The 229000-nt window shown below is 62.6% G+C and carries 214 protein-coding genes, 12 tRNA genes and 3 pseudogenes (2 of these 229 running past the window's edge); 84 read left to right on the forward strand and 145 right to left on the reverse strand.

Annotated elements, in window-relative coordinates:
• The 9 genes from KH389_RS19120 to leuC all read right to left on the reverse strand — a co-directional run.
• Positions 1-369, reverse strand: the 5' portion of a protein-coding gene (locus tag KH389_RS19120; protein ID WP_054916652.1) for a phosphoribosylanthranilate isomerase. Its footprint begins 252 nt before the window's first position; the window shows 369 of its 621 coding nt (coding positions 1-369); its start codon is at positions 367-369; its stop codon lies off the left edge, out of view.
• A gap of 38 nt (positions 370-407) precedes the next feature.
• A complete protein-coding gene (gene truA, locus KH389_RS19125) occupies positions 408-1253 on the reverse strand; it encodes a tRNA pseudouridine(38-40) synthase TruA (protein WP_054916657.1) in 846 nt (281 codons plus the stop codon).
• A 119-nt stretch (positions 1254-1372) separates the two neighbouring features.
• On the reverse strand, positions 1373-4249 hold the full coding sequence (locus KH389_RS19130; protein ID WP_213606043.1) for a FimV/HubP family polar landmark protein: 2877 nt from the start codon (positions 4247-4249) through the stop codon (positions 1373-1375).
• A gap of 175 nt (positions 4250-4424) precedes the next feature.
• Entirely contained in the window at positions 4425-5435 is a 1011-nt protein-coding gene (locus KH389_RS19135) for an aspartate-semialdehyde dehydrogenase (RefSeq protein WP_213606045.1), read from the reverse strand.
• A gap of 148 nt (positions 5436-5583) precedes the next feature.
• Positions 5584-6696, reverse strand: a complete 1113-nt coding sequence (asd, locus tag KH389_RS19140; protein ID WP_043862850.1) for an aspartate-semialdehyde dehydrogenase — start codon at positions 6694-6696, stop codon at positions 5584-5586.
• Between the two features lie 64 nt (positions 6697-6760).
• On the reverse strand, positions 6761-7843 hold the full coding sequence (leuB, locus tag KH389_RS19145; RefSeq protein WP_043862851.1) for a 3-isopropylmalate dehydrogenase: 1083 nt from the start codon (positions 7841-7843) through the stop codon (positions 6761-6763).
• A gap of 55 nt (positions 7844-7898) precedes the next feature.
• Positions 7899-8666 (reverse strand): class I SAM-dependent methyltransferase, encoded by a 768-nt coding sequence (locus KH389_RS19150; RefSeq protein ID WP_213606047.1) that lies wholly within the window; start codon positions 8664-8666, stop codon positions 7899-7901.
• A 44-nt stretch (positions 8667-8710) separates the two neighbouring features.
• Positions 8711-9355: a 3-isopropylmalate dehydratase small subunit gene (gene leuD / locus KH389_RS19155; protein ID WP_043862853.1), complete on the reverse strand. Its 645-nt coding sequence runs from the start codon at positions 9353-9355 to the stop codon at positions 8711-8713.
• A complete protein-coding gene (gene leuC / locus KH389_RS19160) occupies positions 9352-10785 on the reverse strand; it encodes a 3-isopropylmalate dehydratase large subunit (protein WP_043862854.1) in 1434 nt (477 codons plus the stop codon). The genes leuD and leuC overlap by 4 nt, the downstream gene beginning before the upstream one ends.
• A gap of 142 nt (positions 10786-10927) precedes the next feature.
• Here leuC and KH389_RS19165 point away from each other — a divergent pair, with 142 nt between their 5' ends.
• Together KH389_RS19165 and KH389_RS19170 are read left to right on the forward strand one after the other, a co-directional pair.
• Positions 10928-11806, forward strand: a complete 879-nt coding sequence (locus tag KH389_RS19165; RefSeq protein ID WP_043862855.1) for a LysR family transcriptional regulator — start codon at positions 10928-10930, stop codon at positions 11804-11806.
• A gap of 62 nt (positions 11807-11868) precedes the next feature.
• Complete coding sequence (locus KH389_RS19170) at positions 11869-15165, forward strand: PAS domain S-box protein (RefSeq protein ID WP_043862856.1); 3297 nt, start codon at positions 11869-11871, stop codon at positions 15163-15165.
• Positions 15166-15275: 110 nt separating this feature from the next.
• Here KH389_RS19170 and KH389_RS19175 read toward each other — a convergent pair whose 3' ends face one another.
• The 10 genes from KH389_RS19175 to gltX all read right to left on the reverse strand — a co-directional run bounded on the left by KH389_RS19175 (position 15276) and on the right by gltX (position 21132).
• Positions 15276-15719 (reverse strand): Hsp20 family protein, encoded by a 444-nt coding sequence (locus KH389_RS19175; RefSeq protein WP_043862857.1) that lies wholly within the window; start codon positions 15717-15719, stop codon positions 15276-15278.
• A 115-nt stretch (positions 15720-15834) separates the two neighbouring features.
• Positions 15835-16794, reverse strand: a complete 960-nt coding sequence (locus tag KH389_RS19180) for a tRNA dihydrouridine synthase (RefSeq protein ID WP_213606049.1) — start codon at positions 16792-16794, stop codon at positions 15835-15837.
• A gap of 49 nt (positions 16795-16843) precedes the next feature.
• Positions 16844-17281, reverse strand: a complete 438-nt coding sequence (locus KH389_RS19185; RefSeq protein ID WP_043862859.1) for an acyl-CoA thioesterase — start codon at positions 17279-17281, stop codon at positions 16844-16846.
• Between the two features lie 44 nt (positions 17282-17325).
• Positions 17326-18159 carry an alpha/beta fold hydrolase gene (locus KH389_RS19190; RefSeq protein WP_043862860.1) on the reverse strand — a complete coding sequence of 278 codons (834 nt, stop codon included), beginning with the start codon at positions 18157-18159 and terminating at the stop codon, positions 17326-17328.
• A 14-nt stretch (positions 18160-18173) separates the two neighbouring features.
• The gene (locus tag KH389_RS19195) at positions 18174-18713 is read right to left on the reverse strand and encodes a TetR/AcrR family transcriptional regulator (RefSeq protein ID WP_078479730.1); all 540 of its coding nucleotides are present in this window, start codon (positions 18711-18713) and stop codon (positions 18174-18176) included.
• A 161-nt stretch (positions 18714-18874) separates the two neighbouring features.
• Positions 18875-18950, reverse strand: a tRNA-Glu gene (locus KH389_RS19200).
• Positions 18951-18994: 44 nt separating this feature from the next.
• Positions 18995-19070 (reverse strand) — tRNA-Ala (locus tag KH389_RS19205).
• A 53-nt stretch (positions 19071-19123) separates the two neighbouring features.
• Positions 19124-19199: transfer RNA gene (locus KH389_RS19210), tRNA-Glu, on the reverse strand.
• A gap of 78 nt (positions 19200-19277) precedes the next feature.
• A tRNA-Ala gene (locus KH389_RS19215) sits at positions 19278-19353 on the reverse strand.
• A 297-nt stretch (positions 19354-19650) separates the two neighbouring features.
• Positions 19651-21132, reverse strand: coding sequence for a glutamate--tRNA ligase (gene gltX, locus KH389_RS19220; protein WP_043862862.1), 1482 nt, complete (start codon positions 21130-21132; stop codon positions 19651-19653).
• A 143-nt stretch (positions 21133-21275) separates the two neighbouring features.
• Between gltX and KH389_RS19225 the strand changes: the two genes are divergently transcribed.
• Both KH389_RS19225 and KH389_RS19230 read left to right on the forward strand, forming a co-directional pair.
• Positions 21276-22316 carry an HlyD family secretion protein gene (locus KH389_RS19225; protein ID WP_043862863.1) on the forward strand — a complete coding sequence of 347 codons (1041 nt, stop codon included), beginning with the start codon at positions 21276-21278 and terminating at the stop codon, positions 22314-22316.
• Positions 22306-23856: an MDR family MFS transporter gene (locus KH389_RS19230; RefSeq protein WP_054915803.1), complete on the forward strand. Its 1551-nt coding sequence runs from the start codon at positions 22306-22308 to the stop codon at positions 23854-23856. The genes KH389_RS19225 and KH389_RS19230 overlap by 11 nt, the downstream gene beginning before the upstream one ends.
• 103 nt (positions 23857-23959) lie before the next feature.
• Here the strand turns inward: KH389_RS19230 and uvrB are convergent, their stop codons facing one another.
• Positions 23960-25975, reverse strand: a complete 2016-nt coding sequence (uvrB, locus tag KH389_RS19235; protein WP_043862865.1) for an excinuclease ABC subunit UvrB — start codon at positions 25973-25975, stop codon at positions 23960-23962.
• Between the two features lie 294 nt (positions 25976-26269).
• Here uvrB and KH389_RS19240 point away from each other — a divergent pair, with 294 nt between their 5' ends.
• Both KH389_RS19240 and KH389_RS19245 read left to right on the forward strand, forming a co-directional pair.
• Positions 26270-27466, forward strand: coding sequence for an amino acid aminotransferase (locus KH389_RS19240; RefSeq protein ID WP_078479732.1), 1197 nt, complete (start codon positions 26270-26272; stop codon positions 27464-27466).
• A 61-nt stretch (positions 27467-27527) separates the two neighbouring features.
• Positions 27528-27603, forward strand: a tRNA-Asn gene (locus KH389_RS19245).
• Positions 27604-27727: 124 nt separating this feature from the next.
• On the opposite strand, the gene KH389_RS19250 is transcribed toward KH389_RS19245, so the two are convergent.
• The 16 genes from KH389_RS19250 to KH389_RS19325 all read right to left on the reverse strand — a co-directional run bounded on the left by KH389_RS19250 (position 27728) and on the right by KH389_RS19325 (position 40895).
• Complete coding sequence (locus KH389_RS19250) at positions 27728-28288, reverse strand: DUF1285 domain-containing protein (RefSeq protein WP_043862867.1); 561 nt, start codon at positions 28286-28288, stop codon at positions 27728-27730.
• Positions 28289-28298: 10 nt separating this feature from the next.
• Positions 28299-28901, reverse strand: a complete 603-nt coding sequence (locus tag KH389_RS19255; protein ID WP_043862868.1) for a DUF4823 domain-containing protein — start codon at positions 28899-28901, stop codon at positions 28299-28301.
• Between the two features lie 78 nt (positions 28902-28979).
• Positions 28980-29948, reverse strand: coding sequence for a GTP 3',8-cyclase MoaA (locus tag KH389_RS19260; RefSeq protein ID WP_213606050.1), 969 nt, complete (start codon positions 29946-29948; stop codon positions 28980-28982).
• A 105-nt stretch (positions 29949-30053) separates the two neighbouring features.
• Entirely contained in the window at positions 30054-30692 is a 639-nt protein-coding gene (locus tag KH389_RS19265) for a TetR/AcrR family transcriptional regulator (protein WP_054915804.1), read from the reverse strand.
• 432 nt (positions 30693-31124) lie between these two features.
• Entirely contained in the window at positions 31125-31913 is a 789-nt protein-coding gene (locus KH389_RS19270) for a TatD family hydrolase (protein ID WP_054915805.1), read from the reverse strand.
• A gap of 43 nt (positions 31914-31956) precedes the next feature.
• Positions 31957-32943, reverse strand: coding sequence for a DNA polymerase III subunit delta' (locus KH389_RS19275; protein WP_213606051.1), 987 nt, complete (start codon positions 32941-32943; stop codon positions 31957-31959).
• On the reverse strand, positions 32936-33568 hold the full coding sequence (gene tmk / locus KH389_RS19280) for a dTMP kinase (protein ID WP_054915807.1): 633 nt from the start codon (positions 33566-33568) through the stop codon (positions 32936-32938). The genes KH389_RS19275 and tmk overlap by 8 nt, the downstream gene beginning before the upstream one ends.
• 19 nt (positions 33569-33587) lie before the next feature.
• Positions 33588-34739: an endolytic transglycosylase MltG gene (gene mltG, locus KH389_RS19285; protein ID WP_078479734.1), complete on the reverse strand. Its 1152-nt coding sequence runs from the start codon at positions 34737-34739 to the stop codon at positions 33588-33590.
• Between the two features lie 3 nt (positions 34740-34742).
• On the reverse strand, positions 34743-35558 hold the full coding sequence (gene pabC / locus KH389_RS19290; protein WP_213606052.1) for an aminodeoxychorismate lyase: 816 nt from the start codon (positions 35556-35558) through the stop codon (positions 34743-34745).
• A complete protein-coding gene (gene fabF / locus KH389_RS19295) occupies positions 35558-36802 on the reverse strand; it encodes a beta-ketoacyl-ACP synthase II (protein ID WP_043862876.1) in 1245 nt (414 codons plus the stop codon). Before fabF ends, pabC begins: the two co-directional genes overlap by 1 nt.
• 104 nt (positions 36803-36906) lie before the next feature.
• On the reverse strand, positions 36907-37143 hold the full coding sequence (acpP, locus tag KH389_RS19300) for an acyl carrier protein (RefSeq protein WP_003175607.1): 237 nt from the start codon (positions 37141-37143) through the stop codon (positions 36907-36909).
• Positions 37144-37338: 195 nt separating this feature from the next.
• Positions 37339-38079 (reverse strand): 3-oxoacyl-ACP reductase FabG, encoded by a 741-nt coding sequence (gene fabG / locus KH389_RS19305; protein ID WP_043862877.1) that lies wholly within the window; start codon positions 38077-38079, stop codon positions 37339-37341.
• Between the two features lie 16 nt (positions 38080-38095).
• Positions 38096-39034 carry an ACP S-malonyltransferase gene (gene fabD, locus KH389_RS19310; RefSeq protein WP_078479735.1) on the reverse strand — a complete coding sequence of 313 codons (939 nt, stop codon included), beginning with the start codon at positions 39032-39034 and terminating at the stop codon, positions 38096-38098.
• Positions 39035-39160: 126 nt separating this feature from the next.
• Entirely contained in the window at positions 39161-40168 is a 1008-nt protein-coding gene (gene plsX / locus KH389_RS19315) for a phosphate acyltransferase PlsX (protein WP_078479736.1), read from the reverse strand.
• A 3-nt stretch (positions 40169-40171) separates the two neighbouring features.
• Positions 40172-40354 (reverse strand): 50S ribosomal protein L32, encoded by a 183-nt coding sequence (gene rpmF / locus KH389_RS19320; RefSeq protein WP_010223221.1) that lies wholly within the window; start codon positions 40352-40354, stop codon positions 40172-40174.
• A gap of 13 nt (positions 40355-40367) precedes the next feature.
• Positions 40368-40895, reverse strand: coding sequence for a YceD family protein (locus tag KH389_RS19325; RefSeq protein WP_054915811.1), 528 nt, complete (start codon positions 40893-40895; stop codon positions 40368-40370).
• Positions 40896-40990: 95 nt separating this feature from the next.
• Here KH389_RS19325 and KH389_RS19330 point away from each other — a divergent pair, with 95 nt between their 5' ends.
• Positions 40991-41569, forward strand: coding sequence for a Maf family protein (locus tag KH389_RS19330; protein ID WP_043862881.1), 579 nt, complete (start codon positions 40991-40993; stop codon positions 41567-41569).
• Positions 41570-41632: 63 nt separating this feature from the next.
• Here the strand turns inward: KH389_RS19330 and sppA are convergent, their stop codons facing one another.
• From sppA to rluC, 3 genes are read right to left on the reverse strand one after another with little or no spacing between them, the layout of a single operon-like run.
• Positions 41633-42616, reverse strand: coding sequence for a signal peptide peptidase SppA (sppA, locus tag KH389_RS19335; RefSeq protein ID WP_058541100.1), 984 nt, complete (start codon positions 42614-42616; stop codon positions 41633-41635).
• A gap of 6 nt (positions 42617-42622) precedes the next feature.
• Positions 42623-43300, reverse strand: coding sequence for an HAD-IA family hydrolase (locus tag KH389_RS19340; RefSeq protein WP_054915813.1), 678 nt, complete (start codon positions 43298-43300; stop codon positions 42623-42625).
• Positions 43290-44246 carry a 23S rRNA pseudouridine(955/2504/2580) synthase RluC gene (rluC, locus tag KH389_RS19345; RefSeq protein WP_043862884.1) on the reverse strand — a complete coding sequence of 319 codons (957 nt, stop codon included), beginning with the start codon at positions 44244-44246 and terminating at the stop codon, positions 43290-43292. The genes KH389_RS19340 and rluC overlap by 11 nt, the downstream gene beginning before the upstream one ends.
• Positions 44247-44989: 743 nt before the next feature.
• Between rluC and rne the strand changes: the two genes are divergently transcribed.
• On the forward strand, positions 44990-48202 hold the full coding sequence (rne, locus tag KH389_RS19350; RefSeq protein WP_043862885.1) for a ribonuclease E: 3213 nt from the start codon (positions 44990-44992) through the stop codon (positions 48200-48202).
• A gap of 127 nt (positions 48203-48329) precedes the next feature.
• Here the strand turns inward: rne and murB are convergent, their stop codons facing one another.
• The 8 genes from murB to KH389_RS19390 all read right to left on the reverse strand — a co-directional run bounded on the left by murB (position 48330) and on the right by KH389_RS19390 (position 55152).
• A complete protein-coding gene (gene murB / locus KH389_RS19355) occupies positions 48330-49349 on the reverse strand; it encodes a UDP-N-acetylmuramate dehydrogenase (protein ID WP_043862886.1) in 1020 nt (339 codons plus the stop codon).
• Complete coding sequence (locus KH389_RS19360; RefSeq protein WP_054915815.1) at positions 49346-49810, reverse strand: low molecular weight protein-tyrosine-phosphatase; 465 nt, start codon at positions 49808-49810, stop codon at positions 49346-49348. The genes murB and KH389_RS19360 overlap by 4 nt, the downstream gene beginning before the upstream one ends.
• The gene (gene kdsB / locus KH389_RS19365; RefSeq protein ID WP_043862888.1) at positions 49810-50574 is read right to left on the reverse strand and encodes a 3-deoxy-manno-octulosonate cytidylyltransferase; all 765 of its coding nucleotides are present in this window, start codon (positions 50572-50574) and stop codon (positions 49810-49812) included. The genes KH389_RS19360 and kdsB overlap by 1 nt, the downstream gene beginning before the upstream one ends.
• On the reverse strand, positions 50571-50756 hold the full coding sequence (locus KH389_RS19370) for a Trm112 family protein (RefSeq protein WP_003247142.1): 186 nt from the start codon (positions 50754-50756) through the stop codon (positions 50571-50573). Before KH389_RS19370 ends, kdsB begins: the two co-directional genes overlap by 4 nt.
• A gap of 37 nt (positions 50757-50793) precedes the next feature.
• Complete coding sequence (lpxK, locus tag KH389_RS19375) at positions 50794-51804, reverse strand: tetraacyldisaccharide 4'-kinase (RefSeq protein WP_043862889.1); 1011 nt, start codon at positions 51802-51804, stop codon at positions 50794-50796.
• Positions 51804-52235 carry an ExbD/TolR family protein gene (locus KH389_RS19380; protein WP_054915817.1) on the reverse strand — a complete coding sequence of 144 codons (432 nt, stop codon included), beginning with the start codon at positions 52233-52235 and terminating at the stop codon, positions 51804-51806. The genes lpxK and KH389_RS19380 overlap by 1 nt, the downstream gene beginning before the upstream one ends.
• Positions 52232-52867 (reverse strand): MotA/TolQ/ExbB proton channel family protein, encoded by a 636-nt coding sequence (locus KH389_RS19385; RefSeq protein ID WP_162484877.1) that lies wholly within the window; start codon positions 52865-52867, stop codon positions 52232-52234. Before KH389_RS19385 ends, KH389_RS19380 begins: the two co-directional genes overlap by 4 nt.
• A gap of 62 nt (positions 52868-52929) precedes the next feature.
• On the reverse strand, positions 52930-55152 hold the full coding sequence (locus tag KH389_RS19390; RefSeq protein WP_213606053.1) for a DNA internalization-related competence protein ComEC/Rec2: 2223 nt from the start codon (positions 55150-55152) through the stop codon (positions 52930-52932).
• A 140-nt stretch (positions 55153-55292) separates the two neighbouring features.
• Here KH389_RS19390 and KH389_RS19395 point away from each other — a divergent pair, with 140 nt between their 5' ends.
• Positions 55293-55832, forward strand: coding sequence for a DUF2062 domain-containing protein (locus KH389_RS19395; protein WP_043862892.1), 540 nt, complete (start codon positions 55293-55295; stop codon positions 55830-55832).
• Here the strand turns inward: KH389_RS19395 and KH389_RS19400 are convergent.
• From KH389_RS19400 to KH389_RS19410, 3 genes are all read right to left on the reverse strand, one after another.
• Positions 55800-56579: an ABC transporter permease gene (locus KH389_RS19400; protein WP_058541067.1), complete on the reverse strand. Its 780-nt coding sequence runs from the start codon at positions 56577-56579 to the stop codon at positions 55800-55802. The genes KH389_RS19395 and KH389_RS19400 overlap by 33 nt on opposite strands.
• Complete coding sequence (locus tag KH389_RS19405; RefSeq protein WP_043862894.1) at positions 56576-57508, reverse strand: ABC transporter ATP-binding protein; 933 nt, start codon at positions 57506-57508, stop codon at positions 56576-56578. The genes KH389_RS19400 and KH389_RS19405 overlap by 4 nt, the downstream gene beginning before the upstream one ends.
• Before the next feature lie 144 nt (positions 57509-57652).
• Positions 57653-58276, reverse strand: coding sequence for a glutathione S-transferase (locus KH389_RS19410; RefSeq protein WP_100634415.1), 624 nt, complete (start codon positions 58274-58276; stop codon positions 57653-57655).
• Between the two features lie 187 nt (positions 58277-58463).
• On the opposite strand from KH389_RS19410, the gene KH389_RS19415 reads away from it, so the two are divergent.
• Together KH389_RS19415 and KH389_RS19420 are read left to right on the forward strand one after the other, a co-directional pair.
• Entirely contained in the window at positions 58464-60911 is a 2448-nt protein-coding gene (locus tag KH389_RS19415; RefSeq protein ID WP_213606054.1) for an acyl-CoA dehydrogenase, read from the forward strand.
• A gap of 76 nt (positions 60912-60987) precedes the next feature.
• Positions 60988-61401 (forward strand): PA2817 family protein, encoded by a 414-nt coding sequence (locus KH389_RS19420; protein WP_043862897.1) that lies wholly within the window; start codon positions 60988-60990, stop codon positions 61399-61401.
• Positions 61402-61513: 112 nt separating this feature from the next.
• Here the strand turns inward: KH389_RS19420 and KH389_RS19425 are convergent, their stop codons facing one another.
• The 5 genes from KH389_RS19425 to KH389_RS19445 form a co-directional block, all read right to left on the reverse strand.
• Entirely contained in the window at positions 61514-61849 is a 336-nt protein-coding gene (locus tag KH389_RS19425; RefSeq protein WP_213606056.1) for a hypothetical protein, read from the reverse strand.
• Between the two features lie 76 nt (positions 61850-61925).
• A tRNA-Gly gene (locus KH389_RS19430) sits at positions 61926-62001 on the reverse strand.
• 3 nt (positions 62002-62004) lie between these two features.
• Positions 62005-62080, reverse strand: a tRNA-Glu gene (locus tag KH389_RS19435).
• Positions 62081-62182: 102 nt separating this feature from the next.
• Positions 62183-62258, reverse strand: a tRNA-Gly gene (locus tag KH389_RS19440).
• 2 nt (positions 62259-62260) lie between these two features.
• Positions 62261-62336: transfer RNA gene (locus tag KH389_RS19445), tRNA-Glu, on the reverse strand.
• A 333-nt stretch (positions 62337-62669) separates the two neighbouring features.
• Between KH389_RS19445 and KH389_RS19450 the strand changes: the two genes are divergently transcribed.
• On the forward strand, positions 62670-63437 hold the full coding sequence (locus tag KH389_RS19450) for a hypothetical protein (protein WP_043862749.1): 768 nt from the start codon (positions 62670-62672) through the stop codon (positions 63435-63437).
• Between the two features lie 75 nt (positions 63438-63512).
• Here the strand turns inward: KH389_RS19450 and KH389_RS19455 are convergent, their stop codons facing one another.
• Both KH389_RS19455 and KH389_RS19460 read right to left on the reverse strand, forming a co-directional pair.
• A complete protein-coding gene (locus KH389_RS19455; protein ID WP_054915824.1) occupies positions 63513-63995 on the reverse strand; it encodes a GAF domain-containing protein in 483 nt (160 codons plus the stop codon).
• Complete coding sequence (locus KH389_RS19460) at positions 63995-64882, reverse strand: ATP-binding protein (RefSeq protein WP_058541064.1); 888 nt, start codon at positions 64880-64882, stop codon at positions 63995-63997. The genes KH389_RS19455 and KH389_RS19460 overlap by 1 nt, the downstream gene beginning before the upstream one ends.
• A gap of 76 nt (positions 64883-64958) precedes the next feature.
• On the opposite strand from KH389_RS19460, the gene KH389_RS19465 reads away from it, so the two are divergent.
• The gene (locus KH389_RS19465) at positions 64959-67325 is read left to right on the forward strand and encodes a response regulator (protein WP_196932772.1); all 2367 of its coding nucleotides are present in this window, start codon (positions 64959-64961) and stop codon (positions 67323-67325) included.
• On the opposite strand, the gene KH389_RS19470 is transcribed toward KH389_RS19465, so the two are convergent.
• Both KH389_RS19470 and msrB read right to left on the reverse strand, forming a co-directional pair.
• On the reverse strand, positions 67322-67810 hold the full coding sequence (locus KH389_RS19470; RefSeq protein WP_213606058.1) for a glutathione peroxidase: 489 nt from the start codon (positions 67808-67810) through the stop codon (positions 67322-67324). The two genes, KH389_RS19465 and KH389_RS19470, sit on opposite strands and share 4 nt — an antisense overlap.
• A gap of 26 nt (positions 67811-67836) precedes the next feature.
• Positions 67837-68232 (reverse strand): peptide-methionine (R)-S-oxide reductase MsrB, encoded by a 396-nt coding sequence (msrB, locus tag KH389_RS19475; protein ID WP_196932771.1) that lies wholly within the window; start codon positions 68230-68232, stop codon positions 67837-67839.
• 165 nt (positions 68233-68397) lie between these two features.
• Between msrB and KH389_RS19480 the strand changes: the two genes are divergently transcribed.
• Both KH389_RS19480 and htpX read left to right on the forward strand, forming a co-directional pair.
• A complete protein-coding gene (locus tag KH389_RS19480) occupies positions 68398-69609 on the forward strand; it encodes a pyridoxal phosphate-dependent aminotransferase (RefSeq protein WP_043862743.1) in 1212 nt (403 codons plus the stop codon).
• Between the two features lie 203 nt (positions 69610-69812).
• On the forward strand, positions 69813-70700 hold the full coding sequence (htpX, locus tag KH389_RS19485; RefSeq protein ID WP_043862742.1) for a protease HtpX: 888 nt from the start codon (positions 69813-69815) through the stop codon (positions 70698-70700).
• 51 nt (positions 70701-70751) lie between these two features.
• Here the strand turns inward: htpX and KH389_RS19490 are convergent, their stop codons facing one another.
• On the reverse strand, positions 70752-71405 hold the full coding sequence (locus KH389_RS19490; protein WP_078479742.1) for a thiopurine S-methyltransferase: 654 nt from the start codon (positions 71403-71405) through the stop codon (positions 70752-70754).
• Between the two features lie 105 nt (positions 71406-71510).
• Between KH389_RS19490 and KH389_RS19495 the strand changes: the two genes are divergently transcribed.
• On the forward strand, positions 71511-72278 hold the full coding sequence (locus KH389_RS19495) for a DODA-type extradiol aromatic ring-opening family dioxygenase (RefSeq protein ID WP_213606060.1): 768 nt from the start codon (positions 71511-71513) through the stop codon (positions 72276-72278).
• A 105-nt stretch (positions 72279-72383) separates the two neighbouring features.
• On the opposite strand, the gene KH389_RS19500 is transcribed toward KH389_RS19495, so the two are convergent.
• Together KH389_RS19500 and KH389_RS19505 are read right to left on the reverse strand one after the other, a co-directional pair.
• Complete coding sequence (locus KH389_RS19500; RefSeq protein WP_043862739.1) at positions 72384-74051, reverse strand: DEAD/DEAH box helicase; 1668 nt, start codon at positions 74049-74051, stop codon at positions 72384-72386.
• Between the two features lie 356 nt (positions 74052-74407).
• Complete coding sequence (locus KH389_RS19505; RefSeq protein WP_043862738.1) at positions 74408-75163, reverse strand: spermidine synthase; 756 nt, start codon at positions 75161-75163, stop codon at positions 74408-74410.
• A 128-nt stretch (positions 75164-75291) separates the two neighbouring features.
• Between KH389_RS19505 and KH389_RS19510 the strand changes: the two genes are divergently transcribed.
• A complete protein-coding gene (locus tag KH389_RS19510; protein WP_054915827.1) occupies positions 75292-76638 on the forward strand; it encodes a class II 3-deoxy-7-phosphoheptulonate synthase in 1347 nt (448 codons plus the stop codon).
• Between the two features lie 48 nt (positions 76639-76686).
• Here the strand turns inward: KH389_RS19510 and KH389_RS19515 are convergent, their stop codons facing one another.
• Positions 76687-77436, reverse strand: a complete 750-nt coding sequence (locus tag KH389_RS19515; RefSeq protein WP_054915828.1) for a sulfite exporter TauE/SafE family protein — start codon at positions 77434-77436, stop codon at positions 76687-76689.
• Positions 77437-77541: 105 nt separating this feature from the next.
• On the opposite strand from KH389_RS19515, the gene KH389_RS19520 reads away from it, so the two are divergent.
• Positions 77542-78498, forward strand: coding sequence for a LysR family transcriptional regulator (locus KH389_RS19520; protein WP_213606062.1), 957 nt, complete (start codon positions 77542-77544; stop codon positions 78496-78498).
• A 51-nt stretch (positions 78499-78549) separates the two neighbouring features.
• Positions 78550-79008, forward strand: a complete 459-nt coding sequence (locus KH389_RS19525) for a MarR family winged helix-turn-helix transcriptional regulator (protein ID WP_213606064.1) — start codon at positions 78550-78552, stop codon at positions 79006-79008.
• Between the two features lie 77 nt (positions 79009-79085).
• Here KH389_RS19525 and KH389_RS19530 read toward each other — a convergent pair whose 3' ends face one another.
• On the reverse strand, positions 79086-79658 hold the full coding sequence (locus KH389_RS19530; RefSeq protein ID WP_043862733.1) for an elongation factor P: 573 nt from the start codon (positions 79656-79658) through the stop codon (positions 79086-79088).
• Positions 79659-79706: 48 nt separating this feature from the next.
• Positions 79707-80840 carry an elongation factor P maturation arginine rhamnosyltransferase EarP gene (earP, locus tag KH389_RS19535; protein ID WP_213606066.1) on the reverse strand — a complete coding sequence of 378 codons (1134 nt, stop codon included), beginning with the start codon at positions 80838-80840 and terminating at the stop codon, positions 79707-79709.
• 137 nt (positions 80841-80977) lie between these two features.
• On the opposite strand from earP, the gene KH389_RS19540 reads away from it, so the two are divergent.
• Together KH389_RS19540 and KH389_RS19545 are read left to right on the forward strand one after the other, a co-directional pair.
• Positions 80978-81370 (forward strand): hypothetical protein, encoded by a 393-nt coding sequence (locus tag KH389_RS19540; RefSeq protein WP_213606068.1) that lies wholly within the window; start codon positions 80978-80980, stop codon positions 81368-81370.
• A 1-nt stretch (position 81371) separates the two neighbouring features.
• Complete coding sequence (locus KH389_RS19545) at positions 81372-81854, forward strand: GreA/GreB family elongation factor (RefSeq protein WP_043862730.1); 483 nt, start codon at positions 81372-81374, stop codon at positions 81852-81854.
• A gap of 38 nt (positions 81855-81892) precedes the next feature.
• Here KH389_RS19545 and KH389_RS19550 read toward each other — a convergent pair whose 3' ends face one another.
• Entirely contained in the window at positions 81893-82780 is an 888-nt protein-coding gene (locus tag KH389_RS19550; RefSeq protein ID WP_043862729.1) for a LysR family transcriptional regulator, read from the reverse strand.
• A gap of 106 nt (positions 82781-82886) precedes the next feature.
• Between KH389_RS19550 and KH389_RS19555 the strand changes: the two genes are divergently transcribed.
• Together KH389_RS19555 and KH389_RS19560 are read left to right on the forward strand one after the other, a co-directional pair.
• Positions 82887-84077, forward strand: a complete 1191-nt coding sequence (locus KH389_RS19555) for an MFS transporter (RefSeq protein WP_043862728.1) — start codon at positions 82887-82889, stop codon at positions 84075-84077.
• Positions 84078-84180: 103 nt separating this feature from the next.
• Entirely contained in the window at positions 84181-86340 is a 2160-nt protein-coding gene (locus tag KH389_RS19560) for a TonB-dependent siderophore receptor (RefSeq protein WP_213606070.1), read from the forward strand.
• A gap of 88 nt (positions 86341-86428) precedes the next feature.
• Here the strand turns inward: KH389_RS19560 and KH389_RS19565 are convergent, their stop codons facing one another.
• From KH389_RS19565 to KH389_RS19575, 3 genes are all read right to left on the reverse strand, one after another.
• On the reverse strand, positions 86429-86944 hold the full coding sequence (locus tag KH389_RS19565; RefSeq protein ID WP_043862726.1) for a DUF6630 family protein: 516 nt from the start codon (positions 86942-86944) through the stop codon (positions 86429-86431).
• Positions 86945-87022: 78 nt separating this feature from the next.
• A tRNA-Ser gene (locus tag KH389_RS19570) sits at positions 87023-87112 on the reverse strand.
• Positions 87108-87305: a hypothetical protein gene (locus tag KH389_RS19575; protein ID WP_143516616.1), complete on the reverse strand. Its 198-nt coding sequence runs from the start codon at positions 87303-87305 to the stop codon at positions 87108-87110. Before KH389_RS19575 ends, KH389_RS19570 begins: the two co-directional genes overlap by 5 nt.
• 75 nt (positions 87306-87380) lie before the next feature.
• Between KH389_RS19575 and KH389_RS19580 the strand changes: the two genes are divergently transcribed.
• The 3 genes from KH389_RS19580 (at position 87381) to KH389_RS19590 (ending at position 89975) form a co-directional block, all read left to right on the forward strand.
• Positions 87381-88070 (forward strand): crotonase/enoyl-CoA hydratase family protein, encoded by a 690-nt coding sequence (locus KH389_RS19580; RefSeq protein ID WP_213606072.1) that lies wholly within the window; start codon positions 87381-87383, stop codon positions 88068-88070.
• 146 nt (positions 88071-88216) lie between these two features.
• The gene (locus KH389_RS19585) at positions 88217-88960 is read left to right on the forward strand and encodes a lysophospholipid acyltransferase family protein (protein ID WP_058541057.1); all 744 of its coding nucleotides are present in this window, start codon (positions 88217-88219) and stop codon (positions 88958-88960) included.
• A 43-nt stretch (positions 88961-89003) separates the two neighbouring features.
• Entirely contained in the window at positions 89004-89975 is a 972-nt protein-coding gene (locus KH389_RS19590; RefSeq protein WP_043862723.1) for a magnesium and cobalt transport protein CorA, read from the forward strand.
• 3 nt (positions 89976-89978) lie between these two features.
• On the opposite strand, the gene KH389_RS19595 is transcribed toward KH389_RS19590, so the two are convergent.
• Positions 89979-90707, reverse strand: a complete 729-nt coding sequence (locus tag KH389_RS19595) for an amidotransferase (protein ID WP_043862722.1) — start codon at positions 90705-90707, stop codon at positions 89979-89981.
• A 548-nt stretch (positions 90708-91255) separates the two neighbouring features.
• On the opposite strand from KH389_RS19595, the gene KH389_RS19600 reads away from it, so the two are divergent.
• On the forward strand, positions 91256-92071 hold the full coding sequence (locus tag KH389_RS19600; protein ID WP_210014280.1) for a c-type cytochrome: 816 nt from the start codon (positions 91256-91258) through the stop codon (positions 92069-92071).
• A gap of 42 nt (positions 92072-92113) precedes the next feature.
• On the opposite strand, the gene KH389_RS19605 is transcribed toward KH389_RS19600, so the two are convergent.
• The 5 genes from KH389_RS19605 to KH389_RS19625 all read right to left on the reverse strand — a co-directional run bounded on the left by KH389_RS19605 (position 92114) and on the right by KH389_RS19625 (position 97809).
• Entirely contained in the window at positions 92114-92443 is a 330-nt protein-coding gene (locus tag KH389_RS19605; protein WP_043862720.1) for a ribonuclease E inhibitor RraB, read from the reverse strand.
• A gap of 198 nt (positions 92444-92641) precedes the next feature.
• Positions 92642-92878 carry a hypothetical protein gene (locus KH389_RS19610; protein WP_213606074.1) on the reverse strand — a complete coding sequence of 79 codons (237 nt, stop codon included), beginning with the start codon at positions 92876-92878 and terminating at the stop codon, positions 92642-92644.
• Between the two features lie 73 nt (positions 92879-92951).
• Positions 92952-94271 (reverse strand): T6SS immunity protein Tli4 family protein, encoded by a 1320-nt coding sequence (locus tag KH389_RS19615; RefSeq protein WP_213606076.1) that lies wholly within the window; start codon positions 94269-94271, stop codon positions 92952-92954.
• An 11-nt stretch (positions 94272-94282) separates the two neighbouring features.
• Positions 94283-95596 (reverse strand): hypothetical protein, encoded by a 1314-nt coding sequence (locus KH389_RS19620; protein ID WP_213606077.1) that lies wholly within the window; start codon positions 95594-95596, stop codon positions 94283-94285.
• A gap of 125 nt (positions 95597-95721) precedes the next feature.
• The gene (locus KH389_RS19625; RefSeq protein WP_043862717.1) at positions 95722-97809 is read right to left on the reverse strand and encodes an LTA synthase family protein; all 2088 of its coding nucleotides are present in this window, start codon (positions 97807-97809) and stop codon (positions 95722-95724) included.
• A gap of 186 nt (positions 97810-97995) precedes the next feature.
• On the opposite strand from KH389_RS19625, the gene KH389_RS19630 reads away from it, so the two are divergent.
• Positions 97996-98469, forward strand: a complete 474-nt coding sequence (locus tag KH389_RS19630) for a methylated-DNA--[protein]-cysteine S-methyltransferase (RefSeq protein WP_213606078.1) — start codon at positions 97996-97998, stop codon at positions 98467-98469.
• A 49-nt stretch (positions 98470-98518) separates the two neighbouring features.
• On the opposite strand, the gene KH389_RS19635 is transcribed toward KH389_RS19630, so the two are convergent.
• Positions 98519-98710 carry a PLDc N-terminal domain-containing protein gene (locus KH389_RS19635; RefSeq protein ID WP_043862715.1) on the reverse strand — a complete coding sequence of 64 codons (192 nt, stop codon included), beginning with the start codon at positions 98708-98710 and terminating at the stop codon, positions 98519-98521.
• Positions 98711-98839: 129 nt separating this feature from the next.
• Between KH389_RS19635 and KH389_RS19640 the strand changes: the two genes are divergently transcribed.
• Positions 98840-99781 carry a ZIP family metal transporter gene (locus tag KH389_RS19640; protein ID WP_043862714.1) on the forward strand — a complete coding sequence of 314 codons (942 nt, stop codon included), beginning with the start codon at positions 98840-98842 and terminating at the stop codon, positions 99779-99781.
• Here KH389_RS19640 and KH389_RS19645 read toward each other — a convergent pair.
• Positions 99778-100308, reverse strand: coding sequence for a hypothetical protein (locus KH389_RS19645; protein WP_043862713.1), 531 nt, complete (start codon positions 100306-100308; stop codon positions 99778-99780). The two genes, KH389_RS19640 and KH389_RS19645, sit on opposite strands and share 4 nt — an antisense overlap.
• A 59-nt stretch (positions 100309-100367) precedes the next feature.
• Entirely contained in the window at positions 100368-100892 is a 525-nt protein-coding gene (locus tag KH389_RS19650) for an ankyrin repeat domain-containing protein (protein WP_054915837.1), read from the reverse strand.
• Between the two features lie 273 nt (positions 100893-101165).
• Between KH389_RS19650 and KH389_RS19655 the strand changes: the two genes are divergently transcribed.
• A complete protein-coding gene (locus tag KH389_RS19655; RefSeq protein WP_043862711.1) occupies positions 101166-101438 on the forward strand; it encodes a DUF3509 domain-containing protein in 273 nt (90 codons plus the stop codon).
• A 92-nt stretch (positions 101439-101530) separates the two neighbouring features.
• Here KH389_RS19655 and KH389_RS19660 read toward each other — a convergent pair whose 3' ends face one another.
• Genes KH389_RS19660 through aroC form a run of 3 tightly spaced genes read right to left on the reverse strand, consistent with a single transcriptional unit; the run spans position 101531 to position 104336 of the window.
• Positions 101531-102058: an acireductone dioxygenase gene (locus KH389_RS19660; RefSeq protein ID WP_213606079.1), complete on the reverse strand. Its 528-nt coding sequence runs from the start codon at positions 102056-102058 to the stop codon at positions 101531-101533.
• Positions 102055-103206: an MFS transporter gene (locus tag KH389_RS19665; RefSeq protein ID WP_213606080.1), complete on the reverse strand. Its 1152-nt coding sequence runs from the start codon at positions 103204-103206 to the stop codon at positions 102055-102057. The genes KH389_RS19660 and KH389_RS19665 overlap by 4 nt, the downstream gene beginning before the upstream one ends.
• 38 nt (positions 103207-103244) lie before the next feature.
• Positions 103245-104336, reverse strand: a complete 1092-nt coding sequence (aroC, locus tag KH389_RS19670; protein ID WP_043862708.1) for a chorismate synthase — start codon at positions 104334-104336, stop codon at positions 103245-103247.
• A gap of 145 nt (positions 104337-104481) precedes the next feature.
• Here aroC and KH389_RS19675 point away from each other — a divergent pair, with 145 nt between their 5' ends.
• On the forward strand, positions 104482-105444 hold the full coding sequence (locus tag KH389_RS19675) for an alpha/beta hydrolase (protein WP_213606081.1): 963 nt from the start codon (positions 104482-104484) through the stop codon (positions 105442-105444).
• Between the two features lie 106 nt (positions 105445-105550).
• A complete protein-coding gene (locus KH389_RS19680; RefSeq protein WP_054915840.1) occupies positions 105551-106348 on the forward strand; it encodes a hypothetical protein in 798 nt (265 codons plus the stop codon).
• 88 nt (positions 106349-106436) lie between these two features.
• On the opposite strand, the gene prmB is transcribed toward KH389_RS19680, so the two are convergent.
• Positions 106437-107345, reverse strand: a complete 909-nt coding sequence (prmB, locus tag KH389_RS19685; protein WP_054915841.1) for a 50S ribosomal protein L3 N(5)-glutamine methyltransferase — start codon at positions 107343-107345, stop codon at positions 106437-106439.
• A gap of 190 nt (positions 107346-107535) precedes the next feature.
• Between prmB and KH389_RS19690 the strand changes: the two genes are divergently transcribed.
• From KH389_RS19690 to KH389_RS19710, 5 genes are all read left to right on the forward strand, one after another.
• A complete protein-coding gene (locus KH389_RS19690; protein WP_054915842.1) occupies positions 107536-108126 on the forward strand; it encodes a cysteine hydrolase family protein in 591 nt (196 codons plus the stop codon).
• Positions 108127-108199: 73 nt separating this feature from the next.
• On the forward strand, positions 108200-108517 hold the full coding sequence (locus KH389_RS19695) for a hypothetical protein (protein WP_043862703.1): 318 nt from the start codon (positions 108200-108202) through the stop codon (positions 108515-108517).
• 52 nt (positions 108518-108569) lie between these two features.
• Positions 108570-109127 carry a Smr/MutS family protein gene (locus KH389_RS19700; protein ID WP_213606082.1) on the forward strand — a complete coding sequence of 186 codons (558 nt, stop codon included), beginning with the start codon at positions 108570-108572 and terminating at the stop codon, positions 109125-109127.
• A gap of 69 nt (positions 109128-109196) precedes the next feature.
• Entirely contained in the window at positions 109197-109742 is a 546-nt protein-coding gene (folE, locus tag KH389_RS19705) for a GTP cyclohydrolase I FolE (protein WP_054915843.1), read from the forward strand.
• 61 nt (positions 109743-109803) lie between these two features.
• Positions 109804-110175, forward strand: a complete 372-nt coding sequence (locus KH389_RS19710; protein ID WP_043862700.1) for a glutathione S-transferase N-terminal domain-containing protein — start codon at positions 109804-109806, stop codon at positions 110173-110175.
• Between the two features lie 43 nt (positions 110176-110218).
• On the opposite strand, the gene KH389_RS19715 is transcribed toward KH389_RS19710, so the two are convergent.
• Positions 110219-110821 carry a glutathione S-transferase family protein gene (locus KH389_RS19715; protein WP_100634492.1) on the reverse strand — a complete coding sequence of 201 codons (603 nt, stop codon included), beginning with the start codon at positions 110819-110821 and terminating at the stop codon, positions 110219-110221.
• 145 nt (positions 110822-110966) lie between these two features.
• Between KH389_RS19715 and KH389_RS19720 the strand changes: the two genes are divergently transcribed.
• Positions 110967-112160, forward strand: coding sequence for a benzoate/H(+) symporter BenE family transporter (locus tag KH389_RS19720; protein WP_078479755.1), 1194 nt, complete (start codon positions 110967-110969; stop codon positions 112158-112160).
• A gap of 38 nt (positions 112161-112198) precedes the next feature.
• Here the strand turns inward: KH389_RS19720 and KH389_RS19725 are convergent, their stop codons facing one another.
• Positions 112199-112960 carry an SDR family oxidoreductase gene (locus KH389_RS19725; protein WP_054915845.1) on the reverse strand — a complete coding sequence of 254 codons (762 nt, stop codon included), beginning with the start codon at positions 112958-112960 and terminating at the stop codon, positions 112199-112201.
• Between the two features lie 228 nt (positions 112961-113188).
• On the opposite strand from KH389_RS19725, the gene KH389_RS19730 reads away from it, so the two are divergent.
• Positions 113189-114193, forward strand: coding sequence for an NADP-dependent oxidoreductase (locus KH389_RS19730; RefSeq protein ID WP_054915846.1), 1005 nt, complete (start codon positions 113189-113191; stop codon positions 114191-114193).
• Positions 114194-114265: 72 nt separating this feature from the next.
• On the opposite strand, the gene pyrF is transcribed toward KH389_RS19730, so the two are convergent.
• Positions 114266-114967 (reverse strand): orotidine-5'-phosphate decarboxylase, encoded by a 702-nt coding sequence (pyrF, locus tag KH389_RS19735; protein ID WP_054915847.1) that lies wholly within the window; start codon positions 114965-114967, stop codon positions 114266-114268.
• Positions 114968-115148: 181 nt separating this feature from the next.
• On the opposite strand from pyrF, the gene KH389_RS19740 reads away from it, so the two are divergent.
• Positions 115149-115316, forward strand: coding sequence for a DUF2897 family protein (locus KH389_RS19740; RefSeq protein WP_078479756.1), 168 nt, complete (start codon positions 115149-115151; stop codon positions 115314-115316).
• Between the two features lie 107 nt (positions 115317-115423).
• Here the strand turns inward: KH389_RS19740 and KH389_RS19745 are convergent, their stop codons facing one another.
• Complete coding sequence (locus tag KH389_RS19745) at positions 115424-115750, reverse strand: ComEA family DNA-binding protein (RefSeq protein ID WP_043862694.1); 327 nt, start codon at positions 115748-115750, stop codon at positions 115424-115426.
• Positions 115751-115945: 195 nt separating this feature from the next.
• Between KH389_RS19745 and KH389_RS19750 the strand changes: the two genes are divergently transcribed.
• A complete protein-coding gene (locus KH389_RS19750) occupies positions 115946-116785 on the forward strand; it encodes a BUD32 family EKC/KEOPS complex subunit (RefSeq protein WP_244988652.1) in 840 nt (279 codons plus the stop codon).
• 84 nt (positions 116786-116869) lie between these two features.
• On the opposite strand, the pseudogene KH389_RS27405 reads toward KH389_RS19750, so the two are convergent.
• The 17 genes and pseudogenes from KH389_RS27405 to KH389_RS19830 form a co-directional block, all read right to left on the reverse strand.
• Positions 116870-117004: pseudogene (locus KH389_RS27405) on the reverse strand (IS256 family transposase); the annotation flags it as partial.
• A pseudogene (tnpC, locus tag KH389_RS19755) lies at positions 116973-118322 on the reverse strand (IS66 family transposase). The pseudogenes tnpC and KH389_RS27405, both read right to left, overlap by 32 nt.
• A gap of 412 nt (positions 118323-118734) precedes the next feature.
• Positions 118735-119991 (reverse strand): O-antigen ligase family protein, encoded by a 1257-nt coding sequence (locus tag KH389_RS19760; RefSeq protein ID WP_213606086.1) that lies wholly within the window; start codon positions 119989-119991, stop codon positions 118735-118737.
• Positions 119992-120012: 21 nt separating this feature from the next.
• Positions 120013-121392 carry an undecaprenyl-phosphate glucose phosphotransferase gene (locus tag KH389_RS19765; protein ID WP_058541099.1) on the reverse strand — a complete coding sequence of 460 codons (1380 nt, stop codon included), beginning with the start codon at positions 121390-121392 and terminating at the stop codon, positions 120013-120015.
• 126 nt (positions 121393-121518) lie between these two features.
• On the reverse strand, positions 121519-122952 hold the full coding sequence (locus tag KH389_RS19770) for a mannose-1-phosphate guanylyltransferase/mannose-6-phosphate isomerase (protein ID WP_213606088.1): 1434 nt from the start codon (positions 122950-122952) through the stop codon (positions 121519-121521).
• An 87-nt stretch (positions 122953-123039) separates the two neighbouring features.
• Positions 123040-124248: a glycosyltransferase WbuB gene (locus KH389_RS19775; protein ID WP_213606090.1), complete on the reverse strand. Its 1209-nt coding sequence runs from the start codon at positions 124246-124248 to the stop codon at positions 123040-123042.
• Entirely contained in the window at positions 124248-125225 is a 978-nt protein-coding gene (gene fcl, locus KH389_RS19780; protein WP_213606092.1) for a GDP-L-fucose synthase, read from the reverse strand. The genes KH389_RS19775 and fcl overlap by 1 nt, the downstream gene beginning before the upstream one ends.
• Before the next feature lie 2 nt (positions 125226-125227).
• Positions 125228-126346: a GDP-mannose 4,6-dehydratase gene (gene gmd, locus KH389_RS19785; protein WP_213606094.1), complete on the reverse strand. Its 1119-nt coding sequence runs from the start codon at positions 126344-126346 to the stop codon at positions 125228-125230.
• The gene (locus KH389_RS19790; RefSeq protein ID WP_153002480.1) at positions 126343-127212 is read right to left on the reverse strand and encodes a hypothetical protein; all 870 of its coding nucleotides are present in this window, start codon (positions 127210-127212) and stop codon (positions 126343-126345) included. Before KH389_RS19790 ends, gmd begins: the two co-directional genes overlap by 4 nt.
• A 90-nt stretch (positions 127213-127302) precedes the next feature.
• A pseudogene (locus tag KH389_RS27600) lies at positions 127303-127767 on the reverse strand (acyltransferase); the annotation flags it as partial.
• Positions 127768-127796: 29 nt separating this feature from the next.
• A complete protein-coding gene (locus KH389_RS19800) occupies positions 127797-129041 on the reverse strand; it encodes a hypothetical protein (RefSeq protein WP_213606096.1) in 1245 nt (414 codons plus the stop codon).
• Positions 129028-130299 (reverse strand): oligosaccharide flippase family protein, encoded by a 1272-nt coding sequence (locus KH389_RS19805; protein ID WP_213606098.1) that lies wholly within the window; start codon positions 130297-130299, stop codon positions 129028-129030. The genes KH389_RS19800 and KH389_RS19805 overlap by 14 nt, the downstream gene beginning before the upstream one ends.
• Positions 130300-130301: 2 nt before the next feature.
• On the reverse strand, positions 130302-132557 hold the full coding sequence (locus tag KH389_RS19810) for an N-acetylneuraminate synthase family protein (RefSeq protein ID WP_213606100.1): 2256 nt from the start codon (positions 132555-132557) through the stop codon (positions 130302-130304).
• Positions 132558-132559: 2 nt separating this feature from the next.
• On the reverse strand, positions 132560-133246 hold the full coding sequence (locus KH389_RS19815; protein ID WP_058541040.1) for an acylneuraminate cytidylyltransferase family protein: 687 nt from the start codon (positions 133244-133246) through the stop codon (positions 132560-132562).
• A gap of 177 nt (positions 133247-133423) precedes the next feature.
• Entirely contained in the window at positions 133424-133912 is a 489-nt protein-coding gene (gene rfaH, locus KH389_RS19820) for a transcription/translation regulatory transformer protein RfaH (RefSeq protein WP_081315143.1), read from the reverse strand.
• Positions 133913-134317: 405 nt separating this feature from the next.
• Entirely contained in the window at positions 134318-135661 is a 1344-nt protein-coding gene (locus KH389_RS19825; protein WP_229590027.1) for a Wzz/FepE/Etk N-terminal domain-containing protein, read from the reverse strand.
• 182 nt (positions 135662-135843) lie between these two features.
• Positions 135844-136914, reverse strand: a complete 1071-nt coding sequence (locus KH389_RS19830; RefSeq protein ID WP_100634474.1) for an LPS O-antigen chain length determinant protein WzzB — start codon at positions 136912-136914, stop codon at positions 135844-135846.
• Positions 136915-137459: 545 nt separating this feature from the next.
• Here KH389_RS19830 and KH389_RS19835 point away from each other — a divergent pair.
• The gene (locus tag KH389_RS19835; protein ID WP_213605882.1) at positions 137460-138440 is read left to right on the forward strand and encodes an IS5 family transposase; all 981 of its coding nucleotides are present in this window, start codon (positions 137460-137462) and stop codon (positions 138438-138440) included.
• Here KH389_RS19835 and KH389_RS27605 read toward each other — a convergent pair.
• The 12 genes from KH389_RS27605 to mtnA form a co-directional block, all read right to left on the reverse strand.
• A complete protein-coding gene (locus KH389_RS27605; RefSeq protein ID WP_338053213.1) occupies positions 138359-139009 on the reverse strand; it encodes a hypothetical protein in 651 nt (216 codons plus the stop codon). The genes KH389_RS19835 and KH389_RS27605 overlap by 82 nt on opposite strands.
• An 11-nt stretch (positions 139010-139020) precedes the next feature.
• Positions 139021-139488, reverse strand: coding sequence for an MBL fold metallo-hydrolase (locus tag KH389_RS27610; RefSeq protein ID WP_338053196.1), 468 nt, complete (start codon positions 139486-139488; stop codon positions 139021-139023).
• Positions 139489-139554: 66 nt separating this feature from the next.
• Positions 139555-139779, reverse strand: a complete 225-nt coding sequence (locus tag KH389_RS27615; RefSeq protein WP_338053197.1) for an MBL fold metallo-hydrolase — start codon at positions 139777-139779, stop codon at positions 139555-139557.
• 144 nt (positions 139780-139923) lie between these two features.
• On the reverse strand, positions 139924-140166 hold the full coding sequence (locus tag KH389_RS19845; RefSeq protein ID WP_058541036.1) for a lipopolysaccharide assembly protein LapA domain-containing protein: 243 nt from the start codon (positions 140164-140166) through the stop codon (positions 139924-139926).
• Between the two features lie 24 nt (positions 140167-140190).
• On the reverse strand, positions 140191-140484 hold the full coding sequence (ihfB, locus tag KH389_RS19850; RefSeq protein ID WP_043862681.1) for an integration host factor subunit beta: 294 nt from the start codon (positions 140482-140484) through the stop codon (positions 140191-140193).
• Positions 140485-140800: 316 nt separating this feature from the next.
• Positions 140801-142477: a 30S ribosomal protein S1 gene (gene rpsA, locus KH389_RS19855; protein WP_043862680.1), complete on the reverse strand. Its 1677-nt coding sequence runs from the start codon at positions 142475-142477 to the stop codon at positions 140801-140803.
• A gap of 124 nt (positions 142478-142601) precedes the next feature.
• Positions 142602-143219, reverse strand: coding sequence for a (d)CMP kinase (cmk, locus tag KH389_RS19860; protein ID WP_420831975.1), 618 nt, complete (start codon positions 143217-143219; stop codon positions 142602-142604).
• A gap of 65 nt (positions 143220-143284) precedes the next feature.
• Positions 143285-145522 (reverse strand): bifunctional prephenate dehydrogenase/3-phosphoshikimate 1-carboxyvinyltransferase, encoded by a 2238-nt coding sequence (locus KH389_RS19865; RefSeq protein ID WP_043862678.1) that lies wholly within the window; start codon positions 145520-145522, stop codon positions 143285-143287.
• A 40-nt stretch (positions 145523-145562) separates the two neighbouring features.
• Positions 145563-146657, reverse strand: coding sequence for a prephenate dehydratase (gene pheA / locus KH389_RS19870; RefSeq protein WP_043862677.1), 1095 nt, complete (start codon positions 146655-146657; stop codon positions 145563-145565).
• On the reverse strand, positions 146657-147742 hold the full coding sequence (serC, locus tag KH389_RS19875) for a 3-phosphoserine/phosphohydroxythreonine transaminase (RefSeq protein ID WP_043862751.1): 1086 nt from the start codon (positions 147740-147742) through the stop codon (positions 146657-146659). Before serC ends, pheA begins: the two co-directional genes overlap by 1 nt.
• A gap of 99 nt (positions 147743-147841) precedes the next feature.
• Entirely contained in the window at positions 147842-150481 is a 2640-nt protein-coding gene (gyrA, locus tag KH389_RS19880; RefSeq protein WP_054915857.1) for a DNA gyrase subunit A, read from the reverse strand.
• Positions 150482-150738: 257 nt separating this feature from the next.
• Positions 150739-151815 (reverse strand): S-methyl-5-thioribose-1-phosphate isomerase, encoded by a 1077-nt coding sequence (mtnA, locus tag KH389_RS19885; protein WP_078479774.1) that lies wholly within the window; start codon positions 151813-151815, stop codon positions 150739-150741.
• Positions 151816-151924: 109 nt separating this feature from the next.
• Here mtnA and KH389_RS19890 point away from each other — a divergent pair, with 109 nt between their 5' ends.
• The 4 genes from KH389_RS19890 (at position 151925) to KH389_RS19905 (ending at position 155544) form a co-directional block, all read left to right on the forward strand.
• Positions 151925-153256: a TRZ/ATZ family hydrolase gene (locus KH389_RS19890; RefSeq protein ID WP_078479775.1), complete on the forward strand. Its 1332-nt coding sequence runs from the start codon at positions 151925-151927 to the stop codon at positions 153254-153256.
• 61 nt (positions 153257-153317) lie between these two features.
• Positions 153318-154016 (forward strand): bifunctional 2-polyprenyl-6-hydroxyphenol methylase/3-demethylubiquinol 3-O-methyltransferase UbiG, encoded by a 699-nt coding sequence (gene ubiG, locus KH389_RS19895; RefSeq protein WP_043862673.1) that lies wholly within the window; start codon positions 153318-153320, stop codon positions 154014-154016.
• 2 nt (positions 154017-154018) lie between these two features.
• Positions 154019-154690 (forward strand): N-acetylmuramic acid 6-phosphate phosphatase MupP, encoded by a 672-nt coding sequence (gene mupP, locus KH389_RS19900; RefSeq protein WP_043862672.1) that lies wholly within the window; start codon positions 154019-154021, stop codon positions 154688-154690.
• 113 nt (positions 154691-154803) lie between these two features.
• Entirely contained in the window at positions 154804-155544 is a 741-nt protein-coding gene (locus tag KH389_RS19905) for a YciK family oxidoreductase (protein ID WP_054915860.1), read from the forward strand.
• 3 nt (positions 155545-155547) lie between these two features.
• Here the strand turns inward: KH389_RS19905 and KH389_RS19910 are convergent, their stop codons facing one another.
• From KH389_RS19910 to KH389_RS19940, 7 genes are all read right to left on the reverse strand, one after another.
• A complete protein-coding gene (locus KH389_RS19910; RefSeq protein WP_054915876.1) occupies positions 155548-156351 on the reverse strand; it encodes an iron-containing redox enzyme family protein in 804 nt (267 codons plus the stop codon).
• A 38-nt stretch (positions 156352-156389) separates the two neighbouring features.
• Entirely contained in the window at positions 156390-158849 is a 2460-nt protein-coding gene (locus tag KH389_RS19915; protein ID WP_043862670.1) for an EAL domain-containing protein, read from the reverse strand.
• Positions 158850-158971: 122 nt separating this feature from the next.
• Positions 158972-160804 (reverse strand): ABC transporter ATP-binding protein, encoded by a 1833-nt coding sequence (locus KH389_RS19920; protein ID WP_043862669.1) that lies wholly within the window; start codon positions 160802-160804, stop codon positions 158972-158974.
• Positions 160797-161429: a DsbA family protein gene (locus KH389_RS19925; RefSeq protein WP_043862668.1), complete on the reverse strand. Its 633-nt coding sequence runs from the start codon at positions 161427-161429 to the stop codon at positions 160797-160799. The genes KH389_RS19920 and KH389_RS19925 overlap by 8 nt, the downstream gene beginning before the upstream one ends.
• Before the next feature lie 3 nt (positions 161430-161432).
• Positions 161433-162368: an oxygen-dependent tRNA uridine(34) hydroxylase TrhO gene (gene trhO, locus KH389_RS19930; RefSeq protein ID WP_043862667.1), complete on the reverse strand. Its 936-nt coding sequence runs from the start codon at positions 162366-162368 to the stop codon at positions 161433-161435.
• Between the two features lie 109 nt (positions 162369-162477).
• Complete coding sequence (locus KH389_RS19935) at positions 162478-162777, reverse strand: BolA family protein (RefSeq protein WP_213606102.1); 300 nt, start codon at positions 162775-162777, stop codon at positions 162478-162480.
• Positions 162778-162789: 12 nt separating this feature from the next.
• Complete coding sequence (locus tag KH389_RS19940; protein WP_043862665.1) at positions 162790-163317, reverse strand: DUF2059 domain-containing protein; 528 nt, start codon at positions 163315-163317, stop codon at positions 162790-162792.
• A 154-nt stretch (positions 163318-163471) separates the two neighbouring features.
• Between KH389_RS19940 and KH389_RS19945 the strand changes: the two genes are divergently transcribed.
• Entirely contained in the window at positions 163472-164866 is a 1395-nt protein-coding gene (locus KH389_RS19945) for a class II fumarate hydratase (protein ID WP_043862664.1), read from the forward strand.
• Between the two features lie 98 nt (positions 164867-164964).
• On the opposite strand, the gene pap is transcribed toward KH389_RS19945, so the two are convergent.
• Positions 164965-166455, reverse strand: a complete 1491-nt coding sequence (gene pap, locus KH389_RS19950; protein ID WP_088514041.1) for a polyphosphate:AMP phosphotransferase — start codon at positions 166453-166455, stop codon at positions 164965-164967.
• A gap of 100 nt (positions 166456-166555) precedes the next feature.
• On the opposite strand from pap, the gene mnmC reads away from it, so the two are divergent.
• The 5 genes from mnmC to KH389_RS19975 all read left to right on the forward strand — a co-directional run bounded on the left by mnmC (position 166556) and on the right by KH389_RS19975 (position 173714).
• Positions 166556-168559, forward strand: a complete 2004-nt coding sequence (gene mnmC, locus KH389_RS19955) for a bifunctional tRNA (5-methylaminomethyl-2-thiouridine)(34)-methyltransferase MnmC2/FAD-dependent 5-carboxymethylaminomethyl-2-thiouridine(34) oxidoreductase MnmC1 (RefSeq protein ID WP_213606104.1) — start codon at positions 166556-166558, stop codon at positions 168557-168559.
• A 104-nt stretch (positions 168560-168663) separates the two neighbouring features.
• Positions 168664-170451 carry an N-acetylglutaminylglutamine amidotransferase gene (locus KH389_RS19960; protein ID WP_043862661.1) on the forward strand — a complete coding sequence of 596 codons (1788 nt, stop codon included), beginning with the start codon at positions 168664-168666 and terminating at the stop codon, positions 170449-170451.
• A 3-nt stretch (positions 170452-170454) separates the two neighbouring features.
• Positions 170455-172200 carry an N-acetylglutaminylglutamine synthetase gene (gene ngg / locus KH389_RS19965; RefSeq protein ID WP_058541030.1) on the forward strand — a complete coding sequence of 582 codons (1746 nt, stop codon included), beginning with the start codon at positions 170455-170457 and terminating at the stop codon, positions 172198-172200.
• A 22-nt stretch (positions 172201-172222) separates the two neighbouring features.
• Positions 172223-173407 carry an osmoprotectant NAGGN system M42 family peptidase gene (locus KH389_RS19970; protein WP_043862659.1) on the forward strand — a complete coding sequence of 395 codons (1185 nt, stop codon included), beginning with the start codon at positions 172223-172225 and terminating at the stop codon, positions 173405-173407.
• A 73-nt stretch (positions 173408-173480) separates the two neighbouring features.
• Positions 173481-173714 carry a YheU family protein gene (locus tag KH389_RS19975; RefSeq protein WP_043862658.1) on the forward strand — a complete coding sequence of 78 codons (234 nt, stop codon included), beginning with the start codon at positions 173481-173483 and terminating at the stop codon, positions 173712-173714.
• On the opposite strand, the gene csrA is transcribed toward KH389_RS19975, so the two are convergent.
• From csrA to KH389_RS19990, 3 genes are all read right to left on the reverse strand, one after another.
• Positions 173715-173903, reverse strand: coding sequence for a carbon storage regulator CsrA (csrA, locus tag KH389_RS19980; protein ID WP_043862657.1), 189 nt, complete (start codon positions 173901-173903; stop codon positions 173715-173717).
• A 125-nt stretch (positions 173904-174028) separates the two neighbouring features.
• On the reverse strand, positions 174029-174361 hold the full coding sequence (locus KH389_RS19985; protein ID WP_054915866.1) for a YnfA family protein: 333 nt from the start codon (positions 174359-174361) through the stop codon (positions 174029-174031).
• A 48-nt stretch (positions 174362-174409) separates the two neighbouring features.
• A complete protein-coding gene (locus KH389_RS19990) occupies positions 174410-175225 on the reverse strand; it encodes an SDR family oxidoreductase (protein ID WP_213606106.1) in 816 nt (271 codons plus the stop codon).
• Between the two features lie 221 nt (positions 175226-175446).
• On the opposite strand from KH389_RS19990, the gene KH389_RS19995 reads away from it, so the two are divergent.
• On the forward strand, positions 175447-175599 hold the full coding sequence (locus KH389_RS19995; RefSeq protein WP_010224169.1) for a DUF3309 family protein: 153 nt from the start codon (positions 175447-175449) through the stop codon (positions 175597-175599).
• Between the two features lie 68 nt (positions 175600-175667).
• On the opposite strand, the gene KH389_RS20000 is transcribed toward KH389_RS19995, so the two are convergent.
• The 3 genes from KH389_RS20000 to KH389_RS20010 all read right to left on the reverse strand — a co-directional run bounded on the left by KH389_RS20000 (position 175668) and on the right by KH389_RS20010 (position 178674).
• Positions 175668-177326, reverse strand: a complete 1659-nt coding sequence (locus KH389_RS20000; protein WP_043862654.1) for a cation acetate symporter — start codon at positions 177324-177326, stop codon at positions 175668-175670.
• Positions 177323-177634, reverse strand: coding sequence for a DUF485 domain-containing protein (locus KH389_RS20005; protein WP_043862653.1), 312 nt, complete (start codon positions 177632-177634; stop codon positions 177323-177325). The genes KH389_RS20000 and KH389_RS20005 overlap by 4 nt, the downstream gene beginning before the upstream one ends.
• Positions 177635-177825: 191 nt before the next feature.
• The gene (locus KH389_RS20010; protein WP_213606108.1) at positions 177826-178674 is read right to left on the reverse strand and encodes a glycine betaine ABC transporter substrate-binding protein; all 849 of its coding nucleotides are present in this window, start codon (positions 178672-178674) and stop codon (positions 177826-177828) included.
• 176 nt (positions 178675-178850) lie between these two features.
• Between KH389_RS20010 and KH389_RS20015 the strand changes: the two genes are divergently transcribed.
• On the forward strand, positions 178851-180404 hold the full coding sequence (locus KH389_RS20015) for a glycoside hydrolase family 17 protein (RefSeq protein WP_213606110.1): 1554 nt from the start codon (positions 178851-178853) through the stop codon (positions 180402-180404).
• A gap of 91 nt (positions 180405-180495) precedes the next feature.
• Here KH389_RS20015 and KH389_RS20020 read toward each other — a convergent pair whose 3' ends face one another.
• Positions 180496-180858 (reverse strand): hypothetical protein, encoded by a 363-nt coding sequence (locus tag KH389_RS20020; protein ID WP_123752762.1) that lies wholly within the window; start codon positions 180856-180858, stop codon positions 180496-180498.
• Positions 180859-181098: 240 nt separating this feature from the next.
• Between KH389_RS20020 and KH389_RS20025 the strand changes: the two genes are divergently transcribed.
• A complete protein-coding gene (locus KH389_RS20025; protein WP_043862649.1) occupies positions 181099-182397 on the forward strand; it encodes a serine/threonine protein kinase in 1299 nt (432 codons plus the stop codon).
• The gene (locus tag KH389_RS20030; RefSeq protein ID WP_054915870.1) at positions 182390-183175 is read left to right on the forward strand and encodes an MlaA family lipoprotein; all 786 of its coding nucleotides are present in this window, start codon (positions 182390-182392) and stop codon (positions 183173-183175) included. The genes KH389_RS20025 and KH389_RS20030 overlap by 8 nt, the downstream gene beginning before the upstream one ends.
• A 3-nt stretch (positions 183176-183178) precedes the next feature.
• Here the strand turns inward: KH389_RS20030 and KH389_RS20035 are convergent, their stop codons facing one another.
• On the reverse strand, positions 183179-184345 hold the full coding sequence (locus KH389_RS20035) for a patatin-like phospholipase family protein (RefSeq protein ID WP_213606112.1): 1167 nt from the start codon (positions 184343-184345) through the stop codon (positions 183179-183181).
• Positions 184346-184459: 114 nt separating this feature from the next.
• Positions 184460-185380, reverse strand: a complete 921-nt coding sequence (locus KH389_RS20040) for a lipid A biosynthesis lauroyl acyltransferase (RefSeq protein WP_043862646.1) — start codon at positions 185378-185380, stop codon at positions 184460-184462.
• Between the two features lie 111 nt (positions 185381-185491).
• Here KH389_RS20040 and minC point away from each other — a divergent pair, with 111 nt between their 5' ends.
• From minC to KH389_RS20075, 7 genes are all read left to right on the forward strand, one after another.
• On the forward strand, positions 185492-186259 hold the full coding sequence (minC, locus tag KH389_RS20045) for a septum site-determining protein MinC (RefSeq protein ID WP_054915872.1): 768 nt from the start codon (positions 185492-185494) through the stop codon (positions 186257-186259).
• 98 nt (positions 186260-186357) lie between these two features.
• On the forward strand, positions 186358-187170 hold the full coding sequence (gene minD / locus KH389_RS20050; protein ID WP_043862644.1) for a septum site-determining protein MinD: 813 nt from the start codon (positions 186358-186360) through the stop codon (positions 187168-187170).
• Positions 187171-187173: 3 nt separating this feature from the next.
• Positions 187174-187428: a cell division topological specificity factor MinE gene (minE, locus tag KH389_RS20055; protein WP_019693048.1), complete on the forward strand. Its 255-nt coding sequence runs from the start codon at positions 187174-187176 to the stop codon at positions 187426-187428.
• Between the two features lie 96 nt (positions 187429-187524).
• Positions 187525-188160 carry an RluA family pseudouridine synthase gene (locus KH389_RS20060; protein WP_054914663.1) on the forward strand — a complete coding sequence of 212 codons (636 nt, stop codon included), beginning with the start codon at positions 187525-187527 and terminating at the stop codon, positions 188158-188160.
• A gap of 145 nt (positions 188161-188305) precedes the next feature.
• A complete protein-coding gene (locus KH389_RS20065; RefSeq protein ID WP_054914664.1) occupies positions 188306-189595 on the forward strand; it encodes a M18 family aminopeptidase in 1290 nt (429 codons plus the stop codon).
• A gap of 170 nt (positions 189596-189765) precedes the next feature.
• A complete protein-coding gene (locus KH389_RS20070; protein ID WP_167400231.1) occupies positions 189766-189930 on the forward strand; it encodes a hypothetical protein in 165 nt (54 codons plus the stop codon).
• A gap of 47 nt (positions 189931-189977) precedes the next feature.
• Entirely contained in the window at positions 189978-192146 is a 2169-nt protein-coding gene (locus KH389_RS20075; RefSeq protein ID WP_054914665.1) for a mechanosensitive ion channel family protein, read from the forward strand.
• Here KH389_RS20075 and KH389_RS20080 read toward each other — a convergent pair.
• Entirely contained in the window at positions 192143-192856 is a 714-nt protein-coding gene (locus tag KH389_RS20080; RefSeq protein WP_043859984.1) for a UTRA domain-containing protein, read from the reverse strand. The genes KH389_RS20075 and KH389_RS20080 overlap by 4 nt on opposite strands.
• 346 nt (positions 192857-193202) lie before the next feature.
• Between KH389_RS20080 and KH389_RS20085 the strand changes: the two genes are divergently transcribed.
• The 6 genes from KH389_RS20085 (at position 193203) to KH389_RS20110 (ending at position 198445) form a co-directional block, all read left to right on the forward strand.
• On the forward strand, positions 193203-194267 hold the full coding sequence (locus KH389_RS20085) for an ABC transporter substrate-binding protein (protein ID WP_043859983.1): 1065 nt from the start codon (positions 193203-193205) through the stop codon (positions 194265-194267).
• A gap of 79 nt (positions 194268-194346) precedes the next feature.
• Complete coding sequence (locus KH389_RS20090; protein WP_213606114.1) at positions 194347-195153, forward strand: alkaline phosphatase family protein; 807 nt, start codon at positions 194347-194349, stop codon at positions 195151-195153.
• Positions 195132-195992 carry an ABC transporter permease gene (locus KH389_RS20095; protein ID WP_213606116.1) on the forward strand — a complete coding sequence of 287 codons (861 nt, stop codon included), beginning with the start codon at positions 195132-195134 and terminating at the stop codon, positions 195990-195992. Before KH389_RS20090 ends, KH389_RS20095 begins: the two co-directional genes overlap by 22 nt.
• Positions 195979-196776 carry an ABC transporter permease gene (locus KH389_RS20100; protein ID WP_054914667.1) on the forward strand — a complete coding sequence of 266 codons (798 nt, stop codon included), beginning with the start codon at positions 195979-195981 and terminating at the stop codon, positions 196774-196776. The genes KH389_RS20095 and KH389_RS20100 overlap by 14 nt, the downstream gene beginning before the upstream one ends.
• Position 196777: 1 nt before the next feature.
• Positions 196778-197767 (forward strand): ABC transporter ATP-binding protein, encoded by a 990-nt coding sequence (locus tag KH389_RS20105; protein WP_043859980.1) that lies wholly within the window; start codon positions 196778-196780, stop codon positions 197765-197767.
• Between the two features lie 24 nt (positions 197768-197791).
• Positions 197792-198445, forward strand: coding sequence for an HAD family hydrolase (locus KH389_RS20110; RefSeq protein WP_043859979.1), 654 nt, complete (start codon positions 197792-197794; stop codon positions 198443-198445).
• A 59-nt stretch (positions 198446-198504) separates the two neighbouring features.
• Here KH389_RS20110 and KH389_RS20115 read toward each other — a convergent pair whose 3' ends face one another.
• Positions 198505-199467 (reverse strand): NAD(P)H-quinone oxidoreductase, encoded by a 963-nt coding sequence (locus KH389_RS20115; RefSeq protein ID WP_043859978.1) that lies wholly within the window; start codon positions 199465-199467, stop codon positions 198505-198507.
• A 139-nt stretch (positions 199468-199606) separates the two neighbouring features.
• Between KH389_RS20115 and KH389_RS20120 the strand changes: the two genes are divergently transcribed.
• A complete protein-coding gene (locus tag KH389_RS20120) occupies positions 199607-201688 on the forward strand; it encodes a carboxy terminal-processing peptidase (RefSeq protein WP_213606118.1) in 2082 nt (693 codons plus the stop codon).
• Positions 201689-201811: 123 nt separating this feature from the next.
• Positions 201812-203587 carry a GGDEF domain-containing protein gene (locus KH389_RS20125; RefSeq protein ID WP_213606120.1) on the forward strand — a complete coding sequence of 592 codons (1776 nt, stop codon included), beginning with the start codon at positions 201812-201814 and terminating at the stop codon, positions 203585-203587.
• On the opposite strand, the gene KH389_RS20130 is transcribed toward KH389_RS20125, so the two are convergent.
• From KH389_RS20130 to pcaQ, 5 genes are all read right to left on the reverse strand, one after another.
• A complete protein-coding gene (locus KH389_RS20130) occupies positions 203569-203937 on the reverse strand; it encodes a hypothetical protein (RefSeq protein ID WP_043859975.1) in 369 nt (122 codons plus the stop codon). The two genes, KH389_RS20125 and KH389_RS20130, sit on opposite strands and share 19 nt — an antisense overlap.
• Positions 203934-204281 carry a helix-turn-helix domain-containing protein gene (locus KH389_RS20135; protein ID WP_054914670.1) on the reverse strand — a complete coding sequence of 116 codons (348 nt, stop codon included), beginning with the start codon at positions 204279-204281 and terminating at the stop codon, positions 203934-203936. The genes KH389_RS20130 and KH389_RS20135 overlap by 4 nt, the downstream gene beginning before the upstream one ends.
• A 99-nt stretch (positions 204282-204380) precedes the next feature.
• Positions 204381-204821, reverse strand: a complete 441-nt coding sequence (locus KH389_RS20140) for a YkvA family protein (protein ID WP_213606122.1) — start codon at positions 204819-204821, stop codon at positions 204381-204383.
• Positions 204822-205097: 276 nt separating this feature from the next.
• Complete coding sequence (locus tag KH389_RS20145) at positions 205098-205820, reverse strand: BamJ family beta-barrel-assembly machinery protein (protein ID WP_054914671.1); 723 nt, start codon at positions 205818-205820, stop codon at positions 205098-205100.
• Between the two features lie 188 nt (positions 205821-206008).
• Positions 206009-206941: a pca operon transcription factor PcaQ gene (gene pcaQ / locus KH389_RS20150; protein WP_213606124.1), complete on the reverse strand. Its 933-nt coding sequence runs from the start codon at positions 206939-206941 to the stop codon at positions 206009-206011.
• A 102-nt stretch (positions 206942-207043) separates the two neighbouring features.
• On the opposite strand from pcaQ, the gene KH389_RS20155 reads away from it, so the two are divergent.
• The 4 genes from KH389_RS20155 to KH389_RS20170 all read left to right on the forward strand — a co-directional run bounded on the left by KH389_RS20155 (position 207044) and on the right by KH389_RS20170 (position 211995).
• Positions 207044-207247 (forward strand): ParD-like family protein, encoded by a 204-nt coding sequence (locus tag KH389_RS20155; protein ID WP_043859970.1) that lies wholly within the window; start codon positions 207044-207046, stop codon positions 207245-207247.
• The gene (gene map / locus KH389_RS20160) at positions 207244-208026 is read left to right on the forward strand and encodes a type I methionyl aminopeptidase (RefSeq protein WP_043859969.1); all 783 of its coding nucleotides are present in this window, start codon (positions 207244-207246) and stop codon (positions 208024-208026) included. Before KH389_RS20155 ends, map begins: the two co-directional genes overlap by 4 nt.
• A gap of 565 nt (positions 208027-208591) precedes the next feature.
• Positions 208592-209284 carry a DUF1266 domain-containing protein gene (locus KH389_RS20165; RefSeq protein WP_043860023.1) on the forward strand — a complete coding sequence of 231 codons (693 nt, stop codon included), beginning with the start codon at positions 208592-208594 and terminating at the stop codon, positions 209282-209284.
• A complete protein-coding gene (locus tag KH389_RS20170; protein ID WP_213606126.1) occupies positions 209281-211995 on the forward strand; it encodes a J domain-containing protein in 2715 nt (904 codons plus the stop codon). Before KH389_RS20165 ends, KH389_RS20170 begins: the two co-directional genes overlap by 4 nt.
• Here KH389_RS20170 and KH389_RS20175 read toward each other — a convergent pair.
• Positions 211992-213683 (reverse strand): molecular chaperone HscC, encoded by a 1692-nt coding sequence (locus tag KH389_RS20175; RefSeq protein WP_054914674.1) that lies wholly within the window; start codon positions 213681-213683, stop codon positions 211992-211994. The genes KH389_RS20170 and KH389_RS20175 overlap by 4 nt on opposite strands.
• Before the next feature lie 206 nt (positions 213684-213889).
• Here KH389_RS20175 and KH389_RS20180 point away from each other — a divergent pair, with 206 nt between their 5' ends.
• The 3 genes from KH389_RS20180 (at position 213890) to KH389_RS20190 (ending at position 217995) form a co-directional block, all read left to right on the forward strand.
• The gene (locus tag KH389_RS20180) at positions 213890-214414 is read left to right on the forward strand and encodes a sigma-70 family RNA polymerase sigma factor (RefSeq protein ID WP_043860021.1); all 525 of its coding nucleotides are present in this window, start codon (positions 213890-213892) and stop codon (positions 214412-214414) included.
• A gap of 44 nt (positions 214415-214458) precedes the next feature.
• Positions 214459-215421 (forward strand): FecR family protein, encoded by a 963-nt coding sequence (locus KH389_RS20185; protein ID WP_043860020.1) that lies wholly within the window; start codon positions 214459-214461, stop codon positions 215419-215421.
• A 108-nt stretch (positions 215422-215529) separates the two neighbouring features.
• Positions 215530-217995, forward strand: a complete 2466-nt coding sequence (locus KH389_RS20190) for a TonB-dependent siderophore receptor (protein ID WP_043860019.1) — start codon at positions 215530-215532, stop codon at positions 217993-217995.
• 162 nt (positions 217996-218157) lie between these two features.
• Here the strand turns inward: KH389_RS20190 and KH389_RS20195 are convergent.
• Positions 218158-218234, reverse strand: a tRNA-Asp gene (locus KH389_RS20195).
• Between the two features lie 16 nt (positions 218235-218250).
• Positions 218251-218326, reverse strand: a tRNA-Val gene (locus KH389_RS20200).
• Between the two features lie 159 nt (positions 218327-218485).
• On the opposite strand from KH389_RS20200, the gene rdgC reads away from it, so the two are divergent.
• From rdgC to sugE, 3 genes are all read left to right on the forward strand, one after another.
• Positions 218486-219406, forward strand: coding sequence for a recombination-associated protein RdgC (gene rdgC, locus KH389_RS20205; protein ID WP_043860018.1), 921 nt, complete (start codon positions 218486-218488; stop codon positions 219404-219406).
• 141 nt (positions 219407-219547) lie between these two features.
• Entirely contained in the window at positions 219548-220510 is a 963-nt protein-coding gene (locus KH389_RS20210) for a bile acid:sodium symporter family protein (RefSeq protein ID WP_043860017.1), read from the forward strand.
• Positions 220511-220627: 117 nt separating this feature from the next.
• On the forward strand, positions 220628-220945 hold the full coding sequence (gene sugE / locus KH389_RS20215; RefSeq protein WP_043860016.1) for a quaternary ammonium compound efflux SMR transporter SugE: 318 nt from the start codon (positions 220628-220630) through the stop codon (positions 220943-220945).
• Between the two features lie 14 nt (positions 220946-220959).
• Here sugE and KH389_RS20220 read toward each other — a convergent pair whose 3' ends face one another.
• Together KH389_RS20220 and KH389_RS20225 are read right to left on the reverse strand one after the other, a co-directional pair.
• Positions 220960-222834 (reverse strand): MFS transporter, encoded by a 1875-nt coding sequence (locus KH389_RS20220; RefSeq protein WP_043860015.1) that lies wholly within the window; start codon positions 222832-222834, stop codon positions 220960-220962.
• 168 nt (positions 222835-223002) lie between these two features.
• Positions 223003-224145 carry a TDT family transporter gene (locus KH389_RS20225; protein WP_058541019.1) on the reverse strand — a complete coding sequence of 381 codons (1143 nt, stop codon included), beginning with the start codon at positions 224143-224145 and terminating at the stop codon, positions 223003-223005.
• A gap of 174 nt (positions 224146-224319) precedes the next feature.
• Here KH389_RS20225 and KH389_RS20230 point away from each other — a divergent pair, with 174 nt between their 5' ends.
• Entirely contained in the window at positions 224320-225498 is a 1179-nt protein-coding gene (locus tag KH389_RS20230) for an MFS transporter (protein WP_213606128.1), read from the forward strand.
• Positions 225499-225556: 58 nt separating this feature from the next.
• On the opposite strand, the gene KH389_RS20235 is transcribed toward KH389_RS20230, so the two are convergent.
• Positions 225557-226750 (reverse strand): MFS transporter, encoded by a 1194-nt coding sequence (locus KH389_RS20235; RefSeq protein WP_213606130.1) that lies wholly within the window; start codon positions 226748-226750, stop codon positions 225557-225559.
• Between the two features lie 90 nt (positions 226751-226840).
• On the opposite strand from KH389_RS20235, the gene KH389_RS20240 reads away from it, so the two are divergent.
• Positions 226841-227386: a TetR/AcrR family transcriptional regulator gene (locus KH389_RS20240; RefSeq protein ID WP_043860011.1), complete on the forward strand. Its 546-nt coding sequence runs from the start codon at positions 226841-226843 to the stop codon at positions 227384-227386.
• Between the two features lie 111 nt (positions 227387-227497).
• Positions 227498-229000 carry the 5' portion of a PAS domain-containing hybrid sensor histidine kinase/response regulator gene (locus tag KH389_RS20245; protein WP_213606131.1) on the forward strand. 1974 nt of this gene lie beyond the right edge of the window, so only the first 1503 of its 3477 coding nucleotides appear in the window; it begins with the start codon at positions 227498-227500; its stop codon lies beyond the right edge, outside the window.

Raw genomic sequence — 229000 nt, forward strand, 5'->3', positions numbered from 1 at the left:
GCTGGCCTTGGCGTACTGCTGGCAGCCGGCCTCCAGGTCATCCCCGGGGCGAACCCGCAGGGCCTTGATCCAGGGACGGTGGTAGCCGTCGCAGTCGGCCGGGGTTTCGTCGCCATGAAACTGCAGCAGGTCCAGCGGCACGGCGTCGAGGATCTCGTTGAGCTCACAGCGGCTGGCGTTGACGAACAGGCCCACGGTGGTGACGAAGGGCGGCAGTGCAGCGATGATCGCCCGCGCCTGCTGCACGTTCACCGCCCGCGGACTTCTGGCGTAGAACACCAGCCCGATGGCGTCGGCGCCCGCCTCGGCCGCGGCCAGCGCATCCTCGATGCGGGTAATCCCGCAGATCTTGCTGCGAACGGCGGACATGGCCTGTGAACCTCAGCTGAACCGGAAAGCTCCGGATGTTAGCAAATGCCTTGCGGGCCGTCAGCCGTCAACGACTCGTAACCCGTAAGGAAATGTGGCCCGATGAAACGCTCGGGCAGTTCGAACTCGTCATGGTATTCCACCTGCACCAGGTACAGCCCGAACGGGTGCGCGGTCACCCCGCCGGTACGACGCACGCGGCTTTCGAGCACTTCCCTGGCCCACTCGGGCGGACGCTCGCCAGCGCCGATGGTCATCAGCACGCCGGCAATGTTGCGCACCATGTGGTGCAGGAAGGCGCTGGCACGGATATCCAGCACGATCATGCGCCCATGCCGGCTCACCCGCAGGTGATGGATCTGCTTGATCGGCGACTTGGCCTGGCACTGGCCGGCGCGGTAGGCGCTGAAGTCATGGGTGCCCACCAGGTAGGCTGCGGCTTCGGCCATGCGCCCGGCATCGAGCGGGCGGTGATTCCAGGTGACCTGGTCGCCCAGGTGCGCCGGGCGGATCTGGTCGTTGTAGATCACATAGCGGTAGCGCCGGGCAATGGCCTTGAAGCGCGCGTGAAAGTGCGCCGGCATCTGCCTGGCCCACGACACGCTGACGTCATGCGGCAGGTTGATGTTGGCGCCCATGGTCCAGGCCTTCATGCTGCGCACCGCCCGCGTGTCGAAATGCACCACCTGGCCGCTGGCATGCACGCCGGCATCGGTACGCCCGGCGCACTGCAGCGACACTGGCGAGTCGGCGACCTTCGACAGTGCCTCCTCGAGGGTCTGCTGCACGCTCGGCACGCCACTGGCCTGGCGTTGCCAGCCACGGTAGCGGGTGCCTTTGTATTCCACGCCCAGCGCGATTCTGAAAAAGCCTTCGGCGGCCATTTCGGCTGCGGCGTTATCGATGATTTCCAAGGGGATACAGCCTGTCGGTTTACGCAATGGCGCGGATTATAACGACAACGGCAGCCACGAGGGCTGCCGTTGGCCTTTCAGGTGGGCGTTCAGCTCATCTGCGAACGCAGTTCGATGGCTTCCTTGCGCTGGGTCTCGGTACCTTCCTTCATCACTTCGTCGAGTATCTCGCGGGCGCCGTCGTTGTCGCCCATGTCGATGTAGGCACGTGCCAGATCAAGCTTGGTGGCGGCTTCGTCGGTACCGGAGAGGTAGTCGAACTCCGGCTCGTCGAGCATCAGGTCGGAGGCGTCCTCGGCGGTGAAGTGCGGCGCGATGGAAGGCTGCTCGAGGTTCTGCGAGAGCTTGTCGAGCTCGGCGTTGACGTCGTCCAGCTCGGCGGCAAAGCTGGCGTCCAGCGGGTCCGGCTCGTCGGCCAGGGACAGGTCGAAATCATCGGCCAGGTCCGGGAAGCTGTCGTCCAGCCCCAGTGAGTCATCGAACGCGGCCAACTGGGCCTCGATATCCAGTGGCGCTTCAGGCGTAGCGGCGGGTGCAGCTTCAGGCGCCGGTGGCGCAAGGTCGGCGCCCATGTCGAGGTCGAAGTCGGACAGGTCATCCAGGATTGGCTCAGGCTCGACCGGTGCAGGTTCGGGCATCGGCTCGGCAGGCACCTCGGCGGGTGTCTCGGCCGGCACTTCAGTCACTGCCTGCTCCTGCACGTCGGGCACGTGCGGCGCTGGCGTCTCGGCCTGGGCCTGGGCCTGGGTCTGCTCTTGCAGCAGGGTATCGAAATCGAGGTCGTCGAGCGCCGCGATATCGGCAGGCGGCATGGCCTGCGGGGCCTGAGGATCATCGATCTGCAGGTCGGCCAGGCCCTCGAGACCTTCGAGGTCTTCAAGGCCTTCCAACCCCTCCAGGTCATCCAGGCTCAGGTCGAAGGCGCTGTCCAGGTCGTCTTCGCCCGGCAACTCGATTTCCGGCGCGGGCTGCGGGTCGTCCTGCAGCAGGTCCTGCACATACTGGGCATCCAGCTCGGCGGCCAGGGCCGCAGCGCTGACGCCCGCTGCGGCCACGCCGAGCATGGCCGGGTAACGCTGCTTGAGCGACTCGACATCGGCGTGGTTCTGACCATTGGCAACCAGTTGGCGCTCGTGGCCGACAAAGGCGTCACGGTCGCCCTGGCGGGCATAGACTTCCATCAGCTTCAGGCGCAGGTCGGCACGCTCGGGGGCCTGCTCCACCGCAGGCTCCAGCAGCTCGGCGGCATGGTTCAGACGACCGCGGGCAATGCTCAGGTCGACTTCCGCCAGCAGGGCATCGTCATTTGGCGCGGGGGCGTCCTCGGCCGGTGCCTGCACGGCAGCCGCGATGACGGCCGGTGCCACCACCGCAGCCGGGGCCGGAGACGGAACCTCTACCGGCTCGGGCGCGGGCTCGACCACGGGGGCCGGCTTGGGCTCGAATTCCGGCTCCAGCTCCAGCTCGGACTCCGGGTCCAGCCTGTCGTAGGCGGGTGCTACCTCGGCAGCCGCAGCCGCTGCAGCGGAGGCCGCCACCACACCCGGCGCCAGGGTCACGCTCGGCGCGGAGACCTCCAGGCCCTCGAAACTGCTTTGCGGCAGGTCCATGTCCGGCCCCAGGCCCAGGTCGCTTTCCTCGGCCAGGGCTCGCGCCATGCGCATGTGCTTTTCAGCCTCCTGCTGGGCACGACGCTTGCGCGCCAACAGCAGCAGAAGCAACAACAGCACCAGCAAGGCTGAACCTGCGATCAGCGCCAGCAGCCAGCTGTTGCCCAGCAGGTCGTCGAGCATCTTGTCCGAATCGCTCGGGGTAACGGCAGCCGGCGGCGTTTCGGCCACCGGCGCGGTATCCACGGCAGCCGGCGCCGGGGACACCACCGCTTCGCTCGGTACCGCCTGCTGCAACTGGGCATCGATCGCCGGCTGCTCGGGCGCAGGCAGGCTCGCCGGCGCGGCGCTCTGGGCTTCCAGGCGCGCCAGCTGGTCGTTCTTCAGTTCGATCAGGCGCTGCAGCTTGTCCAGCTGGCTCTGCAGATCCGCCACACGGCTTTTCAGCTCGGCGTTGTCACGCCGGGTGGTGTCGAGGCTCTCTTCGGCCATCGCCAGCTTGTCGGCCAGGGCCTTGCTGTCGCCAGCCGCACCTTTGCCGCCGGGTGCCACCAGCTTGAGGTTGTCCTGCTGGGCGATACGCGCCGGGGCGGCGCCGGCCGCGTCACGCCGGGTGGCGTCGAGCTGGCGCGCACGCGGGCCCAGACGGCGCCCCTCACGCCAGGCCGCATACTGCTCGGCCACTTCCTTGACGGCCTGGCCCTGGGGGATGGCGGCGATCTGCTGCTGGTCGGGCAGACGCAGTACCTGGCCAACCTTGAGCTGGTTGATGTTGCCGTTGTAGAAGGCATCGGGGTTGAGCGCCTGGATCGCCAGCATGGTCTGCTGCACCGATCCACCCTGGCGCGCCTTGGCGGCAATCTGCCACAAGGTGTCGCGACGCACGGTGGTGTGGCGGGCGGGCGCGGTCACCGCAGGGGTGACGCCCGAAGCCGCCTGGGCCGCTTCGGGAGAGAATTTGGAGGCGTCGATCAGTACGCTGTAGTCGCGCAGCAGGCGGCCCTGGGGCCACATCACCTGCACCAGGAACTTGACCATAGGGGCCGGCAGCGGCTGACTGGAGGTCACCCGCAGCACGCTCTTGCCACTGGGGTTGATCACCGGGGTGAAGGTCAGGTCGTTGAGGTACGCCTGGCGTTCGACCCCGGCCTTGCTGAACTCTTCGGCCGGCGCCAGGCTGGGCACCACTTCGGCGGGAGTGAGGTCACGCACATCGAGCAATTCGATCTCGGCATCCAGCGGCTGGTTCTGCCCCGACTTGAGGGTCAGCTCGCCCAGCCCCAGCGCATGCGCCATACCCGAGGACAGCGCCGATGCCGCGGCTATTGCTAACACCAGTTTGCGAATTCGAAGCATGACCTCATCCTTTGTATGAACCTTCCCCGGCTACCGAGAAGAAAGTGAAAAACCGCCGTGAGGCATTTGACTGGCATGACCACCGGATCATGTTGGCAAGGTGCCCCGCAAGCGCGTGACGGCCGCTCACTTCCAGTATTTCAGAAACAATGTGCAAATCGTCGCCAAGTATCTTTTACGCAAGGTGTTTTATCAACAACTCCGCCAGCTGTACGGCGTTCAACGCCGCGCCTTTGCGCACGTTGTCGGTGGTCAGCCAGAGATTGAGCTGTTCGGCTTCGTCGACACCGCCACGCACCCGCCCGACATACACCACATCCTGGGCCACCGCATCGCCGACCGGGGTCGGGTAGTCACCCGCCTCCACCAGTTCGACACTGTCGGCGTGCTCCAGCACGGCGTTCACCGCCGCCAGATCGACCGCCTTGCGACTGTGCACGGCCACAGTGTAGCTATCGCCGAAAAACACCGGGACTTGAACACAGGTCACGGAAATCTTCAGCGAAGGCAGGCCAAGCAACTCGCGCAGCTCACTCACCAGGCGACGTTCCAGCGCGCCATGGCCCTCGCTGTCGCTGGTACCCACCTGGGCCAGCAGGTTGAACGCCACCTGGCGATCGAAGAAGCGCGGCTCCAGCGGACGCGCATTGAGCAACTCGGCAGTTTGCCGGGCCAGTTCGCCCACCGCCTCGCGGCCCTGTGCCGACACCGCCATGCACGCCGTCACGTTGACCCGTTCCAGTTCCAGCAGGTGCTTGAGCGGGGCCAGCACCACCGCCAGGGCCACCGCGGCAGCGCTCGGGCTGACCAGTTGCACGGGCAGGTTCTGACTGTCGATGGCCTGTGGATTGGCCTCGGGCACCACTGCTGCCACCTGTTCGGCCGACAGCGCGCCGGACAGATCGATCACCGCACACCCGGCGGCACGCGCCTTGGCGGCGAAACTGCGGGTAACCGCAGGGCCTGCGGCGAAGAACGCCAGCTTGACCTGGCTGAAGTCGAAGGCATCGACTTCGCGCACGCGCAGGTTCTTGCCACGGTAGTTCACCGAGCTGCCCGCCGACTCGTTGCTGGCCAGCAGGTGCAGGGTGCCCAGGGGAAAATCGCGCTCCTCGAGGATTTGCACCAGGGTCTCGCCGACGGTGCCGGTGGCGCCGATCACGGCGATATCGTAGGTCTGGGTCATGGACAGTGCCTCTGGCAGAACGGGGGGAGCGGCACTTTACTCGGATTGCCGCAGCGAGACCACCCGGTGCCGGCAAAGGCATCAGGCCACCACAAAAAAGCCCCCTGCGTCGCAAGACGAGGGGGCCTGTTCTACCGCGCAGCAGCGATCAACGCTCCAGCAGGATCCGCAGCATGCGACGCAGCGGCTCGGCCGCGCCCCACAGCAGTTGGTCGCCCACGGTGAAGGCGCCCAGGTACTGCGACCCCATGTTCAGCTTGCGCAGACGCCCTACCGGGATGTTCAGCGTGCCGGTGACGTTGGTCGGGCTCAGCTCCTGCATGCTGATCTCGCGCTGGTTCGGCACCAGCTTCACCCAGGGGTTGTGCTGGCTGATCATGCCTTCGATGTCGGCGATCGGCACGTCCTTGTTCAGCTTGATGGTCAGCGCCTGGCTGTGGCAACGCATGGCGCCGATGCGCACGCAGATGCCGTCGACCGGGATCGGGTTCTTGAAACGACCCAGGATCTTGTTGGTCTCGGCCTGGGCCTTCCACTCTTCACGGCTCTGTCCGTTGGGCAGTTCCTTGTCGATCCACGGGATCAGGCTGCCGGCCAGCGGCACGCCGAAGTTCTCGGTCGGGTAGGCGTCGCTGCGCATGGCCTCGGCAACCTTGCGGTCGATGTCGAGGATGGCCGCCGCCGGGTTGGCCAGGTCATCGGCAACCGCCGCATGGGTAGCGCCCATCTGCTTGATCAGCTCGCGCATGTTCTGCGCGCCAGCGCCGGAGGCCGCCTGGTAGGTCATGGCGCTCATCCATTCGACCAGACCGGCTTCGAACAGGCCGCCCAGGCCCATCAGCATCAGGCTGACGGTGCAGTTGCCACCGATGTAGTTCTTGGTGCCGGCGTCCAGCTGCTGGTCGATGACCTTGCGGTTGACCGGGTCCAGCACGATGACCGCGTCATCCTGCATGCGCAGGCTGGAAGCGGCATCGATCCAGTAACCCTGCCAGCCGGCTTCGCGCAGCTTGGGGAACACCTCGTTGGTGTAGTCGCCACCCTGGCAGGTCAGGATCACATCGAGGGTCTTGAGCTCTTCAATGCTGTACGCATCCTTGAGCGGAGCAATGTCCTTGCCCACGGATGGCCCCTGGCCCCCGACATTGGAGGTAGTGAAGAACACCGGCTCGATCAGATCGAAATCCTGCTCTTCGAGCATCCGCTGCATGAGCACGGAACCGACCATACCGCGCCAACCGATCAGACCTACACGTTTCATCGCAACTACACCTTCGCTAAAAGTGGGCCGCCGCCTGGAAGAAACCAGCGGCGGGCCCGAGAGATTACAGATTCCGCAGCGCTGCGACTACTGCGTCGCCCATTTCCTGCGTACCTACCTTGCTGCAGCCCGCCGACCAGATGTCGCCGGTGCGCAGGCCCTGATCCAGCACCAGGCTCACGGCCTGTTCGATGGCCTCGGCCGCCGCCTGCTGGTTGAAGCTGTAACGCAGCATCATCGATACCGACAGGATGGTCGCCAGCGGGTTGGCGATGCCTTGCCCGGCGATGTCCGGGGCCGAACCGTGGCACGGCTCGTACATGCCCTTGTTGTTGGCATCCAGTGACGCCGACGGCAGCATGCCGATGGAACCGGTGAGCATGGAAGCCTCATCCGACAGGATGTCGCCGAACATGTTGTCGGTGACCATCACGTCGAACTGCTTGGGCGCGCGCACCAGTTGCATGGCGGCGTTGTCGACGTACATGTGGCTGAGCTCGACATCCGCGTAGTCCTTGGCCACGTCCTCGACGATTTCACGCCACAGCTGGCTGGAGGCGAGCACGTTGGCCTTGTCCACCGAGCACAGCTTCTTGCCGCGCACGCGGGCCATGTCGAAACCGACACGGGCGATGCGGCGGATTTCGCTCTCGCTGTACGGCAGGGTGTCGTAGGCCTGGCGCTCGCCGCCTTCCAGTTCGCGGGTGCCGCGCGGCGCGCCGAAGTAGATGCCGCCGGTCAGCTCGCGCACGATCAGGATATCCAGGCCGGCGACGATTTCTGGCTTGAGCGAGGACGCATCGGCCAGCTGCGGGTAGAGAATGGCCGGACGCAGGTTGGCGAACAGGCCCAGTTGCGAACGGATTTTCAGCAGGCCGCGCTCAGGGCGGATATCACGCTCGATCTTGTCCCACTTCGGCCCGCCCACCGCGCCCAGCAGCACGGCGTCGGCCTGGCGCGCACGTTCCAGGGTCTCGTCGGCCAGCGGCACGCCGTGCTTGTCGATGGCCGCGCCACCGATCACATCGTGCGCCAGGCTGAAGCCGAGCTGGAACTTGTCGTTGGCCAGTTCCAGCACCTTGACCGCCTCGGCCATGATTTCCGGGCCGATGCCATCACCTGGGAGAATCAGAATCTGCTTGCTCATGGGTTCCTCATCATTCAATTCAAGCGGTGCGCCGCACTGGCGTACCGGGGAAAACTCAGCGTTGGGCCCAGAGCACGATCACGTCGGTGCTGAAGGAGCCATCGGCTTCTATCTGGTAATGCTGGCGAACTTCGTCGCCCATCGCCTGCTGCAACTGGCGAATCGCCGCACTCATCGGCTCGGGGGTGCGCATGCGCTCCACCCACGAGGTGTATTCCAGGCGCAGGCGCTGGCGCGTGTGGCTGCGGGTGCACAGGCCGGCTTCGCTGACCTGTTGCAGCCACTCGCCGGCAGAATAATCGCGCACGTGGCTGGTGTCGCGCAGTACTTCGACGCTTTGCAGGTAGGTGTCGAGCAGCGGGCTGCCCGGCGACATGACGTCGACGAACGCGGCCACGCCGCCGGGCTTGAGCACCCGGCGCACCTCGCGCAGGGCCAGGCCCAGGTCGCTCCAGTGGTGCGCCGAGTAGCGGCTGAAGACGAAATCGAACGAGGCGTCGGCGAACGGCAGGCGCTCGGCGGCGCCACGCTCGGTGACGATGTTGTTCAAGCCGCGCTCGATGGCGGCGGCGCCGACCACGTCGAGCATCTGCTGCGACAGGTCATAGGCGACCACCTCGGCCACCAGCGGGGCGACATGGAAGCTCACGTGACCGGCACCGCAGCCCAGGTCCAGCAGGCGGGCGTCGGCGTGCCCGGCAAGCTCGGCCTGCAGCAGGGCGAATTCGCTACCCTGGGCATGCACGGCGCTGCTCAGGTAGGCAGAGGCTTGTTCGCCGAACTGGCGCTGGACGACTTCGGTGTGGGCGGTGCTGCGGGTCATCATGGATCTCCTGGGGCGGCTTGGCCGGCACATCACTGCATCATTCAGGCGTCACGAAACAACCAGGGCTGGCTAGCACGGTGCCTGGCTTCAAACGCTGCAATCGCATCGCCATCCTGCAAGGTCAGGCCGATGTCATCCAGGCCGTTGAGCAGGCAATGCTTGCGGAACGCGTCGATCTCGAAGTGAAGCACCTTGCCGTCCGGCCGCGTCACGGTCTGCGCCTGCAGGTCGATGGTCAGCTGGTAGCCCGGGTCCGCCTCAACCTGCTTGAACAGCTCGTCGACTTCCTCGTCGCCGAGGATGATCGGCAGCAAGCCGTTCTTGAAGCTGTTGTTGAAGAAGATGTCGGCGTAGCTGGGCGCAATGATGCTGCGAAAGCCGTACTCTTCCAGCGCCCAAGGCGCATGCTCGCGGCTCGAACCGCAACCGAAGTTCTCCCGCGCCAGCAACACGCTGGCCCCCTGATAACGCGCATGGTTGAGCACGAAATCCTGGTTCAGCGGGCGCTTGCTGTTGTCCTGGTAGGGCTGACCCACGTCCAGGTAACGCCATTCATCGAACAGGTTCGGGCCGAACCCGGTGCGCTTGATCGACTTCAAGAACTGCTTGGGGATGATCTGGTCGGTGTCGACGTTGGCACGGTCCAACGGGGCGACCAGGCCGGTGTGCTGGGTAAAGGCTTTCATGCTGCGCTCCCTTGGATCAACTCGCGTACATCGACAAAACGACCGGTTACTGCGGCAGCCGCCGCCATTGCCGGGCTCACCAGATGGGTACGCCCACCGGCGCCCTGGCGCCCCTCGAAGTTGCGGTTGGAGGTGGAGGCGCAATGCTCGCCACTTTCGAGGCGGTCCGGGTTCATCGCCAGGCACATCGAGCAGCCCGGCTCACGCCATTCGAAACCGGCCTCGAGGAAGATCTTGTCCAGGCCTTCCTGCTCGGCCTGCGCCTTGACCAGGCCCGAGCCCGGCACCACGATGGCCTGCTTGATGGTCGAGGCCACCTTGCGGCCCTTGGCGATCACGGCCGCGGCGCGCAGGTCTTCAATGCGCGAGTTGGTGCACGAACCGATGAACACGCGGTCGAGCTGAATGTCGGTGATCGCCTGGTTGGCGTTCAGGCCCATGTACTTGAGGGCGCGTTCGATGGAACCGCGCTTGACCAGGTCGGCCTCGGCCGCCGGGTCCGGCACGCGCTGGTCGACCGCCAGCACCATCTCGGGCGAGGTGCCCCAGCTGACCTGCGGTTTGATCTGCGCCGCGTCCAGCTCGACCACGGTGTCGAACACCGCGTCGCTGTCGGACACCAGGTCTTTCCAGGCTTCGACGGCCAGGTCCCACTGCTCGCCCTTGGGCGCATACGGACGACCCTTGACGTAGGCAACGGTCTTCTCGTCGGTGGCCACCAGGCCCACCCGCGCACCGGCCTCGATGGACATGTTGCAGATGGTCATGCGGCCTTCGACCGACAACTCGCGAATGGCGCTGCCGGCAAACTCGATGGCATGCCCGTTGCCGCCGGCGGTCCCGATCTTGCCGATCACGGCCAGCACGATGTCCTTGGCAGTGACGCCGAACGGCAATTGCCCTTCGACGCGCACCAGCATGTTCTTCATCTTCTTGGCCACCAGGCACTGGGTAGCGAGCACGTGCTCGACCTCGGAGGTGCCGATGCCGTGGGCCAGGGCGCCGAACGCGCCGTGGGTGGAGGTGTGCGAGTCGCCGCAGACCACGGTCATGCCGGGCAAGGTGGCACCCTGCTCCGGGCCGATGACGTGGACGATGCCCTGGCGCACATCGTTCATCTTGAATTCGGTGATGCCGTATTCGTCACAGTTTTCGTCGAGGGTCTGCACCTGCAGGCGCGACACCTGGTCGGCGATGGCCTCGATGCCGCCCTTGCGCTCTGGCGTGGTGGGCACGTTGTGGTCGGGGGTGGCGATGTTGGCATCGATGCGCCAGGGTTTGCGGTTGGCCAGGCGCAGCCCCTCGAAGGCCTGCGGCGACGTCACTTCATGAATGATGTGACGGTCGATATAGATCAGCGCCGAACCGTCGTCGCGCTGCTTGACCAAGTGCGAATCCCAGAGCTTGTCGTAGAGCGTTTTGCCAGCCATCAGACTTTCCTCATCAGTCTTTCTATGCCAATAACCCCTTGGCTTGTACGGACGATGCTATGGGGTTAGATTGAATAACTCAAATTCATATTTTTTATGCTTTGGATAACTTTCAGGAATTCAAACCCGAGGAACTCATTCCGTGGACCTGGCCAACCTTAGTGCTTTCATCGCCATCGCTGAAACCGGGAGCTTTTCCGGTGCCGGCGAGCGCCTGCACCTGACCCAGCCGGCCATCAGCAAGCGCATTGCCGGGCTGGAGCAGCAGCTGGATGTGCGCCTGTTCGACCGCCTTGGCCGCGAGGTGAGCCTGACCGAAGCTGGCCGTGCCCTGCTGCCACGTGCCTACCAGATTCTCAACGTGCTGGACGACACCCGGCGGGCCCTGACCAACCTCACCGGCGAGGTCAGCGGTCGACTGACCCTGGCCACCAGCCATCACATCGGTCTGCACCGCCTGCCGCCGCTGTTGCGGGCGTTTACCCGTCAGTACCCGGCTGTGGCTCTGGACATCCAGTTTCTGGACTCGGAAGTGGCCTACGAGGAAATTCTGCACGGGCGCGCCGAAATCGCCGTGATCACCCTCGCCCCCGAGCCCCACAGCCTGGTGCGCGCGGTGCCGGTATGGGACGACCCGCTGGATTTCGTGGTCGCCCCCGAGCACCCGCTGGCCTGCAAGGGCGCGGTGGGCCTGGCGGACATTGCCCACCACCCGGCCGTGTTCCCCGGCGGCAACACTTTCACACACCATATTGTGCAGCGTCTGTTCGAGGCCCAGGGCCTGGTCCCCAACATCGCCATGAGCACCAACTACCTGGAAACCATCAAGATGATGGTGTCGATCGGGCTGGCCTGGAGTGTGCTGCCGCGCACAATGCTCGATGAGCAGGTTGCATCCATCGACTTGCCGGGCATACAGCTGTCGCGCCAGCTAGGCTACATTCTGCACACGGAACGAACGTTATCGAATGCGGCCAGAGCCTTCATGGCCCTGCTCGACAGTCACGCAAGCCCGGCGTAGCCCGCCCCTGCCCCGGGCGGCCCGCCACCAAGGACGTATCACCCGCCAAAGGTCTGGTACCGATGCCCAAGTCAGCCAATCGTTTTGCGCGCCTTCCCCGTATCCACGCAGCAGACCCCCAGGAGCTGGAACAGGCCTGGGAGAGTGCGCCGCAGTTGCTCGCGGCGCTCAATGGTGCGCACCTTGGCGCCTGGGTGTGGGATGTGGGCAGCGGGCGCATCAACTGGTCACGAGGCACCCAGGCACTGTTTGGCTTCGATCCGCATCAACCGCTGACCCACGACATCGACTACCTCGACCTGCTGCCGGAAGAGGACCGCGCGCGCATGCGCCAGGCCTTTCATGCAGTGCTCAACGGCGAGCCGGTGGACCAGGCCCTGCGCCATCGCATCCGCTGGCCGGACGGCAGCCTGCACTGGCTGGAAGTGAACGGCAGCCTGGCCACCAACCGCGACGGGCGCCTGCAGATGATCGGGGTGGTGCGCGAGATCACCCGCCAGCGCGAACGCGAAACCGCACTGATCAACTCCGAAAAGCGCTTTGCCACGCTTTTTCACCTGAGCCCGAACGTGGTGCTGCTGACCCGGCGCGCCGACGGGCTGATCCATGAGGTCAACCAGCACTTCGAGAACATTCTTGGCTGGCCCGGCGCCCAGGTGATCGGGCGTACCACGCTGGAACTGGGCCTGTGGGCCAACCCCAGGCAGCGTGACCAGGTGCTGGAGGCCACCAGCGGCAACAACGGCCCGGTGACCCTGGAAGTGCAGTTTCGCGCCAGCAGCGGGCAGGTCCACGATGGCATCCTCAGCACCCAGGCCATCGAACTCGAAGGTGTCACCTACCTGCTCAGTACCTTCGTCGACACCAGCGAGCGCAAGCGTGCCGAACAAGCCCTCAAGGACAGCCAGGAGCGCCTGGATCTGGCACTGGACTCTGCCCAGCTGGGTACCTGGGACTGGCACATCCCCAGCGGCATGCTGTACGGCTCGGCCCGCGCGGCACAACTGCACGGCCTGGCGCCGGTGCCGTTCCACGAGTCGTTCGAGGCGTTTTTCGAAGGCGTGCCCGAGCTTGAGCGCAGCGGCATGCGCCAGGCCTATCGCAGCCTGCGCGAAGGCCCGGCGGGCAACTACCAGATCACCTACCGCATCCAGCTGGAAAACGGCGCCTCACGCTACCTGGAGAGCCGCGCACGGCTGTACCGTGACGACCAGGGCAACCCGCTGCGCATGGCCGGCACCCTGCTGGACATCACCGAACAGGTTGAACGCGAACAGCGCCTGACCAGCTCGGAGGAAAAGTTCGCCAGCCTGTTCCAGGTCAGCCCCGACCCCATCTGCGTCACCCGCCAGGACACCGGCCAGTTCATCGAGATCAACCAGGCGTTCACCCAGACCTTCGGCTGGTGCGCCGACCAGGTACTGGGTCGTACCGCCGAACAACTGGGGCTGTGGGCCGAATCGGCCGCCCGCGCACGACGTATCGAGCAGGTGATTCGCGACCAGGCGTTGAACAATGTCGCGGTGGTGGTCAATCACAAGGATGGCCAGCCCCTGACCTGTGTGATTTCCAGCCGCCTGATCAAGGTCGACAACCAGCCCTGCAGCGTCACCACCCTGCGCGACATCACCCAGCAGCAACGCGGCGAAGCCGCACTCAAGGCCAGTGAGGAGAAGTTCGCCAAGGCCTTCCACTCCAGCCCCGACGCCATCACCATCACCGAGCGCGACAGTGGCTGCTACCTGGAGGTGAACGACGGCTTCTGCCGGCTCACCGGCTACAGCGCCGACGAGGTGATCGGCCAGAGCATGGCTCAGATCGGGTTGTGGGCCGACGACAAGCAGCAGACCCTGCTGTTCGGTGAAATGCGTGAGCGCGGGCGGGTGCACCACCGCGAAATGCTGGGGCGCAACAAACGCGGCGAAATCCTCACCGTGGAGGTGTCGATGGAGCCGATCACCCTCAACGAGACAGACTGCCTGCTACTGACTGCCCGCGACGTCAGCCAGCTCAAGAATGCCCAGGCGCAGATCCGTCACCTGGCCTACCACGACCCGCTGACCAACCTGCCCAACCGCGCCCTGCTGATGGATCGCCTGAGCCAGCAGATCGCCCTGCTCAAACGCCAGAACCTGCGCGGCGCCCTGCTGTTCCTCGACCTCGACCACTTCAAGCACATCAACGACTCGCTGGGCCACCCGGTGGGCGATACGGTGCTCAAGATCATCACAGCCCGGCTTGAAGCCAGCGTCCGCCTGGAGGACACCGTGGCGCGCCTGGGGGGTGACGAGTTCGTGGTGCTGCTGAGCGGCCTGGAAGGCAGCCGCGAAGAGGTCACCGACAAGGTTCGCCAACTGGCCGACACCTTGCGCGAGCTGCTGGCCGAGCCGATGTCGCTGGACGGCCAGCGCCTGCAGGTAACCCCCAGCATCGGCGTGGCGCTGATCCCCGACCACGGCACCACGCCGGCCGACCTGCTCAAGCGCGCCGACATTGCGCTGTACCGCGCCAAGGATTCGGGTCGCAACACCACGCAACTGTTCCACACCACCATGCAGAAGGCCGCCAGTGAACGCCTGCGCATGGAGAGCGACCTGCGCATGGCTCTGGCCAGGGGCGAACTGGCTCTGCACTTCCAGCCCCAGGTGGATGCCCGTGACAACCGCATCGTCGGGGCCGAGGTGCTGCTGCGCTGGCACCATCCGCTGTTGGGCCAGCAGCCGCCCAGCCAGTTCATCCAGGTGCTGGAGGAAAGCGGGCTGATCCTGGAGGTGGGCAGCTGGATACTCGACGAAGCCTGCGATGCCTGCTCGCGCATGCTGCAGGACGGGCTGATCGATCCGATGGATTTCAGCCTGTGCGTGAACATCAGCCCGCGCCAGTTCCGCCAGAACGATTTCGTCGAGCGGGTGCGGCGCAGCCTGGACGACTACCGCCTGCCCTACCAGATGCTCAAGCTGGAGATCACCGAGGGCATCGTGATCCAGAACCTGGAGGACACCATCAGCAAGATGCGCGAGCTGAAGGCGTTCGGGGTGAGCTTTGCGATGGATGACTTCGGCACCGGCTACTCGTCGCTCACCTACCTCAAGCGCTTGCCGGTGGATGCGCTGAAGATCGACCAATCGTTCGTGCGCGATGCACCGCTGGACCCCAATGATGCAGAGATCGTCAAGGCCATCGTGGCCATGGCCAGAAGCCTGGACCTGGCAGTGATTGCCGAAGGGGTGGAGCTGTCGGAGCAACTGGAGTTTCTGGAGCGGCTGGGGTGCCATCTGTACCAGGGGTACCTGCACAGCCGGCCATTGCCGCTGAACGAGTTCAGGGCGATGCTGCTGCAGGCACCGGCGGACTACTGACACACCGCAGCACGGCAGTTGCCAGCAAGGCTGGCCCCTGCAGTGAAGAGCCGCGCGAACCGGGCACAAAAAAGGGCACCCGAAGGTGCCCTCTTTCACTCAGCCCACACTCAGTTCAGCGCAGGTTTCTCGCCGTTGATCGGGATGCGCTTGGCCTTGGCTTCTTCAGGCACAACACGCAGCAGATCGACACTGAGCAGACCGTTGGCCAGGCCCGCCGACTTCACTTCGATGTGGTCAGCCAGGCGGAAGGACAACTTGAAGGCCCGCTGGGCGATGCCCTGGTGCAGGTAGGTGACGCTTTCACCACTGCTGTCACGCTTGCCGCCACTGACGGTCAGAACGCCTTTTTCCACTTGCAGGTCGAGGTCCTCTTCCTGGAAGCCAGCTGCAGCAACGACGATTCGGTAGTGGTCTTCGCCATGTTTTTCAACATTGTAGGGTGGGTAGGTGCTACCCGACTCGCTACGTGCCGCGGATTCGAACAGGTCGTTGAAACGATCGAAGCCAACGGATTGACGGAACAGTGGAGCCAGAGAAAATGCGGTAGTCATGGTACATCTCCTGAAATATCAGCGAGTTGGTGATTGCGCGACCCGACTTCGGCATCGCGTACTCCCTAGATAAGGACCCGCCCTAACATTTCAAGCATCGACCACAAAAATTTTTTCAGGCCGCCTCGCTGACCGGAATACCCAGCAGCCGCGCCACGCGATCACAGTCGGTCTCGCGACGCAGTTCGGTAAACAGTGCCGTGGCTTCGGGGTAGGTACGGGTCAGCATCGCCACCCACTGCTTCAGTCGCCCCGGTGCCTGACGCTCGGTCATCTGTTCCCGGGCCTGCACCCAGAAGTCCTGCAGCAGCGGTTGCAGTGCCTGCCAGTCCAGCGGCACGAACTCGATGCCCTGGCGCTCGGCGGCAATCTGCCGGGCCAGGTCCGGGCGCGACACCAGGCCGCGACCGAGCATGATGTCCTCCACGCCGCTGACCTCGCGACAGCGGCGCCAGTCTTCCAGCGTCCACACCTCGCCGTTGGCGAACACCGGCACCCTCACCACCTCCTGCACCCGCGCCACGTACTCCCAGTGCGCCGGCGGCTTGTAGCCGTCGACCTTGGTGCGTGCGTGCACCACCAACTGGTCGGCGCCGCCTTCGGCCAGGGCGCGGGCGCAGTCCAGCGCACCGTCCGGGCTGTCGAAGCCCAGGCGCATCTTGGCGGTGACCGGGATATGCGCAGGCACCGCCCGGCGCACTTCGCGCAGGATGGCATGCAGCAGCTCGGGTTCCTTGAGCAGCACCGCGCCGCCGCGGGACTTGTTCACGGTCTTGGCCGGGCAACCGAAATTGAGGTCGATGACGGGGGCGCCCAGCTCGCAGGCCAGCACCGCGTTATCGGCCAGGCATGCCGGGTCGGAGCCCAGCAACTGCACACGCAAAGGCACGCCGGCGGCGGTTTGCGCACCGCGGCCAAGCTCCGGGGCCAGCTTCTCGTACACATGCGCCGGCAGCAACCGGTCGCACACGCGAATGAACTCGGTGACACACCAGTCGATGCCGCCCACCTGGGTCAGTACGTCGCGAAGGATGTTGTCGACCAGCCCCTCCATGGGGGCCAGGGCAATTTGCATGGCGTGGGTCTCGCGCGAAAAAGGCCGGCAGTCTAGCAAAAACCGTGGCTTATCGGGCTCCGGCCATCGCGGCGCCGTAGCCCTCGATGAATTCTGCCGGCATGCGCCTGGGCTTGCCGGTGGACAGCTCGATGCACACGAAGGTGGTCTGCGCCCGCAGCAAGGTGGTGCCATCGCTTGGTCGCACCAGCTGGAAGTGACGGGTCATCTTCAGGCGCTGGTCCCAGTCGACGATCCAGGTGGCCAACTGCAGGATGTCGTCCTCATAGGCGCTGGCCAGGTAATCGATCTCGTGACGCACCACGGCCATGGCGCGGTCCAGGCGCCGGTACTCGGCCAGGTCCAGCCCCAGGCGCTGGGAATGACGCCAGGCGCAGCGCTCGAGCCAGGTGACGTACACCGCGTTGTTGGCGTGCCCCAGGCCGTCGATATCCTCGGCACCGACCTGCAGGTCGATGGTAAATGGCGTTGCCCGATCCCAGCTCATGCCCGCTCCCGATCTGTAGTGAACGGGCAGAGTGTAACGGATGCTCAGGCCGATTGGCGCACTGGCCGGGCACTGCGTTGCAGCAGCGCAAGTACGCCGTCGACCAGTTGCGGGTCGGACAGCACACGCATATGCCCGCCCTGGGGCAACAGCAGCAGCTGGCTGTCGAACCACGCCTGATGAATCAGCCGCGCCTCGCTGACGGCGACCAGCGGGTCGTCCTCGGCATGCACGATGAAACCGGGCAGTTCCAGCTGGTAGACGGCCACGTCCAGGCGCGAGATCGGCACCCCGACCTCTCGCTCCACCTGGCGAATGAAGGCTGCCCGCGCCCGCGCCGGCAACCCCAGGTGCCGCGCCATGCCGCGCAGCACCTCGAGCAGGCGCGCCGGCGCGGCGATGCTCACCGCCACCTCGGTACGCAGCCCCCACTGCAGGGCCAGCAGCGTACTGGCACCGCCCATGGAATGGCCGATCACCCCGTGCAATGGGCCCAGCTCACCGGCCGCCTCGAGCAAGGCGTGGGCGAACGACACCACGTTGGCCTTGTTTCCACGCGAGCGGCCGTGGGCCGGCCCTTCGAGCGCCACCGCACAATAGCCGGCGGCCACCAGGGCCTCGATCAGATGGGCGAACTGGGTGGGGCGCCCCTCCCAGCCGTGCATCAGCAGCACCGTGGGGCCTTGCCCCCAGCGCAGCGCACTCAGGCCAAAGCGCAGGGTAATGCGCTCGGCACGCGCCAGCAGCGGCAGTTCCCAGTCGCGTGGCGGCAAGGTGCGCGGGCTCATGAAGGCCTGGCGCATCTGCCCGGCCACCCGATTGGGTGCCAGGCGTCCAACAGTGGCGTTGATACCACGAATCCAGCTCAGGCTGTTCATCACGTCGCTCCAGATCAGATCACCGCGGACTTGGCGGCACGCAACACACGGTCGGACAATTCGCTGGTACCCAGCGCACGCGCCAGGGCCAGGCCGCCGACCATCAGGGCCAGGTCGGCCAGCACCTTGTCGGCGTCTTCGGGGGTGTCGGCCAGGTTGGCCATCATCAACTCGATATGCTCGGTCAGCACCGCGCGAAAGGTCGCCGGCAACTGATTGATCTCGCCCAGAGAGCTGGGCAGCGGGCAGCCGCTGTCGACGGCATCGCGGTGTTTGCGCGACAGGTAGAAGGCCGCCACCAGGGCACGACGCGCCTCCCCGTCCAGCGACGCGTCGACCTGTGCCAGCAAGGCCCGGCGCTCGCCAAGCAACTGGCAAAAGGCTTCGAGCATCAGCGCATCCTTGTTCTCGAAATGCGCATAGAACCCACCCACGGTGAGCCCCGCAGCGCCCATCACCTGCTGCACACTGGGGTCGGCCGGGCCGTTAAGGATCAGCGCACTGCGCGCCGCATCCAAAATGCGCTGGCGGGTCTGGGCTTTTTTGTCGTGCATGGCAGGCCTCCAAATATTATGGAGATAATATTATGCTCATAATATTTATTGGCAAGCACTTTCTCCTGCGGCCCAAGGGCGAAAGAGATTTTTTCGAGGGAAAAAACAAAAGGCTCATTCAATAATCGAATGAGCCTTGAAATCCCGCAGAGCGGGTAAAATGGCGTCCCCTAGGGGACTCGAACCCCTGTTACCGCCGTGAAAGGGCGGTGTCCTAGGCCACTAGACGAAGGGGACTTGTAACCTTCGTGCAGGCTCGTTTTCACGAACCCTGGCAAAATTGGTGGAGCTAAGCGGGATCGAACCGCTGACCTCCTGCATGCCATGCAGGCGCTCTCCCAGCTGAGCTATAGCCCCAGATTTCTAGCCTCGCGGCCCAGCGATGTCTTGCAACATCACTTGTGTAAAACTGGCGTCCCCTAGGGGACTCGAACCCCTGTTACCGCCGTGAAAGGGCGGTGTCCTAGGCCACTAGACGAAGGGGACGAACCTTCTTACCACACAACCCGGCTGCTGGAACCCGGTTGAACCCTGAGTTGTATGACCAACTCCGGATAGGGAATTTGGTGGAGCTAAGCGGGATCGAACCGCTGACCTCCTGCATGCCATGCAGGCGCTCTCCCAGCTGAGCTATAGCCCCACAATGTCGCTCTGAACTGAATCGCTTGGCTGGGTGCTTCGCGCTTCGTTTCGTTCATCGCTGTGGACGGGGCGCATATTAAGATCGGATTGAAGACCTGTCAAATAAATTTTCAACAAAATCCAAAAGAAATTTCCGAGATAACAAACACTTACCGGCCTGGGTCAGGAGAGCCCCCGCAAACTCGGGGGTCTCGCCCTTGCAGGAGCCGGCCTTGCCGGCGAAACAGGCGCTGCGCAATACCGGGTACCGCAGCGCTTTGTTCGCCGGCAAGGCCGGCTCCTACGGGAAAAATGCTCAGGCAATGGTGCCCAACAGCTTTTCCCATTCCTTGTTTTCTTTCTTCGACACACCACCCAGCAGGTCCAGCGCCTGGCGCAGGCGGTAGCGGGTCAGATCCGGCCCGAGGATCTCCATGGCATCGAGCACCGACACCGAGCTGGCCTGGCCGGAAATCGCGGCGAACATCAGCGGCATCGCGTCACGCAGCTTGAGCTCCAGCGCCTCGACCACCGCCTGGATGCAGCCGGTGATGCGATCCTTCTCCCACTGGCGCAGCCCCTCGAGCTTCCACAGGATCAGCTGGATCACCTGGCGTACCTGGTCGGCCGACAGTTTCTTGTGCTCGAACAGCTTGGCGTCGAGCTTGAGCGCACCTTCGAAGAAGAACCCACCCAGCGGCGCAATCTGGCTGAAGGTCTCTACCCTGCCCTGTACGTGCGGCGCGATCTTCATCATGTAGTCGCTGTTGAACGCCCATTTCTGCACGCGCGCGGCAAACTCTGCGACAGGCAGCTCACGCAGCCACTGGCCGTTGAGCCACGACAGCTTCTCGATGTCGAAGATCGGGCCGCCCAGCGACACACGCGACAGGTCGAAGTGCTCGACCATTTCGGCCAGCGAGAACTTCTCGCGCTCGTCCGGCATCGACCAACCCATGCGGCCCAGGTAGTTGAGCATGGCTTCGGGCATGAAGCCCATGCGCTCGTAGAAGGTCACCGAGGTCGGGTTCTTGCGCTTGGACAGCTTGCTCTTGTCGGGGTTGCGCAGCAGCGGCATGTAGCACAGGGTTGGCTGCTCCCAACCGAAGTACTCGTACAGCTTGATCAGCTTGGGCGCCGAAGGCAGCCACTCTTCGCCACGCAATACGTGGGTGATGCCCATCAGGTGGTCATCGACCACGTTGGCCAGGAAGTAGGTCGGCAGGCCATCGGTCTTCATCAGTACCTGCATGTCCATGCGGTCCCACGGAATCTCGACGTCGCCGCGCAGCATGTCCGGTACCACGCACACGCCTTCGGTCGGCACTTTCATGCGGATCACATGGGGCTCGCCGGCGGCCAGGCGACGCTGCACTTCTTCAGGCGAGAGCAGCAAGGCGCGCCCGTCATAGCGCGGGGTTTCGCCGCGGGCCATCTGCTCGGCACGCATCTGGTCCAGTTCTTCGGCAGTGCAGAAGCACGGGAAGGCATGGCCCAGATCGACCAGTTGCTGGGCGTACTGCTTGTAGATCTCGCCACGTTCGCTCTGGCGGTACGGGCCGTGCGGGCCGCCGACATCCGGGCCTTCGCTCCATTCGATACCCAGCCAGCGCAGGGCATCGAAGATCTGCTGCTCGGACTCGCGGGTGGAGCGCAGCTGATCGGTATCTTCGATACGCAGGATGAATTCGCCACCGTGCTGCTTGGCGAAGCAGTAGTTGAACAGGGCGATGTAGGCAGTGCCGACATGGGGATCGCCAGTCGGCGAAGGCGCGATACGCGTGCGAACGGTGGTCATGAGAGTCTCGAACAAGAGGTGAAACAAAGGCTGGATGTTAACAGCACGGGGCCACCCGGCTCCAGCAATGGGCACGATCGGCGCTTGTGTTTGCCAAGGCAAACCTTGTTAAATTTGCTTACATTTTTGGAACGATCGTACCCATGCCTGCCCAACTCAAGCGTCGCCTGCTGATTTTCCTGACCCTGGTTCTGCTCATCGGCCTGGGCTTTCTGGCCCACTGGTACTTCAAGGGGCGCTTCTACGAGAGTACCGACAATGCCTATGTGCAGGGCGAGATCACCCGGGTTTCCAGCCAGTTGGGCGCGCGCATCGAGCAGGTGCTGGTCGAGGACAACCAGCATGTGGCCAAGGGCGACCTGCTGGTGCGCCTGGAAGGCAACGACTTCCAGTTTGCCGTGGAGCGCGCCCGCGCCACCCTGGCCACCCGCGAGGCCGAGCGCCTGCAAGCCGACAGCCGCCTGACGCAGCAGGCGAGCCTGATCGCCGCCGGCCAGGCACAGGTGTCGGCCAACCAGGCCACGCTTGGGCGTACCCAGCTGGACCTCAACCGCGCCCAGGCGCTGCGCAAGCCAGGCTTTGTCTCGGAAGAACGGGTGACCACCCTGTCGGCCGAAAGCAACGTGGCACGTTCCCAGGTGAGCAAGGCCCAGGCCGACCTGCAGGGTCAACGCCAGCAGGTCAACGCACTGGCTGCCGAACTCAAGCGCCTGGATGCGCAGATCGCCACCGCCCGCACCGACCTGGCCCAGGCCGAGCTGAACCTGAGCCGCAGTGAAATTCGCGCGCCGATCAGCGGCATGATCGGCCAGCGCGCGGCACGCAACGGCCAGTACGTGCAGGCCGGCGCCTACCTGCTGTCGATCGTGCCCGATCAGGACATCTGGGTGCAGGCCAACTTCAAGGAAACCCAGATCGGCAAGATGCAGCCCGGCCAGCGTGCCGAGCTGGTGTTCGACAGCTACCCCGACACGCCGATCGAAGGCCGCGTCGACAGCCTGTTCGCCGCTTCCGGCGCGCAGTTCAGCCTGCTGCCACCCGACAACGCCACCGGCAACTTCACCAAGGTCGTGCAGCGCATTCCGGTCAAGCTGACCTTTGCCGCCGACAACCCGCTGCACGGCAAGATCCGCCCGGGCATGTCGGTGACCGCCACCGTCGATATCCGTACCGATGGCCGGTGATCAACTGATCCGTCCCGCCGGCGAACCCAGCCGGCGCGACTGGATCGCGGTGATGAGCGTGATGCTCGGCGCGTTCATGGCAGTGCTCGACATCCAGATCACCAACTCGTCCCTCAAGGACATCCAGGGCGCCCTGTCGGCGACCCTGGAAGAAGGCTCGTGGATCTCCACCTCCTACCTGGTGGCCGAGATCATCATGATCCCGCTGACCGCCTGGCTGGTGCAGCTGCTGTCGGCGCGGCGCCTGGCAGTGTGGGTGTCGGCGGGTTTTCTGGTGTCGTCGCTGCTGTGCTCGATGGCCTGGAACCTGGAAAGCATGATCGTGTTCCGCGCCCTGCAGGGTTTTACCGGCGGCGCGCTGATCCCGCTGGCCTTCACCCTGACCCTGATCAAGCTGCCCGAGCATCACCGCGCCAAGGGCATGGCGATGTTCGCCATGACCGCCACCTTCGCCCCGTCCATCGGCCCTACCCTGGGCGGCTGGCTGACCGAGAACTGGGGCTGGGAATACATCTTCTACATCAATATCCCGCCCGGCCTGATCATGATCGGCGGCTTGCTGTACGGCCTGGAGAAGAAGGAAGCACACTGGGAGCTGCTCAAAAGCACCGATTACACCGGCATCCTGACGCTGGGCGTCGGGCTTGGCTGCCTGCAGGTGTTTCTTGAGGAGGGGCATCGCAAGGACTGGCTCGAGTCGGGGCTGATCGTCACCCTGGGCAGCATTGCCCTGGTCAGCCTCATTACCTTCGTGATCGTGCAGTTCTCGAAACCCAACCCGCTGATCAACCTGCGCATCCTGCAGAACCGCAATTTCGGGTTGTCGAGCATTGCCAGCCTGGGCATGGGCGTGGGGTTGTACGGTTCGATCTACCTGCTGCCGCTGTACCTGGCGCAGATCCAGAACTACAACGCCCTGCAGATCGGCGAAGTGATCATGTGGATGGGGGTGCCGCAGCTGTTCCTGATCCCGCTGGTCCCGCAACTGATGAAGGTGATTTCGCCGAAGATCCTCTGCACCATCGGCTTCGGGCTGTTCGGGCTGGCGAGTTTCAGCTCGGGGGTATTGAACCCGGACTTTGCCGGCACCCAGTTCAACCATATCCAGATCATCCGTGCGCTGGGGCAGCCGATGATCATGGTGACCATCTCGCTGATTGCCACGGCCTATATCCAGCCGCAGGACGCAGGCTCGGCGTCGAGCCTGTTCAACATCCTGCGCAACCTGGGCGGGGCCATCGGCATTGCGCTGCTGGCCACGCTGCTGGATGCGCGCACCAAGGTGTATTTCGACTACCTGCGCGAGGCGGTGGTACCGACCAACGCCGCAGTGGCCGAGCGATTGACCTTGCTGACCGAGAAGCTGGGCAGCGAAGGGGCAGCGCTGGCCAGGCTGAGCGAGATCACCCATCAGCAGGCGATGATCATGGCGTACAACGATGCCTTCCATTTTGTCGGCATCGGACTGGCAATCAGCATGGTGGCGGTGCTGTTGACGAAGAAGCTGCCGCAGGGGTTGAAGGCGGGCGAGGCGCACTAGACCGCGTTGAAGTCTTCGCTGGCAAGCCCGCTCCCGCAGGTACTCCATTGCCCTTGGCGTCAATGTGATCCTGTGGGAGCGGGCTTGACCCGCGAAAGGCCCGTCAGACCGTGAGCAGTCGCTCACGCAACTGCGCGATCTCGTCGCGCATCTGCGCTGCAGCCTCGAACTCCAGGTCCCGCGCCAGCTGGTACATCTTCTCTTCCAGCGCCTTGATACGCTTGGCGATCTCGCCAGGCGAACGCAACTCGGCCTCGTAACGCTCGCGCTCCTCGGCGGCCTTGGCCATGCCCTTGCGCTTCTTGCTGCGCGAGCCGGGCACGTTGGCGCCTTCCATGATGTCGGTGATGTCCTTGACCACGCCCTTGGGCACGATGCCGTTGGCCTCGTTGAAGGCCATCTGCTTGTCGCGGCGACGCTCGGTTTCGCCGATCGCTCGCTCCATCGAGCCAGTCATGTTGTCGGCGTACAGGATCGCGCGGCCGTTGAGGTTGCGCGCCGCGCGCCCGATGGTCTGGATCAGCGAGCGCTCCGAACGCAGGAAGCCCTCCTTGTCCGCATCCAGAATCGCCACCAGCGAGACCTCGGGCATGTCCAGGCCCTCGCGCAGCAGGTTGATACCCACCAGCACATCGAAGGTGCCCAGGCGCAGGTCGCGGATGATCTCGACTCGCTCAACGGTATCGATGTCCGAGTGCAGGTAGCGCACCCGCACATCGTGATCGGCCAGGTAATCGCTGAGGTCTTCGGCCATGCGCTTGGTCAGGGTAGTGACCAGCACCCGCTCCTCCACCGCCACACGCTTGCGAATCTCCGACAGCAGGTCATCCACCTGGGTCGTGGCCGGACGCACCTCCACCTGGGGGTCGACCAGACCGGTCGGGCGCACCACCTGCTCCACCACACGGCCGGCATGCTCGGCCTCGTAGTTGCCCGGCGTGGCCGAGACGAAGATGGTCTGCGGGCTGACCGACTCCCATTCGTCAAAGCGCATGGGCCGGTTGTCCAACGCCGAAGGCAGGCGAAAGCCGTACTCCACCAGGGTTTCCTTGCGCGAGCGGTCCCCCTTGTACATGGCCCCCACCTGCGGAACGCTGACGTGGGATTCGTCGATCACCAGCAACGCATCCGGCGGCAGGTAGTCGTACAGGGTCGGCGGCGGCGCGCCGGCCGGACGCCCGGACAGGTAGCGCGAGTAGTTTTCGATGCCGTTGCAGTAGCCCAGCTCCAGGATCATCTCCAGGTCGAACCGGGTGCGCTGCTCCAGGCGCTGGGCCTCGACCAGCTTGTTGTGCTTGTGCAGGTACTCCAGGCGTTCCTTGAGCTCCGCCTTGATCCCGTCCATGGCCTCCAGCAGGGTTTCGCGCGGGGTCACGTAGTGGCTCTTGGGGTAGAAGGTGAAGCGCGGCAGCTTGCGGATCACCTCGCCGGTCAGCGGGTCGAAGGCCGCGATGTTCTCCACCTCGTCATCGAACAGCTCGATGCGGATGGCCTCCAGGTCCGATTCGGCCGGGAAGATGTCGATCACGTCGCCGCGCACACGGAAGGTGGCGCGGGCAAAGTCCATGTCGTTGCGGGTGTACTGCAGGTCGGCCAGACGGCGCAGCAAGGCCCGCTGGTCGAGCTTGTCGCCACGGTCCACGTGCAGCACCATCTTCAGGTAGGTTTCCGGGCTGCCCAGACCATAGATGCACGACACCGTGGTGACGATAATCGCGTCACGCCGCTCCAGCAGCGCCTTGGTCGCCGACAGGCGCATCTGCTCGATATGGTCGTTGATCGAGGCGTCCTTCTCGATGAAGGTGTCGGAGGACGGCACGTAGGCTTCGGGCTGGTAGTAGTCGTAGTAGGAAACGAAATACTCCACCGCGTTGTTCGGGAAGAATGACTTGAACTCGCCATACAACTGGGCGGCCAGGGTCTTGTTCGGCGCCAGTACCAGGGTCGGGCGCTGCACCTGGGCAATCACGTTGGCGATGCTGAAGGTCTTGCCCGAACCCGTCACCCCGAGCAGGGTCTGGTGCGCCAGCCCGGCCTCGATCCCCTCGACCATCAGGCGAATGGCTTCGGGCTGATCACCCGCCGGCTGGAAACGGGTGACGAGTTGAAACTCGGACATGGTGAACCCCTGGAAATGAACGGATACAGGCAACTGTATTTATAGACAGTACTTATACCCAATTGGTGGTGCCCGGCGCCAGTTTCAAGGCAAACCACGGCCTGTTTCACAGTATTGACCGGCGCAAGCGACTGACGGTCGAAAAATATTCGCGAAAACAGCAGTAAAAGCTGCGACAGACTGTCGCCGTGACCGATGGGTATCACTATACTGACTCCCCGTTTGTGCACCGCTTCAGTGCATTCGGCTGGAGCGTGCGACCTCTATCACTCTCCATTCAGAGCCAAGGTAAAAATGAGCCTGTTTTCCGCTGTCGAGCTGGCACCCCGCGACCCTATCCTGGGCCTCAACGAAGCGTTCAATGCCGATACCCGCACCCACAAGGTGAACCTGGGCGTTGGTGTTTACTGCAACGAAGAAGGGCGTATCCCACTGCTGCGTGCAGTCATCGAAGCCGAAACCCAACGCGCCGCCCAGCACGCCTCCCGCGGCTACCTGCCGATCGACGGCATCGTGGCCTACGACCAGGCCGTGCAGAAGCTGCTGTTCGGTGCCGATTCGCCCCTGCTGGCCGCCGGCCGTGTGGTCACCACCCAGTCCGTAGGTGGTACCGGCGCCTTGAAGATCGGCGCTGACTTCCTCAAGCAGCTGTCGCCCAATGCCACTGTCGCAATCAGCGACCCGAGCTGGGAAAACCACCGCGCCCTGTTCGAAACCGCCGGTTTCCCGGTCAAGAACTACCGCTACTACGACGCCGCCACCCATGACGTCAACCGTGCCGGCATGCTCGAGGACCTCAACGCGCTGCCGGCCGGCTCGATCGTGGTACTGCACGCCTGCTGCCACAACCCGACCGGCGTCGACCTGACCCCGGCCGACTGGAACAACGTGCTCGAGGTGGTCAAGGCCAAGGGTCACATCCCGTTCCTGGACATGGCCTACCAGGGCTTTGGCCAGGGCATCGCCGAAGACGCCGCTGCCGTGCGCCTGTTCGCCGAATCGGGCCTGGACTTCTTCGTCTCCAGCTCGTTCTCCAAGTCGTTCTCGCTGTACGGCGAGCGCGTCGGCGCCCTGTCGATCGTCACCGAGTCCAAGGAAGAGGCCACTCGCGTGCTGTCGCAGGTCAAGCGCGTGATCCGCACCAACTACTCCAACCCGCCGACCCACGGCGCCACCATTGTCGCCACCGTGCTCAACAGCCCCGAGCTGCGCGCAATGTGGGAAGCGGAACTGGCCGAGATGCGCCAGCGCATCCACGGCATGCGCAAGCAGATGGTCGAGCTGCTGGCCCAGTACGGCGCACAGCAGGACTTCAGCTTCGTCGGGCGCCAGTGCGGCATGTTCTCCTACTCGGGCCTGACCGTCGAGCAGGTGGCACGCCTGAAGGACGAGCATGCGATCTATGCTCTGGATACCGGTCGTATCTGCGTCGCCTCGTTGAACCAGAACAACATTCACGTGGTGACCAAGGCGATCGTCGAGGTCCTGTAACACCTGATTGCTCAGGGGGAGCTTGACTTCCCCTTAGCAATCAGTAAGATACGCCCCAGATTCCGCGATAGCTCAGTCGGTAGAGCAAATGACTGTTAATCATTGGGTCCCAGGTTCGAGTCCTGGTCGCGGAGCCAAACATCGTTTCAGAGCGTGCTTGCACAGCCTCTGAAATACTCGAAAAACCCGCCTTTTGGCGGGTTTTTTCGTTTTGGTCTTCAGCCCGGGCCAGGACTGCCGGGCGATACAGGCTGCGACAGGCTATTGCTGCCCGATTGGAAAGAACTGCCCCGCACTCCATACGCCCAGCCATGGCTGCCCATCGATGTCGCGCGTTACAGCCAGCTCTACCAGCTGGTAAAACACGCTGCGATGGATCAGCGCCTCGAGGTTGTTGCGCATGTGCACGTAAGGCGAAGGCTCCTGTGTCAGCGGGTCGATCACGAAGCGCAGCGGGTGCTCGGGCCCGGCCTCGACCACATCCTCCACATTGCTGGTGAAGCGCAGCACCTGCTGCTCACCACTGCCCTGCACGTCCATGAGCACCGCCACGAACGGCGCATCATCGACCTGGATTCCGACCTTTTCCACAGGCGTGACCAGGAAGTAGTCATCACCGTCGCGACGGATGATGGTGGAGAACAGACGCACCATCGGCTTGCGACCAATCGGGGTGCCCAGGTAGTACCAGGTACCGTCGCGGGCGATTCGCATGTCGATGTCGCCGCAGAAGTCCGGATTCCACAGGTGGACCGGCGCCGGACCTTTGCCGACCTTCGGGAGTTGCGCCAACAGGTCATTGGCCTTGCCGGTATCCACCATCATCTGCTCCTCAGCGGCTCATGCCCAACAAACTGCGAGCGTAATCCTCAAGCGGTGCCGCAATCAAATCCTGCGGCTGATTGTCGTGGAACGTCAGCAAACCGCCACGGCTGCGGATGCTCACGGTATCGATCAGATAGCGGGTACTGGTTTCGATCAGCATCAGCTGAATTCTTCCGGTGTCGACACCCAGGCGGTCCACCGCCTGCTCGTCGTACCACTCGTCACCATTGCCGATACGGTTGTCGGCCTTGGCAAAACGCGCATACAGCAGGTAATGCGCGCCCACGTCGCGCGCCTGGGACAAGGCATCCTCCAGCCCCAGCGGACCCTCGGCACGTCGCACCAGCGGGAAGTACTCGACAAAGGCCTTGAAGGCTTCCTCGGCCACCACGTTGGGCCGCGGATAGGCATTGCCCGGCGGCACGAACACGCCCTGACCGATGAAGACGAACGAGTCGGGCTGCAGGCGCACCGACAACGAACGGCGGGTTTCGCTATGGTCGAGCAGGCCGGCGTCGCTCATGTGGTAGCGCACACCTTCGCCCATATCGCTCACATTCATGCAGCCACCCAGCGCCATCAGCGCCAGCAGCAGAACCAGGCTACGCATCTTTCCTCCAGAAGCCGGTGACGGAAAACCGGCGAACAGCCGCCAGATGCAGGTTTTGCGCCAGCTGGAGGGTATGGCTCAACCGCCGATGATCTTCATCACCGTGGCACCGCCTGAAAAAGCCACGGCCTGCTTGTCGCCCAGGGCCTTCATCAACATGCCCTGCAAGGCCGGCAACGCCTGGTGGCGCGGCTTGTCGAGCAGGTCACCGATGAAATGCCGGTTGCTCGACGACAGGCAGCCATGCAGCCACCCGGTAGAAGACAGACGCAGGCGCGAGCAGGTTCGGCAGAACGGCACGCTTTCGTTGGCGATCACGCCGAAGTGGCCTTGCCCCGGCACCCGGTAGCGCAATGCAGTGGCGTCCACTGGCGCATCGGCCTGGGCGTACTCGTGATGCTCGCCGATCAGTTGCAGCAACTGCTCCAGGCTCACGAACTGCTGCAGGAAAGCGTTGTGGTCGCTGGCCAGGTGCCCCATGCGCATCAATTCGATAAAGCGCAGTTCATAGCCACGGGCCAGGCAGTAGTCGAGCAGCGGCAGCACCTGATCGAGGTTGCGCCCGCGCAGTGGCACCATGTTCACCTTGATCTTCATGCCGGCGTCGCTGGCCTTGTGCATGCCATCGAGCACGCTGGCCAGATCCCCGCCACGGGAGATCCCGCGGAAGGCATCGGCGTCGAGGGTATCAAGGGAGACGTTCAGGCGCCGGATGCCGGCATCCAGCAGCAATGGCAGCTTGCGCGCGAGCAACTGGCCATTGGTGGTCAGGGCGATGTCATCGAGGCCGAGCACCGACACGCCAGCCAGGAAGGCGTCGAGCTTGGGACTGACCAGGGGTTCGCCACCGGTGATACGCAGGCGCTCGATACCGGCAGCTTCGATCAGCCAGGCCACCCCACGCACCATGGCCTGGGCCGAGAGCTCATCCTGCGCTGCGACCAGACGCTTGCCGTCCGGCACGCAATAGGTGCAGGCATAGTTGCACGCCGCGGTGAGGCTGACGCGCAGGTTGCGAAAACGTCTGCCTTGACGGTCGACGATCATGGAGCACTCCGGCAAGTGTGAATCGGGCTTGCAAAACCTGACTCAGAAATCAGTTTTTTGCAAGCCTCTTACCTGAGTATATGCCTGCACGGCGCCAGCGAGCATTCAGCTGCCAGATGGCTCCGGGTCGCGCTTGCGCTTGTTGCCCATGCGCACGCCAATGTCCATGAGGAACTGGAAGAAGCCTTCCTGGTCCTCCAGCACATTGCTCCAGAACGGCGAGTGATACAGTGCCACCGCGCCATGCACCAGGGCCCAGGCTGCGCAGTAGTGGAAATACGGCGGCACGTCCTCGAGCTTGCCCTCGGTGATGCGACCCTTGATCAGCAGGGTCAGGCGCTCGAAGTTGGAGGCACGGATCTTGTGCAGCTCCTCGACCATTTCCGGCACCTGGTTGCCTTTGACCACCTTCTCTTCGAGGCGGTCGAACAGGCGGTAGCGCTGCGGGTCGCGCATGCGGAATTCGAAGTAGGCACGCGACAGGGCCTCCTTGTCGCGATCCACATCGGCAGAGTGCAGCAGTTCGTTCAAATCGCGCTCGTAGTCGAGCATCAGGCGCAGGTAGATCTCCGCCTTGGACTTGAAGTGCTTGTAGATCGTGCCTTTGCCGATACCCACGGCGTCAGCGATCATCTCGACGGTGACACTGTCTTCACCCTGTTCGAGAAACAGCTTGAGCGCGGTATCGAGAATCTCTTGCTCTCGGCGACGAAACTCACGGACCTTACGAGGTTCTTTCTGCATAAGAAGGACTGGATCAAAATCGAAGCCCGTTATTATGCCTAACTTGCGCAAAAATGCACGGATCATCCGCGCATGCCTATGTTTCTTGATGAGTTTGAACAGGCCGGCGACCCGGTTGCCCGAAGCGGACCTCCCCTTCCCCTGCCCCAGACGTGCAATCCAGGCGGTCAGGCGCACGGCAGAGCAATGCGTGCTCAGCAGGGCCGCACGTATTCCAAATCTGTTTAAAAAACGATCAACCCTTGGTGGAATCGCGGCGAACCTGACCAATACTTGAGGTGTTGGCGCGACGCATCCCCCCAAGTGACGCGCCGATAAGGGTGAACACGGACCGCTCGCCTTTGTTTTACTCCTAATGGTCTTAACCCGGATTCCCCCCAGAACCCGGGTTTTTTTTGCCCGCGCGACCGCCACGGCGACCGCGCAGCGGGGTCAGGCCACCCGCACCCGCGCCAGGGGGAACAGACGCCTGAAGTTCTCGGTGGTCTGTTGCGCCAGCTGCTCGTAACGCTCCCCCCGCACCAACGCGATGAACTCCGCCACGTCACGCACATACTCCGGCAAGTTCGGCTTGCCGCGGTGCGGAATCGGCGCCAGGTACGGTGAGTCGGTCTCTACCAGCAAACGATCTGCCGGCACCTGCCGCGCCACATCACGCAACGCGTCGGCATTGCGGAACGTGACAATCCCCGACAACGAAATGTAATACCCCAGGTCCAGCGCTGCCTTGGCCATCTCCCAGTCTTCGGTGAAGCAGTGCAGCACGCCCGCCTGCGGCAATGCCGCCTCGCGCAGCAGGGTCAGGGTATCGGCGCGCGCCGCACGGGTGTGGATGACCACCGGCTTGCCGGTGAGCCTGGCCGCCTCCAGGTGCAGGCGAAATGACGCCTGTTGCAACTGTGCAGCCTCGGGCTCGTAGTGATAGTCCAGCCCGGTCTCACCAATAGCCACCACCTCGGGGTGGTTCAGTTCGCCGAGCAGCCAGTCCAGCGCCGGCGCTTCGCCTGGCGCCAGGTCCAGCGGGTGGATGCCGACCGAGCAGTCCACATCAGGGTAGCGCGCTGCCAGCGCCCTGACCTGGGCCGCATTGTCGGCACTTACGCCGATGCACAGGAAATGCCCGACACCCCGTGCCCGCGCGGCATCCAGCGCGGCATCCAGGGAGCCACCATGGGCGGCGAGGTCGAGACGGTCGAGGTGGCAATGGGAATCTACAAGCATGGGCGTAATGACAACACTGAAAATGGAGGATCGAAAGGCCAGCTCAACGCTGACCCGGCAACAGGGCCCAGGAGGCCAGCAACGCTTCGAGCAACAGCACGCGGTTGAGGTTGGCCTTGTTCAGCACCTTCTGGCGCTGCACAAGAATCCAGTCCTGGATATCCAGCACCTTGCCCTGCGGGCTCTTCTGGGCAAGGTACTGCACGACCTTGCGCATGTCGGCCAGCCCCAGGCCCTCTTCGTCCTGGGTCAGCTGATAGCGCAGGATCAGGTTGGACCAGTCGCAGAACCAGTCGAACAGCAACAACAGCGGGATGCTGTTCCAGCCTTCGGCCAACTGGGTCGCGGACTGCTGCTGCTTGAGCAGCTTCTTGACCCCCTCGACCACCTGCGCGCGCTGCTCGCGCACACCCTGGGCCTGCAGGCTGACAGCCAGCAGTGGCGAACCTGCTGCAAGGCTCAGCAGTTCGTGGCGCTCGGCCTCGTCACTGTCGGGTAACGCGGCTGCCAGCCACGCCTCGCTCTGCGCCTGACTTGGCAACGGGCAGGCCTGTTGCTGGCAACGGCTCTTGATGGTCGGCAGCAACCGGCTGGGCTGGTGACTGACCAGCAACAGCACGGTATCGCCCGAAGGCTCTTCGAGGCTCTTGAGCAAGGCGTTGGCAGCGTTGATGTTCATTGCCTCGACCGGCTCGATGAGAATCACCTTGCGTCCGCCCATCTGCGCGGTCTGCACCACGAAGCTGACCAGGTCGCGCACCTGGTCGACCTTGATCGGCTTGTCGGCCTCTTCAGGCTCCAGGATGTAGTTGTCCGGGTGACTGCCCGCCTTCAGCAACTGGCACGACTTGCAGTGCCCGCACGCCTCAAGCCCCTCGGGCTGGCGGCACAGCAGAAACGCCATCAGGCGCTCGGCCAGCGCCCGCTTGCCGATGCCTTGCGGGCCGTGCAACAGGTACGCATGAGCATGCTGTGTGCGCCCGGCCAGTTGCTGCCAGAGCGTCGCCTGCCACGGGTAGGCCTCAGCCACGGCAACGCTCCAGGATCTGCGGCAGCAACGCATCCAGGGCGAGTTGAACCCGGGCCAGCGGTTGCGCGGCATCGACCAGGTGATAGCGCGCCGGGTCGGCGGCTGCGCGGGCCAGGTAGGCCTGGCGAACAGCCTGGAAAAACGCCTGGCCTTCCTGCTCGAAGCGATCCAGCCGCCCGCGCGCCGCTGCGCGCGAAAGGCCGACCTCCACCGGCAGGTCGAACACCAGGGTCAGGTCGGGGCGCAGGTCGCCCTGGACGAAGGTTTCAAGGGTGGCAATGCGCTCGACCGACAGCCCGCGGCCACCGCCCTGGTAGGCATAGGTGGCATCGGTGAAACGGTCGCACAGGACGATGGCGCCCCGCGCAAGCGCCGGGCGGATCACCTGGGCCAGGTGCTGGGCGCGCGCGGCGAACACCAGCAACAGCTCGGTGTCGGCATCCATCGTCTCATCGCTGGGGGCCAGCAACAGTTCGCGTATGCGCTCGGCCAGCGGGGTGCCGCCCGGCTCGCGGGTCAGCACCACATCCAGCCCGTGGGCGCGCAGGTGCTCGGCCAGGTACTCGCGATTGGTGCTCTTGCCCGCGCCTTCGGGACCTTCCAGGGTGATAAACAAGCCGCTCACAGGCAGTCCTTAATCAGGGTCATTGCGGGGTAGGTTCGCTGGCCGGGGGAACATCCGGCTGCACCGAGGGCTCGGCAGGCTGCGGTGCAGCCTGGGGCGCCTCGGGCGCAGGAACCTCGTTCGGGGTGTCGCCGGCGCTTGGCGCCGGGCTTGAACGGTAGTCGGCACGCCGCTTGATCTGGTACTCGCGCACGGCAGAATTGTGCGCCCCCAGGTCGTCGGAGAACACATGGCTGCCATCGCCCCGGGCGACGAAGTACAGGCTGCTGCCCGGCTCCGGGTTCAAGGCCGCGTGAATGGCTTCACGCCCGACCATGGCAATCGGCGTCGGCGGCAGGCCGGCGATCACGTAGGTGTTGTAGGGCGTGGGCTCACGCAGGTCGGCGCGGGTGATCTTGCCGTTGTAGCGTTCGCCCATGCCATAGATCACGGTAGGGTCGGTCTGCAGCAGCATGCCGATCTGCAGGCGACGCACGAAGACGCCGGCGATCTGACCACGCTCCTGTGGCACGCCGGTTTCCTTCTCGACCAGCGAGGCCATGATCAGCGCCTGGTAAGGGTCGCGATAGGGCGCAGCCGGGGAGCGCTCGTTCCACTCCTTGGCCAGCACCTCCTCCAGGCGCGCGTACGCCTGCTGCAGGAACTCGACATCGCTCATGCCGCGCACGAACCGATAGGTGTCAGGGAAGAAGCGCCCCTCGGGGAACACGCCCGGGTGCCCGAGCTTGTCCATGACCTCGCTGTCGCTCAGGCCATCCAGGGTCTGGCGGATCTTTTCATGTCTGGCCAGTGCCGAGCGCACCTGGCGGAAATTCCAGCCCTCGACCAGGGTCAGGCTGTACTGCACCACGTCACCACGCCGCCACGCCTCGAACAGGTCGCGCACGTTCATGCCGGGGGTCATGCGGTACTCGCCGGTATGCAAAGCCACGCTCGGCATGTTGAAGCGCCAGTAAAGGCGCAGCCAGAAGGCGTCGCGGATCACGCCGTCCTGCTGCATGCGGTAGAACATGCGGTTGGGCGTGGTGCCGGTAGGAACATCGAGCAACCGCTCGCCGGTCAGGTGCAGCGGCTGCTCCAGCGCCGAGTGCACCTTCCAGGCCGAGAAGCCCAATAGCAGGCCGGCCAGGATCAACCCGGTCTCCAGCAGCACCAACAATTTACGTCTCACGAATCAGGCATCCAGTAGCGTACGGGCAATGGCCTGCAGTTTACGGGTGAGCGGCCCCGGCGACCAGTTCAGCGATGCAAATGCACGCACCGGCCATACGCCATACACGCTGTTGCACAGCAACACTTCGTCGGCCTGCTCGAGATCGGCCAGCGCCAGGTCGACCACACGGGCCGTGATACCGTGGCGCGGCGCCTCGTCCAGCAAGGCAGCGCGCATTACCCCGGCCACGCCGCAACGCGCCAGGTCGGCGGTGTACAGCACGCCATCGCGCACCACGAACAGGTTGCTGTAGACACCTTCGATCACGCGCCCGGATACATCACGCATCAAACCTTCAGCGTACTCGGCGCCCTGCCACTCGGCCCGTGCCAGTACCTGCTCCAGGCGATTGAGGTGCTTGAGCCCGGCAAGCAAGGGTTGCTCGGCCAGGCGGGTCTGGCAGGCAAACAGCCTTACCCCCTGCTCGGCGTTCTGCGGCGGGTAGCTGGCGGCGGGGCTGGCCTGAAGAATGCGACGCGGCGGTGCACCGGCAGCCGGGGCATAGCCGCGCTGACTGTCGCCACGGGTGAGAATGAGCTTGAGCACGCCATCACCCAGCAAGCCGGCATAACGGCATACCTCGTCGCGGATGAGCGGATGATCGGCGTCGATCGCCAGGCGCTGGCAACCCAGCGCCAGGCGGTCGAGGTGATACGTCAGCAGCGAGGGCTGCCCGGCCCGCACGGCGATGGTCTCGAACAGACCATCGCCATAGGCCAGCCCGCGGCTGCTCAACGTCAGGGCGTCAGCCGGCAGGCCATCGACCCAGCTGTGCATCACTCGGCGAACCGGCGGAACACCAGCGAGCCATTGGTACCGCCAAAACCGAAGGAGTTCGACAGCACGACCTCGATCGGCATGTTGCGCGGCTGGTGCGGCACGAAGTCCAGGTCGCAGCCTTCATCCGGCTCATCGAGGTTGATGGTCGGCGGCGCCACTTGCCCATTGATGGACAGCACGCTGAAAATCGCCTCTACCGCGCCGGCAGCCCCCAGCAGGTGACCGGTCATCGACTTGGTCGAGCTCACGGCCAGCTTGTAGGCGTGCTCGCCGAACACCGACTTGATCGCTGCCACTTCGGCCAGGTCGCCGGCAGGCGTCGAGGTACCGTGGGCGTTGATGTAGCCGACTTCGCTGGGGTTCACGCCCGCATCGCGCAAGGCGTTGGCCATGCAACGGGCCGCACCGGCGCCGTTGTCGGGCGGCGAGGTCATGTGGTAGGCGTCGCCACTCATGCCAAAACCAACCAGTTCGGCATAGATGGTCGCGCCCCGCGCCTTGGCGTGCTCGAGCTCTTCGAGCACCAGCGCACCGGCACCGTCGGACAGCACGAAACCGTCACGGCCCTTGTCCCACGGCCGGCTGGCACGGGTTGGCTCGTCGTTGCGCGTCGACAGCGCACGCGAAGCGCCAAAACCGCCCATACCCAGGCCACAGGCCGCCATCTCTGCGCCACCGGCGATCATCACGTCGGCTTCGCCGTAGGCGATATTGCGCGCCGCCATGCCGATGCAGTGCGTGCCCGTGGTGCAGGCAGTGGCAATGGCGTAGTTGGGCCCCTGTACACCCAGGTGGATCGACAGGAAACCGGAAATCATGTTGATGATCGAGCCTGGCACGAAGAACGGCGAAATGCGCCGCGGGCCTTGCTCGTGCAAGGTCCGGCTGGTTTCTTCGATATTGGTCAGGCCGCCGATGCCCGAACCCATGGCCACGCCGATACGCTCACGGTTGGCATCGGTGACTTCCAGCCCGGCATTGCGCACCGCCTGGAACCCGGCCGCCAGGCCGTATTGAATGAACAGATCGAGCTTGCGGGCTTCCTTGACCGACAGGTACTGCTCGACTTCAAAGCCCTTTACCGAGCCGCCAAAACGGGTGGAGTAGGCAGACAGGTCAGTATGCTCGATCAGACCTATGCCACTGCGGCCAGCCAGAATGCCTTGCCAACTGCTTGGCACATCCGTGCCCAGTGGCGACAGCATACCCATACCGGTGACCACGACGCGTCTACGCGACACAGCACTCTCCTTATTCTATGGTCTACATCTCATGCAAAGAAAAAACCGCACGCCAGTAACGGCAGTGCGGTTTTTCCATGACAAGAAGCGACGACTACAAAGTCTTAAGCCTGGTGGCTGGTGACGTAGTCGATGGCTGCTTGAACAGTAGTGATCTTCTCGGCTTCTTCGTCAGGGATTTCGGTCTCGAATTCCTCTTCCAGAGCCATCACCAGCTCAACGGTGTCAAGGGAATCGGCACCCAGATCTTCTACGAAGGAAGCGGTGTTGACCACTTCTTCTTCTTTAACGCCCAGTTGCTCGGCGACGATTTTCTTGACGCGTTCTTCGATGGTGCTCATACCTAGTTTTCACTCCTAATGGATATATGTCAGGCAGCTGGCCGGTGTGTAAGTTTATAGAAAGACGCCCGCTTTTCAAGCGTAATGCATCCCTCGAACTTCACACCCACCTGCCGCCTAGAATTTGGTTGCAGCTTTATAACGGATTTTAGACAGCTCGTATGACATTTTTTTGAAGCAATCCGTCACATTTAACTACATGTACATCCCGCCGTTGACCGGGACAGTCGCACCGGTCACGTAAGCTGCGCCGTCAGAGGCCAGGAACGCAACCACTTTCGCGATTTCGTCGACCTGGCCCAGACGACCCAGCGGAATCTGGTTTTGCAGCGCTTCACGCTGTGCCTCTGGAAGTTCGCGGGTCATGTCGGTATCGATGAAACCCGGCGCTACCGAGTTCACGGTGATCGCACGGGAGCCGACTTCACGCGCCAGGGCGCGGCTGAAGCCTTCCAGGCCGGCCTTGGCGGCGGCGTAGTTGACCTGGCCGACGTTACCCATGGCCCCAACGACCGAACCGATGCTGATGATACGACCCCAGCGCGCCTTGGTCATGCCGCGCAGCACGCCCTTGGACAGACGGTAGAGGCTGTTGAGGTTGGTATCGATGACGTCGAACCACTCGTCGTCTTTCATGCGCAGCATCAGGTTGTCGCGGGTGATGCCGGCGTTGTTGACCAGGATGGTCGGCGCACCGAACTGCACCTGGATAGAAGCGAGGGTGGCGGTGACCGACTCGTCGCTGGTCACGTTCAGCTCCAGCCCGGTACCGGCGATGCCGTGCTCCTTGAGGGTCGCGGCAATACGCTCGGCGCCGGAGGCGGACGTGGCGGTACCGATGACGGTGGCGCCCAGACGCCCCAGTTCCAGGGCGATCGCCTGGCCAATGCCACGGCTGGCGCCGGTGACCAGTGCAACTTTACCTTGCAGGCTCATGCAAGTTTCTCCTAAATCAGGCCAGCGCCGCACGGGTGGCGGCGAAAGCATCCGGGGTATTGAGGTTGAAGGTGTTCACGCCGTCGGCGCAGCGCTTGTTCAAGCCGGCCAGCACCTTGCCGGGGCCGCACTCGACCAGTTGCACCGCGCCATTGGCGGCCAGGGTCTGCACGCATTCGACCCAGCGTACCGGCTTGTACAGCTGCTCCAGCAGGTCGCGTTTGAGGGTATCGAGATCGCCAGCCACGCCCGCACTGACGTTCTGCACCAGCGGGATCTGCGGGGCCTGCCAGTCGATGGCGTTCACCGATTCGGCAAACCGCTCGGCGGCCGGGCGCATCAGCTCGCAGTGCGACGGCACGCTGACCGGCAGCGGCAGCGCACGTTTGGCGCCGGCGGCCTTGCAGGCTTCCATGGCGCGCTCTACAGCAGCCTTGGCACCGGCAATGACAACCTGGCCCGGGGAGTTGAAGTTGACCGCACTGACCACCTCACCCTGCGCAGCCTGAGCACACAGGTCCACGACCACGGCGTCATCCAGGCCCAGAATCGCAGCCATGGCGCCCTGCCCGGCCGGCACGGCCTCCTGCATGAGCTCGCCGCGACGCTTGACCAGCTTGACCGCCTCACCCAGGCTCAGGCTGCCGGCAGCCACCAGCGCACTGTATTCACCCAGGCTGTGCCCGGAAACGAATGCAGGGCGCGCGCCACCTTCGGCCAGCCACAGGCGCCACAGGGCGATCGAGGCGGTCAGGATGGCCGGCTGGGTTTTGTCCGTCTGGTTGAGTTGTTCTTCCGGGCCCTGCTGGGTCAGTGCCCACAGGTCGTAACCGAGAGCCTCGGAGGCCTCACGGAAGGTATCGATGACCAGCGGGTACTGGGCGCCCAGCTCGGCAAGCATGCCGAGCGACTGCGAACCTTGGCCAGGAAAGACGAATGCGAGGGATGCAGACATTGAACAAGCCCCTAATGATCTTGTCGTCGAAAATAGCGCCCAGCCGGGGCTGAGCGCGAGAAAACTGACAATTGGATGGTAACGAGAACCAAGCGGTCACATTTATGCACGTCGTTGTGCCGATGCCTAAGGCAGCAGATCCTCCAGACGGCCGTGCAAGCGCTGCGGCAGGTTCTCCTGGATCTCGATCAGCGCCCGCTGTATCGCGCTCTGGAAACCCTGCACACCGGCCGAGCCATGACTCTTGATAACGATGCCCTGCAGGCCGAGAAAACTCGCGCCATTGTGGCGCGCCGGCGCAAGGTCGGCCTTCAGGCGACTGAGCAGCGGCATCGCCAGGGCCCCCACCGCCCGCGCCATCAGGCCACGCTTGAACAGCGCCTCGATGCGCCCACCGATCATGGTGGCCAAGCCTTCGCTGGACTTGAGCAGGATATTGCCGACAAAGCCGTCGCACACCACCACATCCGCTTCGCCACGGTACAGGCCATCGCCTTCGACAAAGCCGATGTAGTTGAGGCCGCGGGCATTTTGCAGCAGCGTCGCAGCCAGCTTGACCTGCTGGTTGCCCTTGATGTCTTCGGTACCGATGTTGAGCAGCGCCACGCGCGGCCGGGAAATGCCCAGCGCTTGCGCCGCCACCGAGCCCATCACGGCGAACTGGAACAGGTGCTCGGCGCTGCAGTCGACGTTGGCCCCCAGATCAAGCAGCTGGCAATAGCCGGTCTGGGTCGGTATGGCCGCCACCATCGCCGGCCGATCGATGCCGGGCAGGGTCTTGAGCACATAGCGCGACAACGCCATCAGCGCGCCGGTGTTGCCGGCGCTCACGCAGGCCTGCACCTTGCCATCACGCAATAATTCGAGGGCCACGCGCATCGACGAGTCGGGCTTGCCACGCAGCGCCTGGGACGGCCGCTCATCCATGCCGATCACTTCGCTGGCCGGCACAATATGCAGGCGCGCGCGATCCGCTGCCGACTGGCCAGCGATCAGATCTTCAAGGAGGGAGGGTTGACCGACGAGGGTCAGGTGCAGCGAGGGAGTAGCCGACAGGCAAGCAATGCTGGCCTGAACAATGCTGCGGGGACCGAAGTCCCCGCCCATTGCGTCAATCGCGATCTGAGCGGACAAGGATTACTCGTCAGCGCCCTTGTCGATCACTTTGCGACCACGGTATACGCCTTCTGGCGATACGTGGTGACGCAGGTGCACTTCACCAGTGGTTTTCTCTACGGACAGAGCGTTTTCCGAGAGAGCGTCGTGCGAACGGCGCATGTCACGGGCAGAGCGGGATTTTTTGTTCTGCTGAACAGCCATAATTGATTAACTCCTAAACGTTTGGGTCACGCTTTAACTGCGCCAATACACTGAACGGGTTGGACCGCGTTACCTCGTCCTTGCTCGGTTCGGGCTCATCGGCGCCCGCCGGCTGCTGGCATTCTTCCGGATGATGAGCAGGCACGATGGGCAAGGCGAGCAGAAGCTCTTCCTCGACCAATGCTTGCAGATCCAAAGGATCTTCGCCCAGTTCCAGCACGTCATAACCTTTCGGTAACGACTGGGTATTCGCACCCTCTTTCACCACAGCATATGTAGATTCGCTGTGGATCGGCAGGGTGACCAGCTCAAGACAACGCTGGCAAACCATCTTGACCTCGACGGTCAGAGCACTGTGGATAACCACGGTTTTCTGTTCGTCTCGCTCAAAATCGAATTTAGCCTGCACCGTACCGACATCGTCGGAAAGCGGGTCGCAGAGTCTCTCCAAATCGGCGAGTAGCAGCGTTCCTTCGAGAGAAACACCACGATCGGCCAATTTGCGCGGGTCAACGTGAGGTGGAATCGGGTCATTCAACATAGGCGCAGCATTCTAGGGATGCCCCCCGCCCCTGTCAAAGGAAATTCGGCCCCGTTCAACATGTTAGAATCGGCGCACCTGCTCAGGAGTTCATCATGCTGCCCTTGTTACTGGCTTCCAGCTCACCCTACCGGCGCGAATTGCTGGCGCGACTGCAACTGCCCTTTGCCTGGGCAGCGCCCGATATCGACGAACAGCGCATCGGCGAAGAGCCCGCCCCAGAGCTGGTCAAGCGCCTGGCCAGGCACAAGGCCGAGGCATTGGCTGCCAGCCATCCGGGGCATCTTATCATCGGCTCCGACCAGGTTGCCGTGCTGGGCGAACAGATTCTGGGCAAGCCACACACCTTCGAAAAGGCCTGCGAGCAATTGCTGGCTGCGAGCGGCAATCACGTCACCTTCCTGACCGGCGTGGCGCTGCTCAATACCCAGAGCGGCCATTGCGAGGTCGATTGCGTTCCATTTACCGTGCACATGCGCGAACTGGACCTGCCACGCATCGAACGCTACCTGCACGCTGAGCAACCCTATGACTGCGCCGGCAGCTTCAAGTGCGAAGGGCTGGGGGTGAGCCTGTTCCAAAGCACCCACGGCTGCGATGCCACCAGCCTGGTGGGACTGCCGCTGATCCGACTGGTCGACATGCTGCTCAAGGAAGGGGTGAGCATACCGTGAGGGCAAGCCAATACCAGCAATAAAAAACCGGCCATCTGGCCGGTTTTTCATTAATCAGCACTCTCAGCGCAGTGCCGGCCCCTGAAAGCCCATCCACATAGCCAGGTGCTCGGCGACGCTGGCACCCAGGCGCTTGGAGAAGCGATCAAACGGCGACTCTTCGACGGTGAAATCAACCAGGGTCTTCTCCCCCACCACCTCACGCGCCACATAATCGGCATTACCCAGGGCGTCCACCAGCCCCAGCTGCACGGCCTGCTCACCCGACCAGATCAGCCCGCTGAACAGCTCGGGATGCTCCTTGTCCTTGAGCCGCTCGCCGCGCCCCTGCTTCACACTGGCAATGAACTGCTTGTGGGTGGTGTCCAGCACACCCTGCCAGAAGGCCGTTTCGTCCGGTTTCTGCGGCTGGAATGGATCAAGGAAGGCCTTGTGCTCACCCGCCGTATAGGTACGACGCTCGACACCCAGCTTCTCCATGGTGCCGACAAAGCCGTAGCCAGCTGCCGTCACACCAATCGAGCCCACCAGGCTGGCCTTGTCGGCATAGATTTGGTCAGCCGCACTGGCGATATAGTAGGCACCCGACGCACCCAGGTCGCTGATGACCGCGTACACCTTGACCGACGGCTTGGCGGCCTGCAGACGACGAATCTCGTCATAGATGTAGCCAGACTGCACCGGGCTGCCGCCCGGGCTGTTGATACGCAGCACTACCGCCTTGGTCTTGGCGTCGTCGAAGGCCGCACGCAGGCTGGCTATCACGTTGTCGGCGCTGGCCGGCTCCTTGTCCGCAATGATCCCGCGCACCTCGATCAGCGCCGTATGGCTCGCGCCACGGGCGGCGGTCTTGTCGATATCCATCAACGGCGAAAACAGGGCCAGGATGCCGAACAGGTACACGAACGTCAGCAGCTTGAAAAAAATACCCCAGCGCCGGGCCCGACGCTGCTCCTGCACGCCCGCCAGCAAGGTCTTCTCGAGCAGCTTCCAGCTGGTGCGCTCTTCGTTCTTTTCGGCGTCAGGCGCCTTCCACTCGTCAGTCATGCTCACCTACCCTGGAAATTCGATTGCAGCGGTTCGGCCTAGCCACGCCTGCAATTGTGAAAAGTGCTGTATGGACAACTGCGGCTCGTAAACGCTCAATGCCTCGAGCGACAGCGCCCCATGCCCCACCGCCACCGAATGCATGCCGGCATTGCGCGCCATCAGCAGGTCGAACGACGAATCGCCCACCATCAACGCACGGCTCGCCGGCACCTGGCAATGGGCCAGGATCTCCTCGAGCATGCGCGGGTGCGGCTTGCCCATGGTTTCGTCGGCAGCCCGGGTAATGTCGAAGAACGTTTCCCAGCCATTGGCCACCAGCACCCGGTCCAGGCCGCGACGCGCCTTGCCGGTAGCGACTGCCAGGCGATAGCCATCGGCCCTGAACGACTCGAGGGCCTCGACCACGCCGGGATACAACGGCGACGGCTGGGTATCCAGGGCCATATAGATGTCGGCGTAATGCTGACGAAACGCCATGACTTCAGGCTGATCCAGATGCGGGTACAGCGTGCTGATCGCCTCGGGCAGCGCCAGGCCGATGATGCCCTTGACCGCCTCGTCCGAGCACAGCGCATAGCCGGCACGCTCGGCCGAGCGATGCATCGCTTCGACGATGCGCCCGATCGAATCGGCCAGCGTGCCGTCCCAATCGAAGATCAGCAGGTCGTAATCACGGCGCACTCAAACGCTCCACGGTCTTGGCCCACATGTCGTCCACCGGCGCCTCCAGCTTCAGCTCGCCGCCATCGGGCAACGGCACGGTCAGCGCATAGGCATGCAGGAACAGGCGCTTGCCGCCCAGCTCGCGGATCTCGCGAGTGAAATCCTCGTCGCCATACTTGCTGTCGCCGGCGATGCAATGCCCGGCATGCAGGGTATGCACGCGAATCTGGTGGGTACGGCCAGTAATCGGGCGTGCCTCGACCATGGTCGCGAAATCGCCGAAACGGCGCAGCACGCGAAACAGGGTGAGCGCCTCCTTGCCTTCGTCGTTGATTTCCACCATCCGCTCGCCGGAACGCAGGTTGCTCTTGAGCAGCGGCGCATTGACCTGCTTCTTGGCCGTGGCCCAGTGACCACGCACCAGCGCCATGTAGCGCTTGTCGACGCCGTCACCGCGCAACGCGGCATGCAGATGGCGCAACATGCTGCGCTTCTTGGCGATCATCAGCAGACCGGAGGTATCGCGATCGAGCCGATGCACCAGCTCCAGCTCCTTGGTATCCGGGCGCAACTGACGAAAGGCTTCGATCACACCGTAGTTCAGCCCGCTGCCGCCGTGCACGGCGATGCCAGCAGGCTTGTTGAGCACGATCAGGGCCTTGTCTTCGTACACGATGGCCGCTTCGAGTCGCTGAAGCAGGCCCTGTGCCAGCGGCACCGGCTCGTCACGCTCAGGCAGACGAACGGGCGGCACGCGCACGATATCGCCGGCCTGCAATTTGTACTCTGGCTTGATCCGTCCCTTGTTCACCCGCACTTCGCCTTTGCGCAAAATGCGATAAATCAAGGTCTTGGGAACGCCCTTGAGTGCAGTGATCAGGAAGTTGTCGATCCGTTGGCCGGCAAGTTCCGGCGCGACCTCGATCAGCTGGACGCCGGAGGTCGGAGGGGTAGTAGTCGTCATTTGCGAATCATAACAATTTTTTATGGATTTGAAGCACTTAATGATTGCTGCTATAGTCGCGAACGCCGCCAAAAGCGGCTGGCCAGCGGACCAATGGCTTTGAGCCGGCCCTGACCTACGCAATTCTCGAGGACGCGAGGCCGTCCGACGGGGCTTTCGCCAGTTTACAGAAGTGCCTGGAATCGCTACCAGCGCCGATGAGAGAAGACCGATAAAAAACAACAAGAGCGGTGTTTGACCCTCCTGCACGTTTTTTTCGATGCCCACTCCTTCAGTGCAGTCGCTTTCACGCAGTCACGGCGAATGCTTCGGAAATACCAGCCTTAGCCATAGAAAGCGCGGGCTCCCGTATGGAGCTGGCGATAACTGCAACCCGTTGCGGATTCAGCGCGCGGCAGCACCCGAATTATCAGGGATACGTGTAGGGTGGAGATGCACAACCGTCGGACCGTGTAGCACTGCGTCCAGTCCACAGGCCCTCTGGCCCGCGACCGGACCCGGTCTTGATCAAGATGCCCCAGGGTGTCCACGGCCGAAGGCTGATTCCTCCTCCTGACTGAGTGCATTTGACACCACAGCTAGCAGGACGCGTCGTCGCGACTTCGGCAGCACTGGGCGACCAGTCCGACCGCAAGCCGCTGGACACGGGATGGTCCGCCACCCCTGACGCACCCTGACACCGACCGTGAGAAGTCGTGTGTGCCGAACGCCGTTTCCGGCAGCCCGGAAACCGACGGTACTACATGAAAAGAATGCTGATTAACGCGACTCAACCCGAAGAGTTGCGTGTTGCTCTGGTAGACGGCCAGCGCCTCTACGATCTGGACATCGAGTCCGGTGCACGCGAGCAGAAAAAAGCCAACATCTACAAGGGCAAGATCACCCGCATCGAGCCCAGCCTTGAAGCCGCCTTCGTCGATTTCGGCTCCGAGCGCCACGGCTTTCTGCCCCTCAAGGAAATCTCCCGCGAATACTTCAAGAAGTCGCCCGAAGGCCGGGTGAACATCAAGGAAGTGCTGAGCGAAGGCCAGGAAGTCATCGTCCAGGTCGAGAAGGAAGAGCGCGGCAACAAGGGCGCCGCCCTGACCACCTTCATCAGCCTGGCCGGTCGTTACCTGGTCCTGATGCCTAACAACCCGCGTGCCGGCGGCATCTCCCGTCGCATCGAAGGCGAAGAGCGCAACGAACTGCGCGAAGCGCTCAACGGCCTGGTTGCCCCTGCCGACATGGGCCTGATCGTTCGCACTGCCGGCCTGGGCCGCAGCAGCGAAGAGATGCAGTGGGACCTGGACTACCTGCTGCAACTGTGGACCGCCATCAAGGAAGCGTCCCTCGACCGCGCAGCGCCGTTCCTGATCTACCAGGAAAGCAACGTCATCATCCGCGCCATCCGCGACTACCTGCGCCAGGACATCGGCGAAGTGCTGATCGACAGCGTCGACGCCCAGGAAGAAGCCCTGACCTTCATCCGCCAGGTGATGCCGCAGTACGCCAGCAAGATCAAGCTGTACGAAGACAGCGTGCCGCTGTTCAACCGCTTCCAGATCGAAAGCCAGATCGAGACCGCCTTCCAGCGCGTCGTCGACCTGCCATCGGGCGGCTCGATCGTGATCGACCCGACCGAAGCCCTGGTGTCCATCGACATCAACTCGGCGCGCGCCACCAAAGGCAGCGACATCGAGGAAACCGCCCTGCAGACCAACCTGGAAGCGGCCGAGGAAATCGCCCGCCAACTGCGTCTGCGTGACATCGGCGGCCTGATCGTCATCGACTTCATCGACATGACCCCGGCCAAGAACCAGCGCGCCGTCGAAGAAAAGGTGCGCGAGTGCCTGGAAGCCGACCGTGCCCGCGTACAGGTCGGCCGAATTTCGCGCTTCGGCCTGCTGGAAATGTCCCGCCAGCGCCTGCGCCCTTCCCTGGGCGAAAGCAGCGGCATCGTCTGCCCGCGCTGCAGCGGCACCGGCATCATCCGTGACGTCGAATCGCTGTCGCTGGCAATCCTGCGCCTGATCGAGGAAGAAGCCCTGAAGGATCGCACTGCCGAGGTGCGTGCCCAGGTGCCGATCCCGGTCGCCGCGTTCCTGCTCAACGAAAAACGCAACTCGATCACCAAGATCGAACTGCGCACCCGGGCGCGTATCGTCATTCTGCCGAACGACCACCTGGAAACCCCGCATTTCGAAGTGCAGCGCCTGCGCGACGACAGCCCGGAAGCCCTGAACAACCAGTCCAGCTACGAAATCGCTGCGACCGAAACCGAAGAAGTGCAACCGGCTGCCGCCACCCGCACCCTGGTTCGCCAGGAAGCCGCGGTCAAGACTGCACCGGCCCGCGCCAATGCTCCGGTACCGGCTCCGGAAGCCCCTGCTGCCCCAGCCGCCCCGGTACACGCCCTGCCAGAGCCAAGCCTGTTCAAGGGCCTGGTCAAGTCGCTGGTCAGCCTGTTCGCCGGCAAGGAAGAACCTGTGGCCGCCGCACCGGTGGTAACCGAGAAGCCTGCCACCGAGCGTCCTCAGCGCAACGAGGAGCGTCGCAACGGTCGCCAGCAGAGCCGCAACCGCAACGGTCGTCGCGATGAAGAGCGCAAGCCACGCGAAGAGCGTGCCGAGCGCGCGCCACGTGAGCCGCGTGAAGAACGCCAGCCTCGCGAAGCCCGTGAAGAGACCTCGACCCGCGAAGAACGCGCACCACGCGCCCCGCGTGAAGAACGTCAGCCGCGTGCCCCACGCGAAGACCGTCGCCCACGCGAAGATCGCCCGGTACGCGAACTGCGTGAGCCTCTGGATGCCACCCCGGCCCCGGCCGTCCGCGAAGAACGTCCTGAGCGCGCCCCGCGCGAAGAGCGTCAGCCACGTGAAGAGCGTGCACCGCGTGAAGAGCGCGCACCACGTGAAGAACGTGCCCCTCGCGAGGAGCGCGCACCGCGTCCGCCACGCGAAGAGCGTCAGCCACGCCCGGCCGAGCCGGTCGAGGATGCGGCCGAGGAGCAACTGCCAAACGAAGAGCTGCTGCAGGATGACAACCAGGAAGGCGCCGAAGGCGATCGTCCACGTCGTCGCTCGCGCGGTCAGCGTCGTCGCAGCAACCGTCGTGAGCGTCAGCGTGATGCCAACGGCAATGTGGTCGAAGGCAGCGAAGACGGCACCGAAGAAGGCGCCGAACAAGCTGGCGAACAACCTGCTGCTGCGGAAAAACGCAGCGAAGGCAATGCGCAGCCTTCGGGCGTGGAACTGGCTGCCGGCCTGGCCGTGACTGCCGCCGTTGCCACCAGCAACATCAGTGCCGACGCCGAGGCCCAGGCCAACGCTCAGGCCGAGCGTGCAACTGCTGCTGTCGATGACACCCCAGCCGTCGTGGCCGAAACGCCTTTCGAGGCCGGCACCGTCGAACCAGTGGTTGTCGAAACCAGCACCGAGTCGAACGAAACAGCTCGACAGCCCGCTGCCGAAGAAGCTGTTGCTGAACAAGCGGCCATCGCCCCTGTGATCGAACAACCGTTCGAAGCACCGGTGCAGGCAGTCGAGTCGAGCATCGAGCCTGTCGTCGAAGTTGCTCCGCAACCAGTCGAGGCCCAGATCGAGGCCGAGGCCAAGGTAGAGGCTCTGGTGGAAGCACCGGCTCAAGCCCCTGAGCAGGCGCCAGCTGTCGAAGCGCCCGTCGAGGCACCTGTAGCTGCCGAGCCGGTCATCGCCCTGCCGAGCGAGCCTGAAGCGCCGGCTGCAGTCGAAGCCGAGCCGGTCATTGCCGCTGAGCCAGCACCGGTCGCCGAGGCACAGGCACCGATCGCCGAGCCTGCCGAGGTTGAGGCACCGGTCGTCACGCTGGCCAACGGCCGTGCACCGAACGACCCGCGTGAAGTGCGTCGCCGCAAGCGCGAAGCTGAAGCCGCAGCGGCCGCCGCTGCTGCCGAGCAGTCGCAGGAAGCTGCAGAAGAGCATAAACCGCTCGTCTGACGGCCATTAAAAAGCCCCGCCAGTGCAAACTGGCGGGGCTTTTTGTTGCCTGATGCCTGGTGGTGGATGTGTCACCAACAACGCCGAACCCGCAGGAATCGGCGCTGCCAGCGAACAAGTCGCCCAGTCAATACAAGTTGGGTTCCATCTCCAGCGCGACGCCGAAGCGCGCCAGCACATCAGCCTGAATCCGCTGCGCCAGCGCATGCAACTGCTTGCCACTGGCCTGCCCGTAGTTCACCAGCACCAGCGACTGCAAACGGTGCACCCCGGCATCGCCCTCGCGAAACCCCTTCCAGCCCGCCTGCTCGATCAACCACCCCGCCGCCAGCTTTACCTGACCATCGGCCTGTGGATAACCTACCGCATCCGGATACGCCTCGCGCACGCGCTGCGCCAGTTCAGCGCTCACCACCGGGTTCTTGAAGAAGCTTCCGGCATTGCCCAGCTCGGCCGGGTCTGGCAGTTTTTCGCGACGAATGCTGCAGATGGCATCGCTGACATTCTGTGCGGTCGGCTGACCGATGCCCTGCTCACTCAGCCGCTGGCGTACCGGGCCGTAGTCCAGGTGCAGGTGCTCGGCGCGATTGAGCACGAAGCGAACCCGCAGGATCAGCCAGCGCCCGGGATTACGCTTGAACACACTGTCACGGTAGGCAAAATCACACTGTTCCAGCGCAAACTCGTGCAACTGGCCGGTTTCCCGATCCAGTGCCGTCAGCCCGGCAAACACGTCCTTGATCTCCACGCCATAGGCGCCGATGTTCTGCATCGGCGCCGCCCCGACGGTACCGGGGATCAGGCTGAGGTTTTCCAGCCCCGACAGTCCCTGGGCCAGGGTCCACTGCACGAAGGGATGCCAGGGCTCACCCGCCTCTGCCTCGACCACCACGCGCTGGCCATCATCCGACAGTATCCGCACACCGACACTGGCCATGCGCAGCACCAGCGCCTGGATATCGGCAGTCAGCAGCAGGTTGCTGCCGCCACCGATCACCAGCACCGGCAGGTGCTGTTCGGCTGCGTGCGCCAGCAGCTGGCGCACTTCGTCATCGTTGTGTGCCTGGGCGAAATACTGCGCCTTCACCTCGATTCCGAAGGTGTTGTAAGGCTTGAGTGAAACCTGCGATTGCACCTGCACGCTCATAGCCGGCCCTTCAGCTCGACCACCAGCTTGCTACAAGCCAGCTCAATGAGATCAAGCACCTGTTCGAAGCCCTCTTCGCCGCCGTAGTACGGGTCGGGCACTTCATCCAGCTCACCCTCGTAGCGGCGCAGGAACAGGTCCAGTTCGGCGGTACCGGCAGACGGTTGCAGCGCCTTGAGGTGGCCGAGATTGCTGGTGTCCATTGCCAGGATCAGGTCGTACCGGCTGAAGTCCTGCGCGCTCACCTGCTGTGCACGCTGTGCGGACAGGTCGTAGCCGCGCGCCAGCGCAGCGCGGCGGGTTCGGCTGTCGGGCGGCTTGCCCACATGCCAGTCTCCCGTACCCGCCGAGGCCACTTCGACCTGATCCTCGAGGCCTGCCAGCTTCAACTGATGGCGCAACACGCCCTCGGCCGTCGGCGAGCGGCAGATGTTGCCCAGACATACGAACAGGACGCGCATCAGGCCTCCAGCAAGCGCCGAACGCGCTCCAGGTCTTCAGGTGTGTCGACGCCCACAGGCGGCGCCTGCAAGGCATCGGCCACGTGGATGCGCACGCCGTTCCACAGCGCACGCAACTGCTCCAGCGACTCGGTCTGCTCCAGGCCGCACGGGCCCCAGGCGACGAAGTCCTGCAACAGGCCTGCGCGATAGGCGTACATGCCGATATGCCGGCGATAAGGCACACCCGCCGGCAATTGCTCGCGGCTCTGGGCAAACGCATCACGCGCCCACGGCAAGGGCGCACGGCTGAAGGTCAGGGCCAGGCCGTTGCGGTCGGTGCTCACCTTGACCGCATTGGGGTTGAACAGCACTTCGACGTCTTCGATCGGCTCGGCCAGCGTGGCAATGCCCGCTTCAGGATGCGCCGCCAGGTTGGCCGCCACCTGGTCGATGATCGCCGGGGGAATCAACGGCTCGTCACCCTGCACATTGACCACGATCGCATCTGCCGACAGGCCCAGCTGGGTGGCGACTTCGGCCAGGCGGTCGGTGCCCGACTGATGGTCCTCACGGGTCAGCAGCACCTCGGCGCCAAACCCCTGGCATGCAGCGACGATGCTCGGGTCATCGGTGGCAATCACCACGCGGGTGGCGCTGCTTCTGCGCGCCTGCTCCCAGACGTGCTGCACCATCGGCTTGCCGGCAATCGACAGCAATGGCTTGCCCGGCAGACGGGTGGAGCGCAGGCGTGCTGGAATCACAACGGTGAAATCCAGGCTCATTTGTCCAGGCGCTCGTCATCGGTAAGGGTTCGGGCTTCGCTCTCGAGCATCACCGGGATACCGTCACGAATCGGGTACGCCAGGCCGGCCCCCTTGCTGATCAGCTCGGTCTTGTCGGCGCTGAGCTTGAGCGGGCCTTTGGTGATCGGGCAAGCAAGGATGTCGAGCAATTTGGTGTCCATGGATATTCCTCAGGCCTGTGGCCGGAAAAAGAAAATGTCAGGGCTGGCGAGGCCCGGGCAGCAGACGCGCCAGCTGCGCGTCGAGCCAGGCCACGAAGGCCGGCGAAGGCAGTGCGTCGACCGCAAGATACCACCAGTCATCGGCGGCGAAAGCACGGCATTTCACCGCATCCTTCTCAGTCATGACCAGCGGCAATGACGGGGTGAAGCTCAGGGCCTGGGCGTTGTACGCCGCATGGTCGGCAAACGCATGCGGCACAGGCTGCCAGCCCAGCCCCTGCAGGGTGTTGAAAAATCGCTGAGGGTTGCCGATGCCGGCCACCGCATGCAATGCCTGGCCCGGCGCAAAATGCTCCAGGCCTCGGCGCTCGCCGCTGCGCAGGTTGACCAGTGCCGTAGGGGCCAGGGTGAAGGCAAAGCCATCGTCACGGTCGCTGAGGGCGCCGTTGTAGAGCACGGCGTCCACTTCATCCAGGCGCTCCACCGGCTCACGCAGCGGCCCGGCAGGCAGGCAGCGGCGATTGCCGAGGCCGCGGGCCGCGTCGATCAGCACCAGCTCGAGATCACGCGCCAGGCGGTAGTGCTGCATGCCGTCGTCGCACAGGATCAGGTCGAGCGGCTCGGCGTCGAGCAAGGCCCGCACGGCCTGGCTGCGATCGGGGTCGATCATCAGCGGCACGCCGGTGCGCTGCACGATCAGCAAGGGTTCGTCACCGGCCTGTTCGGCCGGTTGATCGGCACGCACGCGCCACGGCAGTTGCGGCGCAGTGGCCCCATAGCCTCGGCTGACCACCCCCACGCGCAGGCCGCGCTGGCGACAGTGCTCGATCAGAAACAGGATAAGCGGGGTCTTGCCGGTGCCACCCACGGTGATGTTGCCCACCACCAGCACCGGCACCGGTGCGCGATAGATGTCGCCCTGCCCGGCCAGAAAACGCTCGCGCTTGCCCCGCACCACCCGGCGATACAGGGCCTCGAGCGGGCGCAACAATACCAATGCCGGGTGGCCGGCATACCAGGCATGCAACAGGCGATCGGCAAGCGCCATCAAGGTGTCCCCTGGGCGGCCTCGACCGTGGTCATGCGCAACTGGCTGAAGCCGAGCTTGCCAGCGGCATCCATGGCGGTGACCACGGCCTGGTGCGGAGTCTTGCCGTCAGCGCTGATCGACAGCGGCATCTTGGTGTCGCCCTGTGATTCCTTCTGCAGGGCCTCGGTCAGGGTGCCCAGGTCGCTCTTGGGCAACAGGTGGTTGTTGACCGAGTACACGCCTTCGGCGCTGATGGTGATTTCCAGCTGCTTGGCCTCGGCGTCGGGCGCCGGAGCGCCGCTGACCGCCTCGGGCAGTTCGACACGCAACTGGGTTTCACGGGTGAAGGTGGTGGTCACCACGAAAAACAGCAGCAGGATGAACACCACGTCGATCAGCGAAGCGAGGTTGATGTCCACGGTCTCCCGTGGCTTGCGCCGGAATTTCACGCCTTGCCCTCGCTCAGGTCGACATCACGGTCCCCCTGGACCACTTCCACCAGCTTGATGGCCTCCTGCTCCATGCCCACCACCAGCTCATCGATGCGCCGTTGCAGGAAACGATGGAAGAATACTGCCGGGATACCCACCATCAGGCCGGCTGCGGTGGTGATCAACGCCTTGGAGATCCCCCCCGCCAATACCGAGGCATTGGTGGTCATGCCGGACCCGGTGAAGGCACTGAAGATATCGATCATGCCCAGCACGGTGCCCAGCAGGCCCAGCAGCGGCGCCATGGCCGCGATAGTGCCCAGTGCGTTGATGTAGCGCTCCAGCTCGTGGATGACACGGGCGGCGGCTTCCTCGATGCACTCCTTCATGATTTCGCGACCATGGCGGGAGTTGGCCAGGCCCGCGGCCAGGATCTCGCCCAGCGGCGAGTCGGCGCGCAGGGTCTTGAGCTTCTCGCTGGTGAGCTGTTTGTCCTTGATCCAGCGCCACACCTGGCCGAGCAGGTGCGGCGGGGTGACACGACTGGCGCGCAGGGTCCACAGGCGTTCGGCGACGATAGCCATGGCAGCGATGGAACTCAGAATGATCGGCAGCATCATCCAGCCACCGGACTTGACCAATTCCCACACAGTAGCGACCCCCTCGAAAAAGTCCGCCACTTTACCATAGGGGGCCACGCGGCCGAACAGCGTCATGTCGGCTCCCGCCAGAAGCGGCGCTGGCTGCGTTGCCCGACCGCCTGGCCAAAGCTGCCCAGCACCAGGCGCACCGCCCCGTGCAGGGCGCTGTCGTGCACGGTGATACCCAGCGCCTGGTAACGCGCCATCACCTGTGCGTGCGGATGCCCGAATGCATTGTGGCGCCCTCGCGAAATCAGCACGCCCCGGGGCCGGGTTCGTTCGAGAAAGGCCTGGCTCGACGAGGTGCGGCTGCCATGATGGGGCGCCTGCAACCAGTCGACCGGGCCGGCTGTCGACTCGCGCAGCCAGGCGCGCTCGGCCTGGGCATCGATGTCACCGGTCAGCAGCAGGGTTTCCCCGCCGGCATCCACGTGCAACACACAGGAGCGCTGATTGCTGTCGCCGGCCTGCTGCCAGCGCCACAGGCTGAAGAGCACGCCATCCCACTGCCATTGCTCGCCACTGGCGCAGGCCTGGGCCTGCAGTTGCCCGGGCAGCTCATCCGGGTCGCCGCCCACCACGCGCACCAGCGGCACGCTGCGCTGCACCGCCAGGGCGCCGCCGGCATGGTCGGCATGGGCATGGCTGATCAGCGCCAGGTCCAGCTCGCGCACCCCCAGCTTGCGCAGAGTCGGCACGACCACCCGCTCCCCCAGGTCGCTGCCACGGGTGGCCGGGCCTGCGTCATACAGCGTCGCATGGTGACGGGTACGCAGCACAAATGCCTGGCCCTGGCCGACATCCAGCTGCCACACCTCCAGTTGCCCATGGGCGATCTCGTTGCGAGGCGCACAGCCGGCCAGCAGCAGCAAGGGCCAGCCCAGCACCCGCATCGGCAGCCCGCCCGGCAACAACAGCAGTACCGTGCCACCGCCCACCATCAACCATGCCCATATCGGCAAGGCGACCGGTGTCCAGGCCGGTTGCCAATGCGCCACCTGTGCCAGTGTCCAGAACAAGGCTGCCAGCGAACCTCCAGCCAGCCACAACAGGGCCTCCCCCAGCAACGGGAGCCCCTGCAGCAGTGTGCCGGCCAGCGCCAGGGGCAACACTGCGATACTGACCCAAGGCACCGCAACCAGATTGGCCAGCGGTGCCGAGAGACTGATCGGCAGCCCCAGCGCCAGCAGCACCGGCAACAGGCCGATCGCGATCAGCCATTGGGCCCGGCACCATGCCAGCCAGGGGTTCCAGGCCCCCAGCCGGCCGCCGAACACATACACCAGCACCGCCACCGCTGCGAACGACAGCCAGAACCCCGGCTGCAGGCTGGCCAATGGTTCCACCAGCAATACACCGTTGAGGGCAAGCAGCAAGGGAATCCAGGCCCCAAGGTGGCGAAAACGCAGGCGCCACAACAGCACCACCGCCAGCATGATGCAGGCGCGTCGTACCGGTACCTGAAAGCCCGCCATCAAGCCGTACGCCAGGGCCGCCGCAAACGCCAGGCCGCACGCCCAGGGTAGCCAGGGCAGCGCCCTGGGCCATGCCCCCACACGTGCCAACCCGGCCACCAGGCCGTACACCAGACCGGCCAGCAAGCCGATGTGCTGACCGGAAATCACCAGCAGGTGCACCGTGCCGGTTGCCTGGAGCACCTGCCAGTCCTCCTGTGCCAGCGCCCCGCCGTCACCCAGCACCAGCGCCGCCAGCGCACCTTCGCGCCCATGGGCCTGAGCCACGAGCAGGCGTTGGCGCACCGAATCACGCCACGCATGGCTGGCCGGGGCCAGTCGTTCACCTGCCCTTACACGGCCGGTGGCACCGATTCGCCGGGCCAGCATGGCGGCTTCCTGGTCAGGCCCATGGGGGTTGAGCAGGCCGGAGGGGCGCTGCAGCTGTACCGCCAGGCGCCAACGCTCGCCACTGTTGACCGGCGGCCCGCCAAACCAGCTCAGGCTCAGCCGCTGCGGCAACTGGGCGCGGCGCGAGGAGGCTTCGGCCAGCTCGAAACGCACCGAATGTGCGCCCTGCTGCGCCAGGCCCACTACCCGACCTTCCAGCCACAGGGTGCGCCCCTCCAGCTCGGGCCGCAGTCGATCGTCCAGCGCCCATTGCGCCGAGCAACAGGCCCAGGCAAAACCAAGCAGGAACAGACCGGGCACTGCCCATCGACACACCAGGCATAACATTCCCGTCATGCCGATGCCCCAGAGCCAGCCGACCGACGGCAAGGCAGGTAGCACGTTGAGCGCCAACAGCCCCAAGGCCAGCGCCAACATCCTTGTGCGCATGGGTAAAGCTCCTGAGCAGATCTCACCCCAGAGGCTTAGATCACCCAGGCCCGCACCTTGCTTATTAATTGTCACAAAGTCTGAATTGGCGCTGTTTACAATCCGTGCATACTGGCCACTTCAGAACGCCGAGAGCCCACATGCCGCGTCGACTTTTCAAACGCTACATGCCAGATCCGACGAGCATTCGGGAACATAAATCCTTACGCTTTCTCGGCCGGCTGCTGCACGACCCCAACCTCTGGCACCTGAATCGCCATTCGGTGGCGCGGGCCATGGCCGTAGGCCTTTTCGCAGCCTTCATCCCTATCCCGATGCAGATGCTGCTGGCCGCCAGCCTGGCGGTTCTGGTGCGCGGCAACATGCCCATCGCCGTCAGCCTGGTGTGGCTGACCAACCCCATCACCATGCCGCCGGTGTTCTACTGCACCTACCAGGTGGGGGCATGGCTGATGCAGATACCGCCACGCACGCTGCCTGAGGAACTCACCTTCGAATGGATCACCGACCAGCTGTCGACGCTGTGGCAGCCCTTTCTGCTGGGCTCGGTGGTGTGCGGCGTACTGCTGGGGGCGCTGGCCTACTGCCTGACCATGCTCTATTGGCGCTGGTGGGTGGGCAGGCAGTGGCGCAGGCGCAAGCAGAAATCAGCTGCGCATTCCTCGCCCGCTGACCAGTAGGCGCACGCAGCCGATGTACAGCACCGCGGTGGCCACCAGCATGAAGGTGATGGCCACGCCGATGCGGATGTCCGAGACGCCCAGGATGCCATAGCGGAACGAGTTGACCATGTGCAGCACCGGGTTGGCCAGCGACACGGTCTGCCAGAACGGCGGCAGCAGGGTGATGGAGTAGAACACCCCACCCAGGTACGTCAGCGGCGTGAGCACGAAGGTCGGGATGATCGAGATGTCATCGAAGTTGCGCGCAAACACTGCGTTGATGAAGCCCAGCAGCGAGAAGATCGTCGCGGTCAGCACCACCACCAGCACCGTCACGCCCAGGTGATGCACCTGCAGATGGGTGAAGAACAGCGACAGCAGGGTCACGATCACTCCCACCGCCAACCCGCGCAGCACGCCGCCCAGGGTGTAGCCGATGAGGATGGTGTGCGGCGACACCGGCGACACCATCAGCTCCTCGATCGAACGCTGGAACTTGCTGCCGAAGAAACTCGACACCACGTTGCCGTAGGAGTTGGTGATCACCGACATCATGATCAGGCCCGGCACGATGTACTCCATGTAGGTGAAGCCACCCATGTCGCCGATCTGCCGGCCGATGAGGTTCCCGAAGATCACGAAGTACAGCACCATGGTGATCGCCGGGGGCAGCAGGGTCTGCGGCCAGATCCGCGTGAACCGCCGCACTTCTCGATAGACGATGGTATTGAGGGCAACCAGGTTGGCGCGCAGTTCCGAACTCATACCGCCACCTTCGCCAGGTTTTTTTCCACCAGGGACACGAACAGCTCCTCGAGACGATTGGTCTTGTTGCGCAGGCTCAGCACCTCGATGTTCTGCAGGGCCAACTGGCCGAACAGCGCGGTGATGCCCACGTCCTTGTCCACCTGCACTTCCAGGGTGTGCGGAGTGATCAGCCGGCACGGGTAGCCGGCCAGTTGCGGCGCCTGGGCCAGGTCATGCTTGAGGTCGAGCAGGAAGGTCTCCACATGCAACGTGCCCAGCAACTGACGCATGCTGGTGTTCTGCACGATGGTGCCGTGGTCGATGATGCCGATGTTGCGGCACAGCTGCTCGGCCTCTTCCAGGTAGTGGGTGGTCAGGATGATGGTGATGCCCTTCTGGTTGAGCTCGGTCAGAAAGCTCCACATCGAACGGCGCAGCTCGATGTCGACGCCAGCGGTAGGCTCGTCGAGGATCAGCAGGCGCGGTTCGTGGATCAGCGCGCGGGCAATCATCAGGCGGCGCTTCATGCCGCCGGACAGCGAGCGCGATGGCACGTCACGCTTGTCCCACAGGCCCAGCTGGGTCAGGTACTGCTCGGCGCGCTCCCTGGCCACCTTCATCGGGATGCCGTAGTAACCCGCCTGGGTCACGACGATATCGAAGGTCTTTTCGAACTGATTGAAGTTGAACTCCTGGGGCACCACACCGATGCAGCGCTTGAGCGCGGCTGGCTCTCGGTCCAGGTCATGGCCGAACACATTCACCGTGCCGCTGGTCTTGTTGACCAGGGTCGAGAGAATGCCGATGGTGGTGGATTTGCCGGCGCCATTGGGGCCGAGCAAGGCGAAGAAATCACCTTCGGCGACATCCAGGTCGATGCCCTTGAGGGCCTGGAAGCCATTGCCGTAGGTCTTGGTTAGCTGCCGAATGGACAGAGCAGAACTCATAGCAGGTCTACACACCAGGTTGAAGGGTTCACAAGGCAGGCGGTCAGACAGGGCCGACCGCGACGAATGTGGCCATGGTGCTTGCCCAGGCCACGCAAGTACAGTGAAGTGTATCGATATTGACTATCAGGGTAATCGACAGGTTCAGGTCAGCGCGGTCATTACCGCCGCCTGGTAGGCCGGCCGTTGCCTGAGGCGCTCGTACCACGCACGCAGGTGCTTCATTTCCGGACGCTCGATGGGCATCTCGAACCAGGCGTACACGAAGCAGCCCAGCGGGATGTCGCCCATGCCGATCGCTTCCCCCGACAGGTAGGGTTGCGTGGCCAGGGCCTGATCGGCGATCGACAGCAGTTCGGCGCACTGCTTGTGCGCGGCGTTGATCTGCACCCAGTCCTGCTGGTCAGACGGTGTACGCAGGATGCCCCAGAACAGCGGGCGGAATGGCGTAGCCAGCGATGACGTGGTCCAGTCCATCCACTTGTCTGCGCTGGCCCGGGCCGCCGGGTCGGCGGGGTACCAGTCAGTGTTTGGGGCATACCGGCCACACAGGTAGCGCACGATGGTATTGGATTCCCACAGCACCAGCTCGCCATCCTCGATCATCGGCACCCGGCCGTTGGGGTTGAGGGCACGGTAGTGCGGCTCGTCGACCACGCCGAACTCGCCACCGGCATCGATCGACTGGTAATCCAGGCCCAGCTCCTGGGCGCACCACAGCGCCTTCCTGACGTTTGACGAGTTCTTGCGTCCCCAGATCTTCAGCATGACGACTCCTGACATAGGCGGTGGGCACTCAGTCTACCCGAGCTGGCGAGGCTGACAATCGCTGGCCCGCGGCCCGAAAACGCGAACTTCCACAGGTCACGTCCTGTCACTGTTCTGACGGGTTGTTTGGCACAGGCGGTCTAAGCTCTGTCGGATAGCTATTTCTGGAGCTCACGGAGGAAAGCATATGTTGCTGTTGTGGTTAGTGGTGCTGGTGGTCGGTATTGCCTACCTGGCGCACCGGCGGGTTGCCCCCCTGCCCGCACTGGGCGTGGTTGCCGTCTACCTGGTGGCGATGGGCGCATTCAGCCATGCCCCCGGCTGGCTGTTGACGATCTTCTGGCTGCTGCTGGTGGCCACTGCCGTGCCCCTGGTGCTGCCCGATCTGCGCCGCAAATGGCTGACTGCCCCGCTGTTCGGCTGGTTTCGCAAAACCTTGCCGCCGATGTCGCAGACCGAGCGCGAGGCCATCGATGCCGGTACGGTCTGGTGGGACGGCGAGCTCTTTAGTGGCCGCCCCGACTGGACCACCCTGCTGGCCTATCCCAAGGTGCAACTGAGCGCAGAAGAGCAAGCCTTCATCGACGGGCCCACCGAGGAGCTCTGCGCCATGGTCAGCGACTGGCAGATCGGCCAGGACATGGACCTTCCCGCCGAAGCCTGGGCGCACATCAAGACCCATGGCTTCTTTGCCCTGATCATTCCCAAGGAATACGGCGGCAAGGGCTTTTCCGCCTTCGCTCATTCACAGGTCGCGATGAAACTGGCCACCCGCAGCGGCGACCTGGCCTCCACCGTGATGGTGCCCAACTCGCTCGGCCCGGCCGAACTGCTGCTGCACTACGGCACCGACGAGCAACGCAACCATTACCTGCCCCGCCTGGCCCGCGGTGACGACATCCCGTGCTTCGCCCTCACCGGTCCGCTGGCCGGCTCCGACGCCGGCGCCATGCCCGACACCGGGGTCATCTGCAAGGGCCAGTGGCAGGGCGAGGAAGTACTGGGCCTGCGCCTGAACTGGGAGAAGCGCTATATCACCCTGGGCCCGGTGGCGACGCTGCTGGGTCTAGCGTTCAAGGCCTACGACCCCGATCACCTGCTGGGTGACAAGGAGGAGCTGGGTATCAGCCTGGCTCTCATCCCGACCGACACCCCAGGTGTCGAGATCGGTCAGCGCCATCTGCCGCTGGGCGCCGCGTTCATGAACGGCCCCAACAGCGGCAAGGACGTGTTCGTCCCGCTGAGTTTTCTGATTGGCGGGCAGGAGATGCTCGGCAAGGGCTGGATGATGCTGATGAACTGCCTGTCGGTGGGACGCTCGATCTCCTTGCCGGCAGTCGGTACCGGTGCCGCCAAGTACACCAGCCTGGTAACGGGCCAGTACGCACAGGTGCGCGAGCAGTTCAACGTACCGCTGGCCGCGTTCGAGGGCATTCAGGAGGCTCTGGCCCGCATCGGCGGCAATGCCTGGCTGATGGACAGCGCGCGCATGCTCACCGCCAACGCGGTGGACCTGGGTGAAAAACCCTCGGTGCTGTCGGCGATCCTCAAGTACCACCTTACCGAACGGGGGCGCGAATGCATCCAGCACGCCATGGACGTGCACGGGGGCAAGGGCATCATCATGGGCCCGAACAACTACCTGGGTCGCAGCTGGCAGGGGGCACCGATCTTCATCACCGTCGAGGGCGCCAACATCCTCTCGCGCAACCTGATGATCTTTGGCCAGGGGGCGATTCGCTGCCACCCGTTCGTGCTCAAGGAGATGGCCCTGGCAGCACGTGAAGACCACGACCAGGCGCTCAAGGAGTTCGACGCCCTGCTGCTCAGGCATGTGGGCTTCGCGGTGGGTAACGCGGCCAGCACGCTGGTCCTTGGGTTGGGCCTGGGGCGCTTTGAAAAGGCACCCGGCGATGCATTGAGCCAGGGATACTTTCGCGCACTCGATCGCCAGGCGGCGGCCTTCGCCCTGCTGGCCGACCTGTGCATGATGCTGCTCGGTGGCGAGCTGAAACGCCGTGAGCGCCTGTCGGCGCGCCTTGGCGACGTATTGAGCAACCTGTACCTGGGTTCGGCAGCCCTCAAGCGCTACCACGATCTCGATTCGCCCGAGTACCTGCGGCCGCTGTTGCGCTGGGCCATGGAAGAAAGCCTGGGCCAGGCCGAAAAAGCCCTGGACCGCCTGCTCGACAACTTCCCCAATCGGTTCCTCGGTGGCGCGCTGCGCCTGGTGGTGTTCCCGTTCGGGCGCCGTCATACCGGCCCGTCGGACGAACTGGATGCCGAAGTTGCTGCGCTGCTGGGTCGCGCCAAGGGTGATCCGGCACTCGAACAACTGCTGGCTGGCTGCTATCGCCCCACCGATGCAAGCGACCCGGTGGGCGCGTTGCAACAGGCCAGCGACCTGCTAAGGGCCAGCGCCCCGCTGCACAAGAAGCTGCACCAGGCCCACAAGGGCGGCCAATTGGCGCCGGCTCCCGGCGAATCGCTGATCGACGCAGCCTTGCACGCCAACACCTTGCAGGCCGGCGAAGCTCAAAGCCTGCACGAGGCCGAAGCCGCACGGCGCCGTGTGATCGACGTGGATGCGTTCAGCAAGGACGAGCTGCTGCCCACCGAGGGCAAGGTGCGCTGAGCATCACTCCAACGGGACATCGGGCGCGGGGAGCCTTATACTCCCGCGCCCGATTTTGCTCTAGAGGATCGCCCGCATGGCCAACGCCACTGCTCAACTGGAATACCACCTCGCCCTGCTCACCCACCTGCGCACCATCCTTGCAGCCCTGGGTGAGGCCGAACAGGTACCGGAAGAAAGCCACGCGCTGTTTCTGGAGCGTTTCGACGACCTGATGCAACAGTTGCCGGTCGACCCGGAGAGCACCTACCTGGGTCAGGACCTCATCTGCCAGGTCATCCAGCGCTACCCGCAGATCGCGCACCTTATCCCCCGCGACCTGCTGTGGTTCTTTGGCGGCGATTGCCTGCACTACATGCCGGAAGAAGAACTGGCCATGTACCAGGAGCTGGAAGAACGCCGCTACGAAGCCGAGCAGAACGACGAACCGTTCGACTGGAACCAGGAGAAGCAGTTGTTGAGCATGTCGGGCGACGACAGCAAGCATTGATGCGCAAGCTACCTGTCAGCGCGACCAGCAGAACTGGCAGGTAGCCCCCCTCGGCAGGATGACCACGTCCCGCACAAAGCGCATTCACATGACTGCGTGTGCTTGAACGGGCTCAGAAAAAAAAGTACACGCCGGTATCGAGCTCGAGTGCCGTTCGCACCTGCGCCTCCACCTTCAGCAGTGCACCTACCTCGGGGCAGGCTTGGATACAGGCCGACACCAACGCACTGAATGCCGCCAACTGCACAGTGCCTAGAATCCTTTCATCTTCATACTCGTCGATATTCAGCGCCAGCGCTCGATTGGCCTGCGTGAAAAGCCCCGATCGCCACACGGCTTCGAACTCCTCTGCATCCAGCTGAACATCTAGCAGGTCTGCATCCGTACAGGTATCGGCATCCAGCCGCGACATGGCGCCTCGGCTCAACGGCACACAGATTATTTTCATGCTGCCCCCTGCCATCGCGCGGCGTTTTTTACGCAAAAAAAAACGCCGTTCATACGAACGGCGTTTTCTTTGAATTTGGAGCGGGAAACGAGACTCGAACTCGCGACCCCGACCTTGGCAAGGTCGTGCTCTACCAACTGAGCTATTCCCGCAAATGGCGTCCCCTAGGGGACTCGAACCCCTGTTACCGCCGTGAAAGGGCGGTGTCCTAGGCCACTAGACGAAGGGGACACTGCCTGAAACACCATGGTGTAGTGTTTCAGCTCCAGAAATACACCCGAAGATGCTTTCTGGTTTCACTCAGCCCTGCCGTGAAGCAAAGCTGCTTAAAATTGGAGCGGGAAACGAGACTCGAACTCGCGACCCCGACCTTGGCAAGGTCGTGCTCTACCAACTGAGCTATTCCCGCAATGGCGTCCCCTAGGGGACTCGAACCCCTGTTACCGCCGTGAAAGGGCGGTGTCCTAGGCCACTAGACGAAGGGGACACGCTACAACATTCACTCCCTGCCGCGTTTCGCTGTGTGCTTTACGCTGCAAGTGGCGCGCATTCTAGGGGTGGTTTGAGAAGTCGTCAACCCCTAGATATAAATTTATTTAAATCAATGACTTCGCCCTGCTTTACGCTGCCACGGAAGCCGCAGCGCGCCTGAGCCTTGACTATTATTTTCTGACGCACATACGCGACGCGGCCCAGTGCTGGCGGCACCTCAAGGCAAAATGCCAGCAATCCGCCCCGCCCAACTGCCAAACAGCTCTATCCGGGCAAAAGCGAAGCCACTACACTCAAACGGCAAACCTTCCTGTATGAGGCGTTAACGGTGACACCACTTCTGATCACCCTGCTTATAGTAGCGGGTATCGCACTCTTGATCGTGATTGGCTACCTGAACAATGTAGTCGAGAGCAACAAGCTGGAACGAGCCCGCCTCAAGATCGAGCTGGCCGACCGCTTGCGTCGTTGTGGCGAAATCACCGAAACCTTCCCCGGCCAGTTGATGACCCCGGCACTCAAGCTGCTGCTGACCCGCCTCGAACTGAACCTGAACCAGCGCCGCCTGGCCCTGGACAAGCACAACCGTGAAATCCAGGCACGCATCAGCGAGCTCCAGGGCCTGATTGCCCTGGGCGATGGCATACCGGTGAACAACCCTCCCGGCCCGATCCAGACCGAAGCCCGTGCCAAGGATGTACGCTTTCTGCTCGAAGCCCTGCACAGCCAGGTGGTTCGCGCCTCCCAGGAAGGCTTCCTGCCGACCAACGAAGCCAAGTACTGGGTAAAGGAAATTCGCCATATCCTGGTGCTGCTGCACATCGAGTTCTTCAACAACCTGGGGCAGCATGCGCTGCAGCAGAACCAGCCGGGGCAGGCCCGCCTGGCGTTCGAACGGGGCGTGCAGTACCTGCGCAAGCAACCTGATCCGGTGCTCTACCGCGAGCAGCTCGACTATATGGACAAACTGCTGGCACGCGCCAACGCCATGGTACTGAGCCAGAACCAGCCAACCGAAGACGAGGTCAACCCACTGACCGAAGGGCTGAAGTCCGACACCGAAGAAGACTGGAAGAAGAAAGTCATCTACGACTGATTGCAACACAACCCATTCGCCAGCAGCTCCCGACAGGAGCCTTGCTGGCGAATGGGCGCAACGCCTCTACCCGCCTCAGCAGTCCGTCGAATCCAGGAAAATCCGCGCCAGACGCTCCAGCCCGGCCTGATCCTGCTCACCAAAGCGTGCAAGTACAGGGCTGTCCAGGTCCAGTACGCCGATCAGCGCTCCGTCCTTGACCAGAGGGATCACCAACTCGCTGTTGGAGGCGCTGTCACAGGCAATATGCCCCGGGAAGGCATGCACATCCTCCACACGCTGGGTCTGGCGTGTAGCCGCCGCAGCCCCGCACACCCCTCGCCCGAACGGGATGCGTACACACGCCACCTGCCCCTGAAACGGCCCCAGCACCAGCTCTTCACCGCGCGCCAGGTAGAAACCTGCCCAGTTCAGGTCTTCGACCTGGCTGTACAGAAAGGCGGAAAGCTGCGCAGCGTTGGCAATGAAATCCCGCTCCCCGTCCAGTAGCGCCTCCAGCTGCGCCGCCAGCAGGTCATAGCCGCACTGGCCGCCCCCCACTGCATTCAAATCGATCATTACTGTTGCTCCAGCAGTTTCAGGCCCACCCAATAGCGGGCAAATTGATAGGCGCAGCGGCCATTGCGATTGCCGCGGCCGGTTGCCCAGCGGATCGCGGCCTTGTCCAGCTCTTCATCCCGTGCCCAGACCAGACCTGGCGCCAGCGCCAACTGGGTGATCCAGTGCTCGACCACATCAAGGAAGTGCTCCTGGGTGAACGGGTAGAACGACAGCCACAGACCAAAGCGGTCCGACAGGGCAATCTTGTCCTCGACGGCCTCGCTGGGGTGCAGCTCGCCGTCGACCATCTTCCAGTTCTCGTTGTCGCTCTGCTTTTCCGGCACCAGGTGCCGACGGTTGGAGGTGGCATACAGCAGAACGTTGTCCGGCGCCTGCTCGAGGGAGCCGTCCAGCACGCTCTTGAGCACGCGGTAGTCGCCCTCCCCGGCCTCGAACGACAGGTCATCGCAGAACAGCACGAAACGCTGTGGCAGTTTGTGCAGTTGTTCCACCACCCGCGGCAGGTCCGCCAGGTGGTCACGCTCGATTTCGATCAGGCGCAGCCCCTGTGGGGCGTACTCTGCCAACAAGGCACGCACCAGCGACGACTTGCCGGTGCCGCGCGAGCCCCACAGCAGCGCGTGATTGGCCGGCATGCCGTCGATGAACTGGCGGGTATTGCGGCCCAGTTGTTCACGCTGCCTGTCGACACCGATCAGGTCGGTCAGGCGCATGTCCAGGCTGACCTCGAGCGGCAGCAGAAAACCGCTGCGCCCTTCGCGCTGCCAACGGGCAGCCAGGCACTGGGTCCAATCGATGCTGGGGCGCAATGCCGGCAGCAGCGGTTCCAGACGCGCCAATACCGATTCGGCGCGCTCCAGGAAAGCATTCAAGCGAGAGTCCACGTTATGTCCTCGACACAGATTCTTGGGGAAGCCTGAATGTGCGACAGTACCTGCCAGCTACCGGGGGTGATCGGCTATGCTTGCGCAGCGCACGGAAAGTGGAACTGGCTCGGGATACATGGATATCAAGTTCACCAATCGCCTGTCTTACAAGCAAGCCCGGCTGACGGTCCTGGTCGGTTTCATCCTGGGAACATTGCTCAGTCTCATCCAGATCGGCATCGATTATGCCAGCGAAGACGCCTCTATCAATCGCGAGATGCAGGCACTGCTGCAAATCAGCCACAACCCCGCCTCGCGCATTGCCTACAACCTCGATGCGGAACTGGCCAACGAACTGACCCTGGGCCTGCTCAAATCCCCCGCCATCACCCGTGCGCGCCTGATCGACAACACCGACAGCGTGTTGTCCGATGTGCAGCGCCCGCGCGAACAAAGCAGCTATCGGGTAGTGAGTGATTTTCTCTTCGGCCAGAGCCGGCAGTTCCAGGATCGTCTGATGCTCGACCAGATGCCCAGCGAATACCTCGGCACCCTGTATCTTGAAGTCGACACCTTCGCCTTCGGCAGCCGCTTTCTGAAGCGGGCCGAAGTAACGCTGCTCAACGGGTTCGTGCGCAGCCTGGTGCTGACCGGCATCCTGCTGGCACTGTTCTATTTCATGCTGACCAAGCCGCTGGTGCGGGTGATCAGTGCCCTGAGCAACAGCAATGCGCGCGCGCCCAACCAGAACAAGCTGGCCTTCCCGCCCGGTCACGAACAGGACGAGATCGGCGTGCTGGTCAAGGTCGCCAACCAGCAGTTCGTGAGCATGGCCACCGAGATCCAGCAGCGGCGCAACGCCGAAAACCGCCTGACCGACTACCTCAACGAGCTGGAAAACATCGTTTCGGCCCGTACCAACGAACTCAAGTCCAGCAACACCCGCCTGAGCCAGTCCAACGAGGAACTGGAGCAGGCGCGACGCCGAGCACTGGACATGGCCCAGGCCCGTGCCGCATTCCTGGCCAACATGAGCCACGAGATCCGCACCCCGCTCAATGGCCTGCTGGGCATGATCGCGCTGTCGCTGGACAGCCCGCTCAACGCCGAACAACGCCAGCAGCTGTCCATCGCCCACGACTCGGGCAAGGTACTGGTGGAACTGCTCAACGATATTCTCGACCTGTCCAAGTTCGACGCCGGCCAGCTGGAGCTGGAGCGCATCCCCTTCGACCTCGGCGCCCTGGTGGAAGACACCGCCAACCTGCTGTCGCAGAACGCGGCGCCCAGCGTGGAGCTGACCTGCCTGATCGATCCGCAGTTTCCCAGCAGCGTGCTGGGTGACCCCACGCGGGTGCGCCAGATCGTCAGCAACCTGCTGTCCAATGCGCTCAAGTTCACCCGTTTCGGGCGTGTCGACGTTCGCCTGGGCACCTACCCCGGCGGCGTGCGCCTGGAAGTCTGCGACACGGGCATCGGCATCCCGCTGGAAGCCCAGGTCAGGATCTTTCAGCCTTTCACCCAGGCCGGTGCCGGTATTACCCGCCAGTATGGCGGCACCGGCCTGGGCCTGGCGCTGACCCGCAACCTTTGCGAAGCCATGCAGGGGCGCCTGAGCATCAGTTCGGAAGCTGGCTTCGGCAGCCAGTTCAGTGTCGAGCTGCCGCTGTCCTCCCACACCCCGGCGATTGCACCCGCTCCCCTGCGCGGCAAGGTGGTGGCGATCAGCAGCGCCAGCAGCGGCCTTGACGAACTGCTGCAGAGCCTGCTGCCCCGCTGGGGGCTGACGTACTCGCGCCATGACAGCATCGACAGCCTGGTCGACCTGGAGCCCGACCTGCTGGTCACCGACAACCTGGATGGCCTGTTCGGCCTGCGTCCGTCACTCAAGGCGCCCATCCTGCTGGTGACCGCCTATGGCAACTTCCTGCCGGGGGAAGAAGCCGCCCAGTTGGCACCGCTGCAGCAGCAGGCCCGCCCGCTGGCCCGCAACGCCCTGTACCAGACCTTGCAGCGCATTCTGCAGGGCAGTGACGATGCAGGCCCGGTCGCCCAGGCGGGCACCCAGACCAGCGAGCGTCGTGCCCGCATCCTGCTGGTGGAGGACAACCCGGTGAACCAGCTGGTCGCCAAGGGCATGCTGGGCAAGCTGGGCTGCGAGGTGATCGTGGCCGGCCACGGCGGGGAGGCCCTGGAGCAGTTGGAGCAAGCCGCCTTCGACCTGGTGCTGATGGACTGCAACATGCCGGTGATGGACGGCTACGAGGCCAGCCGACGCATACGCCAGAGCGGACGCTGGCCCGACCTGCCCATCGTGGCACTTACCGCCAACGCCATGCCCGAGGAACGCGAACGCTGCCGGGCGGCAGGCATGAACGACTACCTGGCCAAACCCTTTCGCCGCGAAGAGTTGCTGGCGCTGATCGATCACTGGGTGCCGCCAACAGCCCCTGAAACCTAGCGCAGCAGCTTTTCGATATCGCCCGCCAGCGCCTCGGGCTTGGTGCTGGGCGCATAACGGCTCACGGCACCCGACTGCGGATCGATCAGGAACTTGGTGAAATTCCACTTGATCGCCTGCGAACCGAACAGGCCGGGAGCCCTCTGCTTGAGCGCGGCGAACAGGGGATGCGCGCCCGCCCCATTGACCTCGACCTTTCTGAACAGGGGAAAGCTCACGCCAAAGTTGGCTTCACAGAACTGCGATATCGCCAGCTCATCGCCCGGCTCCTGCTTGCCGAACTGGTTGCAGGGAAAGCCCAACACCACCAGGCCGCGCTCGCGATAGCGCTGCCATAGCGACTCCAGGCCCTTGTACTGTGGCGTGAACCCGCACTGGCTGGCGGTATTGACCACCAGCACCGCCCTTGCCGGGTAATCCGCCAGGGTTTTCTGCTCGCCCCGCAGGGTGGTGCAGGGAATATTGAGCAAACTGTTGTCGGCCATGACCGCGTCTCCTGCGTTCGGGTGGGTTACTGTCGCGGCACCAGGTCAAGGCACACCGAGTTGATGCAGTAGCGCAGACCGGTGGGCGGCGGGCCGTCGGGAAACACATGGCCCAGGTGGGCATCGCAAGTGGCGCAGGTGACTTCGGTGCGAATCATGCCATGTGAGGTATCGCGGATCTCGACCATCGCGTTGTCGGCGATAGGCTCGTAGAAGCTGGGCCAGCCGCAGCCGGAGTCGAACTTGGCCCTGGAATCGAACAGCGGCTTGTTGCAGCAGATGCAATGGTAGACGCCATCGGTGCGGGTGCTGTTGTACTTGCCGCTGAACGGGCGCTCGGTGCCCTTCAGGCGACACACGCTGTACTGCTCGGGGTCGAGCATCGCACGCCATTCTTCCAGGGTTTTCTCGATCTTTTCCATCACCAGGCCTCGCTGAATTAAAAACCCCGCACTGCGTCTTTTCGACAACGCGGGTGGCACGTATTATTGCGCCTCATCAGACGTCAGTCTGGCACCCGCGTTACACGCATTTCAAACGTTTTCACAGCGCAATGCGCGGCGATCTTTTCTAATCGGGATCACATCATGCAGGTCAGCAAATCGAACAAGCTCGCCAATGTCTGCTACGACATTCGCGGCCCGGTGCTCAAGCACGCCAAACGCCTGGAGGAGGAAGGCCACCGCATCCTCAAGCTGAACATCGGCAACCCGGCGCCCTTTGGTTTCGAGGCGCCCGACGAGATCCTCCAGGATGTGATCCGCAACCTGCCCACCGCCCAGGGCTACAGCGACTCCAAGGGCCTGTTCAGCGCGCGCAAGGCGGTGATGCAGTACTACCAGCAGAAGCAGGTCGAAGGTGTCGGCATCGAGGACATCTACCTGGGCAACGGCGTGTCCGAGCTGATCGTGATGTCGATGCAGGCCCTGCTCAACAACGGCGACGAGGTGCTGATCCCGGCCCCGGACTACCCGCTGTGGACCGCTGCGGTGAGCCTGGCCGGCGGCAACCCGGTGCACTACCTGTGCGACGAGCAGGCCGACTGGTTCCCCGACCTTGCCGACATCAAGGCCAAGATCACCCCCAACACCAAGGCCATGGTGATCATCAACCCGAACAACCCCACTGGCGCGGTGTACTCGCGCGAGCTGCTGCTGGGCATGCTGGAAATCGCCCGCCAACACAACCTGGTGGTGTTCTCCGACGAGATCTACGACAAGATCCTGTACGACGATGCCGTGCACATCTGCACCGCCTCGCTGGCCCCCGACCTGCTCTGCCTGACCTTCAACGGCCTGTCCAAGTCGTACCGGGTGGCGGGCTTCCGCTCCGGCTGGCTGGCGTTGTCCGGGCCCAAGCAGCACGCCCAGAGCTATATCGAAGGCATCGACATGCTGGCCAACATGCGCCTGTGCGCCAACGTGCCGAGCCAGCACGCCATCCAGACCGCACTGGGCGGCTACCAGAGCATCAATGACCTGGTGCTGCCGCCAGGTCGCCTGCTGGAGCAGCGCAACCGCACCTGGGAGCTGCTCAACGACATTCCAGGGGTCAGCTGCGTCAAGCCGATGGGCGCCCTGTATGCCTTCCCGCGCATCGACCCGAAGGTCTGCCCGATCTTCAACGACGAAAAGTTCGCCCTCGACCTGCTGCTGTCGGAAAAACTGCTGATCGTGCAAGGCACCGCCTTCAACTGGCCGTGGCCCGACCACTTCCGCGTCGTGACCCTGCCACGTGTCGATGACCTGGAGCAGGCGATCGGTCGCATCGGCAATTTCCTCAAGACCTACCAGCAGTAAGCCCGAATGCCTGCCTGCGCCAGCCCTGGCGCAGGCCACGGGCCAACCTCAAGCCTGCCGCTCTGGCTCGCGCACCTGGCATTCTCCGCGCCTGCCCGCACAAGTACACAGTTTGAAATAGTCGCCCGGTTGAATACACGGAGCGCGCACCTTATATACCCCGCATACGCAAGCTTTCTATCCGTCAGGAGAACGTAACAACCATGATGCGCATTTTGCTGTTTGTGGCCACCAACCTTGCGGTCGTGCTGATTGCCAGCATCACCCTGAGCCTGTTCGGCTTCAACGGGTTCATGGCGGCAAACGGGGTTGACCTCAAGCTCGACCAGTTGCTGATTTTCTGCGCTGTGTTCGGCTTTGCCGGCTCGCTGATCTCGCTGTTCATCTCCAAGTGGATGGCGAAGATGAGCACCGGTACCCAGATCATCACCCAGCCGCGCACCCACCATGAGCAATGGCTGCTGCAGACCGTCGAAGAGCTTTCCCGCCAGGCAGGCATCAAGATGCCCGAGGTGGGCGTCTTCCCGGCCTACGAGGCCAACGCCTTCGCTACCGGCTGGAATCGCAACGATGCGCTGGTCGCGGTCAGCCAGGGCCTGCTCGAGCGTTTCTCGCGTGATGAAGTCCGCGCCGTGCTGGCCCACGAGATCGGCCACGTCGCCAACGGCGACATGGTGACCCTCGCGCTGGTACAGGGTGTGGTCAACACCTTCGTGATGTTCTTCGCACGCATCATCGGCAACTTCGTCGACAAGGTGATCTTCAAGAACGAAGAAGGCCAGGGCATTGCCTACTACATCGCGACCATCGTTGCCGAACTGGTCCTGGGTATCCTGGCCAGCATCATCGTCATGTGGTTCTCGCGCAAACGCGAGTTCCGCGCCGACGAAGCCGGCGCCCGCCTGGCCGGCACCAACGCGATGATCGGCGCGCTGCAGCGCCTGCGTTCTGAACAGGGCGTGCCTGTGCACATGCCTGACACCCTGAATGCCTTCGGCATCAATGGTGGCCTGAAGCAGGGCCTGGCAGGCCTGCTGATGAGCCACCCGCCGCTGGAAGATCGTATCGAAGCCCTGCGTCGTCGCGGCTAAGCGAGCAGCAGGCAAACAGGAAGGGCGACCCACGGGTTGCCCTTTTTCATTTCAGCGTTGCAGACGGTACACCCGCTCCACCAGCCGATCAGCACCCGCCTTGATGAACCTGGGGCTCTGCGCCAACACGTCGTCCTGCGCGGCGATCGCCAACTGCCACTGCTCGCCAAACAGGCGCTCGACCTCTTCATCGGGCACGGCAAAGGGCGGACCGTCAGTGACCGCCTGATCGTAGTCAAGAGTGATCAACAGGCCCTTGCAAGGCGACGGCAGGAGCTGCTGCAGATGCGCCACATACCGCTCGCGCATGGCAGGCGGCAAGGCGATGATCGCGGCACGGTCGTAAAGGCCCGCACAGCCCCGCACGTCACCCGCAGTCAGTGCGAAGAAATCGCCACACCACAACTCGATGCCCTCGCTGCGGTAGACCGTGAAGGCCCCCTGCTGCGAAACCTGCGGCTCCCGCTCATGCTCGGAAAAAAAGTCCTTCACCGCCCGCTCGGACAACTCCACCCCAAGCACGTCGTGGCCTTGCGCGGCCAGCCACGCCATGTCCAGGCTCTTGCCGCACAGCGGCACCAGTACACGGGCACCAGGCGCAATGCCCAGTGCGGGCCAATGCTGCTGCAGATACGGGTTGACCTGCTGCTGGTGAAAGCCGATCAGATCGTTCTCCCAGCGGTTGTGCCAGAACGCGGGCTGCATAACCTTACCTCGATAAATTCGATTAAATACCGCAAAAACTTATATTAGATTTAGATCAATGATCTGCCCGAAGATGGCTGCATATTAACCTTCAGGACCACCCCGATGCTGCCCAGCCTGTTTATCTCCCACGGCTCTCCCATGCTGGCACTGGAACCGGGTGCCAGCGGCCCGGCACTTGCGCGCCTGGCGGCGCAACTGCCGCGCCCCAGAGCGATCGTCGTGATGTCTGCGCACTGGGAAACCACCGAACTGCGCGTGACAAGCAACCCGCACCCACCCACCTGGCACGACTTCGGCGGCTTTCCGGCCGCCTTGTATGCCGTGCAGTACCCTGCCCCCGGCGACCCACAGCTCGCCGAACAGGTAAGGCAACGGCTCAATGAAGCCGGGCTGCCCACAACACTCGACGCCAAGCGGCCTTTCGACCATGGCGCGTGGGTGCCCCTGTCGCTGATGTACCCGGCGGCGGACATACCGGTGGTGCAGGTATCACTGCCCAGCCAGAACGGCCCGGCGTACCAGCAACAGGTAGGCCAGGCACTGGCGGCCCTGCGCGAGGAAGGCGTGCTGCTGATCGGCTCCGGCAGCATTACCCACAACCTGCGCGAACTCGACTGGCATGCCGGCCCCGAGAGCGTAGAGCCCTGGGCACTGGCGTTTCGCGACTGGATGATCGACAAGCTGGCTGCGGGCGACACGCCGGCCCTGCATGACTATCGCCGGCAGGCGCCGTTTGCGGTGCGCAACCACCCGAGCGACGAGCACCTGCTGCCGCTGTACTTTGCCCGCGGCGCGGGCGAGCGGTTCGCGATCGAGCACCAGGGCTTCACCCTGGGAGCACTGGGAATGGATATCTATCGGTTCGACTGAGGCGGCAGCCCTTTCCCCGGCAAGGCCGGCCCCTGTAAGCCAAACAGGCCGCCCAGGCAAAAAAAATCCCCGAACCAGTCGGGGATTTTTCATTTCACTCGAAGATCAATCTTCGCGATAACGACGCAGCTTCAGCTGCTTGCCGGCAACGCGAGTGTCCTTGAGCTTGGTCAGCAGCTTCTCGAGGCCATCTTCCGGCAGCTCGACCAGGCTGAAGCTGTCGCGCACCTGGATGCGACCGATCGCTTCGCGGGCCAGGCCGCCTTCGTTGAGGATCGCACCCAGCAGGTTCTTGGCCGCGATACCGTCACGCGCACCCAGCGCGGTACGGCAACGTGCACGACCTTCACCCAGTGGCATCGGCGCGCGACGCTCACGCTCGCCACGCTCGGAGCGCTCACCGGCAGGACGATCACCACGCGGGGCCGAAGTCGGCACCAGCGGCTGCTCTTTCTCGACGGCTTCCAGGGTCAGCGCCTGGCCATTGGTGGCCTTGCGCAGCAGGGCCGCGGCCAGGGCACGCGGGCTGCAACCGATGTCGGCAGTCAGGCGGTCGAGCAGATCACCGTGGGTAGCTTCTGCATCGGCAACCAGCGGCGCGAGGCTGTTGGTGAGCTTCTTGATGCGCGCGTCCAGTACGGCCTGGGCGTTGGGCAGACGAACTTCGGCAACCTTCTGGCCGGTCACACGCTCGATCACCTGCAGCATGCGGCGCTCACGCGGGGTGACCAGCAGCAGTGCACGACCTTCGCGACCGGCACGGCCGGTACGGCCGATACGGTGAACGTAGGACTCCGGATCGTACGGCATGTCGACGTTGAACACGTGGGTGATGCGCGGTACGTCCAGACCACGGGCAGCGACGTCGGTAGCGACGACGATGTCCAGGCGACCATCCTTGAGCGAGTCGATGACGCGCTCACGCTGGTTCTGGGCGATGTCACCGTTGAGCGCGGCAGCCTTGTAGCCTTTGGCTTCCAGGGCGCTGGCCAGGTCCAGGGTGGCTTGCTTGGTACGTACGAAGGCGATCAGTGCATCGAACTCTTCGACTTCCAGCAGGCGCAGTACCGCCGAGACCTTCTGGTCGGCGTGGACCATCAGGTGTGCCTGCTCGATGGCAGTCACGGTCTGGGTCTTGGTCTGGATCTTGACGTGTTTCGGGTCACGCAGGTGACGCTCGGCGATCGCACGGATCGACTGCGGCAGGGTGGCCGAGAACAGTACGGTCTGGCGGGTTTCCGGCATGGCCTTGAAGATGACTTCCAGGTCGTCCATGAAGCCCAGCTTGAGCATTTCGTCAGCTTCGTCGAGCACCAGGTGATTGACGGTAGCCAGCACCTTCTCGTCGCGACGCAGGTGGTCGCACAGACGGCCAGGGGTAGCGACGACGATCTGCGCGCCGTTACGGATTGCTTTGAGTTGTGGGCCCATCGGGGCACCACCGTATACCGCTACCACGGTAACGCCCGGCATCTGCTTGGCGTAGGTTTCGAATGCGGTAGCTACTTGCAGCGCCAACTCACGGGTTGGCGCCAGGATCAGGGCTTGCGGCTCGCGCTTGCTCGGGTCGATGCGGTGCAGGATTGGCAGAGCGAAGGCAGCGGTTTTACCGGTACCTGTCTGCGCCTGACCGATCATGTCATGACCGGCAAGAATAATCGGGATCGATTGCTGCTGAATGGCCGATGGCTCTTCGTAGCCAGTGGCGATAACGGCGGCAACAATACTTGGATGAAGATCGAGAGCGGCGAAGCCGCCGGTTTCCTGGGTCATGGGTCTGCCTCTAAGTGCATCCGCAAAGACCCATGCTCCAAAGCTGCACATGCCTTGTAAGACCCGAAGGTCACCCTGGCAGCTTTGTCGGCGGGGATTTGCGAAAACGATTGAAGAAAAAAAGGAACGTCAAGGCAGAGTCCGCGGTGCGGACGCGCAGCCGAAGCTGGCTTCGGGGAATTGCACTACCTGAACGAGGTCCGGTAAAAGACCGGCGCGTACTATACCCGATTTCCTGCATCGCGTGAGACTTTTTTACAGGGAAGAGAAGCCCGGAGGCCTCGAATCGACAGCCCTTGCCGATGATCGAGGCCCACGCGTCTGTTGGCGGCGCGGCCGGAGCTGAAACGATTTATTCAAGATGCCGGTCGGATCACCTCGATCAGGCGCTGCAGGGAGTAACCCAGGCGCGGTTCAAGAGCCCGGGCGCGCGCGGTGAGCGCCTCCCGGTCGAGGGTCTGGTCGAGGTCGGCGGGCACCAGCAGGATGACGTTGCCCTCCTTCACCGGCAGCTCCCAGTAATGGCGGTGATACAGCCCGCGCAACAGCGCAGCGCCCAGCGGCTTGCCGTCATCGGTGGCCCACTGGTTGATGACCAGCCAGCCGCCGGGGTTCAGGCGCTTCTGGCAGTCCTCGAGAAACTTCCAGGCCAGGTGGCCGACGCCGGGCCCGTGGTCGGTGTAGAGGTCGACGAAGATCAGGTCGGCAGGCTCGGCCGTCTCCAGCAGCTCGACCGCATCACCCACGCGGATGTACAGGCGCGGATCATCGTCCAGCCCCAGGTACTCGATGGCCAGGCGCGGCACCTCGGGACGCAGCTCGATGGCCTCCACGTCCTCCAGGGGCAGGAACTTCAGGCAGGCCTGGGTCAGGGTACCGGCACCCAGGCCGAGAAACAGCGCGCTTTCAGGCTCGCAGTGGCACAGCGCGCCCACCAGCATGGCGCGGGTATAGTCGTACTCCAGCCAGCTCGGGTCGGCAGTGAATACGCAGCTCTGCTCGATGGCCTCGCCAAACTCGAGAAAGCGGTAGTCCTCGACTTCCAGCACGCTGATGGTGCCGAACTCGTCGTGCACCTGCGCCAGCAGCCGCTCTACCCGTTCCTCTGTCATGCTCTCTCCCGACACCTGCATGTGCCCAAGCAAAAACGACCATTGTCCGTCAATACAGGCGATGCAACAAGGCAGGGTCCAGGTGTTAGCATGTTCACAGCCCTTTTCCGATAGAAACCGAGCCTGTGATGAGCCAACCCTGGAGTCCCGATAGCTGGCGTGCCCTGCCGATCCAGCAGCAACCGCACTACCCCGATGCAGCGCACCTGCTCAAGGTCGAGCAGACCCTGGCCAGCTACCCGCCGCTGGTGTTCGCCGGCGAGGCGCGCGAGCTGCGCCGCCAGTTCGCCGAAGTGACCGAAGGCCGTGCCTTCCTGCTGCAGGGCGGCGATTGCGCCGAAAGCTTTGCCGAGTTCTCGGCAGCGAAAATCCGCGACACCTTCAAGGTGCTGCTGCAGATGGCCATCGTCATGACCTTTGCCGCCGGCTGCCCGGTGGTCAAGGTGGGGCGCATGGCCGGGCAGTTCGCCAAGCCGCGCTCGTCCAATGACGAAACCATCGGCGAGGTGACCCTGCCGGCCTACCGGGGCGACATCGTCAACGGCATCGGCTTCGACCCTGCCAGCCGCGTGCCCGACCCGGAGCGCCTGCTGCAGGCCTATCACCAGTCCACCGCCAGCCTCAACCTGCTGCGCGCCTTCGCCCAGGGTGGTTTCGCCGACCTGCACCAGGTGCACAAGTGGAACCTGGACTTCATCGCCAACTCGGCGCTGGCCGAAAAGTACAGCCAGCTGGCCGACCGCATCGACGAAACCCTGGCCTTCATGCGCGCCTGCGGCATGGACAGCTCGCCGCAACTGCGCGAAACCAGCTTTTTCACCGCGCACGAGGCGCTGCTGCTCAACTACGAGGAAGCCTTCGTGCGGCGCGACAGCCTGACCGGCGACTACTTCGACTGCTCGGCGCACATGCTCTGGATCGGTGATCGCACCCGTCAGCTGGACGGCGCCCACGTGGAGTTTCTGCGCGGGGTTAACAACCCGATCGGGGTCAAGGTGGGCCCGAGCATGAACACCGAGGAGCTGATCCGCCTGATCGACATCCTCAACCCGGCCAACGACCCGGGCCGGCTCAACCTGATCGTGCGCATGGGGGCCAACAAGGTCGGCGAGCACCTGCCGGGGCTGATCCGCAGCGTCGAGCGCGAGGGGCGCAAGGTGCTGTGGAGCTCCGACCCGATGCACGGCAATACCATCAAGGCCAGCAGCGGCTACAAGACCCGCGATTTCGCGCAGATCCTGGGCGAGGTCAAGCAGTTTTTCCAGGTGCACCAGGCCGAAGGCAGCCATGCCGGTGGCATTCACATCGAGATGACCGGTCAGAACGTCACCGAATGCATCGGCGGCGCCCGGCCGATCACCGAAGACGCGCTGTCGGACCGTTACCACACCCACTGCGACCCGCGCATGAACGCCGACCAGTCGCTGGAGCTGGCGTTCCTGATCGCCGAAACGCTCAAGCAGGTACGGCGCTGACACCTGCACGGCCCTCGACGGCCGTGCTGGCTCGACCCGCGGCGGGCTTCAGACCCTGAAGCCCAGCATCAACGCGCACACCACCAGAAACACACAGAACAACGAGCGCAGGACCTTTTCCGGCAGCGCATGGGCCAGCTTCACTCCCCAGCTGATACTCAGCAAGCCGCCCAGTGCCAGCGCGATGCCCATGTTCCAGTCCACATGCTGGTGCAGCCCGTAGGTCAGCAGCGTGACCGAGGTACTGGGCGCCGCCAGTGCCAGCGACAGGCCCTGGGCAACCACCTGGGTGGTGCCGAACACACTGGTCAGCACCGGTGTGGCGACCACCGCGCCCCCTACCCCGAACAGCCCGCCGACCACACCGGCACCCCCGCCCAGCACACCCAGCCAGGGCCAGGGCTGGCGCAACTCGGTCGAAGGCGGCGAGTTGCGAGTGAACATGCGCACCAGGTTCCACACCGTCAGCGCCACCAGAAACACCACGAAGCCGACGCGCATGGCCTGTGCATCCAACCCCACCGCCCAGATCGAGCCGAGCCAGGCGAACACGAAGCCGGCCAGCGACAAGGGCAATGCATGACGCAGCTCGATGCGATTGCGCTGGTGATAGCGCCACAGCGCCAGCAACACGTTCGGCACCACCATCACCAGCGCGGTGCCCTGGGCCAGTTGCTGGTCAAGGCCGAACAGCACGCCCAGCACGGGGATCGCGATCAGGCCGCCGCCGATCCCGAACAGCCCGCCCAGGGTACCCAGCCCTGCTCCCAATACGATGTACATCAACCACTCGACCATGCTCGCCTCTCTGCTCTGCAATAGCGCCATGCTACCGATGGCGGGCTAGCGGGGAAACGCACAGCAACGCACAATGGCTGTGCCCAATTCGCACAAGCAATCACCATGAACCCGGACGCCCTCACCCAACACCTGAGCCTGTTTCTCGATGTGCTCGAAAGCGGCAGCTTTTCTGCCGCGGCGCGGCGCCACCCGCTGACCCCTTCGGCGGTGGCCCGACGCATCGATACCCTGGAGGCCGCCGTGGGCAGCCGCCTGTTCGTGCGCAGCACCCATGCGGTACGCCCCACGCCCGCCGGCAATGCATTCGCCGAACGCGCCCGGCGTATCGTCGAAGAGCTGCGTCTGGCCCGCGCCGAGGCCGTGTCGCTGAGCAATGCACCGGAAGGCCTGATCCGCATCGATGCGCCTTCGGCGTTCGGCCGCCGCCACCTGGCACCGGCCATCGCCGATTTCCTGGTGGCGTACCCGGGCCTGGATGTACAACTGCGCCTGATCGACAGCTTCGTCGACCTGCAGGGCGCGCACCTGGGCGAAGTCGACCTGGTGCTGCGTGCAGGCCCTCTGGCCGATACCCGGCTGGTGGCAACACCGCTGGCGTACATGGTGCGCATTGCCTGCGCCAGCCCCGCCTACCTGCAGGCCCGTGGCGTGCCTGCCAGCCCCTGCGACCTGCCAGAGCACGACGGGCTGGACTGGGATGGCCTGACCCCACCCTTCGCCTGGCGCTTCGCGGCGGACGGGCAGATGCGTCTGCTGCGCCCCTCGCGCATGCGCATGAGCGCCAACAACGCCGAGACCCTGCTGTTCGGCGCCCTGGCGGGCCTGGGCATCGCGCACCTGCCCACCTGGCTGATCAGCGAGTACCTGCTGCGCGGCGACCTGCTGCCGCTGTTCTGCGAGAACGGGCTGCCCCCGGCCGAAACCAGCGGTGTCTATGCATTGCGCCTTGAACATGAAACGAACTCTCGCAGCCGTTTGCTGCTCGAATTCCTCAAGAGCCGCTTCAGCCCCATCCCTCCCTGGGACCTGGCACTGCAGAGCGAGCTGCGCTGGCAATAGCGCGCATAGCATGCGCGCCACCATTTCATGGACCAGATAGAAAGGAGCCGCATGAACGACACCTCCAAAGCGCCCGTTTACGATGAGCTGCTGCTCGACAATCAGGTGTGCTTCGCCCTGCACTCCACGTCACTGCTCATGACCAAGGTGTACAAGCCACTGCTGCAGGCACTGGGCCTGACCTACCCGCAGTACCTGGCCATGCTGGTGCTATGGGAGCAGGACGGGCTGACCGTCGGCGAAATCAGCCATCGCCTGCTGACCGACCCCGGCTCGCTCACGCCCTTGCTCAAACGCCTGGAGGCCGAGGGCCTGCTCAAGCGCACCCGCAGCCGCGAGGACGAGCGCGTGGTGATCGTGCAACTGACTGCCCAGGGGCGTGCCCTGCAAGCGCAGGCACGCTCGATCCCGCCGTGCATCCTGGGCGCCAGCGGCCACTCGCTGGAGCGCCTGCAACGCTTGCAGGCCGAGCTGCTGGCGCTGCGCGACAACCTGCAGAACAGCCTCTGACGGCGCCGCAGCCGCGCACGCAGGGCATAAAAAAACCCGGCCTTGGCCGGGTTTCGTGTTCGCGCAGATCGCCAGGCTTAAACCTTGGCGCGGCCCTTGTAGGAGCCACCTTCGCGGGTGTCGATCTCGATCCAGTCACCGATCTCGATGAAGTCGGCAACCGACAGCTCGGTACCGTTCTTCAGTTTGGCAGGCTTCATGACCTTGCCGGAGGTATCGCCACGGGCGGAACCTTCGGTGTAGTCGACCTGACGCACGATGGTGGTCGGCAGCTCTACGGAAACCAGGCGGTCTTCGAAGAATACGGCTTCGCATACATCGGTCATGCCTTCTTCAACGAAAGGCAGAACGCTTTCGATGTCTTCGGCGTTCAGCTCGTACATGGTGTAGTCGGTGGTGTCCATGAACGTGTAGGTGTCGCCGCTGATGAAGGACAGGGTCGCTTCTTTGCGGTCGAGGATCACGTCGTCCAGCTTGTCGTCGGCGCTGTAGACGGTTTCGGTCTTGTAGCCGGTCAGCAGGTTTTTCAGCTTGGTCTTCATGATCGCGCTGTTACGGCCCGATTTGGTGAATTCAGCTTTCTGAACCAGCCAAGGGTCGTTGTCGATACGGATCACGGTACCGGGTTTCAGCTCTTTACCAGTTTTCATTGCGAGATATCCGAATTTGGATGGATTTACAAAAATCGAGGCCGCATATCATAGCGAATTTCGACAAAACTGTACCAGCGCCGTGGCAAGGTCCGGCTGAGCGGCCTGCGCGGCGCACCAGCGCTCGGCGTGGGCGCTCAGTTCCGGCCAGTGCGCCAGCAGCTCGCGCCACGCCTGGCCCATGTCGCGATCCATGTTCCAGGCCCGCCACAGCGCCACCAGCGCGGCGGCTGCCGGGGCCGACAAGCCCTGGGTGTAATGGTCCAGAAAGGCCTCGAGCTTTTCCCAGTGGGCGTACTCTTCCTGCACATAGATGTGCCACAGCAGTGGCCGCCCGGCCCACTGAGCACGCACGAACGAGTCCTCGCCGCGCACCGCATTGAACTCGCAGCACCACAGCAGCCGATCATAGTCATCCTGGCTGACGAAGGGCAGGATCTGCACCGTCAGCGCCCCACGCTGCGTCACACTGCCCACCCCCAGCCCGCTCTCGCCCAGCCAGGCCTGCACATCCCCCAGGATGCGCCCCTCGGGCACCAGCAGGTGACTGGGGCGGGTGTCGGCGGCCAGCACATCGAGCCAACTGGCCAGGCCCGGGTTCTCATAGGCGAACAACGAGATCAGCCGTGCACCCTCATGCACCCTCACGCCCAGGCCGCGCAGGAATGCCTGACGGGCCTGCGGGTCGTCTTCGAACGCCTTGCGCCGCGTCAGCAACGTGGCTTCGCGCAGCAACCCGCCGGTACCGGGCGTGAACCCCGGAAAGAAGAACACCTTGCGCAGGCCATTGGCCTGGGGCGACGGCAGGCCGTGGCAGCCTTCCACCCAGCCCTCGGCGCTCAGGTACTCCAGGTTCAGCCACACTGCCGGCACGGTGCGGTCCCGCATGGCCTGGACATAGGCCGCTGGCAAGTGGCAGCCGAAGGCGCCGATCACCACGTCCGGAACTGCCGTCGGCTGCCAGTCGGCCGGCCACAGGCACACCTCGACGCCTTGCTGCCATTGCTGCCGGGCCTGGGCGTCCGCCTCGGGGCACAGGCGCACGAAGGCCGCCAGTTCATCCACCCACAGGCGCACCGCCACGTCGTGTTCGGCCACCAGTTGCCGGGCCAGGCGCCAGGTGACGCCGATGTCGCCATAGTTGTCGACGACGCAACAGAAGATATCCCAGGTCGGTTTCATGGCAGGCACCTCACGTTGAGCCGGAAACAAAAAGCGCCGATTGTCCGGGTTAATCATTGCAGACAACAGTAGCGAGGCTGAATAAAACCCGCGCTGCATGCGACAATCGCCGCCATTGTCCTGGCCAGGAGGCTGCCATGTCGTACCGTGCGCGTCGCCGTGAACTGAAAATTTCGCAAAACCCGCTGCAACTGATCCTGTGCGTGGCCATCGGCCTGTGGCTGGGCTTCGTTGCCATCATGCTGACCCTGTGGCTGGGCTGGCAGTACCTGCCCGACGTGCGCCAGCCACTGCACGAGGTGATCGCCCCGCCCGCGCCGGCCGTGGCGCCGCAGCAGTCGCCGGAGCAGAACCGCATGTTCGAGCAGTACAAGCAGATCCTGCACGATCAGGCGGTGCAGCAGGCCGAGGAGCAGGCCCAGGGCAGCCCGCGCAACCTGTCCAACCCCAGATGCCAGTTCTGGCTGCAACAGAACCGTACCGCCCCCACCGAGAAAAGCCGCGCCAATGTCCTTGAGTTCTGCAACTGAGATGAACAAGACCGACCTGCTGGCGCGCATCATCGAGCGCCTGGGCGTCGACCTCGACGTGGCGCAACGTGCTGCGCAGACCGCGTATGAGGCGGCCACTGCCGAGGAGAACATCGCCGAGAACAAGTACGACACCCTCGGCCTGGAAGCCTCGTACCTGGCCACCGGGCAGGCCCGGCGCATGGAGGAGATTCGCCAGGCACGGCTGGCGTACCAGCAACTGACCCTGCGCGACTACGACCCCGAGGCCGGCGTGCAACTGAGCAACCTGGTGCTGCTGGCCGACGAACAGGATCGCCAGCAGCGCGTGTTCCTGGGGCCGGAAGCGGCAGGGCTGAAAATCGGCGAAGGGCAGGCGCTGATCACGGTGATCACCCCGCGCTCACCTTTGGGGCAAAGCCTGATGGGCAAGCTCGAGGGCGACGAGGTGGTGCTGGTACTGGGCAATGGGCGCCAGGTCTACGAACTGGTGGAAGTGCTCTGAAGCACTTCGCTGGCTTGCCAGCGAAGTGGGCTCCACGGCTAATGGCTTGCCCTTGCCGCCAGGTTCTGCTCCAGCAACTGGACGAAGGCCCGCGCCGCCGGCGTCGGGGTGGTCGACCAGATCGCGTACAGGTGGCGCACCGGGGCATCGCACACCGGTACTGCGGCAATGCCCTTGAAGCCTGCGGCGATCCTTGCCGGTACCAGCCCCAGGGCCAGGCCACGCTGCACGAACTTCTCGATCAGGCCGATACTGCCCACCTCGAACTGCACCCGATGACGCACCCCTGCGGCGGCAAATGCCTCGTCGGTCTGTCGACGCGCGCCGCTGCCAGCCTGGAAGTCCACCAGGGGCTGGTCTTCCAGTTGCTCCAGCGCCAGACGCCCGATGCCTGCCAGCGGGTGCTGCAGCGGCAGCACCGCCACCAGCTCCTCGGCCGCCAGCAGGCGCGACGCGACCCCCGCCAGAGGCTCCCCCGGCCAGACGCCGATGAACGCCACATCCAGGCGCCGTTCACGCACATCGGCAATCAGCAGCTCGCTCTTGCCGATCAGCCAGCGAATGTCCACCTGCGGGTACTGCCCGTGAAAACCGGCCAGCAGGTCCACCAGGTCCAGCTCGGTCAGCGAGCTGATCTCGCCGATGGACAAGCGCCCGCGCACTTCGCCACAGGCTGCGGCCACGTCCTCGGCGATGCGCCGGGTGGCTTCCAGCGCCGTGCGTGCGCTGAGCACGAAGGCTTCGCCGGCAGGTGTAAGGCGCACCCGGCGCGAGCTGCGCTCGAACAGCAAGGTGCCCAGTTGCGACTCCAGGCGCGCCACCTGATGACTCAAAGCCGACTGCACCACATGACAACGTTCGGCCGCACGGGTGAAACTACCGGTATCGGCCACCGCCAGCGCGTATTCGATCTGCTTGAGGTTCATCTTTCCATCTGTACAAGAGATTGATGGGATCTAAACGATTCATTGGCGTCATGCTAGCGCATTTTCGATAATGCACTCCCCTTCCCCCCTGACAACGAGACGGTCCATGGCCCCCGCCACAACTCACCTGAGCCGCGCCCTGATTCTGCTGATGGCCACCGCCACCGGCCTGGCCGTGGCCAGCAACTACTATGCGCAGCCCTTGCTGCACAGCATCGCTCAGCATTTCGGCCTGACCACCGCCACCGCCGGCAGCATCGTGATTGCCGCCCAGCTGAGCTACGGCGCCGGCCTGTTGCTGCTCGCGCCGCTGGGTGACCTGTTCGAACAACGCCGCCTGATCGTCAGTATGATCGCCATCGCCACGGTCGGCCTGCTGATCAGCGCCTTCGCCCCCAGCCTGATGTGGCTGCTGATCGGCACCACCCTGACCGGGCTGTTCTCGGTGGTGGCGCAGGTACTGGTGCCGATGGCCGCCGGCCTGAGCGACCCGTCCGAGCGCGGGCGAGTGGTCGGCACGCTGATGAGCGGTCTGCTGCTGGGCATTCTGCTGGCGCGCACCGCTGCCGGGTTCATGGCGACCCTGGGTGACTGGCGCAGCATCTACCTGCTGGCCGCTGCGCTCATGGCCCTGAGCGCCATCGCCCTGGCCAGGGCCCTGCCCGAGCGCCACCAGCACGCCGGGCTCAAGTACCCCGCACTGATCGGTTCGGTGTTCCGCCTGTTCGTGGATGAGCCGGTGCTGCGCCTGCGCTCGTTGCTGGGGCTGCTGTCGTTCTGCCTGTTCGCGCTGTTCTGGACACCCCTGGCGTTTCTGCTGGCAGCCGAGCCTTACCACTACTCCGATGCGGTGATCGGGCTGTTCGGCCTGGCCGGTGCTGCCGGCGCGCTGGCCGCCAACTGGGCCGGGCGCCTGGCCGACCGCGGCAAGGGCTCGCTGGGCACCACCGTGGGGCTGCTGGCCCTGGTGCTGGCCTGGGTACCGCTGGCCTTCGCCCAGGTGTCGCTCGCCGCCCTGCTGATTGGCGTGCTGGTGCTCGACCTGGCGGTACAGCTGGTGCACGTGAGCAACCAGAACGCGGTGATCGCCCTGCGCCCCGAGGCGCGCAACCGACTCAATGCCGGGTACATCACCTGCTACTTCATCGGTGGCGCACTGGGCTCGCTGTTGGGTACGCAGTTGTTCCAGGCCCACGGCTGGAACGGCATCGTGGTGGCGGGGCTGGTGATCGGCGGCGTGGCGCTGGTGGTGTGGCTGTGGGTGGAGCGCCGCTCGGCTCAGGTGAAGGCCGCGTAACGGCGTTCGCCAGCAAGGCTGGCTCCTACCCGCAGGCCCCCTTCAGGTAACATGGCGCCCCGCCTGCCGGCGCGCCTGTTGCTGGCCCTCAAGGAACCTGCGCATGACCCTGCACCACCCTCGCCTGCCCCTGGGGCTGCTGAGCCTCGGCCTGGCCCTGAGCTCGTCCACCACCCTGGCCGACAGCGGCATCACCCTCGCGCCCCTGAACGTGTCCGATGTGCTCGAGGACGGCTACCAGCCGCGCCAGGCCTCGGTGGCCGGCTTTGGCGCGGCGCCGCTGCTCGACACCCCCGCCTCGGTGTCGGTGTTCACCGAACAGTTGCTGCAGGACCGCCAGGTGCGCCTGCTCAGCGAGGTGCTGCAAAGCGATGCCTCGGTCGGCGAGAGCTATGCGCCCATCGGCTACTACGAGAACTTCAACGTGCGCGGCTTCGAACTGGACGCCGCCCACAGCTACACCATCAACGGCCAGACCATCGCCGGCGAGCAGAACGTGGCGCTGGAGAACAAGCAGCAGGTCGAGTTGCTCAAGGGGCTGTCGGGCCTGCAAAGCGGAGTAGCCGAACCCGGCGGGCTGATCAACTATGTGACCAAGCGCCCGCAGGATATCCGTTCGCTCACGGTATCGAGCACGGCCTTGGGCGAGCGCTACATCGCCACCGACCTGGGCGGCTGGTTTGGCAGCGAACGCCAGTTCGGCCTGCGCGCAAACCTGGCCCATGAAGATATCCGCTCCTACGTCGACCATGCCGACGGCCAGCGCGACTTCGCTTCGCTGGCCTTCGACTGGCAAGTGAACCCGGATGCGCTGCTGCAACTGGATGTCGAGTACCAGCAGCGCGAGCAGCGCTCGGTGCCCGGCTACCAGTTGCTCGGCGGCAACCGCCTGCCCCACGGCATCGACCCCGACGATCGCCTGGCCTATCAGCACTGGGCCAAGCCGGTGCAGATCGACTCGCTGAACCTGGGCGGTCGCTTCGAATACCGCTTCAGCGACACCTGGACCGGCAGCGTGAGCGCTTCGCGCAGTCGCGTGGTGATCGACGACTACAGCGCGTTCGCCTGGGGCTGCTACGGCGCGGCGAGCTGCGCAGGCTCGAAGGTGCCGAACTACTTCAGCCCCGAGGGCGACTACGACATCTACGACTACCGCAGCCCGGACGATACCCGGCGCACCGACGAGGCACAGGTCACTCTCAACGGCTTGTTTGCCCTGGCGGGCCTGGAGCACGAGCTGACGGTCGGCAGCAGCGCGCAACGGCGCACTGTCGACCAGCGACCGAAGTTCAACGAGTGGATCGGCAGCGGCAACATCTACCAGCCTACGCCGGCACTGGAGCCCTTCGACGGCAGCCCGGGCCACCGTGAACGCCGCCTCGACAGCCGCCAGTACGGCCTGTTCGCCAGCGACCGGATCAGCTTCGACGAACACTGGCAGACGGTACTCGGTGCGCGCGTTGTACGCCTGGACGAGCAGGCCTTTGGTGAAGACGGCAACCTGCGCCGGCATACCCGGCAATATGAACTGCTGCCCAACGCCGCACTGATCTACAAGCCGCGCGCGGACATTTCGCTGTACGCCAGCTACAGCAAGGGGCTGTCGTCGGGCAATGCCGCGCCGTGGTTCGCGCTCAACAGCCAGGACATCCTGGCCCCCACCACGTCACGCCAGCTCGAACTGGGTATCAAGCGTGAATGGCAGCGCATGAGCCTGAGCGCGGCGCTGTTCCAGCTGCGCCAGGGGTATCAGTATGCCCAGCCGGACGGCAGCGGTGACTTCACCTACGTGCAGCAGGGGCAGCAGAAGAACACTGGCCTGGAGCTGGCGGCCAGCGGCTGGGTAACGTCGAACCTGCAGATCAACGCCAGTGCCGCGGCCATTCGTGCACGGGTCGGCGGCAGCGGCACGCGGGCGTACGACGACCATCAGGCGCTGAACGTGCCGAACCTGCGCGCGGCGCTGCAGGCCGACTACAGCCTCCCGGGAGTACCGGGGTTGGCGCTGCTGGGTGGGGCGCGCTACAGCGCGAGCAAGTATGCCAACCAGGCAGGTACGGTGGCGGTGGGTGGCTATGCGGTGTTCGACATTGGCAGCCGCTATCGCACGCGCATCGGCGGGTATGACACGGTGCTGCGCCTGACAGTGGATAACGTGTTCGATCGGCGCTACTGGAGAGACGCGGGGGAATATCTGGGCGACGGCTACCTGTTTCAGGGCGCGCCGCGAACTGCGCGGGTGTCGGCTGCTGTGAGCTTCTGAGAATGCGTTCGCCGGCAAGGCCGGCTCCTGCACAGGCGTTCGCGTTGCCTGCAGAAGCCAGCCTGGCTGGCGAACAGCGCGCCGCCGATCAGAACGGCTCGCTGCCCTCGCGGAACTGCACTTCCAGTATCCCGGCGATTTCGCTCAGGTCGGCCGCCGCGGCCGGAGTGGTGATGAAGCCGCTGTAGCAGTCCTCCAGCGTCGACCAGTTCCACAGCACCAGGCCCTGCTTCTGAAGCTCGGCATGGGCCAGCACCATCAGTTGCGACACGCTGTGGTTTTCCAGGAAGTCTTCATCTTCCGGGTCATCCACGCCAAAGGTCACCTGGGCGTCACGTGCTTCTGCCAGTTGCTGGACGCTTTGCACGAACGACTCGGTGTCCTTCCAGTCGACGTAGAACACCGACTCCCAGTCGGCGATGTCCTTGACCATCCACATCAGTTGCTTGGGATCGTCCTCGAACTCTTCGATGTCATCCTCGTCCAGCTCCAGCTCGCGAAACGCCTGAAGATGCTCGGCGGCCATTTCGGGCGTGGGGCTGACAAGAGCAATCAATTGCTCGGCGGCAAGAATCTGCTGTTCGGAAAAGCACTCTGCAAGCATCTGAAACTTCCTTTTCAATGGCCCAACAAAAAGCCCCCGGACTCTTTCAAGTTCGGGGGCTCTTCGCGTATCTGAATATGGCGGTGAAGAAGGGATTCGAACCCTTGATACAGTTTCCTGTATACACACTTTCCAGGCGTGCTCCTTCAGCCACTCGGACACTTCACCGGTTCTCGCCAAGCTGTTCAGCCTGTCGAGGCGCGCTAATGTAGTCGAAAGCACTTTGAATGGCAAAGGTTTTTTTCAGAATATTCATGCGCTTAAGCCAGCAGTGGCAAAGCTGCCAATCTCTGGCGTGGTTCGGCTGTGGTCCATGCACGAAGCCCGTGGTGCCGGGGCCGGCGTGCTGCGCCTGACTCATCGGTCAGCCTTGGTGCTTTACCTGACCGCGGCAGCTGGGTAACGTCAGCCCCACTCCACCTAAAGGAACTCTGTCATGAGTGAGCTGGTTACCTACCAACTGGAAGACGGCATCGCGACGCTGACCCTGAACAACGGCAAGGTCAACGCCATTTCACCGGACGTGATCGCAGCCTTCAACGATGCACTGGACCTTGCCGTGCAGGATCGCGCCGTCGTCATCCTCACCGGCCAGCCGGGCATCCTCTCCGGTGGCTACGACCTCAAGGTGATGACCTCTGGGCCACAGGCCTCCATCGCGCTGGTGACCGCCGGCTCGACGCTCTCCCGGCGCCTGCTGTCGCATCCGTTCCCGGTGATCGTCGCCTGCCCTGGCCACGCCGTGGCCAAGGGTGCATTCCTGCTGCTGTCGGCCGACTACCGCATCGGCGTCGAAGGCCCGTTCCGCATCGGCCTGAATGAAGTGCAGATCGGCATGACCATGCACCACGCCGGCATCGAGCTGGCGCGTGATCGCCTGCGTCGCTCGGCCTTCCACCGCTCGGTCATCAATGCCGAGATGTTCGACCCGGCCAGTGCCGTGGATGCCGGCTTCCTCGACAAGGTGGTGCCGGTGGAGCAGTTGCACGAAACCGCCCTGGCAGCGGCGCAGCAACTCAAGACCATCAACATGAACGCGCACAAGAAGACCAAGCTCAAGGTGCGCAAGGCGCTGCTGGACCTGCTGGACGACGCGATCATTCGCGACCAGGAACACCCGGTCTGATAGCGGGTCGCGCCATTCGCCGGCAAGGCCGGCTCCTGCAGGGGACGCAACCGTTGCAGGAGCCGGCCTTGCCGGCGAAGCTTTAAGTTTGCCCCGGGCTGTGCACAACCGTACACTGCGCCGCGTTTTGTCCGGGGTTAACCACAATGCTGTTTCTGATCCGCATGCCCCTCCTGGGCCTGCATTTTGTTCTGGTAGGCATACTGGGTGTGCTCATCGGCCTGTGTCGGCCTTTCAACCCCGACAACAGCCGCGTGTTCGCGCGCCTGTATGGCTGGCCCGCCACCTGGCTGATGCGCCTGCAGGTACAGGCCGAAGTCGGCCCGCTGTTCGACCAGCCCCCGGGCTGCGTGATCGTGGCCAACCACCAATCCAACCATGACCTGTTCGTGCTCGGTCACGTGGTGCCGCCGCGCACGGTGTGCATCGGCAAGAAGAGCCTCAAATGGATCCCCCTGTTCGGCCAGCTGTTCTGGCTGGGCGGCAATGTGCTGGTCGATCGCAGCAACGCCTACCAGGCCCGACGCGCCATGCAGACCACCACCCGCACCCTGCAGGAACAGGACACCTCGATCTGGGTATTCCCCGAGGGCACGCGCAACGCCGGCGATCGGTTGCTGGCCTTCAAGAAAGGCGCGTTCCACATGGCCATCGAAGCCGGCGTGCCCATCGTGCCGGTGTGCGTGAGCCGCTACGCCAGGCGCCTGAACCTCAACGGCTGGCGCAAGCAGAAGGTGATCATCCGCTCGCTGGCGCCGATCTCCACCACCGGCATGACCCACCAGGATGTTCCCGCCCTGGCCGAGCAGTGCCGCGAACAGATGCAGCACTGCATCGACCTGATGGAAAAAGAACTGCAGGCCAGCCGCGCAGTTGCCGATTTGTCGTAGTCATACCAAGCTAGGGGCATGATAACGGGGGAAAGGCACAACCATGGGTCGAGTCGTAGCGGCAGCGGTCTACAGCGCCGGTAGAAAAGTCACCAACATCAGCCTCGACGAGGGCGCCGAGTGGGCCAGCAAACCGGGGCACTTCGTGTGGATCGGGCTGGAAGAGCCCTCCGCGCAGGAACTGGCCAATCTTCAGCGCCAGTTCAACCTGCATGAACTGGCAATCGAGGATGCGCTGGAAAAGCACAGCCGGCCCAAGCTTGAAACCTTCGGCGATGCCTTGTTCATCGTGACCTATTCGCCGGTACGCCAGGACGGCAGGCTGGAGTTCATCGAAACGCATATCTTTGCCGGCAACGGCTACATCATCACCTGCCGCAACGGCCACTCCAAATCCTATGCCCTGGTACGCCAGCGCTGCGAGGCCCGGCCGCTGCTGCTCGAGCACGGCGAAGACTTCGTGCTGTATGCACTGCTCGACTTCGTCACTGAAAACTACCAGCCGGTGAGCGAGGCGATTCACAGCGAGATCGAAGAGCTGGAAAACAACGTACTCAGCAGTTCGCTGCAGGAAGACGATATCCGCCGCCTGCACGGCCTGCGTCGCGACATCCTGCGCCTGCGCCGCTATGTGGCACCGATGGTCGAGATCAGCGAAGAGCTGCAGCGCCTGGCCTTCCCCTTCATCGACAAGAACATGCGCCCGTATTTTCGCGACGTGCAGATCCACGTGACGCGGCAGATGGAAGACCTGTCGAGCATCCGCGACATCGCCAGCCAGACCATCGAGATCGGCATGCTGCTGGAGTCGTCACGCCAGAGCATCACCCAGCGCAAGTTCGCCGCCTGGGCGGCGATCCTGGCCTTCCCCACCGCCGTGGCGGGCATCTACGGGATGAACTTTCAGAACATGCCGGAGCTGAGCTGGCACTACGGCTACTTCACCGTGCTGGGGGTCATCGCCCTGGGCTGCACGGCACTGTTCGCCAGCTTCAAGCGCTCCGGCTGGCTGTAGGCCTCAGGCCGCGCTGCCCTGTGGCTTGTGCGCGACAAAGCGCATCATCCACTCGGCCACCGTGGTGCCCTGGTGTTGCTGGTCGAGGCTGGCCACGCCCTTGCTGTAGACCTCCGGGCCCAGGTGCTGCTGGCGCAGCTCGAGCAAGGCACGGGAATAGTCGTGGATGAACTCGGGGTGGCCCTGGAAGCACAGCACCTGGTCGCCAATGTGATAGGCGGCATAGGGGCAGAAGTCGCTGGAGGCGATCACCGTGGCGTTTTCGGGCAACTGGGTAACCTGGTCCTGGTGGCTGATCAGCAGGGTCAGTTCCTCCACCTGCGGGCTCATCCACGGCGCCTTGGCCGCCATCACGTAGCGGTGGGTTCCCACCCCCCAGCCCTGGTGCGCGCGCTCGCTGCGCCCGCCCAGCAACAGGGCCAGCAACTGGTGGCCGAAGCATACGCCCAGCAGCTTGTCGCCGCGCTTGTAGCGGTCCAGCAGAAAGGTCTTGAGCCTGGCGATCCACGGGTCGTCGCCAAACGAGTCGGCCTTGCTGCCGGTCACCAGGTAGGCGTCGAACACCTCGTCGTCGTCGGGGTATTCACCGTTCATCACGTTGTACACGCGAAATTCGGCGGCAATCGGCTGATGGGTGAACAGGTGCTCGAACATCCGTCCGTAGCCCTGATACTGATCGACCAGCTCGGGTCGCAGGACATCGGTTTCCAGGATGCAGATGCGTAACGACATAGATTTAGTCCCGAACGACATGAGGCACAAAGTGTCGCTAGAGCCTGCCGCGAATGGCGCTCGGAGGCAAGTGTTCACTCGGACGAACGGTCACACTGTGCAGGCCATGCCCCGGAGCGCACGCACGTGTCTAGCTGAAGGGATGGTCGCCGGATGGCCCTTGGCCTCATAGCCGTAGGGCCTTAGAACCAATTATTTAATACGAAAGCGTTCTAAAACACGGGTGACGTTGACCCTAAGGTTAGTTGTATATCGAAGCAAAGCAGGTCCGATGCGGGGGCAACGCGGACATTTCGACAGCGCTCGCGGGTTATCACGGACCCTGGCCAAGGACGCCACACGGCATTCAGGAATAACAACAAAAAGGCAGACCGCCATGTTCAAGCACTCCAAAGTACGTCAAGCCGGCCTCATCCTCTTCGCCACGACGCTGCTGCTGATCGTGCCCAACCTCACACGACTGTTCGGCTGAAGCCCACCCGTTCTGTAACCAGGCATCATCGCAACGCTGGTGTATCCTGCCGGCCTGAATGGTTGGAGAGCACCCGATGCGTCATTGCCTTGCCCTGATCCTGCTGTTGAGCCTGCCCCTGCACGCCGCACAGCTGACCCTGAACCTGGGCGGCGCCGAGCGCCAGTGGAGCACCGCTCAACTGCTGGCTCACCCGCAGGCGCGGGATATCCGCATCGACGGTGACGTTTCCTACAAGAAGACCATGCACTACCGCGCCGTGCCCATGGTGGCGCTGCTGGAGGGCGTAGCCCCCGGCGATCATCTGCAGGCCGTGGCGCTGGATGGCTTTGCCGCCGAACTGCCCGCTGCCCCGTTGCTCGGCAACGGCCCGGCACGCGCCTGGCTGGCCATCGAGGACCCCGCCCACCCATGGCCAGCCCTGAGCAAGGGCAAAGGCAGCGCCGGGCCCTTCTACCTGGTGTGGACCCAACCGCAGGCAGGCCGGATCAGCCCCGAACAATGGCCCTTCCAGCTTGCCACCATTCGCCGCCTGGCCCCTGTGGCATCGCGCTTCCCGGCACTGCTGCCAGACCCGCAACTGCGTGAGGACGACCCGGTCAACCTGGGCTTTGCCGTGTTTCAGAAAAACTGCCTGGCCTGCCACCGACTCAACGGTGCCGGCGATGCGCAGTTCGGGCCCGACCTGAACCTGCCCTTCAACCCCACCGAGTACTTCCAGCCGGCGTTCTTGCGCCGTTACATCCGCAACCCGCAAAGCCTGCGCCAGTGGCCACAGGCGCGCATGCCCGGCTTTGCCGAAACGGTGATCAGCGACGCAGAACTGGACCAGTTGCTTGGGTACCTGGCGCACATGGCCAGCCGCAAGCGGTCCGGGGTGGAAGTACCCTGAAAATGGATGGGGGCGGCATGGCCGCCCCGCGGATACACAGGTTCAGGCGAGCAGTCGCTCCTGCTTGACGCCCCAGCCCTGTATCTGGCCGCCCAAAGGGGAAACTGCCAGCTCGAAGTCATGCTCGAACTCGCCGATGCCGCCATAGGTGGCGAACATCAGTTTGCTCAACTCCAGCTGCCACCCCTCGTCGCTTTCGCGTACCTGGGTGTTGATCGATTCACCACGAAACTTGCCTGCGGCCCTGCGCGCCCGCTCCTCGTCCGGGAACACCGCATAGAACTCGATGGGATGGATCTGGGCAAAATCGAAACCGCCTTCTTTCATGCGGCGTAGAACCGTGCTGCTGATGTCCTCATACGGGCTGCTCATGAATCGTCCTCCTCGTCGCGATGGATAGACTTTCAGTGCATTACGCACTGACCCACCCTGCCAAACGTGGGTGGGCAACTCGAGCGGATGTAGCGGATGCAGCGATGGTTTAAGGGAAAAGGGCCGGCTGGGTAAATAACCCGTGACCCTGGCTGCAGACTAGCGCCAATCACCAGGGTATGCCAGTAGCGCGAGCGCTCAGGACTGTTCTTTGATTTCCTTGATCTCCACGCCGCTGTCCTGCTTCAGCCATTCGGCAGTGGGCATCGACACGCGGCCCTCGAAATCATTGAGGTCCGCCTTGTCCACGACAGGATAGAGGTGGGCGCGAATCACCCGAGCCGCCTCTTCGATACTGGGCTGCTGCTCGGCGTCAAACGACAGCGAGGTCCTTTCGCCTTTCTGGTCAACAAAGGTAATTACCCACGCTTTCATTGGATTCTCCTCAGTAACGCGACTCAGGGTGAATCAGCCTTACCTTCCGTTGACCCCGCGCCTGGGCGGTTGTTCAGTCGGCCTGCGGCGCAAAACGATGGCCGCCCGGCAGCGCCCGGATGCTTTTCAGGGTCTGCAGCATATCGACGCGGGTGCGCTCGAACGCAAGCTGCGGCTGAGAATGATCATCGAGCACCGTCAGCCCCACGCCAGGCTGGTATCCAGTGGGCGGAGCGTCGCCGTCGAGCGTGAACGTTTCGTAATCCACCGGCTTGTGGTACGCATCATAGGCCTTGTAGCGCGCACCGCGAAGGTTGCCGTCGAGGGCGCCGACAAGCACGCGCAGCGGGCCGAACATGTCGGTCTGGACGAGCGTCGGAAACCGCCTGGAAATCACCTGCTCCAACAGCTTCGGCATGAAATCGGCGTCTTTCCTGATCTCGCGCCCCATGCTCAGGCGGTGCAGCAGGTGCGGGTTGCCCACGGGGTTGAAGCCCAGCGTTATCGAATGATGCGGGGCGCCATCGTCGGCAATGAACCCGAACGGCAGGCAAAAGCCACGCTGCTGCGGGATTTCGTATTGCTCGCGGGTTCGAAAGGCCGCCAGCAAGGCACGGGCCCTGGGCTCGACACGTTCCAGTGAGACCGGTACGCCGGCAGCGTCCGACCCTGCATGAAATACAAAGCGATAGATGCGCTGGTTACGCCAGAGATGGGCCGTCATCTCACCCGGCACCCAGTCGGCGAACGTATCTGCAATCCCCAGGTCCAGAAAGCGCTCTTGATCGAACAATGCGTCGGTCGGCCACTTGGCCTGTTCCTCGAGATAAGCTGCGCGTTCAGCCTCCAGTTTGACCGTGGGGCGCCCCGTGGCCGAGAACTCGCGGATCATGTCGTTGAGTACGAACAACTCGGTGCTCACCCAGTTGATTCGCGTAATGGTGTCGTCCAGGGCGCGATGCTGTTCAAGCAACGCGGAATAGTCTTCGTCGCCAGCCTTTTTTGCATCGATCTGGGCTTGCAGCGCGTCGATCTGCGCACGTACCACGCGTGTTTGCGCCGAACCGCGATCAGGCCCGTGGATAAGCTGCAGGCGATCGAAGACATTGCGATCCGTCAAGGGGCTGACTTCGATCTTCACCAGGTAGGTCTGTTCGGGTGTCACGCCCTCGCCATACATGATCTGCTGGCCACCCGGGGCGATGGTTGGGCGCACGGGTTCGAAGTCCGGCTTTTGCCAGTAGCCCCCGGCAAGGTGCCAGGCAATCTCCTTGGGCACATCGAACTGCACCCGCCCCATGCACTCGGTACGCCAACCCGGCGGCATCTGGTAATCCGGCTCACCCAGCGCCGACAGGGGCGCTGCCAGCAACGCCAGCCACATCCAGCTCATGTGTAACGACTTCATGTACGTTTCCTTTTCTGTGCCACTTGCGGTGCGTTCGGCAGGGCCTGTACCTGCCCCAGTATCTCGACGGTTTCTGTCTCCAACAGCTTCAGGCTCAGGCCGTCGCGGCTGTGCAACTGGTCCACCTGCAGGATCATCGAAGGAACGGGCGTGGCGCCCAGGTGCGCTGCGCGCAGCTGGAATGTTTCGCGGCGATCCGTTTCGTGTTCGAGGTACCACTTGGTCAGCGTGGTGGTTTGCAGGATGGTCATCTGCCCCAGCCGGAACTGGCGTTCCGGCAGTTGCTCAAGTACGGGGAAATCAGCGCGATCGAGCGACAGGTCGGCGGCCCGCCGGGCCTCGAACTGCTCGCGCAGCGACTGGCTGGCCACCTGAAGGTCGTAGCGGACCGCCTCCTGGTGCCGCCCGAACCACGCGGCGCGCACCACATAGGGGGCTGTGCCGTCATCGGCCAGAAAGCCGAACGGCAGGCATATACCCGGTTGCCGAGGCACTTCGAAGGCGGCGCGTGGACGCAAGGCGGCGAGCACACGGCGCACATGCGGGTCCAGCCGCTGTAGCACCTGCTCGTTGCTCACTCCACGTTCGATGTAACCGAAGTTGAGCTTGTAGACGCGCGACTGGCGCCACAGCACCACGGTCAACCCATGCTCGTTGTACACCGCATAGCCATCCTCCAGGGCAAAGTCCGGCATGACTTGCCACTTGAAGCGATCGGAGACGGGGTACCCCGCGTCTTCACGGTTGAGCCGCTCAAGCTGCGCTTGAAGCGTGTCCACTGGCCAGCCCTTGCCCGCGAAATCGGCGATCATCGCCTCGAGCGACGCCCGTTCACCAGGGATCTTGTCGATGCGCTCGAAGGTGCGCGCTAGTGCCTTGTACCGTTCGTTCAAGGCGTAGTACTCGCTCGGCTTCTGGGCCTTGAGGTACGGGGTCATCAGGTTCCCGATGCGTGTCTGCTCGGCCATGATGAACTCGCCCTGCGCATTGGCCCGGCTCAGGACCAGACGATCCTTGAGGCGGTCGTACAGCTCACGGGTAGTGAGCGGGCTCACATCGATGGTGACCAGGTGCGATTCCCCGGAGAACTCCGGCGCGCCGTAGTCGGCCTGCCACGTATCGCCACCAGGCATGAAGCGGGCGAACGGCTCGCCCAGGCGAAGACCGCTCATTTGCCACTCCAGGCTGGCCGGTACCACAAAGCGCGAGCGCCCTACACATTCCTGAGCCATCTGGGGCGCAGGCGATACGGCATCAGCCACCGCCTGGATCGAATGGCACAGGCAAACCAGCAACACGAACACACGCACGCAAACATCCTTTTTGCGGGACCGCTGTCGGCCCCTCTTGCTGAGGCGCGTGATTTGAGCACCCACGGCCCGAAAAGCCAAGACCCCGGCAAGCCGGGGTCCTGGTCAGTGCAACAGCCCGTGCGTCATTGCGGCGTGCTGTGAGTCACGCCGGCAGTGTTGTCCAGCAGGCTCTTGGTCGCGGTCTGGATGTAGGACTCCAGCTTGCGGCTCAATTGTGCCTGGTCCGGGCTTTCGATCACCTCGGCCTTGAAGTTGGCCCCAAGCTGGTAACGGTACATGCGCGGCGACATGTCCTTGGACTGGATCAGAATGCGATCGCCCTGCACCAGGCCGACGATCTGCTCACTGCCCGATGGCTTGATCATGCCGATGCCTTCATCGCCGGCCGGCAGGTTGAGCAGGTCACGCCCCCAGCACTGATGACGGGTTTCGCCCCCCAGTCGGCCCATGATGGTCGGCACGATGTCGACCTGGGTGCCCACGGTGTGGCTGACCGCACCGAACTTTTCCTGGATGCCCGGCGCAATCAGCAGCAGCGGCACGTTGAAGCGGCCCAGGTCCAGTTCGGTGACCTGCTGGGCATTGCCGAAGCCGTGGTCGCCGACGATCACGAACAGGGTTTCCTTGAAGTACGGCTCCTTGCGCGCCTTCTCGAAGAACTGGCCCAGCGCCCAGTCCGAGTAGCGCATGGCGGTCAGGTGCTCGTTCAGGCGGCCCTGGTCGGTCACCGGCTGCACCGGCAGGTCCTTGGGCAACGCATACGGAGTGTGGTTGGACAGGGTCTGCAGCAGGGCATAGAACGGCTTCTTGCCATAGTTGTGCGCAAGCTCCTGTGCACCGCGGTCGAACATGTCCTGGTCGGACACCCCCCACGTCGGGTCAGAGAACACCGGGTTGACGAAGTCATTGCGGCCGATGAAGGTGGTCATGCCCTGGTTGCCGAAGAACCCGGACTGGTTGTCCCAGGCGAAGTCGCCGTTGTAGACGTACACGTCGTCATAGTCACGGGCGCTGAGCAGCGCCGGCAGGCCGGACAGCTTGTGGCCGCCTTCCGGCGTCTGCATCAGGTATTCGAAGCCTGGCAGGTTCGGGAAGCAGGCCATGGTGGCGAACATGCCCTGGTGGGTATGGGTGCCGTTGGAGAAGAACCGGTCGAACAGCAGACCTTCCTTGGCCAGCTTGTCGAAGTACGGGGTAATGTTGGTGGTACTGCCCAGCGCGCCCACCGAGTGGCCGGCGAAGCTCTCCATCAGGATTACCACGACGTTCTTGATCGGCAGGCTGTTGGCCGCAGGCGGGGTGAAGTCACGGCGGATCGCCGCGCTGTCGGCATCCACCAGCTGGTCGTGCTCGGTCAGGATCATGTCGCGCACGGTCTGCTGGGCCTGGCTCTGGTCGAGGGTGGCCTTCCAGATGTTGCCGCGGTCTTCGCCAAAACGGCTGTGGGCGGCGTCGATCAGGGTCAGGGTGCCGTTAAGGCCCAGCTGGTTGACGAAATTGGAGTCGGTAGTGAACGCGTCACCCCAACGCATCGGCGGGCCCTGGCGCAAGGTGCCACGGGCGGCGATCACGGCCACCAGCAGGATCACCACGAATACCGCGCCACGCAGGTACCAGGGCGCCACGCTGCGCAGGCCGGCGACGTTGCTGGAGTACTCGCCGCGCGGGCGGGTAAGACGGTCGATGCCCTTGAACAGCAGGCTCAGCACCCAGGTGCCAAAGGCCCAGGCCAGCAGGTAGCGCACCACCGGAAAGCCATACCAGAGCATGCTCAGAACGGTCTTGGGGTCTTCCTTCACATACTGGAACACCAGGCCGTTGAGGCGCTGGTGAAACTCGCGGTAGAAGTCCATCTCCATCAGGCCGAGGAACATCACCACGCTGGAAGCCAGGGTCAGCCATACGCGAAACAGGCCACGGGCGGCCATGGCGCGAGCGCTGAGGATCGCCAGCAGCAGCGGAATGCTCAGGTATACCACCACGCGCAGGTCGAAGCGCAGGCCGTTGAGAAAGCCTTCAGCGACGGTCGAGAGTGGGGTGTCGCCGATCATGTCGCTGTTGTAGAGCAGCAGCGCCAGGCGCACGAGGCTCAGCATCAGCATGATCACCAGGCCGCACAGCAGGGTATAGGCGAGGTGTGATTTGAGCGTTGGTTGCAGCAACGGGCGCGAAGCGGCTCGCTGATGACTCAAGGCATCCGTGTTAGCCATGGACAGGAAGATCCCTAGGGTTCAGATTTTTATGAGGGCCGGGACATTGCGTGGCCCTTGGACGAACGGAAATTCGCGCGCGGATTGTCAGCAATCGAATGTGAAAATTATGTTGAAAACCGCGCCTCGAACAATAGCTCAGTGTTCGGGTATCGTGTGGGCCAGACATGCCCGGAGCCACTCACCATGTACTTTCGCTACCACCCCAGCCCTATCGGCCAGTTGCTGCTGGCCGGTGATGAACAAGGTCTGCACCTGCTGCACATGGACAGCGCCCACCCCTGGCAACTGGCCGAAAGCTGGCAGCCGGCGGGCGCGCAGCTGGATACGGTGGCGCGACAGCTCGACGAGTATTTCGAAGGTCGGCGCCAGCGTTTCGAGCTGCCCCTGGCGCCACAGGGTACCGAATTCCAACGTGCGGTGTGGTGGGCGCTGCAGCAGATTCCGTATGGCACCACCACCAGCTATGCACAACTGGCGCAGCGAGTCGGGCGGCCGAAGGCGATACGCGCGGTAGGCACGGCCAACGGCGCCAACCCGGTGGCGGTGATCGTGCCGTGCCACCGGGTGATTGGCAGCGACGGCAGCCTGACCGGGTTTTCAGGTGGCCTGGAGCGCAAGCAGCAGTTGTTGCAGCTTGAGGGCGCCTGGTTGATCTGAGCCGCCGCATCGCCGGGCAGGCCCACGCCCACAAGAGCCTGGACTGGCGCTACAGCCTAACGTTGCCCCGTGGCCCGGCAATCGCCCAGATGATAAGGCCCAGCACCGGCAGCAGCAGGATCAGCAGGATCCACAGCACCTTGGCCCCGCCACTGGCGCCGCTCTTGATCACGTTGATGATCGCCCAGATATCCAGCGCCAGAATGACCAGCCCCACCAACCCATTGAACGTCGACCCCATGGTGATACTCCCATGATTGAACCTGCCTTCAGCGTAGCTGGCTATCGGCCCCATAGCGGCGAACCGCTCGTCGCACACGCCGCCCAGTGATTACACTCGATTGATCGACTCCGTACCACAGAGGCCTCCATGCCACCCGCCCAAAGCTCCGCCAACGCCAACCCGACCTCCCTGCGCAGCGCCTGGCTGCACCAGGTTCAGGCCACCCCATGGCTCAGTGCCGGCCTGGCCCTGAGCCTGCTCGCCGTGCTCGGCCTGCTGGTTGCCAGTGCCTGGAACGCGGTGCACGGCGACAACAAGGACAACCTGCACATGGCCCTGCTCGGCGGCCTGGCAGGGTTTGGCGCCACGGCGCTGGGCGCGGTGCTGGCGGTGGTGCTGCGCGACGTCAGCGCCCGCTCGCAGGATGTGATGCTCGGCTTCGCCGCCGGCATGATGCTCGCCGCCAGTTCGTTTTCGCTGATTCTGCCGGGCCTGGAGGCTGCGCGTGAAATCACCGGCAACGGGCCTTTCGCGGCCTTGACCGTGGTGGTCGGCATGGGCCTGGGGGTGCTGCTGATGCTGGGCCTGGACCGCTTCACGCCCCATGAGCACGAAAGCACCGGCCCCTGCGGCCCACAGTCGGAACGCATCAACCGGGTGTGGCTGTTCGTGCTGGCGATCACCCTGCACAACCTGCCCGAGGGCATGGCCATCGGCGTGGGCTTTGCCAACGGCGACCTCAACGTGGGCCTGCCGCTGACCACCGCCATCGCCATCCAGGACATACCCGAAGGCCTGGCCGTGGCACTGGCGTTGCGCGCCACAGGCCTGTCCAACCTCAAGGCTGCGCTGGTGGCGGTCGGCTCGGGGCTGATGGAGCCGATCGGGGCAGTGATCGGCCTGGGCATTTCCACCGGTTTTGCCATCGCCTACCCGGTGAGCATGGGCCTGGCGGCCGGGGCGATGATTTTCGTGGTATCCCACGAGGTGATCCCCGAAACCCACCGCAATGGCCACCAGACCTCGGCCACCCTGGGCCTGATGGGCGGCTTTGCGGTGATGATGTTCCTGGATACCGCGCTGGGCTAGACGTGTACCGCGACCCGCAGCGCCTCCAGGGCAGGCGCCGCGGCGATGCCGACCTCGGCGCACAGCTCCAGCACCCGCGGCACGTCGTTGCCGTACACCAGCACCATCTGCAATTCGTCGTCCAGCAACTGGCTGATGTTGACCAGGGTGTAGCCGCCGTTTTCCTTGTTCATGCTGCCCATCTGCACCTGGATGCGGTTGAGTGCCGTGAGCGGCTCGACCTTGACCAGTTGCTTGGGCTTGATGTTGAAGGCAACGTCCTTGCCGAACGAGTCGGTGATCTGCTGGAACAGGTCACTGTAGGTGTCGGCCTGGAACAGCACGGTGTCGGGCAGGCTGCCGATCACCACCCACTCCCCCAGCGGGATCGGGAAGGTGTCGTCGTAGTTGATGTCGGGGTTGGCCGCCAGGAACGCCTGCGGGTCGGCATAGGCCTGCGCCGCTTCATCGGCGATGCGCTCGATTTCGGCGTCCGGAAGGCAGCCGGAGCTGATTTTGCCGATGAGTTCGACCAGTTGGTTTTTCATGCGGGGGCCCTGCGAGGCGAAAAAAGTCGCCAAGGATAGCCGCAAAAGCCCCCTGGCAGTTAGCCGGCCAGCGCCTGCAACTGGGCGACGGTGTCGGGTGCGCCCATGGTTTGCGCGGCAACCAGTGCGGTGGCGCCCTGCGCGTCGCGGTGATTGGGGTTCGCGCCCTTGCCGAGCAGGTAGGTGACGATGGAGGTGCGGTTGAACATCGCGGCCAGCATCAGCGCGGTACGGCCATCGGCAGACGCTCCATCGATCAGCGCGCCCTTCTCCACCAGCAGCTCGATCATCGCCTGGTTGCCCTTGAAAGCGGCACCGGCAATCGGCAACTGGCCCTTGTCATTGGCAATCTGCGGGTCTGCGCCGTGCTCAAGCAGCACCCTCACCGCCTCAAGGTGGCCGTGGTAGCTGGCAAGCATCAGCAGCGTGTCGCCGTTGCCATTGCGAAGGTTGACCGGCAGGCCCTTCTCCAGCAGACGGCCAAGCATGTCGGCGTCCCCCTTGCGCGCCCGATCGAACACTTCTTCGGCAAAGGCTGCGGCTTCATCGTCGTTCATCGGGGTGGGGGTTGGGTGGTCGGTCATCGGGAACCTCCTGGCTGCGGTAGAGCCCAAGTCTTTGTCAGGGAAGGCTTTGGGTCAACCTCGCAAATCCCATGAGGACGACAGAGCAAATCTATTGGCCGCAAGGCACTGCAAAATGCACTGTGCAAATTGCACGACCATGCAGAATGCACGGCACCCATTGCGCACGACAACTTTAAGTCATTGTTTTATAAGCTTTTTTTAATCAAGGAAAACTGGCACGGTCGCTGCACCTATCACTTCATGTCTGCCACACAACAGTCAGGAGCTGATATGGACCTCATCCAGCAAAAATTCGCCTCGGTATTTTCCGCCTACGACGTCACCACCCAGGCTCGCCCTGATGGCGGTGTACTGCTGACGTTGCGCGCCGCCGACGGCAAACAGGTCAAGCGCTCGATTTCGTATGGCCAGCTGCACAGTGCCGAGCAACTGTCGTGGGCGATCAGCGCGATTCGCCGCGACCTGGCCGAGCAGGCCAGCGAGCTGCCGGTGATCTCGATGCTGCAAAGCCAACAGCGGTTCGCACTACCGACCTATCGCTGAATCGCGTAGCGGCCTTTGCTGGCAAGCCAGTGCCCACAGGATCATCTTGGTTCCTGTGAGCGCTGGCTTGCAAGCCAGTGGCCTCGGCGTGATCAATCGTCCAATCGCGCGTAACGCTCGGCCAGCTTCTCCCCCGTGAACTGCGCCACCACCCCTTCAGGCTGATTGAACAGTCGCACCGCCACGAAGTGCGGGTTGTCCCCGCCATCGATCCATACCCGCAACCCCGCCGGCACCACGATCAGATCCCCCTTCTCGCACACCACCGCATGCACGTACTCCCCTGCCCGCACGCTGACCAGGCTGCGCCCGGCTGCGAAGAAACGCACCAGGTCATCCGAATACACATGTTCGTCCAGCAGTTCGCTCATCAGATCGCCACTGGCGCTGATCACGTCGACGGCGCGGTAACCGCCTTCGTGTTGCAGCCGGTCGATCTGCACCTGGTAGGCGGCCAGCACACCGGCCTGGCCAGCATCGGCCTGCACAGGCGACTGCGCCGTCCAGCGCTCGAACCTTATTCCCTGCTCGGCCAGTGTCGCGGCGATGTCTTCAAGGTGGGTCAGCACCTTGTTGGGAATGTCCGGGGTGGACTGGTGAAACACGCTCAGGCTGCTCATGGGGCCTTTTCCTCTGTCATTCGAAACGCAATGATAACGGCTGCGACCAGTGCCGCGACGCTGGCAATACTAAAGGTGATGGTGGCGCCCAGGGCGTTCCAGCTGTAGCCCGAATACAGGGCACCCAGCGCACCGCCGGTACCGGCCAGGGCCGCATACAGCGCCTGCCCCTGGCCCTGCTGGCGAGCGCCGAAGCTGCGCTGCACGAAGGCGATGGCGGCCGCGTGAAAACTGCCGAACGTGGCGGCGTGCAGCAACTGGGCGAACAGCAGCACGCCCGGATACTCGGCAAAGCTCCCCAGCAGCCACCAGCGCAAGGCCGCCAGCAAGAGGCTCGCCAACAGCACCCGACGCAACGAGAACCGCGCCAGGATCCAGCTCATGGCCAGGAACATCAGCACCTCGGCCACCACCCCCAGCGCCCACAACATGCCGATGGTGCCGCGGGCATAGCCCAGGCGCTCCAGGTGCAGGGTGAGAAAGGTGTAATACGGGCCGTGACTCAACTGCATCAATGCCACGCACACGTAGAACGCGGCCACGCCAGGGCTGGCCAGTTGCCTGAGAAAGCCGCCACCATCGCTGCGCTCGTGCTGGCCTGGCGGCTGGGCATTGGGCACCCACAGGCTGGCCAGCACGATGCCGGCCATGATCGCCACCAGCGCCACCGGGTAGATGTCCAGGCTCAACCATTCGAACAATCGCCCCAGGGCCACCACGGTGAGGATGAAACCGATCGACCCCCACAGCCGCACCTGGCTGTAGCGGGCAGTCTGACCTTGCAGGTGGGCCAGGGTGATGACCTCGAACTGCGGCAGTACCGCATGCCAGAAGAACGCGTGCAGGGCCATTACCAGCGCCAGCCAGGCGTAGCTCTTGGCCACGAAGATCAACGAGAAGCTGGCCAGGGTGCACAAGGCCCCCAGGCGCACGATCAGCAGGCGCTGGCCGCTGCGATCGCCCAACCAGCCCCACAGGTTCGGTGCCACGCAGCGCATCAACATGGGGATGGCCACCAACTCGCCGATGCGCGCGCTGGAAAACCCCAGGTGATCGAAATACAGCGCCAGAAACGGCGCTGTCGAACCCAGCAAGGCGAAATAGAACAGGTAGAAGCTGGAAAGCCGCCAGTAGGGAATCGGCGCCACGGCTCAGCGGGCCGTGGCGTCGACGTCGGGCAGGTGCACTACAGCTGGCCCAGCACCGGGGTGGCTACCCGCACATCGGCGTTCTGGCCGCGGTGGCGCAGCAGGTGATCCATCAGCACGATGGCCATCATCGCCTCGGCGATAGGGGTGGCACGGATGCCGACGCAGGGGTCGTGACGGCCCTTGGTGATGACCTCCACCGGGTTGCCATCCACATCGATGGAACGGCCCGGGGTGGTGATGCTGGAGGTCGGCTTGAGTGCCAGGTGCGCAATGATCGGCTGCCCCGAGGAGATGCCCCCCAGGATGCCGCCGGCATTGTTGCTGAGGAACCCTTCGGGGGTGAGTTCGTCACGGTGTTCGGTGCCGCGCTGGGCCACGCTGTCGAAGCCGGCACCGATCTCCACGCCCTTGACCGCGTTGATGCTCATCAGCGCATGGGCCAGCTCGGCGTCGAGGCGGTCGAAGATCGGCTCGCCCAGGCCGGGCATCACGCCTTCGGCGACCACGGTGATCTTGGCACCCACCGAGTCCTGGTCACGGCGCAGCTGGTCCATGTAGGCCTCCAGCTCCGGCACCTTGTCCGGGTCGGGGCTGAAGAAGGCGTTGTGCTCCACCGACTCCCAGGTCTTGAACGGAATTTCGATAGGGCCCAGCTGGCTCATGTAGCCGCGGATGCGGATGCCCTGGGTGGCCAGGTACTTCTTCGCGATGGCACCGGCAGCCACGCGCATTGCGGTTTCACGGGCCGAGCTGCGGCCGCCGCCACGGTAGTCGCGCTCGCCGTACTTGTGGTGATAGGTGTAGTCGGCGTGGGCCGGGCGGAACAGGTCCTTGATCGCCGAGTAGTCCTTGGACTTCTGGTCGGTGTTGCGAATCAGCAGGCCGATGGCGCAGCCGGTGGTACGGCCCTCGAACACGCCAGAGAGAATCTCGACCTCGTCGGGCTCCTGGCGCTGGGTGGTGTGCCGGCTGGTACCGGGCTTGCGCCGGTCCAGGTCGTGCTGAAGATCGGCCAGCGAAAGCTCCAGGCCCGGAGGGCAGCCATCGACAATGGCGACCAGCGCCGGACCATGGCTTTCGCCAGCGGTGGTGACAGTGAACAGCTTGCCGTAGGTATTGCCGGACATGCAGGGCGCTCCGCGTTCAGCCTGATTTTTAACTGGATGGTAACAAGGCCAACCAGTATACGCAGGGTATACCCTTAGATCACCTCCGGGCGCGAACCTAATGCCGCCGGACGAGTCAAAACGCCACCTCCTCGCTAATGGCCTGATGATGCTGCGCACGTTCGCCCTGTTGTTCCTCCTGTTTACCGGCCTGGCCCAGGCCGCGGCCCCCACGGTACTGCAACGACCGATCAGCCTGGTGACCGACGACGGCACCCTGCAGGGCAGCCTGCTGTTGCCGCGCAGCGACACGCCGCCACCGGTGGTGCTGATCATCGCCGGCTCCGGCCCCACCGACCGTGACGGCAACAATCCCGCCGGCGGACGTATCGACAACCTCAAGCGCCTGGCCCTGCTGCTGGCCAACAACCGCATTGCCAGCGTGCGCTACGACAAGCGCGGGGTGGCCGCCAGCCGCGCGGCAACCCCCGACGAGCGCAACCTCAGCGTCGAGCGCTATGTGGCCGATGCCGTTGCCTGGGGCCATCTGCTCAAGGCCGACCCGCGCTTTGGCCCGCTGATCGTGCTGGGTCACAGCGAGGGCGCACTGATCGCCAGCCTCGCGGCCGAACAGGCCGGCGCCAGCGCGGTAATTTCAGTGGCAGGCAGCGGGCGCCCGGTCGATCAGGTACTGCGCGAGCAACTGGGTGAACGCCTGCCGGCGACCGAGCGAGCCCAGGCCGTACGCCTGATCGAGCAGCTCAAGGCCGGCCAGCCCAGCACCCAGGTACCGCTGCACCTGCGCGACGTGTTTCGCCCCAGTGTGCAGCCGTACCTGATCTCGCTGTTTCGCCAGGACCCGGCCGCCGCCTTCGCCCGCCTCCACTTGCCGGCGTTGATCGTGCAGGGGCGCAACGACGTCCAGGTCGAGGTCAAGGATGCCGAGAGACTGCACGCTGCCAAGCCGGACGCCGAACTGGCACTGATCGACGGCATGAACCACATGCTGCGCATCAGCCCGCGTGAAATGAGCCAGCAGCGCGACAGCTACAACAACCCCGAGCTGCCCCTGGCCAGTGCCCTGGGCGAGCGGATCGTCGAGTTCATTCGTCGATTGCCGGCGGCATGAAGCGAATTGGCGCAAATTGTGTCTCCAGTCTTGCGCAAAGCGGCCGATAAGCCGGTGCAGGCGTCGCCCTTGCGACCCGCCTGCTGTGCACAAAAGGACCGCCGTGATGACTGAAGCCACCCCCCAGGACGCCCCAGACGCGACCGACGAATCGCCAGCCCCGGAAGCGGCCCCGCTGCCCTGGGCGGACGTTGTGCCCGAGCATTTCCAGATGCTGCGCCTGTCCCCGCAGCCCACCGACCGCAACACCGGCGCGCGGCCGCTGCGCTTCGTGCAGTACGGTTATGCCGAACGGCACAACAAGACCCACAGCCTGCTGCGCATGGAAGTGCGCCTGCCTGGGCAGAAGGTGCGCAAGGAGCAGAATCGCCTGGATATCTGGGTGGACCATGAGTTGCACCAGATCAAGATCGGCCCCGACAGTGGCTTGCAGATCGAGCCGGTCAGCCGTGGCCTGGGGCGCTTCCTGTTGTCGCAGGCGGTGCACTGGGTACAGCGCAAGTGGTCGCACTACCGGGTCGAGGGCATGGCCCTGGCCAACAAGGACGCACTCAACGAAGACACACGCCTGCGCCGCGACCAGGTGCTGCGCAGCCATGGCCTGGAGGTCGAGTACGCCGATGCGCAGCACCTGAAGGGGCGCTGCGTGGAAGTCCAGGCAGGTCAGCTCAAGGGTGGCTGGAATACCGACAAGGTGCAGAAGGTAGACATCCTGGATGCTGCGGGCATGCTGCAGCAGGCCGAGCAGAACCTGCAGGAGAAGGAAGCACAACTGCGCGAGCGCGATGAGCGGGTCAACAAGTACCGCCGCGAAGACAGCGGGTTGCGCTTCACCATCACCTGCCTGGTGGCCTTTGCGGTATTCCAGGCCGGGCTGCTGATCTGGATTGCCACCAACCGCTGAAAGCGTTGCGGGTCAAGCCCGCCCCAACACGGCAATGCGGCCCTGTTGGGGCGGGCTTGACCCGCGACAGGCTTGAAATCTGTATCCCTTACACCCGCGAAGCAAACAGCGCCTGATGCTGCCGGCATTGTTCGGCCGTGAGCATGAACACCCCGTGCCCGCCACGTTCGAACTCCAGCCAGGCGAAATCCACCTCCGGGTACAACTGCTCGACATGCACCTGGCTGTTGCCGACCTCGACGATCAGCAGGCCCTTCTCGGTCAGGTGATCCGCCGCCTCGGCCAGCATGCGCCGTACCAGGTCCAGCCCGTCATTGCCGCAGGCCAGGCCCAGCTCCGGCTCGTGGTGGTACTCCTGGGGCATGTCGGCGAAATCCTCGGCATCGACATACGGCGGGTTCGACAGGATCAGGTCGAAACGCTGCCCCGGCAACCCCTCGAACCCATCGCCCTGCACGGTGAACACACGTTCTTCAAGACCATGGCGCTCGATGTTCTGGTTGGCCACTTCCAACGCCTCGAACGACAGGTCGGCCAGCACCACCTCGGCCTCGGGGAACACGTCGGCGCTGACGATGCCGATGCAGCCGGAGCCGGTACACAGGTCGAGAATGCGCGCGGGTTCGGCAGCCAGCCATGGCTCGAAGCGTTTTTCGATCAGTTCGCCGATGGGGGAGCGCGGGATCAGCACGCGCTCGTCGACGATGAACGACATGCCACAGAACCACGCCTCGCCAAGCAGGTACGCGGTCGGCACGCGTTCTTCGATACGTCGCTTGAGCAGGCGCTGCAGCTTGACCAGCTCGTCGTCTTCAAGACGGCAATCGAGATAGGCGTCGGCCACTTCCCATGGCAGATGCACCGAACCCAGCACCAGCAGGCGTGCCTCGTCCCAGGCGTTGTCGGCGCCATGCCCGAAAAACAGCCCCTGCTCATGAAAACGGCTGACAGCCCAACGGATGTGGTCGCGCAGGGTGCGCAGGCGGGAAGTGATCACGGGCAGACTCCTTTAAAGACGACCGGCAATTCTAACAGCCTGGAACACAAATGGGCCCGCCAATACGCCTCTGGCCGCAATTGTGCTCATGCCTGCAGGCCGCTATCCACGCCGCATGCACGCTAAGCCATTCACATAAGTCGCCAAGCAGGGGACAATAGGTGAAAAGCCCTATCCAAAGGAGCCCCTGATGTCCGTTCCAACGACGATGTTCCACCTCAGCGGTCGCGGTTATCCGCCGGCCAAGCTGAGCAACGCCAGCCTGGTGATTATCGATGCGCAAAAGGAGTACCTGAGCGGGCCCCTGGCGCTGTCGGGCATGGACGAAGCGGTGGCCAACATCGGCAAACTGCTCGAGGCTGCACGCAAGGCCGGCCGGCCCGTGGTGCATGTGCGCCACCTGGGCACCGTGGGTGGCCTGTTCGACCCACAGGGCTCGCGCGGCGAGTGGATTCCGGGCCTGGAGCCGCAGGGCGATGAAGTCGTCATCGAAAAACGCATGCCCAACGCTTTCAAGAACACCACCCTGCACGAGACGCTGCAGAAGTACGGCCACCTGGACCTGATCGTGTGCGGCTTCATGAGCCACTCCAGCGTCAGCACCACCGTGCGCCGCGCCAAGGACTACGGCTATCGCTGCACCCTGGTCGAAGACGGCTGCGCCACCCGCGACCTGCCGTTCAAGGACGGCGTGATCCCGGCCGCACAGATCCAGCAGAGCGAAATGGCGATCATGGCCGACAACTTTGCCTGTGTTGCACCCGTCAACAGCCTGATCTGACCACCCGACAGGCAAGTGGAACCACTCTGGGGCGTTCGGGTCCAACCCCGGATACCCTTTGAGGAAAGTCGGAATGAAGTTATCCAGTTTCGACGCCAGGCGCCTGCGTCCCCGCGAACAACGCAACTGGGGCGCACGTCTGGCCACGGCGTTCTCGGCACTGCTGGCGATACTCGGCGTGCTCCTGACCATGGCCGGCGTCGCTGGCCTGCTGGGCCATGCCGAGGCGCTGGGCGAGCTCAACAACAACCGCCCCGGCGCTGCCGTGGTGCTGGGCCTGGGCTTGCTGTCGCTGTACCTGGGCGTCTGGTCCTGGCGCCGCAGCCGGCTGCGCCTGCGCCGTGCCAGGGGGCTGAACCTGTCGCCGCACCTGATGAAGAAACACGATTGACTGCAACCCTGTGGGGAGTCGCGTAAACTGCGCCGCCCAGGCGGAGGCTTACATGCAAGACGACGATTTTTCCCTGTTCAAGAGCCAGATGCATGGCGTCAAGCCGATCCGGCATGATCGCGCCGACACCGGCAAACCCAAGGCTGACCGCAAGCAGCTGGCCAGCCTGCGCCAGGCTGCGACCGTGCGCAGCGACCAGACGGTGATCGACGGCCTGTCCGATCAGTTCGTCATCGACGTGGGCCCGGAAGACGACCTGCACTGGAGCCGCGATGGCGTGCAGGAAAGCCAGATGCGCAAGCTCAAGCTTGGCCAGATCGGTTTCGAAGGCAGCCTGGACCTGCACGGCATGACCGTGGAGAAAGCCCGCGAGACCCTCTGGGCATTCCTGGCAGAGGCCACGCGCTTCGAGGTGCGCTGCGTGCGAGTCACCCACGGCAAGGCGGTGCGGCTCGATGGCAAGCGTCCGATGATCAAGAGCCACGTCAACACCTGGCTGCGCCAGCATGCCCAGGTACTGGGTTTTACCTCGTGCCAGGCGCGCCACGGCGGCACCGGCGCGGTGTATGTCATGCTCAAGCGGACCATGCTTGATGGGCGTGACGAGTAACGCCGCGCTTGCAGCGCCGTCACAGCCGCCGTACCCTTCGCTTTTGCGATAAATCCCACAGGTAGATCCATGTCCCTGGAACAGCACTACACCGCGATTCTCGGCCAACTCGGCGAGGATGTTTCCCGCGAGGGCCTGCTCGATACGCCCAAGCGGGCTGCGAAGGCCATGAAGTACCTTTGCCGCGGCTACGACCAAACCCTGGAAGAGGTGACCAACGGCGCCTTGTTCAGCTCCGACAACAGCGAAATGGTCCTGGTCAAGGACATCGAGCTGTACTCGCTGTGCGAACACCACATGCTGCCGTTCATTGGCAAGGCGCATGTCGCCTATATCCCGAGCGGCAAGGTGCTGGGCCTGTCCAAGGTGGCGCGCATCGTCGACATGTACGCTCGCCGCCTGCAGATCCAGGAAAACCTCAGCCGCGAGATCGCCGAGGCGGTTCAGCAGGTGACCGGCGCGCTGGGCGTGGCCGTGGTGATCGAAGCCAAGCACATGTGCATGATGATGCGCGGTGTGGAAAAACAGAATTCGTCGATGATCACCTCGGTGATGCTCGGCGCCTTCCGCGACAATGCTGCCACCCGCAGCGAGTTCCTCAGCCTGATCAAGTAATCGGCCGAGGTTCTGCGAGCCGACCTGCCCAGGTCGGCTTTTTTCATTGTGAGGAGTTGCCATGATCGTCAAAGCACTGCGGGTTGGCCTTGGCCAACTGATCGTCTTCCTCGACTGGGTCAGCCGCCCGAGCAAGCTCAAGCGTGATGCGGCCGCCCAGGCGAATGTCGAGCAGCAGGCCAAGGGGCTGAGCCTGTATCAGTTTCACGCTTGCCCCTTCTGTGTGAAGACCCGCCGTACACTGCACCGCCTGAACGTGCCGGTGGCACTGCGTGACGCGAAGAACAACGAACAGGATCGCCAGGCCCTGCTGGAGCAAGGCGGCAAGATCAAGGTGCCGTGCCTGCGCATCGAGGAAGACGGCAAGACCACCTGGATGTACGAGTCCAAGGTGATCATCGACTACCTGAACCAGCGGTTCTCGGCGGTCTGACAGCGCTTGGCCGGCAGGGCTGCCCCCTGCCGGCAAAACACCATCAATCGATCATGGGCACATGCCGCTCATGCGAGGCCACGCGTTCCAGCCAGGCGCGAATCTTCGGGTAATCATCCAGCAGGAAGCCGGCTTCGTGGGCCACATGGGTGTAGGCATACAACGCCACATCGGCAATCGAGTACTTGTCACCGACCAGGTAGGGCGTTTCCTGCAACTGTTTCTCCATCACCTTCAGCGCCTTGTGCCCGCCCTTCTGCAACGACTTGTATTCATCGACGCGATCTTCGGGCATGCCCAGGTAGAACTGGATGAAACGTGCCACGGCAATGTAGGGCTCATGGCTGTACTGCTCGAAGAACTGCCACTGCAGCACTTGCGTACGTAAACGCGGTTCACTCGGCAGGAACAGGCTACCTTCGGCGAGGTAGTTAAGAATGGCGTTGGACTCCCACAGATAACTGCCGTCCTCCAACTCCAGCACCGGCACTTTTCCGTTAGGGTTCTTGACCAGAAACTCAGGGCGCTCGGTCTCGCCATTGAGGATGTTCACGGGACACCATATGTACGGAATATCAAGCAAGTGCAACATCAGCTTGACCTTGTAGCAGTTGCCCGACTGGTAATCCCCGTAGACCTTGTACATTGTTCCCCCCTCTCCAAAGCTGAAACGAAACCGCCGTCCATAGTTGGCGACTGTACGGTTAAATGCAATGGTTGCTGTATGGCAAAACTCGCCCTATCGCAGCGTAGTCTGAAAAACCCGCTTACACCCGCACAAGGATTACTGCATGCCTGACGCCACCTCTGCGCCAATGCGTCCGCTGGCCGACACCTCCCCCTCGGCGGTGGTCGCCGGTTTCATTGCCATGCTCACGGGCTATACCAGCTCGCTGGTGCTGATGTTCCAGGCGGGCCAGGCGGCCGGCCTGACCACCGCGCAGATTTCCTCGTGGATCTGGGCGCTGTCGATCGGCATGGCGGTATGCAGCATTGGCCTTTCACTGCGATATCGCACGCCCATCACGGTCGCCTGGTCGACCCCCGGCGCAGCCTTGCTGATCACCAGCCTGGGCGGCGTGAGCTATGGCGAGGCAATCGGCGCCTACATCACCTGCGCCGTACTGGTGGTGATCTGCGGGCTTACAGGCAGTTTCGAACGCCTGGTACGGCGCATTCCGGCATCGCTGGCCGCGGCCCTGCTGGCCGGTATTCTGTTCAAGATCGGCAGCGAGATCTTTGTTGCAGCCCAGCATCGGACCGCCCTGGTGCTGGGGATGTTCTTCAGCTACCTGCTGATCAAGCGGCTGTCGCCGCGCTATGCGGTACTGACCGCGCTGGTGGTAGGCACCGCGATCGCCGCAGTGATGGGGTTGCTGGACTTCAGCGGCTTCCACCTGGAGGTGGCGACACCGGTATGGACCACGCCGTCGTTCTCGCTGGCCGCGACCATCAGCATCGGCATCCCCCTGTTCGTGGTGGCGATGACTTCACAGAACATGCCGGGTGTGGCGGTGCTGCGTGCGGACGGGTACCAGGTACCTGCCTCGCCGCTGATTTCAGTGACGGGCCTGGCCTCGCTGCTGCTGGCCCCGTTCGGCTCGCACGGCATCAACCTGGCGGCCATCAGCGCCGCGATCTGTACCGGGCCGCATGCCCATGAAGATCCGAGCAAGCGGTACACCGCGGCGGTCTGGTGCGGGATCTTCTATGGCATTGCCGGCGTGTTCGGCGCCACCCTGGCGGCACTGTTCGCCGCGTTGCCCAAGGAGCTGGTGCTGTCGATTGCCGCACTGGCGCTGTTCGGCTCGATCATGAACGGCCTGACGGTCGCGATGAGCGAGGCCAGGGAGCGCGAGGCGGCCTTGATCACATTCATGGTCACGGCCTCGGGCTTTACCCTGTTCTCGATCGGCTCGGCGTTCTGGGGGATTGTGGCGGGGGTACTGACGCTGATGATCCTGAACTGGCGCAAGCCTGCCTGATCGACACGGGAGGGCCTGGCCCTCCCCTGCCCCACCCGCTAGATAGCGGTGGCACCACCATCGATTGCCAGAGCCTGGCCAGTGGTGAATGCCGCACCGTCGCTGCACAGGTACAGGACCGCTGCAGCGACTTCCTCGACCTTGCCCACGCGGCCGACCGGGTGCATGGCGGCGGCGTATTCAGCCTTGCGTGGATCGGCCTCGTAGGCACGGCGGAACATGTCGGTGTCGATCACCGCCGGGCACACCGCATTCACCCGGATCAGTTTCTTGGCGTACTCGATGGCGGCCGACTTGGTGAGCCCGATCACGGCATGCTTGGATGCGCTGTAGATGCTCATCTTGGGCGCAGCCCCCAGGCCGGCGACCGATGCGGTGTTGACGATCGCACCGCCGCCCTGGGCGAGCATCAGCGGCAACTGGTGCTTCATGCACAGCCACACGCCCTTGACGTTGACGCCCATGATCGCATCGAATTCGGCTTCGCTGCCGTCGGCCAGGCGCCCCTGCTCGATTTCTATACCGGCATTGTTGAAGGCGTAGTCCAGACGACCGTATGCCTCGACAGTGCGCGCCATCAACTGCTGCACGTCCTGCTCGCGGGTAACGTTGCAAGGTACGAACAGTGCCTGGCCGCCGGCGGCCTGAATCAACCCGACCGTGTGTTCGCCACCGGCGACGTCCAGGTCTGCCACCACGACCTTCAGGCCTTGTGCGGCGAATGCCAGCGCCGTGGCCCGGCCGATGCCGGCGCCGGCCCCGGTGACCAGGGCAACCTGGCCGGAAAAAGTCATGCTCATCGATAACTCCCGCAACGTAGTGAGGACAATGGCGGGAGTCTAGTCATCGGCGGTGGCTCCTGGGCAGCATCATCAGGCACGCAGTGAACACACCATCGAACCGGGTGATTTTAGCTGCTAGGCTCAATCATCCAGATGGATCAATCACCATTCGCCACAAGGCTGGACCTTGCCGATTTGCCGATGCAGGCCTATCAACAGGGTTTGCCTTCCAGAGAGAACCTTGCCATGACCGACAGGACCAACCGCCGCTTCCTGCTTGCCAAGCGCCCCACCGGGGCAGTGACACGTGATGACTTTACCTTTGAAACCGTGCCTGTGAGCGAGCCTGTCGAGGGACAGGTAGTGGTGAAGAACCTGTACCTGTCGCTGGACCCGGCCATGCGCGGGTGGATGAACGAGGGCAAGTCCTACATTGCGCCTGTAGGTATCGGCGAGGTCATGCGCGCACTGGGTGTCGGTGAAGTGGTGGCGTCCAGGCACCCTGACTATGCCGTGGGTGATACGGTGAGCGGAGCCCTTGGTGTACAGGATTACTTCATTGGCGAGCCCAAGGGCCTGCATAAGGTCGACCCTAGGCTGGTACCGTTGCCACGTTATCTCTCCGCCCTGGGCATGACCGGAATGACGGCCTACTTTGCCCTGCTGGAAGTGGGTGAGCCCAAGACGGGCGAAACCGTGGTGATCTCGGGTGCAGCGGGAGCGGTCGGCAGCATTGCCGGGCAGATCGCCAAGCTCAAGGGCTGTCGTGTGGTCGGGATTGCCGGCGGCGAGCAGAAATGCCGCTACCTGGTCGATGAACTGGGCTTTGACGGGGTTATCGACTACAAGGCCGAAGACGTACTGGAGGGACTCAAGCGCGAGTGCCCAAAAGGGGTGGATGTGTACTTCGACAACGTCGGCGGGGACATCCTCGATGCAGTGCTCAGTCGCCTGAATTTCAAGGCGCGGGTGGTGATCTGTGGTGCCATCAGCCAGTACAACAACAAGCAGGCGGTCAAGGGCCCGGCCAACTACCTGTCGCTGCTGGTAAACCGCGCGCGCATGGAAGGTTTCGTAGTGATGGACCATGTGGCCAAGTACGGCACCGCAGGCAACGAAATTGCCGGCTGGCTGGCCAGCGGCAAGCTCAAGAGCAAGGAGGATGTTGTCGAGGGGCTGGAGACCTTTCCCGAAGCGCTGCTGAAGCTGTTCAGCGGGGAAAACTTTGGCAAGCTGGTGTTGAAGGTATAAGGGGAACGCCTTCGCCAGCAAGGCCGGCTCCTCCTTGTAGGAGCCAGCCTTGCTGGCGAAAAACCGAGTCGCTTAGCCGCGAATTTCGGCTACCACTGCAGCCAGCGCTTGAGCAGGGTCAGCCGCCTGACTGATCGGGCGACCGATTACCAGGTAGTCGGAGCCGGCGTCCAGCGCCTGGCGCGGGGTAAGGATACGACGCTGATCGTCCAGGGCGCTGCCGGCAGGACGAATGCCCGGAGTCACCAGCTGCAACGACGGGTGCGCGGCCTTCAGGGCCGGGGCTTCCAGGGCGGAGCACACCAGGCCGTCCATGCCGGCCTTCTCGGCCAGGGCGGCCAGTCGCAGCACCTGCTCCTGCGGCTCGATGTCCAGGCCAATACCGGCGAGGTCTTCACGCTCCATGCTGGTCAGCACGGTCACACCGATCAACAGCGGCTGTGGCCCGCTGCGCTGGTCCAGCACGTCGCGACAGGCCGCCATCATGCGCAGGCCGCCAGAGCAGTGCACGTTGACCATCCACACGCCCATTTCGGCTGCGGCCTTCACGGCCATGGCGGTGGTGTTGGGGATATCGTGGAACTTGAGGTCCAGGAACACTTCGAAGCCCTTTTCACACAGGGTTTCAACGATGCCCGACGCACTGCTGGTGAACAGCTCCTTGCCGACCTTGACCCGACACAGCGCGGGGTCCAGCTGATCGGCCAGTTTCAGGGCGGCGTCACGGGTAGGGAAATCCAGGGCGACGATGATAGGCGTCTGACAGGCGGACATGGGCAGGCTCTCTGGGCAAGTCGAAATCGGCGCGCATTGTAGCCGATGCGCAGTGCCAATGGGGGCCGGTGATCGCGAATTCGCCCCCAGGTGGTGGGCCTCTTATACTTGAACCATCGACGGTCGTGTCGAGTCCAACATCACAGAGGCGGCGCCATTCGCCGTCGATAAGGAGAAGCTCATGCCCTGGTATGCCTGGTTGATCTTGCTGGTTGCCATCGGCTCGATTGTCGGTGGCTTGATGATGCTGCGTGATACTGCGAAGAAGCTGCCCTTGACCGAAGAGCAACTCAAGCGCGTGCATGAGCGTAATGCCGAAGCCGATGCCAAGGACGCGCAAGACCGATAAGCGTGGCGCTTCCCCGCCTTCTGCAGGCGCCGGCATTGCCGGCGATGGGCCCATGCCATTTGATGATAAAAACGGATCGAGCATTGCCCGACCCGCCCCTCCTCAGGTCACTTGACCGCCAGTTTGTCCCGGTTGCGCTCGATCAGCGCCTGGCCGATCCCCTTCACTTCCAGCAACTCATCCACTGACTCGAACGCGCCGTTGGCTTCGCGGTAGGCCACGATCGCTTCAGCCTTGGCCTTGCCGATACCTGCAAGCGACGACTGCAGTGTCGCCGCATCGGCAGTGTTCAGGTTGACGGTGGTTGAGGCGAGCGCTGCGCTGACTGTAGTGACTGGCAAGTCGCCCGCGGCCTTGGTGGCCGCCGCAAACGACGGCAGCGAGAACGCGCTGAGCAGCGCGAGCAGCAGAGAAACAAGAAAGGTATTGCGCATAACGGTGGCACTCCTTGGTGTGTGAGCTTGCTAAGGCAGCGATTCCTTGGCTGCCTGTAAAACCTAGCGGCTCAAGAACAACAGATCCACAGTCAAGGTCAAAAGGATTCAAACAAGATGTGAAAGAAATGTAAAAATGTGTAGGAAATGTTACCGTTTTGGCCGTCCAAAAACTCTTACACGGGATGTGCAGCGGTGCGCGAAGGGAAGAACAAGCTGGTTGATGGATTTCCGTTTACATTCAAGCATCAGCGCTCGACAGTTCATCTGAACGCGCCTGTGAGCACTGCGCTGGCGGCAACGCTTACGCTGTTGCTTGGCCAGGAACGCCCGTCAAACCGGACAAGCGCGCCACTATCTACAGGCGATAGCCCATTGTTTGCCAAGCGCCAAGCGATTGAGACCCTCCCAAAGAGGATCCGCTTTACGCGCGGTACCCGCAAAAGCTGTGGCATGTTCGACTGGCCAATCGAAGAGCTGATAAACACTACGGAAGCGCACCGCCGCGGCGCGAGTGTGCCCGGCGTGGTTGGCTATGGGTATACCAGGTCACGCATGGGGTTGATGAATGACTTCGTCATCATCACAGAACTGTTGCAGAACTACACAGACGGCTATCAGTGGATACTCGCCAAGCCTGAAGAAGTGGAGCGGGTGATCGGTGCGGCGTTCGAGTTGTTGCTTTCGCTGAACAGCAGCGGGATCTATCACATGGATCTATGGGCGGCGAATGTGATGATGTGTAACGACGGGGTGGGGGCAACGCATGCGATCGATTTAGAGAATTGCTTTGCCGCCGCACCACGGTTTTTGAGTGAAACCCTGGGCTTTCAACTGGGGTTCTTCTATCGCAGAGAGGTAGGGGGGCTGGTTGGGGAGTCGGCGTACGACGCTTTAGTAGCGCGAGCCCTGGAAACCTGCGAGGGGATTAATCGGGAACGATTTCATGCTGTGTACCAAATGGCCAAGCACCATCATATTGGTCGCAAGGAACGACGGGATATTTTTTTGAGTGGGCGAGTGGTATTGGGGTGACGACAAGAGGAAACGTATGGGGCGGCACTGTTTTTTTGTGAGGGCCGATAACGGCTAGCCGTCAGACAGGCCAAGCATATGGGGCACGAAAAATGTAATGACTCGTTCCCAGATCCGCCGCCCGGCAGTCGTTACCGCTGGATACTGTTAACCCCAAGGCCCGCTCTCAAAGATATACAGCGCCTGTTCAGCCGCTTCGGCATTGACGGCCTGATAGATCGTAAGCACTCCATAAACCCCACCTTGTCAAAGATGGTGCGGTGCGTTGCCGATACACTTGAGGCACGCACCTCCACGGCAGCAGGGCTTCGTAAGCCTCAACTGAGGACGCCTGTGGCAGGCGTTCCAGTGCGCAATAGGGCTTTTGGTCATTAGCTTTGGCGGTTTCTACCAATCTGTAAAGTTGACCACTGGCCACCGCGCCGTTAGGCGTGTCGCTAAACAACCGGTTATTTCGTCCCATCACGAAGGGGGGATCGCGCGCTCTGCGACGTAGTTGTCGATCGGTAGGTAGCCTTTCTCCACCTACCGTTCAAGTCTGCTCCAGTTGCTTGCCAGATAACTAATGGCTTTCCGAACGCGTTCTGAGCGCTAACTCGTGGTTGTGTCTTTTCGCTCCAGCTTTTCAATTGAGCAACTATCGGCAGGCTTTGTTCGTGAGGACCGGTTTTACGCTCAGCGTCGCTGCCGCCCTTCAAGTCGCGTTCGATCCCATAAAGCTTGTTGATCAAATTCAGCGCGATGTCGGCATTACCCGTCTTGCTTTTGGGCTGCACTTTTTGTGCTTTCACGAATTTGCGACGTGCGTCCGCCCAGCATCCCTAGCGCTCACTCTTGCTTGGGCGCCCAGTGCGTTGTAACCGGCATAATCATCGCTCATGACGTAGACACGATAGCCATCGAAAAGGCGTGTAGACACTTCCTGCGCTCGGCTGGTGGAGTAATCAAAAAGGATGACCTGCTTATCCGGTGGACCGCCGCTTTGCACCCACATCCACGACTGGTTGTTTGGCTCGCGGTCAGGTTCTTTCAACACCTGCACCTGCGTTTCATCGCAGTAGATGATTCGACTGGCTAGCAGGCGGTCGAGCATCAGCTTCAGCAGCGGCTGGAAGTGCTCGCTGCACTGGATAACCCACCTTGCCAAGGTTTGGCGCGGGATATCAATGCCGTGGCGACCCAGCACTGTTTCAAAGCGGTATGGCGGCAAACCGTCTACATATTTGGTGGTCAGCATCATCGCCAGTACGCTGGGGCTAGATATGTTTTTTCAATCACCTGAGTCGGTTTGTCCGCCGTGGCCGGTGCAGCCTCGCAGTCGCGGCAACTGTAGACTTTACGAACGTTTTTGATTACCCGTACCGGCTTCTGCGTCTTCGTCGGCAACGTCGGCAATGCTTTCTGCGTTATCGAAAAGGGCTAGCTGGAGTGTAGCAGGGTCAGCTGTCTGCTCGGACTTGCGCCCGAACAAGCGCTGACGCAGCAGCGCGTTTTCCTCTTCGAGAAAACCGACCCGTGACTGCGTCTTCGCAAGCATCTGCTTGAGTAGCTAAAGATAGAACGTGCCTCACCGAAACCGGGCCTACACAGTTGACCAGGGACCGAAGTGCTCTGGCATATCTCGCCATGCGGCACCCGCGAACAGCCCCCAGAGCAAGCCATCAAGCCTCAAACAGTCGCCTGGAGGGGAGCCGGCCCCCGCCATGGTTTTCGATAAAGAGATCGGCAACTACATCCCAGGCCTCATACGAGAGTTCATAACGCTTTCACATCACAGAACTACTTTCCGTAGATGGCTGGAAACTCTACAAAATCTCAGTTTTCGAGGGGTGGTGATTAAATTTCTCGACATATCGTACAGAGCCTAACCTATACACTGCAGGTATATATTGGTCAACAACAGCAGGATAAGACTGCTTCGCTGGGATTCGCTGACCATTATCGGGAAACTAGCTTGACGGCGCTGCTTGATCAGCTTGTTTAGACCGCATCGGCACCGCCAACAAAATCGCCACTGGCAACCAGAACAACGTCCAGTAGTCACCAGGTCGAGTAAAGACTCGCTCAACATCCGTCAGCATGGCGATCAGCGCAAAGACCAGTGCAGGAAATGCAAGGCGCACCCAATAGTTGCTGCGCAGTTTCCACGCTTTATGTGCCAACGCCAGCAGACCCGCACCGAGCAAGGCAAGCGAGACGATACCACTATCGTAGACCTGTTGGAGGTACAAGCTATGGGCATGAGGGGAAACTTGAACACCATCAGGCCAGCGATACTCGAATGGTGTACCCAGCCCGTGCCCAACGGCCCAGTGACCTGACATGACTTTAAAATAGTAGACCCAAATAGGCCCGCGCCCAGATAACTGTTTTTCCTGAAACTCGACAACCAACTGTGGCCAAAACTTGATGACCAGTGCAAGAACAAGCACTGTACCAATCCCCAGCAACCACCAACCGAGCCTGGAGTTTTGTAAAATTATGACAGCCACAATGCCACCCAGCAAAGCAAACCATGCCCCCCTGGTATAGGTCAACAATACATAGAGGCTCAACAGCATGAAGATAGCGAGCCAAAACAGCACTGACTTGAACGCCGTGCGTTTATCCAGTGCCACACCGAGCGCCCAAATAGCAATGGCACCGTGAAAAATACCGGCGACCACAGGCCAGCCGTAATTGGCAAAATTTCCAATACCCGAGCGATCAATACGGTAGGCACGATAGGCCAGTGGTTTATCCAGAATGCCAAACTGATAAACAATGCTGACTAGGGCACCTACAGCCACCATGACCACCCCTGCCAACAACGCTTTTTTCAGAAAACCCTCATTGTAGGACATTAATAAGTAGATCGCTTGAAGATACAGGGCAATCAACAACCCTCGTTTCGCAAGCGAGAACGCATCCTTTTCAGATCCTGTTGCCCATACTGTACTCAAGCCGACCCAAAGCAGAAAAAAAAACCATGGAATATAGTGAACCGACGGTACACATTTATTCCGAACGATCAATTTGTAGAAAATAAAAATTAACGCTGGCAAAAGAAGCCATATATATACTTGAGCATTCCTCGCACTACCGGACTGAATCCAAACCTTACCACTCAACTGAATGAATAACCCGACAGCCAGCATCCAGATCAAAACAAGCTGCCAGCTTCGACCTCTAGAGCAATGACCTGGCAACACTTCTATTCCATTCATAACTACTACTTCCCAAAAAAATCAAAATGCGTTTTTATTAATGAAGCCTTTAAAAACAGTAAGAAATATAATTTTCAGATCAACCCAGAGTGACCAGTTATCGATGTACCAAAGATCGTACTCGACACGCTTTTGCATTTTTTCAAGCGTATCAGTCTCCCCGCGGTAGCCACTGACCTGAGCCCAACCGGTAATACCTGGCTTAACCTTATGCCGCTGCATGTAAGACTCGACCAATTCCTTGTAGTACTCGTTATGCGCCAACGCATGGGGGCGAGGCCCAACAATCGACATACGCCCTTGGAGCACATTGAAAAACTGCGGTAGTTCATCAAGGCTGGTACGCCGTAAAAACGCCCCGACTTTGGTCACTCGCACATCGTCGCGCGTGGCCTGGGTAACGCCACCTTCGCTATGCACTACCATTGAGCGAAATTTGTACACTTTGAAATGTTTGCCGTTGATGCCCGTTCGATACTGTTTAAACAGAATCGGCCCAGGGGACGACACCCTGATTGCAACAGCAATCACCAGGCAAACCGGGAGTATCATTAGGCTGATCAAGCCTCCAATAATCAAGTCCTCAAGGCGCTTGACCACCAACGCCGAGCCATCCATCGGGCTGCAGCTAAGGTCCAATGAATACAAGCCAGCAATATGGCTCACCTTGTGGTTCAGCAAGCGGATATCACCCCATTCCGGAATGAAGCGAACCGCAACGGTGTGGTGGCGAAGCGCATACATGATAGAGCGAATGACGCCCCCTTCACTGAGCGGTAGGCACAGCCATACTTCATGCACGCCTAACTCATCAACTTTGGCGACCAAGCTGTCCACCCAGTCGTCGTTTTGACTAAACGCAAGGCTTGTGGAAATACGAAAACCGTCTTCTTCCAAGGTGCGGCCACTGTTTAGCTGACTGGCGGACTGCCCTCCGGAATCAACCAGCAGTACGCTCTTCAGGTTCAGTCCAGAGCCGCGTATGCGACGTAATATCAAAAATACGGAAAAGCGTAGCAACAAACACAGTGCCCCTCCCGTAAACAACATTACGCTGAACCAGATGCGGGAATAGTTATCTGAAATCTTCAGGAAAAACGTCAACGATAAAAGAACGCCTGCAGCAGACAGCCAGCAAACCACCAGGACACCGAGTTGGCGCCAGAAGGACTGACCTCGTTGCGAGCCATAAACTCCGCCCAACGCCAGGCAGATCACGACCACAATGGCCGTAATCATCGTTGCGGTGTTGTAACGCCCCGTCATTTCAAAGTGCTGAAAACGGTAATGGAAGGCAAACAAGCCCGCCACCAAGACGATGACCATGTCCGTTAACGCGACAAAAAAAGGAACGGGATACCGTTCTGCAAATGTTGGTTGATACCGATGAGTGACTTGCATGTCTTTGAACAGGCCCCAATCTCTATAAAACACTGGTTAGCGTGCAATGCAGCCGGGCACCGCCCCGCAGCCAAACCCCTAACCCTACACAGCAACTCAGAGGCGCCAGCACCGCCTGAGTCACTATCAGTCATGCTTTACTTTTTTTGGTTTGACACGCCCGTACTTGTCTTCAAAGCGAACGATATCGTCTTCACCCAGGTACGTACCTGATTGAACCTCGATGAGCTCCAACGGGATAACACCTGGATTTTCCAATGCATGAACCTGGCCGATAGGGATGTAGGTGGATTGGTTCTCCGTGACCAGATAGGTTTTGTCGCCATTGGTGACACTCGCCGTACCACTCACCACAATCCAGTGCTCGGCTCGGTGATGGTGCATCTGAACGGATAGCTTGGCTCCGGGTTTTACGGTGATACGCTTGACCTGATAACGATGCCCACTGTCGATCGAATCGTACACACCCCAAGGACGATACACTTCACGGTGATTGGCATGCTCATGGCGCTGATCCTGCTTGAGCTGCTCAACAATCTTTTTGACGTCTTGCACATGACTCTTGTGGGCAACCAGGACGGCGTCCTTGGTCTCGACAATAACAAGATCCTCGACCCCTACCGTCGTCACCAGCCGATGCTCGGCATGCACATAGCTATGACGAGTACCGTGTTGAAGAACATCCCCCTTCAAGACATTCCCGTTGATGTCCTTTTCGCTGACATCCCACAGTGCAGACCATGACCCGATGTCACTCCATCCAGCATCCAGCGGCACCATGGCGGCATCGGCCGTTTTTTCCATCACCGCATAATCGATCGAGTCGTCCGGGCACTCGCTAAATGCTTTTGCATCAATACGGGTGAAGTACAGGTCCTGCTCTGCACCTGCCAATGCCTGCTGGCACGCCTTGAGAATGTCGGGCTGGAACGCCTCCAGCTCTGCCAAATAGCGGCTGGCACGAAACATGAACATGCCACTGTTCCAAAAATAGTCCCCAGAAGCAACATAATGCTGGGCAGTGGACAAGTCCGGCTTCTCCACGAAACGGTTAACCTTGAACCCTTCACTACCAAGCACTTCGCCCTTCTGGATGTAGCCATAACCGGTTTCAGGGTAGGCCGGTACGATGCCAAAGGTCACAAGTTTGCCTGCTGTGGCTAACACCATGGCAGCCTCAATACTGGCATGGAACGCAGGCACGTCTTGAATCAAGTGATCGGCAGCCAAAACCAGCAGCAACGGATTCTGACCTTCCTCTATGGCCTGTAATGCCGCCAGAGCAATGGCAGGTGCCGTATTACGCCCCATTGGCTCCAGCAGAATGTTGGCCTGCTCCAGGCCAATCTGACGTAGCTGCTCTGCTGCAAGAAACCGATGCTGCTCGTTGCAAATCAAGCGCGGCGCTTGGGCGTCCAGCCCCTGCAGGCGCTCAATCGTTGCCTGCAGCATGGACTGATTTTGGTCGACCATCGGCAAAAATTGCTTAGGGTTAAGTTGACGCGAAAGCGGCCAGAGACGCGAGCCGGAACCGCCAGCCATGATTACCGGAAGCAACATGTGTTTTTGTCCTTTGAAGTCGTACTACCAAAAAATGAATTCTGCATGCCGTGCAGCACGCCCAACACATTACAACAAGAAAGAAAATTAAACCTCATCGATAAACCGAGCCAGAATCCGATCCTTGTCGAGAAAATCATGGGCGTATGCTGTAGCAATCAGGTTAGGCAAGGGCATAGTCAGGCAACCCTCAATCCCCCTAAGCAATGCCTCGACAGACTCGGGCTCTACCCGTTCTGCAATGCCTGGATGGTCCAGACACAACAAGCCCAGACTGGTCTCAGGGTCTGCGGTTATTACTGCATTGCCGCCTACTGCAAGGATGTTGGTCAGTTTTGATGGCAGTACCGCATCTGCAGCCCCGCGTTTCTGAATGACCAAATGGCAATCGGCGCTGGCGAGCAGCGCGGGCAAGTCCTCATAGGGTTGCAAAGGTGCAAAGACCACATTCGACAGTTGCTTCGATGCTGCCAACGCTTGCAATCGGGCCTTACCTGCGCCTTCGCCAACGATCAGGAACACAAGCTCTGCCCGGCCCTTAAGGCGATCCGCAGCTTCGATTACACTTTCCAGCCCCTGCTTTTCGCCTATGTTACCGGAGTAAAGCAGCACCTTCTTGGCTGGATCAATGCCCAGCCGCGCAAGCAATGCATCATTACGCGCAACATTGGCAAACCGTGCGGTTTCAGACCAGTTCGGAAAAAAACGCAACTGCTCAACGCTGACACCTTTGCTTTGGGCGCGCCGCAGCATGGCCGCAGAAATGCTTGAAACACGGTCAAATGCACGCAAAATGAGCCGTTCTGCACCATAAGCAATACGTTTTAACACGCCGCTGTTGGCAATCCCCAGACCAAACAATGCATCGACTTCAAAATCCTGAATGTGCAGAACGGACTTAGCGCCCGTCAGCTTAGCCAGCAGGAGCGTCTGAGGTGCACAAAATAGCGTCGGGACCACCAAAATGACCAGCTCTGGCTTCCACCTCAGCTGTGCCAGCATTGCCAACGAAGATGAGATAGAAAAACTTGCCAGGTGCAACAAGCGCGTTAGTGCCGCCGGTTTAGCCGGCACATAGAGCGGGCACCGGTAAACACTGACGCCCTCCTCTTGAGTACAGTTGAAACGCCAGGATGAAAACGCAGGCCATACTTTCCAATCCGGATAGTACGGTGGTGCGGTAACAACCCGTACCTCATGGCCCTGCTCAGCAAGCCAGCGGGCCATTTCTCCGCTGTATTTTCCGATTCCAGTCAGCTCTGGGCTGTAATTGATGCCATAAAGCAGAATTTTCATCAGTGAGTCCGAGCGTTTTGCACATTGTCGACGTACCACTGATAGGCACTCTGCAAACCTTGTTCAAGGCCAATACTGGCTGTCCAGCCCAACGCGGCCAAACGCGAAACGTCCATCAGCTTGCGCGGAGCACCGTCAGGCTTCGTCGCATCGAACGTCAGCTTGCCCTGAAATCCGGTTACTTTGGCAACCGTGTGCGCCAACTCAGCAATCGTGCAATCGACGCCTGTACCAACGTTGATGTGAGAAAGCATTGGCTGTGTGTGTGCCTGATATAGCTGGGGCTCGAGCTCCATGACATGCACACAGGCAGCAGCCATATCGTCGACATGCAGAAATTCGCGCATTGGCTTGCCACTGCCCCAGATCACAACCTCGGTATCACCTCGCTGAGTAGCCTCGTGGAAGCGGCGCAGTAACGCTGGAATAACATGGCTGTTTTCAGGGTGATAATTATCGTGCGGGCCATAGAGGTTGGTTGGCATCACACTACGATAATCGCGGCCATGTTGACGGTTGTAGCTTTCACAGAGCTTGATACCAGCAATTTTGGCCAATGCATAAGGCTCGTTCGTTGGTTCAAGCACACCTGTCAGCAACGCGGCCTCCGTCATAGGCTGCACTGCCAGCTTTGGATAGATGCAGGAAGAACCGAGAAATAGCAGCCTTTGAACACCACTCAGGTGGGCAGCTTGGATGATGTTGGCCTCAAGCATCAGGTTGTCAAAAATAAAATCGGCCGGATAGGTGTTATTCGCATGAATACCACCCACTTTGGCTGCGGCAAGATAAACCTGGTCAATGGCATGAGTTTGGAAAAATTGCCGAACCGCCGCCTGGTCGAGCAAATCCAACTCATCGCGCGTTGCGGTGAGGATGTTCGAGTAGCCAAGCGTCTTGAGCCTGCGAACGATGGCTGAGCCAACCATTCCACGATGGCCGGCCACAAAAATCGACTGCTCCAGATTACGGGCCACAATCAGTTCTCCACAGAAACAGGCAAGTCATGACCATGGGACTTCAGAAGCGCATGGCGCTGAGCTGCTTTCAAGTCCTCGCGCACCATCTCTTCGCACATTTGCTGTACGGTAATTTCCGGTACCCACCCCAATTTTTCTTTAGCCTTGGTTGGATCGCCCAACAAGGTTTCCACCTCTGCAGGCCGGAAATAACGTGCATCCACACGCACAACGACATCACCTACCTTCAGTGCCGGCGCCTTGTCACCTTCAATGTGTTCTACAATCGCATGCTCTTCGACGCCTTTACCTTCAAAGCGCAGCGTAAGACCTAGCTCAGCAGCCGACCACCGCACGAACTCACGCACCGAATATTGCACGCCGGTTGCAATTACGAAGTCTTCAGGTTGTTCTTGCTGCAACATCATCCATTGCATGCGGACGTAGTCCTTGGCATGACCCCAGTCACGTAGGGCATCCATATTACCGAGGAACAAACACTTTTCCAGGCCTTGGGCGATGTTCGCCAAGGCGCGTGTAATCTTACGTGTTACGAATGTTTCACCACGACGTGGCGACTCATGGTTGAACAAAATGCCGTTGCAGGCATACATACCATAAGCTTCACGATAGTTTACTGTAATCCAGTAGGCATAAAGCTTGGCTACCGCATAAGGGGAGCGAGGGTAGAACGGTGTCGTTTCCTTTTGAGGAGTCTCTTGCACCAGTCCATAGAGCTCAGACGTCGACGCTTGATAGAAACGTGTTTTTCTTTCCAGGCCCAACAAACGAATAGCTTCAAGAATACGCAGTGTCCCCATGGCATCAACGTCTGCGGTGTACTCCGGGGACTCAAAACTCACTGCAACATGGGACTGTGCCCCCAAGTTGTATACCTCATCAGGCTGTACTTCCTGAATAATACGGGTGAGGTTAGAAGAGTCACTCAAATCGCCATAATGCAAAACAAAATTGCGATTATCTACGTGCGGATCCTGATAAATATGGTCAACACGCTGAGTATTAAAAGACGAAGCACGGCGCTTAATACCATGCACTTCATAGCCTTTCTCCAAGAGAAACTCAGCCAAGTAAGAGCCATCTTGCCCTGTAACACCGGTAATAAGTGCCTTTTTCATTTTTCCGCCTTAAAAATATCATTTTTATTGAGTGGGACATACTCAATAAAATCAAGCCAACCATATTTAGAGGTATGCTTTATAACCCTACCCGCCTTACGAAACAAATCATCATAATACGAATACTGAAGAAATACATTTTTTGCATTATCTAAATGCTTAATAATACCATCTTTCCAATTTTCGCCTGACGTAGCATTCTTCCTAGGATCTTGATCTGGAGAATAGAAATTCTCAACAACACCACCATAATCTTTAAGAATATTATGATCACAGCCAAGCAGAAAAACCCTCGAGTACCCCATATAATACAAAACAGGCAAAACCATTACAGGGCTAGTTTGAGGAGCCAATACTGGAGAGGTAATATCTACAACAGAGTTAGACAAAGGTGACTTTTCAAGACAAAGATAAAAAATCTCTCGCCCCTTGAATATTCCATATTGCTCAACCATCGATCTAGTCTGAAGACCTAAAACTATCGCAGTACTCGCCGGCAATTCATTATCAGCTCGCTGCATCCATGAAATATACTCTTGCAATATTAAAGGTTCATGATAAGGAGCAAAAAAGTGAAATTTCGGAGACAGCAAATTTACCTGAGAATGGAGAAAAAAATTGCTTACACTAAAACAATCTTGTCCTGCTAAAAAACTCAAATCAACGCCTTTCAAACTAGGGCCTGTTGCCAATATAAATGCATCCTTCCCCAAGGCAGAGTTTTTCAAAGCACTATTATGCTGCAACAATGCCTTTTGGCCATTCAAAAAAAACCTAAATCGAACAGCTAATCTCAAAACAAATGGAATAAAAGCCAAAGGCACATACGCCTGAATGATGTAATAAACTTTTTTCTGAAAACTCATTTATCACTCCAAGTCTTCAACCAGATGACCATAGCTATTAATTTCTGAAATCGACCTAACATGAGCAGTTCGATCCTCATCATCCCCAAAACGATACTTAATCACTCTTGCGGGCACTCCCGCGACTATAGCAAAGGCGGGAACATCATGAGTCACAACACTTTTTGACGCGACAATTGCACCCAACCCAATCGTAACCCCCGCCATGATTTGTGCGTCCTGCCCAATCCAAACGTCATCCTCAATAATAGTTTCTTTTAAAACCTGTCTTCCGGAAAAGCAAATTGGAGTACCAACACAATTGAACTCATGATCGGACCCAATAATAGAAACTCCCGGCGCCATCAAAAGAAAGCGCCCCGCACGAACTCTCGGATAAATCGTACACCCCGCACCGACAAAACCAAAATCACCCAACTCAAAATCTTTCGCTATATAGCGCTGCTTAGGAACAACCCAACTTCTAACAGAAACATTACTCCATCCGTAGCGCTTCTTCCTAAACCACATCACAGATTCACGGAGCGTTATAAAAATCGCTTTATTTTTCTTCACAAATTTTCTTAAAGAGACCATAACGCCACTCACCTATGACTAGACTTAACTAAAAGACTACCAACGAGACAACCAAGAAAAACATAAAGATAACTGTAGCTAAGATTTGGAGAAACTGAAAGTATGAGAACAAAGCAGCTTAGCAAAATCCACTTGCCGTCAGAAAAACAAAAAAAAGAAAACAAAATCCCCAAGGTACCGACACACCCTAACTGTAAAATCAAGTTTGTAACAAACGGAAAGTTGTAAACTTCCGAAAAAGCGTACCCAAACAAAAGCGCATTCACACTAAGATCCGAAAGCGCTGTAACCATCAACTGCCTAACAGCTATCGACTCTAACCCCTGAGGTATAAAATCATAACTAAACATCATAGAAAAAAACTGGAGAAGGAAGGCAACAACTACAAAAACAAAACAACTAATCTCAATACTACTTTTTCTTATCGAAGACCAAAAAATAAAGAAAAACGAAAAAACAAAAACAAACATTGTCATCATGGAAATAGTAGTCGCAAATAAAAAAAAGCACATCAGCGCCAACGAAACCCTAGAGAAAAAACTAACTCGAATATCGTTCCTCGATGCAATATAATAGTACGAAAATACAGCCCCAAAAATTACAACCGCCATAAATGAAGGCTCAGAAAAACCTCCGGGAAACCGATAAAAACCTAAACGATTGCTTACTCCGCCATCAAATTGACTCGCAGTAGCCCCAATCATAAAAATATTGGCAAAAGAATCTAACACCCCGAAAAAATAAAGTACCATATAAAAAGCCTGAAAGCACACAGCTGAAAACACCACTGATCGCGAAAATTTTAGAGCACTTGATACACTCAACTTTGATATATAAAAGGATAGAAGAAACCCCAGAACCACAACCGAGAAAAATTTTAAACCTAGCATCCCAAAAAAATCTCGCCGCACATACGACGCATCACCAAAAGTCAAGTTAGGATCACTACGACCTTCAAGATTAGTTATGTGCGCAAAAAAATCTCCAACCTCATTCAATTGGCTTTGTATAAAAAAAGGCAGCATAACTGATAGAAAAAAACTCGACCAAAAAATCAAAAGCCTTCCGCTAATCAGAAGCTTCTTGCTTAAAGTCAAACATATAAAAAAATCAAGGAACAATAGAGCTAGCAAGAGACGATATGCGTCAATAAAAAAGCCATTCAGACTTATACCAACCTGAGGCAAAATTAACATCAAAGCCACAAGCCAGACTGGCAGAACTTTTTTTTCTCTGTAGTTATTTATTTCCAAGAAATATCAACCTCAAATAAGTACGCCCAGAAGCAGAGAAAAAATTAGAAACAAGCAATGAAGAAACCGAAGTCAATAACACACAGGCAACCCCACCATACAAGCCATAAAAATATATAAGTGGCACACCAAATAGCACACTAACAGCAAAACCCAAAATAGACCCCAACAGGATATTACCAGGCTCATCTACAATAGTAAAAAACGAGGATCTAAGCCCAAATAGAAAAACCGGAAATAGCGAGACAGCTAACCAAGACAACAACTCAATCAACCTAAGGGAAAATAATCCAGTAAAAATATGTGGCAAAAACTGATAATAAACCCTAAGAGCCAGCACAACTAAAAACACCACCCCCGCAACTAATAAAAACGAGTATGATATCTTTTTGATCATTACAAAAAAATTTTGACGATCGACATCATAAAGCCGAACAAGCCTTGGATAAAAAAACATATTAAGGGAAATAACAACAACAACTGACGCTTCAACCAGCCTAGCAGCTATCATGTAATCGCCATACTCAGCAGCTTCAGCAAACCAATTAAGCAGCAACTGATCAATTTTGCTATAACAAAGAAAAAGCAAAAAAGCAAAAAAAACAAAAGACGAACCAGATACTATTTTCTTAACGGCTTCTTTAACACGACGACTTTCAGCCGACTTAGAACCAAAGCATTTAAAAAAACTTAAACTATATATTAGTATTACAACCCCCCACTCTAGCGCCTGAACAAAAACCAAAGTCTCTACATCTACAGAAACCTCAAACATTAAAAAGAATGCAACCAACACGGTAACAACTATCATAGAAAACATTCTAACCAAAGCTTGAAATAACAACCGTTCCTCAGCACGCAGCAAAAGTTCAAATATATCAATAGATCGAAAAAATTGAAGCACCACTAAGAGCGAAAGGACGGGATAAAATCTCCCCGAAAAATAAAGAATAGCTATTGAAAGTAAAACAATTATCCCCGTCCAACCTGCTCGTAACAAACACAATCGCCGCAGAACAAATATCGCTTGCTCTGGGCGACCGACAAACTCTTTAATGGCGTAGGCATCAATGGAAAACTTAGACACACCGTAAACAAATGCCGCCACAACAACATAAAATGCAAAGTTCGAGAACTGCTCGACACTAAGCAAATGCTGCGCAGCGACCAAAAATCCAAAGCTATACAGCAATCGATAAAAGTTTTCGATGTATGTAAATGCAAGCCCTGAATATTTCCTAATAGATACCTTAGGCATGATTAGAGAGTTACACTTTCCAAAAAATCCAATGCCAACCAAAAACCCTCACCGCCGTTTTTATGCCCCTGCCAAACTTCAGGAATAAACTGAACACCTGGGTTCTTTTCTGCAAGCAATTTAGACAGCGCAGTAAAATCAACATCACCCTTACCAATCTCAATGCCTTCACCGTCAACGCCTTTGGCATCAACAATATGCATGTGGACATTATATGGAGCTATGATTTCTACGAACTTCATGAGATCCCAACCATAGTAATTGCAGGACATCATTGAGTGAGAAACGTCCAAGCAAATCTTAATCTCAGGATTTTCTTCACAGAATGCTCTTATTTCCTCAGCGCAGACAAACAGATTATGGTAGCTCTGACCGCCAAAATGCCACGGATAAGGAGGCATGGTCTGCACAGCGATCTGAACACCGCTCAAGTCCATACAGTTGAACGCATCAGCAATCTTCTTATACATTGCCGGCTTCAGCGCTGGATCAATAAACCCTTTATTATCCCAACCACCCGCATTAACTACAATTACCGGCCGATCAGTTTTCGGGAAAATATTCTTTAGTTCACGGGTAATGCCAATCACTCGCTCGAGTTCTCGAATTGAGTGCTGGCGATATTCCTCATCATCGGCGCATAGATCAAGAATATGGTCACCGGCAAACAGCTCAGGGCTATGTACTGCAAAGCCAAGCGGCTCCTGGCCATCGAAGAAATCGCTCAGGTTCACTTCAAGGTCTTTGTAAGACAAGTGAAACTCGACAAAATCGAGGTTAGAGTCCGTCACGATTTTGCGATAATCGTGGTATCGAACTGGTACACCAAACGGGCGATCAAATTTATAATCCGCGCGTTTCTGCACTACGCCATTAATATCTGAGTCGTAAAAGAAACCACCGGCATCAATATCACGGTTGGCAACCTTGCCGACCAGTTCATCAATACGGTTTGGTTGAATACCTTGGCCAGGGCTCTTGATAGCCACCATTGACCGCGTGATGATAGCGCCCTGCTTGATGGGCGTATTTGCAACTAAGCTCTTCGCCAAGTTTTCCCGGTTCATGAGTTCGCCTTGTGTAATTTCTCTTGGCAACTCGTCTGATCCCAGCCCCTCTTCGACATTGCGAATCTGCCGTACCATCTCAGCAAACTCATCAGGCAGAAGACTGACTTTATGGTCAGTTCCCTCCAACCCCTGATCAACCGTCAAATGTTTTTCAATAACACAAGCACCTAATGCAATAGATGCGATAGGAACGCATATTCCACGCTCATGCCCAGAGTACCCAACGAGTTTTCCGGTAATTTTCTTCAACCGACTCAGGTACTTCAGGTTTACGTCTTTGTACGGTGTCGGGTACGTAGAGTTGCAATGCAACAGTACATAATCCGCACCGAGGCGATCTAGAAACGCAACGGTACTTTTAATTTCACTTTCGCTGGACATGCCAGTTGAGCACAAAAATGGTTTGCCCGTTTTAGCAATTGCTTCCAGCAACTCGTAGTTGGTGAAGTCCGCCGAGGCTACCTTGTAAGCAGGCATGCCATAGGCTTCCAGTGCTGCCAGTGAGTCATGGTCCCACGGTGTGCACAGTGGAAGTACATTCTTTTCTTTACAGTAATCAAAAACCTCGTAGAGCGCTTCGTTACTCAGCTGGAATTTCTCCAGCAGATCCATCGTATACTGTGCCCCCAAATCCACCGAGGCATCGTTGCTGTTACCTTCATTCTTGTAAAGCTGCTTGACGTTACGCATTTGGAATTTTGCGCAGTCCACGCCTGAAGCAACAGCGTGATCAACCAGTTGCTTAGCCAGTTTAATATCGCCTTGATGGTTGTTCCCTATCTCGGCAATGATAAAAGACGGCGACTTCTCGGAGATTTCACGAGAACCAATATAGAAGCCTTCAGACTTCTGAAATGCCAACTGCACCAGATGGCCTGCCTCATCAACAACAGGCAGGCAATCAACACCGCTGTGAAACAAAGAATTATAGGTGCTCTTCTCTTCACCTAGCACAACACGCTTGCATGCGGTGTTCATAATGCTATGTGCCGGCACGTTAAGGTCAATTTCAGTATTGTTGGTCAACCAGCGACGAACGTCTCCGTCAGAAATACTACCCATTAGGACTGCATGCTCTGAAACAACAAATGCAATTCTAGACTTGTTTTCATTAATTTTTTTTAAAACATCAACTAGGGAATCCTCAGAAAAAACAATATATTTCTGAGTGCTTTTTGTAATATACATATTTAATTCCCTTCCAACGCGGACATGATGCTTTCGCAAACGTTAAAATCTACCAAGGAGTCAATTTCATAGGACTCCTCTTCTGGTGTTATGTACATGCCGACCTTGCCACAAAGCCGGTTGCGCGTGCTAACCAGGTCATCCCAGCGGGTAATATAAAATGACCCTGTTTCCATGTATCTTCTATCAGACTCAGGAATATCCTGCCGACGAGGACGTTTCATGAAATCGTATGATGCTTCAGGCGCAGATGGATTTTTCCAGAAAAAACGATGGGACGGCGTAACCGTCAACAAGCTATTGAAATGCTCCGCTTCAAAAAACCGGATGGCATCGTCGAAACGCCCCGCTGCTCGAATGGGCGATGTTGCCTGCACCAGCAAAAAATTATCAAACTTCTCGCCACGGGCACTTAGCCACTCGCAATAGTGCAGCATTGCGCTTTCAGTTGTAGCAGTATCACCCGAGATGTCAGCAGGCCTCATGTATGGCACTTCGGCACCGTACTGACGAGCACAGGCGGCGATTTCAGGGCAATCGGTAGACACAACAATCTTGTCAATCAAGCTAGCGCCTTTCGCCTGCTCAATACTCCATGCGAGGAGCGGCTTGCCAGCTATCAATTTGACATTCTTGCCAGGAACCCCTTTAGAGCCGCCACGGGCGGGTATAAATGCAACCGTTGTCATCCGAGATACTCACTAAATCATCATATTCATCAGGATTGGAACGCTGGAGACACTGCCTACCTAGATGCGCGATGCAGAAACCATAATTTAGGCACGCTACCGCCCCAGGATTTTTCGTCTGTTTCCTGAAAACGTTGCCACACCATTTCTAGCTCCAGCCTTCTGGCCAGATGCAACTCAATACGCTGAAACACTCGCCAACGGTAAACTCACCTGCTGCTGGCGGCTCAAAAGGTCAATCAACAACACGACACGCTCTTCTCCATCCATTGCCATGAATATGGCATCAAGCGCTGAAAAACTGCCTTCTATGATCCGAACATTTTCGCCTATTTGGACATTCGCAAAACTATGACCCCCTGCTTGCTCTTGAAGGCGGGCAACCAGTTCATCCCCAACGGCCAGCGGCCGGCCTCCAAAACTGACAACACGGCTAACACCACGCGTTGAACGCAAAGGTGCCCAAGAAGACTCATCCGCCATTTGAATGAACAGATAGCCAGGGAACAATGACTCAGCCACTGTATGACGCTTTCCACGGCTAATACGTTCGCGGGTACAGATTGGGCGAGCACAGACATAGCCTTGACGTGCCAAATTTTCTTCTGCCCTTTCGTCCTGGCGCGGCTTGCAATGCACCAGATACCAATTTTTTTGAGGAATCATGCAGTACCGTTTTTAGGCAGTGAATCAACACCGATAAACTCGATCCCGTTCAAGCTGCATACGCTCGTTGGATGATGCTGTATGACATCAAAATAACAGCGTCGCGACAGGCTTCTTCAGGCAAGGCTCAACCAAACCGCCTCAAACCTCTGCGGCATTGGTGGCATTCATCCCTTACCGTGGCACATCTCGACCCATCAAAAAGACATGTCAGCATAACAGAAGCGTGAGCGCGCTTGGACTGCCGGTGGCTACTCTGACCAAGCCCTATTGCCTCACGCCAGCGTCACTTCATCCAAGACATACCAGAAAACAAAGCTCCATACCACCAAACCGGTGCGTCTGATCTGAAATCACCACGCTAAGATGCCGCTCATACTCCTAATAATTCAACCATGCGGCGCATTATCGCAACGGGCTATCTGGCTGGATGGCAGCCCCGGTCATTTGAGACAATGCTGCAGGGCTGGAACGGAGTAGGTGCATATGGCGAACCACCAACAAATGGCGGAGGACAGCCATCAAAACGCCTAGCAAGCAACCCACTACCATCCCCAATGCAATGATCAGAGCTTTCTTGGGCTTGACTGGATCGGCTGGCTCGACTGCGAGCCGGTCAACATAAACCAGACTCAATCCACGCATATCGGTGCTGATACTCGACAAGCGCACACGCTCAGCTTTAAGTGGCGCGATATCACTCAAAAACACTTCTTCATTTGTCCGCTGGTTGAGCACCTCAACCTCGCGGTTTGTGTTCAACAACAAGAGTTCCTTGCGAATTTGCGCTACCCGCGGGTCGGCAAAATCGTCAGACGTACGTTGACGCAAAGCTTTACGCTCTGCTTCGAGGGCGTCGGTGCCCATGAAGTACAAGGGGATTTGCTGGTTGTTGACTTCGGTTCGAATGATATTGCTGCCCAACTCACCTTCACTGGCCATGGACGATGGCGTTGACGGCTTTTTCAGGCCGAGCGAACGCGCAATACTGATGGCTTCATCCAATTGGGCGATGCGGTCTTCACGGCGTACTTTTAGCTGCACGCGCAGCGCCTTGAGCTCGTCCTGCAGCTGCGCACGCTTGAGGTTATCGGCTTCTAGCAAGGTCGCAATCTTGCCTTCTTTCGCGGCATAATAGGCAGCACGGGCGGCGTTCAGCTTGGTGTCCACTTCGCTCAAGCGGTTACTGATGATGACCTTCAGGTCGTCAGCGATCTGTTTACGTTCATTTTCAATGGCGTATTGAACAAACCCATTGAGAATTTCATCACCCTCTACCCCTTTGGGGTAGCGCATCTCCAAGCCGATATAGGCGCTCAGCAGGTCGGCCTTTTGGGGGGCTGGCTGTACCAGCTTGAGTGAGTCGCGGTTGAACTCGTCAAACACCTGCTCGGGCGACTGCCCTGGCCTGCCAAACGCGTCAAACAGTTTGGGGTTGGCGCGAAAGTAGCTGAGGCGCGTGTCGTAGGAGTCCAGCGCTGCACCTACTCGCACCAAGGCCTTGCCAGGCGGCAGGGAATAGACCTCGGTACGGTTCAAGGCATCCAGGTCATTGAGGGCTGCAGGGCGCAGCAGCGTGCTCACTTCATATTCAGGTGTGGCCAAAAACGCATATGCGCCAGCAATGGCACCCATGACCAACGCTGTAGCCGCAATCAGCTTTTTTTGCTTCCAGATGGACTGCATCATTGCAAAAAGGTCAATTTCATCATCGACGACAACGGAAGGTACGCGGGTAATACTGTTCACGCCAAATGCCTGTCTGATTGAGTTGAACTGACTCGCCCAAGACAGGCATAAAACGTCCATCGTCATCGCTGCCGACTACGATTCTCGAACACTCCCTGTCGTCAGACGACGCAAGGCGGCATTGTGACAGCTTCTGTAAAAGCGGACCACCCTTGAAACCCAGTAACGCTAACGACTCTCGTTCAGGTTCCCGCCAATGAGGAGGGCCTCTGCCTGAGCGCTTGCCGGAACAAGTGGCGCATCAAGGCCAACCCCACACCCACCACAACACCTGCAACCAGGCCGAGCAGCACAATCAGTAGCTTCTTGGGTTTTACCGGCTTGTCTGGCAGCTCTACCACACCGTCCTGCCGGTAAGCCGCAACCAACGCAGGGTCGATGCTCAGGTTGCGATAAAACGTCAAGGCAGCCTGTTGCTGGCGAAGATTCTGAATAAACGGGTCATCGGACTGGCGCTTCTGCAGGTTTTCAATTTCTGCCTCCAGTGCCTTGCTGCCACGCATGTAGGTCAGCGAACCTTCCATACCCGAAGATACTTCAGTAGAGAGGTTACCGAAAATGATCGGCGGCTTTTCCAGGCCAATGGACTTTGCAACCAGAAGCGCCTCTTTCAATTGCACGATGTCATCTTCGCGTTGCTTGCGCGAGGTTTCCTGCGCGGTCAGGATTTGCCGCTGCAGGTTGTTGGCCTTCACCGTGGCATCGCTTTTGATGTTCTTGAGCACTTCCTGCTTGGCGCGCTCTCCTGCCAACTGGGCATACTTCGTCACCCATTCGGCAGCCTGCTGCGGGCTGTAAACGTTCGCGGTAATGGCAAAGCGCGTCGGAGTGTCCTTGGCGGCGACCGCCACAACCAGTAGCTTGTTGAAATCACTGTACAAGAGGTCCTGAGAACTTTTGCGCTCCTGCTCTGTGAGCGTAGGAAGGTAGGCGGTCTGGAAAAAGCTACGGCGCAGCGACTCGGACTGCAGGTGCTTCACGTAGACATCGTAGATATCCTTGACCGTAAGCGTGTCTAGCCCGGTGTCGGGGCCGCGCCCATAGTTGAAGTGTGCGATGTCATTCTGCGTCGGGGGCTGGACGAATACCTTGGCCTCATAAGCAGGCCTTGCCAGAAGCGCATAGGCAAGGGCTGACAGAAAAATCACGGCGGTCGTGACCATAATCAGCATTTTCTGCTGCCATAAGCCTTTGATCAGCTCAATTAGGTCGATGTCATCGGATGCGATCAAGCGTTCGCAGTCTTGGGCCATTTATTCTTTTTCCTGGATCCACATTGTAAATGAGTTGTGATATCAACTCCTAAAACGTTTAGAGTACTCGCGAGCTGAAAATGACAGGAATATGGCAATAAGCCATGACTTGTAGAACTGCCTTTTACCTTGCTTGTTTCTGACCTTAGCGCTCGGTTTTATCTCCTGGTACCACAGTAAGGCCCCGCTATTTTGCGCGCTATTTACAACTGTTCCATGTCAGAAAAATATAGATAAATACGACTCGCCAGATGAAGTGAAGTTCATTTCAACTGGCTGCCGATCGTCAAAAGAACTGCATATCATTAATGATAATATCTAGCAGTAACGCTAGTCACCTTGGGACTTTATGCGGGTATTTCCACCGAAAGTGCCTTTCTTTGCTCGTAATGGCACGCCAATGCGGCCTTGGCCCCCTTCTCTCCGTGAACCAACAGCACCCTTTCAGGCCACTGTTGTATTCCGGTGACGAAATCCACTAGGGATTCTCCGATCAAGTCCCCAAATGTGCTGAAATACGCCTGACCTCCTGATCCGAGCCACCCATGAGCCAGATGAGCTTTTCCGACTTCGAATATGCCGGCAAGCGCAAGCAGACACGCCGCGAACGCTTCCTCGCCGAGATGGATCAGGTCGTGCCCTGGACTGGGCTGCTGGGGCTGATCGAGCCGTTCTATCCCAAGGCCGGCGGCGGTAGAAAACCCTACCCGCTGGAAACCATGCTGCGCATCCATCTGTTGCAGAACTGGTTCTCCCTGAGCGATCCGGCCATGGAAGAAGCGCTCTACGAAATCACGCCTATGCGCCAGTTCGCACGCCTGACGCTGAGCGCGCCGATCCCCGAAGACACCACGATCATGAACTTCCGGCACTTGCTGGAGAAGCATCAACTCGCACCTGCGATCCTTGCGGTCATCAACGGTTACTTGCAGGAGAAAGGCCTGTCGTTGCGCCAGGGCACCATCGTTGATGCCACCATTATTCATGCCCCAAGTTCGACCAAGAACGAAGAAGGCAAGCGCGATCCCGAGATGCATCAGACCAAGAAAGGCAATCAGTATTTTTTCGGGATGAAGGCTCATATCGGCGTCGATGCTGAGTCCGGCCTGGTTCATCACGTCCATGGCACCGCAGCCAATGTGGCCGATGTCACACAGGTCGCCGAGCTGTTGCATGGCGAAGAAAACGCGGTGTATGCAGACGCCGGGTACACCGGTGTCGAGAAGCGCGAAGAGCATGAAAATCGTGAGGTGATCTGGCAAGTCGCCGCGCGCCGCAGCACGTATTCCAAGCTGAACAAACGCAGCCTGCTTTACAAAGCCAAGCGCAAAATTGAGTACTGCAAAGCTCAGACACGGGCCAAGGTTGAGCATCCGTTTCGGGTGATCAAACGGCAATTTGGTTACGTGAAAGTGCGCTTTCGAGGGCTGATGAAGAACACGGCTCAGTTGACCACGCTGTTCGCTCTGTCGAACCTATGGATGGCTCGAAAGCAGCTGATGGGTATGGGCGAGTTACGCGCGTAACACGGAAGACCGGGCGACAAAGCCCTCAAAACGCTGTGCATGGGACTTTCTTTCGGCAAACAGCGGTACGCGCCGGAGAATGTTTGGCCTGCCGCCGCTTTTCGGCAAGTTGATCGGAGCATCCCTAGGCCTTTTTGGTCGGCGTGGGCCGAATTGATTTCGTACATCTCTCCATCAAGGTCAATCATCGCAAAGCCTTCGACGCCCTCGCTGGCCTGAATGTTCGCGCCCGGAGCGCCCCCAGCCTGATAGCCCACGAATAGCACTTGATACCGCGGGACGCCGAGTATGGCCTTGAGGTAGTTGTTGATTCGCCCGCCTGAGCAAATACCGTTGCCTGCAATGACGATAGCAGGCCTGCCGGTGCTCGCCAGGTAGTTGACGGTTTTCTGGTGCTGAACATGGCTGTCGAAGGTGATCAGTTGCCTGAAGCGCGTAGGTTTTCGCCCCTTGCTATGGCGTTGTTCGGCCTTATCGTTCCAGAAGTCGTTGAGTTCACGGTAGGCCTGGGTGAATCGGCTGGCCAGCGGCGAGTCAAGGTGATGGGCATGTGGCCAGTCGATGTACAGCCCTTACGGCGCTACCGCTCGCCCGTGCAAGGCTCGGCAGGCAGTAGCGCCTTGCGATGGAGGATGTCTTCGATTTCGTAGAGCAGTTCTTGGGTACGGCCGGCACTGAATGCCGGAATGAGGAAGGTGCCATGGTCAGCCAAGGCCTGATCTGTTGCCTGCTCGAGCCGTTGCTGGCGGTGAGTGTGGTCTTCATGCAGGCGGTCGCCGTAGGTAATTTCCAGCACCAGGATGTCGGCGCGCTCTGGCGATTTAGGCGGATGCAACAACGGTGTGTCGATATCACACTCGATGCAAGCAGCCCCCTGCACATGCCCCGCACGCTGAAGGCAGATATTGCAGAGCAGCTCCGGGGAACTGATGAGCGCATGCCATTGGTCGTAAGCCACGGCAATGATGGCTTCCTCTACGTGCTTGAGGTAGTGGTCTACCGTGTTCTGGTCAAGGGTAACGCCGAGTTTGAAAGTATCTTCCAACACCAGCGGCAACTGCCTGGCAGAAGGCTGGCTGCAGATGATCGGGCCATTGAAACCCGGGGCGAGCAGTTAGGGAATACACCCTACATGGTCGATGTGAACATGGCTGATCAACAGGGCCTCGATGCCCTCGACCGGGAAGTCGACTTCAAGGCTGGCGGCAGGGCTCGGCTTGTCACCCTGAAACAGGTCGCAATGGATCAGCAGGCTGTGGGCAACATTAAGATGAAGCTGGTGACAGGAGCCGGTTACGCCTTGGGTGGCGCCGCGGTGTGTAATAGCGGGAAAAACCATACGAGCCCGTTCCATGCGTGTTTATGGAGCGCTATTACTCCACAGAATCGTGCGGGCACGTTGCCAGAATCTGAGGGGACAGTTGTAGGAAAAGCCCTATTTTTAGTGCTCTCCATTACTCCGCTAGCTGAAATCGGGCTGACCTCAGACACTGGAGCGGCGAACACGGCCTTTGACGCGCAGGGCAATGTACATTCCCAACAGTGGGCCTACAGCGAGCCCCATCAATAGCGCAACCAGCACAATCACCGCAACGGGCAACGCCGGCGCAGCCCACCCAAACAGCACCAATGCCACCGACTGCTGGTTCTCCAGCACAAACAGCAGCACCACCGCCGCAACGGCCAGCACCACCAGCGCCAGCACTACACGCTTGAGGTTACGCATGACTTGCTCCTTGCTCAGCGGCCATCATGCGCCCTCCTCCTCATCGTTGACCCGATCACGCAACTCTTTACCGGGCTTGAAATGCGGCACGAACTTGCCGTCCAGACTCACCGACTGCCCCGTCTTCGGGTTACGACCCAGGCGCGGCGCCCGGTAATGCAGCGAGAAGCTGCCAAAGCCGCGGATCTCGATTCGATCCCCTGTAGCCAGGCACTGGGACATCTGCTCAAGCATGGTCTTGATGGCCAGCTCCACATCCTTCGATGAAAGCAGCCCTTGATGGGTGACAATACGTTCGATCAGCTCCGACTTCGTCATATTTTTCCCTTCTTTATCAAGCAGCTAGATCATTGCTTATTCTGTTTGTAGCACGCCCTAGCTGATTTGAACAGGGTGGTTCTTGACTTAATAAAATTTTCAAGATTTGCACACAAGGGTGACAAGTGAGTGCCGCTGCCCGCAGGTGAGGCGGGGCAAGGGATTGGCGCATTTGCTTCGCCCTGACGTGGACGAATCCGCCCTGGCGGAACACAGGAAGGCATGGGCCCCCCTGCAGACTCATCGGCAAACAGGCATGAATCGCAGGCACAAAAAAGGGCGACCGAAGTCGCCCTTTTTAATGATCAAGCAGAACTCAGTTCTGTTTGGCCATTGCTTCGCGCAGCAGTGCAGCCATGGTGGTATCGGCGGCAGCTTCCGGAGCGGCTTTCAGGCTCTGGATTGCTTCTTTCTCTTCAGCATCGTCTTTCGACTTGATGGAGAGGTTGATTACGCGGCTCTTGCGGTCAACGCTGATGATCTTGGCTTCAACTTCTTCGCCTTCCTTCAGGACGTTACGCGCGTCTTCAACGCGGTCACGGCTGATTTCGGAAGCTTTCAGAGTGGCTTCGATATCGTCGGCCAGGGTGATGATAGCGCCCTTGGCGTCAACTTCTTTAACGATACCTTTTACGATAGCGCCTTTGTCGTTGACAGCAACGTAGTTGGAGAACGGATCGTCTTCCAGTTGCTTGATACCCAGGGAGATACGCTCGCGCTCTGGGTCAACCGACAGGATGACGGTGTCCAGTTCGTCGCCCTTCTTGAAGCGACGTACGGCTTCTTCGCCCACTTCGTTCCAGGAGATGTCGGACAGGTGAACCAGACCGTCGATGCCGCCGTCCAGACCAATGAAGATACCGAAATCGGTGATCGACTTGATGGTGCCGGAGATCTTGTCGCCCTTGTTGAACTGGCCAGAGAAGTCTTCCCATGGGTTCGACTTGCACTGCTTGATGCCCAGGGAGATACGACGACGCTCTTCGTCGATGTCCAGAACCATGACTTCCACTTCGTCGCCGACTTGTACGACTTTCGAAGGGTGGATGTTCTTGTTGGTCCAGTCCATTTCGGAAACGTGTACCAGGCCTTCCACGCCTTCTTCCAGCTCTGCGAAGCAGCCGTAGTCGGTCAGGTTGGTGACGCGCGCCATGACGCGGGTGCTTTCTGGGTAACGTGCCTTGATAGCAACCCATGGGTCTTCGCCCAGTTGCTTCAGGCCCAGCGAAACGCGGTTACGCTCACGATCGTACTTCAGTACCTTGACGTCGATCTCGTCGCCAACGTTGACGATTTCCGACGGGTGCTTGATACGCTTCCAGGCCATGTCGGTGATGTGCAGCAGGCCATCAACGCCGCCCAGGTCAACGAATGCGCCGTAGTCGGTGAGGTTCTTGACGATACCTTTGACTTGCTGGCCTTCCTGCAGCGATTCCAGCAGAGCTTCGCGCTCGGCGCTGTTTTCGGCTTCCAGGACACTGCGACGGGAAACGACAACGTTGTTGCGCTTCTGGTCCAGCTTGATGACCTTGAATTCCAGCTCTTTGCCTTCGAGGTGGGTGGTGTCGCGCACTGGGCGGACATCAACCAGGGAGCCCGGCAGGAACGCACGGATACCGTTAACGTCGACAGTGAAGCCGCCTTTAACCTTACCGTTGATAACGCCCTTGACCACTTCTTCGGCGGCGAAAGCTGCTTCCAGAACAATCCAGCACTCGGCGCGCTTGGCTTTTTCACGGGACAGCTTGGTTTCGCCAAAGCCGTCTTCGACCGCGTCCAGCGCAACGTGAACTTCGTCACCGACCTTGATGGTCAGCTCGCCAGCTTCGTTGTAGAACTGCTCGAGCGGGATGACGCCCTCGGACTTCAGACCGGCGTGGACAGTAACCCAGTCACCGTCGATATCGACAACGATACCGGTGATGATCGCACCTGGTTGAAGGTTGAGGGTTTTCAGGCTTTCTTCAAAGAGTTCTGCAAAGCTTTCGCTCATTTTAATTCCTGTAGATTAGGGCGAGACATACGCCCATCAGCCACATTCCAGACAATGTGGGTTTCGTTCATATAAAGGGAAGGCCTGCAGGACGTTGACTGGTGCCCCTGCATGCCGCCCTGTATCAGGCGATATCGCGAAGTGCGATCTCGCTTCTGATGCGTTGCAACACCTGTTCGATGGACAATTCCGTGGAATCCAGCTGGATTGCATCGGCCGCCGGCTTGAGCGGGGCCACTGCGCGCTGGGTGTCGCGCTCATCACGCGCACGTATCTCATCTAGCAGACTCGACAGACTAACATCATCGCCCTTGCCCTTCAACTGCAAGTAACGACGACGCGCCCGCTCCTCGGCGCTGGCCGTGAGGAAAATCTTCAAGGGCGCGCCTGGAAACACCACCGTCCCCATGTCGCGCCCATCGGCGATCAGGCCGGGCGACTCCTGAAACGCCCGCTGGCGCTGCAGCAGCGCATCACGCACCGCCGGCAGCGAAGCCACCATCGATGCGCCAGCGCCCACGGTTTCGGTACGGATCACATTGCTCACATCATCCCCCTCGAGGATGATCTGCTGCAACTTGCCCGGCTCGGCGGCGATGAACTGCACGTCCAGATGGGCGGCCAGCTTGACCAGCAGTTCTTCATTGGTCAGGTCGACACCGTGGTTGCCGGCGGCGAATGCCAGGAGGCGGTACAGAGCACCGGAATCCAGCAGCTTCCAGCCCAGCTCGCGGGCCAGCATGCCGGCAACGGTACCCTTGCCAGAACCGCTAGGCCCGTCGATGGTGATGACCGGTGCCAGCGCGTTCACGACTTGCCCTCTTCAGCTACGCGGATGCCGACTTCGGCACACAGCGCGAGGAAGTTGGGGAACGAGGTGGCAACGTTGGCACAGTCATGGATGCGAATCGGCGCGCAAGCGCGCAGCGAGGCGACACTGAAGGCCATGGAGATACGGTGGTCGCCATGCCCATGCACTTCGCCACCACCGATGCTGCCGCCGTCGATGATGATGCCGTCCGGGGTAGGTTCGCACTTCACGCCCAGCGCCAGCAGGCCGTCGGCCATGACCTGGATGCGATCCGACTCCTTCACCCGCAGCTCTTCGGCGCCGCGCAGCACGGTACGCCCTTCGGCACAGGCCGCAGCCACGAACAGCACCGGGAACTCGTCGATCGCCAGGGGCACCAGGTGCTCCGGAATCTCGATACCCTTGAGCCTGGCGCCGCGCACTCGCAGGTCGGCTACCGGCTCGCCGCCGACTTCACGCTGGTTTTCCAGGGTGATATCGCCGCCCATCAGTTGCAGAATGTCGATGACACCGGTGCGGGTCGGGTTGATGCCGACGTGCTCCAGTACCAGCTCCGAACCCTCGGCAATCGAGGCCGCGACCAGGAAGAAGGCCGCCGAGGAGATATCGGCCGGCACCTCGATGTGGGTGGCGGTCAGCTTGCCACCGGACTCCAGCGAGGCGGTAGGGCCATCGACGCTCACGCTGTAGCCAAAACCGCGCAGCATGCGCTCGGTATGGTCACGGGTAGGCGCAGGCTCGGTGACGGTAGTCTTGCCCTGGGCATACAGGCCGGCCAGCAACAGGCAGGATTTGACCTGGGCACTGGCCATCGGCAGTTTGTAATCCAGCGCCTTGAGCGTATGGCCACCGCGGATGGTCATCGGCGGGCGGCCCTCGGCGGCGGTCTCGATGACCGCACCCATTTCGCGCAGCGGGTTGGCCACACGGTTCATCGGGCGCTTGGACAGCGAAGCATCGCCGGTCAGCACGGTGTCGAACGGCTGCGCGGCCAGCAGGCCGGACAGCAGGCGCATCGAGGTACCCGAGTTGCCCAGGTAGATCGGGCCAGGCGGCGGCTTGAGGCCATTGAGCCCCACCCCGTGAATGGTCACGCGACCATGGTGCGGGCCTTCGATGACCACGCCCATGTCGCGGAACGCCTGCAGGGTCGCCAGCGCATCCTCACCCTCGAGGAAGCCTTCCACCTCGGTGGTGCCTTCGGCCAGGGAGCCGAGCATGATCGAGCGGTGAGAAATCGATTTGTCGCCTGGTACGCGAATACGGCCGGACAGGCGGCCACCAGGTTGTGCCAGGAAAATCAGGTCGTTGGAGTTCATAGCGTCCACATAGGCCCGACGGGCCAGGATTTTACTGAAATGCTCGCGGGCAACCCGGGCGCGGGTGAAAACGCCCAGCAGCTGGTGCCCATCCCCTGCATCGACCGCGTCGCGCAAGGCGTCGAGGTCGCTGCGAAATGTATCCAGTGTGCGCAGGACAGCCTCGCGATTGGCGAGGAAGATGTCATGCCACATGACCGGGTCGCTTCCGGCGATTCTTGTGAAATCGCGGAACCCACCGGCAGCGTAACGGAAGATATCGAGGTTTTCATTGCGCTTGGCCAGCGAATCGACCAGGCCGAAAGCCAGCAGATGCGGCAGATGACTGGTTGCCGCCAGCACTTCGTCGTGGCGCTCCACCTGCATGTGCTCGACATCGGCATCCAGTGCACGCCATAGGCGATCGACCAGCGCCAGGGCGGCCGGATCGGTTTCTGCCAACGGCGTGAGAATCACCTTGTGGCGACGGAACAGGGCGGCATTGGAGGCCTCCACCCCACTCTGCTCGGAGCCCGCGATCGGATGGCCAGGTACGAAACGCGGCAGTTTCTCGGCAAAGGCTTCGCGCGCAGCACGCACCACGTTGCCCTTGGCGCTGCCCACATCAGTCAGCACCGCTGCACCCAGGTCAAGCTGCGCCAGGCGCGCCAGGAGCTTTTCCATGGCCAGGATCGGCACCGCCAGCTGGATCACGTCAGCCCCGACACAGGCCGCAGCCAGGTCCTCTTCACAACGGTCGACCACACCCAGCTCGACCGCCAGCTTGCGCGACTGCGGGTCCAGGTCGACACCGACCACCTCGCGGCACAGGCCACTTTCACGCAGGCCCTTGGCGAACGAGCCGCCAATCAGGCCCAGGCCCACCACCACCAGCCGGCCAATGACGGGCCCGCCTTGCTTTACGACTTCAACCACGGAGCAGGACCCTGTTCAGAACATCACGCATTGGCATACCTCAGAGCACCGCCTTCGGATACGAGCCCAGTACCTTCAGGGCCACCGCCTCCTGGCTGATCTGCTCCAGCACCGCCTTGATCAACGGGTCACGATGGTGGCCGACGAAGTCGATGAAGAACACGTAGGTCCACTTGCCGCTGCGCGACGGACGGGTCTCGATGCGGGTCAGGTCGATGCCGTTCTCATGGAACGGTACCAGCAGTTCGTGCAACGCACCCGGCTTGTTGCTCATCGAAACGATGATCGAGGTCTTGTCATCACCGGTCGGTGGCACTTCCTGGTTGCCGATCATCAGGAAGCGCGTGGCATTGTCCGGACGGTCTTCGATTTTCTCCGCCAGGCGTGTCAGACCGTACAGGCCAGCCGCCATGTCACCGGCGATCGCCGCCGAATTCCACTCGCCCTTGACCCGCTTGGCAGCTTCGGCATTGCTCGATACCGCCACCCGCTCGACGTTCGGATAATGAGCATCCAGCCACTTGCGGCATTGGGCCAGCGACTGGGCGTGGGAGTAGATACGGCTAATGCTGTCGGTCTTGGTATTCTCGCCCACCAGCAGGTGGTGGTGAATGCGCAGCTCGACTTCGCCGCAGATCACCATGTCGTGCTCGAGGAAGCTGTCCAGGGTGTGGTTGACCGCACCTTCGGTGGAGTTTTCCACAGGCACCACGCCGAAATTGACCGCGCCGGCGACCACTTCGCGGAATACCTCGTCGATGGCCGCCATCGGCTTGCTGATCACGGCATGGCCGAAGTGCTTCATGGCTGCGGCCTGGGTAAAGGTACCCTCAGGCCCCAGGTAGGCGACCTTGAGCGGCTGCTCCAGCGCCAGGCACGACGACATGATTTCACGGAACAGCCGGGCCATTTCCTCGTTGCCCAGCGGGCCCTTGTTGCGCTCCATCACGCGCTTGAGCACCTGCGCCTCGCGCTCGGGCCGGTAGAACACCGGCACCTCGCCTTCTGCCAGGGTCGCAGTCTTAACCCGGGCGACTTCCTGGGCGCAGCGCGCACGGTCGCTGATCAACTCGAGGATCTTCTCGTCGAGGCTGTCGATGCGCACGCGCAGGGCCTTGAGTTCCTGTTCGGACATCAGGCGTGTTCCTTCTCGAATTCACCCATGTAGGCCACCAGTGCCTCCACGGCATCCAGGCCCAGGGCGTTGTAGATCGAGGCACGCATGCCGCCCACCGAACGGTGACCCTTGAGGTTGAGCAGGCCACGCTCGTCGGCGCCCGCCAGGAACGCCTTGTCCAGGCGCTCGTCGGCCAGGCGGAACGGCACGTTCATCCAGGAACGGGCATTGCTGCTGATCGGGTTGGTATAGAAGTCGCTCTTGTCGATGAAGCCGTACAGGCGGTCCTTCTTGGCGCGGTTGCGCTGCTCCATGGCAGCGACACCGCCCTGCTCCTTGAGCCACTCGAACACCAGGCCCGAGAGGTACCAGGAATAGGTTGCCGGGGTGTTGTACATCGAGCCGTTGTCGGCCGCGACCTTGTAGTCGAGCATGGTCGGGCAGCTGCTGCGGGCACGGCCCAGCAGGTCTTCACGCACGATCACCACCACCAGGCCGCTGGGGCCGATGTTCTTCTGCGCACCGGCGTAGATCAGACCGAACTGCGACACGTCGACCGGACGCGAGAGGATGTCCGAGGACATGTCCACCACCAGCGGCACGTCACCGGTCTGCGGCACCCAGTCGAACTCCAGACCACCGATGGTCTCGTTCGAGGCGTAATGCAGGTAGGCGGCGTCCTTGGTCAGGTTCCACTCGTTCTGACCCGGGATGGCCAGGTAATCGTAAGGCTTGGCGCTGGCGGCGACATTGATGTTGCCATAGCGACGCGCTTCCTCGATCGCCTTTTTCGACCAGATGCCGGTCTCGATGTAGTCGGCCGTACCGCCCTCGGGCAGCAGGTTCAACGGGATCTCGGCAAACTGCTGGCTGGCGCCGCCCTGCAGGAACAGCACCTTGTAGTTGGAGGGGATGGACATCAGGTCGCGCAGGTCCTGCTCGGCCTTCTCGGCAATGGCCACGTAGTCGTCGCTACGGTGGCTCATCTCCATGACCGACAGGCCTTTGCCGCGCCAGTTCAGCATTTCTGCCTGGGCACGCTGCAGCACAGCTTCAGGAAGCGCAGCAGGGCCTGCGCAGAAGTTAAAGGCTCGTTTGCTCACATCCACTCTCGCTCTGCTCTTGATGTCTGTGGGAGCAGACACCGCAGTGGCGGGCCTGCCCGCCCCCACAGCCGCTCCCATAGGTTGCGCTACTACAATTTATTCCTGCGGCGTCTCTTCGTCAGCTGCAGCGTCCAGTGGCGACCCTTCGCCGGCGTCCACGTCAGCCTCGGCATCCGCCACGAAGTCTTCGTCGTCTTCCTCGTCGGACGGCTCCTGCACTCGCTCCAGACCCACCAGGGTCTCGTCGCTGGCCAGCTTGATGAGCGTCACGCCCTGGGTATTGCGGCCCAGGCTGGAGACTTCGCCGACACGGGTACGCACCAGGGTGCCCTGGTCGGAAATCAGCATGATCTCCTCGCCTTCCTGCACCTGTACCGCACCGACCAGACGGCCGTTGCGATCGTTGCTGACCATGGCGATGACGCCCTGGCCACCACGCTTGTACTCGGGGAACTCGGCGATGGCGGTACGCTTGCCGAAACCACGCTCGGAAGCTGTGAGGATCTGGCTGCCTTCTTCGGGGATGATCATCGAAATCAGCTTCTGCCCCTCGGCCAGGCGCATGCCGCGCACACCGCGGGCGGTACGCCCCATGGCACGCACGTCGGACTCCTTGAAGCGGGTGACCTTGCCGGCATCGGAGAACAGCATGACCTCGCGCTCACCATCGGTGATGGAGGCGGAAATCAGGATGTCGCCTTCGTCCAGCTCCAGCGCGATCAGGCCGACACTGCGCTGACGACTGAACTGCTCCAGCGGGGTCTTCTTCACGGTGCCGTTGGCGGTGGCCATGAAGATGAAGTGGCCTTCGGTGTATTCCTCCACCGGCAGCATGGTGGTGATGACCTCGCCCTCGCCCAGCGGCAGCAGGTTCACCAGCGGACGGCCACGTGCGGCACGCGACGCCTCGGGGATTTCGTAGGTCTTGAGCCAGTACACCTTGCCCTTGCTGGAGAACAGCAGCAGCGTGGTGTGGCTGTTGGCGACCAGCAGGTGCGAGATGTAGTCCTCGTCCTTGACGCCGGTGGCCGACTTGCCCTTGCCGCCACGGCGCTGGGCCTGGTAGGCCGCCAGCGGCTGGGTCTTGGCGTAGCCGCCGTGGGAGATAGTCACCACGCGGTCTTCTTCCGGGATCATGTCACCCAGGGTCAGGTCCAGGCGTGCATCGAGAATCTCGGTGCGGCGCACGTCGCCATATTCGGCGCGGATCAGCTCCAGCTCTTCGCGGATCACTTCCATCAAGCGCTCGGCGTTGTTCAGGATGCGAATCAGCTCGCCGATCTGCTTGAGAATCTCCTGGTACTCGGCCAGCAGCTTCTCGTGCTCCAGGCCGGTCAGGCGGTGCAGGCGCAGGTCCAGGATGGCCTGGGCCTGTTCGGGCGAAAGGTAGTACTTGCCATCACGCAGACCGTACTGCTCGTCGAGGGTTTCCGGGCGGCAGGAATCGGCGCCGGCGCGCTCGACCATCACCTGCACGGCGCTGGACTCCCACGGCGTGCCGATCAGCGCTTCCTTGGCCTCGGACGGCGTCGGCGAAGCCTTGATCAGGGCGATGACCGGGTCGATGTTGGACAGTGCGACCGCCTGGCCCTCGAGGATATGACCGCGTTCACGGGCCTTGCGCAGCTCGAACACGGTACGGCGGGTGACCACCTCACGGCGGTGACGCACGAACGCCTCGAGCAGGTCCTTGAGGTTCAGCACCCGCGGACGGCCGTCGATCAGCGCCACGATGTTGATGCCGAACACGGCCTGCAGCTGGGTCTGGGCGTAGAGGTTGTTGAGGATCACCTCCGGCACTTCGCCACGGCGCAGCTCGATGACGATGCGCATGCCGTCCTTGTCGGACTCGTCGCGCAGCTCGGTGATGCCCTCGAGTTTCTTTTCCTTGACCAGCTCGGCGATCTTCTCGATCAGCCGCGCCTTGTTCAGCTGGTACGGCAGCTCGGTGATCACGATCTGCTGGCGGCCACCGACCTTGTCGATGTCCTCGACCGTCGAGCGGGCACGCATGTAGATGCGCCCGCGACCGGTACGGTAGGCCTCGATGATGCCCTGGCGACCGTTGATGATCGCGGCAGTCGGGAAGTCCGGCCCCGGGATGAACTGCATCAGCTCATCGACCGTGATGTCGGCGTTGTCGATCAGCGCCAGGCAACCGTCGATGACTTCACCGAGGTTGTGCGGCGGAATGTTGGTCGCCATGCCCACGGCGATACCGCTGGAGCCGTTGACCAGCAGGTTCGGGATCTTGGTCGGCATGACCGCCGGAATCTGCTCGGTGCCGTCGTAGTTGGGCACCCAGTCGACGGTTTCCTTGTGCAGGTCTGCCAGCAGCTCGTGCGCCAGCTTGGTCATGCGCACTTCGGTGTATCGCATGGCCGCGGCATTGTCGCCGTCCACCGAACCGAAGTTGCCCTGGCCGTCCACCAGCAGGTAGCGCAGCGAGAACGGCTGGGCCATACGGACGATGGTGTCGTAGACCGCGGTATCACCGTGGGGGTGATACTTACCGATCACGTCACCGACCACACGGGCGGATTTCTTGTACGGTTTGTTCCAGTCGTTACCCAGTTCACTCATCGCAAACAGAACGCGGCGATGCACGGGCTTCAAGCCATCACGCGCATCGGGCAGTGCACGCCCGACAATGACGCTCATCGCGTAGTCGAGGTAGGACTGTCTCAGTTCGTCTTCGATATTGACCGGTAGGATTTCTTTGGCCAGTTCGCCCATGAGAAGCCTGATTCCTTTTTCTGGTGAAACCTCGTCACATCCATATGGGACGAACGAAGCTCGCCGCTGCAAGCAGATGACCGGCAGCGACTTACGACAAATCAACGAGTTATGCCATGGATCTGCGCAGTAAAGACCGCCTCGGGAGGCGGTCTTGGAAACCGTCGGATGTTACCACAGTCCCGATAGGCTTGGGAGTATGGCAAACCGCCGCCCGATCTGAGGCCGGCTTGCCGGCAAAGGGCGCGGCGCGGACTTCAATGCAACCGCTTGCGGCACATCAACTGCGCCATCTTGGCCGCGTCCGGACGCTCGACAATGCCCTTTTCGGTCACGATCACGTCGATCAGGTCTGCCGGCGTCACATCGAACACCGGATTGAAGGCCTCTACCCCGGCCCCGACCCGTTCGCCGCCCACCTCCAGCAGCTCGCTGACATCCCGCTCCTCGAGCATCACCTCCTCGCCACTGGCCAGGTTGAGGTCGATGCTCGAACTGGGCGCCACCACCATGAAGCGAACCCCATGGTGCATGGCATTGACCGCCAGCTGGTAGGTGCCGATCTTGCTGACCACGTCGCCATTGGCAGTGATGCGGTCGGCGCCGACGATCACCCAGGTGATGCCCTTGGTCTTCATCAGGTGCGCGGCGGCGGAATCGACGCCGATGGTCACCGGCACCCCTTCACCGGCAAGCTCCCAGGCGGTCAGCCGCGACCCTTGCAGCCAGGGCCGGGTCTCGGCCACGTACACCCGCTCCACCATGCCTTCCAGGTACGCGGCGCGAATCACCCCCAGCGCAGTGCCGAACCCGCCCGTGGCCAGCGCGCCGGCATTGCAGTGGGTGAGGATGGCCTGCTCGCTGCCCTGATGCCTGCGAATCAGCTCGGCGCCCAGCTGGGCCATGGTCAGGTTGGCTTCACGGTCGCTCTCGTGAATGGCCTCGGCTTCGGCCAGCATGATCGCCAGCACGTCATCCCCGGCCTTGATCCGCAACAGCCGCTCGCGCATGCGGTTCAGTGCCCAGAACAGGTTGACGGCGGTGGGACGGGCTTCGCCCAGCAGCTCGAAGTCCTCTTCCAGAGCCATTTCCCAGTCATCGCCATCCGCCAGGCGCTGACGCAGCGCCAGCACCAGGCCATAGGCCGCACTGATGCCGATGGCCGGGGCGCCGCGCACCACCATGGTGCGGATGGCCTCGGCCACCCCGACGGCATCGGTATACGCCAGCCAGCGCTGCTCGAACGGCAGCGCACGCTGGTCGAGCAGATACAGGGCACCATCCCGCCAATCGATGGCCGTCACCTTCTCCGCAGCCAACAGTCGATCGCGCATGCCTCACCCCGTCATTCGGACATCAAAAGCGCACGATTATAACGAGCCCCAGCCGCGGACGCTCGGGTATACTTCGCCCCCACCTTCCGCGATACCGGGATTTTCGCACATGCCCAAGCCTGCCCCTCCCCTCGACCTGTTGCTCCTGCCCTCGTGGCTGGTGCCCGTCGAACCGGCCGGGGTTGTTCTCAAGGGCCACGGCATCGGTATCCGCGACGGCCTGATCGCCTTCATCGGCCCGCGCGAAGACGCCCTGCGCCTGCAGGCCACCGAGGTGCGCGAGCTGCCCGGCTGCCTGCTCGCCCCCGGCCTGATCAACGCCCACGGCCACGCCGCGATGACGCTGTTTCGCGGCCTGGCCGACGACTTGCCGCTGATGACCTGGCTGCAGGAGCACATCTGGCCCGCCGAAGCCCGCTGGGTCGATGAAGCCTTCGTGCGTGACGGCACCAACCTGGCCATTGCCGAACAGCTCAAGGGTGGCATCACCTGCTTCTCGGACATGTACTTCTTCCCCAAGATCGCCAGCGAATGCGTGCACGACAGCGGCATGCGCGCGCAGATCGCAGTGCCGTTGCTGGACTTCCCGATTCCCGGCGCCCGCACCTTCGACGAAGGCCTGCACCTGGGCGTGGAGCTGTTCGGCGACCTGCGCCACCATCCGCGCATTACCGTGGCCCTGGGCCCGCACGCACCGTACACGGTCAGCGACGCCAACCTGGAAAAGGTCCGGGTGATCGCCGAAGAGCTGGACGCGCCGGTGCACATGCACCTGCACGAGACCGCCTTCGAGGTGCAGCAGTCCATCGACCAGTGCGGCGAGCGGCCATTGGCGCGCCTGGCACGCATCGGCCTGCTGGGCCCGCGCCTGCAGGCCGTGCACATGACCCAGGTCAGCGACGACGACCTGGCCCTGCTGGTAGAAAGCAACACCAGCGTGGTGCACTGCCCTGAATCCAACCTCAAGCTGGCCAGCGGCTTCTGCCCGGTGGAACGCCTGTGGCAGGCTGGCGTCAACGTAGCCATAGGCACCGATGGCGCCGCCAGCAACAACGACCTCGACCTGCTGGGCGAAACCCGTACCGCGGCCCTGCTGGCCAAGGCCGTGTCAGGTTCGGCCAGCGCCCTGGATGCCCATCGCGCCTTGCGCATGGCAACCCTCAACGGCGCCCGCGCGCTGGGCCTGGAGGCCGTAACCGGCTCACTGGAGCTGGGCAAGGCTGCCGACCTGGTGGCATTCGACCTGTCGGGCCTGGCCCAGCAGCCGATCTACGACCCGGTCTCGCAACTGGTGTATGCCAGCGGGCGGGACTGCGCAAGACATGTCTGGGTGGCCGGCCGGCAACTGCTCGATGAGCGCCGCCTCACCCGGCTCGACGAACAGGCCCTGCATGCCAGCGCCTGCGACTGGGGCCAGCGCATCGGCGGCCTGTACGAATAACCCGTCGGCAGCCACGGCTGCCGACCTGTAGCGAATTATCAAAGTTTCTGAGGACCGTTCCATGAGCAACGTCGACCACGCCGAAATCGCCAAATTCGAAGCCCTGGCCCACCGCTGGTGGGACCGCGAGAGCGAATTCAAGCCACTGCACGACATCAATCCGCTGCGGGTCAACTGGGTCGACGAGCGGGTCAAGCTGGCCGGCAAGAAAGTGCTCGACGTCGGTTGTGGCGGCGGCATTCTCAGCGAGGCCATGGCCCTACGGGGTGCCACCGTCACCGGCATCGACATGGGTGAAGCGCCGCTGGCCGTCGCCCGCCTGCACCAGCTGGAGTCCGGCGTCGAGGTGGAGTACCGGCAGATCACCGCCGAAGCCCTGGCCGAGGAAATGCCCGAGCAGTTCGACGTGGTCACCTGCCTGGAGATGCTCGAGCACGTACCCGACCCCTCCTCGGTGATCCGCGCCTGCTACCGCATGGTCAAGCCCGGTGGCCAGGTATTCTTCTCCACCATCAACCGCAACCCCAAGGCCTACCTGTTCGCCATCATCGGTGCGGAATACATCATGAAGCTGCTGCCGCGCGGCACCCATGACTTCAAGAAATTCATCCGACCGTCCGAACTGGGCGCCTGGAGCCGCGAAGCGGGCCTGAGCGTCAAGGACATCATCGGCCTGACCTACAACCCGCTGACCAAGCACTACAAACTGGCCAGCGACGTCGACGTCAACTACATGATCCAGACCCTGCGCGAGGAATGAGCATGCGTTTGCGAGCAGTACTTTTCGACATGGACGGCACCCTGCTCGACACGGCGCCGGATTTCATCGCCATCTGCCAGGCCATGCTGGCCGACCGCAGCCTGCCGGCAATCGACGATGAACGGATTCGCGAGGTGATTTCCGGTGGCGCCCGAGCCATGGTCGCCGCCGCGTTCGCGATGAGCCCCGAAGCCCCCGAGTTCGAGGCGCTGCGCCTGGAATTCCTCGAGCGCTACCAGAAGGATTGCGCGGTGCACAGCAAGCTGTTCGACGGCATGGCCGAGCTGCTGGCCGACATCGAAAAAGGCAACCTGCTGTGGGGCGTGGTCACCAACAAGCCGGTACGCTTCGCCGAGCCGATCATGCAGCAGCTGGGCCTGGCCGAGCGATCTTCTTTGCTGATCTGTCCGGATCACGTGAAGAACAGCAAGCCCGACCCCGAGCCGCTGATCCTGGCCTGCAAGACCCTGAACCTGGACCCGGCCAGCGTGCTGTTCGTGGGTGACGACCTGCGCGACATCGAGTCGGGCCGCGACGCCGGCACCCGCACCGCAGCGGTGCGCTACGGCTATATTCATCCAGAGGACAACCCCAACAACTGGGGCGCGGACGTGGTGGTCGATCATCCGCTGGACCTGCGCAAGGTGCTCGACAGCGCCCTGTGCGGCTGCTGATCGCCGACACCCGCCAAAAGCTTCGCCGGCACGGCCGGCTCCTGCAACACCGGATCGATTTGTAGGAGCCGGCCGTGCCGGCGAATGCCTCACCACGATCTCGAGGGAATCCCATGTTCGACTACACCGCCCGCCCCGGCCTGCTCAACGGCCGGGTCATCCTGGTCACCGGCGCCGGTCGCGGCATCGGCGCCGCTGCTGCCAAGGCCTACGCTGCCCATGGCGCCACGGTACTGCTGCTGGGCAAGACCGAAGCCAACCTCAACGAGGTGCACGACCAGATCACCGCAGCCGGCCATCCGGCACCGGTGGTCGTGCCCTTCAACCTCGAAACCGCCCTGCCCCATCAGTACGATGAGCTGGCAGTGATGGTGGAAAACGAATTCGGTCGTCTCGACGGGCTGCTGCACAACGCCTCCATCATCGGCCCGCGTACCCCGCTGGAGCAGTTGTCGGGCGAGAACTTCATGCGCGTCATGCACATCAACGTCAACGCCATGTTCATGCTCACCAGCACCCTGCTGCCGCTGCTCAAGCTGTCGGAGGATGCCTCGGTGGTGTTCACCTCCAGCAGCGTCGGGCGCAAGGGCCGGGCCTACTGGGGTGCCTATGGCGTATCGAAATTCGCCACCGAAGGCCTGATGCAGACCCTCGCCGACGAGCTGGAGAACGTTGCCCCCGTGCGCGCCAACAGCGTCAACCCGGGCGCCACACGCACCAGCATGCGCGCCCAGGCCTACCCTGCCGAGGCACCGGAGAACAACCCGCTGCCCGAGCAGATCATGCCGGTCTACCTCTACCTGATGGGCCCGGACAGCAAGGGCATCAACGGCCAGGCGCTCAACGCACAGTAGCCCTCAGGCGCCGACCAGGGCCGAGCGCGACCGGGCAGTGGAGCCCGGCTCGGCCTGTGGGGACTGCTCCAGCTGCAGGCAGCGCTCCAGAAACAGGTACATGTAGTCGTAGCTCTTGCAGATCGCACGACGCAGCTGGGTCTGCAGCGCCTGTGGTGGGTTGTTGCCCGCCAGCGTGCAGATGATCTCCAACGCCTCCCAAGGGTGCTCGTCGTCATACTGCGCGTGCATCCTCAGCCATTTCATGGCGCGTTTGCGCCCGCTTTCGGGAAAGCCGTTGGCGTAGGTATCCGTCGAACACACCAGCGCCGACCATTCCCCCACCGCGCCTTCGATCGCATAGTTGGTCGCGGCCATGGCCACGATCAGCGAATCGGCCGCACAGGTATGCCAGCACCAGTCACTCAGCGCCTGCAACTCGGTCGGCACGTTCTGCTCGTTCAGATCGTCCAGGCTGACCCCGTGCGCCTGGGCCCAGTGCACCCAGTAGTCGGCATGGTTGAGCTCGACACGGATATTGCGCATCAGCCAGCGACGCGCCATGTCTTCCCCCGGGTGGCGGGCAAAACTGGTCTTGGCCAGGTTCTGCGCCATGTACACCGAAAACTGTTCGACTACCGGCCAGCCGCCGATCAGATACTGGCGCAGGGTGCGCTGGCTTAGCTTGCCGTCGCGCAGGCGGTGATAGATTTCATGCTCTACCACCCGCTGCTTGCTCGCACTGCAATCCTCGATCAGTTTCTGAGCCCAGAGTGGGTAACTTTGCGCGTCCATCAATGGACCCACTCGCTCAAATGCATCAATCACTGTCATATCCCTACATCCTTGTGATTTGAAGTGAACGCTCAGCGAAACGTCCCCGGCGTCCTGAACAGCAAGGGTCGCGAACGGATACGCCGGCGTTGCAAGCTTTCACAGGTGAACACCTGCGGCCGCTCGATCAGGTAGCCCTGGGCGTAATCGACACCAATTTCATGCAGCGCCTGCTCGATCAGGGGCGTCTCGACAAACTCGGCAATGGTGCGCTTGCCCATGACGTGGCCAATATGGTTGATCACTTCGACCATAGCCCGGTTAATCGGATCGTCAAGCATGTCCTTGACGAAACTCCCGTCGATTTTCAGGAAGTCCACGGGCAGGTGTTTGAGGTAGGCAAACGACGACATCCCGGCGCAGAAGTCGTCCAGCGAAAAGTGGCAACCCAGCCCTTTCAATTCGTTGATGAAACGGATGGCGCTGCCCAGGTTGGCAATCGCACTGGTTTCGGTGATCTCGAAACAGATCATTTCAGGCGGTATGGCGTACTCGACGAACTGGCGCTGCAGATAATCCAGAAACTTGTCATCGCCGATGCTGCTGCCCGACAGGTTGATGGCGCACATTGCCAATGGCCCCTTTCGCCCCTCGTCCAGCGCCTGGCGAATCACCTTGAACACTCTGTTCACCACCCAGCGATCCAGGGCCGTCATGAGCCCATAGCGTTCGGCGGCCGGGATGAAGCTGTCGGGCAGGATGATGCGCCCGCTCTCATCATGCAGGCGCAGCAGTATTTCCAGATGACCGGCATCCGACTCACCGGCCGCCAGTGGTGCGATTTCCTGGGCATACAGGCAGAAGCGGTCTTCCTCCAGGGCGATGTGCAGGCGCTGGATCCAGGCCATCTCGCCAAAGCGCATGGACAGCTCGGTGTCGTCGGGGTGGTACACCTGCACCCGGTTGCGCCCCTTCTCCTTGGCCATGTAGCACGCCATGTCGGCCGCACGCAGCGAGGCCTCCAGCGTATGGGGTGCCAGTTGCAGGTGGACCAGCCCCACGCTCACGGTGGTCATGAACGGGCGCCCCTTCCACACGAAGTGCAGGCTCTGCACGGTCTGGCGCAGATTCTCGGCAATGCGCTCGGCCTGCTCGGGCAGGCAGTTCTCCAGCAGGATACCGAACTCGTCGCCGCCCAGGCGCGCCAGGGTATCGCCCTCGCGAACGCCCGCCTGCAGCACCGCGCAAATGTGACGCAGCAATTCGTCGCCCGCCGCATGGCCACAGGTGTCGTTGACCAGCTTGAACTGATCCAGGTCCAGAAACAGCAGGGTGTGGCGCGCCGCCTGGCGGCCCAGGTCGCCCAGCGCCAGCTCCAGCCGGTATTCGAATTCGCGCCGGTTGGCCAGCCCGGTGAGGGCATCATGGGTGGCCTGCCACGACAGGTTGGCGATGTACTGGCGCTCCTGGGTCATGTCGTGCAGCACCAGCACGATGCCGCTGACCTGACCGTCACTGATGATCGGCGAGCCCACCAGGGCCACCGACACCGTGCTGCCGTCCAGCCGCTGGATCAGCTTGGCGTGCTCGCTGCCGCCCTTGAGGGTACCGCTCAGAATGCGCTCGGTAAGGGACAGGCTGTCTTTTTCGGCGTTGTCGTCCAGCAGGCTGAACAGCGCCGCCAGCGGCAGGCCCTGGGCCTGTCCGGCGCTCCAGTGGGTCAACTGCTCGGCGGCAGGGTTCATGTAGGCGATACAACCCTCGACATCGGTGGTGATCACCCCATCGCCAATCGACTGCAAGGTGATCTGCGCCCGATCCTTCTCCACCTGCAGGGCACTGGCAAAGGCCTGGCGCTGCGCCAGCAGCTTGTGCGTGCGCAGGCAGGCCAGCGCAATCAGAAACAGTGCCGTGGCCAGGTTGACCACCAGCAGCAGGCGCAACAGCATGCGCGATCCTTCGCCCAGGGCATCGCTGAACGCCATGGCGGCGGGGGTTACCGCCTCGTTGATCGCGGCGATCTCACCCTTCCAGGCTGCAACCCGCTGCGCAGTGACATTCCCGGTGACGATACCCTGGTGGATCCGGTTGGCCAGCGCATCCAGCTGCTGCAGGTAGTCGTCCCCCACCGACCAGCGTTCGATGGCGCGTTCCATGTAGCTGACATGACGGAAATTCAGGTAGAGCCAGATGACGCTGTCGATGTCATCCGGGTGGTTGCCGCCCCTGAGGATGCCCTGGCGCGCAGCGGCCAGGTCCAGGGGCTTGGCGTCCAGCGCGGTGCGCAGCTGGTGCCCACCCTGGGGGATGGCGATGGCCTGCCGGTACTTCTGGTAGGCCGCCTCGTCGCGGCTGTCGGTATACAGGCTCAGGAAGTAGATGGCGTCCTTCTGCCCCTTGGACCACAGGCTCTCGCCCGCCACATAACCGCGCACGGCCGACAAGGCATAGAGGCTGATGCCCCCCAGCAAGGCCTGGAACAGTACGACCGCCACAAAAGGCCAGATGATGCCCAACAACCTGGGCGCTTCGAGAGTCCGTTTCTGCTTCATGAGGTCCCTTGCAGCAATGCGCAGCCCGATGAGTCTCATCCTGCACAGACACAGCCTAGGCCATTTGCCACCTGCCATCAGGCCCTTTTTCACCTGTACAACAGTTGTACAGTAGAAGGCCCTCAGCTCTGTTGCAAATGCCCATAGAGCTTGGCGTACAACCCGCCCTCGGCGATCAGCTGCTGGTGACCGCCATCCTCGGCGACATGCCCGCCGTCGAACACCAGCACGCGGTCGGCCTGCTTCACTGCCGACAGGCGGTGAGCGATGATCAGGGTGGTACGGGCGCTGAGGAAGCGGCTCAGCGCCTGGTGCAGGTTGTACTCGGTGGCCGCGTCCAGTGCCGAGGTGGCCTCATCGAGAATGACGACCTTGGGCTCGGCCAGCACCATGCGCGCTATCGCCAGACGCTGGCGCTGCCCGCCGGACAGACGCACGCCCGAACGTCCCACCACACTGTCCAGGCCCTGCGGCAGCGCGGCGATGGTGGCGTCGAGCTGGGCAATGCGCAGCGCCTGCCAGCAGGCCTCATCGGTACTCTCGCGGCCCATGGTCAGGTTGGCGCGCACGGTGTCGTTGAACAGCGACGGGTGCTGCAACACCACCGCCACATGCTCGCGCAGGGTTTCCAGGCCGATCTCCTGCAAGGTCGAACCGCCGAAGCGGATGCTGCCGGCCTGGGCGCTGTACAGGCCCAGCAACAGCTGCACCAGGGTGCTCTTGCCGCCGCCGCTGGCGCCGACGATGGCCACCTTCTCGCCGGGTGCGATGGACAGGTTCAACTGGTCCAGCACCGGCTCCTCGCCATAGCCGAAACGCAGCCCGCGCACCTCGATGCCCACGGTGGTCTGCCCCGCGAAAGGGTCGATGCCGCCGGGATACTGCGGCTCGTCGCTGCGCGCCAGCAGCTCGTTGATCCGGCTCAGCGCACCACCTGCCGCGTAGTAGGCGTACTGCAGGTTGAGCAACTGCTCCACCGGGCCGATCATGAACCACAGGTAGCTGAACACCGCCAGCATCTGGCCGATGCTGAGGTCGGAAAACAGCACCGTGAGCATGGCCGCTGCGCGAAAGATGTCGATGCCGAACTGGAACAGCAAGCCACTGGCGCGGCTGCTGGCATCGCTCTTCCATTGCGAGGACACCGCATAGTTGCGCACCTCCTGGGCACGCATGCCCAGGCGCCCGAGAAAGTAGCCCTGGCGGTTGCCGGCACGGATTTCCTGGATCGCATCCAGGGTTTCGGTCAGTGCCTGGGTGAAGCGCGAGGTGCTGTCGTTCTCGAGTTTCTTCAGGTGCTTGACCCGCTTGCCCAACTGCACCGTGGCAAAGATCACCAGCGGGTTGAACAGCAGGATCAACAGCGCCAGCTGCCAGTGCATCCACAACAGGATCGCCGAGGTGCCGGCCAGCGTGAGCATGGCCACCAGAAAGCGGCTGAGGGTTTCACCGACGAACTTGTCCACGGTGTCCAGATCGGTGACCAGGTGCGTGGTCACCGTACCGCTGCCCAGGCTCTCGTACTCGCTCAGCGAGATGCGCTTGAGCCGCTCGATCAGGCGGATGCGCAGCCGGTAGACGATGTCCTTGGCCAGCCCGGCGAACAGCTTGGCCTGCACCACGTTGAAAGCCAGTGCCGCACAGCGCAGCGTCAGGGTGAAGACCAGCATCAGGCCGATGTAGCCGGCCGCCACCTGCCAGCTGGCGGGCAGCAGGTTGTTCATCCACTTGAGCGCCGCATCGCCGTGCCCCAGCAGCACTTCGTCGACCAGCAACGGCAGCAGCAGCGGAATCGGCACACTGCACAGGGCCGCCAGCACGGCCACGCCGTTGGCAGTCCACAGGGCTTTCTTGTGGTGTTGCGCCAGGCGCCGGATCTCGGCCCAGCTCAAGCGATCGACAGGTGCCGGCGTCGGCCCGGGCACCGGGTCGGGGGAGCCAGGCAGGTCAAGCATTGACCGCATGCTCCAGCCAGCGCCCCAGCAGCGGCTGCAGCGCCCCCAGGGCCTGGTAGCCGTTGGTCAGCAGGGCCAGTTGGCCATTGCGCTCGGCGAGCAGGGTCGGGAAGCCCGCGATGCCCAGGTCCTGCACCCAGGTGAAGTCGGCGGCGGTGGCGCTGCGGGTGTCGCCGCTGCTGAAGGCCTCGGCGAAGGCGGCGCGGTCGAAACCGGCCTGCTCGGCCAGCTCCACCAGCTTGACCGGCAGGGTCACGTCTTCGCTGCGCTGGTAGAACGCCTGCTGGATCATCCCCAGCAGCGTCCAGGCCCGCTGCGGGTCGAGGCTGCGTGCAGCCACCAGCGCGCGGCAGGCAGGTTCGGTGTCGTAGACAAAGCCTTCGGGCATCGCGCCCTCGAGCTGGAACGGCTGGCCGGTGGCCTGGTTGACCGCCTGCCAGTGTTCAAGAATGTAGCGCCGGGTGGAGGCATCCAGCGCACTGCTGCCCGAGCGCAGGCCGCCGGGCACCAGGTGGGTGTCCACGCCGGCCTCGCGCGCCTGCCGTATCAGGGCCTCGGCCACGGGTGCGAAACCCCAGCACCAGGAGCACATCGGGTCCATTACATACAGCAGGCGAGCGGTCATCCATCACACCTCGGCTTTGCGATAGTTGTGGCCGATCGGGTGCGGCATGTTGCGGGCCTTGGCCAACTCGATCTGCTTCTGCCGATCGATGGCGCTGCGCCGGGTCTTCTCGCTCAGGCTGTCCCAGCAATGCGGGCAGCTGATGCCTGGCGAATAATGCTCGGAGGCCCGTTCTTCCACGCTGATCGGGGTACGACAGGCGTGGCACTGGTCGTAGTCGCCTTCGCTGAGGTCGTGACGCACGGTCACGCGGTTGTCGAAGACAAAGCAGTCGCCCTGCCAGCGCGTTTCTTCCTGGGGAACCTCCTCGAGGTACTTCAGGATGCCACCCTTAAGATGATAGACCGCTTCGAAACCCTCGCCGAGCATATAGCTGGAGGCTTTTTCGCAGCGGATGCCACCGGTGCAGAACATCGCCACCTTCTTGTGCCGGGCAGGGTCGAAGTTGGCCTTGATGTACTCGGGAAACTCGCGAAAGGTGGTGGTCTTGGGGTCGATGGCGCCCTCGAAGGTACCAATCGCCACTTCATAGTCGTTGCGGGTGTCGATCAGCAGCACTTCGGGGTCGCTGATCAGCGCGTTCCAGTCCTTGGGCTCGACATAGGTACCGACCGTCCGGTTCGGGTCCACGCCCGGCACGCCGAGGGTCACGATCTCTTTCTTGAGCTTGACCTTGGTGCGGTAGAACGGCTGTTCGTCGCAGTACGATTCCTTGTGATCGATGTCCACCAGGCGTGCATCGCTGCGCAGCCAGGCCAGCAGGCCATCGATGCCTTCGCGGGTACCCGACACGGTGCCGTTGATACCCTCTTCGGCCAGCAGCAGGGTGCCCTTGACCCCGTTGCGCTCCATGGTCTCGAGCAGCGGCTCGCGCAGCTCGACGTAATCTTTCAGGGTGACGAACTTGTACAGCGCCGCCACGACGATAGCTTGGGTCATGCCTTGATTCTCCAGGTGGTCACCCTCGCAAAGGGCGGACCGGGTCGACAATAAAAAACGCGCCGACAGGCGGCGCGTTGCGGATTCTAGCAAAAACCTGAAAGGGATTTCAGTGTTTGCTGCCTCCGGCGCAGGTGGGCGAAGCCGGCGCGCTGCCGACTTTCTGCCATTCCTGCGGGGTGTAGGTGTGCAACGCCAGGGCATGGAACTGCCCCATCAGGTTACCCAGGGTGGCGTAGACCTTCTGGTGGCGCTTGACGCTGTTCAAGCCATCGAACTGTTCGCTGACCAGCACGGCCTTGTAGTGGGTCTGCTGGCCCCGGCTGTGCATGTGGCTCTCGTCCAGCACCTCGAGGTGCTGCGGGGCGAGCGCCGCCAGGCTCTGTTCGATCTTCTGCTGCATCGACATGCTGGGCTCCGCTTAAGGTTTCTTGGCCGGTGCGGCCGCCTTGCCGGCGGACGGGTCCAGCTCGTTGGTCATGTCGGCCAGCAGCTTGTTGACCACCGGCACGGCGCTTTCAAGCTTCTGCTGGGTCAGCTGGGCCGACTGCTGGGTAACGGCAGGCATCTTTTCCAGGACTTTCTTGCCCAGTGGCGACTGGTAGAAGGCGACCAGGTCCTTGAGCTCGGATTCGCTGAAGGTGCTGGTGTACAGCTTGATCATGTCCGGCTTGAGCTTGTTCCAGCCGATGGCCTGGTCCAGGGCGGCGTTGGCCTTGGCCTGGTAGGTTTCAAGCACGGCCTTTTTGGACGCCGGCGCCTTGGTCTGCTCGAAGCGCTGGGCAAACATCTGCTGCACCTGCATGTAGACCGGGGTACCCAGTTTGTCGGCGTGCGCCATCACCAGGAATTTTTCAGCGCTGGCGTTGTGGCTGGCGGTATCGGCGAGTGCCTGGCCGCTGGCGCAGACCAGCGCGACAGCCGTGCAGAGGGCGCGAAGACGGGTCATCGAAATTCCTTAAAATAAAAAGAGGGCGTACCCAGAGTAGAGCATTCTGCGCCGACTGGGGCAGCCTGCTCAAGAGGGACGACAGGCAATGGAACCGCCATGCCGAATCAGGGCCTAAACTGCGCAAACAAGCCATTGAAGGAGTGCGTACCGCATGAGCCGTATCGAAACTGACAGCCTGGGCCCGGTTGAAGTTCCTGACGAGGCCTACTGGGGTGCCCAGACCCAGCGCTCGCTGATCAACTTTGCCATCGGCAAGGAACGCATGCCGCTGGCGGTACTGCACGCGCTGGTGCTGATCAAGAAAGCCGCAGCGCGGGTCAATGACCGCAACGGCGACCTGCCGGCCGACATCGCCCGCCTGATCGAACAGGCCGCCGACGAGGTGCTGGCCGGCGAGCATGACGACCAGTTCCCGCTGGTGGTGTGGCAGACCGGCAGCGGCACCCAGAGCAACATGAACGCCAACGAAGTGTTGGCCGGGCGCGCCAACGAGCTGGCTGGCAAGGGCCGCGGCGGCAAGGTGCCGGTGCACCCCAACGACCACGTCAACCGCTCGCAGAGCTCCAACGACTGCTTCCCGACCGCCATGCACATTGCCGCCGCACAGGCGGTCAACCAGCAACTGCTGCCGGCCATCGCCGAGCTGTCGGGCGGGTTGGCCGAACTGGCCGCACGCCACATGCAACTGGTCAAGACCGGGCGAACCCACATGATGGACGCCACCCCGATCACCTTCGGCCAGGAGGTCTCGGCCTACGTGGCCCAGCTGGACTACGCCCAGCGCGCCATCCGCGCGGCGCTGCCGGCGGTGTGCGAACTGGCCCAGGGCGGTACCGCCGTGGGTACCGGGCTGAACGCGCCGCACGGGTTTGCCGAGGCGATCGCCGCCGAGCTTGCCGCCTTGTCGGGGCTGCCGTTCGTCACCGCGCCCAACAAGTTTGCAGCACTGGCCGGGCACGAGCCGCTGATCACCCTGGCCGGTGCGCTGAAAACCCTGGCCGTGGCCCTGATGAAGCTGGCCAACGACCTGCGCCTGCTCGGCTCCGGGCCGCGCGCGGGGCTGGCCGAGGTGCGCCTGCCGGCCAACGAGCCGGGCAGCTCGATCATGCCCGGCAAGGTCAACCCGACCCAGTGCGAGGCACTGTCGATGCTGGCCTGCCAGGTGCTGGGCAACGACACCACCATCGGCTTTGCCGCCAGCCAGGGCCACCTGCAGCTCAACGTGTTCAAGCCGGTGATCATCCACAACCTGCTGCAGTCGATCGAACTGCTGGCCGATGGCTGCCGCAACTTCCAGCAGCACTGCGTGGCGGGCATCGAGCCAGACCCGCAGCAGATGGCCGAGCACCTGGAGCGCGGGCTGATGCTGGTGACGGCACTCAACCCGCATATCGGTTACGACAAGTCGGCGCAGATCGCCAAGAAGGCCTACGCCGAAGGCACCACCCTGCGCGAGGCGGCGCTGGAACTGGGGTATCTGACCGATGCGCAGTTCGATGAATGGGTAAGGCCGGAGCAGATGCTCGAGGCCGGCGGCAAAGGCTGAAAAAAGATCTGCTACGCAGCCCGTCGCGGGTCAAGCCGCTCCCACAAGGCTGATGGAGTTCCTGTGGGAGCGGGCTTGCCCCGCGATGCGGCCAATGATCACTTCTTGTCTTTCTTGAACGCCGCCTCCAGCGCCTCGTTGATGGTGCGCAGCACCTTCACTCGCGCCCAACGCTTGTCATTGGCCTCCACCAGCGTCCAGGGCGCCACTTCGGTGCTGGTGCGGTCGACCATGTCGCCCACCGCCTCGGAGTACGCGTCCCACTTGTCGCGGTTGCGCCAGTCTTCCTCGGTGATCTTGAAGCGTTTGAACGGTATCTGCTCGCGCTCTTGAAAACGCTCCAGCTGGGTCTGCTCGTCGATCGACAGCCAGAACTTGACCACCACCACGCCAGCGTCGTGCAGTTGCTCCTCGAAATCGTTGATCTCGCCATAGGCGCGCATCCAGTCGGCCTGGCTGCAAAAGCCCTCGATACGCTCCACCAGCACCCGCCCGTACCACGAGCGGTCGAACACCGTGAACTTGCCGCGCGCCGGAATGTGCCGCCAGAACCGCCACAGGTAGGGCTGCGCCCGCTCCTCCTCGGTAGGGGCGGCAATCGGCACGATGCGGTACTGACGCGGGTCCAGCGCGGCGGCCACGCGCCGAATGGCACCGCCCTTGCCCGCCGCGTCGTTGCCCTCGAACACCGCCACCAGCGCGTGGCGACGCATGCGCTTGTCACGCAGCAGGCCCGCCAGACGGGCCTGCTCGACAATCAGTTGCTCCTGGTAGTCGTTCTTGTCCAGACGCAGGGTCATGTCCAGGCTGCCCAGCAGGCTGCGTCCGTCGATGGATTCGCCCAGCGGCGCGATGTTGGTCTGGCGCCCCAGGGCCTTGGCCTTCAAGGCGTTCTGCAGGCCCTCGAGCAGGATCTTGCCCACTGCCAGGCTACGGTAGTTCGGGTCCACGCCCTCGATGATGTGCCAGGGCGCATAGTCACGGCTGGTGCGGCGCAGCACCCGTTCGCCGAAGCGCACGAACCGGTCATAGGTCTGCGATTGCTGCCAGTCCAGCGGGCTGATCTTCCAGCTGTGCAGCGGGTCATCCTTGAGCGACTTGAGCCGCGCCTTCATCTGCTTCTTGGACAGGTGAAACCAGAACTTGAAGATCAGCGCGCCTTCGTCGCACAGCATCTTTTCCAGCCGTTCGGCACCGTTGATGGCCTGGTCGAGCACCGCGTCCTTGAACTGACCATGCACCCGCCCCTGCAGCATCTGGCTGTACCAGTTGCCGAAGAAGACGCCCATGCGCCCCTTGCTCGGCAAGGCCCGCCAGTAGCGCCAGGCCGGCGGCCGGGCCAGCTCCTCGTCGGTCTGCTGGTCGAAGGTGCGCACCTCGATCAGGCGCGGGTCCATCCACTCGTTGAGCAGCTTGACGGTTTCGCCCTTGCCGGCCCCCTCGATGCCATTGATCAGCACGATGACCGGAAAGCGAGACTGCTGCTTGAGCTCGAACTGGGCTTCGAGCAAGGCTTCGCGCAACGCCGGCACTTCGGCGTCATAGGTTTCTTTGTCGATGGCGTGACCAATTTCGGCGGATTCGAACATACCAGGCTCCCTTCTTGGATAAGCAAGACTAGCGGATCACGCAGCCCTTTGTCGCAAGGCGATCGGCTAGAATGCACGCTTCGCTGTTGCCGAGCCGAACATGAACGACACCCCCGCCACCCCGACCCAGTACGCCCAGATCGAGTGGGATGAACAGGGCCGCCCGTATTCACGCCAGTACGACGACATCTATTTCTCCAAGGAGCAGAGCCTGGAGGAAACCCGTCATGTGTTCATCGAGCAGAACGACCTGCGCCAGCGCTTCGCCGCGATGGCCGACGGCAGTTGCCTGGTGATCGGGGAAACCGGCTTCGGCACCGGCCTGAACTTCTTCTGCGCCTGGCAGGTGTTCGCCGACTGTGCACCGGCCGGGGCACGCCTGCATTTCGTCAGCGTCGAAAAATACCCCCTCAGCCATGCCGACCTGGCCAAGGCCCTGGCCCTGTGGCCCGAGCTGACGCCGTTCAGCCAGCCACTGCTGGCGCAGTACGTGGCGGTGCACGAAGGTTTCCAGCAGTTCGTCTTCGACCAGGGTCGGGTGACCCTGACCCTGATGATCGGCGATGCGCGGGAACAGCTGCCGCAGTTGGACGCCCCCATCGACGCCTGGTTTCTCGATGGCTTTGCCCCGGCCAAGAACCCCGACATGTGGACCCCCGAGCTGTTCGCCCAGCTCGGCCGCCTGTCGGCGCCGGGTGCCACCCTTGGCACCTTCACCAGCACCGGCTGGGTGCGTCGCGGGCTGATTGCGGTGGGCTTCAAGATGAAGCGCATTCCGGGTATCGGCAAAAAATGGGAAGTGCTGCGCGGCGCATTCACCGGCTGGCCTGCCGAGCAAGCGCCGCTCGCGCCGGTTGCCCCATGGTTCGCGCGCCCCGCGCCGCTGGCCGGCCCCCGCGAGGCGCTGGTGATCGGCGCCGGCCTGGCCGGTTGCACCACCGCCGCCAGCCTGGCGGCGCGCGGCTGGCAGGTACGCCTGCTGGAGCGCCACGCCGCCCCTGCCGGTGAAGCCTCGGGCAACCCCCAGGGCGTGCTGTACCTGAAGCTGTCGGCCCACGGCACCGCGCTGTCGCGGCTGATCGTCGCCGGCTTCGGCTACACCCGCCGCCTGCTCGAACAGTTGCAGCGCGGCACCGACTGGGACGCCTGCGGGGTGCTGCAACTGGCCTTCGACGACAAGGAAGACCAGCGCCAGATCAAGCTCGACCAGGCGTTCAGCGACACCCTGCTGCAGCGCCTCGACCAGCCGCAGGCCGAAGCCGTGGCCGGGGTCGGCCTGCCCAGTGGCGGTCTGTACTACCCCGAGGGCGGCTGGGTGCATCCGCCCGCGCTGTGCCAATGGCAGGCCGGGCAACCGAACATCACCCTGCTGCCCCACCATGACGTGGTACAGCTGCGCAAGGTCGACGGCTTGTGGCAGGCATGGGACGGCGAGCGCCTGCTGGCCAGCGCGCCGCTGGTGGTGCTGGCCAGCGCAGCGGACATCCATCGTTTCGAGCCGTGCGCCGAGCTGCCGCTCAAGCGCATCCGCGGGCAGATCACCCGCCTGCCGGCCACCAACGCCAGCCGCGCGCTGGGCACCGTGGTGTGCGCCGACGGTTACGTCGCGCCGCCGCGCCTGGGCGAACACACCCTGGGGGCGAGCTTCGACTTCCACAGCACCGACCTCGCCCCCACCGCTGCCGAACATGCGAGCAACCTGGAGCTGCTGCGGGAAATCTCCGGCGACCTGGCAGAACGCCTTGGCGCTGCCGAGCTGGAACCTGCCAGCCTGCAGGGCCGCGCGGCGTTTCGCTGCACCAGCCCCGACTACCTGCCGATCGTCGGCCCGTTGGCCGACAAGGCGGCGTTCAACCAGGCGTATGCCGTGCTCGGCAAGGACGCGCGACAGCTGCCGGACAGTTCGTGCCCCTGGCTGGAGGGGCTGTATGTGAACAGCGGCCATGGTTCGCGCGGCCTGATCACCGCGCCTCTGGCGGGTGAACTGATCGCCGCCTGGGTCGACAACGCACCCTTGCCGGTGCCGCGCGACGTGGCCGAGGCCTGCCACCCGAATCGTTTCATGTTGCGCGAACTGATACGCGGCAAGGGCAAGCAAGGCTGAAGGCTTATAACAGATTGATCTAAAACTCACAGGATCCGCACCGGTCAGTTCCTATGTGCCCGAATTCAGGGCACCTTCCCCAACGGAAAAACCGGTAAGGACTTATGTGCGGATTAGCTGGAGAGTTTCGTTTCACCCCTGTAGCCAACACACCACGCCCGGCGGACCTGGCCGCGGTCGAACGGATGACCCATCACCTGGCGCCCCGCGGCCCGGATGCCTGGGGCTTCCATAGCCAGGGGCCCATCGCCCTGGGCCATCGGCGCCTGAAGATCATGGACCTGTCCGACGGCTCGGCCCAGCCCATGATCGACAGTCAGCTGGGCCTGTCGCTGGCGTTCAACGGCGCTATCTACAACTTCCCCGAGCTGCGCGCCGAACTCGAAAGCCTGGGCTATGCCTTCTACTCGGACGGCGACACCGAAGTGCTGCTCAAGGGCTACCACGCCTGGGGCGCCGATCTGCTGCCGCGCCTGAACGGCATGTTCGCCCTGGCGATCTGGGAACGTGACAGCCAGCAGCTGTTCCTCGCCCGCGACCGCCTGGGGGTCAAGCCGCTGTACCTGTCGCGCACCGGCGAACGCCTGCGCTTCGCATCGAGCCTGCCGGCCCTGCTCAAGGGTGGCGACATCAACCCGGTGCTCGACCCGGTGGCACTCAACCACTACCTGAACTTCCACGCCGTGGTGCCCGCCCCGCGGACCCTGCTGGCGAACATCGAAAAGCTGCCACCGGCCACCTGGATGCGCATCGACGCCCAGGGCCGCGCCGAGCAGCACGTGTGGTGGAACCTGCACTACGGCCCACGCACCGATGAACAGCACCTGACCCTGGAAGACTGGCGCGACCGCGTGCTCGACAGCACCCGCGAAGCCGTTGCAATCCGTCAGCGCGCGGCCGTGGATGTCGGCGTGCTGCTCTCGGGCGGCGTCGACTCCAGCCTGCTGGTCGGCCTGCTGCGCGAAGTCGGGGTCGAGGACCTGTCGACCTTCTCCATCGGCTTCGAAGATGCCGGCGGCGAACGTGGCGACGAGTTCCAGTATTCGGACCTGATCGCCAAGCACTACGGCACCCGCCACCACCAGTTGCGCATCGACGAGCGCGAAATCATCGAGCAACTGCCGGCCGCGTTCCGCGCCATGAGCGAGCCGATGGTCAGCCACGACTGCATCGCCTTCTACCTGCTCTCGCGGGAAGTGGCCAAGCACTGCAAGGTGGTGCAGAGCGGCCAGGGTGCCGACGAGCTGTTCGCCGGCTACCACTGGTACCCGCAGGTGGACGGCGCCAAGGACCCGTACGCGGCCTACCGCGAGGCCTTCTTCGACCGCAGCTACGACGAGTACCGCGACACCGTACAGCCGGCCTGGCTGCTGGGCAATGACGCCGCCGGCGACTTCGTGCGCCAGCACTTCGCCCAGCCCGGCGCCAGCGCGGCAGTCGACAAGGCCCTGCGCCTGGACAGCACGGTGATGCTGGTCGACGACCCGGTCAAACGGGTCGACAACATGACCATGGCCTGGGGCCTGGAGGCTCGCACGCCGTTCCTCGACTACCGGCTGGTGGAGCTGTCGGCGCGGGTGCCGGCCCAGTTCAAGCTGCCCGATGGCGGCAAGCAGGTGCTCAAGGAAGCCGCGCGACTGGTCATCCCCAGTGAAGTCATCGACCGCAAGAAGGGCTACTTCCCGGTACCGGGCCTCAAGCATCTGCAAGGCGCCACCCTGGACTGGGTACGCGAGCTGCTGCTGGACCCGAGCCAGGACCGCGGCCTGTTCAACCCGGCCATGCTCGACCGCCTGCTCAGCGACCCGCATGGGCAACTGACGCCGCTGCGCGGCTCCAAGCTGTGGCAACTGGCCGCGCTGAACCTGTGGCTCAGCGAACAAGGAATCTGATCGATGAAAGCCCATGCCTCACCCTATGGCCAGCGCCTGCTGCGCGGCCAGGTGCCGTCCTATGAACGCCTGCAGGCGCAACTGGCCGGCGACGGCAGCGACCCGCACGACCAGCCGCGCTGGCTGCATTGCGGTTGGGGCCGGCTGCTGATCGGCCACACCTACCCCGACCCGGCCAGCCTGGCGGCGGCCCTGGCCAAGGAGCAGCCCGGCGAGCGCGATATCGCGCTGTACGTGGCCGCCCCCCAGCAGGTACTGGCCCAGGCGCCGCAACAGCTGTTTCTCGACCCCTCCGACACCTTGCGCCTGTGGTTCAGCGACTACCGCCAGGCGCAGCGGGTGTTTCGCGGCTTTCGTATCCGCCGCGCACAGAGCGACAGCGACTGGGCAGCCATCAACGAGCTGTACGTGGCCCGTGGCATGCTGCCGGTCGACCCGGCGCTGATCACTCCGCGCCACCAGGGCGGCCCGGTGTACTGGCTGGCCGAAGACGAGGACAACGGTGCGGTGATCGGCAGCGTGATGGGGCTGAATCATCAAAAGGCCTTCGACGACCCGGAGCACGGCAGCAGCCTGTGGTGCCTGGCCGTGGACCCCAACTGCACCCGGCCCGGGGTCGGCGAAGTACTGGTACGCCACCTGATCGAACACTTCATGAGCCGCGGGCTGAGCCACCTCGACCTGTCGGTGCTGCACGACAATCGCCAGGCCAAGCGGCTGTACGCCAAGCTGGGCTTTCGCACCCTGCCCACCTTCGCGGTCAAGCGCAAGAACGGCATCAACCAGCCGCTGTTCCTGGGGCCGGGGCCGGAGGCCGGGCTCAACCCCTATGCGCGGATCATCGTCGAGGAAGCCTACAAGCGCGGCATCGATGTGCAGGTGGACGATGCCACCGCCGGGCTGTTCACCCTCAACCACGGCGGACGCCGGGTGCGCTGCCGCGAGTCGCTCAGCGACCTGACCACCGCCGTGAGCATGACCCTGTGCCAGGACAAGAGCCTGACCCACAAGGTGCTCGAAGCCGCCGGCCTGAGCCTGCCGGCGCAACAGCTGGCGGGCAACGCCGCCGACAACCTGGCCTTTCTGGAAGACCACGGCGCGGTGGTGGTCAAGCCGCTGGATGGCGAACAGGGCAACGGCGTGGCGGTCAACCTGACCTGCCTGCAAGACCTGGACGCCGCCATCGAGCACGCGCGCCAATACGACAGCCGCGTGCTGCTGGAAAGCTTTCATGAAGGGCTGGACCTGCGCATCGTGGTCATCGGCTACGAGGTGGTGGCCGCAGCGATTCGTCACCCGGCCTCGATCGTCGGCGACGGCCAGCACGCCATCGGTGCGCTGATCGAAGCCCAGAGCCGCAGGCGCCAGGCCGCCACCGGTGGCGAAAGCAAGATCCCGCTCGACGCCGAAACCCAGCGCACCCTGCACGCCGCCGGGGTCGACTACGACACCATTCTGCCCGCCGGCCAGCGCCTGGCCGTGCGGCGTACCGCCAACCTGCACACCGGCGGCTGCCTGGAAGACGTCACCGCACGCCTGCACCCGACCCTGGTGGATGCCGCCGTGCGGGCCGCCCGCGCCCTGGACATTCCGGTGGTCGGCCTGGACCTGATGGTCAAGGCCGCCGACCAGCCCGACTACGTGTTCATCGAAGCCAATGAACGGGTCGGTCTGGCCAACCACGAACCCCAACCCACTGCCGAACGCTTCGTCGACCTGCTGTTCCCGCACAGCCGGCCGGTGCCGTGACAACGCCCCACGAGGAGTCCGCATGCCTGATCAATTGCCCGAACCGGACCTGACCTATCTGCAGAAGGTCCTGCTGGAAATGCTCGCCATCCCCAGCCCCACCGGCTTCACCGACACCATCGTGCGCTACGTGGCCGAGCGCCTGGAAGAACTGGGTATCCCCTTCGAGCTGACCCGGCGCGGCACCATCCGCGCCACCCTCAAGGGCCGCAAGAGCTCGCCCGACCGCGCCGTTTCGGCGCACCTGGACACCATCGGCGCCAGCGTGCGCACCTTGCAGGACAACGGCCGTCTGGGCCTGGCCCCGGTCGGCTGCTGGTCGAGCCGTTTCGCCGAGGGCAGCCGGGTCAGCGTGTTCACCGACACCGGCGTGTTTCGCGGCAGCGTGCTGCCGCTGATGGCCAGCGGGCACGCCTTCAATACCGCGGTCGACCAGATGCCGGTCAGCTGGGAGCACGTCGAGCTGCGCCTGGATGCCTACTGCACCACCCGCGCCGACTGTGAAACCCTGGGCATCGGCATCGGTGACTTCGTGGCCTTCGACCCGTTGCCCGAGTTCACCGAAAGCGGCCATATCAGCGCCCGTCACCTGGACGACAAGGCCGGCGTCGCGGCGCTGCTGGCCTCGCTCAAGGCCATCGTCGAAAGCGGCATCCAGCCACAGATCGACTGCCATCCGCTGTTCACCATCACCGAAGAAACCGGCTCGGGGGCCGCCGCCGCATTGCCGTGGGACGTCAGCGAATTCGTCGGCATCGACATCGCCCCGGTCGCCCCCGGCCAGCACTCCAGCGAACACGCGGTCAGCGTGGCCATGCAGGACTCCGCCGGCCCCTACGACTACCACCTGTCGCGCCACCTGCTGAGCCTGGGCCGCGAGCACAACCTGCCGGTGCGCCGCGACCTGTTCCGCTACTACTTCAGCGACGCGCATTCGGCGATCACCGCCGGGCATGACATCCGTACCGCGCTGCTGGCGTTCGGCTGCGACGCCACCCACGGCTACGAGCGCACCCATATCGACAGCCTGGCTGCCCTCAGCCGCCTGCTCAGCGCCTACCTGCTCAGCCCGCCGGTGTTCGCCAGCGATTCCAAGCCCACCGGCAGTTCGCTGGAAAGCTTCAGCCACCAGCTGGAACACGACGCACAAATGGAAAGTGATACCCGCGTACCGGCGGTGGACAGCCTGGTTGGCCAAAAAGGCTAGCCACATGCAGGCCACATGCAGGAAAGGTTTCGCGTAGCATGTGCGAAACCTTTCCTGATTCTGTAGCTTTTTTATGTTGATACCCTACGACCAGCTCGAAGCCGACACCCTCACCCGCCTGATCGAAGACTTCGTCACCCGCGACGGTACCGACAATGGCGACGACACCCCGCTGGAAACCCGTGTACTGCGCGTGCGCCAGGCGCTGGCCAAGGGGCAGGCGGTGATCCTGTTCGACCTGGACAGCCAGCAGTGCCAACTGCTCGCCAGGCATGAAGTGCCCCGCGAGCTGCTCGACGATCAGTGATCAGGCGCCCAGGCCGCCCTTGCCCAGTTGCTCGGCGATACGCCGATAGATTTCTGCACGGTGCACCTCCACATCGCGTGGTGCGCAGATGCCGAAACGCACCGTGTTGCCGTCTACCGACAGCACCTTGATCTTGATGTCGTCATCGATGGTGATGACCTCGCCGACTTCGCGCCCTATGACCAGCATTCTCCAATCCTCCACATCAGGGGAGAGTGAAGACTGAACCGGGTGCTGAAACGGTTCAACGCTCTGACAGGCAAATAGACAATTCCCACAACTTTGCGGGAATTTGCCTACAAGATCCTACCCGCTCAGCTGTTTTGCAAACGTGGTCCGATCACGATGATGGTGGCGCCGATCACGCACAGCAGCGCACCGAGCCAGTCGCTGCCCATCGGCCGGGCACGCTCCACCACCGCCAGCCACAGCAGCGAAGTGACAATATAGATGCCGCCATAGGCGGCGTAGGCGCGCCCGGCGTAGGCCGCCTCGACGCGGGTCAGCAGCAGGCCGAACAGGGTCAGGCTGAGCAGCGCGGGGGCGATCCACCAGCCGCTCTTGCCCAGCCGCAGCCACATGTAGAAGGCATAACAGCCGGCGATCTCGAACACCGCCGCCAGAAAGAACCACACATAATTCATCACGTCCGCTGCTACCCGCGCAAAAGCGCCTAGCATACCGTAGCGAACAGCCTACGCCTGCGTCTGACGCCCCTTGGCACGCATTCGCACGGCCATCTCGGCCATTTCGTCATACAGCGCCTGCGGGTCGCGCTGCTTGAGCTGCCAGGCCAGGCACCCCTGCTCGTGGGGCAGAATCATGAAGTCACCGCGCGCCACCCCCTCGTAGATATAGCCGGCAATGTCGCTGGCGCTGATCGGCGAGCTTTCCAGCAGTTTGCCCACCTGGGCCTTCATTGCCGGGGTGGGGCCGCGGAACGAATCCAGCAGGTTGGTCTGGAAGAACGACGGGCACACCACGTGCACCGCCACCTGCTGCTGGCGCAGCTCCACCAGCAGGCTTTCGGACAGCGCCACCACCCCGGCCTTGGCCACGTTGTAGTTGCTCATGGCCGGCCCCTGCATCAGCGCCGCCATGGACGCGATGTTGATGATGCGGCCCTTGCTGCGTTCGAGCAGCGGCAGGAACGCCTTGCAGCCCTTGACCACGCCCATCAGGTTGATCGCGATCTGCCAGTCCCAGTCTTCCAGCGACAGCTCGGCAAAAAAACCGCCCGACGCCACCCCGGCGTTGTTGACGATCACATCGATGCCGCCGAGCTTTTCTTCGCAGGCCTGGGCCAGGGCGGTGAGCTGGCTGTAGTCGCGCACGTCGCAACGCTGGACGAAGCCCTCGCCGCCCGCCTCGCGCACCAGCGCGAGGGTCTGCTGCAGGCCGGCCTCACCGATGTCGCTCAGGGCCAGTTGCCAACCCTCGCGGGCCCAGCGTAGGGCAATCTCGCGGCCAAGGCCGGACCCGGCGCCAGTGATCATCATGCGGTTTTGCATAGCCGGATGCCTTGTTCCTGAAGTTGAAGGCCAGTGTAGCGAAGGGTGCAGCGACGCCCACGCTGTATCAGGATGCTGAATGGCGCGGGCAAACACATATCGAACTAAACTTTTAGTTGCCTGTGGGAGTCCGAATTAACAGGCGGACATGAACGTCATGACCGAAGAGATGGATCGCAACTGCACACGCTGATTACCGTACTCAACAAAAGGACTCTGCCATGGGCACCATACTTATCATCATCCTGATTTTGCTGTTGATCGGTGGCTTACCCGTTTTCCCGCACTCCAGAAGTTGGGGCTACGGCCCGTCCGGCATCATTGGTACCGTGCTGATCATCCTGTTGATCCTGTTGTTGCTCGGCAAGATATAGAAACCCGGGGGTGCAATGGCTCCCACATAAAAAAACGGCCCGAAGGCCGTTTTTTTATTGCTCAGGACTCAGTGCGAAACAGCACCGCTTGCCCCCAGGCCGGTTTGCGACCGGACAAACTGCGGGAAGAACAGCGCACGCTCGTCATCCGCTGCCTTGGACTTGTCGGTAACCGAGAAGAACCAGATACCGGCAAAGGCAATCAGCATCGAGAACAGCGCCGGGTACTCATACGGGTAGATGGCTTTCTCGTGACCCAGGATCTGCACCCAGATGGTCGGACCGAGCACCATCAGGCCCACCGCACTTACCAGCCCCATCCAGCCGCCGATCATGGCGCCACGGGTGGTCAGCTTCTTCCAGTACATCGAAAGCAGCAGTACCGGGAAGTTGCAGCTGGCCGCGATCGAGAACGCCAGGCCGACCATGAACGCGATGTTCTGGCTTTCGAACAGGATACCCAGGCCGATGGCCAGCACACCCAGTGCGACGGTGGTGATCTTCGACACGCGGATCTCGTCCTTGTCGTTGACCTTGCCCTTGCGCCATACGCTGGCATACAGGTCATGGGACACCGCCGAGGCACCGGCCAGGGTCAGGCCGGCAACCACTGCCAGGATGGTGGCGAAGGCCACTGCCGAGATGAAGCCCAGGAAGATGCTGCCGCCCACGGCGTCGGCCAGGTGCACCGCAGCCATGTTGTTGCCGCCCAGCAAGGCGCCTGCCGCGTCCTTGAAGTCCGGGTTGGTGCTCACCAGCAGGATCGCGCCGAAGCCGATGATGAAGGTCAGGATGTAGAAGTAGCCGATGAAGCCGGTTGCATACAGCACGCTCTTGCGCGCTTCCTTGGCGTCGCTCACGGTGAAGAAGCGCATCAGGATGTGCGGCAGGCCAGCGGTACCGAACATCAGCGCCAGGCCCAGCGAGAACGCGGAGATCGGGTCTTTGACCAGGCCGCCCGGGCTCATGATCGCCTCACCCTTGGGGTGAACCTTGATCGCTTCGGAGAACAGCGCATTGAAGTCGAAGTTGACGTGCTTCATCACCATCAGCGCCATGAAGCTGGCACCGGACAGCAGCAGCACCGCCTTGATGATCTGTACCCAGGTGGTTGCGAGCATGCCGCCGAACAGCACGTACATGCACATCAGGATACCCACCAGGATGACCGCCACGTGGTAGTCCAGGCCGAACAGCAGCTGGATCAGCTTGCCGGCGCCGACCATCTGCGCGATCAGGTAGAACGCCACCACCACCAGCGAGCCGGAGGCCGACAGGGTGCGGATCTGCTTTTGCCCGAGGCGATACGAGGCCACGTCGGCAAAGGTGTACTTGCCCAGGTTGCGCAGGCGTTCGGCGATCAGGAACAGAATGATCGGCCAGCCCACCAGGAAGCCGATCGAGTAGATCAGGCCATCGTAGCCGGAGGTGTATACCAGTGCGGAAATACCCAGGAAGGAGGCTGCCGACATGTAGTCGCCGGCAATCGCCAGGCCGTTCTGGAAGCCCGTGATTCGCCCGCCTGCGGCGTAGTAGTCAGAAGCGGACTTGTTGCGCTTGGAAGCCCAGTAGGTGATGCACAGGGTGGCACCGACGAAGGCGACGAACATCAGGATCGCCGAGACGTTCAGGGGTTGTTTGTGCACCTCGCCGGTCAGGGCGTCGGCGGCCCAGACGGCAGGCGCGAAAGCGCCAAAGGCCAGTGTTGCCAGTAGACGCCGGATCATTGCTGAGCCTCCTTCAGGATCGCGTTGTTCAGCTCGTCGAACTCACCATTGGCACGACGTACGTAGATGCCGGTCAGCACGAAAGCCGAAACGATCAGACCCACACCCAGCGGGATACCCCAGGTAATCGAGGAGCCGGGGCTGAGCTTGGCACCCAGAATCTGCGGGCCGTAGGCAATCAACAGGATAAAGGCGGCGTAGAGGCCGAGCATGATCGCCGAGAGAATCCAGGCGAAGCGTTCACGTTTTGAAACCAGCTCCTTGAACCGCGGGCTGTTTTGTATCGAGAGATAAATGCTGTCGTTCATTGTTTTTGTCCTCGCAGCACAGATTGGGTAGTACCACGCCACTTTATGCTGCCTTGGGACGCACTCCAGACGACCTTAGTCTTAGATGTAAAACTCTTTTACCGGCTACGTAACAGCCGCCCATGCAAAGGGCCGCGCGGTGGCAAAACACCGCGCGGCCCTGGAAGGTGCCAGATAGAGGCCTCAGGCCATTATTTTGCGGTCCACTCGGCGACCCGCTCGGGGTGCTTGGCGACCCACTCCTTCGCCGCAGCGTCCGGCTTTGCGCCTTCCTGGATGGCCAGCATGACTTCGCCGATCTCGTCCTTGGATTGCCACGAGAACTTCTTCAGGAACGCTGCGACTTCCGGCGCCTTCGTATCGAGTTCCTTGCTGCCGATGCTGTTGACCGTCTCGGCGGCGCCGTACACGCCTTTGGGGTCTTCGAGAAAACGCAGCTTCCACTTGGCGAACATCCAGTGCGGCACCCAGCCGGTGACCACGATGGGCTGCTGCTTGGCGTAGGCGCGCCCCAGTTCAGAGGTCATGGCAGCGCCGGAGCTGGCCTGCAGCTTGTAGCCGGCAAGGTCGTAGTCCTTGATCGCCTGGTCGGTCTTGAGCATCACCCCGGACCCGGCGTCGATGCCGACGATCTTCTTCTTGAAGCCGGCATCGCTTCCGAGGTCGGCGATCGACTGCGCCTGGACGTATTCGGGCACGATCAGGCCAATCCTGGCGTCCCTGAAGTTGGGGCCGTAGTCGACCACGTTGTCCTTGTTCTTGGCCCAGTATTCGCCATGGGTCACCGGCAGCCAGGCCGACAGCATCGCATCGAGCTTTCCGGTGGCCACCCCCTGCCACATGATGCCGGTGGCCACCGGCATCAGCTTGACGTCATAACCGAGCTTCTGCTTGATCACCTCGGCCGCCACATGGGTGGTCGCCACGCTGTCGGACCACCCATCGACGTAGCCGATGCTTACTTCCTTGGCCATGGCCAGGCTGGTACCCATGGCCAGTATCAGGGCAGTGCCCGCCCCCAGGAGTCGTCGCATTTTCATCAAGGCATCCCCTCGTCACGTCACGGAACCTGCATCATCAACCGCCACTGGCGGCCAACCTGCTCTGTCAGCGACGTCGAAACATCGAGAAACGACATCACAACGCCAGCCAGGCCCGCTACCGGCCGGCATTTGCAGGTAGTATTGGCGGCTTTGTTTCCTGACCGGTCCGCGCCATGCCCTCGACTGCCCGCTTCCCGCTGCTGCCCTACCTGTTTGCCTGCCTGCTTGGCCTGTTCGCGTTGGGCGGGCTCTGGTACGGGCTCGGCAAGCCGGTATCGCTGCCGGACGCCGCCAGCCCCACGCACAAGCTGCAATGTGTCTCCTACACGCCCTTCGACAAGGACCAGTCGCCGTTCGACCAGCCCTTCACCCTGCGCCCGGAGCGCGTGGAGGCTGACCTCGCCCTGCTTGCACAGCGCTTCGAATGCATCCGCACCTACTCGATGACGGGCCTGGAAGCGATCCCGCAGCTGGCGCGCAAGTACGGCCTGAAGGTGATGTTCGGGGCCTGGGTGAGTGCCGACCCGCTGGTCACGGCCAAGGAAATCAAGGCCCTGATCGCCACCGCCAATGCCAACCCGGACATCACCCGCGCCGTGATCGTGGGCAACGAGGTGCTGTTGCGCAAGGAAGTGACGGGCGATCACCTGGCCGATCTGATCCACCAGGTGAAAAGCCAGGTGCAGGTACCGGTGACCTACGCCGACGTGTGGGAGTTCTGGCTGCAGCACCCACAGATCGCGCCGCAGGTGGACTTCGTGACCATTCACCTGCTGCCCTACTGGGAAGATGATCCCAAGGGCATCGACGAAGCGCTGGCCCACGTTGGCGAGATCCGCCAGGTGTTCGGCAACCGCTTCGCGCCCAAGGACGTGATGATCGGCGAAACCGGCTGGCCCAGCGAAGGGCGCCAGCGCGAGACCGCCCTGCCCAGCCGGGTCAACGAAGCGCGCTTCATTCGCGGGTTCGTCGCCATGGCCGAGCAGAATGGCTGGCATTACAACCTGATCGAAGCCTTCGACCAGCCGTGGAAGCGCGCCAGCGAAGGCGCGGTGGGCGGTTACTGGGGGCTGTACGATGCCGACCGGCAGGACAAGGGCATACTCGAAGGCCCGGTGAGCAACCTGCCGTTCTGGCCGCAGTGGCTGGGCATCGGCGTGCTGCTGTTCGCCGCCACCCTGGCCCTGGCCGGGCCGGTGCGCGGCGTGCGTGGCGCCCTGGCGCTGCCCTTGCTGGCCGCACTGGGGGCCGCCAGCCTGGGGTTGTGGGGCGAGCTGGTACGGGTCAACAGCCGCTTCGTTGGCGAGTGGTTGTGGGCCGTGCTGCTGGCGGGGCTCAACCTGGTGGTACTGTCCCATGGCGCGCTGGCGCTGGCACAGCGCAGTGGCTGGCGTGAGCGCCTGTTCGCCTGGCTGCAGGCGCGTGCCGGCTGGTGGGTGATGGCGGCCGGCTTCGCGGCGGCGGTGAGCATGCTGGCGCTGGTGTTCGACCCGCGCTACCGCAGCTTCCCGAGCCCGGCGCTGGTGCTGCCGGCGGTGGTGTACCTGCTGCGACCGGTGCGGGTAGCGCGCGCCGAGGTGGCCTTGCTGACCTTCATCGTCGGCGCCGGGATTGCGCCGCAGCTGTTCATCGAGGGCTTGAGCAGCCAGCAGGCGCTGGTGTGGGCCCTGGTGAGCGCGCTGATGACCGCGGCGCTGTGGCGCTGCCTGCGGATCAGGCAGGGCTGAGCGTCGGCTCTTCGCCGGCAAGGCCGGCTCTGCAGGGAGACGTTGAACCCGGTAGGCGTCGGCCTTGCCGGCGAACGATACAGCGTGAGCCTCAGGCCGAGCGCCGCACCAGCCGCAACCCCGCCAGCACCAGCGCGAACGCCGCCAGGCTCACGGTGTACAGCGCCAGTGCCGGCAGCCCGAACACCAGTGACAGCACCGCCAGCCACCAGCCGGCCCGACGCGGCACCAGCGTCGCCACCACGGCCAACCCCAGGGCGACCCAGCCCAGCACCCGCAAGTGGATCATCAGGCCCAGCGTGGCGCGCAACTGGCACTCCCAGCTCACCTGGGGCGAGCTGCACACACCGACCCACCTGACATCCTCCATGAAGCCGTAACGCACCCCATAGCAGGCCGCAGCCCACAGCGACAGGCACACAAGCAAGGCAATCAGCGGCAAACGGCGGGACATGACAACTCCGGAAACAGGAAAACGGCGCCCAGCATAATCCCCCACCGGGCCTGTGCAAGGCAAAAGCGGCGGCCTGAGCTACTTTTATCAGCAAAGAAACAAAACCCGCTGTTGCCCTGGCACTGGCCCGCACGGCAACATCGGGGACGGTAAATGCCGGGGCACAAGGCAACTTTGCCGATAGCACGAGTGTCCTAGCCTGCAGTACACACTTTGCCTTGCCTTTCCTGGGGATCCGTCATGCTTCGATCACTGCGCCTTGCTGCCCTGCTGGGTGGCCTCTTGATGAGTGCGGCCGCGTCTGCGGTGGATGTCGATGCGGCCACCTATGGCTACCCGCTGACCAATCCCTTCGAGGCGACGATCGCCTCCACACCGCCCGACCTGCGCCCCGAACTGCCGACCGACGATGACATCGATCAGTCCGACTACAGCCTCAACCTGCGCCCCGAACGCGAGTTCACCCTTCCGGACAACTTCTGGGCGGTCAAGAAGCTGCGCTATCGCCTGGCCCGGCAGGACCACGAGGCGCCGCTGATCTTCCTGATCGCTGGTACCGGCGCGCCCTACACCAGCAGCCTCAACGAGTACCTCAAGCGCCTCTACTACAAGGCCGGCTACCACGTGGTGCAGCTGTCCTCGCCCACCAGCTTCGACTTCATCAGCGCCGCCTCGCGCTTCGCCACCCCGGGCGTGAGCGCCGAAGACGCCGAAGACCTGTACCGGGTGATGCAGGGCGTGCGCGCCCAGCACCCGCGCCTGCCTGTCAGCGAGTACTACCTCACCGGCTACAGCCTCGGTGCCCTCGACGCAGCCTTCGTCAGCCACCTGGACGAAACCCGGCGCAGCTTCAACTTCAAGCGCGTGCTGCTGCTCAACCCGCCGGTCAACCTCTACACCTCGATCAGCAACCTCGACAAGCTGGTGCAGACCGAGGTCAAGGGCGTGAACAACAGCACCACCTTCTATGAACTGGTGCTGACCAAGCTCACCCGCTACTTCCAGCAAAAAGGCTACATCGACCTCAACGACGCGCTGCTCTACGACTTCCAGCAGTCGCGCCAGCACCTGAGCAACGAGCAGATGGCGATGCTGATCGGCACCTCGTTCCGCTTCTCGTCCGCCGATATCGCCTTTACCTCCGACCTGATCAACCGCCGCGGCCTGATCACCCCGCCCAAGTACCCGATCACCGAAGGCAGCAGCCTCACGCCGTTCTTCAAGCGTGCGCTGCAATGCGACTTCGACTGCTACCTGACCGAGCAGGTCATCCCCATGTGGCGCGCGCGCACCGATGGCGGCAGCCTGCTGCAGCTGATCGACCAGGTGAGCCTGTATGCCCTCAAGGACTACCTGCAAAACAGCCCGAAAATCGCCGTGATGCACAACGCCGACGATGTGATCCTGGGCCCCGGCGACATCGGCTTTCTGCGCAGCACCTTTGGCGACCGCCTGACCCTGTACCCGCATGGCGGGCACTGCGGCAATATCAATTACCGCGTCAACAGCGACGCGATGCTGGAGTTTTTCCGTGGTTAAAAAACTTCTGATCGTGACGGCGTTGCTCGCCGCAGGCCTGGTACAGGCCGATGAGATCCCGGCGCGAGCCAGCGTGATCGAAGCCGACGGCTTCACCGATCCGCTCAAGGAACTCAAGTTCAACCCCGGCCTGGACCAGCGCGAGTTCGAGCGTTCGACCCTGACCGCGCTGAACGTCTACGACCCGTTCGAGTCGGTGAACCGCCGGCTGTACCACTTCAACTACCGCTTCGACCAGTGGGTGTTCCTGCCGGTGGTCAATGGCTACCGCTACATCACCCCAAGCTTCGTGCGCACCGGGGTCAGCAACTTCTTCAGCAACCTGGGCGATGTGCCCAACCTGCTCAACAGCCTGCTGCAGTTCAAGGGCAAGCGCTCGATGGAGATCACCGCGCGCCTGCTGTTCAACACCACCCTGGGCGTCGCCGGCCTGTGGGACCCGGCGACCAAGATGGGGCTGCCGCACCAGAGCGAAGACTTCGGCCAGACCCTGGGCTTCTATGGCGTGCCGGACGGCCCGTACCTGATGCTGCCGATCCTGGGCCCGTCGAACCTGCGCGACACCGGCGGGCTGGTGGTGGACTACAGCGCCGAGAACTGGATCAACTTCCTCAACATGGCCGAGGTCAGCAGCGACAACCCGGAAGTCTGGGTACTGCGCGCCATCGACAAGCGCTATACCACCAGCTTTCGCTACGGCCAGCTGAACTCGCCGTTCGAGTATGAAAAGGTGCGCTACGTGTACACCGAGGCACGCCGCCTGCAGATCGCCGAGTAGCGCTCAGGGCCGGGGCAGCGGCAGGCCGAGAAAGCGGCACAGCTCGCCCTGCTTGGTCAGCGCGTCGCGCCGGCCCAGTTCGATCAGCTCGCTGCAATAGCCGGCTTCGAACAACAGGTAGCTGAGCACCCCGGCGCCGCTGGTCTTGGTCGCCCCCGGGCCGCGCAGGAACATGCGCAGCGCGGCGGGCAGTTCACGCCGATGGCGGGCGGCGATCTCGTCCAGCGGCTGGCTGGGCGCAACCACCAGCACCTCCACCGGGGCCAGGCCCAGGCGCCGGGGCTGCACGTCGCTGGGCAGCAGGTGGCTCAGGTGGTTGAGCCGCTGCAACAGCTCCAGGTCGTCTTCCAGGCTGTCGATGAACGTGCTGTTGAGCAGGTGCCCGCCGATCTGCGCCAGGCTCGGCTGCTTGCCGCTGAACACCCGCTCGCGTGGATCACCCGGCGTCGGCCCCTGGGGGTTGCCGCTGACCCCCACCACCAGCACGCGGTTGGCGCCCAGGTGCAGCGCCGGGCTGATCGGCGCCGACTGGCGCACCGCACCGTCACCATAGAATTCGTGGCCCAGCCTGATCGGCGCAAACAGCAACGGGATGGCCGAACTGGCCAGCAGGTGCTCGACGCTCAGGCGGGTCGGCATGCCGATGCGTCGATGGCGCAGCCACGGGTCGATGGCGCCCTTGCCCTGGTAGAAGGTCACCGCCTGGCCCGACTCGTAGCCGAACGCGGTCACCGCCACCGCGCGCAGGTGCTGCTGGTCGATGGCATGACCGATGCCGTCCAGGTCCAGGTGCTGGTTGATCAGTTTGCGCAGCGGCGAGCTGTCGAGCAGCGCCACCGGTACCTGGGCCCCCAGGCCCAGCAGGCTGTGGCCGACGAAGCGGCTGGCCTGGCGGATCACCCCGGGCCAGTCGCTGCGCAGTACCTGGTGGCTGCGAAAGCCCTGCCAGAAGCCGGTGAGGCGGCGGATGGCGTCGGCAAAATGCATCGCACCGCTGGCCAGGGTCACCGCATTGATGGCCCCGGCCGAGGTGCCGACGATCACCGGGAACGGGTTGCCGGCGCCGGCGGGCAGCAGGTCGGCGATGCCGGCGAGCACGCCGACCTGGTAGGCGGCACGAGCGCCACCGCCCGAGAGGATCAGGCCGGTGACCGGTTGGGGTGCTGGCATGGGGTACTCCCTGAGATCCCTATCGACTGCATCGCGGGCCAAGCCCGCTCCCACAGGTTTGTGGCTACCCTTGTGGGAGCGGGCTTGACCCGCGATAGCCACCCCACGATTGTCCTAATACAGCTTGGGCGCCCCCGGCGGGCGCGACTTGAAGCGTCGGTGTGCCCACAGGTACTGCTCGGGGCATTCACGCAGCACCGACTCGATCCACTGGTTGATGCGCAGACAGTCGGCCTCTTCGCTCTCCCCCGGAAAATCCTGCAGCGGCGCATGGATCACCAGCCGGTAGCCACTGCCGTCCGCCAGGCGCTGCTGGGTGAACGGGATCACCCGCGCCCGCCCCAGGCGGGCGAACTTGGTGGTGGCGGTCACGGTAGCCGCCTCGATCCCGAACAGCGGCACGAACACGCTCTGCTTGGCGCCGTAGTCCTGGTCGGGCGCATACCAGATGGCGCGCCCCGAGCGCAGCAGCTTGAGCATGCCGCGCACGTCCTCGCGCTCCACGGCCAGCGAGTCGAGGTTGTGCCGCTCGCGCCCACGGCGCTGCACGAAGTCGAACAACGGGTTCTTGTGCTCGCGGTACATGCCATCGATGGTGTGTTCCTGGCCCAGCAGCGCCGCACCGATCTCCAGCGTGGTGAAGTGCAGGGCCATCAGGATGGCCCCCTGCCCGTCACGCTGCGCCGCCTGCAGGTGCTCCAGCCCCTCGATGTGCGCCAGGCGCGCCAACCGGGCCTTTGGCCACCACCAGCTCATGGCCATTTCGAAGAAGGCGATGCCGGTGGAAGCGAAGTTTTCCTTGAGCAGACGGGTTCGTTCGACAGACGGTAATTCGGGGAAACACAGTTCCAGGTTGCGCGCAGCAATGCGTCGACGGTCACCGGCAACACGGTACATCAGCGCGCCCAGCAGGCGGCCCAGCACCAGCAAAGCCCGGTAGGGCAGCTGCACGATCAGCCACAGCAGGGCCAGGCCCAGCCACAGCGGCCAGAAGCGTGGATGAAGAAAATAAAGGCGAAAACGCGGGCGATCCATTAAACATTCCGCAAAGACGATGGCCGGGCATTCTACAACGGTTCGCTGCGGGTTGCGGCTAACCGGCGTTCTCGTTATAAGTCTGAGCACTTTTTCGTAACAAGCTGCCTTATGCCAACCATGAGCCAAACCCAGACGCCAGACCAAGCCCCCGTGTTCCAGCTCAAGGGCAGCATGCTCGCCATCACGGTGCTCGAGCTTGCGCAGAACGACCTCGAAGGCCTCGATCGGCAACTGGCGGCCAAAGTCGCCCAGGCCCCCAACTTCTTCAGCAACACCCCGCTGGTGCTGGCGCTGGACAAGCTGCCGGCCGGCGAAGGCGCGGTCGACCTGCCCGGGCTGATGCGCGTATGCCGCCACCATGGCCTGCGCACCCTGGCCATTCGCGCCAGCCGTATCGAGGACATCGCCGCCGCCATTGCCATCGACCTGCCGGTGCTGCCGCCGTCCGGTGCCCGCGAACGTGCGCTGGAGCCTGCGGTGGAGGTGCCACCGGCGCCCAAGCCAGAGCCGGCCCCGGCCCCGGCCCCGCCGCCGGAGCCTGCGGTAAAACCGACAAAAATCATCACCTCGCCGGTGCGTGGCGGCCAACAGATCTATGCTCAGGGCGGCGACCTGGTGGTACTGGCTTCGGTCAGCCCCGGTGCGGAACTTCTGGCCGATGGCAACATCCATGTTTACGGCGCGATGCGCGGTCGCGCCCTCGCCGGTATCAAGGGCAACACCAGGGCACGTATTTTCTGCCAGCAGCTAACCGCCGAAATGGTCTCGATCGCCGGGCAGTACAAGGTGGCCGAAGACCTGCGTCGCGACCCGTTGTGGGGGGCCAACGTGCAGGTCAGCCTGTCCGGTGACGTGTTGAACATCACCCGTCTTTAACGGATACTTGCCGCCATTTTCAGCGCAACTTTTCCATATGTTGCCGGTTTGGATATTTCTGGGACCTCAACGTCCTTTTTCTTTAGGGGTGATACACCTTGGCCAAGATTCTAGTGGTTACATCCGGCAAGGGTGGTGTGGGTAAGACCACCACCAGCGCCGCTATCGGTACCGGCCTCGCACTGCGCGGCCACAAGACGGTCATCGTCGACTTCGACGTCGGCCTGCGTAACCTCGATCTGATCATGGGCTGCGAACGCCGCGTGGTGTACGACTTCGTCAACGTGGTCAACGGCGAAGCCAACCTGCAGCAGGCCCTGATCAAGGACAAGCGCCTCGAGAACCTGTACGTGCTGGCCGCCAGCCAGACCCGTGACAAGGATGCCCTCACGCTCGAAGGCGTGGAGCGGGTCCTGATGGAGCTCAAGGAGCAATTCGAATACGTGGTCTGCGACTCGCCGGCCGGTATCGAGAAAGGCGCCCACCTGGCCATGTACTTCGCCGACGAAGCCATCGTGGTGACCAACCCGGAAGTCTCCTCGGTACGTGACTCGGACCGCATGCTGGGCCTGCTGGCCAGCAAGTCGCGCCGTTCCGAACGCAACGAAGACCCGATCAAGGAACACCTGCTGATCACCCGCTACCATCCAGAGCGCGTGAGCAAGGGCGAAATGCTCGGTGTCGAGGACGTCAAGGAAATCCTCGCCGTCGCGCTGCTGGGCGTGATCCCCGAATCCCAGGCGGTGCTCAAGGCATCCAACCAGGGTGTGCCGGTGATCCTCGACGACCAGAGCGATGCCGGCCAGGCCTACAGCGACACCGTCGACCGCCTGCTGGGCAAAACCGTGGAACACCGGTTCCTCGATGTACAGAAGAAGGGATTCTTCGAGCGCCTGTTTGGAGGCAACTGACCAATGAACCTTTTTGACTTCTTTCGTGCCAACAAAAAAGTAAGCACCGCGTCGGTTGCGAAAGAGCGTCTACAGATCATCGTGGCGCACGAGCGCGGCCAGCGCAGTACTCCGGACTACCTGCCAGCCTTGCAGAAGGAACTGGTCGAGGTGATCCGCAAGTACGTCAACATCGGCTCGGATGATGTGCACGTCGCTCTGGAGAACCAGGGCAGCTGCTCCATCCTGGAACTCAATATCACCCTGCCCGATCGTTGATCGGCGCACAGGGGTAACCTGCCACGGCGGCGGCCGGGCCCGGGCTCATACAGCCCGGGCCCGGCCGCCGCCGTTGGCGTTTGCAGAGAACACGCAATGCCGCTGTCCAACGTTCACATCCTTCACCAGGATGCCGCCATCCTGGTGGTCAACAAGCCGACCCTGCTGCTGTCCGTGCCGGGGCGCGCCGACGACAACAAGGATTGCCTGATCACCCGCCTGCAGGAAAACGGCTACCCCGACGCCCTGATCGTGCACCGTCTGGATTGGGAAACCTCGGGGATCATCCTGCTGGCGCGCGACGCCGACAGCCACCGCGAGCTGTCGCGCCAGTTCCATGACCGTGAAACCGAGAAGGCCTACACCGCACTGTGCTGGGGCCAGCCTGCGCTGGACAGCGGCAGCATCGACCTGCCGTTGCGCTACGACCCGCCCACCAAGCCACGGCACGTGGTGGACCACGAGCAGGGCAAGCATGCGTTGACCTTCTGGCGCATCGTCGAGCGCTGTGGCGATCATTGCCGGGTGGAGCTCACGCCGATTACCGGGCGTTCGCACCAGTTGCGCGTGCACATGCTGTCGATCGGGCATCCGCTGCTGGGGGATCGACTGTACGCCTACCCCGAGGCCCTGGCAGCGCATGAGCGGTTGTGTCTGCATGCCAGCATGCTGAGCTTCACCCACCCGGTGAGCGGCGAGCGACTGCGCTTCGAGTGCCCGGCGCCGTTCTGATACACCGCGGCGCGGCCATCGCGGGTCAGCCCGCTCCCACAACGATCACCCTGAACGCTGTGGGAGCGGGCTTGCCCCGCGATAGGGCCCACGCAAATCCGTGATCAATACGTTAAACTCGCGCCACTGCTGTCTGGAGTGACCTATGCGCGATGCACTGAACCAAGGCCTGATCGACTTTCTCAAGGCCTCCCCCACGCCGTTCCACGCCACCGCCAGCCTGTCGCAGCGCCTCGAGGCCGCCGGCTACCAGCGCCTGGACGAACGTGACAGCTGGGCCACCACGCCCGGCGGACGCTACTACCTGACCCGCAACGACTCCTCGATCATTGCCATCAAGCTCGGCCGCCATTCGCCGCTGCTCGACGGCATTCGCCTGGTCGGCGCCCACACCGACAGCCCCTGCCTGCGCGTCAAGCCACAGCCCGAACTGCAGCGCCAGGGCTTCTGGCAGCTGGGCGTGGAAGTCTACGGTGGCGCCCTGCTGGCCCCCTGGTTCGACCGCGACCTGTCGCTGGCCGGGCGCGTGACCTTCCGCCGCGACGGCAAGGTCGAAAGCCAGCTGATCGACTTCAAGCAGCCCATCGCGGTGATCCCCAACCTGGCGATCCACCTCAACCGCAGCGCCAACGAAGGCTGGGCGATCAACCCGCAGACCGAGCTGCCACCGATCCTGGCCCAGGTGGCCGGTGACGAGCGCGTCGACTTTCGCGCCCTGCTCACCGAGCAACTGGCCCGCGAACATGGCCTGAACGCCGACGTGGTGCTGGACTACGAGTTGAGCTTCTACGACACCCAGGATGCCGCCGTGGTCGGCCTGCATGGCGACTTCATCGCCGGCGCGCGGCTGGACAACCTGCTGTCGTGCTACGCCGGCCTGCAGGCCCTGCTGGCCGCCGACAGCGACGAGACCTGTGTACTGGTGTGCAACGACCACGAAGAGGTCGGCTCCAGCTCCGCCTGCGGCGCCGACGGCCCGATGCTGGAACAGACCCTGCGCCGCCTGCTGCCCGACGGTGACGATTTCGTCCGGGCCATCCAGCGCTCGCTGCTGGTGTCGGCCGACAATGCCCACGGCGTGCACCCCAACTACGCCGACCGGCACGACGGCAACCACGGGCCCAAGCTCAACGCCGGCCCGGTGATCAAGGTCAACAACAACCAGCGCTACGCCACCAACAGCGAAACCGCCGGTTTCTTCCGCCACCTGTGCATGGCCGAGGAAGTGCCTGTGCAGAGCTTCGTGGTGCGCAGCGACATGGGCTGCGGCTCGACCATCGGCCCGATCACCGCCAGCCACCTGGGTGTGCGCACGGTGGACATCGGCCTGCCGACGTTTGCCATGCACTCGATCCGCGAGCTGTGCGGCAGCCAGGACCTGGCGCACCTGGTCAAGGTGCTGACCGCGTTCTACCTGAGCCGCGATCTGCCCTGACCTGACAGGCCTGCGCCCACAGCACTGCGGTGATCGCCAAACAGGCGCCGTACCTGTGGGCGCTGGCTTGCCAGCGAAGAGGCCACGACTGACCCCCATCAACCCGCGCGCAAACATTTGGCGCTATGCTTGCCCATCATTACACCTCCTACAGCATAAGGACCTTGCGCATGTCCGAGTTTCAAACGATGTTCCTCCCGGTGATCGCCGGGTTGATCCTGCTCACCGTCGGCTTCAGCATGCGCGAGCGCAACAGCGGGGTGCTGATGATGTGGATCGGCATGCTGGGCATCCTGGGCATCATGGTGTGGAAGATCCTCGAGAAACTCACCTGACAAATGCTCTACACTCGGGCGATTGAGTGTTCGAGGTTGATCGTCCGGTGCCTGCCTTCCTGCGTTTCCTGTCCCTGCTGCTGATTCTGTTCCTGCCCCTGGGCCACGCACACGCGGCCGGCCTTCCGGGCCTGCTTGGCGGTTCGAGCAAACCCCAGCCCGAGGCGACTGAACCCCTCGCGCAATCGCTCGACGATGTCATCAAGAACCTCGAGAACGACCAGCAACGCAGCAAGCTGCTGGCCGACCTGAAGAAGCTGCGCGACGCCACCAGGCAAGCCCAGCCCAGTGCCGAGCAAGGTGTGCTGGGCCTGATCGGCACCACCTTCAACGAACTGGAAAAGCAGTTCAGCGGCGAGGCCAGCCCGTTCAACCGCTGGAGCCGCGAACTGGAGCTGGCCCAGATCGAGCTCAGTGCGCGGGTGGTGCCGGTGCATGAATGGCCGACGATCCTGTTCGGTTTCGCCGCCATCATCGCGCTCTGGAGCCTGCTGGCCTATGCGCTGAACTGGGTCAGCCACCAGGTACGCCTGCGCTTCGGCCTCACCGAAGAGCTGCCGCAACACCCGCGCACCTGGGACCTGGTGCGCTTCGCCCTGCGCAAGCTCGGGCCTTGGCTGGTGGCGCTGATCATCACCGTGTACCTGAGCTTTGCCCTGCCCTCTTCGCTGGGCAAGTCGATGGCCATGGTACTGGCCTACGCCCTGGTGGTCGGCACCTGCTTCTCGGCCATCTGCGTGATCGCCTTCTCGCTGCTCGATGGCCCGCACCGCCACCGCGCCCTGTACATCCTGCGCCACCGCGCGTTCCGTCCGCTGTGGCTGATCGGCAGCTTTGCCGCCTTCGGCGAGGCGATGAACGACCCACGCATGGCCGCCGCCCTGGGCGACCACCTGGCGCACACCCTGGCGACCCTGGCCAACATTCTGGCGGCGCTGTCCACCGGGCTGTTCATCCTGCGCTTTCGCCGCCCCATCGCGCACCTGATTCGCAACCAGCCGCTGTCTCGGCGCCTGACGCGCCGCGCCCTGAGCGACACCATCGAGATCCTCGGCACCTTCTGGTACCTGCCGGCCCTGGTGCTGGTGGGCATTTCGCTGTTCGCCACGTTCGTGTCCGCCGGCGACACCAGCACGGCCCTGCGCCAGTCGCTGATGTGCACGGTGCTGGTGGTGATGTGCATGGTGGTCAATGGCCTGGTGCGCCGCCATGCGCTCAAGCCGCAGCGGGCCAACCGGCGCCAGGCGGTCTACGCCGAACGCCTCAAGAGCTTTGGCTACACCCTGGTGCACCTGCTCATCTGGCTGGTGTTCATCGAGCTGGGCCTGCGTGTATGGGGCTTCTCGCTGATCGGTTTCACCGAGGGCGAAGGCCACGAGGTGGCGGTGCGCGTGTTCGGCCTGGCCGGTACGCTGATCGCCGCCTGGCTGGTGTGGATCCTCAGCGACACCGCCGTGCACCACGCACTGACCCGCTCGCGCAAGGGCCTGGCCAATGCCCGTGCGCAAACCATGATGCCGCTGATCCGCAACGTGCTGTTCGTGGCCATCTTCATCATCGCGGTGATCGTGGCCCTGGCCAACATGGGCATGAACGTCACGCCGCTGCTGGCCGGTGCCGGTGTGATCGGCCTGGCCATCGGCTTTGGTGCGCAATCGCTGGTGGCCGACCTGATCACCGGCCTGTTCATCATCATCGAGGACTCCCTGGCCATCGATGATTATGTGGATGTCGGCGGCCACCTGGGAACCGTCGAAGGCCTGACCATCCGTACCGTGCGCCTGCGCGACATCGACGGCATCGTGCACACCATCCCGTTCAGCGAGATCAAGAGCATCAAGAACTACTCGCGCGAATTCGGCTACGCGATCTTCCGCATCGCCATCCCCTACAACATGAGCATCGACAAGGCCATCGGCCTGGTTCGCGACGTGGGCCAGAAGATGCGCAGCGATCCGCTGCAACGGCGCAATATCTGGTCGCCGCTGGAGTTCCAGGGGGTAGAGAGCTTCGAGTCCGGCTCGGCGGTGCTGCGCGCGCGCTTCAAGACCGCGCCGATCAAGCAATGGGAGGTGTCGCGGGCATTCAACCTGGCGCTCAAGCGCCAGCTCGACGAAGCCGGGCTGGACCTGGCTACCCCGCGTCTTTCGGTGCAGGTGGTGACCGCCGGCGGTGGCCCCGCGCAGGACACCGCCCCCGCCGACAGCAACGCCTAGCCCGCCTCGGCCACGATGCGAATCGCATCGTGGCGCCAGTACTCCAGGTCGCAGTCGATCAGCCGCCCGTGCTGGTCGCTGTTGACCCGGGTGATATGCAGGCCGGCACTGCCGGCCGACACCTTCAGCGCCATCGCCGCCGCCACCGGCAACGCGGTGGGCAGCGTCTCGAAACGCACCCGGCCATAGGCGATGCCGTAGTGCAGCGCGTACAGCTCGGTCAGCGACTGGCTCAGGTCGAAATCCAGAATCCCGGCAAAGTACTCGGGGTTGAGGTAGTGCTCGGCATAGAGCACCGCGCGCCCATCGATACGCCGCAGGCGGCAGATCTGGATCACGCTGGACAGCGCCGGCAATTGCAGGCGCGCGCAGATCGCCGCCGGCGCCGGCTGCAGGCGGGCCGACAGCAGCTCGGTGGCCGGCTGTCGGCCCTGGTCGCGCACCATGGCGTGGAAGTGGCTGCGCTCGATCAGGTCATAGCTCAGGCGCTGGGGCGCCACGAACCAGCCACGGCGTTCCTCGCGGTAGATCAGCCCGCAGGCCTCCAGTTGCACCAGCGCCTCGCGCAGGGTGATGCGCGTGGTATCGAACACCTCGCTGAGCTTGCGTTCGGCTGGCAACTTGCAGCCGGGCGCCAGCAGGCCATGCTCGATCTGCTCTTGCAGGGCATTGCATATGGCTGTTACTGCACGCGTGGGCAGTCGATGCATCAAGGGTTACCTATCTGGACTAGTCCAGCCTGGTGCGTGTGCCAGAACGGCGCAGCGACGATGGCCGGGCGGAGTAACCAAAGCCTAGGCAATCCACATGAACGGCACATGACAGTGCGCCGGACGGTCACGCACAGGCCCGGTCGAGCGCGGTCAAGGCGTTGCGGATCAAGCACTTGAAACTGGTCTACGCTCTATTTTCAGGGCCGCTGCACACACCTGGCGCGGCGCCTTCGACATCAAACTGTCATGCAACCGGCCTACCTTGGCTCGGGTATTGCTGACCTAGACCAACCGAATCGAAACCCTCTCAGCGTTTTGCACGGCACCCATCAAGGAGCTTCGGATGAAACAGCTTTTTCTGGCCTCACTGTTAGGCACCAGTATTGCCCTGTGCACCTCGGCCATGGCCGCGGACACCGACCTCAAGGCCCTCGAGGACGCCGCCCGCAAGGAAGGCGTCGTCAACAGCGTCGGCATGCCCGATGCCTGGGCCAACTGGAAGGGCACCTGGGCGGACCTGGCAAGCAAGTACGGCCTCAAGCACATGGACACCGACATGAGCTCGGCCCAGGAAGTGGCCAAGTTCGATGCCGAGAAAGACAACGCCAGCGCCGATATCGGCGACGTCGGCGCCGCCTTCGGCCCCATTGCGCTGGCCAAGGGCGTGACCCAGCCGTACAAGCCCAGCACCTGGGAGCAGATACCGACCTGGGCCAAGGACCAGGACGGACACTGGGCACTGGCCTATACCGGCACCATCGCCTTCATCATCAACAAGCAGCTGGTCAAGGAAGAAGACATTCCCAAGACCTGGCACGACCTGGAAAAGGGCAAGTACAAGGTCGCCATCGGTGACGTCGGCACCGCTGCCCAGGCGGCCAACGGCGTACTGGCTGCAGCCATTGCCTACAAGGGCGACGAGTCCAACATCGAGCCGGGCCTGCAACTGTTCACCAAGCTGGCCCAGCAGAAGCGCCTGTCGCTGGCCAACCCGACCATCCAGACCCTTGAGAAGGGCGAGATCGAGGTCGGCGTGGTGTGGGACTTCAACGGCCTGAGCTACCGCGAGCAGATCGACCCGAAACGCTTCGAGGTACTGATTCCGTCCGACGGCTCGGTGATGTCCGGCTACACCACCATCATCAACAAGTACGCCAAGCATCCGAACGCCGCCAAGCTGACCCGTGAATACATCTTCAGCGATGCCGGGCAGACCAACCTGGCCATCGGCCATGCGCGGCCGATTCGTGCCGAGCACCTGAAGCTGCCGGCGGACGTGCAGGCCAAGCTGCTGCCCAACGAGCAGTACGCGCCGGCGCAGCCGATCAAGGATGCAGCGGCATGGGAAGCCACCTCCAAGGCCCTGCCGCAGAAGTGGCAGGAGCAGGTCATCATCGAGATGGAGTGAAACCATCGCGGGTCAGGCCCACTCCCACAAGGAGCGGGCTTGACCCGCGATGTGGTCATCGCTGTCACCGGAGCCACCCATGAACCACAACGTCATCCTCGTCATCCTCGACGGCCTCAACCACCAGGTGGCCCACCACGCCATGGGCCACCTGCATGCCTATGTAGAAGCAGACCGCGCCGCCCTGTACCGCCTGGAATGCGAACTGCCGGCACTGTCGCGACCACTCTACGAATGCATCCTCACCGGTGTGCCGCCGATCGACAGCGGCATCGTGCACAACAACGTCACGCGCCTGTCCACCCAACGCAGCATTTTCCACTACGCCCGCGACGCCGGGCTGAACACCGCCGCCGCGGCCTACCACTGGGTCAGCGAGCTGTACAACCGCTCCCCTTTCGAACCGCTGCGTGACCGCCACACCCATGCGCCGAAACTGCCGATCCAGCATGGCCTGTTCTACTACGCCGACCACTACCCCGACTCGCACCTGTTTGCCGACGCCGAGTACCTGCGGCGCAAGCACGCACCGAACTTCCTGCTGGTGCATCCGATGAACATCGACGATGCCGGGCACAAGCATGGCCTGGACAGCAGCCAGTACCGCAACAGCGCACGCAGCGCCGATATCCTGCTGGCCGACTACCTCAGCACCTGGCTGCAGGACGGCTACCAGGTGCTGATCACCGCCGACCACGGCATGAACAACGACCGCTCGCACAACGGCGTGTTGGCCGAGGAGCGCGAAGTGCCGCTGTTCGTGTTCGGCGATGCGTTCAGCCTCGACCCGGCCGCCAAGCCCCTGCAGACCGAACTGTGCGGCACCGTATGCGAACTGCTCGGCATCCCCCACGACAAGCCGGTATGCCGGGAGCTGCTCTCGTGAACTCGATCACCCGTGGCAAATGGCTGGCGCTGTTGTGCCTGCTGCCCTTCGCGGTATTTTTCATCATCTTCCAGATCGCCCCGCTGACCTGGGTGGCCGTGCACAGCCTGCAGGCCGAAAGCGGCTGGGGCCTGGACAATTTCAGCAAGGTGCTGGGCTCGAAGTTCTACCGCCAGGCCATCCAGCACAGCCTGGAGATCAGCTTCTGGTCGAGTCTGTTCGGCATCCTGATCGCCATCCTGGGCAGCTATTCGCTGCGCAAGGTGGACTCGCGCCTGCGCGACTTCGTCAACGCCTTCGCCAACATGACCAGCAACTTCTCCGGCGTGCCGCTGGCCTTCGCCTTCATCATCCTGCTCGGCTTCAACGGCGCGCTGACCCTGCTGCTCAAGCAGGCCGGGATCATCGAGGACTTCAACCTCTACTCCAAGACCGGGCTGATCATCCTCTATACCTACTTCCAGATCCCGCTGGGCGTACTGCTGCTGTACCCGGCGTTCGACGTCCTGCGCGAAGACTGGCGCGAATCGGCCGCCCTGCTGGGCGCCAGCGCCTGGGATTACTGGCGCCTGATCGGCCTGCCGGTGCTGACCCCGGCGCTGCTGGGCACCTTCGTGATCCTGCTGGCCAACGCACTGGGCGCCTACGCCACGGTGTACGCGCTGACCACCGGCAACTTCAACGTGCTGCCGATCCGCATCGCCGCGCTGGTGTCCGGCGACATCTCGCTGAACCCGAACCTGGCCAGCGCGCTGGCGATGATCCTGGTGGGGCTGATGACCCTGGTCACGCTGGTGCACCAGTGGCTGTTGAAGAGGAGCTACCATGTCTCGCGCTGAATCGGGCCCGGCCGGGCTCTACCACCGCGTGGTGGTGTACGTGCTGTTCGTGATCCTGCTGCTGCCGCTGGCCGGCACCCTGCTCTACTCGTTGTCCACCAGCTGGTCGGCGAGCCTGCTGCCCAGCGGGCTGACCTTCAAGTGGTACCTGGCGCTATGGAGCGAGCCGCGTTTTCTGGCCGCCTTCGGCCAGTCGCTGCTGGTGTGCGTGGGCGCGCTGGTACTGTCGGTGCTGCTGATCCTGCCGCTGCTGTTCGTGGTGCACTACCACTTCCCCAGGCTCGACGCACTGATGAACATCCTCATCCTGCTGCCCTTCGCGGTGCCGCCGGTGGTGTCGTCGGTGGGGCTGCTGCAGCTGTATGGCTCGGGGCCGATGGCGATGGTCGGCACGCCGTGGATTTTGATCGGCTGCTATTTCACCGTGGCCCTGCCCTTCATGTACCGCGCCATCACCAACAACCTGCAGGCGATCAACCTGCGCGACCTGATGGATGCCGCCCAGTTGCTGGGGGCCAACACCTGGCAGGCCGCGTTTCTGGTGGTGCTGCCCAACCTGCGCAAGGGCCTGATGGTGGCGCTGCTGCTGTCGTTCTCGTTCCTGTTCGGCGAGTTCGTGTTTGCCAACCTGCTGGTGGGCACCCGCTACGAGACGCTGCAGGTGTACCTGAACAACATGCGCAACAGCAGCGGGCACTTCAACAGCGCGCTGGTGATTTCCTACTTCCTCTTCGTGCTGGTGCTGACCTGGGCAGCCAACCGCCTGAACAAGGACAAGACCTGAAATGAGCTTCGTCAGCATCCAGAACCTGCAAAAAAGCTACGGCGCCAGCGCGGTGTTCAACGACATCAACTGCGAGATCGGCCGCGGTGAGTTCGTCACCCTGCTCGGCCCCTCCGGCTGCGGCAAGTCCACCCTGCTGCGCTGCATCGCCGGCCTGACCGCTGTAGACAGCGGCAGGATTCTGCTCGACGGGCAGGACCTGGTACCGCAGAGCCCGCAAAAGCGCGGCATCGGCATGGTGTTCCAGAGCTACGCGCTGTTCCCCAACATGAGCGTGGAACAGAACGTCGCCTTCGGCCTGCGCATGCAGAAGATCAAGGGCCAAGACAGCCGCCCACGGGTACTCGAGGCGCTGCGCATGGTCGAGTTGCAGGACTTTGCCAGCCGCTACCCGCACCAGCTCTCCGGCGGCCAGTGCCAGCGCGTGGCCCTGGCCCGCTCGCTGGTGACCCGCCCGCGCCTGTTGCTGCTGGACGAGCCGCTGTCGGCGCTGGATGCACGCATCCGCAAGCACCTGCGCGAACAGATCCGCCAGATCCAGCGCGAGCTGGGCCTGACCACCATCTTCGTCACCCATGACCAGGAAGAGGCGCTGACCATGTCCGACCGCATCTTCCTGATGAACCAGGGCCGCATCGTGCAGAGTGGCGATGCCGAATCGCTGTACACCGCACCCGTGGATGCCTTCGCGGCCGGCTTCATCGGCAACTACAACCTGCTCGATGCCCAGAGTGCCAGCCGCCTGCTGCAACGTACGGTGAACAGCCGCCTGGCAATCCGCCCCGAAGCCATCGCGCTGAGCCTGGAAGGCGAACGCGAAGGCCTGGTGCGCAGTCACAGCCTGCTGGGCAACGTGATCCGCTACCGCATCGAAGCGCGTGGTGTGGAGCTGGTGGTGGATGTGCTCAATCGTTCAGCCGCCGATCTGCATGCGGACGGCGAGCGGGTATCCTTGTCCATCGATCCCACCGCCCTCTGCGAAGTTGCCTGAGGGCCGAACAGGAGTTTTGTTGTTATGGCTTTAGCGATTTTCGATCTGGATGAAACCCTGATCCACGGCGACTGCGCCTCGCTGTGGAGCGAGCAGATGGTGCGCCTGGGCTGGGTGGACGGTGAGTCGTTCCTGCGCAGGGACCGTGAGCTGATGGAGGCCTACGGCAAGGGGCACCTGGCGATGGAAGACTACATGGCGTTCAGCCTGGAGCCGCTGATCGGGCGCACACCAGAGGAAGTCGATCATCTGGTCGAGCCGTGGGTGGAAGACTTCATCGAGCCGATCATCTTCAGTGAGGCCACCCGCACCATTGCCGAGCACCGCAAGGCGGGGGATCGAATTCTGGTGATCTCGGCCTCGGGTGTGCATCTGGTGGGACCGATTGCCGCGCGCCTGGGGATCGACGAGTACCTGGGCATCGAGCTGGAAGTGGAAAAAGGGTTCTACACCGGCAAGACCGTGGGCACCCTGACCTACCGCGAAGGCAAGATCACCCGCTTGCTGGAGTGGCTGGACCAGCAGGAAGAGAACCTGGAAGGCGCAAGCTTCTATTCCGATTCGCGCAATGACCTGCCGTTGCTGCTGAAGGTTGACCACCCGTATGTGGTAAACCCGGACCCGGTGCTGCGCGAGCATGCCGAGAAGAATGGCTGGCCGATTCTGGCCTGGGCCTGAAAAAAGTTCGCCGGCAAGGTCGGCTCCTGCAGGAGTCGGCCTTGCCGGCGAACAGGGCCCTATACCAGGCTGTCGTCGATCACCAGCACCAACTTGCCCGATACCTGGTTGCCCGCCAGTTCGGCATACGCCGCCTCGGCGTCCTTCACCGCATAGCTGCCTACCAGTTGCGGCTTCAAGCGCCCTTCGGCGAACAGCGGCCACACCTGTTGGCCCAGGTCACTGAGCAGGTCGGCCTTGAACTGGTCATCGCGATTGCGCAGGGTCGAGCCGGTCACCTGCACCCGCTTGGCCAGTACCTGGGCCAGGTCCAGCTCGGCCTTGCGCCCGCCCATCAGGCCGATGATCACCCAGCGCCCGTCTCGGGCCAGCAGCTTGAGGTTGAGCGCCGCATAGTTGGCCCCCACCGGGTCCAGGATCACATCGAACGGGGCGAAGTCGTTCAGCGCCTCTATATCGTCACCGCGCACCACGCCACCGCTGGCGCCCAGCGCCTGACAATAGGCCAGCCGCTCGGCCGAGCCCACGCTGACCCAGCTGGGGCTGCCGAAGGCCTTGCACAGCTGGATGGCCGCCGACCCCACGCCGCTGGCGCCGGCGTGCAGCAACACCTTCTCGCCCGGCTTGAGGCCGCCCAGCTGGAACAGGTTGAGCCAGGCCGTGGCGTATACCTCCGGGATCGCAGCCGCCTGCTGCAGGCTCAGGCCCTCGGGCACCGGCAGCACGTGGCGCGCATCGACCACCACCTCTTCGGCCATGCCGCCACCGGCCAGCAGTGCGCATACCCGGTCGCCCACCTGCCAGGACACCCCGGCTCCCACTTCGCTGATCACCCCGGCACATTCCAGGCCCAGGAACTCGCTGGCGCCCGGTGGCGGCGGGTACAATCCGGCACGCTGCAACAGGTCGGCGCGATTGAGCCCGGCCGCTGCCACGCGGATGCGTACTTGACCTACATCGCAAGTTGGACTTGTCGTCTCAACCCACTCCACATGTCCGTCAACGCCTTGCAATGCCTTCACAGTGCCTCCATAGTTGAGTCATGACTGAGCCTGGCTGCCTTGGCACCAGGCTTTTTGCATTATGCGTCCGGCTCCATGGAACCGGCGAATTCAAAGACGGCCTAATATGCGTGATCAATTGCCCCTACGTCGAATCAGCATGAAGCATCTCCTGCCCAGCACTGCCCTCGCCCTGATGATCGGCCTTGGCAGCTTGCCGCTGGCCGGCGCCGCTTCGGCCGCCAACAGTTGGGACAAGTTGCAACCAGACCGCGATGAAGTGGTCGCCAGCCTGAACGTGGTCGAGTTGCTCAAGCGCCACCACTACAGCAAGCCGCCACTCAATGATGCGCGCTCGGTCATCATCTACGACAGTTACATCAAACTGCTCGATCCCTCGCGCAGTTACTTCATGGCCAGCGATATTGCCGAGTTCGACAAGTGGAAGACGCAGTTCGACGACTTCCTCAAGAGCGGCAACCTGGACCCGGGCTTCACCATCTACAAACGTTATCTGGATCGCGTGAAATCGCGCCTGGACTTCGCCCTGGCCGAGCTGAACAAGGGCGTCGACAAGATCGACTTCACCACCCAGGAAACCCTGCTGGTCGACCGCAAGGACGCTCCGTGGCTGCAGAACCAGGCCGAGCTCGACGACCTGTGGCGCAAACGCGTCAAGGACGAGGTGCTGCGCCTGAAGATCGCCGGCAAGGAACCCAAGGCCATCCAGGAACTGCTGAGCAAGCGCTACAAGAACCAGCTCGCGCGCCTGGACCAGACCCGCGCCGAAGATATCTTCCAGGCCTACATCAACACCTTCGCCCAGTCGTACGACCCGCACACCAACTACCTGTCGCCGGACAACGCCGAGAACTTCGACATCAACATGAGCCTGTCGCTCGAAGGTATCGGCGCGGTGCTGCAAAGCGACAACGACCAGGTCAAGATCGTGCGCCTGGTGCCGGCTGGCCCTGCCGCCAAGACCAAGCAGGTGGCCCCGGCCGACAAGATCATCGGCGTTGCCCAGGGCGACAAGGAAATGGTCGACGTGATCGGCTGGCGCCTGGACGAAGTGGTCAAGCTGATCCGCGGCCCGAAGGGCTCCGTGGTGCGCCTGGAGGTCATCCCGGCCAGCAACGCGCCTAACGACCAGACCAGCAAGATCGTCTCGATCACCCGCGAAGCGGTCAAGCTCGAAGAACAGGCCGCCAAGAAGTCGGTGCTCAAGCTCAAGCAGGACGGACGCGACTACAAGCTGGGCATCATCGAGATCCCGGCCTTCTACCTCGACTTCAAGGCGTTCCGCGCCGGGGATCCGGAGTACAAGTCCACCACCCGTGACGTGAAGAAACTGCTCACCGAACTGCAGAAGGAAAAGGTCGACGGCGTGGTCATCGACCTGCGCAACAACGGCGGCGGCTCCCTGCAGGAAGCCACCGAGCTGACCAGCCTGTTCATCGACAAGGGCCCCACCGTGCTGGTACGCAACGCCGACGGCCGTGTCGACGTGCTCGAAGACGAAAACACCGGTGCCTTCTACAAGGGCCCGCTGGCGCTGCTGGTCAATCGCCTGTCGGCTTCGGCCTCGGAGATTTTCGCCGGCGCCATGCAGGACTACCACCGTGCCCTGATCATCGGTGGCCAGACCTTCGGCAAAGGCACCGTGCAGACCATCCAGCCGCTCAACCACGGCGAGCTCAAGCTGACCCTGGCCAAGTTCTACCGGGTTTCCGGGCAGAGCACCCAGCACCAGGGCGTGTTGCCGGACATCGACTACCCGTCGATCATCGACACCAAGGAGATCGGCGAGAGCGCCCTGCCTGAAGCCATGCCGTGGGACACCATCCGCCCGGCCATCAAGCCGGCCGTCGACCCGTTCAAGCCGTTCCTTGCGCAACTCAAGGCACGCCACGAAAACCGCAGCGCCAAGGACCCGGAGTTCGTCTACATTCGCGATCGCCTGGCCCTGACCCAGCAGTTGATGAACGAGAAGACCGTCAGCCTCAACGAGGTGGAACGCCGCGCTCGCCATGCCGACATCGAAGGCAAGCAGCTGGCGCTGGAAAACATCCGGCGCAAGGCCAAGGGCGAAGAGCCGCTCAAGGAACTGAAGAAGGAAGACGAAGACGCCCTGCCGGTCGAGCCGGATGACACCAAGCCGGAAGATGACGCGTACCTCGCCGAAACCGGGCGCATCCTGCTGGACTACCTGGGGCTGAATTCCTCGGTGGCCAAGCACTGAAACGATAATGGCAAAATAATGTGACGGTGCCCTTTTCGGGTCATCAAACAGTCATCATTCTGTCGTGAAATAAGGGACTGGGCGCCGATGGCCCCAGTCCCTTTTTTTCAAGGTAGCCCTGCCATGACCGTGACCGAACAGCTCAGCGCGTTGAGCTCCATCCTGGCTCAAAGCGGCTTGCACAGCCTGTTCCAACCCATCGTCTGCCTGTCCGAGCGACGCATCCTCGGTTATGAAGCCCTCAGCCGCGGCCCGTCCAACAGCCCGCTGCACTCCCCCATCAACCTGTTCGCCGTGGCCCGCCATGCCGGCCGCCTGACCGAACTGGAGGTGTCCTGCCGCGAAAGCGCGTGCCGGCGTTTCAGCCAGCAGCAACTGGAAGGCAAGCTGTTCCTCAACGTGTCGCCCGAGTCGTTGCTCGAGCCGCAATACCAGTCCGGGCGCACGCTCAAGCTGCTGCAGAGCCTGGGCATCCCACCCAGCCGGGTGGTCATCGAGTTGACCGAACAAACCCCCACCGACGACTTCCAACTGCTGTTCAACGCCCTGCACCACTACCGCGACATGGGCTTTTCGATTGCCCTGGACGACCTGGGCGCCGGCTATTCCAGCCTGCGCCTGTGGTCGGAACTGCGCCCGGACTACGTCAAGATCGACCGGCATTTCATCGACGGAATTCACCAGGATGCGGTCAAGCGCGAGTTCGTCGGCTCGATCCTGCAGATCGCCAAGGCGTCGCGGGCCAAGGTGATTGCCGAGGGCATCGAGCTGGCCGAGGAGCTGGCGGTGCTCACCGAGATGGGGGTCGACCTGGTACAGGGCTACCTGCTGTGCCGGCCGCAGGAGCAACCGCCCCGCGACGCTACCGCCATGCTGCCGTCAGCGACGCACAGTGGCGCGGTGGTGCTGGGTGAGGACGGCCGCGATCTGAGTGCGCTGCTCAACGAGCAACCGGCCGTGAGTGGCGATACGGCGACCCTGGAGGTACTGGCGCTGTTTCGCCGCCAGGCCAACCTCAACTCGCTGGCTGTTCTCGACCATGCCCAGCGCCCCTGCGGCATCGTGCACCGCCATTCGCTGTCCGACGCGCTACTCAAGCCGTTCGCCACCGACCTGTATGCGCGCAAGCCGATCAGCCGGCTGATGAACGAGGACTTTCTGGCGGTGGAGCTCAACCAGTCGCTGCAGAAGGTCAGCCGCCTGCTGACCAGCCGCGCGCGCCAGCGCATCGAGGAAGACTTCATCATTACCCAGAACGGTCGCTACCTGGGCCTGGGGCGGGTGATCGACGTGCTCAAGCTGATCACCGAACAGAAGCTGCAGCAGGCCCGCTATGCCAACCCGCTGACCCTGTTGCCGGGCAACGTGCCGATCCAGCAATGCCTGACCCGCTTGCTGCAGCAACAGCGCGAGGCGGCGATCTGCTATGTGGACATCGACAGCTTCAAGCCCTTCAACGACATCTATGGCTATGCCAAGGGCGACGAAGTGCTGTTGAGCCTGGCCCAGTGCCTGAGCGAACGGGTCGACCCCAGCCGGGACTTCGTCGGCCATATCGGTGGCGACGACTTCATGCTGGTACTGGGTTCGAAGGATTGGGAGCAGCGCCTGAACGTGCTGCTGGACGACTTTCAGAATGCCTGTCGGCGCTTCTACCGCACCGAGCACCTGGAGGCCGGGTGCTTCATCGCGCACAACCGCGTGGGCCTGCGCCAGGAATTCCCGTTGCTGTCACTCTCGATCGGTGTGGTGCAACTGCATGCACATACCTGCGCGCAACTGGATGCCGGCCAACTGGCCGACCTCGCCTCCCAGGCCAAGCACCATGCCAAGGATGTGCCCGGGCACAGCCTGTACCTGATCGATACGGCGCTGGCGCCTCAGGCCTGTTCGGGATAGCTGTACTCGAACACCCGTACCACTTCCGAGGCATGCCAGGATGCTGCGGCCATGCCGTCCGATGGCCCGGAAAACCGCCCCAGGCGCTCGACGCATTCGAAAAAGCCGGTACGTGGCAATCGGCTGGCCCCCTGGCTGATCACCAGCGAGCTGCGCAGTGGCTGCTCGGCGCGTGCATCGATCACCGCCAGGTACTCAAGCGCGGCGGTCAGGGTCTGCATCGCCGGGCTTGGCAGCTCCAGGCGTTCGAGCAAGGCGCGGTAGGTCAGCAGGTGGCGTTGCCGGCGTGCCACGTCCAGCTCGCCCAGCAGCCCCTCCCATTGCTGACGGCTGATCCGCACGCCGCTCACGACGGCTCGCTCCAGCCTGCCACGCCCAGCTCCCAGGCCAGGCTGCGGCGAATCGCGGCATCCGGCTCGCGCTCACCGCTTTCAATCAGCGCCAGGTACACCGGACTGATGCCCACCTTGCGCGCCAGCTGCTCGGCAGCCAGGCCCTTGGCCTCACGCAACGCGGCCAGCTCGCCCAATGTGGGCAGGCTGGCCGGCGTGGGTGCAGCGGCGCTGGCGTTGACGCCTGCCGGCTGCGCCGTGGCGGCCGGTTGACCTGCCGCCTTCAACAACGCTTGATAGTGCTCCCAGGGCACGACCGCGTACTCGGGTTGACCGTCTCGGCTGATAACCTGAATACCCATTACAACCCCCTTGTAAGAACCTGCGCATGTAATCGCTCGGTATAGCGCTTATGCCAAATATAGTACCAGCCGGCGCAGTATTGCAGGGTGTAACCGGATTTAGCGCTTTCCCTGCTCCAGGCGCAACGCTTCGGGGGTGTCGGGCAGGCGCTCGACCACGCGCAGTTTCTCGGGAGACTGACGATTGCGCCAGGCGCGAAAAGCCGCCAGCTCGCTGTCGAACGTCTTCAGCACCCAGGCCAGTACGGCGAGATCGTCGAGCAGGCCGATGCCGGGCAGCCAGTCCGGGATCGCGTCCAGCGGGCTGACAAAGTACAGCAGGCCGGCGACGATGGTCAGTAGCGCCCTTGAGCTGATGGCTCGGTACTCGCCACGCCACCACGCCACGCACAGCGCCTGCAGCTGGCGTACGTCATCCTTGAGCTTGCCCAGGCTCGGGCCCTTGCGCGCCACGGCGAAGATCAGCGCTGGCAGGCGCCCCCGGCTCAACAGGCGCTCGGCCAGCGGCAGGAAACGGGCAAAATTCCAGGGTGCTTTCATACCACCTCCAACGGCAGGGCCGGGAAGGTTATCCACAGTATTTGTGGATAACCTTGTGAACAGAGGCCATTTTCAGGCTCGGCGTGCCCGCCAGGCAAGGGCCTGGGTCAAATCGGGCGTTTTTTACACACCTGTTTCATTACGCGGTCACTTTGCGAAAGCCGTCACAGTTGCGCATGCCACCAAGGTGTGACGTCAGATCGCTCCCACGGTTCAGCCCGATCCATAAACGACAACGCCCCGTCGAGACGGGGCGTTGTGCACACAGCGGGACGCTTACTTCTCAGCAGCGTCTTCTGCTGCCTTGGCCGGGTCCTTGATGGCGATCAGTTCCAGATCGAACACCAGTACGGAGTTGGCCGGGATCATCGGGCTAGGGCTCTGTGCGCCATAGGCCAGGTCAGCCGGGATGAACAGCTTGACCTTCTCGCCCACGTGCATCAGTTGCAGGCCTTCGACCCAACCCGGAATCACGCCGCTGACCGGCAGGTCGATCGGGCTGCCGCGCTCGACGGAGCTGTCGAACACCTTGCCGTCGATCAGCTTGCCTTCGTAGTGAACAGTGACCACGTCGGTAGGCTTGGGCTGGGCGCCTTCGGCCTTCTTCACGATCTGGTACTGCAGGCCCGACGCGGTGGTGACCACGCCGTCCTTCTTGCCGTTTTCTTCAAGGAACTTCTTGCCGGCGGCGGCCGACTCTTCGCTCATCTTGACCAGGCGTTCTTCAGCACGCTTCTGCAGCGCGGCGAAGGCTTCGACCAGGTCTTCGTCCTTGATCTTCTGTTCCTTCTTGCCGACAGCGTCCTCGATGCCCTGGGCCACGGCCTTGGAGTCGAGATCGTCCATGCCTTCCTGTGCCAGGCTCTTGCCCATGTTCAGGCCGATACCGTAGGAAGCTTTCTGTGCCGGGGTCTTCAGCTCGACGCTGGTCTGCGAATCGCAACCCGCCAGTACCAGGCTAACCAGGGCAACCGCAGCCGCCAACCGATGCTGTTTCATGCTATTTCCTTGTTCATGCGCCAAAAGGGCAATCGAGTAAAGCCGCGAGCTTATCAGGCGGCCACGACCAATGGCTACCGGCATGAGAGCGACAAAAGGTCGAGAAGTTCAGCCAGGTGAAGGCTTCTTCATGCAGCCGATAAGCCAGTGGCCAGTATTGCAGCCAACGCCCCGGATCTGGATGAAATCTACGGGTAGTGTCCTTCGCGGTACTGCCCCGCCACTTCGCGCAGCACCTGGCACAACCACTGGGCCGGCAGGGCCTGTGGCAGCGCGGCATTGCTGCAGATACCCACCGAGCCACCGGGTTCGCGCACGCCCAGGTCGAGCTCGCACAGCTCGCCCCGCTGCAGGTCGACCCGCACCGCATCACGCGGGGCCACCCACACCGCATCGCTGCCCAGCACATAGCGCCGGCTCAGTGCCGGGGAAAGCGTTTCCAGACGTTGCTGCGGTTGTTCGATGGCGCATTGCACGAACAGGCTGTCGGCATGCTTGCGAATGGTGGTGCCGGCCAGGGGCAGTACCAGCGGGTACTGGGCCACCTGGTTGCGCTCGATCGGGCTGCGTGCCAGCAACGGGTGGCCGGGGCGCACCACCAGCGACATCGACTCGCTGTACAGGTGCTCGAACAGCAGGCCCTGGATCTGCGGGCTGTCGGTCATGCGCCCGATCACCAGGTCCAGCTCCCCCACATGCAGCTGCGCCAGCAGGTGCGCACTGGGGCCGGTGGCGACGCTGACCACCAGGGCAGGGTGGCGCTGGTGCAGGCGGCAGATCACTTCGGGGATGAGCAGGCTTTCGACGGTCGAGAGCACACCGATCTTCACCTGCGGCGGCGCGTGTTCCTCGCCGCGCAGGGTACTCACCCCTTCGCGCAGGGCCTGTACGCACGGGCCGGCGTAGCGCATGAAGCGCACCCCGGCCGCAGTCAGCTCGACACCCTGCTTGCCGCGCTCGAACAATCGCGTCTGCAGCAGTTCTTCGAGCTCCTTGAGGGTCTTGGAAATCGCCGGCTGGCTGATGGCCACGGCGTCGGCGGCCTTGGCGAAACTGCCTTGACGGGCGATTTCGAGAAAGCACAGCAGGTGGCGGAACTTGATGCGGGTATCGAGGTTCATGGCCGGAGTTTATCGCAACCGCAGCCCCTTTGCGGCGCCGGCCTCGAACAACACACCAGCTATATGCTATATATACGCTTCGTATACAGAGTGAGTATTGCCATGGGTATCGTCAAGATCGATGACGCGCTGCATGAAGACCTGCGCATTGCCAGCGGCGCGGTGTCGCGCTCGATCAACGCGCAGGCCGAGTACTGGATTCGCATCGGCATGCTGGCCGAGCTCAACCCGCACATGACCTACCAGGAACTGTTGCGCCAGTTGCTGCGCCAGGAGCAGGCCAGCCTCAGGGAGCTGATCGCATGAGCGAGGTGATCCTGAAGAACCCGCAGCAACTGGCCTTGATGCGTACCGCCGGGCAATTGCTGACGCGGGTGTTCGAGCACCTGGACGGCTTTGTCGCGCCAGGGGTCAGCACCTTGCAGATCAACGACCGTGCCGAGGCGTACATCGTCGATGTGCTCAAGGCGCGTCCGGCCAGCAAGGGGCAGTACGGGTTCAAGTATTCGCTCAACACCTCCGTCGACCATGTGGTGTGCCACGGCGTGCCAAGTGCCGACGAGGTGCTGAAGGCGGGGTCGATCATCAATGTGGACATCACCCTGGAACAGGGTGGTTACATTGCCGACTCGTCGAAGATGTATGCGGTGGGCGCCATTGCCGACGAGGCGCGGCAATTGGTCGATACCACCTATGCCGCATTGTGGGCGGGCATTCGCCAGGTGCGGCCCGGGGCCACGCTGGGTGATGTGGGGCATGCGATACAGCGGCTTGCCGAGGGCGCGGGTTACAACGTGGTGCGTGAGTACTGCGGGCACGGCATCGGCAGGCAGATGCACGAGGCGCCGCAGGTGCTGCACTACGGACACCGCAACAGCGGGCTGGTGCTCAAGCCGGGCATGGTGTTCACCATCGAGCCGATGATCAACCAAGGTGGGCGTGGGGTGCGTACGCTCAAGGACGGGTGGACGGTGATCACCCGGGACCGCAGCCTGTCGGCACAGTGGGAGCATACGGTGGCAGTGACGGCGCAGGGGGTCGAGGTGTTGACCTTGCGTGAGGAAGAGCGGGGCATGGTCGGGTGACTGGCTCACCATCGCACTGGTGATCGTGCTTTTGATGTTCCGGTTCTTCAGGGGGGGCTTGTGGGGCGCTTGGATCACCGCCCGTGCCGGATAATCTCTCGGCCCCCTTCCCGGGGAGCGACGGTTGTAAGGTTAGCGAGCTTATCCAGCATGGACAGAGACGCCGAAGGCCCCTTCCGCTCTTACAGCGGCTTACTTTTTTCTTGGAAAAAGTAAGCAAAACCGCTCCGTCCAGCATCCGGCCCTACGCTTCGCTACGGGTCCCCTCATTCCACCCACGCTCCGTGGGGCCGCACCGTACGGGCATCCCTGCCCGTCGGCACTTTCCGGGCCATCCATGGCCCTACACCCCACTACACGCAGGCTCCATTCGGCCTCCTGAAGGACGGAAAGATCAAAAGCAAAGCAACAGCAACCGCAAGAGCAAGAGCAAGAAAATCAGCACCGGTAGACACCACTGCCGAAAAAATCTGGATCCAATTGCCCCACCCGCCCCGCCTCTCTACAATCCGCGCCATTACGGTCGACCCCGCCCATTCCCCGTCGACCCCGGAGCCTTCTATTCATGGAAGAAATTGAACAGCACTGGCTGTACGCCCTTTCTGCCCCCATGGCCGCCCTCAACGGCGCCAGCCTCACCTCCCCCCGTTACTTCGAAGCCGAAGGGGACCTGGACCTGAAAAAATGGTGGGGCATCAACAACCGCCGCGAGCTGCTCGACATGCTGCGCATGGCCGACACCGGCCACGCCGAAAAACTCAACGACGCCTACTGGCAATACCCTCGCCGCCAACCCAGCCAATGGCAGGCACTGCTTGACGAGCTGGGCCCGCGCGAGCGCGCCAACTATGAATTTGCCGCACGCACCTATGCCGATTGCGGCTTCGGCGGCACCCGCGCCTGGGACCTGGGCCGCATGGGCTACCTGCTGCGCGCCGGGGTGTTCGAGAACCTGATCACCGAGCCCGAAAGCCTCTGGCTGCACAGCCGCCTGGCCCTGCGCGCACGCCACTTCTACAACAGCTGGGACACCTACATCGCCGGCTACATGTTCGGCAAATCGCTATGGAACTGCTCCAGCCATGACGACGACGTCTACCCCTACCGTATCGACCGCCAGGGCGCCGAGCACTGGAACCGCTGCATCATCATGAACATGCTCAAGCGCGGCAAGGCACTGTTCGCCAGCCTGCCCTGGGACCTGCCGCTGGACTACCCGCCCCGGCCCGATTCGCTCGAGGAGGGCACCTGGTCATGAGTTGCTGGATAAAGCTGGGCATCGAGCCCACCAAGGACCAGGACGTCATCCGCGGCGCCTACCGCGCCCGCCTGCCGGAGTTTCACCCCGAAACCGACCCGCAGGGCTTCCAACTGCTGCGCCAGGCCTACGAGCATGCGCTCAAGCTCGCCACCCGCACGGATGACGAAGACGACGAAGACGACGAGGACGCCGGCGAAGAACAGGCCTACGCAGAACGCCCGCCGCGCCCGCCCCGCGTGCACCCGGTCATCGCCACCTTCGCCCGCATGCTCGCCGACCCGGCCCGGCGCTACAACGTCGATGCCTGGCAGGACTACTTGCGTGAGCTCGACCAGTTGCCCCTCGAAGAACTCGAGGACGTAAGCTGGGAGCTGCTGTGGCGCCTGGAAGAAGCCGGCCAGCTGTCCAATGCCTGCGTGCAGGTGCTGGCCAAGCGCCTGGCCTGGGACAAGCAGTTGCTGCGCCTGGGCTTCGAGGAGGCCCAGGAAGTCGAGACGCTGCTGGCTCGCTTCGCCGCCCCCGACCCGTTCGACATGCGCCTGATGAACGACTGGTCTACGGCCGCGCAGTTGGAAACCCTGTGGTACCTGCGCAGCCTGGACCACCTCTACAACAACCGCCCGCTGTTCGAACTGGCCGCTTTCGCCCGGGAACACACCGTGGTCGCCCTGCCCCCGGACGCCGCACTGGTCGAACGCCTGCTGCTGCAGATCGGCCAGGCCGGGGTGGCCAGCCCGAGCCTGTACGCGCTGTGCGTCGAACGCCAGGCGCTACAACCCGACGATGTCGACGCGCTGTACCAGCTGGCCTGCCAGGCCAGCCTGCTGGGCAAGGAAGAAGAAGCGCTGTCGTGCTGGAGCCGCCTGTGGCTGGAGTTCCGCCACCCGGTGGCCGCCCGCGAGCTGCTGGACCTGTGCACCGCGCACCAGCCGCAACGCCTGCCGCTGATGATCCAGGCCTTCGACCGCCTGGCACCGGTGCGCACCTGGCCCGACGACCTGAGCGAAGACGAACAGACCCTGGGCAGCCCGGCGCAGCGCCCGGAAACCCTGACGCGCTGGTTCCAGGCCGCGCGTCTGGAACTGGACGGCATCGCCGGGCAGTTCGTCGACTGGCGGGCCACCGATGAGCGTGAGCTGGAACTGCTCGCCAGCCTGATCGACGAACACCCGGACCCGGCCCTGCAGCGTCTGTACCGTCACGCCTGGGCCCTGCACTGCGGTGACGCCGCGCTGCTGCAACAGGTGCTCGACGAACCTAAAAGCAGCCACCTGATCGATGAACTGATCCTCGACGGCTTGCGCTACCAGGCCCAACAGCAACTGGCCTGGCTGCAACAGGCGCCGATCCCCCTGGCGATCCAGGCGTTCCTGAACAGCAACTCGCCGCACCCACAACTGCCCGACGTGCTCAAGGACGGCGCCACCACCCTGTGCCGCGACTGGCTGCGCCGCCTGCGCGCCTACGACGGGCGCACCCTGGCCCGCCTGCACGAGACCTTCAGCCCGCGCGCCATGATGCCGGTACCGTTCGGCCTGGAGATGCAATGCGAGCTGGGCGCCGCAGGCGTGGTGCTGCCTCCCGCCCCGGCCGGCGCCGAGTTGTGGCACTGGCACCGCCAGGCACTGTTCATGCTGGCCCTGGCCCAGGCGCCACAACGCTGGCTGGCGCTGGTGACGCCGAGCATGCTCGACACCCTGCAGTGCCCACCCGGCCATCCGTTGGCAAAGGTCCATACCCTGCTGCTGAACCTGCTGCAGGAACAAGGCAACCTCGATGGGCTGCTGGGCTGGCTGGACAGCCGCGACCCGCTGCAAAAAGCCATTGCCGACAGCCTGCCCGCGCCGGACCAGGCCCTGAGCAGTGCGCGCCTGCCCAGCACGCTGGCGTTGCTGGCCAGCTACCAGAAGGACGAAGAGGCCTTCGCCGACGACCTGCTGGGCATGATGCTGTTCTGGGCGGTGCTCTACCACGACCCGGCACTGGATGCCGAACAGCACCGCGTGCTGCTGCGCACCATGGCCGACATCTCCAGTGAAGAGCCGTGGTTCGAAGCCTTTCGCAGCGGCCTGATCAAGGGCGAGCCGAGCCGGCCGCCGCGCGAGAAACTCGATGCCTACGGCATGGACAGCGCGGTGTTCTACCAGGTCATGGATACGCTCAAGGGCCTGATCCGCTACGGCCGTGTCGGCGTACCGCGCCTCAAGGTGCTCAAGCAGCTGCAAAAGGCCAAGGATGACCCCAGCACCGGTATCGGCCTGCGCTTTGCGCTGACCGCGGTGTTGTCCTGGTGCGAGCGCCTGCTGCTGGCCCAGGCCGATCTTCAGCCAGTATCGCCCTGGGCCTTCTGGCGCTGGAACACGCGCCTGGGCCGTGGCGCATTCGTCGGCCAGCTGATGTTGTGGTTCTTCGTCACCCTGGTGCTTGCCATCACCTCCAGCGATGCGCCCGAGGCCATGGTCAAGATCGGCCTGGGCCTGGCCCTGCTGTTCGGCACCTGCCTGCGCCGGCTGCACGACATTGGCCACGGGATCGTGGTGATGGTGCTGCTGGCTGCGCTGTCGGTAGCGCTGCCGTTCCTGCCGCTGGTGCTGGTGGTGATGCCCGGCGACGTGCTGCCCAACCGCTGGGGCGTGTCGCCGGAGCATCATGACCCCGACGCCCTCAGCGGCGGGCTGCAGGCTGTGCTGCGGCGCCTGATCGGCTAGAGGTTGAGTGCGTCCAGCGCCTCGTTCAACTGCTGGCGCTGGCTGGCGATCAGGCTGGACTGCTGGGTGGCCAGCACCTGGCTGAAGTCGCTCAGCCAAGTGCCGATCTGCTCGCGCTCATCGCCCAGGCACTGCATCCAGGCGCGCTCCAGGCGCGCCGTCAGGGTTCGGTTGGGCAATGCATCGCGCGGGTGGATCTTCAGCCCGGCCAGGCGCTGATGGCTGTTCTGGCGCGCCTCTTCATCCAGCCCGGTGGGGCTGCGGTCGATGCTGTGGCTGTGGCGCTTGCCGGTGTCCACCAGGGTCACGTCGACTTCGAGCAGGCCGTTGATGTCGTAGCTGAAGCGGATGTCCAGTGACTGGATCTTGTCCATCGGGGTCAGCTCGACGACGAAGCTGTCGATGAAGATGTTGTCACGCACCCACGGCCGCTCACCCTGGTAGACCTCGACGTTGATGGTCTTCTGCTGTTCGTGGGAGGTGTAGAAGCGCTGCACCCGCGAGGTCGGTATCACCGTGTTGCGCTCGATGATCGGCGAGAATACCCCGCTGATGTTGGCGCCGCGGGTGGTCTCGATGCCCAGGGTGTAGGGGCATACGTCGGTCAGGATCAGCTCTTCGATGGCCGAGTCGCGGGCCTTGCAGGCCGCCTGGCTGGCAGCGCCCAGGGCGACGATGGTGTCGGGGTCGAGGTGGCGGTACGGCAGGCGGCCGAACAGCTTGGCCACCATCTGCTGCACCACCGGCATGCGCGTGGCACCGCCCACCAGCACCAGGCTGTCGAGGTCGCGCGGGCTCAGCCGCGCGTCGCGCAGTGCCTGCTCGATGGGCGCGCGCACCCGTCCCAGCAGCGGCTCCCAGATCGTCTGCGCGCCCAGCTCGTCCAGGGTCCACTCGCGGGGCTCGCCGGCACCCTTCCAGTAGACCGTCTGCGGGCCTTCGCCCAGCTTGCACTTGAGCAGTTCTATGCTGTCGTACAGGCTCGCCAGCGCCTGCGGTTCGACGCTGGACAGGGTCATGCCCCAATCCTTCAGGCAGGCCTGCAGCAGCGCTTCGGTGAAGTCTTCGCCGCCAAGAAAGTTGTCGCCGGTGGAAGCATGCACCTCGATCAGCGGCAGGGCGTATTCGAGCACAGTGACGTCGAAGGTACCGCCCCCCAGGTCGAAGATGAGGGTGCGCTCGAATTTCTGCTCGTGCAGGCCGTAGGCCATGGCGGCGGCGGTCGGTTCGTTGATCAGGCGCTGCACCTTGAGGCCCGCCAGCTCGGCGGCGAACACGGTGCGCTTGCGCTGTTCATCGCTGAAATAGGCCGGCACCGAAATCACCGCCTCGTGCACCGCGCAGCCCAGAAAGGCCTCGGCGTCGTGCTTCAGCGAGCCCAGCACCAGGGCCGAGAGCTCTTCGGGGCTGAATGCCTGCCCGCCCAGCTCCAGTCGCTTTTCGCTGCCCATGAAACGCTTGAATGCCGCGACGCTGCGATCGGGGTGGGTGGTCAATCGCGAACGGGCGGCGCGCCCCACCAGGATGCTGCCGTCGTCATCGATACTGACCACCGAGGGGGTAAGCACCTCGCCAAGGGCATTCGGGATCAGTTGGGCACGGCCTTGCTGCCATACGGCGATCAGGCTGTTGGTGGTGCCCAGGTCAATGCCCAGCAAGGGCGCGGCGGCGGGGGTTGCATCCTGCATATGAGGTCTCTGGCAGTGGTCGTCATCGGCCAGCGGCCGGAGCTCGCCCGGCCTGCTGAAAGGCGCCCTACTTTAACTGAACCCCCCACCTCGACAAACAACGAATGCACACACGGCGAAAAAGGCCTGACCTGTAAAAAAACATATCTATGATAGTCATTCTCATTTGAGATAAGCTTGCGCATTACGTCGCACGAGCACAATGGATGTCCACCCCAACCTCCGCCGTCAACCCGCTGGTCAGCGCATTCCAGGAGCATTACGCCGACCTTCTGGCGTTTCTTGCACGGCGCATGGGCAATGTGGAAAAGGCCGCGGACGTGGCCCAGGACACCTACCTGCGACTGGCCAGCCTGTCCGATACGGCGCAGATTCTCGAACCGCGTGCCTTTGTCTTTCGCGTTGCCAGCAACCTTGCCATCGACCGCCTGCGCCAGGAACAGCGACGCTCGGCGCTGCATGACGACGTCAGTGACAACCTGGACGTCTGCGACCCCCTCGCCTCCCCCGAGAAGCAGTTCCTGGCTGCCGAAGCGATCGAACAACTGGACCGCAGCCTGGCCCAGTTGCCCAGCAAGGCGCGCCTGGCACTGCTGCTCAATCGCCTCGAAGGCTTGACCCATGCACAGATAGCCGTGCGCCTGGACGTGTCCGAAAGCACGGTGGGTAAGTACATTGTGCAAGCCATGCGGCACTGCCGCGATTGGCTACGACAGTCGGAATCTATTTAGAATGCCCGGTACGCCCCCTCTGAAGGTTTCAGCAGCCCCTCATCATGACTAGACCCAACCCTTCCCAACCATCCCCTGTCGAGCTGGAGGATCAGGCCATCGAGCAGTGGGTGATGCTGATGTCGGGGAATGCCAGCGAGTCGGATCATGCCGCGTTTCGCCAGTGGCGACAGCGCAGCCCGGCGCACGAAGCGGCGGCGCGGCTGGCCGAGCAGATGTGGCACGGGGTAGCACAGACGGCCACCGCGCAATCCTTCGTGCCGCCAGCGCCCCAACGCCGTGCAAAACCCTTGCGATGGGCTGCGCTGGCCGCCGGGCTGGCGGTGCTGGCCGTGACCCAGTTGGGGCAGCCAATGAAGGTGTACATGGCCGACCAGTCGACCGCCGTCGGCGAACGCAGGCACCTGGTGCTGGAGGACGGCAGCGAGGTCTGGCTCAACAGCGCCAGCGCACTGTCGGTGCGCTATTCGTCCACGCGTCGCGATATCGACCTGATCAAGGGCGAGGCGCTTTTCCAGGTCAGCAAGAACCCGGCGCGTCCATTCGTGGTGCATGCCGCCGCAGGCACGGCCCAGGCACTGGGCACCCGGTTCGACGTGAACCTGCTCGAACAGCAGGTGCGGGTCGGCGTCAGCGAGGGCGTGGTGCAGGTAACGTCCGGTGGCCAGAGCGCGCGCCTGGAACCGGCCCAGCAACTGGACTATGCCCAGGGCCTGCCACCGTCCTCCACGCGCCCGCTGGACCTGACCAGTGATTCGGCATGGCAGCGCGGCAAGCTGATCTTCAATCGACGCCCACTCGACGAGGTGGTCAGCGAAATCGGGCGCTATGTACCCGGCGCACTGGTGGTGACCGGGCAATTGCCGAGCACGGCGGTGAGCGGGGTGTTCAACCTGGACGACGGTGCCCAGATGTTCAGTACCCTGGCGCGCACCCAACCGCTGCGGGTCGTGCAACTGCCGTGGCTGACCCTGGTGATGAACCGCGAGAGCGTCGAAGAAAAATAAATCCGGATTTTGTTGGCAAGGTTGACGGCAATGAATCGTCGTTGGTTTGAACGCGAATACTTCTCATAAATATCGCTTCTTACCAACATTTGATGACGGACGATTTCAATGCAGGCGCTTTCCAACGCTTTTCCGTTCAGTGGCCGTACCCTGACGCTGGCCATCGCTCTGACCCTGGGTGGCGGGGTGCCGCTGACCCTGCCGCTGGCCCACGCAGCCGAAACCACCACGCGCCTGACCCTGAACCTGGCGCCCCAGGCGCTGGACCGGATGCTCACTCAACTGGCCGACCAGGCCAACGTACGTCTGGTGTTCAACTCCAGCGACCTGGCTGGCCGGTCCGGTCCGGCCCTGCAGGGTGCCTTTACCCTGGCCCAGGCCCTGGACCGGTTGCTGCAGGGCAGCGGCCATACCTGGCAGTTGCTGGACGGTCAGACCCTGGTGCTGGAAAAACTGCCTGCCGCCGATGCGTCCGTGGTGCTGGGCGCCACCAACATCGACAGCCGCGCAACCGAATCGGCCTACGGCCCGGTCGACGGGATCGTGGCCAAGCGCAGCGCCACCGGCTCCAAGACCGACACGGCCCTGAGCGAGATCCCGCAGACGATCAACGTCATCACCCAGGACGAAGTGAAGATGCGCGGCGCCCAGTCGGTCACCGAGGCCCTGCGCTACACCGCCGGCATGACCGGTGGCGGCTTCGCCGACCGGGTGAAGGTGTTCGATGAACCCACCTCCCGCGGCTTCTCCCCCACCCCGCTGTACCTGGACGGCCTGCACCTGCCCTACAGCGGCGGCAGCACGGGTGGCTCGCTGCAGATCGACCCCTACACCCTGGAGCGCATCGAAGTGCTCAAGGGCCCGGCGTCGGTGCTGTATGGCCAGAACCAGCCGGGCGGCATCGTCAACATGGTGAGCAAGCGCCCCACCGCCACGCCGCTGCATGAAGTGGTCATCGGTGGCGGCAGCTACGACCGCAAGTACGGGGCCTTCGACCTCGGTGGCCCGATCGACGATCAGGGTCAGTTCCTCTATCGCCTGACCGGCGTGGTCAACGACAGCAACTCGCAGATCGACTATGCCGACCAGAACCGCATGCTGCTGGCGCCCAGCCTGACCTGGCTGGCCAACGAGCGCACCACCGTCACGGTGTTCGGCCAGTACCAGAAAGACCGCGACACCCCGGAAGCCCAGGGCCTGCCGGCCAAGGGCACGGTGTACAGCACCGCCAACGGGCGCATCAGCCGCAGCCTGTTCATCGGCGAGCCGGGCCTGAACAAATATGACCGCGAGCAGTTCGTGGTCGGCTACGAGATCGCCCACGAGCTCAACGACACCTGGACCCTCAAGCAGAACGCACGCTACGCCGACCTCGACGACCGCTACGTCGCGCCACTGCACGGCTATTCATTCGGCCCCAACCCGGTCACCGGCGCCAACGACTTCAGCTACCAGGCAGACCGCTTCGGGGTGGACTGGGCGCAGCACAACCGGGTCTACGGCATCGATAGCACCGCCCAGGCCAAGTTCAAGACCGGCGAGCTGGACCACACCCTGCTGCTGGGGGTGGACTACTACCACTTCAACTCCGAGTTCCTCGGCCGATACGACCGTCGCGGCCCGGGCATCGACCTGTACAAGCCGGTCTACGGCAGCAAGTTCACTTTCACCCAGCCTTACCGCTGGGACAACACCATTACCCAGACCGGCCTGTATGCCCAGGATCAACTGCTGTGGAACAAATGGTTCCTGACCGTGGGCGGCCGCTATGACTTTGCCGAAACCGACAACAAGACGCCGCTCAACGGCGGCCACACCAACCAGAAGGATGAAAAGTTCACCGCGCGTGCGGGGCTGGGCTACTCGTTCGACAACGGTGTGACGCCCTACGTGAGTTACGCCGAGTCGTTTTTGCCGCTGTCCGGTGTCGACGCCAACGGTTCGGGTTTCGACCCCACCAACGGCAAGCAGTATGAAGTGGGCATCAAGTACGAGCCCAGGTCGATCGACGGTTTCATCCAGCTGTCCGCCTACCAGATCGACCAGGACAACATGCTGACCAACGACCGCGACGACCCGAGCCTGAGCGTGCAGAGCGGCTCGGTGCGTTCGCGTGGTGTCGAGCTGGAAGGCAAGGTCAATGTCACCGACAACCTGAGCGTGCTGGCTGCGGTATCACGCAACCAGATCAAGTGGCGCAGCATCAACGACGGCCGCGAAGGCCGTACCCTGGCCATGCAGCCACCGCTGACCGCTTCGGCGTGGGTCAACTACGACTTCGACGTTTCCACCGTACTGGCCGGGTTCGGTGTGGGCCTGGGCGCGCGCTATGTGCGCAGCAGCTACGGTTCGGACTACGTGGGCGACTCTTTCCAGATTCCGTCCTACACCGTGTATGACGCCATGGTGTCCTATGACCTGGAAAAATCGCCGCTGCACGTCAAGGGCGTGAAGCTCAAGGCCAACCTGCAGAACCTCACGGACGAGAAGTACGTGGCGGCCTGCAATGGCGGGCTGGACTGCTATTACGGCGAAGGCCGCACCCTGAGTGCAGACGTGACCTACAACTGGTAAGACGGCGCGAGGCTGTCTGGAAAAGGCGCCCTCAGCGGCGCCTTTTTCGTTGTTGGAGGGGATGCGTGGCAGGCGCGGCCAAACGCCAGGCACAAAAAAAGCGACCCTAAGGTCGCTTCGTTTGTGGCTTCAGGGAGTTCAGTGGGCCCTGAAGCTAATATATGGCGCAGCGGACGGGACTCGAACCCGCGACCCCCGGCGTGACAGGCCGGTATTCTAACCGACTGAACTACCGCTGCGCGATACACTGAGAAGTGGTGGGTGATGACGGGATCGAACCGCCGACCCTCTGCTTGTAAGGCAGATGCTCTCCCGGCTGAGCTAATCACCCTTCGTCTCGGTGTGGCGCGCATTCTACGGAGCACCTCACACTCTGGCAAGCACTTTTTTAAAATTATTTTTCAGGCCTTCCAATGACTTAGCGGGCTTGGCCTGAACACGCCGCTCGGAGAATAATGCCCTCCTTATGTACCGAGGAGAGATGCACCCCATGTGGTTCAAAAACCTGCTGCCCTACCGCCTTACCCAGGACATCCAGTTCGACGCCGAGGCGTTGGAAACCGCACTGGCCAGCAAGCCGGCGCGCCCCTGTGCCAGCCAGGAGTTGACCACCTACGGTTTCGTCGCGCCCTTCGGCAAAGGCGAAGATGCGCCCCTGGTGCATGTCAGTGGCGACTTCATGCTGATCGCGGCACGCAAGGAAGAACGCATCCTGCCCGGCAGCGTGGTGCGTGACGCGGTCAAGGAGAAGATCGACGAGATCGAAGCCGAGCAGATGCGCAAGGTCTACAAGAAGGAGCGCGACCAGATCAAGGACGAGATCATCCAGGCCTTCCTGCCCCGAGCCTTCATCCGTCGTTCGATGATCTTCGCCGCCATCGCGCCCAAGCAGGGCCTGATCCTGGTCAACTCGGCCAGCGCCAAGCGTGCCGAGGACCTGCTGTCGACCCTGCGTGAAGTGATGGGCTCGTTGCCGGTGCGCCCGGTGACCGTGAAGATCGCCCCAAGCGCGACCCTGACCGACTGGGTCAAGTCGCAGAAGGCTGCGCCCGACTTCTATGTGCTGGACGAGTGCGAGCTGCGCGACACCCACGAAGACGGCGGCATCGTACGCTGCAAGCGCCAGGACCTGACCAGCGACGAGATCCAGCTGCACCTGGGTACCGGCAAGGTGGTGACGCAGCTGTCGCTGGCCTGGCAGGACAAGCTGTCGTTCGTGCTGGACGACAAGATGGTGATCAAGCGCCTGAAGTTCGAAGAGCTGCTGCAGGACCAGGCCGAGGAAGACGGCGGCGAAGAGGCCCTTGGCCAGCTCGATGCCAGCTTCACCCTGATGATGCTGACCTTCGGCGACTTCCTGCCGGCGCTGTTCGAAGCGCTGGGTGGGGAGGAGATCCCGCAGGGGGTCTGATCGTCTGCTCTCTATATAGCTATATAGAGGCCTTGCGGGCCTCATCGCGGGTCAAGCCCGCTCCTACAGGGTCGCTGCAATCCTTGTGGGAGCGGGCTTGACCCGCGATGGGGCCGCCGATAATAAAAAAGGAGCACCCCCATGCGCGCCCTCGCCGCCCTCAGCCGATTCGTCGGCAATACATTCGCCTGGTGGGTGCTGCTGTTTGCCCTCCTGGCCTTCTTCCAACCCGCCTGGTTCATCGGCCTCAAGGTCGCCATCGTGCCGCTGCTGGGCCTGGTGATGTTCGGCATGGGCCTGACCCTCAAGGTCGAAGACTTCGCCGCCGTGTTCCGCCAGCCCTGGCGCGTGGCCCTGGGCGTGGTCGCCCACTTCGTGATCATGCCGGGCGTGGCCTGGCTGCTGTGCCAGCTGTTCCACCTGCCCGCCGAAATCGCCGTGGGCGTGATCCTGGTCGGCTGCTGCCCAAGCGGTACCTCCTCCAATGTGATGGCGTGGCTGGCCAAGGGCGACCTGGCCCTGGCCGTGGCAATAGCCGCCGTCACCACCCTGCTCGCCCCGCTGCTGACCCCCGCGCTGATCTGGCTGCTGGCCTCGGCCTGGCTGCCGGTCTCGTTCATGGAGATGTTCTGGTCGATCCTGCAACTGGTGATGCTGCCGATCGTGCTCGGCGTGCTCGCCCAGCGCCTGCTCGGCCCGCGCGTACACCTGGCGGTGCAGGTGCTGCCGCTGGTGTCGGTGGTGAGCATCGTGCTGATCGTGTGCGCGGTGGTGGCGGCCAGCCAGGCCAAGATCGCCGAATCGGGCCTGCTGATCATGGCGGTGGTGATCCTGCACAACACCTTCGGGTTCGCCCTGGGCTACGTCACCGGCAAGCTGTTCAAGCTGCCGCTGGCCCAGCGCAAATCCCTGGCGCTGGAAGTCGGCATGCAGAACTCCGGGCTGGGCGCGGCACTGGCCAGTGCGCACTTCTCGCCCCTGGCGGCGGTGCCCAGCGCGCTGTTCAGCGTGTGGCACAACATCTCCGGTGCGCTACTCTCGACCTGGTTCCGGCGCATGGAAGAACCCGTCGCCGAAACGGCAGCGGTCGACGCCACGCGTTGACCGCCTCTTGCCCCCCGGCAAGGAAATGTGCACTATAGTGCGCACTGTGAGGACGACCTCACGACGCACCGCGTGACCGATCCGGGGACGGCCCCATCAACAGATGGAGTACTGCGCATGTCCTGGATCATCCTGTTTTTCGCAGGCCTGTTCGAAGTCGGCTGGGCCATCGGCCTCAAATACACCGACGGCTTCACCCGCCCCCTGCCCACTGTGCTCACGGTTGCCGCCATGGCGGTCAGCCTCGGCCTGCTCGGCCTTGCCATGAAGGAACTGCCGCTGGGCACCGCCTATGCGATCTGGACCGGTGTGGGCGCAGTGGGTACGGTGATCGCCGGGATCATCCTGTTTGGCGAATCCATGGCGTTGATGCGCCTGGCCAGCGTGGCACTGATCATCATCGGCCTGGTGGGGCTCAAGGTCAGCGCCAGCTGACCCCGCCCCCCCGCCTAGCGCCAGGTGCCGCGTAGTTCGCTGACACGCTCGCGCAACAGCGCCGGTTGCGCCGTTTCCACCGGTACGGCGCTACCGGCCACCAGGGTCACCCGCGACCACAGGCGCCGGAAAAACCCCTTAGCCGGGTCACGGCTGAAGAAACTCCCCCACAGGCCCTGCAGCGCCAACGGAATCACCGGCACCGGGGTGCGCTCCAGAATCAGGCTCAATCCGCCCTTGAATGCATCGATCTCGCCATCGGAGGTCAGCTTTCCTTCCGGGAAGATGCACACCAGCTCGCCGTCGGCCAGGTAGGCGGCAATTTTCTCGAACGCACGCTCGTAGGTCGGCAGGTCTTCGTTGCGCCCGGCAATCGGGATCGCCCCCGCAGTACGGAAGATGAAATTGAGCACCGGCAGGCGGTAGATCTTGTAGTACATGACAAAGCGGATCGGCCGGCGCACGGCCCCGGCAATCAGCAGCGCATCGACGAACGACACGTGGTTGCACACCAACAGCGCCGCGCCTTCATCCGGGATCTTGTCCAGGTCGCGGTGTTCGACGCGGTACATGGAATGGCTGAGCAGCCAGATCATGAAGCGCATGCTGAACTCGGGCACGATGCGGAAGATGTAGGTGTTGACCGCGATATTGAGCAGCGACACCACCAGAAACAGCTGCGGGATACTCAGCTTGGCCAGCCCCAGCAACAGCATGGTGACCACGGCCGATACCACCATGAACAGTGCATTGAGGATGTTGTTGGCGGCGATCACCCGGGCACGCTCGTCTTCGGGGGTGCGCGACTGGATCAGCGCGTACAGCGGCACGATGTAGAAACCACCGAAAACACCCAGGCCCATGATCGACAGCAGGATCCACCAGGCCTTGCTCATGCCCAGCAGGGCGAGCCAGTCATACGGCGCGCCGGCGGCCGGGATATCCCCCGAATGCCACCACCACAGCAGGCCGAACACCGTCAGGCCGAACGAGCCGAACGGCACCAGGCCGATCTCCACCTTGCGCCCGCTGAGGCGCTCGCACAGCAGCGACCCCACCGCGATGCCCACCGAGAACAGCGTGAGAATCAGCGTGACCACGGTTTCGTCGCCGTGCATCCACTCTTGGGCATAGGCCGGGATCTGCGTGAGGTAGATGGCGCCGACGAACCAGAACCACGAGTTGCCCACGATCGAGCGCGATACCGCCGGGGTCTGTTTCAGGCCCATGCGCAGGGTCGCGACGGTCTGGCTGAAGATGTTCCATTGCAGCTTGAGTTGCGGCGACGAGGCCGCGGCACGGGGGATTGCGCGGCTGGCCAGGTAGCCCAGCACCGCCACCAGCACCACCGCGCTGGCCACGATGGGCGCGTAGTGGGTGCTGGACATCATCACCCCGGCGCCGATGGTGCCGGCCAGGATCGCCAGGAAGGTACCCATCTCCACCAGGCCGTTGCCGCCCACCAGCTCCTCTTCGCGCAGGGCCTGGGGCAGGATCGAGTACTTGACCGGGCCGAACAGCGCCGAATGGGTCCCCATGGCGAAAAGCGCCACCAGCATCATCCACAGGTGGTTATAGAGAAAACCCGCGGCGCCCACGCCCATGATGACAATCTCGGCCAGCTTGATGGTGCGGATCAGCGCATCCTTGGCGAACTTTTCGCCGAACTGGCCGGCCAGGGCCGAGAACAGGAAGAACGGCAGGATGAACAGCAGCGCGCAGAGGTTGACCAGCATCGTGCCGTCGCCGCCCAGGCTGAGCTTGTAGAGAATGGCCAGGATCAGCGATTGCTTGAACAGGTTGTCGTTGAACGCCCCCAGCGACTGGGTGACGAAAAACGGCAGAAAGCGCCGTTTTTGCAGCAGGGCAAACTGTGAGGGGTGACTCATCGTCCAGGGTCCTGAGTGGGGCTTTGTTATTGGAGGAAGCCAGCCCGCAAAAAGCCACAGATGCACGGGTAAATGCAAGCCACCGCATGAACCGCTTCGCCGACAAGGCCTTCTAGCGCCAGCAAAACCCTGCCGGAGCCGGCCTTGCCGGCGAAACTGCCACCATCGTCACTTGCCCGTGCACCCCGCAATGCACGGCGACACGAACAGTTCGCCACGCCAGGCCCCCGCCAGGGTACGGCTGGCCACCACCAGCCACAGCCCTGCCAGCGCCACCACCAGCACGTGGCCCATCACCGTGAAGAACCCCAACTGCAGCCACGCCGCCAGCTTCAACGTGGCCAGGGCATACACCCCCAGCGGAAAGGTGAAGCCCCACCAGCCCAGGTTGAACGGCATGCCATCGCGCAGATGGCGCAGCGTGATCAACACGGCAGTGAGCAACCACCACAGCCCCGCGCCCCACAGCACGATACCGGCCACCAGCCCCAGCCCGCGGGCAATCTCGCCCAGGCTGCCCAGGCCATTGGCAGCGAAGATCGCCGGTGCATCACTGCCCAGCAACATCATGCCCAGGGCACCGGTGCCGATCGGCCCGAGTGCCAGCCAGCTCGAAGCGGCCATGCTCGCCTGGGGCAGCTTGTGCAGCGCCATGCGCAGGGTGAGGATGGTCAGGATGCTGAACGCCACCGGCAACGACACCGCCCACAGCACATAGCTGGTGATCAGTACCTGGAACTGGCGATGGACGTCCGTCAGGTGCGGGGCCAGCAGGCCGCCGCTGGCCGCGGCCACTTCGGCCGCCACCACCGGCAGCAGCCATACCGCGGTCATCTGGTCGATGCTGTGCTCCTGGCGGGTGAACATCAGGTAAGGGATCGCCACCCCGCACAGCAGCGCCAGGGCCACGTCCAGCCACCACAACGCCTCGACCCACGGCAGCACCCCCGTGCCCCACCGCTCGACTCCGAATACCAGCGCCCCATTGAGAATGGTCGCCAGGCCCATGGGGATGGTGCCGAAAAACATCGAGACCGTGGAATGCGCGAAAATCCGCCGCGCCTCATCGAAGAACATCACCCAGCGCGCGGTGTAGAGCACGCTGAACAGCACGAACAGGCCAATGGTCAGCAGCCACAGCGCCTCGGCCATACCCGACAACCCCGGCACCGCCTGCCGCAGCGCCAGCGCCAGCACGCCGGTGCCCATGGTCGCGGCGAACCAGTTGGGGGTGAACTGTCGGATCACCTCGCGCGGGTGAGCCAGGCGGCTCAGCGGGCGCAAGGGGTGGGCTATCTTGGTGCAGGTCATGGTGTCGGTCTCCTGTCCTCCGGTGAGGTGAAATCGATGTTACAACCCTATGGAATATCGATATAACGGGTAGTTTCTCTAACTGTTATCTGTTTTACCTATATATAAGCCGTTCGCGAGCCTTTCAAGGCTGACGTATGCTGGCGGCTGACCTCACCGGACAAGGACGTGAACATGCTCGAAAGCCTGCGGGGCTATGGCGCCGAGGTTCGCCTGCTGCTGTGCACCACCTTCGTGCTGACCCTGGCGCGGGCCATCACCCTGCCGTACCTGGTGGTGTACCTGTCGGAGCACTTCGCCCTGGGCATCAGCGCCATCGGCCTGATGATCGGCGGTGCACTGATCGTCGGCTCGCTGCTGAGCCTGTACGGCGGCTACCTGATCGACACCCTGCGCAGCTACACGGTGATCGTGTTCTCCACCCTGGCCTTCGCCCTGGCGTTCTTCGTGGCCGTGGCCAGCCGGCAACTGGGGATGCTGTTTGCCTGCCTGGTGGTGATCAACCTCACCCTGGCAGTGGTGGACATCGCCGCCAAGGCCGGCTTCTGCGCGCTGTTGCCAGTGCAGGCACGCGGCGAGGTGTTCTCGATCAAGTACACCCTGAGCAACGTCGCCTATGCCGTCGGGCCTTTTGTGGGGGTGGCGCTGGTGCTATTGGATGACCGGCTGCCGTTCGTGCTGTCGGCATTGCTGGGGCTGGGCATGTGCCTGAGCTATCAACGCCGGGGCGAGCGTGCTGCACGCGCCGGGCTCGGCGGGCCGACGCTGGGCCTGCTGGCGGTCGGCAGGCACCTGCTCGGCGATCGGCGCCTGGTGTACTTCACCCTGGGCGGCGCGCTCAGCGCGGTGGTGTTCGGCCAGTTCACGGCCTACCTGTCGCAGTACCTGGTGACCACCACATCGGCCTTCCAGGCCAACCAGACCGTCAGCTACCTGGTGGCGACCAACGCCATCACGGTGATCGCCCTGCAATACGCCATCGGCCGGCGCATCGGCAGTCGCCAGCTGATGCCCTGGCTGCTGGCCGGGATGCTGCTGTTCGTGATCGGGTTGCTGGGGTTCTCGCTGGCGCAGACATTGTGGGTGTGGTGCCTGGCGATGCTGGTGTTCACATTGGGCGAGATCATCGTGATCCCGGCCGAATACATGTTCATCGACAGCATTGCCCCGGAGCACCTGCGCGGGGTGTATTACGGCGCACAGAACCTGTCCAACCTGGGGGCGGCACTGGGGCCGGTGCTGTGCGGGTTTGCGCTGGCACACCTGATGCCGACAGCGATGTTCTACCTGATGATGCTGTCGGTGGGGCTTGCGGGGCTGTTCTATTGCCTGGGGGCACGGCGCCAGGCCTGAAGGCCGGCGCCGACAAAGATCCACGCTGCTCTTGCCGGAAAACGCAGCACCACCGAGATCAGATAGATCGCGCTCCGCGCATCGCCGGCAGGTTCAACACCCCCGCCACCGCGCACAACCCGACCAGCACCAGCGCATACACCTCGCTGGTGGCTACCAGCCCGAACTGGCGCACCATCAACCCGGCCGCCAGCGCAGGCACACAGAACGCCAGGTAGCTCAGCACGTAGAACGTGGCCATCAAGCCCGCCCGTTCATGGGTCTCGGCCAGTGGCAGGGTGCTGCGCAACGCACCCAGAAACCCCGCACCAAAGCCGCTGCCCGCCACCAGCGTGGCGGCGAAGAACAGCACCAGGCTGGCGTTGTGCAGCGCCAGCAGAATCAGCCCCACCCCGCCGGCCAGCAGCCCGGTGCCCAGCGCCAGCACCTGCTGTGCCGGGCGCAGGCGCAGCCGATAGATCGCCAGCGCACCACTGAGGGTCAGGGTCGCCACCAGCGCGCCACCGACCAGGCTGGAGCCCAGGCCGCTCACCTCCCGCACCAGCGACGGCCCCAGTGAGAGGAAGAACCCGCCAAGCGCCCACACCGCAATGTTAACCGGCAGCATGCGCCACACCGCGCCACGCGCCTGAGGCGGCACCAGCAGGCTCGGACGCAGGGCGCGCAGCGCGCCCGGCTGGCGGCTGACGCTCTCCGGCAAACGCCACACCAGCAGCGCCAGCACCACGAACAGCGCCAGCAGCACCCCATACACAAGGCGCAACGGCCACGGCGCGAACTCCACCAGCACGCTGGTGCCCAGCGCCCCGCAGGCCATGCCCAGCAGCGGCGCCAGGCTATTGACCAACGGCCCCTGTTCGCGGTCGGTATCGAGCAGCGCGGCGCCCAACACACTGGTGGCCATGCCGGTGGCAAAGCCTTGCAGCAACCGCGCCGCAAGCAGCCAGGGCACCGACTCGGCCTGGATGAACAGCAGCATCGCCACGCTCTCGAGCAGCAACGCCACGAAGATCACCGGCCGGCGCCCCAGGTAATCGGACAGCGACCCCACCGTCAGCAACGCCGCCAGCAGGCTCAAGGCATACACCGCAAACACCAGGGTCAGGGTTGCCGGCGAAAACTGCCACGCATGCTGATACAGCTGGTACAACGGCGTCGGCGCACTCGAGGCCGCCAGAAACCCGAGCAGCGCGACGGCCAGGTACACCAGCCGCAAACGCGCCGACGCCGGACGGCTGAACAATCCGATCATGTGCTTTCTCCACTAAAGCTAACCGTTAGCTTTTGTGCAGTCTGCGCGCCCTTAATCCTTAACGCAAACCCTTTGTGTTAAGGTCGCGCCATGGCGATCAAAGAAGGTATTCGCACGGGCGGTCGCAGCGCCCGTGTCCAGCAATCGGTGCACAGCGCCGTGCGGGCCCTGCTCCAGGAGCAGGACCGCGCGAGCCTGACCGTGCCCATGGTGGCCGCACGTGCCGGCGTCACCCCCTCGACCATCTACCGGCGCTGGGGTGAACTGGCGGCGCTGCTGGCCGACGTGGCGGTGGAGCGCCTGCACCCCGACAGTGAACCCCTCGACACCGGCACCTTGCGCGGCGACCTGCTGGCCTGGGCCGAGCAGTATCTGGACGAGATGAGCTCCGAGCCCGGCCGACACATGATGCGCGACGTGCTCAGCAGCGCCTGCCCCGGCTACTGCACCACCCTGCTGCGCGGCCAGTTGCAGACCTTGCTGGACCGCGCGCAGCAGCGTGGCGAAGCCGGCCCCGGGGTGGAACGGCTGCTCGACCTGCTGGTGGCTCCCACGGTGTTTCGCATTCTGTTCGCCGAAGCGCCCCCGAGCCTGCAGCAGCTGCATGAACTGGTCGAACTGGCCCTGCGCGACTGAGCACTGCGACGCTCTGCCACTGCGACCTTCGTCGGCGCTGACGAAGTGAGAACGGCGTGCCAGACTGATTGATCGTGGTTGGCCGTTACCGTTTTTTCGTTCGGAGTTTTCATGTCGCTGTCCAGCGGGCTGATCGCCCTGGTCGCCCTGGCCTATATGGCCATCATGTTCGCCATCGCCTTCTACGGCGACCGGCGCAGCACCCCGCTGCCGCCACGCCTGCGCGCGTGGGTGTACAGCCTGTCGCTGGCGGTGTACTGCACCAGCTGGACCTTCTTCGGCGCGGTCGGCCAGGCCGCCGAACAACTCTGGGCCTTTCTGCCCATCTACCTGGGGCCGGTACTGCTGATGCTGTTTGCACCCTGGGTGCTGCAGAAGATGGTGCTGATCAGCAAGCAGGAGAACATCACCTCCATCGCCGACTTCATTGCCGCGCGCTACGGCAAGTCCCAGACCCTGGCGGTGGTGGTGGCGCTGATCTGCCTGGTGGGCGTGCTGCCGTACATCGCCTTGCAGCTCAAGGGCATCGTGCTGGGGGTCAACCTGCTGATCGGTGCCGGGGCCGATGCCACCGGCAGCCGCGTGCAGGACACCGCGCTGGTGGTGTCGCTGGTGCTGGCGCTGTTCAGCATCGTGTTCGGTACCCGCAGCCTGGATGTGACCGAGCACCACCGCGGCATGGTGCTGGCCATCGCCTTCGAATCGCTGGTCAAGCTGCTGGCGTTTCTCGCCGTGGGCGCGTTCATCACCTTCAGTCTGTATGACGGCTTCGATGACCTGTTCAGCCAGGCCCGCCTGGCGCCCGCCCTTGACGGCTACTGGCAGGAAACCATCAACTGGCCGTCGATGATCGTGCAGACCGGCGTGGCAATGATGGCGATCATCTGCCTGCCGCGCCAGTTCCATGTCACCGTGGTGGAGAACATCGAACCGCAGGACATGCGCCTGGCACGCTGGGTGTTTCCGGCCTACCTGATCCTCGCCGCGCTGTTTGTGGTGCCGATTGCCCTGGCCGGGCAGATGCTGCTGCCCAACTCGGTGCTGCCGGACTCGTTCGTGATCAGCCTGCCGCTGGCCGAAGCACACCCGGCGCTGGCCTTGCTGGCCTTCATCGGCGGCGCCTCGGCCGCCACCGGCATGGTCATCGTCGAGGCCGTGGCGCTGTCGACCATGGTCTCCAACGACATGCTGCTGCCCTGGCTGCTGCGGCGCAACAACGCCGAGCGCCCGTTCGAGGTGTTCCGCCACTGGATGCTCACGGTACGCCGGGTGACCATCGTGGTGATCCTGCTGCTGGCCTACGTCAGCTACCGCCTGCTGGGCTCCACCGCCAGCCTGGCCACCATCGGCCAGGTCGCCTTCGCCGCCGTCACCCAACTGGCCCCGGCCATGCTCGGTGCGCTGTACTGGAAGCAGGCCAACCGCCGCGGCGTGTTCGCCGGCCTGGCCACCGGCACCTTCCTGTGGTTCTACACCCTGGTACTGCCGATTGCCGCCCACAGCGTGGGCTGGTCGCTGGAGCTGTTCCCGGGCCTGGCCTGGCTGCACGGCAACCCGCTCAACCTGCCGATCACCCCGCTGACCCAGGGCGTGGTGCTGTCGCTGGCAGGCAAC

The organism is Pseudomonas qingdaonensis (genome assembly GCF_018398475.1).
Classification (GTDB): Bacteria; Pseudomonadota; Gammaproteobacteria; order Pseudomonadales; family Pseudomonadaceae; genus Aquipseudomonas; species Aquipseudomonas palmensis.

Coding starts and splice junctions, on each gene's coding strand:
- truA (WP_054916657.1), bottom strand. CDS start 1,253: ATGGCCGCCGAAGGCTTTTTCAGAATCGCGCTGGGCGTGGAATACAAA.
- KH389_RS19130 (WP_213606043.1), bottom strand. CDS start 4,249: ATGCTTCGAATTCGCAAACTGGTGTTAGCAATAGCCGCGGCATCGGCG.
- KH389_RS19135 (WP_213606045.1), bottom strand. CDS start 5,435: ATGACCCAGACCTACGATATCGCCGTGATCGGCGCCACCGGCACCGTC.
- asd (WP_043862850.1), bottom strand. CDS start 6,696: ATGAAACGTGTAGGTCTGATCGGTTGGCGCGGTATGGTCGGTTCCGTG.
- leuB (WP_043862851.1), bottom strand. CDS start 7,843: ATGAGCAAGCAGATTCTGATTCTCCCAGGTGATGGCATCGGCCCGGAA.
- KH389_RS19150 (WP_213606047.1), bottom strand. CDS start 8,666: ATGACCCGCAGCACCGCCCACACCGAAGTCGTCCAGCGCCAGTTCGGC.
- leuD (WP_043862853.1), bottom strand. CDS start 9,355: ATGAAAGCCTTTACCCAGCACACCGGCCTGGTCGCCCCGTTGGACCGT.
- leuC (WP_043862854.1), bottom strand. CDS start 10,785: ATGGCTGGCAAAACGCTCTACGACAAGCTCTGGGATTCGCACTTGGTC.
- KH389_RS19170 (WP_043862856.1), top strand. CDS start 11,869: ATGCCCAAGTCAGCCAATCGTTTTGCGCGCCTTCCCCGTATCCACGCA.
- KH389_RS19175 (WP_043862857.1), bottom strand. CDS start 15,719: ATGACTACCGCATTTTCTCTGGCTCCACTGTTCCGTCAATCCGTTGGC.
- KH389_RS19180 (WP_213606049.1), bottom strand. CDS start 16,794: ATGCAAATTGCCCTGGCCCCCATGGAGGGGCTGGTCGACAACATCCTT.
- KH389_RS19185 (WP_043862859.1), bottom strand. CDS start 17,281: ATGAGCTGGGATCGGGCAACGCCATTTACCATCGACCTGCAGGTCGGT.
- KH389_RS19190 (WP_043862860.1), bottom strand. CDS start 18,159: ATGAACAGCCTGAGCTGGATTCGTGGTATCAACGCCACTGTTGGACGC.
- KH389_RS19195 (WP_078479730.1), bottom strand. CDS start 18,713: ATGCACGACAAAAAAGCCCAGACCCGCCAGCGCATTTTGGATGCGGCG.
- gltX (WP_043862862.1), bottom strand. CDS start 21,132: ATGACCACCGTTCGCACGCGTATCGCGCCTTCGCCGACTGGCGATCCC.
- KH389_RS19225 (WP_043862863.1), top strand. CDS start 21,276: ATGCCTGCCCAACTCAAGCGTCGCCTGCTGATTTTCCTGACCCTGGTT.
- KH389_RS19230 (WP_054915803.1), top strand. CDS start 22,306: ATGGCCGGTGATCAACTGATCCGTCCCGCCGGCGAACCCAGCCGGCGC.
- uvrB (WP_043862865.1), bottom strand. CDS start 25,975: ATGTCCGAGTTTCAACTCGTCACCCGTTTCCAGCCGGCGGGTGATCAG.
- KH389_RS19240 (WP_078479732.1), top strand. CDS start 26,270: ATGAGCCTGTTTTCCGCTGTCGAGCTGGCACCCCGCGACCCTATCCTG.
- KH389_RS19250 (WP_043862867.1), bottom strand. CDS start 28,288: ATGGTGGATACCGGCAAGGCCAATGACCTGTTGGCGCAACTCCCGAAG.
- KH389_RS19255 (WP_043862868.1), bottom strand. CDS start 28,901: ATGCGTAGCCTGGTTCTGCTGCTGGCGCTGATGGCGCTGGGTGGCTGC.
- KH389_RS19260 (WP_213606050.1), bottom strand. CDS start 29,948: ATGATCGTCGACCGTCAAGGCAGACGTTTTCGCAACCTGCGCGTCAGC.
- KH389_RS19265 (WP_054915804.1), bottom strand. CDS start 30,692: ATGCAGAAAGAACCTCGTAAGGTCCGTGAGTTTCGTCGCCGAGAGCAA.
- KH389_RS19270 (WP_054915805.1), bottom strand. CDS start 31,913: ATGCTTGTAGATTCCCATTGCCACCTCGACCGTCTCGACCTCGCCGCC.
- pabC (WP_213606052.1), bottom strand. CDS start 35,558: ATGCACAGCTGGGTCGATGGCCTGCCGGCTGACGCCCTGACGTTGAGC.
- acpP (WP_003175607.1), bottom strand. CDS start 37,143: ATGAGCACCATCGAAGAACGCGTCAAGAAAATCGTCGCCGAGCAACTG.
- fabG (WP_043862877.1), bottom strand. CDS start 38,079: ATGAGCCTGCAAGGTAAAGTTGCACTGGTCACCGGCGCCAGCCGTGGC.
- fabD (WP_078479735.1), bottom strand. CDS start 39,034: ATGTCTGCATCCCTCGCATTCGTCTTTCCTGGCCAAGGTTCGCAGTCG.
- rpmF (WP_010223221.1), bottom strand. CDS start 40,354: ATGGCTGTTCAGCAGAACAAAAAATCCCGCTCTGCCCGTGACATGCGC.
- KH389_RS19325 (WP_054915811.1), bottom strand. CDS start 40,895: ATGTTGAATGACCCGATTCCACCTCACGTTGACCCGCGCAAATTGGCC.
- KH389_RS19330 (WP_043862881.1), top strand. CDS start 40,991: ATGCTGCCCTTGTTACTGGCTTCCAGCTCACCCTACCGGCGCGAATTG.
- sppA (WP_058541100.1), bottom strand. CDS start 42,616: ATGACTGACGAGTGGAAGGCGCCTGACGCCGAAAAGAACGAAGAGCGC.
- rluC (WP_043862884.1), bottom strand. CDS start 44,246: ATGACGACTACTACCCCTCCGACCTCCGGCGTCCAGCTGATCGAGGTC.
- rne (WP_043862885.1), top strand. CDS start 44,990: ATGAAAAGAATGCTGATTAACGCGACTCAACCCGAAGAGTTGCGTGTT.
- murB (WP_043862886.1), bottom strand. CDS start 49,349: ATGAGCGTGCAGGTGCAATCGCAGGTTTCACTCAAGCCTTACAACACC.
- KH389_RS19360 (WP_054915815.1), bottom strand. CDS start 49,810: ATGCGCGTCCTGTTCGTATGTCTGGGCAACATCTGCCGCTCGCCGACG.
- kdsB (WP_043862888.1), bottom strand. CDS start 50,574: ATGAGCCTGGATTTCACCGTTGTGATTCCAGCACGCCTGCGCTCCACC.
- KH389_RS19370 (WP_003247142.1), bottom strand. CDS start 50,756: ATGGACACCAAATTGCTCGACATCCTTGCTTGCCCGATCACCAAAGGC.
- lpxK (WP_043862889.1), bottom strand. CDS start 51,804: ATGGCGCTTGCCGATCGCCTGTTGCATGCCTGGTATGCCGGCCACCCG.
- KH389_RS19390 (WP_213606053.1), bottom strand. CDS start 55,152: ATGCGCACAAGGATGTTGGCGCTGGCCTTGGGGCTGTTGGCGCTCAAC.
- KH389_RS19395 (WP_043862892.1), top strand. CDS start 55,293: ATGCCGCGTCGACTTTTCAAACGCTACATGCCAGATCCGACGAGCATT.
- KH389_RS19400 (WP_058541067.1), bottom strand. CDS start 56,579: ATGAGTTCGGAACTGCGCGCCAACCTGGTTGCCCTCAATACCATCGTC.
- KH389_RS19405 (WP_043862894.1), bottom strand. CDS start 57,508: ATGAGTTCTGCTCTGTCCATTCGGCAGCTAACCAAGACCTACGGCAAT.
- KH389_RS19410 (WP_100634415.1), bottom strand. CDS start 58,276: ATGCTGAAGATCTGGGGACGCAAGAACTCGTCAAACGTCAGGAAGGCG.
- KH389_RS19415 (WP_213606054.1), top strand. CDS start 58,464: ATGTTGCTGTTGTGGTTAGTGGTGCTGGTGGTCGGTATTGCCTACCTG.
- KH389_RS19420 (WP_043862897.1), top strand. CDS start 60,988: ATGGCCAACGCCACTGCTCAACTGGAATACCACCTCGCCCTGCTCACC.
- KH389_RS19425 (WP_213606056.1), bottom strand. CDS start 61,849: ATGAAAATAATCTGTGTGCCGTTGAGCCGAGGCGCCATGTCGCGGCTG.
- KH389_RS19455 (WP_054915824.1), bottom strand. CDS start 63,995: ATGATCGATTTGAATGCAGTGGGGGGCGGCCAGTGCGGCTATGACCTG.
- KH389_RS19465 (WP_196932772.1), top strand. CDS start 64,959: ATGCTTGCGCAGCGCACGGAAAGTGGAACTGGCTCGGGATACATGGAT.
- KH389_RS19470 (WP_213606058.1), bottom strand. CDS start 67,810: ATGGCCGACAACAGTTTGCTCAATATTCCCTGCACCACCCTGCGGGGC.
- msrB (WP_196932771.1), bottom strand. CDS start 68,232: ATGGAAAAGATCGAGAAAACCCTGGAAGAATGGCGTGCGATGCTCGAC.
- KH389_RS19480 (WP_043862743.1), top strand. CDS start 68,398: ATGCAGGTCAGCAAATCGAACAAGCTCGCCAATGTCTGCTACGACATT.
- htpX (WP_043862742.1), top strand. CDS start 69,813: ATGATGCGCATTTTGCTGTTTGTGGCCACCAACCTTGCGGTCGTGCTG.
- KH389_RS19490 (WP_078479742.1), bottom strand. CDS start 71,405: ATGCAGCCCGCGTTCTGGCACAACCGCTGGGAGAACGATCTGATCGGC.
- KH389_RS19495 (WP_213606060.1), top strand. CDS start 71,511: ATGCTGCCCAGCCTGTTTATCTCCCACGGCTCTCCCATGCTGGCACTG.
- KH389_RS19500 (WP_043862739.1), bottom strand. CDS start 74,051: ATGACCCAGGAAACCGGCGGCTTCGCCGCTCTCGATCTTCATCCAAGT.
- KH389_RS19505 (WP_043862738.1), bottom strand. CDS start 75,163: ATGACAGAGGAACGGGTAGAGCGGCTGCTGGCGCAGGTGCACGACGAG.
- KH389_RS19510 (WP_054915827.1), top strand. CDS start 75,292: ATGAGCCAACCCTGGAGTCCCGATAGCTGGCGTGCCCTGCCGATCCAG.
- KH389_RS19515 (WP_054915828.1), bottom strand. CDS start 77,436: ATGGTCGAGTGGTTGATGTACATCGTATTGGGAGCAGGGCTGGGTACC.
- KH389_RS19520 (WP_213606062.1), top strand. CDS start 77,542: ATGAACCCGGACGCCCTCACCCAACACCTGAGCCTGTTTCTCGATGTG.
- KH389_RS19525 (WP_213606064.1), top strand. CDS start 78,550: ATGAACGACACCTCCAAAGCGCCCGTTTACGATGAGCTGCTGCTCGAC.
- KH389_RS19530 (WP_043862733.1), bottom strand. CDS start 79,658: ATGAAAACTGGTAAAGAGCTGAAACCCGGTACCGTGATCCGTATCGAC.
- earP (WP_213606066.1), bottom strand. CDS start 80,840: ATGAAACCGACCTGGGATATCTTCTGTTGCGTCGTCGACAACTATGGC.
- KH389_RS19540 (WP_213606068.1), top strand. CDS start 80,978: ATGTCGTACCGTGCGCGTCGCCGTGAACTGAAAATTTCGCAAAACCCG.
- KH389_RS19545 (WP_043862730.1), top strand. CDS start 81,372: ATGAACAAGACCGACCTGCTGGCGCGCATCATCGAGCGCCTGGGCGTC.
- KH389_RS19550 (WP_043862729.1), bottom strand. CDS start 82,780: ATGAACCTCAAGCAGATCGAATACGCGCTGGCGGTGGCCGATACCGGT.
- KH389_RS19555 (WP_043862728.1), top strand. CDS start 82,887: ATGGCCCCCGCCACAACTCACCTGAGCCGCGCCCTGATTCTGCTGATG.
- KH389_RS19560 (WP_213606070.1), top strand. CDS start 84,181: ATGACCCTGCACCACCCTCGCCTGCCCCTGGGGCTGCTGAGCCTCGGC.
- KH389_RS19565 (WP_043862726.1), bottom strand. CDS start 86,944: ATGCTTGCAGAGTGCTTTTCCGAACAGCAGATTCTTGCCGCCGAGCAA.
- KH389_RS19575 (WP_143516616.1), bottom strand. CDS start 87,305: ATGAGTCAGGCGCAGCACGCCGGCCCCGGCACCACGGGCTTCGTGCAT.
- KH389_RS19580 (WP_213606072.1), top strand. CDS start 87,381: ATGAGTGAGCTGGTTACCTACCAACTGGAAGACGGCATCGCGACGCTG.
- KH389_RS19585 (WP_058541057.1), top strand. CDS start 88,217: ATGCTGTTTCTGATCCGCATGCCCCTCCTGGGCCTGCATTTTGTTCTG.
- KH389_RS19590 (WP_043862723.1), top strand. CDS start 89,004: ATGGGTCGAGTCGTAGCGGCAGCGGTCTACAGCGCCGGTAGAAAAGTC.
- KH389_RS19595 (WP_043862722.1), bottom strand. CDS start 90,707: ATGTCGTTACGCATCTGCATCCTGGAAACCGATGTCCTGCGACCCGAG.
- KH389_RS19600 (WP_210014280.1), top strand. CDS start 91,256: ATGCGTCATTGCCTTGCCCTGATCCTGCTGTTGAGCCTGCCCCTGCAC.
- KH389_RS19605 (WP_043862720.1), bottom strand. CDS start 92,443: ATGAGCAGCCCGTATGAGGACATCAGCAGCACGGTTCTACGCCGCATG.
- KH389_RS19610 (WP_213606074.1), bottom strand. CDS start 92,878: ATGAAAGCGTGGGTAATTACCTTTGTTGACCAGAAAGGCGAAAGGACC.
- KH389_RS19615 (WP_213606076.1), bottom strand. CDS start 94,271: ATGAGCTGGATGTGGCTGGCGTTGCTGGCAGCGCCCCTGTCGGCGCTG.
- KH389_RS19625 (WP_043862717.1), bottom strand. CDS start 97,809: ATGGCTAACACGGATGCCTTGAGTCATCAGCGAGCCGCTTCGCGCCCG.
- KH389_RS19630 (WP_213606078.1), top strand. CDS start 97,996: ATGTACTTTCGCTACCACCCCAGCCCTATCGGCCAGTTGCTGCTGGCC.
- KH389_RS19635 (WP_043862715.1), bottom strand. CDS start 98,710: ATGGGGTCGACGTTCAATGGGTTGGTGGGGCTGGTCATTCTGGCGCTG.
- KH389_RS19640 (WP_043862714.1), top strand. CDS start 98,840: ATGCCACCCGCCCAAAGCTCCGCCAACGCCAACCCGACCTCCCTGCGC.
- KH389_RS19645 (WP_043862713.1), bottom strand. CDS start 100,308: ATGAAAAACCAACTGGTCGAACTCATCGGCAAAATCAGCTCCGGCTGC.
- KH389_RS19650 (WP_054915837.1), bottom strand. CDS start 100,892: ATGACCGACCACCCAACCCCCACCCCGATGAACGACGATGAAGCCGCA.
- KH389_RS19655 (WP_043862711.1), top strand. CDS start 101,166: ATGGACCTCATCCAGCAAAAATTCGCCTCGGTATTTTCCGCCTACGAC.
- KH389_RS19660 (WP_213606079.1), bottom strand. CDS start 102,058: ATGAGCAGCCTGAGCGTGTTTCACCAGTCCACCCCGGACATTCCCAAC.
- aroC (WP_043862708.1), bottom strand. CDS start 104,336: ATGTCCGGCAATACCTACGGCAAGCTGTTCACTGTCACCACCGCTGGC.
- KH389_RS19675 (WP_213606081.1), top strand. CDS start 104,482: ATGATGCTGCGCACGTTCGCCCTGTTGTTCCTCCTGTTTACCGGCCTG.
- KH389_RS19680 (WP_054915840.1), top strand. CDS start 105,551: ATGACTGAAGCCACCCCCCAGGACGCCCCAGACGCGACCGACGAATCG.
- KH389_RS19690 (WP_054915842.1), top strand. CDS start 107,536: ATGTCCGTTCCAACGACGATGTTCCACCTCAGCGGTCGCGGTTATCCG.
- KH389_RS19695 (WP_043862703.1), top strand. CDS start 108,200: ATGAAGTTATCCAGTTTCGACGCCAGGCGCCTGCGTCCCCGCGAACAA.
- KH389_RS19700 (WP_213606082.1), top strand. CDS start 108,570: ATGCAAGACGACGATTTTTCCCTGTTCAAGAGCCAGATGCATGGCGTC.
- folE (WP_054915843.1), top strand. CDS start 109,197: ATGTCCCTGGAACAGCACTACACCGCGATTCTCGGCCAACTCGGCGAG.
- KH389_RS19710 (WP_043862700.1), top strand. CDS start 109,804: ATGATCGTCAAAGCACTGCGGGTTGGCCTTGGCCAACTGATCGTCTTC.
- KH389_RS19715 (WP_100634492.1), bottom strand. CDS start 110,821: ATGTACAAGGTCTACGGGGATTACCAGTCGGGCAACTGCTACAAGGTC.
- KH389_RS19720 (WP_078479755.1), top strand. CDS start 110,967: ATGCCTGACGCCACCTCTGCGCCAATGCGTCCGCTGGCCGACACCTCC.
- KH389_RS19725 (WP_054915845.1), bottom strand. CDS start 112,960: ATGAGCATGACTTTTTCCGGCCAGGTTGCCCTGGTCACCGGGGCCGGC.
- KH389_RS19730 (WP_054915846.1), top strand. CDS start 113,189: ATGACCGACAGGACCAACCGCCGCTTCCTGCTTGCCAAGCGCCCCACC.
- pyrF (WP_054915847.1), bottom strand. CDS start 114,967: ATGTCCGCCTGTCAGACGCCTATCATCGTCGCCCTGGATTTCCCTACC.
- KH389_RS19740 (WP_078479756.1), top strand. CDS start 115,149: ATGCCCTGGTATGCCTGGTTGATCTTGCTGGTTGCCATCGGCTCGATT.
- KH389_RS19745 (WP_043862694.1), bottom strand. CDS start 115,750: ATGCGCAATACCTTTCTTGTTTCTCTGCTGCTCGCGCTGCTCAGCGCG.
- KH389_RS19760 (WP_213606086.1), bottom strand. CDS start 119,991: ATGAATGGAATAGAAGTGTTGCCAGGTCATTGCTCTAGAGGTCGAAGC.
- KH389_RS19765 (WP_058541099.1), bottom strand. CDS start 121,392: ATGCAAGTCACTCATCGGTATCAACCAACATTTGCAGAACGGTATCCC.
- KH389_RS19770 (WP_213606088.1), bottom strand. CDS start 122,952: ATGTTGCTTCCGGTAATCATGGCTGGCGGTTCCGGCTCGCGTCTCTGG.
- KH389_RS19775 (WP_213606090.1), bottom strand. CDS start 124,248: ATGAAAATTCTGCTTTATGGCATCAATTACAGCCCAGAGCTGACTGGA.
- gmd (WP_213606094.1), bottom strand. CDS start 126,346: ATGAAAAAGGCACTTATTACCGGTGTTACAGGGCAAGATGGCTCTTAC.
- KH389_RS19790 (WP_153002480.1), bottom strand. CDS start 127,212: ATGAGTTTTCAGAAAAAAGTTTATTACATCATTCAGGCGTATGTGCCT.
- KH389_RS19805 (WP_213606098.1), bottom strand. CDS start 130,299: ATGCCTAAGGTATCTATTAGGAAATATTCAGGGCTTGCATTTACATAC.
- KH389_RS19810 (WP_213606100.1), bottom strand. CDS start 132,557: ATGTATATTACAAAAAGCACTCAGAAATATATTGTTTTTTCTGAGGAT.
- KH389_RS19815 (WP_058541040.1), bottom strand. CDS start 133,246: ATGACAACGGTTGCATTTATACCCGCCCGTGGCGGCTCTAAAGGGGTT.
- rfaH (WP_081315143.1), bottom strand. CDS start 133,912: ATGATTCCTCAAAAAAATTGGTATCTGGTGCATTGCAAGCCGCGCCAG.
- KH389_RS19830 (WP_100634474.1), bottom strand. CDS start 136,914: ATGGCCCAAGACTGCGAACGCTTGATCGCATCCGATGACATCGACCTA.
- KH389_RS19835 (WP_213605882.1), top strand. CDS start 137,460: ATGAGCCAGATGAGCTTTTCCGACTTCGAATATGCCGGCAAGCGCAAG.
- KH389_RS27615 (WP_338053197.1), bottom strand. CDS start 139,779: ATGGTTTTTCCCGCTATTACACACCGCGGCGCCACCCAAGGCGTAACC.
- KH389_RS19845 (WP_058541036.1), bottom strand. CDS start 140,166: ATGCGTAACCTCAAGCGTGTAGTGCTGGCGCTGGTGGTGCTGGCCGTT.
- ihfB (WP_043862681.1), bottom strand. CDS start 140,484: ATGACGAAGTCGGAGCTGATCGAACGTATTGTCACCCATCAAGGGCTG.
- rpsA (WP_043862680.1), bottom strand. CDS start 142,477: ATGAGCGAAAGCTTTGCAGAACTCTTTGAAGAAAGCCTGAAAACCCTC.
- cmk (WP_420831975.1), bottom strand. CDS start 143,219: ATGCTGGCCCGCGAGCTGGGCTGGAAGCTGCTGGATTCCGGTGCTCTG.
- pheA (WP_043862677.1), bottom strand. CDS start 146,657: ATGTCCGAACAGGAACTCAAGGCCCTGCGCGTGCGCATCGACAGCCTC.
- gyrA (WP_054915857.1), bottom strand. CDS start 150,481: ATGGGCGAACTGGCCAAAGAAATCCTACCGGTCAATATCGAAGACGAA.
- mtnA (WP_078479774.1), bottom strand. CDS start 151,815: ATGCGCGATCGACTGTTGGCTGCGGAGAAGGTGACGGCCATCGATTGG.
- KH389_RS19890 (WP_078479775.1), top strand. CDS start 151,925: ATGCCCAAGCCTGCCCCTCCCCTCGACCTGTTGCTCCTGCCCTCGTGG.
- ubiG (WP_043862673.1), top strand. CDS start 153,318: ATGAGCAACGTCGACCACGCCGAAATCGCCAAATTCGAAGCCCTGGCC.
- mupP (WP_043862672.1), top strand. CDS start 154,019: ATGCGTTTGCGAGCAGTACTTTTCGACATGGACGGCACCCTGCTCGAC.
- KH389_RS19905 (WP_054915860.1), top strand. CDS start 154,804: ATGTTCGACTACACCGCCCGCCCCGGCCTGCTCAACGGCCGGGTCATC.
- KH389_RS19915 (WP_043862670.1), bottom strand. CDS start 158,849: ATGAAGCAGAAACGGACTCTCGAAGCGCCCAGGTTGTTGGGCATCATC.
- KH389_RS19920 (WP_043862669.1), bottom strand. CDS start 160,804: ATGCTTGACCTGCCTGGCTCCCCCGACCCGGTGCCCGGGCCGACGCCG.
- KH389_RS19925 (WP_043862668.1), bottom strand. CDS start 161,429: ATGACCGCTCGCCTGCTGTATGTAATGGACCCGATGTGCTCCTGGTGC.
- trhO (WP_043862667.1), bottom strand. CDS start 162,368: ATGACCCAAGCTATCGTCGTGGCGGCGCTGTACAAGTTCGTCACCCTG.
- KH389_RS19935 (WP_213606102.1), bottom strand. CDS start 162,777: ATGTCGATGCAGCAGAAGATCGAACAGAGCCTGGCGGCGCTCGCCCCG.
- KH389_RS19940 (WP_043862665.1), bottom strand. CDS start 163,317: ATGACCCGTCTTCGCGCCCTCTGCACGGCTGTCGCGCTGGTCTGCGCC.
- KH389_RS19945 (WP_043862664.1), top strand. CDS start 163,472: ATGAGCCGTATCGAAACTGACAGCCTGGGCCCGGTTGAAGTTCCTGAC.
- pap (WP_088514041.1), bottom strand. CDS start 166,455: ATGTTCGAATCCGCCGAAATTGGTCACGCCATCGACAAAGAAACCTAT.
- mnmC (WP_213606104.1), top strand. CDS start 166,556: ATGAACGACACCCCCGCCACCCCGACCCAGTACGCCCAGATCGAGTGG.
- KH389_RS19960 (WP_043862661.1), top strand. CDS start 168,664: ATGTGCGGATTAGCTGGAGAGTTTCGTTTCACCCCTGTAGCCAACACA.
- ngg (WP_058541030.1), top strand. CDS start 170,455: ATGAAAGCCCATGCCTCACCCTATGGCCAGCGCCTGCTGCGCGGCCAG.
- KH389_RS19970 (WP_043862659.1), top strand. CDS start 172,223: ATGCCTGATCAATTGCCCGAACCGGACCTGACCTATCTGCAGAAGGTC.
- KH389_RS19975 (WP_043862658.1), top strand. CDS start 173,481: ATGTTGATACCCTACGACCAGCTCGAAGCCGACACCCTCACCCGCCTG.
- csrA (WP_043862657.1), bottom strand. CDS start 173,903: ATGCTGGTCATAGGGCGCGAAGTCGGCGAGGTCATCACCATCGATGAC.
- KH389_RS19990 (WP_213606106.1), bottom strand. CDS start 175,225: ATGCAAAACCGCATGATGATCACTGGCGCCGGGTCCGGCCTTGGCCGC.
- KH389_RS19995 (WP_010224169.1), top strand. CDS start 175,447: ATGGGCACCATACTTATCATCATCCTGATTTTGCTGTTGATCGGTGGC.
- KH389_RS20000 (WP_043862654.1), bottom strand. CDS start 177,326: ATGATCCGGCGTCTACTGGCAACACTGGCCTTTGGCGCTTTCGCGCCT.
- KH389_RS20005 (WP_043862653.1), bottom strand. CDS start 177,634: ATGAACGACAGCATTTATCTCTCGATACAAAACAGCCCGCGGTTCAAG.
- KH389_RS20010 (WP_213606108.1), bottom strand. CDS start 178,674: ATGAAAATGCGACGACTCCTGGGGGCGGGCACTGCCCTGATACTGGCC.
- KH389_RS20015 (WP_213606110.1), top strand. CDS start 178,851: ATGCCCTCGACTGCCCGCTTCCCGCTGCTGCCCTACCTGTTTGCCTGC.
- KH389_RS20020 (WP_123752762.1), bottom strand. CDS start 180,858: ATGTCCCGCCGTTTGCCGCTGATTGCCTTGCTTGTGTGCCTGTCGCTG.
- KH389_RS20025 (WP_043862649.1), top strand. CDS start 181,099: ATGCTTCGATCACTGCGCCTTGCTGCCCTGCTGGGTGGCCTCTTGATG.
- KH389_RS20035 (WP_213606112.1), bottom strand. CDS start 184,345: ATGCCAGCACCCCAACCGGTCACCGGCCTGATCCTCTCGGGCGGTGGC.
- KH389_RS20040 (WP_043862646.1), bottom strand. CDS start 185,380: ATGGATCGCCCGCGTTTTCGCCTTTATTTTCTTCATCCACGCTTCTGG.
- minC (WP_054915872.1), top strand. CDS start 185,492: ATGCCAACCATGAGCCAAACCCAGACGCCAGACCAAGCCCCCGTGTTC.
- minE (WP_019693048.1), top strand. CDS start 187,174: ATGAACCTTTTTGACTTCTTTCGTGCCAACAAAAAAGTAAGCACCGCG.
- KH389_RS20060 (WP_054914663.1), top strand. CDS start 187,525: ATGCCGCTGTCCAACGTTCACATCCTTCACCAGGATGCCGCCATCCTG.
- KH389_RS20065 (WP_054914664.1), top strand. CDS start 188,306: ATGCGCGATGCACTGAACCAAGGCCTGATCGACTTTCTCAAGGCCTCC.
- KH389_RS20070 (WP_167400231.1), top strand. CDS start 189,766: ATGTCCGAGTTTCAAACGATGTTCCTCCCGGTGATCGCCGGGTTGATC.
- KH389_RS20080 (WP_043859984.1), bottom strand. CDS start 192,856: ATGCATCGACTGCCCACGCGTGCAGTAACAGCCATATGCAATGCCCTG.
- KH389_RS20085 (WP_043859983.1), top strand. CDS start 193,203: ATGAAACAGCTTTTTCTGGCCTCACTGTTAGGCACCAGTATTGCCCTG.
- KH389_RS20090 (WP_213606114.1), top strand. CDS start 194,347: ATGAACCACAACGTCATCCTCGTCATCCTCGACGGCCTCAACCACCAG.
- KH389_RS20095 (WP_213606116.1), top strand. CDS start 195,132: ATGCCGGGAGCTGCTCTCGTGAACTCGATCACCCGTGGCAAATGGCTG.
- KH389_RS20100 (WP_054914667.1), top strand. CDS start 195,979: ATGTCTCGCGCTGAATCGGGCCCGGCCGGGCTCTACCACCGCGTGGTG.
- KH389_RS20105 (WP_043859980.1), top strand. CDS start 196,778: ATGAGCTTCGTCAGCATCCAGAACCTGCAAAAAAGCTACGGCGCCAGC.
- KH389_RS20110 (WP_043859979.1), top strand. CDS start 197,792: ATGGCTTTAGCGATTTTCGATCTGGATGAAACCCTGATCCACGGCGAC.
- KH389_RS20120 (WP_213606118.1), top strand. CDS start 199,607: ATGAAGCATCTCCTGCCCAGCACTGCCCTCGCCCTGATGATCGGCCTT.
- KH389_RS20125 (WP_213606120.1), top strand. CDS start 201,812: ATGACCGTGACCGAACAGCTCAGCGCGTTGAGCTCCATCCTGGCTCAA.
- KH389_RS20135 (WP_054914670.1), bottom strand. CDS start 204,281: ATGGGTATTCAGGTTATCAGCCGAGACGGTCAACCCGAGTACGCGGTC.
- KH389_RS20140 (WP_213606122.1), bottom strand. CDS start 204,821: ATGAAAGCACCCTGGAATTTTGCCCGTTTCCTGCCGCTGGCCGAGCGC.
- KH389_RS20145 (WP_054914671.1), bottom strand. CDS start 205,820: ATGAAACAGCATCGGTTGGCGGCTGCGGTTGCCCTGGTTAGCCTGGTA.
- pcaQ (WP_213606124.1), bottom strand. CDS start 206,941: ATGAACCTCGATACCCGCATCAAGTTCCGCCACCTGCTGTGCTTTCTC.
- KH389_RS20155 (WP_043859970.1), top strand. CDS start 207,044: ATGGGTATCGTCAAGATCGATGACGCGCTGCATGAAGACCTGCGCATT.
- map (WP_043859969.1), top strand. CDS start 207,244: ATGAGCGAGGTGATCCTGAAGAACCCGCAGCAACTGGCCTTGATGCGT.
- KH389_RS20165 (WP_043860023.1), top strand. CDS start 208,592: ATGGAAGAAATTGAACAGCACTGGCTGTACGCCCTTTCTGCCCCCATG.
- KH389_RS20170 (WP_213606126.1), top strand. CDS start 209,281: ATGAGTTGCTGGATAAAGCTGGGCATCGAGCCCACCAAGGACCAGGAC.
- KH389_RS20175 (WP_054914674.1), bottom strand. CDS start 213,683: ATGCAGGATGCAACCCCCGCCGCCGCGCCCTTGCTGGGCATTGACCTG.
- KH389_RS20180 (WP_043860021.1), top strand. CDS start 213,890: ATGTCCACCCCAACCTCCGCCGTCAACCCGCTGGTCAGCGCATTCCAG.
- KH389_RS20185 (WP_043860020.1), top strand. CDS start 214,459: ATGACTAGACCCAACCCTTCCCAACCATCCCCTGTCGAGCTGGAGGAT.
- KH389_RS20190 (WP_043860019.1), top strand. CDS start 215,530: ATGCAGGCGCTTTCCAACGCTTTTCCGTTCAGTGGCCGTACCCTGACG.
- rdgC (WP_043860018.1), top strand. CDS start 218,486: ATGTGGTTCAAAAACCTGCTGCCCTACCGCCTTACCCAGGACATCCAG.
- KH389_RS20210 (WP_043860017.1), top strand. CDS start 219,548: ATGCGCGCCCTCGCCGCCCTCAGCCGATTCGTCGGCAATACATTCGCC.
- sugE (WP_043860016.1), top strand. CDS start 220,628: ATGTCCTGGATCATCCTGTTTTTCGCAGGCCTGTTCGAAGTCGGCTGG.
- KH389_RS20220 (WP_043860015.1), bottom strand. CDS start 222,834: ATGAGTCACCCCTCACAGTTTGCCCTGCTGCAAAAACGGCGCTTTCTG.
- KH389_RS20225 (WP_058541019.1), bottom strand. CDS start 224,145: ATGACCTGCACCAAGATAGCCCACCCCTTGCGCCCGCTGAGCCGCCTG.
- KH389_RS20230 (WP_213606128.1), top strand. CDS start 224,320: ATGCTCGAAAGCCTGCGGGGCTATGGCGCCGAGGTTCGCCTGCTGCTG.
- KH389_RS20235 (WP_213606130.1), bottom strand. CDS start 226,750: ATGATCGGATTGTTCAGCCGTCCGGCGTCGGCGCGTTTGCGGCTGGTG.
- KH389_RS20240 (WP_043860011.1), top strand. CDS start 226,841: ATGGCGATCAAAGAAGGTATTCGCACGGGCGGTCGCAGCGCCCGTGTC.